Raw genomic sequence first — 192,837 nt, 5'->3', positions numbered from 1 at the left:
CGCGATCGTCTCGATCTACGCCCTCTTCGGGGTCGGCGAGTCGCTGCTCGCCCCCACCCTGGGCCCGATCGTCGCCGCCCTCCCCCGGCCCGGGCACCACCCCGCCGGGCACGAAGGTCGGCGTCCGCTCGGCCGCCGCGCCGCCGGAGCCGTCCTCCGCCTCCAGGTCGAGCAGCTGCACCGCGCTGCGCCCGACCGCCGCCGCCAGCGCCGGCGGCAGCCAGCCGCCGCGCCCCAGTCGGCCGACCGCCGAGCCGTCCGGGTCCAGCAGCTCGCGCAGCCGGCCCGGGGTCGGCCGGGCCGCCGGGTCCTTGGCCAGGCAGTCGAGCACGATCGAGCGCAGCGGCCCCGCGGCCAGCCCGGACAGGTCGGGCTCCTCGTGCACCACCCGGTAGAGCAGGACGGCGGCGCTCACCCCCTCGCCGAACGGGTGCACCCCGGTGGCCGCGTAGGCGAGCACCGCGCCGAACGAGAAGACGTCGCTGGGCGGCCCGGCCGGCCGCCCGTTCGCCTGTTCGGGGGACATGAAGCCGGGCGAGCCCACCACGAACCCGGACTGGGTGAGCCCGCTGCTGGCGTCCAGGGCCCGGGCGATGCCGAAGTCGATCAGCCGGGGGCCGTCCAGCGTGAGCAGCACGTTGGACGGCTTGACGTCGCGGTGGACCAGCCCGAGCCCGTGCACGTGCTCCAGCGCCTCGGCCAGCCCGGCGCCGAGCGTGCGCACGGCCGGCTCGGGCAGCGGCCCGTACTCGCGGACGGCGCCGCCGAGCGCGGGTCCGGCGACGTAGCCGGTGGCCACCCAGGGGTGCTCGCCCTCGGTGTCGGCGTCCAGGACGGGGGCCGTCCAGGCCCCGCCGACCCGGCGGGCGGCGGCCACCTCCTGCCGGAACCGGGCCCGGAACTCGGTGTCCTCGGCGAGCTCGCCGCGGACCACCTTGACCGCCACGGTGCGCCCGCCCGCCGTCCGGCCGAGGTAGACCCGGCCCATGCCGCCCGAGCCGAGCCGCCGCAGCAGCCGGTACCCGCCCACCTGGCGCGGGTCCTCCGCTCCCAGTGCCTGCATCCCCCGCACGCTCCCGTCACCCGGCCGGCCCCGCCGCCGGGGCCGTCGTCTCGCGTGCAGACGTTATCGGGCGGCGGGGCCGCGGCACGGCACAACCGGGGGATACCGCCACAACCCGGGGCTCAGGCCACCGGTTCCGGGGCCGGCTCCAGCAGCCGGACCGCCACGTCGGGCTCGAACCCGCTGTCGTGGGCGACCCGCCGGGCGAACTCGGCGACCCCGGCCAGCTGCCGCTCGCCGAGCGAGAAGTCCAGCGCCTCGCTGAAGTAGCGCTCCAGCACGCCCGCGTCGAACGCCTCCCAGCGGGCCGCGTGGGTGGCCACCTCGCGGGCCTCGACCAGCGAGAGGTCCCGGGACTCCAGGAAGGCGCGGTGCACCGCCGCGGTCAGCTCGGGGCGGCGTTCGGCGAAGTCGCGGCGGGCGGCCCAGACCGCGAAGACGAACGGCAGCCCGGTCCACTCCTTCCACATCTCGCCGAGGTCGTGCACGGTGAGGCCCTGGGCGGCGGCCTGGCCGAGGCAGGCGCGCAGCGCCGGGTCCCCGATCAGGACGGCCGCGTCGGCGTCGGCGAGCATCGCGTCCAGGTCGGGCGGGCTGGCGAAGTACACCGGCCGCACCCCTTCGCGCTCCTCCAGCAGCAGCCGGGCGAGCCGGACCGAGGTCCGGCTGGTGGAGCCGAGGGCGACCCGCCGGCCGTCCAGCTCGGCCAGCGGCACCTTGCTGACGATCACGCAGGACATCACCGGGCCGTCGCTGCCCACCGCGATGTCCGGCAGCACGAGCAGTTCGTCCGCGTGGCGCAGGTACTCCACACAGGTGATCGGGCCGATGTCGAGCGAGCCGTCGACCAGCTGGTCGCTCAGCTTCTCCGGGGTGTCCTTGGTGAGGTCGAGATCGAGCAGATTGCCGGTCCTGGCCAGGCCCCAGTAGAGGGGTACGCAGTTCAGGAACTGAATGTGCCCGACCCGCGGCCGTACCGGGGTGTTCTCCCGGGGCTCCCGCGTTTCGGCGTCCGGTGCTGCCACTGCGCCGCTCCCTTGCTGTTCGTGCGCTTCCCCGCAGGGTATGCCCGGTGTTCCGGAAGCCCCGCACCGGCCTTCCGACACGCACCGTGTCGATGTCCCCAACGGCCTTACGACACGCGCGGTCCAGCCCGCAAGTCACCCCTGGTCGTCACAGCAGCCGCATGCTAGCGTTGCCCTCAGTTGCAGTTTGATTCCCCTTGCAGTACTTGAAGCCTGCGGAGCATGTAACCGCAGGCTTTTTGTAGTTTTTCAGCAATATCGAAAAACTCCGGACCCGTCCGGAGGCAGGGCGATCAGCGCAGCGGACCGGTTGCCACACGGTGTGGCACCCGACACGTCCCTCGCAAGGAGAACGGCATGGCCACGGGAACCGTCAAGTGGTTCAACGCTGAGAAGGGCTTCGGCTTCATCGCTCAGGAGGGCGGCGGCCCCGACGTCTTCGTCCACTACTCCGCCATCAACGCGAGCGGCTTCCGCTCGCTGGAGGAGAACCAGGCGGTCAGCTTCGACGTCACCCAGGGTCCGAAGGGCCCGCAGGCGGAGAACGTCACTCTTGTCTGACATCCTCTGATGATCTGATCGCTCGGGACCCCCACGGGTCCGCCGACGGCCGCCCGGCCGTCACCATGAGCACAGAAGCAGTACCCAAGGGGGCCCCCGTTCTCGGTGGGCCCCCTGCCTTTTCCCCTGCCTTTTCCCCGGCGCTCCACCGGCCGGGCGCGCGCACGCCAACGGGCCCGCTCCCCGGGTGGGGGCGGGCCCGTCGGCGTCGTGGAGCGGCAGGCCGCTCGGCGTCAGGCCGTGGCGGTGGCCGTCGTGCCGGAGGCCTGGACCGGGACGGTGGCCGCCGGACCGTCGAGCAGGTCGCCGGTCGGGTTGTTGTAGGCGGCCAGGTCGAGGGTCTTCTCGCGGGCCGCGACCAGGATCGGCACCAGCGCCTGACCGGCGACGTTGGTCGCGGTGCGCATCATGTCGAGGATCGGGTCGATGGCCAGCAGCAGGCCGACGCCCTCCAGCGGCAGGCCCAGGGTGGAGAGGGTCAGCGTCAGCATGACGATCGCACCGGTGAGACCGGCGGTGGCCGCCGAGCCGATCACCGAGACGAAGGCGATCAGCACGTAGTCCTTGATGCCGAGGTCGATGCCGTACACCTGGGCGACGAAGATCGCGGCCAGCGACGGGTAGATCGCGGCGCAGCCGTCCATCTTGGTGGTCGCCCCGAACGGGACGGCGAAGCTCGCGTACTCGCTCGGGACGCCGAGCCGCTCGGTGACCCGGCGGGTGACCGGCAGGGTGCCGACCGAGGAGCGGGAGACGAAGGCCAGCTGGATGGCCGGCCAGGCGCCCTTGAAGAAGTTGAGCGGGTTGAGCCCGGCGGCGAACCGCAGCAGCAGCGAGTAGACGCCGAACATCACCAGGGCGCAGCCGACGTAGATGTCGACGGTCAGCGTCGCGAACGGCTCCAGCAGGTCCCAGCCGTACTTGGCGACCGACTTGCCGATCAGGCCGAGGGTGCCGAGCGGCGACAGGCGGATGACCCACCACAGCGCGGTCTGGACCAGCTCCAGCACCGACTCGCTGAGCTTGAGGACCGGCTCGGCCTTGGCGCCGAGCTTGATGATCGCGGCACCGGCCACGATCGCCAGGAAGACGATCTGCAGGACCTCGACCTCGGTGAACGCGGTCACGATGTTGGTCGGGAAGATCCCGGTCAGGAAGTCGATCCAGCTGCCGGTGGACTTCGGCGGCTTGAGGCCCTCGGTCTTGAGGCTGGTGCCCTCGCCGGGGTTGGTCAGCAGGCCGAGGCCGAGGCCGATGGCGACCGCGATCAGCGAGGTGACGGCGAACCAGAGCAGCGTGCGGACGGCCAGCCGGGCCGCGTTGGTGACGTTGCGCAGGTTGGCGACGCTCACCAGGATCGCGGTGAAGACCAGCGGCGGGACGGCGAGCTTCAGCAGCTGGACGAAGGTCTTGCCGATCGTCTCCAGGGTGGTGGCCAGCCAGGAGATGTCGGCCTCGCGGGCCAGGTAGCCGAGACCCGCGCCGAGCACGAGGCCGGCGACGATCTGGGCCCAGAACGGGGTCCTGCGGATTCTCGCGAAGACGGACGGCGACGAGGTCGCCTCGGGCGCTGTGGACATGACGGTGCGGCTCCGGGGGAGGCGTTGCTGACGGTGAGGCGGGGCGGGAACGGCGGCACGGCGCGGTGGCCGGACGGGGAGGTACCGGCCCCGGTCAGGGGCGTGCCGCCGGAATACAGCTCATGGCGCGACAGGCGCGCGGGCTGTCCACAGCACCGGGCAGACGGCACCCGCGGGCGGCGCCGGGCTGCGAGCCCAGGCCGTGCGTCCGGAGTGCGTCTGAGGTGGTCATGGCCGACACGTTAGCAGCAAAGGTTTGAGATGTTCAAAGTAGTTGTTTGAGTTCCGGACACCTCATCCTTTTGACCGGTCAACGGTTATACGTATAACTTGGACGGTGACCCCGCCCGCCAGCCGCCCAGACCGGAGAACCCCGCCCATGGGCTACCTCGCCCTGCTCCGCGCCCCGCACGTCGGCCGCCTGCTCTTCGGCACCCTGCTCGGCCGCCTCCCGGCCGGCATGACCGCCCTGGTCATCGCCCTCGCCCTGCGCGAGGCCGACGCGCCGTACAGCCGGATCGGGCTGGCCACCGCCGCCTACGCGATCGCGGCGGCGATCGGCGGACCGGTGCTCGGCCGGATCGTGGACCGCACCGGACAGCCGCGCGTCCTGCTCGCCGCCGCCGTGGTGGCCGGCGCCGGGTACGCCCTGCTCGCGCTGGCCCCGGGCTCGGCGCTGGCCGCCCCGCTCGGCGCCGCGATCGCCGGACTGGCGATGCCGCCGCTCGAACCCTGCCTGCGCTCACTCTGGCCGGACGTCGTCGAGGAGGAGCAGCTCGACACCGCCTACGCCTTCGACTCCGCCTCGCAGCAGATCCTCTACGTCGCCGGACCGCTCGCGGTGGCCGGCATCGCGGGCACCGTCGGCCCGGTCGTGGCGCTCTGGGTGGCGGCCGGACTGGGCCTGGCCGGGGCGCTCGTGGTCGCCACCACCGCTCCCGCCCGGGCCTGGCAGGCCCCGCCGCGCGAGCACTCGGCCGGTCTGCTCGGCCCGCTCCGCTCCCCCGGCCTGGTCCTGCTGCTGATCGGCCTGGCCGGCGCCGGCTGGGCGGTCGGCGCGCAGAACGTGCTGTTCATCGCGTACGCGGAGGCCCACGAGACGAACGGCCTGCCCGGCGGCGCGGGCACCCTGCTGGCGCTGGCCGCGCTCGGCGGCCTGCTCGGCGCGCTCGGCTACGGCGCGGTGAAGTGGCGCAGTTCCACCGCGAGCCGCACCTGGGTGATGGCGCTCGGCATGGCCGTCAGCTACCTGCCGCTGGTGCTGGTCCCGGGACCGGCCGCGATGGCCGCCCTGGCCTTCCTCTCCGGGATCGCGCTGGCCCCGCTGCTGGCGGCGGCCTTCGTGCTGGTCGCCGAGCTGGCCCCGGTCGGCACCGTGACCGAGGCCTTCGCCTGGCTGGTCACGCTGTTCGCGACCGGCAACTCGCTCGGCTACGCGGTCTCCGGCCACCTCGCGGAGGGGTCGCTGCGCTCGGTGGCGCTCTGCGCGGCGGGCGGGATCGGGCTGGGCGCGGTGCTGCTGTTCGGCGCCCGCCGCTGGTTCCGCCCGGCGGCCGCGCCGGTGGCCGCCGCCCGGCTCGCCGAACCGGTGCCGGTCGGCTGAACTCGGCTGAACCCCGCTCCCGCGCGGAGCTCCCCCCATGGACGTGGCAGCGCCCGCCGGGCCGGTGGTCTGGCCGACGGGCGCTGTCACTTTTTCAGTTGTGCCTACCGCTCACTGCTCAGCTGTGGCGGCCGCGACCTCCCCAGGCGACCAGGGCGAGCAGCAGGCCCGCGCCGAGGGTGAGGGCCCCGACGACACCCAGCAGGGTGCCGAGTCCGCCACCGGTGTCGGGCAGTTCACCGCCGTGGCCGTGGTGCGAGTGGGTCGGCTCGGGGTGCTGCGAGTGCGTCGGCTCGGGCGAGTGGGTCGGCTCCGGCGAGTGGGTGGGCGTCGGCGAGTGCGTCGGCTCCGGCGAATGGGTCGGGCTCGGCGTCGGGGTCACCGTCGGCGAGGGGGTCGGCGTCACCGTCGGCGACGGCGACGGCGACGGCGACGGGGACGGGGACGGGGACGGCGAGGGCGAGGGCGACGGGGAGGGCTCCGGCGGGAGCACCAGCCCGAGGTCCAGGTCCAGGTCCCGCGCCCCGCCCGCCAGCGTGACGGTCTGCGTCACCCCGGTCGCCGGGTCCGCGTCCGAGTCCAGCGCCCGGTCCGTACCCGCGGCCCGCTTGGTCACCGTGGCGTCCTTGGGCAGCGTGGTGAGGTCGAACCGCACCGCGTACACCCCGTCCGGCAGCCGCTCGAACAGGTAGTGCCCGCTCGCGTCGGTCACCGTGGCGACCGCGTTGCCGGCCTTGTCCCGGACCACCCGGCCCTCGCCGTCCAGCAGTTCGACCCGGACGCCGGGCACCCCGGGCTCGCCGGGCTGCTGGATGCCGTCCGCGTTCAGGTCGCTCCAGACGAAGTCGCCCAGCGCGTTGGCCGGCGGGACGGCCTGGTCGATGCCGACGCCGACCTTGGCCGGCTCGGCGGGCAGGAACGGGCGGCCGTTGGCGTCGGTCGCGGTGTAGGCGAAGCTGTTCCAGGCGAACTCGTCCGGGCCGGCGTCGAACGAGGCGACCATCGGCCAGGTGAGCATGAAGCTCTCCCCGGGCGCGAGCGTGCCCGGCCGGTGCACCCGGAACCAGGTGGTGACGCCCGGGCCGGGGAACGCGGTGCTCCACTGCGCGGCGGCGTCGCACGGGCCGGGCACGGCGAAGTCGGCCGGCAGACAGGGGTTGGGCGAGGTGGTGTACTCGATCACCACGGTCGGGTCGCTGGAGGTCAGCGGCTCGACCAGGGACGGCGCCCAGGCGGAGCCGCGCGGGACGTCCGGGCGCAGCACGTAGCCGTCACCGGGGGTGGGCAGCTTGTCGTACGCGAGGAACTCGGTGACCGGGTCGGCCGAGTCGTTGCGGACGGTCAGCCGGTAGGAGATGCCGCCGCCGGGCCGGGTGGTGCCGGTGCTGGCGTAGTCGGGGTCGAGGTCGCCCTTGACCTCCTTGTACGACCGCAGCACGGCCGGCACCTGCACCTCGACCTGCGAGGAGGCCCGGCACATGGTCTCGGTGGTGTCGCCGTCCTTGTCGATGTCCTGGGCGTCCACCGCGCCGCTGTCGCTGCCGAAGTAGAAGCAGGCGACCGGGTCGCCGGCGCCCTCGGCGGTGACGTACACGTCGTTGGTGAGGGTGCCGGGCTTGGCGCTGCCGGCCACCTGGACGTCGATCAGGGTCCGGTAGGCCCGGTGGTCGTTCAGGTACATCATGTCGGGGCTGCCGGCCGGCCAGGTCAGCTTGAGCAGTTGGCGGCCGTCCGGCCCGGGGAGCATCGCGACCGACTCCGGGGCCACCGACTCGGCGTAGGCCGGGTCGCGCCGGGCGCTGCCGTCGACGTACACCATGCCGGGCGGCAGCAGGTCGTAGAGGACCAGCGGCCGGTCGAGGGTGCGGCCGGTCCGGTTGTACGGGGCGATCTGGAAGGTGGCGATCCCGCCGGGCGAGAGCACCGCGCCGGACACCGTGGTCTTGGTCGCGCCCAGGTTGGTGGCGGCGGTGACGGTGTTGTCGGCGCAGGCGTTGGCGGTCGCCGTGGCGCCGCCCGCGTCGGTGCCGACCGCGTCGAGGCAGTTGTGCAGCGGGACGGGCGCCGGCCGGCCGTCGTGGCCGGGGGTGATGACCTGGGCGAGCACCTGGACCGAGTTGCCGGGGCTCCAGCCGCTGGGGATCGGGCCGGTCCAGCTGAACCGCAGGCCGTCGAGGTAGCGGCCGGCCGGGATGCCGAGCACGTCGTTGGCCGGGTCGCCGGCGCCCGCGGCGAAGGTGATCCGCCGGCTGCTGGAACCGTTCAGCGGGCTGCCCGGGGTGAAGGCCTGCCAGGTCGGGTCGCCGTCCAGCCGGTATTCCAGCGCCAGGTTGATGCTGGTGGGGTTCCACGCCTCCAGCTGGATGGACTGCGGGATCAGCCAGTTGTACAGGTTGGCGGTGGTGCCCGTGCCCGGGTCGGTCAGCACCAGGCTGGTGACCGGGTCGGCGTTGTTGCTCACCCGCAGGCTGAACGAGGAGAGGTCGCCGGAGACCGTCCGGTCCTGCCACACCTTGGAGGCGCCGATCTGGACGCCGGTGACCGGCGGCTGGAAGGTCGGGGTCTCGGCGGTGGCGGTGGACAGGTCGCGCTGCGCGTCGGGGCCCAGCGGATCGCCCTGGAGGGTCACCGTGTTGGTGGAGGTGGTGCCGCTCGGGAAGGTCGGGTCGGGGTAGTTGACCACCAGGACACCGGGGACCCGGCAGCCGGCCTGGCCGTTGCCGGCCCGGAAGGCACCGATGTCGAAGACCCAGGTGGTGGAGCCGGCCGGGTCGTTGACCCAGCCCGGCGAGCGGCTGGTGTCGACCACCGCGCCGGCCGGCAGGGTGTCGACCAGCCGGCTGCTGTCCAGGTCGACGTTGGGCACATTGGCGGTGGAGCAGGCGCTGAACTGGTAGGTGACCGAGCGGCCGTCCTGGCTGCTGGTCTGCACGCCCTTGGTGGTGGTGTAGCTGGGCTGGACCACCGCGGTGGTGGTGGCGGTGCCGGTCTGCGGCATCTCGCCGTCGGCCGTGAGGGTGGCCGAGTTGGTGCTCTGGGTGCCGTTCGGGGTGGTGAAGTTGGGGTAGCGCAGCACCACGTTGATGGTGGCGGTGGTGCCCGGGGGGAGTGTCAGCAGCTTGGCGGTGAGGGTGCCGCCCTGGCTTCCGGCGGCCGGGACGGTGGAGTTGGGGACGTCGACCGTGGAGGCGTCCGGGGTCCAGCCGACGAACTCCATCCCGGCCGGGAGGACGTCGCTGATCTGGCCGTTGGCGCACTCGGTGACCGAGCAGGTGTAGCGCAGCGTGTAGGTGACGTTCTCGCCGGGCACCGGGTTGGGCTTGTCCACCGTCTTGGTGAAGGAGACGGCGGCCTGGGCGGGCGGGGCGGTCAGGGTACCGGTCAGCAGGGTGCCGCCGATCAGGCCGAGCGCGGCGGCGAGGCGCGGCAGGCGCGACGGCCCGGGGAGCCGTGGGAGTTTGGGTCTGGACGTCCGCATAGGCGGAATCTCATCGTCCGTTAATCCACTCAACGTGTCGCCGCGAGGCGGTATGACGATCTTTCACCCGTCCGGATCAGCCCGAACGGACGAACCCTGACGCGGACGGACGACCGGCGGTCGGCCCGACGGTCAGCTCCCGACCGGCCCCGGCGCGGTGGAGGAGCGCAACACCAGCGAGGTGGCGAGCGGCGCCACCGGGGCGACCGGCTCGCCCCGGAGCAGCCCGGCGAGCGCCGCCACCCCGGCCCGGCCGAGCTCCTCGCCCGGCAGGTCGACGGTGGTCAGCGGCGGGGCGAGCAGCGCGGCCACCGGGACATTGTCGATGCCGACCACCGAGAGGTCGCCGGGCACCCGCAGCCCGCGCTCGGCGGCGGCCTGGTAGACGCCGGAGGCGACCACGTCGTCGTCGCAGATCACCGCGTGCGGTCGGGCCGGGTCGGCGAGCAGCCGGTGGGCGACCTCGCGGGCGGCGGACTGGCCCTCGTTCAGGCTGACGCCCAGTTCGAGGACGTCCAGGCCGAGCGCGCGGACGGCCTCCTCGAAGGCGGCCTGCCGGACCCGGAAGGTGTAGGCGGCGTGGGTGGAGCGGAGCCGGCCGATCCGCCGGTGGCCGAGCCCGGCCAGGTGCTCGACGGCGGCCCGCATGCCCCCGGCCACGTCCAGCTCGACGGTCGGCCGGGCCCGGTCGGTGCCCGGGTCGGCGTCCAGGAAGACGGCGGGGGTGTCGGCGGGCAGGTCGCCGAGCTGGCTGTCGTCCGGGGAGCAGATCAGCAGGCCGTCGAAGCGGCTGGTGGTGGCGGCCTCGGCGAGCGTGGCGCTCCCCCAGCCGGAGCTGACCACGACGGCCAGGCCGTGTTTGCCGGCCTCCTCGTGGACGCCCTCCAGGACCCGGCCGAAGAACGGGCCGAGGATGTTCGGCACGGCCAGCAGGATCATGCCGCTGCGGCCCAGCCGCAGCTGCCGGCCGGCCGCCTGCGGGCGGTAGCCGAGGCCGCGGGCGGCCTCCCGGACCCGCTCGCGGGTGGCCTCGGAGACCCGGCGGCCGGCCTCGGAACCGGAGAACACCAGCGAGACGGTCGCCTGCGAGACCCCGGCGAGCCGGGCGACGTCCCGGCCGGTGGGGCGGCGGACCGGGGCCGGCCAGGTCCCGGCGGCCGGCCGCTCGGGCTGCTCCGGCCGCTCGGGCTGCTTCTCCGGCACGGCGGGGCGGGTCAGTTCTGCGGGGCGGAGGCGGCGGAGCCGGGGGCGGCGGCCCGGGCGGCCGCGGCGCGGGCGGCGTCGTCCGCGGCGTCCTCCTCGGCGTTCTGCGCGGCGATCTTCGAGGCCGTCCGGGTGCGGATGCCGTCCACCTTGCCGGAGATCGCGGCCGACATCTCGTCGCGCTGGCGGCTGAGCAGGACGTAGCTGAGCGGCGCCGAGACGATCGCGGCCAGCAGGAAGAGGAAGATCACGCCCGCCTCGCCGCTGACCGGGATCACCCCGAAGTGTCCGAGCAGCAGCGCGATCAGCAGGCAGGCGAGGAAGATGGAGACCCGCATGGAGGTGTAGCGGAGCGTGGCGTTCGGCTTCTTGCTCACATTGCTCACCGGGGACACATCCTTCTCTGCGCTGGGGGGACCGGGCCGGTCTCCCAGTGAAGCATGCCTGACGGGACCGGCAGGGGTGGACCCCTCCGACCCCGCCCGCCGGTCCGGCCCGATCAGCGCAGGTCGAGCCACATCGTGACGTCGTCGCGGTCGTCGCCGGGCCCGACCCGGATGGTGCCGGGCACCCGGCCGACCTCGACGTAGCCGCTGCGGCCGTAGAACGACTCCAGCCCGAGCCCGCCGCGCAGGTAGAGCCGCAGACCGGCCAGCCCCCACTCCCGGGCGACCCGCTCGGTCTCGGCCAGCAGCGCCGAACCGTAGCCGCGCCCCTGGAAGTCCGGGTGGACCATCACCCGGGTGAGCAGCCGCCAGTGGTCCATCGGCTCGAACCGCATCGACTCGAAGACCAGCAGCGCGGCGAGCCGCCCGCTCTCCGCCTCCCGGGCCACCAGCAGCCGGTCCGGCCCGGCCGGCGCGATCCCGGCGAACTGCTTCTCCGCGGCGACCCACACCTCTTCCTCGGTCACCGGCCGGACGAAGCCGACCGCCCCGCCCGCGTTGCTGGCGGCCGTCCACAGGGCGGTGATCTCGGCGCGCAGCCCGGGGTCGAGTTCGGGGTCGAGGGTGAAGATCAGCGTCATGGTCCCGCAGCCTAGCCGCCCCTTACGACAACGCCGGAACGGTCCGCTCGGGCCCGGCCGTCGCCGTCCGCAGCGCCAGGCAGAGCAGCACCGCGACCGCGCACAGCCCGCCGGCCGCGTACCAGCTGAGGTCGTAGTTCCCGAGCGCGTCCCGGGCGAAGCCGGCCAGGCCCGCGACCACCGCGGCGCCGATCTGGTGGCCGGCCAGCGCCCAGCCGTAGACGATCGGCGCGTCCTCGCCGAAGTGCCGGCGGCAGAGCGCGACGGTCGGCGGCACGGTGGCCACCCAGTCCAGCCCGTAGAAGACGATGAAGGCCAGGATCGGCGGCTCCAGCGAGCCCGCGAACAGCTGCGGCAGCAGGAACAGCGAGAGCCCGCGCAGCGCGTAGTAGACGATCAGCAGCCGCTCGGCCGGGAAGCGGTCGGTGAACCAGCCGCTGGCGATGGTGCCGACCACGTCGAACACGCCGACCAGCGCCAGCAGGCTCGCCGCCGTGGTGACCGGCATGCCGTGGTCGTGGGCGGCCGGGATGAAGTGGGTGCCGACCAGCCCGGCGGTGGTCGCGCCGCAGATCGCGAAGGAGCCGGCCAGCAGCCAGAACGCCCGGCTCCGGGCGGCCTCCCGGAGCACCCGCAGCGAACGGGCCAGCGCCCGCCCGCCGACCGCCGGGGCCGGCTCCCCCTCGGTCGCCCCGTACGGGAGCAGGCCGAGGTCGGCGGGCCGCTCGCGCATCAGCAGCAGCACCGGGACGGCGACCGCGCTGGCCGCCAGCGAGACCACCACGACGGCCGAGCGCCAGCCGTGCTCCTCCACCAGCCAGGCGCCGAGCGGCAGGAAGACCAGGTTGCCCGCCGCGCCGGCCGCCGTCAGCGCCCCGGTGACCAGCCCCTGCCGGGCCCGGAACCAGCGGCCGGTGATCGTGGTCGCGAACGCGCCCGCCATCGAGCCGCTGCCCAGGCCGACCAACACGCCCCAGCAGAGCATCAGTTGCCACGGCTCGCGCATCAGCATGGTGAGTCCCGAGCCGACCGAGATGGTCAGCAGCGCGCAGACCACGACCAGCCGGACGCCGAACCGGTCCATCAGGGCGGCGGCGAACGGCGCGGTGAGGCCGTAGAGGGTCAGGTTGACCGAGGTGGCGGCGGATATCGTGCCCATCGACCAGCCGAACTCGGTGTGCAGCGCGTCCATCATCAGGCTGGGCGTGGAGCGGAATCCGGCCGAACCGAGCAGCACCAGCAGCGAGACGGCGGCCACCACCCAGGCGTAGTGCAGCCGGGGACCGCGGGCGGGGAGAGGACCGGAGGTCGGGGCGGGGGCCACGTCCGCGGGGGCATTCGAGCATTCGTTCACCCGGCGAGTCTCCCGAAGGGGCCGGTGGGTCACGAGTGGCGGGACTGCCAGCTTTCATCGGTTTCGGGCCACCGGACCGGGGTGGCCGAAAAGGACCGCCCGCGGTGGGTGGATCGGACGGCGACCGGCCGCACGCACCCCGAGCGCGGCACGGTCGGCCGCCATCCGACCGCGGTGCACGGGCCCTGAACCCGTGCCACGCCCTCCGCACTCGCCAAGGAGCCAGCGCACGACCGGCCGGGACCCACGGCCCCCCTGCTGACGTGATCCCCCTGGACAGCAGCACCGCAGCGGCGTTCGGGTGTTCCCTCGGCGTCCCCTCGCAACGGAGCGCTGCACCCAAGCGTGATCAGTCGGATACGTCACGTCAATGGGTAGTCCGAAATTCGGAATGGTTGCGTCAGCTTTCGGCCCGGTGATCGCCGGGCCTGCGCGAGCGAGCCGAAGGGCCGCGCCGGTGCCGAAAGCGACCAGCGACCAGCGACCAGCGACCAGCGACCAGCGACCGACGCAGGAGGGAGTGCCGGAGTGAGGAGTGTCGGCGCCGGATCAGAGCGGCCCGGAGGCGAGCCGAGCGCCATCAGGAGTCACTGCGCGAGGGCGGCCCAGTCGACGGCGGCGAGCGGGTCGGCCGGGCGGGCGTCGGGGCTGATCTCGCACCAGACCCGCTTGCCCGAGCCGTCCGGGTACCAGCCCCAGCGGTCGCAGAGCAGCTCGACCAGCTCCAGGCCGCGCCCGTTGGTCGCGTCGCAGTCCGGTCCGGCGTGCCGGGGCGCGGGGGCCGCCTGGCTGGCGTCCGCGACCTCGACCCGCAGCGGGCCGACGGTCGCGGCCTCGCGCACCCGGGCGCACCCCGGTCCGTCCGGGGACGCCCCCGCCGTCCCGCCCGCCGCCCCACCCGCCGTCCCGCCCGGCGGCTCGCCCAGCGGGAAGCAGAGCCGCAGCACCGCCGGACAGCCGGTGTGCACCACGGCGTTGGTCACCAGCTCGGAGACCACCAGCACCACCGTCTCGGCGATCGGCGCGTCCGGGTCCACGCCGTGGTTGAGCAGCCGCGAGCGGACCCACCGACGGGCCCGGCCGACCTCGGCGGGATCCGCCTGCACCGCCAGCTGTACCTGAAGAACCTGCACCGCTCCACCACCTGCACTCGCAGTTCGGCCATCGTCTCGACCGGGCCCTGGTCGCCCGGCCCGCCCGGGCACCCACCGGGCCGCCGTCCGTCGGGCCATCGCCCGTCACCGGGTCGCCGCACGTCACAACCGGTGCGGCGGGCCCGCGCCACCTCGTCCGTCGCGCACCGGCCGCGACACGAGTACGCCTCAGGATGATTCGGCGGACCGACTGCAGCAAGCGCTTCGGGCATATTCCAGCGATCGGGGGACGGGGCAGGGCATACTGTCCCGCTCACTCTGGCGAGCTTCGGACCGGCGATCGCCCGGCCCGGGCCGACCGGCCGAGGACGCAGAGGCGAACCTACCGCCGTCCGCCCCCGGCGCCGCGCCCGCCACTCGCGAACCACCCGTGCGACATATGTCCACCCCCCTTCGAACAGCCCAACCGCGGGATCGACGGCAGATCCCACGATCCGACGATCCGAAGCCCGGCTCGGGCTCCGGACCGCGGCCCTCCGTTCTTCACCGAATCCCGCCACCGCCCGAACGGCGCGGGATACCGTGGACGGGTCAGCGGTCGGTCCGGCAGGAGGGGTGGTGACCGATGGCCACCACCGGCGGCGAACCGCGCCGGGACGAGCAGCTGCAACGGCGGCTGGCCCGCGGCGAGGAGACCGCCCTGGGCGAGCTGTACGACCAACTCGCGCCGATGGTCCACGGGTTGGCGGGCCGGATACTGGCCGACCAGAGCGCCGCGGCGCAGCTCACCCGGGAGATATTCGCCCACGTCTGGGAGCACCCCGAGGCCTTCGACCCGGCCCGCGGCTCGCTCCGCTCCTGGCTCGGCGCGCTGACCCACCGGCGCGCGGTCGACCGGCTGCGGGCCCGCCGCGCCGCCGAGGCGGGCTTCGCCGGCAGCGCCGAGGAGGAGATCCGCACGGTGGCCACCGCCGCCCGGGTCCAGTACGTGGTCGCCGCGCTGCCGCAACCGCTGCGTGAGACCATCGCGGAGTCCTACTACGACGGCCGCACCTACCAGGAGACGGCCCGTCGGCTCGGAATCAGCGAACAGACCGCCAAGCAGCGGATGCGGCTCGGCCTGGAGCTGCTCGCCACCGAGCTGGCGGAGGAGCGTGCCCGGCAGCGACGCACGCCCCCGCCCGGCGCACCCGGCGAACCGGGGGCGGACGGCCCGGCGGGGGCGGACGACCCGCGGGACTGCGACAGGGGACGCGACGGCTGGCAGCGGAAGGAGGGCGGCGGAGCGTGACGATCACCGACGATCAGCACGAGGCCCTGCGCTCGCTGCTCGGCGCCTGGGCCCTCGGCGCCGTCCCGCCCCGCGAGGCCGCCGAACTCGAACTCCACCTGGACGCCTGCCCGGAGTGCGCCGAGGAGGCCGGCCGGCTGCGCGAGGCCGCGGGCTGGCTCTCCGTCGAGGAACCGCTGGACCAGCCCGGCCCGCTCCGCCAGCAGGTGCTCGACTGGTGCCTGACCCGGCGGCCGGCCGAACTGCCCGTCCCTGCCTGGGGCGCCCCGTACACCGCCGAGACCGCCAAGCTCGACGCCCTGCTCCGCGACCTCGGCCCGGAGGAGTGGCAGGAGGTGGCCGAACTCCCCTGGCACGGCGGCACCGAGTACCTGCGCCCGGCCGAGGTGCTCTGCCACCTCGCCGCCGTGGACGGCTACCTGGCCGTCGCCCTCGGGCTGCCCGACCCGGTGCCGGGCACCGCCGCGCCGGTGCCGGACCGCCGGGTCCCGCCGCAGGAGGCCGTCCCGCCGCTCCCCCGGGTGCCCGCGCAGACCGGTCCACACTGGGCGCTGGCCGCCGAGCGGATCACCGAACGGACCGCCCGGCTCACCGCCGAGCAGGCCGGCCTGCCGCCGCAGCGGGTCCGCGCCCGGTGGCGCCGGCACTGCCACGCGCTGGTCCGCTCCGCCGCGCTCGCCCCGCAGGGCAACACCCCGGTCGACTTCGGCTTCGCGACCGTCCCGCTCCGGGACGCCTTCGTCGACCGGGCCTTCGAGTGCTACGTGCACGGCGAGGACGTCGCCCGGGCGGTCGCCTACCCGTACGACCCGCCGGCCCCGCAGCACCTGCGGCAGATGATCGACCTGGCCGTCCGGATGCTCCCGCCCGCCCTGGCCGGCCGGCGCGCGGCGCACCCCGAGCCCGCCGGGGTCGGGGCCGCCGACGGGCGGCCGGACGGATCCGCCGGCCGGACCGGACGACGGGTCCGGCTGGTGATCGACGGCCCGGCGGCCGGCGAGTGGCTGATACCGCTGGACGGTCCGGAGGCCGGCCCGCCCGGCGGCGAGCCGGTGGCCTCGATGGTGCTGGACGGGCTGGAGTTCTGCCAGCTGGCCGCCGCGCACCGCGACCCGGACCGGCTGCCGGTCGGCGAGCACGGCGACCGGGCCGCGATCCGCGAGGTGCTGCGCGCGACCCCGCTGCTCTCCCGGCCCTAGCGTCCGGGACCGTCAGGCCCTCAGGCGGTCAGGCGGTCAGGCGGTCACTAGCGTCCGGGACCGTCAGGCCCTCAGGCGGTCAGGCGGTCAGGCGGTCAGGCGAAGACCACGGTCTTCCCGCCGTTCAGCAGCACCCGGTGCTCGCTGTGCCACTTCACCGCCCGGGCCAGCGCCTGGCACTCGACGTCCCGGCCGAGCGCGACCAGCTGGTCCGGGGTGACGTCGTGGGTCACCCGGGCCACCTCCTGCTCGATGATCGGGCCCTCGTCCAGGTCGGCGGTGACGTAGTGCGCGGTGGCGCCGATCAGCTTCACGCCCCGGGCGTGCGCCTGGTGGTAGGGCTTGGCGCCCTTGAAGCTCGGCAGGAAGGAGTGGTGGATGTTGATCACCTTGCCGGAGAGCGCGGTGCACAGGCCGTCCGACAGCACCTGCATGTAGCGGGCCAGCACGACCAGCTCGACGTCCTCCTTGGCCACCAGGTCGAGCAGCTGCTGCTCGGCCTCGGCCTTGGTCTCCCGGGTGACCGGGATGTGGTGGAACGGGATCCCGTAGCCCTCGGTGAGGTCGCGGAAGTCGGTGTGGTTGGAGACCACCGCGGCGATCTTCACCGGCAGCGCGCCGATCCGGGTGCGGAACAGCAGGTCGTTCAGGCAGTGCCCGAACTTGCTGACCATGAGGACGATCCGCAGCTTCTCCGCGTTGGAGTGGATCTGCCAGTCCATCCCGAAGGAGTCGCCGATCGCGGCGAAGCTGGCCCGCAGCTTGTCCACGCCCACCGGCTCGGGGGCGGTGAAGTGCACCCGCATGAAGAACAGTCCGCTGGCCCCGTCACCGAACTGCTGGCTGTCGATGATGTTGCACCCGGTCATGAAGAGGTAGCTGGAGACCGCGTGCACGATGCCCTGCTTGTCCGGGCAGGACAGCGTGAGGACGTACTGGGCGCTGACCGGCTGCTGTTCCACGGTGGGGGTATCCCGTCCTGAGCTCGTGCTGGAATGAGTGGCCCAGCGTGTCACACTCCGGGATTCCCCCCACCCCGCTGCCCGTACTCCGGGACGGCGCCGCTCAGACCTGGGTCAGGATCCGCAGCACGTCCAGCGAGCGCGGCGGCGCGTCCGGGTCCTCGCCGTCGTTGACCGCGAGCTTCACGTGCGCCTCGCGGGCCGCCCGGACCGCCTCCGGCCAGCCGTGGTGCTCCAGGTACGCGGAGGCCGGGGCGTCCGCGCCGACCTCGTGCAGGATCCGCACCACCCGCAGCACCGCGACGTCCACCACGGTGGCCTCCGCGGAGTCCCGGAAGATCGTGCCGACGTACTTCTCGGCCGACCAGCGGTCCAGCCAGGTGTCCTCGACCAGCCGGTAGACGGCGTCGGTCACGTCGCCGTACCCCTCGCGGCCGGTCAGCCAGGTCTGCTGCTGGAAGCCGGGGTCGGACAGCATGTGCAGCGCCGAGCGGAGGCGGGCCCGCCAGCGCCACCAGGGCAGGTCGTTGAGCGGCATGCCGCCCATCGTGCTGGAGCGGTGGCCCGGACGAGAAGGGTTTCGGGCAGACCGATACGAAGATTCTGTGCTGGCGGACATGGTCGACGATCGTACGTTCCCCCACCGTTGGCGCTCCACTCCCGATCTACACGCGTTCCCCCCTGGAGTTCCGTCGCCGTTGGCCGACTGTTGGCTTTTCCGCCCTCTCGCCTTGTGACGCCGGGGATTGGCTGGATCCGGTGCGCAGCACAGCGCCCAGGGAGGGAAAGACCGATGACCAGCCGAACGGGCTCGTCCCAGGCCATGCACCCGAACGCGGGACGGCGCCGCCGGCGCCCGATCGCCGCCGCGGCGACCGCCGCGGCACTGCTCCCAACCCTCTTCTCGGCCTCCGCGTGCGGCGGACCGGCCGACGCCGCCACCGGCAGCGGCGACCTCACCGTGATGACCTGGGCCCCGTCCGGCACCGGTTCGACCGACCGCCCGGGCATGACCGCGCTGGCCGAGGCGATCGGCCGGGACATCAACGTCAAGGGCGGCCTGAACGGCCGCCGGCTCCAGGTGATCACCTGCAACGAGCACAACACCTCCGAGGGCGCCAAGGCCTGCGCGCAGCAGGCGGTGGACGCCAAGGCGGTCGCGGTCCTCGGCTCCTACAGCCAGTTCGGCGACGACTTCATGCCCGTCCTGGAGCGCGCCGGCATCCCGCTGATCGGCGGCTACGGCCTGTCCCAGCCGGAGTTCAGCAGCCCGCTCTCCTACCCGGTGGGCGGCGGCATGCCCGCCCTGATCGGCGGCAGCGGCCGGCAGCTGGTGGAGGCCGGCTGCAAGGCCGTCTCGCTGATCCGCCCGGACACCCCGGCCGGCGACAACCTGCTCGGCTACCTGGGCAACGCGCTCAAGCCGGCCGGGATCAAGCTGCTGGACGTCAAGGCGCCGGAGAAGTCCAGCGACTACACGCCGGTCGTCCGCAAGGCGGTCGGCACCGACCAGCCGGGCAACTGCGTGACCAGCGCGCTGGGCGCCGAGCCGACCGGCAACCTGCTCGACTCCTTCCGCCGGATCGGCGCCAAGAACACCAAGGTCGCCTCGGTGATCGGCAGCGTGCAGCAGTCGGTGGTCGACTCCACCGGCGGCGACAACGGCCCGCTGGCCGGCGCCATGGTCACCAGCTGGTACCCGCCGGAATCGGCCAAGACCTGGGACGGGCTGCGCGCGGTGATCCGCGCCGACACCGCGGGCGGCAAGACCATCGACGCCGCCGACCCCGGGGTGCAGACCACCTGGGTCGCCTACGAGGTGTTCCGGCAGATCTCCGAGCGGCTGAACGCGGCCGGTCGCCCGGTCTCCGGCAAGACCGTCACGGCGCTGCTGGACAGCGGCGACCAGATCGACGTCGGGCTCACCCCGCCGCTGAACTGGGGCACCACCAACATGCTGCCGAGCACCGAGTCGCCCCGGCTGGTGAACACCTGGGTCAGCTACCAGGTGGTCAAGGGCGGGCAGCTGACCCTGCAGCGCCCCGGCTTCGTGGACGTCCGCTGGGTGCTCACCGGGAGCAAGCCGCCGGCCTGATCCGCCGCACCGCACGGCCAGGACACGGCGAAGGGCCCGACCGCACCGGTCGGGCCCTTCGCCGTGGAGCTCCGCGGGCCCGGCGGACTCAGAGGTCGCCGTCGGTGCGGGTGGGCAGGCCGGTCTGGCCGGCGACGGTGTTCCAGAGCCCGGAGGCCTGCTTCTTGGCGTTGGTCGCGGTGCCGCTGGCGTTGACGGCGTTCTTGTAGTGCGCGTTGTCGGTCTTCTTCGGCTCGCAGCCGGCCTGCGCGTCACCGGCCCAGGCCGCGTACTCGTCGTCCGCGGTCGCCGAGGCCGCCCAGGCCGCGTTCAGCTGCTCGACCAGCTGCGGGCCGCCGGGCAGCTTGTCGGTCTTCAGCTGGCCCAGCTTGGTCTGCAGGTCGCGCCGCTGGCCGGCGGCGGCGGTCAGCGCCTGCTGCGACTCGGGCAGCTTCTCGCACTTCTGCACCGAACCGACCGCGCCGATCACCGCCTGCCGGCTGTCGTTGGCGGTGCCCAGCAGGTCGGAGAGCGCCTGGGCCTGGGCCTTGACCGCGGGGTCGACCGTGGCCGTCGACGGGCCGGCGCTCGGCGCGGCGGCTCCGGACGTGCCGGTGCCGGTGACCGCGGGGGCGGCCTGCTTGTCGGTGCCGGCCTTGTCCTCGTCCCCGCCCATCAGCACGGCGACCAGGACGGCCGCCGCCACGCCGCCCGCCAGCACCCCGCCGACGATCAGCTTGGCGGACGAACGGCCGCCGCGACGGCCGTCCCGCCCGGCCGGGGCCTCCGGCGCCGGGTACGCCGGCGCCCCCTGGTGCTCCGGGACGGCCGGCGGGTAGCCCTCGTAGCCCTCATAGCCCTGGTAGCCGGGCGCGGCCTGGGCGTATCCCGGCTGCGCGGCCGGGTAGCCGCCCGCCGCCTGCGGGTCCGCGCCGGGGTACGGCGGCAGGTACTGGGTCGCCTGGGCCGCCTCGGCCGGCGCCCCCGGGTAGCCGGGCTGCGGTGCGCCGCCCCAGGCCGGCGGCTGGGCCCCCGGGTGGACCGGCATCGCCTGGGTGGGCAGCGCGCTGTCACCGAAGTACTCCGGCTGCCCGGACGGCGGGCCCTGGGGCGGACCCGGCTGGCCTTGCGGCTGCCCCTGCGGCTGCCCCTGCGGCTGGGCCGGTGGCTGGCCGGGCTCCGGGCGGAACAGGTCGTCCAGGTTGAAGTCACCCGAGTTGGGGTACGAGCGGCGCTGGCTCAACGCGATTCCTCACCTGTGCACGACCGCGCGCTGACGGCGGACCACATCTCGTCGGTTCTTGGGAGCATCACAGTTCCTTGGACGTCGCGCCCACGCTACCGGTTCACCGAACCGGCCGACCACGTGGGCGGCCCGTCCCTCACCGACCCCGCACGCTCCCCACCGACGCCTTCCTCAGGCGGCCTCGGCCTCCGCCCGGGCCTGGAACTCGCGGACCACCCGCTGCTCCCGGAACGGCTCCAGCCGGCGCCGGAACTCGTCCAGGTACTCCACGCCCCGGTTCGACCGCAGCCCGCTCAGCAGCCGGACCGCCTGCGCACCGGTCTCGCAGGCCCGCTCGACGTCCCGCTGCTGGAGCTGCGCCGTGGCCAGCAGCACGAGGTCCACCGCGCGGCGCCGCACCCGGGTCGGCGGGTGCAGGTCGAGCGCCCGGCGGGCGTAGTGCTCGGCCGGCCCGGCCTGCTCCAGATCGCGGTGGCAGTGCGCCAGCTCGTCCGCGAGGTAGGCGTCGTCGAAGTGCGCGATCCAGTCCGGGTCGTCCTCCGGGCGGCGCTTCTCCATCATCTCCAGCGCCTTGGCGGCCACCGCCTCGCAGGCCTTGGCGTCGCCGAGCAGGGCGTGCCCGCGCGCCTCGGCCGCGTAGAACATGGCCATCGCCGTCGGGGTGGCGACCGTCCGGGCCCCCTCCTGGGCGGCGCGGGCGAGCTGGGCGATCTCGCGCGGGTTGCCGAGGGTCGCCGCCAGGTGGCTCATCGAGGCCGCCAGCACGTACCCGCCGTAGCCCCGGTCGTCGGCGGCCTGGGCCAGCCGCAGGGCCTGGATGTAGTAGCGCTGGGCCAGCCCGGGCTGCCCGGTGTCCACCGCCATGTAGCCCGCGAGCTCGGTCAACCGGGCGACGGCCGCGAAGAGTTGCCGGCCGGTCTCCTCCCGGTAGGAGCCGCCGAGCAGGCCGGAGACCACGCTGTTGAGGTAGTGCACCACCACCGGGCGGACGTGGCCGCTGCCGAAGCGGTGGTCCAGGTCGACCAGCATCGCGGTGGTCGCCTTGATCGCCGCGACGTCCGTCGGGCCGACCCGGGTGCCGCCGGTGCGCGCCACCACCGGGTCCGGCGGGGTGATCAGCCAGTCCCGGCTGGGCTCGACCAGCGCGGAGGCCGCCACCGTCGCCCCGGTCAGGAAGTCGCGGCGGCCGACGTCGCTGCGCCACAGCTCGCAGACCTGCTCCAGCGCGGCGCCGAGGGTCGGCGCGAACTGCAGCCCGATACCGGAGCTGAGGTTCTTGCCGTCGGCCATGCCGATCTCCTCGACCGACACCCCGCGCCCCAGTTTGCGCCCGAGCGCCTCGGCGATCACCGCCGGCGCCTGTCCGCGCGGCTGCTGGCCACGGAGCCAGCGCGCGACGGAGGTCTTGTCGTAGCGCAGGTCCAGACCGTGCTCGGCGCCGCAGAGGTTGACTCTCCGTGCCAGACCGGCATTGGAGCAGCTGGCCTCCTGGATCAGCTGCTGCAACCGCTCGTTGGGCTGTCGTGCGACAAGTGGTCTCGCGGCCATTGGGCTTCGCCTCCCCACACCCTCCGGTCCCGGCCGGCGGGCGACGCTTTCTGCTGATCTCTGTTGCCGACTGTCCGACCGTCAAAGGAATCTGACACCAGGTTAGCGATCAGCAACGCCAGCGGGATACCCACGGTGACGATCCCCACCCCCCACGCGCCCGGGCAAATGCTCCCGTGCGCCCCCATTGCGCCCACCTCGCCTCCCCCCGGCGCGCTTCCGCACGGATCGCCTCACCGGTTCGGGTGAATTGCCACCACACGGCGGAACGGCCCGGACCCGACCGTAACCCGCCTCACGCACGGTAGTTGAGCAGCCCGTGGAAGACATCCCCGACTCCCCCGACCAGGGCGGCAACGCCGGACTGCCCCCGCTGCTCATCGAAGCCGTCGGCTACGCCGAGAACCGTCACTGGGAGGTCGCCCCGGGCGCCTGGCTGATCGACGGCGACGGGCCGGCCCGGTGCTCCTGCGGCGAGCCGCGCTGCCCGCTGCCCGGCGCCCACCCGATCGACACGGACTGGGCGCGCAAGGCGAGCGCCGGCCCCGGCGCGGTGCGGCGCTGGTGGACGGAGCGCCCGGAGGCGTCGATCCTGCTGCCCACCGGCCGGTCCTTCGACGTGCTGGACGTCCCGGAGATGGCCGGCTGCCTGGCGCTCGCCCGGATGGAGCGGATGGGCCTCCAGCTCGGCCCGGTCGCGGTCGTCCCGGCCGCCCCCGGCCGGGCCGGCCGGCGGCTGCACTTCCTGGTCCTGCCGGGGGTGGCGGCCAAGCTGCCGGAGATGCTCGGCAAGATCGGCTGGCAGCCCGGCCGGCTGGACCTGGTGGCCCGCGGCGAGGGCGACTGGACGGTGGCCCCGCCGTCCCGGGTCGGCCCGAGCGGCTTCGCGCAGTGGGCCCGCTCGCCCTCCGAGCTCAACCGCTGGCTGCCGGAGGCCACCGAGCTGATCAGCCCGCTGGCCTACGCCTGCGGGCGGGAGGCCCCGGCGGCCGCGGCGCGGTCCGCCCAGCCGACGGCCGCGGCGGTGCGCTGACCGCCGGCGGCACTCCCACGGACAGCCGCCCTCCGCCGATCGGGTGAGGGCGCGCGACGCGCGAGACCCCGCGCGCGAGTGACGGGCCTTGCCTCCCACCGGAGGCGGGGCCCGTCATACGCATGTCCGGATAAGGCTTCGGTGTACCCGCTGGTCAACGGCGAAAGCCCCTCGTACGAGTGACAACGCTCAAGGATTGCCATGATCGGCCGAGGGGAGGAATTCCGGTGTGAGGGGCCGCCGGACGGGGCGCTCGGACGGGGAAGCCGGGCGAGGCGGGGCGGGAGGGACCGGAGGGGACGGGAGGGAAGGCGGGGGCCGCGGCACCGGCCGGGTTCGGGGAGGCCGGTGGCGCGGGCAGGCGGGAGGGAGCGGGGAGGGCGAGCAGGGCCCGGTGCACGGGGAGCACCGGGCCCTGCTCGTTCGCCCCGTTCAGCCGGTGGACGCCGCTCAGGCCTGCGCGACGAACACGTGCGCGGCGATGTCCTTGCCCAGCTCGGCGGCGTTGTCACCGGAGCCCACCAGCACCCCGCCGACCCCGGCGGTCACCCGCACCGTGGAGCCCGGCCGGACCCCGGCCCGGCGCAGCGTGCGCATCAGGTCGCCGTCGGTCTGGATCGGCTCGCCGATCCGGCGGACCACGACGTTGGCCCCGTCGTCGCCCGGGCGCACCGTGTCCAGCGGGACGAGCTCGGCGTCGAAGCCCTCGCCCTCCGCCTTGGCGTCGCCCAGCTCGTCCAGGCCGGGGATCGGGTTCCCGTACGGGGACTGGGTGGGGTGGCCGAGCATGGCGAGCACCTTGCGCTCGACCGTCTCGCTCATCACGTGCTCCCAGCGGCAGGCCTCCTCGTGCACCTGCTCCCACTCCAGGCCGATCACGTCGACCAGCAGGCACTCGGCGATCCGGTGCTTGCGCATGACCCGCACGGCCAGCCGGCGCCCTTCCTCGGTCAGCTCCAGGTGGCGGTCGCCCGCGACCCGCAGCAGCCCGTCGCGCTCCATCCGGCCGACCGTCTGGCTGACCGTGGGACCGCTCTGCTCCAGGCGCTCGGCGATCCGGGCGCGCATCGGGGTGATGCCCTCCTCCTCCAGCTCCAGGATGGTGCGAAGGTACATCTCTGTGGTGTCGATCAGCCCAGACATCGCCGCTGGCTCCGTTCCTCGGTGTCCTCACCGCCAATTCTGACGTACCGCACCGACAACCGGGCCCGCGCCGAGGCTCCGGGAGCGGCTTTTCCTTCCTGTTGACAGCGGCACCGGTGAGGAAGGACGGTGCTCGCCGTAGCTTTCTCCGTCAGCGGCCCGGACCCCCACGGCCGCCCCACCCGGCCGGGCCCCACCCCGGCAGAGAGCGAAGGCAGCAGATGAGCGAGCTGGTCGGCCGGTACTTCGACGCCGCGATCGCCCACCTCCAGCGGGTCCGGACCGAGGAGGCGGAGAACATCGAGGCGGCCGCCGCGCTGCTCGCCGAGGCGATCACCGAGGGCCGCCGGATCTTCACCTTCGGGGCCGGCCACTCCTCGCTGCCCGCCCAGGACGTGGTCTACCGGGCCGGCGGGCTGGTGCCGATCAACCTGCTGGAGGTCCCCGGGATGGCCGGGGTCACCGTGATGCCGGCCCCGCTGTCCAGCGCGCTGGAGCGGGTCTCCGGCCTGGCCACCGCCACCCTCGACCACACCCCCGCCACCAGCGGCGACCTGCTCTTCCTGATCTCGCTCTCCGGCCGCCAGGTGATGCCGGTCGAACTCGCCCAGCACGCCCGGGAGCGGGGCCTGCGGGTGATCGGGCTGACCTCGCTCGCCTACCCCGGCGAAGTCGCGTCCGGGCACCCGTCCGGCACGTACCTGAAGGACCACTGCGACGTCGTCCTGGACAGCAAGATCGCGGTCGGCGACGGCGAGCTGACCCACCCCGGCGCCGAGACCACCTTCGGCCCCGTCTCCACCATCGTCACCAGCGCGCTGATGCAGGCCGTGATCGCCGCCGCGGTGGGCCGGCTGGCCGACGCGGCCCTCGACGGCACCGGCGCCACCCCGCCGCTCTTCCGCTCCGGCAACGTCCCCGGCGGCACCGAGTGGAACGCCAAGCAGATGGCCGACAACGCGGACCGGATCTTCTACACCCACTGATTACGCCGACCGTCCCGGCCCGCCGGGGCCGGCCGTACGAGCCCGCCTACGCCACCGTCCAGCCGCACGCGGACGGGCGGCCCCGGTGGAGGCGTACCGGCCCCGGCGCCGGGGCAGAAGGTCTGCGACCGGAGCGACGGGTGGGGGACCGCGGATGGCGTCGGGTGCGGAAGCGATGGGCCGGGCGCGGGAGCGCGAGCTGCTGCCCGAACTGTTCTGGGCGGCCGACTCCGCCTCCCAGCAGGGCCAGCGGCGGGCCGTCCGGCTCTCCGCGTGGGAGCTGATGCTGCTGGTCGCCGCCGCGACGGCCGGCTCCGCCGACGGCGATCCCTGGGCCTGGCTCGCCGCGGTCGCCTACCTCGGCGCGATCGGCCTGTCCGCGGTGATCAGCCGGCAGAACCCGCAGGGCCTCTGGTACGAGGGCCGGGCCGCCGCCGAGTCGGTGAAGACCCTCGCCTGGAAGTTCGCCGTCCGCGCCGACGCCGTCCAGCCGCCGCCCCGCCCGCTGCCGGACGCCGAGGGCCTCTACGGCCTCCAGCTCGGCCAGGTGCTGCACGCCTTCCGGGGCAGCCGCGCGGTCGGCCCCGGTCTGGCCGGCCGACCCGCCGAGAGCCAGATCACCGAGGCGATGCGCGGCCTGCGCGGCCGGCCGCTCGCCGTCCGCCGGGACGTCTACCTGCGCGAACGGATCGAGGTCCAGCACGACTGGTACCGCTCCAAGGCGCGCTACTGCGCCCGGGCCGGCTTCTGGACCGGCGTGGCCGGCGTGGTGCTGCCGCTGCTCGGGCTGGTGCTGGCGGTGCTGCGGGCGCTCGGCGGGTTCTCCTTCGACGCGCTCGGCGTCGTCTCCGCCGTGGCCGCCTCGGTCACCGCCTGGGCCCAGCTGCGCCAGTACCGCCCGCTCGCCGCCGCGTACGGGCTGGCCGCCGACGAACTGGCCCAGATCCGCGCCCAGCTCGCCCACCTCGACGTCGGCTCCCCCGACGCCGAGGAGCTCTGGGCCCGCCTCGCCCGCGACGCCGAGGACGCCGTCTCCCGCGAACACACCACCTGGCAGGCCCGCCGCGAGGCCCACGGCTCCGCCGACCGGGCCCACTGAGCCCGGTCCCGGCCGGCGGAGCCGTCGGTGTCACTTGCGCAGGAGCTGCACCTCGTCGTCACGGACCCAGTCGAGGTGGCCGCCCCCGCCGCCGGAGACGGGGGTCTCGTAGAAGGTGTGGCCGTCCCACTTCGAGGCGCTGCCGGTGAGCTTGATGCACTGGCCCTCGCGCCAGCGTCCGCCCTCGTCGGTGAAGCCGGTGACCTCGTTCCAGGTCCTGATCCAATCGGTGAGCTGCCGGTTGGGCTCGCCGTAGACGCGGATCTTGGCCCGCCAGGCGCGGGACAGGTTCTTGGTGGCCTTGGCGTCGCAGTTGACGTTCTCGGCGACGTCGCGGAGCTGGGCCAGGTCGACCAGGTAGCCCTCCTTGTAGCCGTTGGCCTCCTTGCGGACCACCCCGTAGCCGAACTGCTTGTACACGGCCCCCTTGTCGCTCTCCTTGGCGAGCTCCCAGTAGCCGTCCCAGCCCGTGTACCAGCCCGGCGGGTAGCGGTTCTCGTCCAGCTCGATGAAGCAGGTGTCCTTCTTGACGGAGTTCTCCGTCCCCGCGGCCCGGCGGAAGGTCCCGTCGGAGAACTTCGAGTAGGCGACGGCCTCCACCTTCGTATAGGCGACGCACGCGGCAGCCGCCCGCGGCTGCGGTTCGGCGGCGGCCGCCGCAGGGCTGCCGACCGGTGCGAGCAGAACGGTCACGGCCGCGGCGGCGGCGACGCCGGCGATCTGGCGATACCTCACGGATACTCCCCTGATAGTCAATTCCTACTGCTACAGAACAAACGGAACCGGAGGCGACGGGTTTCGCTCGCCACCCGGAACCGTCGACTCCGAAGCTGCCCCTCCCCCCTTCGGGCGAACCGTTCGCATCCGGCCATCCGGGACACCTAAACCTGCCAGGGTCCCCCTCGGCACCGGTCCGTGCCCGCCTGACCCGCGAGTTCCATGACGCCGGGGTCCCTCTTAGCGCCCTCGCGACCGTACGGCCGCGAGGGCGCGAACACACGCGTCAGCGGGCGACCGGGGTGAGCGGGTCCTTGCCGGCGAGGACGGCGAGGACGTTGTCGACGGCGAGGCTGCCCATGGCCTGACGGGTGCGGACGGTGGCGCTGCCCAGGTGGGGGGCGAGCACGGCGCGGTCCTGGGCGAGCAGGGCGGCGGGGACGGCGGGTTCCCGTTCGAAGTTGTCCACGGCGGCGGCAAACAGCGCGCCGGACTCCAGGGCGGCGGCCAGCGCCTCCTCGTCGACGACCCCGGCGGTCATCGAGACCACCACCGCGCCGGGCGGCAGGAGAGCGAGCCGGCGGGCGTCCAGCAGGTGGCGGGTGGCCTCGCTGAGCGGGCAGGTGACGACCAGGACGGTGGAGGTGGCGAGCAGTTCGTCCAGCTCCAGCCACTCGGCGCCGTCGGCCTGCTCGGGCGGCAGCGGGTTGCGGTTGTGGTAGCGGACCGGCATGTCGAAGCCCTTGGCCCGGCGGGCCACCGCCTGCCCGATCCGGCCCATGCCGAGCACGCCCAGCGGGGTGCCGGTGAGTTCGAGGCCGAGCATGAAGGTCGGCGCCCAGGCCCAGGGCTCGCCGGAGCGCACCAGTCGCTCGCCCTCGCCGAGCCGGCGGGTGGCGGCGAGGAGCAGGGCCCAGGCCATGTCGGCGGTGGCGGCGGTGAGCACCCCGGGGGTGTTGGTGACGGTGATGCCGCGCTCGGCGCAGGCCGCCACATCGACGTTGTGGTACCCCACGGCGTGGTTGGCGACGACCCGGAGGCCGGGACCGGCCGCGTCCAGCAGTTCGGTGTCCACCCGCTCGTCGAGGGTGGTGACCAGGGCCCGCCGGCCACGGACGGCGGCGAGGAGATCGGTACGCGACAGCGGCAGTTCGGAGTCGTGCACGGTGGCCGCGTGGTGGCCGGTGAGCCGTTCGACGACGCCGGGCGCGAGACGGCGGGTGACCAGGACGGGGGGCAGCTCATTCACGCCCGGAGTGTACGTGGCGAGCCCTCGCCCGGCTGGGAGCGAGGGCTCGGTGCCATTAATGGCACCTACGTTCGTCCGGCCGGCGGGCGCTCGTCGGCCGTGCTGCCCGCCCGGTCGACGCGATCCCGCAGCGCTCGCGTCAGGACTTCGCCGATCGCCCCGACCAGCGCCGAGGCGAGGACGAGGAGGGCGATGACCGTGCTCACGCGGCCGGGTCCAGGTCCAGCTCGAACCAGACGTGCTTGCCTCTCTTCTGCGGCTCCGAGCCCCATCGGTGGGTGAGCCCCGCGACCAGCTGGAGGCCCCGCCCGGACTCCGTGAGTTCGGTGGGATCGGCGGGTCGTCGCTGTTCAGGGAGGGCGTGGCTCTCGTCGCCGACCGAGACCCGGAGGGTGCGGCAGAGGATGACGATCACGACGGCCGGCGCGGCGGTCCGCCCGTGCCGCCAGGCGTTGACGATCAGTTCGACGAGCGCGAGTTCGGCGTCGAAGATGCGCTGGTCGTCCCACCCGGCGCGCGCCATCGCGTCGCGCAACGACTGCCGGGAGAGAGCGAGGGAGGGGGAGTTGAGGTTGGGGTTACACACGGGGAGACTCCCTGCGGTGTAGGTAGGGGCACACCGGGCAGCCGGTACCAACTGCCGTGAAGACAGTCATTACTGACAAACCGTCCGGCGGGTTCATAGCAACTGTAGGCGAGAATCCCTCAACCATGCAACACCCTCTGTGTGCACGCCTACACTGTCGGTAGGCTTCGGCTTCGAGGTCGCTCGTCCGCGCAGAAAGGCACGTCCGTGGGGTTCAGGACCGACATCAGCGAACGTCAGCGCCGATTCGGCGATGAGCTCAGAAGATTGCGCAATGCCGCAGGCCTGTCCGCCGCCGAGATCGGCGACGTGCTCGGCATGAAGGGCCCCGCCGTCAGCCACACCGAGGCCGGCAGGCTCGGCCTCAACCTTGAGCGGCTCAACCTCTGGCTCGACGCCTGTGGCGTCAGTGACCCCAACTTCCGGGCCAGCATGGTCACCATGTGCCAGAGCAATGGCAAAGGCTGGTGGACCGAGTATCGGTCCCATGTTGTGCCAGGAGCTCTCGATCTGGCCGAGTTCGAGGCCGCTGGCACCGCGTTCAGCAACTACCAGACGCACCTGATCCCCGGCCTCCTCCAGACCAGGGCGTACAGCGAGGTGATCCACGAATTCGCCGACAAGAAGGTTGAGTTCAGGGTCCGACGGCAGCAGGTGATAATTGCGGAGAACGCCCCGCCCTTCCACGCAGTGATCCACGAGGCGGCCCTGCACATGATGTACGGCGGACCGGCTGTCATGCGCGACCAGCTGAACCACCTGATCGACATGGCACGCCTACCTCGCGTGACGATCCAGATCCTCCCGTTCGACTGCACGGTCTATGCATCGACGGACACCCCGTTCATGCTGGTACACGGACCGCACTCCCGCTTGGATACCGTTGTGCTGGAAAATCCACACGGCTCGACCTACCTGGGAGACCCTGAGGGGGTGGCCGCGTTCCGACGAAAGTTCGACCGAATCAAGGGCATGGCTCTCCCACCCCTGGACCCTGGCGCGCCCGGGCCGTCGCCCTCCTTGCGCGACTCGTGGGGCATGATCCAGCACGTCCGTTACAAACTCCTGGGGAGGTAACCGTGAAGCAGCTGAACTGGCAGAAGTCGAGCTACAGCGGGGAAAACATAGACTGCGTCGAGCTCGCCTCCGACGGAGAACTCGTCCGCATCCGGGAGTCCGACGCCCCCGCCGCCGTCATCACCACCACCAAGGCCAAGCTCGCCGCCTGGATCCAGGGCGCCAAGGCCGGCGAATTCGACCACCTCACCCTCTAACCACCCCGGTCCAGGCTGCTCCCGCGCCCACGCGGGAGCAGCCCAGCACGTCCGCCACAAGTTCAACTTGAGGAGAGACGTCATGTCCCAAAGCCTCAACTGGCAGAAGTCAACCTTCAGTGGGGAGGACACCGACTGCGTCGAGATCGCATCCGACGGAGAACTCGTCCACATCCGCGAGTCCGACGCCCCCGCCGCCGTCATCACCACCACCAAGGCCAAGCTCGCCGCCTGGATCCAAGCCGCCAAGGCCGGCCGATTCAACCACCTCACCCACTGACCGCCCAACTGCCGGGCTGCTCCCGCGCGGCGCGGGAGCAGCCCGGAACACCTTGGCCTCGCCTGCTTCCAGCGCTGGAGAACTGACCGTGGAGAGACTCGGCTGGCAGAAATCGACCTACAGCGGAGACGCAGCCGAATGCGTCGAGATCGCGTCCGCCGGCGAACTCGTCCACATCCGCGAGAGCGACGACCCCGCCGCCGTCATCACCACCACCAGGGCCGAGCTCACCGCCTGGTTCCAAGCCGCCAAGGCCGGAGAGTTCGATCACCCCACCCGCTGACCAGACCCGGTCGATTCCGTTCAGGCCCCGGCAGCTTCGCGCCGGGGCCTGGGCCCTGCCCGGGGCCCGAGTAGGGTGCGAGCGTGGAGCTGTCCTGGGACCTGCTGCGCCCCGTGATGTCCGTGCCGTACCTGCCCACCCTCGGGCCCCTGCACCCCGACGCCGTCAGCGCCGGCCTGCTTGACGCCATCGCCCGGGTCGCTGCCACCGGCGAATTCCTCCCCCATGACAAGGACCGCCGCTGGTCCGACCGGAAGGACGAGCGCCTCCTCGTCGGTGACGTCCGCCAAGACCGGCTTCGGACCCTGCTCCCCACTCTCACCGGCCGCGGCGTTCTTCACGTCCACCTCTACGGTGGCTCCGAGCACCGCGCAGAGGCACGGGAGACGGCCGCCAAACTCGCCGCCCTCCACGATGCCGCCGCCGCCCGCCTTGTGTGGTTCCAGGCCCAGCCCGACCCGGTGGCCGCGTCCACCCGCGTCCAGCTCCGCACCTTCGACCACCCCGCCCCGGCCGTCGACGGGATCGAGCACCTGGACGCGCTACCCGGCCCCGTTCGCGCCACGTTCGGGGCCTTCGCCGAGAAGCTGGCCGACGAGGGCTTCGCCTTCCTGTACTCCCGGATCGACAGCGTCGGCCTCGTGCTGACCGCCGTCCGCGACGACCGGGTGGTGGGCGCCATCGGGCCGATGGAAACCCTGCCCGACCCGGTCGGCAAGGCCCGGCTGCTGCCGCAGTACTTCGGCGTGCTGCCCGAGTACCGGGGCTTGGGCCTCGGCAGGCAGCTGTGGCGCGCCGCCATGCACTGGGGCGGCACCCACGGCGCCGACTACCAGTTGCTCCAGACCACCGCCGGCGGTGCCTCCGACCGACTGTGCCAGGCCGAGGGCTTGGCCGACCTCGGTTTCGTCTGCACGACGACGGCCTGACTCCATCTCAGCCAAGCGCCTTCATCGCGCAGGGTGGTGACGGGAGGCGAGCAACCACACGTCGACGGACTGCCTTGCCCCAAGCGCGAATCGGTGGCCCAGGGGGGTGAGTGCGTCGCTGTCGGCGAGCAGATCGACGGCTTGGTCGGTCAGGGTGCGCCAGTGGGTGAAGCGAGGGCGGGCCGACTCCAGGCCCGCTTCAACCTGTGTGCCCCAGAAGGCGGTTACCGCCAGGTGGGCGTACACGGCCTGGAACAGGGAGCCGATCGGGCGCGGCGACAGGCCGAAGGCCTCGAAAAGTCGCGTATCGCTCCGGTCGTAGAGCTCCACCCAGTCCAGGACCGCGCCCAGCTTCACGTGCTGGAACTCGTGCACCAGCAACTCCGCCAGCTTCGGCACCTCTCGCGGGCGGGCGATCGCGACCGCGCCGAAGGCCTGCCGGGCCGCCGAGCTGACGTCCGTCCCATCCGCCCCCGGCCGCAGCGGGGTGACGGTGGTCAACCCGGCCCAAAGGCCGGCCGCGTACTCGGGGAGGTCGCGGTCGAGCAGGTCGGCGGCCGCCCGCAAATCCCGGGCCCAGCCCGCGTACTCGTCATCGTCCAACCGGTCCGCCACCGGCCACTGGTGGACGGCGCGCTGTGGGTCCGTGTCCTCCAGGGCGAGCGCACGGCCGCCGGACAGGCGGACCCGGCGGACTGGCTGCCAGCAAGGGTTGTCCGAGGCGAGCGCGCCGACAGTGACCCGGGCCTCCCGGACGCCGCCGCCGACCGCCAGCCGTCCGAGCGTCGGCAGGTGCAGGAACCCCTCCCGGACCGGCACGGCCACCGTCTCCCCGCGCCCGGCCCGGATGGCCGCGGCGGCGGCCAGCCCGGCCAGTGGGCCGAGGCCGGCGCCCGGGTCGCCGCTCAGCCGTCGGGCGGCCCAGGCGCGGACGTACGGGTGGGCCACCACCGCGTCCACGATGGCCGGTTCGGTGGCGTCGAGCTCGGTGAGCAGCTCCCAGGCGGCCGAGCCGGCCGCACCGGAGGAGTCGTGGACGGCGGCCAGCATCGCCCGGGTGATGGAGAGTTGGGAGTCGGCGAGCGCCTGAATGGTGGATGGTCCACCGAATCCCAGGGCGAGTTCGTCGAGTTGGGCATCGGTGAGGCCGAGCGCGGCGATCGGCGGAGCGGGAGATGGGACGACGGCGACACGGCCGCTGCGGGCGGCCAGGCCCTCGACCAACGCGAGCAGGTCCGCGCAGTACACCGAGGGGTGGTCGAAGGACCCGTCCCGGTAGCGGTGGGCGTACAGGCCGCCGCCGCAGGAGCGGACCACCGGGCAAGCCTGGCAGGTGGCGTTCAACCCGTCCAGGCCCGCTCGCCGGGCGGCCATCCCCGGGTGCCGGGCGACCTCGTCGAGGCTGTGCCGGAAGACGTCCATCCCGGTGGCGGGCGCGCCGTCGTAGGCCGTCTTCAGGCTGTCGGCCTGCTCGTACGCCCCGTCCGTCTCCAGCACCACCAGGTCGACCGGCTCCAGGCCGAGCGCCTCGGTCAGGCTGGACAGCCCCGACAGCGTGCGGTGCACCGAGTCGAAGGTGCGGACGGCGAACGGCCGACCGTCCGCCTCCCAGAGCGTGTGCACGGCCAGCAGCCAGTCCGCGTACGGCCTCGCGCCGAGCCCGGCGGGGCGCGCCGGTGGCTGCTCCCAGGTGGCGTGCGGCAACAGGAAGTCCACGGCAGGGGGCGCCAGTTCGGCGAGCGCCCGATACACGGCGGCGGGGTCGTTCTCGACGTCGACGGTGCAGAGCAGCCCCGCGTACAGGTGCCGGAACCGCGGCTCGCGCAGCAGCCCGACGGCGCGCAGCACCTGCGGGTGGCTGGTGCGCCCGTCGGCGAACCGGCGGTGGCGGTCGTTGGCGGCCCGGTCGCCGTCCAGCGAGACGCCGACTCGGATGCCGAGCTCGTCGAAGAGCGCGCACCAGGCCGGGTCCAGCCGCACCCCGTTGGTGTGAACGCGCAGGTCGAGCTCGCACACGGCGGGCAGCGCGGCCCGCAGCAGCCCAGCCGCCCGCCGGAACACCTCCGGGCCGGCCAGCAATGGCTCGCCGCCGTGCAGCACGACCCCGACGCCGGTCAGCCCGTGCGCGGCGGCGTGCTCGCCGATCCGCTCGGCGGCCCGGACCAGCACGGCGTCCGCGACGACCCGCGGCCGGGACCGCCAGCCGGTGTCGGCGTGCTCGTAGACGTAGCAGTGGTCGCAGGCCAGGTCGCACCGACTGTGGACCTTCAGGACGACCTGGGTGAACGGCCGCGCCGGGGGCACCCGTTCAGACCGAGGAGTTGAACGGCGACACGGCCCGCGCTCCGACGCCGGGCAGCGCCTGCTCCAGCAGCCGGGTCAGCTCCCCCGCGCCGAGCTCCGCCAGCTCGTCCAGCGCCGGTCGCCGGGCGGTTTCCGCCGCCACCTCCGGGTCCACCATGATGCCGCTGCCACCAGTGGCTTCCATGCTCGACTCCCCTTCTCCGAAAGGCTGGAGTGGATTCCGGGCGGAGGCCCGGAACCCACCGCACAGCATGTCCGCCGGGGGCGGGCATCACACCGGTGGCAGCTCGATCTCGACCGTCAGCCGGCGCTTTGTCCGGATCGCTTGGGTGAGCGGGTGCCCGGCGCCCAGGTACGGCACCGCCAGCGCCCGGGCCAGGGTCCGTTCGTACAGCTGCGCCGCCCGACCGGGCTCGCCGAGGACGGCGAGCGTCAGGGCGGTGTTGGCAGCGGCCGCCAGGGCGTCCGGGTGGTCCGGGCCGAGCCGCTCGACCAGCAGGGCCGCGGCGGCCTCGGAGAGGGCCAGCGCGGCTCCGTGCTCTCCCGCGCCGGCCAGGTCGACGGCCCGGTTGAGCCGGGCGGCCGCGACGTACGGGTGGCGGTCGCCGAGGACGGCGCGCAGGCCGTCCAGCGCCTCGCCGGAGAGCGCCCGGGCTTCCTCGGCGTGGCCGGCCCTGCGGAGCGCCACGGCGAGGTTGCCGACCGCCAGGAGTTCGGTGGGGTGACCGGCGCCGAGGTGGTCGCGGTGGTAGCGGTACGACTCCTCTGCTAGTTCGACGGACCGTTCGACCTCCCCGAGCGCGCCGAGCGCGGCGGCCAGGCTGTCGGCGGCGGCCGCGGTGCCGGGGTGGTCCGCGCCATAGCGGTCGAGCAGCCGCCGGTGGACGTCCTCGGCCTCGGCCAGTGCCTCCGGAGCCCGGCCCAGCCGACGCAGCACGGCGCCCCGGTAGCGCCGGCTGCGCAGGGTGTTGTCGTGGTCCTCGCCGAGCACCTCCCGGCTGCGCCGGACGGCCTTGTCCAGTCGGCTCAGCGCCTCGACGGGCCGTCCGACCTCGTACAGCGCGTGCCCGTAGGCCATGGCTCCGAGGATCGTGTACGGGTTCCGCTTGCCCAGCACCTCCAGCTTCCGCGCATAGGCAACCTGCTGCCCGGCCACCGCCCCGGCGAAGTCGCCGACCAACAGGACGGAGGCGGCCAGGTTGTTCTCGATCATCAGGGTGCGCTGGTCGTCTGGCCCGAGCACCCGGCGGGCGACGGCCAGGGTCTCCTCGTCCAGCTCGCGGGCCTCCTGGTAGCGGCCAAGGTGCCGCAGGTCCCCGCCGAGGCTGGTGGCGGCCTGGACGGTGTCCCGGTGCTCACGCCCAAGGAGGGCGGTCAGCCGTTCCAGGGCGTCCCGGTCGGTCTCGTACGCCTTCCCGGCCAGTCCCTGCGCCCGCTGGATGTTGGCGAGCTGGACGCGCAGCAGCTGAACCTTGACGTCGCGTTCGGTGTCCAGCGGCCCGGCCGCCCGCCACCGGTCGAGCACGTGCTCGGCCAGCTCCCGCCCGGCTTCGTGCAGGCTGCGCTGCCACAGGTAGCGGACCGAGTTGACGATCCACTGACGGACCGCCGGATCGGTGGATTCGGGCGCGCCGGACGGCCGCAGGTGGGGCAGGAGTTCGGCGTACCGGGGCCAGTTGGCCGGGGCCTCGGGCTCACCGGGGTCGGCGAGCGCGAGCGCCCGGTGGGCGGCGGCGCGGAGCCGGTCGCGGTCGGCCTCGGTGACCTGTTCGCGCAGCAGCGCCTGGACGATCCGGTGCACGACGAGGGTCCCGGCCGCCTGGTCGTAGCGGGCGAGGTTGAACTGGTTGACGGTCCGCAGGATCTCGCCGACCGCGAGCCGCTGGTCGGAGGTGCCCGGGGGGAGCCCGATCGCCTCGATCACCGGCGGGCTGTACAGCAGCGAGATCGGGATGGCCTCCGGGCCGAGGAAGCCGCAGACCTCCAGCAGGCGGGCGGCCGGGGCGTTGATCCGGCGCAGGTCGGAGCCGACGATCCGCCAGGTGGCGGCCGTGACGCTGGCGCCGCCGCCGCCCTCCTCCGCCGCCGGGCCGACGCCGGCCCGCACGGTGCGGTCGAGGATCTCGGTGAGGGTCTCGTCGAGCAGGTCGGCGTAGGTGCCGGCCGGCATCGGCGTCTCCTGCAGCCAGGCGGCGGCCTGGCCGACGGCGAGCGGCAGGTCGCCGAGGAGTTCGGCGATCCGTTCGGCGTCGGCGCGGGCGACCCCGGTGTTGAAGTGCCGGACCAGTTCGACGCTCTCCGCGCGGTCGAACACCTCGACCTCGGTGCGGCCGGGCCGGCGCGCCCAGCGCCGGTCGCGCGAGGTGACCAGGACGTGGCCGTCGGGCCCGGCGGCCGGGATCCAGGGGTCGAGCAGCTCCGGGTCCTCGGCGTTGTCGAAGAGCAGCAGCCAGCGGCGGTAGGGCCGGCCGCTGGCGAGCGCGTCGAGGACGGCGCGGGCGGTCCGGGTGACGTCGCCTTCGCTCTCCAGGCCGAGCTTGGGGGCGAGTTCGGCGAGTTTCTGCGGGATCACCGCGGGCTGCTGGGAGGGCACCCACCAGAGCACGTCGTAGCCAGCGGCGAAGCGGTGCGCGTACTCGATCGCGGCCTGCGACTTGCCGACCCCGCCGATGCCGTAGAGCACCTGGACGGGCGCGGTCTCGCCACCGGCGCCGGTCCCGAGGGTGAAACCGTCGCGGACCGCCTCCAGCAGCCGCATCCGGCCGGTGAAGGTGGGCAGCTGCGGCGGCACGTCCTGGACGGACGGGCGGGCGACCGGGAAGCGGGCCGGCGGGGCGGGGGTGGCGTCTCCGGTCTCCATCCAGCGCCCGGCGCCGGGCGGCGGGCCGATCAGTTCGAACAGCTGGGCCTCCGCCTGCTCGGCGGACCCGGTGGCAAGGTCGAGCGCCCGGTGCCCGGCGAACTGCGGCGACTCCGCCTCGGCCCGCTCCCCCGCCCGCTCGCCGGGGTGGTCGCCGCCCGGCCCGTCGGCCGGCCGGTCGCGGAGCCGGACGGCGAGCAGGCCGCCGGAGTCGCCCGCCGGGTCCTGGGTGGTGAACCGGCGCCAGATCTCCCGCCCGCGCGGCAGGACGGCGTACTCGGGGCTGAGCAGGGCGAGCAGCCGGCCGTCGCCGTCCAGCGGCCCGGCGGCCTCCGGCACCGCGGCGGCCTGCGGCGGACCGGGTTCGAGCGGGACGGCGGCGCTGTGCAGGGTGACCAGGTAGCCGAAGCCCTGAAGGGTGGCGGCGATCCACTCGGCCCAGATCCGGTTCTTGGGCGCGTAGCTGATGTGGACCTGGCGGGAGCGGGTGCGGCCGGTGCGCAGGTAGGCCGCGTACAGCCGGCGGCGGGCCAGGTCGGGGACGGGCCGCAGGGCGCGGACCCGGCCGCCGGTGAGCCAGTCGGCCAGCCGTTCGAACGCGGCGAGCAGGCTGCGGCCCTGCTGCGGCCGGTCGACGACGGTGGCCGGGACCTCCTCGTAGGCGTAGAACGGCTTGTACGGCACCTCGACGTCGCGCCAGTAGTCCGCCCGCCGCTCGGGGCTGAGCCAGCGGTCCAGGTAGGGGTCGAAGGCGTCGTGGGCGAGGTCGCGGCCGGCCGCCAGCCCGGCCCGTTCGGCGTCCTCGACCCGCATCGGGACGGGCAGCACCCGGATGTCCCGCTCGTCGGCGTCGACGATGGCACGGGCCGCGTCGACGCCGCCGCGGATGCTCTGGGCGCCGAGGGTGAAGCAGTCCACCACGGTGTCGGGCATCAGCACGGTGCAGATGCCGGAGGTGTCGCTGACCCCGGTCCGGCTGTCGATCAGCACGTAGTCGTACGCGGTGGTCCACTGCTCGCGCAGCGCGTACAGGAACTCCGCGCCCCGGATGTCGGCGCGGGTGTAGAAGCTGCGCCAGTTGAAGCTGGTGACGGCGGCCGAGTAGGCGGCGTTCTGCCGGCCGGCCGGCATCAGGTCGAGCCGGCCGCCGTCCGGCAGGTCGAGGGCCAGGCCGCACAGGTAGCGCTCCAGCCGGCCGGGTTCGGCGAGCCACTCCCGGGGGTCCGGGCCGGGGTCGCGGCCCGGACCGGGCAGCGCCTCGTCGACGTAGGCCCGGAGCATGTCGATCAGCCCGTCGGTGGCGTGCAGTTCGGGGTCGACGAGCAGCGGGTGGTAGTAGCGGTGCAGGCCGGGGGCCTCCAGGTCCCAGTCCACCACCAGGACGCGCAGACCCTGGCTGGCCAGGATCCAGCCCAGGTTGGCCAGCGCCATGGTGCGGCCGGTGCCGCCCTTGAAGGAGTAGAAGGTGACGACCGTGCCGGTGGCGGGGGTCGCCAGGGCGGCGGACCCGTGGTCCGCGAGGGCGGCGTGCTCGGCGCTCATCGGTCCGTCTCTCCTTCGCTGGGCGCGTGGGCGGGCAGGGGCACGGTCTCCGCGCGGGGCACGGTCTCGGCGCGCGGCACGGGCGGTCCGGGCCGCGCGGCGGCACCGGCGGCACCGGCGGACCCGGCGGCACCGGCGGGCCCGGCAGCACCGGCCGTCCCGGCCGTCCCGTTCGGGCCGGGCTCCCCGTGCGGGGCCGGCGACCGGGCCGGGACGGCCAGCCCGAAGATCGGCCGGGGCTCCAGGTCGAGGCCGAACTCAGCCCGGGTCGCGGCCGGGTCCTCGTCGGTCTGGTCGAGCAGCCGGTTCTGGGCGACGGTCACGGCCGAGAGGAGCTCCCGCTCGAAGCGTTCCCGGCCGACGTGGATGCGAAAGAGCGGCTCGGGCCCGGACCGGTGCAGCCAGGTGCGCGCGAACACCGCGCGCACCCCCTCCCAGAGCCGGGCGCGCGCCGGACCGGCGGGCGGATCGTCGGTGCTGTCGGGCAGCAGGACGGCGGTGACCGGGTGGTTCTGCTGGTCGAAGTCGCGCAGCGGCCGCCGGAACTGCTCCGTCCCGGCCGCCCACGGGTCCACCAGGAGGACGCTGACCTCGTTGTTCTCGCGGGCCGTGTCGAGCGCGCGGCCGAGGTCGGGGCCGACCGTCTCCAGGCTGGTGCTGTGCCCGGCCCGGGTGATCACCTGCTGGGCCTGGACGGCGAGCGAGGGCAGCCGGGGCGGGTGGAAGGGCGCCCAGTCCCGGGGGTGCGGCCCGTACCAGCCGCCGTGGTACCGCCCGTCCGCCGCCCCGTCCCCGCCGCCGTCCGCCGGCACCGGCCGCTGCCCCGGAAGCGGACCGGCGACCGGGCCGCCCGCCGACCCGTCCGCCATCCCGTCCCCGGCCCGGCGGGCGGCGACGAAGAGCCGGACCAGGCTGCTGCGGGTCGCGGGCGGCGCGGCCTCCGGGACCGGGAAGCAGCCCTCGACGCGGGCCAGGTCGAGGTCCCGCAGTTCGACGACCCGCCAGCCGGCGGCCTCCCGCACCCGCTCGGCGACCACCTGCACGACCTTGCGGTAGGCCGCCCCGTGCGGGTCGGTGCGCAGCAGGTGGCGCAGCCCGCCGGTGGCGTACTCCTCGCCGAAGTCGTGCTGGACGTACTGGATCCGCAGCACCTCGGCGGGCAGGTCGGCGGGCGGCGGCTCCCACAGGACCGGGATCAGGGCCGCGACGGTCTCGCCGGTCTGCTCGCGGTGGCGGCGCATCCGGTGGTCGAAGGCGGTCCACTCCTTGCCGCAGTACGCGCTCGCGAAGTAGGCGGGCGAGTAGAGCGCGACCATGGTGCGGCTGGCGCCGACCATCCGGGAGAGCTGCTGCTCCCAGTCGTCGCCGACCCGCAGCCGTTCGGTGTCCCGGTAGGCCAGTTCGGCCGGTCCGGCCTCGGGTTCGATCCGCGCCAGCTCGTCCCGCAGGTCGGCGAAGAACTGGTCGACGAACGCGCCCCCGGCCAGGTGGTCCCGTCGCGCGTAACTGAAGAAGAAGTACGGCCGCACCCAAGAACCCCCTACGAGGCCAGCGAACGCCCCCCACCATACTGGCGGGCTGACGGGCGGTCAGCCGGTGTCCGGAGGAAGTTGTCCGGGTGTCGTCACGGGCCGGATCCGCCGACGCAACGGGCCCGGCCCAGTGGCGCAACGGGCCCGGCCCAGTGACGCAACGGACCCGGCCCCGGCGGCACAACGGGCCTGATCCGCCGGCGCAACGGGCCGGATCCGGCGGCGCTACGGGCAGCGCGCGGGTGCCCTCACGGGCAGAGCCGCTCCACCTGCCAGCCCGTCGGGGCGGCCTGGTCCGCGACATACCGCAGCCGGTCGTGCAGCCGGTTCTCCCGCCCCTGCCAGAACTCCACACTGGTCGGCACCACCCGGTAACCGCCCCAGAACGGCGGCACCGGCACCCCCTCGCCCTCCGGGTAGCGCCGCTCCAGCTCCGCGTACCGCTGCTCCAGCACCTCCCGCGAGGCGACCGGGCTGGACTGCTCGCTGGCCCAGGCGCCGAGCTGGGAGCCGTGCGGGCGGGTGCGGAAGTAGGCGGCGGTCTCGTCCCGGCCGACCTTCTCCACCGGGCCCTGGACGATCACCTGGCGGGCCAGCGCGATCCACGGGAAGAGCAGCGCGGCGTGCGGGTTGGCGGCCAGCTCGGTGCCCTTGCGGGAGCCGTAGTTGGTGAAGAAGACGAAGCCGCGGGCGTCGATCCCCTTGAGCAGCACGGTCCGGGCGCTGGGCCGCCCCTCGGCGTCGGCGGTGGAGAGCACCATCGCGTTGGGCTCCACCACCCCGGCCTCGTCCGCTTCGTGGAACCACCGGTTGAACTGGGCGATCGGCTCGGCGACGAGCTGCTCCTCGACCAGGCCCTCGTGCGCGTAGTGCTTGCGCATCATGGTGAGGTCCGGTCCGGGGCGGGCCTCGTCGGCCAGGATCCGGGTGGCGGGGGTCAGGGGCGTCGACTGGGCGCGGTCCGGGGTCTGCACGTCAACATCATCCCGTACGACAAGCAACCGGCACCGCTACCTCCGGACAAACCCCGGTGGGAGATAAGGTGTCCCGCCACCAACCGGCCGTCCTTCGTGCGGCGATTTGTCCGGAGGCGCGCGTTTGGTCCGGGAGATTTCGCGGTTCCGACGGGGTTCCGGGCAAAAAGTCAAGCGGGCCCGCGGGAAACATCACCACCGTGGTGTATGGCGCAATGCACCCCGTGCCTGTCACGCTGGCACCGAGTGCCAACCACCATTCGGTCACTGGCGTGCCTCCCCACCACGGCGGCCCGCCGATCGCAGAACTGAAGGAGCCGTGCATGTCCGACTTCGTACCCGGGCTCGAAGGTGTCGTCGCTTTCGAGAGCGAGATCGCCGAACCCGACCGTGAAGGCGGCGCCCTGCGGTACCGAGGGGTCGACATCGACGACCTCGTCGGCAACGTCTCCTTCGGCCACGTCTGGGGCCTGCTGGTCGACGGCAAGTTCAACCCCGGCCTGCCGGCCGCCGAGCCGTTCCCGATCCCGGTCCACTCCGGTGACATCCGGGTCGACGTGCAGTCCGCGCTCGCGATGCTCGCCCCGGTCTGGGGCCTCAAGCCGCTGCTGGACATCGACGCCGAGCAGGCCCGCGACGACCTCGCCCGGGCCGCCGTCATGGCGCTCTCCTACGTCGCCCAGTCCGCCCGCGGCCAGGGCCTGCCGATGGTCCCGCAGAGCGAGATCGACAAGGCCGAGACGGTCGTCGAGCGGTTCATGATCCGCTGGCGGGGCGAGCCCGACCCGAAGCACGTCAAGGCCATCGACGCCTACTGGACCTCCGCCGCCGAGCACGGCATGAACGCCTCCACCTTCACCGCCCGGGTCATCGCCTCCACCGGCGCCGACGTCGCGGCCGCCCTCTCCGGCGCGGTCGGCGCGATGTCCGGCCCGCTGCACGGCGGCGCGCCGTCCCGGGTGCTCGGCATGATCGAGGAGATCGAGCGCACCGGCGACGCCACCGCCTGGGTCAAGAACGCGCTGGACAAGGGCGAGCGCCTGATGGGCTTCGGCCACCGCGTCTACCGCGCCGAGGACCCGCGCGCCCGGGTGCTGCGCCGCACCGCCAAGGAGCTCGGCGCGCCGCGCTTCGAGGTCGCCGAGGCGCTGGAGAAGGCCGCGCTGGAGGAGCTGCACAACCGCCGCCCCGACCGCGTGCTGGCCACCAACGTCGAGTTCTGGGCCGCCATCATGCTGGACTTCGCCGAGGTCCCGGCGCACATGTTCACCTCGATGTTCACCTGCGCCCGGACGGCCGGCTGGTCGGCGCACATCCTGGAGCAGAAGCGCACCGGCCGGCTCGTGCGCCCCGCCGCGCGCTACATCGGCCCCGGCCCGCGCAGCCCGCGCGACATCGAGGGCTACGACGCCATCGCGCACTGACGCCCATCGCGCGCTGACGCCGTCCCGCGCCGCTACGGCCTCCCGCGCCGAGGCCGTCCCGCGCTGACGCACAGCTGCTCGAACAGCGGGTCCGGATACCGAACCGGACCCGCTGTTTCCGCAGCTCGCGGGTGGGACGGGGGCATCTCAGCGGGCGGACTCCCGTCGATTCCGGGCCGCCCCGGCCGGTAGGCTGCGGCCCGTGGCTCAGATCCAGATCCCCGCTGACATCAAGCCCGCAGACGGCCGTTTCGGCTGCGGCCCGTCCAAGGTGCGCCCCGAGGCCCTGAGTGCCCTCGCCGCCACCGAGACCTCCCTGCTCGGCACCTCCCACCGCCAGGCCCCGGTGAAGAACCTGGTCAAGCGCGTGCGCGAGGGCGTGAGCAGCCTCTTCTCCCTCCCCGAGGGGTACGAGGTGGTGCTCGGCAACGGCGGCTCCACCGCCTTCTGGGACATCGCGGCCTTCGGCCTGGTGCGGGAGAAGTCCCAGCACCTCGACTTCGGTGAGTTCTCCTCCAAGTTCGCCTCCTCGGTCAAGGCCGCGCCCTGGCTCGCCGAGCCGAGCGTGATCAAGACCGCCCCCGGCACCCACCCGCTGCCGGTCGCCGAGGCCGGCGTGGACGTCTACGGCCTCACCCACAACGAGACCTCGACCGGCGTCGCGATGCCGATCAAGCGCCCGGTCGGCGCCGACCAGGGCTCGCTGGTCCTGGTGGACGCCACCTCGGGCGCCGGCGGCCTGCCGGTGGACATCACCGAGACCGACGTCTACTACTTCGCCCCGCAGAAGAACTTCGCCGCCGAGGGCGGCCTCTGGCTGGCGACCTTCTCCCCGGCCGCGCTGGAGCGCGCCGCCGAGATCGCCGGCTCCGGCCGGTACATCCCGCCGTTCTTCGACCTGCCGACGGCCATCGACAACTCGTCGAAGGACCAGACCTACAACACCCCGTCGATCGCCACCCTGTTCCTGCTGGCCGACCAGCTGGAGTGGCTGAACGGCAACGGCGGGCTCGACTGGGCCGTCGCCCGTACGGCTGATTCCTCGTCCCGGCTGTACGGCTGGGCCGAGAAGTCCTCGTTCGCCAACCCGTTCGTGGCGAACCCGGCCGAGCGCTCCCAGGTGGTCGGCACGATCGACTTCGACGACGCGGTGGACGCCGCCGCGGTCGCCAAGGCGCTGCGCGCCAACGGCATCGTCGACACCGAGCCGTACCGCAAGCTGGGCCGCAACCAGCTGCGCGTCGCGATGTTCCCGGCCGTCGACCCGGCCGACGTCGAGGCGCTCACCGCCTGCATCGACTACGTGGTCGAGCAGCTCTGACCGGCTGACCGACGCGTGAGGGCCACCGCCTGCGGGCGGTGGCCCTCCGCACGTTCACGGCTACTTGCCGACCAGCGAGCTGACCAGCACGACGACGAGCAGCAGCACCAGGGCGCCGGTCACGATACGCATTCGAGTCTTGGGATCCACGGTCAACGAGCGTACCCCCGCCCGGCCCGCGGCTAGACGCCGAGGTTGGACCCGCCGGTGGCGTCCAGGTTCTGCCCGGTGACCCAGCGCGCGTCGTCCGAGGCCAGGAAGGCGACCACGTCGGCGACGTCGCCGGCCTCGCCCACCCGGTTGAAGACCGAGTGCGCGGCGGCCACGGCATGCGCCCGCGGGTCCTCCAGCCAGGGATTGATCTCGGTGGCGACGATGCCCGGCGACACCGCGTTGACGGTGATCCCGCGCGGACCCAGCTCCTGGGCGAGGGTGAGGGTCAGGGTGTTCAGCGCGCCCTTGGTCATCGCGTAGGAGACCGCCGGTGGGAACGCCACCCGGGTGACACCCGAGGAGACGTTGACGATCCGGCCGCCGTCGCGGAGCCGGCCGAGCCCGTGCTTGATCAGGAAGAACGGCGCCTTCGCGTTGACGGCGAAGACCCGGTCGAAGTCGGCCTCGGCCACCTCGCCGATCCGCCCGTCCAGGCCGATCCCGGCGTTGTTCACCAGGATGTCCAGCCCGCTGCCCCCGTCGTACCCGGCCAGTCCGGCGTCGAAGGCCGTCCACAGCGCCTCGGCGTCCCCCGGGAGGCCCAGCTCGGCACCGATCGCGAAGGCCCGGCCACCGGCCCCCTCGATCGTCTTGACCGCCTCCTCGGCCGCCGCCGCGTCCCGGCCGTAGTGGACGGCGACCAGTGCGCCCTCCCGCCCCAGCCGCTCGGCGATGCCCCGCCCGATGCCCCGGCTGCCGCCCGTGACCAGTGCCGTCTTCCCCGCGAGCCTGCTCATGACGATGCCCTCCCATTTCTGTAGCGGTCGCTAACGAAATGAACCGTAGCACGCCTTCTGTAGTGCTCGATATAGAATCTCGGCATGGCGACGACGAGCGTGACGACCGGCGGTACCGCCACCGCGAAGCGCGGCAGACCCCGCTCCTTCGACCGCGAGGCCGCCCTGGAGCAGGCCCTCCGGCTGTTCTGGGAACGCGGGTACGAGGCCACCTCGGTCGCCGACCTCACCGCCGCCATGGGCATCCGCCCGCCGAGCCTGTACGCGGCCTTCGGCGACAAGCGCGCCCTCTTCGACGAGGTGATCGCCCGCTACCGGGAGACCTACGGCGCGTACTCCACCCGGGCGATGGACGAGGAGCCCACCGCCCGGGCCGGCATCGCCCGGATGCTGCACGAGTCCGCCGCCGAGGCGACCGACCCCGAGCACCCGTGGGGCTGCCTGATGATCAGCTCGACGGTCAACTGCACCTCGCCCGAGGTGGCCGAGGCCGTCCGGGAGCTGCGCAACGCCAACGTCCGCGCCCTGGAGTCGCGGATCCGCGCCGACGTCGCGGCCGGCCACGAGCCCCCCGGGACGGACCCGGCGGCCCTGGCCAACTTCACCGCCGTCGTGCTCCAGGGCATGTCGCAGCGCGCCCGCGACGGCGCCACCCGCGCCGAACTGGAGCAGGTCGCGGCCGACGCGATGCGGATCTGGCCCGCCTGACCACGCGCCCCGGCGGGCCGGCGGGCTACTCGCCCCAGCGGGCCAGCGGCCAGGAGCGGACCGTCTCGTAGTGCGCGCCGCCGCCGTCGTGCTCGCTCTTCATCAGGTGCAGCTCGGCGGCCTCCCACTCCGGCCCCCGGTACTCGTCCAGCGCCCGCGCCAGCCCGTCCAGCTCCGCCGCGGCCACCCGCTGCACCGCCCGCCGGTGGCCGCGGGTCGAACCGGCGCGGGCCAGCGTCAGGTGCGGGTGGAAGGCGAACGCGTCCACCTCCCCGGTCGCCCCGGCGGTGGCCTCGTTCACCGCCTCGGCGAGCCGGCGCAGCGCCCAGGTCTCGCCCTCCACCCCGGCCCAGAGCACCCGGTCGCCGAAGCGTCCGGCACCGGCCAGCCGCAGCCGGTGCACCGGGTGTACCTCGGCCACCGCGGCCAGTCCGGCCGCCAGCTCCGGCACCCCCTCGGCCGGCTGCTCGCCGAGGAAGGCCAGGGTCAGGTGCCAGCCCTCGACCGCCGTCCAGCGCAGCCGGTCCGCGCCGGGCAGCCCGCGCACCGGGGCCACCGCGTCGACCAGCCCCTGCAACGCCTCCACCGGAGGCAGTACCGCCACGAAGAGCCTCATGGGGCCCATCTTCCCCCGGACGGCGGTTTGGGCTAGAACGATCTCCATGAAGATCCGCACCGGGGGTCCCGCGGACATCCCCGATCTCCTCGCCCTGCTCGACGGCGCCGTGGCCTGGCTGGCCGCCCGGGGCCGCACCGGCCAATGGGGCGACCAGCCCTTCAGCACCGTCCCGGCCAGGATCGAGCACGTCACCGCGTACGGCGCCGAACCGTTCCTGCTCCGGCTCGCGGTGGACGAGGAGGGCCGGACCGTCGGCGCCTGCGTCGTCGCCGAGGAGCCCGGCTCGTACGTCCCCGCGGTGGCGGAGCGCGAGCTGTTCGTCCGCAACCTGGTCACCGACCGCTCCCGGAAAGGCTCGGGGATCGGCGCCGCGCTGATCGCCGACGTCCTGGCGGAGGCCCGCCGCCGGGGCATCTCGCTGGTCCGGGTGGACTGCTACGGGGGCGCCGACCGCCGGCTGGTCGCCCAGTACCGGGCGCTCGGCTTCACCGAGACCGAGTCCTTCGAGGTCGCGCAGCCGAACGGCGTCTGGCCCGGCCAGGTGCTGGAGATCCGGCTCTGACGGTTCGCCGGTTCGCCGGTTCCGGGCCGCCGCCATCGGCGGCCCGGAACCGGCCTCACGTCAGCAGGCCGTGGCCAGCCCGGACTTCACGCCGGCACCGGGGCGCGGCACCAGGGCCACCACCCGGCCGCCGCGGCCCGGGTGCAGGTCCAGCCGCAGCCGCAGCTCGGCACTGCGGGCCAGCACCAGGCCGACCGTGCCGGCCGCCAGCGCCGAGACCAGTCCGCAGGCCAGCAGCCCGAGCCGGGGCCCGTACGAGGCGGTGACCCAGCCCACGATCGGCGCGCCGATCGGCGTCCCGCCGGTGAACACCAGCACCAGCAGGCCCATCACCCGGCCGCGCATCGCGGGCTCGGTGCCCAGCTGCAACGCCGAGTTGACCGAGGTGTTGAAGCTGAGCCCGAACACCCCGATGAAGGTGAGCAGGATCGCGAAGGTCCAGTAGTCGGGCGCGACCGAGGCCACCACCTCCAGCAGCCCGAACGCCAGCGCGGCGGCCACCAGTCGGCGCAGCCGGGGCACCCCGCGGCGGGCCGCGAGCAGCGCGCCGGCCAGTGAACCGACCGCCATCGCGGTGTTCAGCAGGCCGTACTGCCCGGCGCCGACGTGGAAGGTGTCGGTGGCGAAACCGGCCAGCAGGGTCGGGAAGTTGAAGCCGAAGGTGCCGATGAACCCGGCCAGCACCATCGGCCAGAGCAGCTCGGGCCGCTCCTTCACGTACCGCAGGCCCTCCCGCAGCTGCCCCTTCTCACGGGCGATCGGCTCGGTCGACCGCAGTTCGCTCGTCCGCATGGCGAGCAGCCCGCCGATCACGGCGGCGAAGGAGAGCGCGTTCACCGCGAACGCCCAGCCGCTGCCGACCGCGGCGATCAGCAGGCCCGCGACGGCGGGGCCGACCAGCCGGGCGGTCTGGAAGTTGGCGGCGTTCAGGCTGACCGCGTTGGCGAGGTCCTTCGGGCCGACCATCTCGGAGACGAAGGCCTGCCGGGTCGGGTTGTCGACCACGGTGACCAGGCCGAGCAGCAGCGCGAAGGCGTACACGTAGTACGGGGTCACCACGCCGCCGATGGTCAGCACGGCGAGTCCGGCGGCGAGCAGGCCCATCGCGCCCTGGGTGTAGACCAGCAGCCGGCGCTTGGGCATCCGGTCGGCGAGCACCCCGCCGAACAGGCCGAGCAGCAGCATCGGCAGGAACTGCATGGCGGTGGTGATGCCGACCGCGAGCGGGCTGCCGGTGAGGCTGAGCACCAGCCAGTCCTGGGCGATCCGCTGCATCCAGGTGCCGGTGTTGGACACCACCTGGCCGGCGAAGTAGTAGCGGTAGTTGCGAACGCGCAGTGCGGAGAACATCCCCCCGGGCCGGGTGAACTTCGCTCCGGTCGGGCCGGTGCGGTCGGTCAGGGTGCGGTCGGTCGGGCCGGTCGCCCCGGCGGGGGATGTGGCCGCGTGGCTGCGGCCGGGAGCGGCGGGGTCGTCCGCCGCGGTGCGTTCGTCGGGGTCGTCGTCGCCGCTGCCGGGCAGCCCCGTGGGGGCGGGTGCCTGGGCGTCGGCGGCCGCGGTGCTGCTCGCGGCGGGGTCGGTCGTCGGGTCGTCGGTCCGGGTACGGATGGCGGCGGCGCTGGCTGCGGCCGGCGGTGTCACGGTGGTCTCCCCTCGCGGCGCGGCGGCCCGTGGGACGGCCGTCGCGCTCCTGGTTTCGGTGGTCGGTCCTGCGGTGATGCGGTTCTCCTTCGTCCTCCGGCGGCTACCGGATCAGGTCTGCCTAGAGGTGTGCGAGCTTGTAGAGCACGGGCGCGGCCTCGCGGAGCAGCGCCCACTCCTCCTCGTCGAGCCCTTGGGCGAGCTCGGCGAGCCAGGCGTTCCGGCGCCGGCGGGACTCCGCCAGGATCGCCTCGGCCTCCTCGGTACTGCTGACGACCACCTGCCGGCGGTCCTCCGGGTGCGGCTCGCGCCGCACCAGGCCCTTCTCCTCCAGCATCGCGACGATCCTGGTCATCGAGGGCGGCTGTACGTGCTCCTTCCGGGCGAGCTCACCCGGCGTGGCCTTCCCGCACCGCGCGAGGGTGCCCAGCACCCCGATCTCGGTAGGGCTGAGCGACTCCTCGACCCGCTGGTGGCGGAGCCGTCGGGAGAGGCGCATGGCGGACGACCGCAGCTGACTGATCGCTGCGAGGTCCTGCTCGGACATCTCGGGCATGTTCTTTAGCCTACGTCATTACTCTCGCTAAAGAAAATTGGATTACATCGTGGCCCAGGTGTCCAGGAACGCCTCCCAGAACCGGGCGCCGCGCTCGAACGGCAGCGGGTCCCAGCGGGCCATCCCCTCCCGGACGAACTCCTCGGCGTCGGCCCAGTCGTACGGCGTCGGGCGCTCCTCGTCCAGCGGCCGCTCCACCTCGACCTTGTAGACGAGGTAGCTGAACGAGGAGACGTCCCCGTGGATCAGCTCGTACTCGACCTCGGAGTCCGGGTCGCAGACCCAGATCGTCCCGTCGTCCAGGTTGACGAAGACGAACCCGCCGAACAGCTCGCCCAGCTGGCGCAGCCGGCCGTGCGCGGTCTCCACCAGCGACTCGGTCAGCGGCTCCCGGGCGAACGCCCGGTCCGGGTTCTCCGGCCGCCGCCGCGCGTGCTCCGGCAGCAGGCGGAACAGCCCGCGGGCGAACGGCACCCCGACCTCGGTGGCGAACCGCGCGGCCTCCGGGTCGCCCGGCCAGAGCTCCGCGGCGGCCTCCGCCCGCAGCCGCAGCATCGACCAGTTCGGCACGCCCGGGTCCTCGCCCGTGCGCTCGACGGCCCGCCAGTCGATGTTCACCAGCATGCGGTTCTCCCCCGGACGGGCTGATGGGCTGTCGGCTCGACCGTTGCCGAGACCCCGTGCACAGTCCCATCGACAGGCCCGGAACCCTACCCGGCCTTACACCGGCGCCGTGCCCCGGACAGCGCTGGCCGTGCCCTCCGTGACTCCCGGTGCGATGCTGGTTCTGGGGCCCGGTCCACGCGGACCCCCGGCGCCGCACCACCCCTCAGCAGAAGGGCCGACCAGAAATGTCCGACGTCGCCGACGCACAGGCCGCGCAGGCCGAGCAGAACGGCACCGGCTTCGCCCGCCTCGCCATGGTCACCATCGACTGCGCCGACCCGGTCGCGCTGGCCGCCTTCTACGGCGAGCTGCTCGGGTGGGAGACCCGGCACGTGGACGAGCGGTTCGCCATCCTGGACAACCCGGAGGGCGGCAGCCCGCTCGGCTTCGGCCGGGTCACCGGGTACCGGCCGGAGCCGTGGACCGAGCCGGACGGCGGCAAGCACTTCCACCTGGACTTCTACGTGGACGACCTGGAGGAGGCCACCGCCCGCGCGCTCGCGCTCGGCGCGACCGAGCCCACCTACCAGCACGGCCGCACCCTCCGGGTGCTGATCGACCCGGCCGGCCACCCGTTCGGCCTAGCCCCCCTGGAGGCCTGAGCCGCTCCCCCGCCGCCCCGCCGCTACCGGGGGAAGGCCCGGCGGGCCCGCCAGGTGGTGTGCTCGCGCGAGACCGCGTCCTCCGCCTCGGCCGCCATCCGCGCCCAGCGCTGCTCGGCGTCCGGCGCCCGCAGGTCGAGGTCGGACAGCTGGTTGCCGACGTTCTCCAGCTCGCGCGCCGCCAGCTGGTACGCGGCGGCCAGCGGCCGGAGCTGCTTCAGCTGCGTCCAGGCGATCACCGCCGCGGCCGCCGCCGAGCTGGCCCCGAAGACGTGCAGCGGCAGCGCCCCGGTCGCCTGCGCGATCGCCGCCGCCGCGCCGAGGATGATCAGCGCCGCGACCGCCAGTCCCCAGGACACCGCCTGCGACTCGCAGGACTCGGCCCGCGAGCGGTACCACGTCCGCTGCCCCTCCACCCGGGTGCGCAGGTAAAGCGTCCGCCGGGCGGTCAGCGACTCCGCCCGCACCCGGCGCATCTCCTCGGTGATCTCGGTGACCGTCCCCGGCGGCACGATCCGCGGGTCCTCGAACGCCCGCAGCACGTCCTCCACCTGCAGCAGGTAGCCGCGGTCGACGTCACCCGACCGCGCGTCCCCCTCGAACGGCCGGGCCCGCACGGAGTACTTCCAGGCCAGCGTCTTCACCGACTCGGCCGCCGCCCGCGCCTCGTACCAGCGCGCCTGCGGGTTGCTGCGGCGCAGCCGGGACCAGAAGTAGCCGGCGACCAGGAACGCCACCACCGAGAACAGCGGCGTGAGGTCGGCGTCCCCGCGGTGCTCCGGCCCGGGCAGCGAGCCGACCACCGCCGCGACCACCAGCATCGAGATCAGCCCCCGGTACCAGCGCAGCGTCTGCCGCTGGCCCTCCAGCGACGCCTGGTCGGCCGTCCGGAACAGCTCCGGCAGCAGCTGCTCCTCGACCCCCGTCGGCGGATCCTGTCGCACCATCAGCGGTTTCCCCCTCGCCCGTCTCCCGTCCCCGGAGTATGCCCTTCGCCAACTCCCCTACACGATCCGATTCTTGACACACCCCCTCGACGATCCTTGCCCGCCCGACCTCGTAACCCATATAACTGGTTACATGCCCATGCACTGGAAGCTCGTCATCGACTGCGCCGACCCGCACCGGCAGGCCGCCTTCTGGGCCGCCGCCCTCGACTACACCGTCGAGGACCACAGCACCCTGATCGACGGCCTCCTCGCGGCCGGCCGGATCACCCCCGACCTGCTCACCGAGGTCGACGGCCGGCCCGCCTGGCACGCCCTCGCCGCCGTCCGCCACCCGGAGGACCCGCACGACCCCGCCACCGGCACCGGGCTCGGCCGCCGTCTCCTCTTCCAGCGGGTCCCCGAGCCGAAGCAGGGCAAGAACCGCCTCCATCTCGACCTCCACCCCGGCCCCGACGCCCGCCCCGCCACCGTCGACCGCCTCCTGACCCTCGGCGCCACCGTCCTGCGCGAGGTGAGCGAACCCGGCGGCTCCTGGACCGTCATGCGGGACCCGGAGGGCAACGAGTTCTGCGTCCACTGACAACCGGAGACGGCCCCCCTCGCGACACCGTGCGAGGGGGGCCTCGTCATGCGGCCGGCACTGATCGGGACCGGCCGCCCTCCGCCCCTCGGGGGCACCGCGCCGAAGGTCCGTGAGGCCGCCGTGGACGGATCCGGTCAGGGCCGCTTCCGTCCCGGCTCAGCCCCTTTCACTGCTGCTGAGCTGCGACGAAGCTTGTCGTTGTCAGCGGGAGAGACACCGGGCCGACAAGCCGGACGACGCGCCAGAAGGGGCGTCGCAGGCGGGTTCAGGCCTTCAGGTCGAGTGACTCTCACCGTCCCGGTGTCCAGTTCGGCCACCTCACCCCCTTCGCGCCCTGCCACAGGTACGTCCTGTCCCGATCACGGAGAGTCCCATGCCTTCCACCGCCAAGCCGTCCCGTATCTCCCGCTCGGTCGCCCTCACCGCCGCCACGGCCGGCCTCGCACTGAGCGGCCTCGTCGCAACGCCGGCCAGTGCCGACACCGGTTCGTCGGTCGCCGCCGCCGCCACCGCCGAGATCGGCAACGGCCCGTGCGCGCACGGTGGTTACACCAGCGGTGACCGGACGTCGAACTCCTGCGGCCGGGGCGGCCACGCGGCCCACGCCTGGTGCGCCGACTTCGCGGGCTGGGCCTGGGCCCGCGCCGGGGCCGCCAACCTGAGCTACCTCAGCGGTGCGGCGCGCGACTTCTACGACTACGGCAAGACCTTCGGCACCCTGCACAACACCCCGCGGGTGGGCGACGCCGTCGTGTTCAACTACCGGCCCGGTGCCGACTGGGCGGACCACGTCGCGCTGGTCACCGCCGTCGGCAACGGCACCGTGACCATGGTCGGCGGGAACGAGGGCCACCGCACCTACGCGGACGGCATAGTCCAGACCGAGAGCACCAGCAACTACGCGGTGGGCAGCGCGCCTTGGGGCCAGACCATCAGCGGGTACATCTCCCCGGTCGCGGTGAACACCCCCGTTCCGGCCCCCGCCCCCGCTCCCAGCGGCACCACCACTCCTGCCACCCCGACGAGCAACAACTCGCACATCCAGATCATCGGCGCCGACAACGCGATGTACAACATCGACGCCGACTACAAGGCCGGCAAGTGGAGCAGCTGGACCAAGATGGACAACTCCACCCTGACCTCGATCACCAGCGCCACCACCGGCAACACCACCCACGTCTACGCCGTCGCGGACGGCCGCGTCTACACCCGTGACGGCGACCGCATCGCCGGCACGTGGGGCGACTGGATCGAGGTGCCGGGCGGCGCCGTGGGCGTCAAGGCGATCAGCGCCACCGCCGGCGGCAACAGCGCGCACATCCAGATCATCGGCGCCGACGGAGCGATGTACACCATCGACGCCGACTACGGCGCCGGTAAGTGGAGCACCTGGACCAAGATGGACAGCTCCAACCTGACCGCGCTCGCGAGCACCACCACCGGCAACACCGACCACGTCTACGCGGTCGCCGCGGACGGCCACGTCTACTCCCGTGACGCGGACCGGGCCGCCGGCACGTGGAGCGACTGGATCGAGGTGCCCGGCGGCGCCGTCGGCGTCAAGGGCATCACCGCGAGTGTGACGGACAACAACTCGCACATCCAGATCATCGGCGCCGACGGGGCGATGTACAACATCGACGCCGACTACAAGGCCGGCTCCTGGAGCAGCTGGACCAAGATGGACAGCACCAACCTGATCGCCCTCACCAGCGCCACCACCGGCAACACCACCCACGTCTACGCGGTCGCCGCGGACGGCCGCGTCTACACCCGCGACGCCGACCGGACCGCCGGCACGTGGGGCAGCTGGATCGAGGTGCCCGGCGGCGCCGTCGGCGTCAAGGGCATCACCGCGAGCGTGACGGCCTGACGATTCCGGGCGCCGACTGCGGCCCGTGACTGAACGACGAGGGCGCGAACCGACCACCGGTTCGCGCCCTCGTTCCGTGCCCGGGCCGCGGCCGAGCGGCCCGGCACCGACCGGCGTGCAGGAGCTCGGGGGCGGGGCCTACGACAGCCAGCCGGCGTTGACCGCGTGCACCCCGGCCTGGAAACGGCTGCGGGCGTCGAGACGCTCCATCAGATCGTTGGCGACCCGACGGGCGGTGCGCGGTGAAACGCCCAGCCGCTTCGCGATGGCGTCGTCGGTGTGCCCGGCCGCGAGCAGGCCGAGCGTGGTGCGCTCCTGGGCGGTGAGCCCGTTCCCGTCCGGCCGGGCCGCGACCCCCAGCGGCTGGGCGCCCTCCCAGACGCTCTCGAACAGTGCGCACAGCGCGGTCAGCATCCCCTGCCCGGTCAGGACCACCGCTCCGGCCGCCGTGTCGTCGCTGCGCACCGGGATGACGGCGACGGACCGGTCGGCGACGATCATCCGGGTGGGCAGCGACGGGACGGTCCGGACCTGTCCCCCTCGGGAGGCCAGCCAGTTCACGTACTCGACGGTGTGCGGGCTGTTGCGGACGCTGTCCAGGTAGACGGTGCGCATCCGCACCCCGCGCTCCAGCAGGACGAGGTTGAGCGGCTTGGCCGCCTCGATGTTCTGGGGCTTCTGCCCGCCCTCCGGGGCGAAGGTCATCACCTCCTCCCGCGCCTCCCGGGAGAAGCGGGCCAGCCGGTCACGGATCTGGTCCAGGCCCACGAGCTGCTCGATGTCCGGCGTGCTCACCCCCGGCCGCAGATCGGCGAAATCGGCGATGAGCTGGGCGGCCGCCGCACGGGAGGCCTCGATCCGCGCCTGCGCGGCGGCCAGACCGGCCTGCTGGCGGGCCATCAGGAGCTCCATCCCGACGTCCGGGGAGACCGCGCGCAGCTCGCCGGGCCGTTCGGCCGACGGGCGCAACAGGGCCAGCTCGCTCAGGTTGTCCAGGGCGTCCCGGATGTCCTCCTCGCCGAGCGAGAGGCGCGCGGCCAGGCCGGCCACACCGTCACCCGGATAGGCGAGCATCGCCCGGTAGACCGATTCCGAAGCGCTGTCCAGGCCCAATGCGGTCAGCATCCCCGCTCCCCCGTGGTGAAACCCGTGTTCGATACGGAATTGATCCTTCCACATACGACAGGCCGCTGACCAGGGACTTTGCCTGACGTTGACCCTCTGGACCGCGCCCCAAGCGGGGCTCCCGGGTTCCACGGTCGACCGGCGTCCGCTTCCGGCCGAGCTGACCGAAACGGTCCAGGGCCGCTTCCGTCCACCTCTCCGCCCTTCCCCCCGGCCCGAGCCACGACGAAGCTAGTGGTCGTCGGAAGGGGACAGCCCCGGACGACGGACCGGAGGAAACGTCACCGCGGGACGCGCCCCCCGAGAACCCACTGCTTCGCATTCGAGAGGACCACCACCATGCTCCGCACCGTCATCGCCAAGGCCGCCGCGGTCACCACCCTCGCCCTCGTCGCCCTCGCCGGTCTCGCCGCCACCACCACCCAGACCGCCGCGCACACCCAGGCCCGGCCGGCCGTCGTCGTCGCGCCGATGGCGGACCTGATCTGGGGCTGATACCCGACTCCGCCCTCACCCCCGCGGGGTCCGGAAACCGGTGAGCCTGGCGACATCGGGTCCGACGCCCCGCCAGGAGCCGTCGAACTCCAGCACCGCGACGGCCGAGGTCGGGAAGCCCCTGGCGTCCATCCGGTCCAGCAGGTCTTCCTCCCCCTCGCCCGCCAGCGTCTCGGCCAGCTCGTGCACGCCGGGATTGTGGCCGACCACCACCACGGTGCCGACCTCCGCCGACACCTCCCGGAGCACGGCCAGCAGCTCCTCGACGTCCGCGAGGTACACCCGCTCGTCGAACACCGTCCGCGGTGCCCCGCCCAGCTCGGCACCGGCCAGCTCCCAGGTCTCCCGGGTCCGCGCGGCCGTCGACACGATCGCCAGCTCCGGCACCACCCCCTGCTCCGCCAACCACCGCCCCGCCGCCGGCGCGTCCCGCCGCCCCCGCTCCGCCAACCGCCGTCCGTGGTCCCTGACGGCATCGTGCGCCACCGCCTTGGCATGCCGCACCACAACGATCCTCCGCACCACCCCAGCACCCATCCCACTCTCCTCACCCTCGCCGGCCTGTCCCCCGACGCTACCGGCCCCCGGAACAGCGCCACGTCACAACTCCACCATTAGACCCACCAGCAACTTCAATGCCCTGCTGTAAAAATCTCCGCCAGCCGCGTCGGAATTCCCACACTGCGACCGAATCGTTCGTGCTAGCGTCAACCGATCCGACAGTCGATTGACAGCCACGGAGACCGGCGGAGGGGTCAACTCATGGCCGAGGGATTCAAGGTCGACCTGGCGGCTCTGGAGAAAGCGGCCTCCGGAATCACCGGCACCCTGACGAAGCTTCGATTCAGAAAGGTCAGCGATCTCGACCCCCGGAAAGAAGAAATCGGACACGGACACCTGGCCGACGTCCTGGAAAACTTCTGCACCCGCTGGGAGATCGGTGTCGAGAATCTGGCCAAGGATGCCGCCCAGGTCTCCCAGCGACTGAACGCGAGCGTGAAGGCCTACCGCGAGATCGACGGACAGCTCGTCGGCCAACTGGGCGGCACGTTGGCTTCCTCCGACGCCAGGGACCCGGCGGCGGAGCAGTGACGACGGACCTCGGACAGGCCACCGACCCGAAGGAACTCATACCGGGCAATATCGAATCGATTGCCTCGACCGTCGCATGGCTCAAAAGCTATGGCGACACCCTGCACTCCACCGGCGAGGGCCTCCGACGCATCGACACCGTCGACGGCTGGTCGGGGAAAGCGGGCGATGCGTTCCGCCAGGCCTTCCACGGCGAACCCCAGAAGTGGCTGGAGGCCGGCGACTCCTTCCACGACGCCTCCACGGCCTTGGCCGCTTACCAATCAGTGCTGGCATGGGCTCAAGGCCAAGCCGCGGACGCGATCCGGCAGTGGCGCGAAGGCCAGACCGCCACGGGCAGAGCCAGGTCCGAACACCAGGACGCAGAGCGGAACGCCGGGCACGAATTGCCGTTCTCCGATCCCGGCGAGGCCACGCGCGCTGCCGCGCGACAGACGCTGAGCACCGCCAGGAACCAGGTGAAAAACGCCGGCGACACCGCCGCGAACAAGATCGCAAAGGCTCGCGACAAGGCCCCCGAGGAGCCGGGCTGGCTGGACAAGGTCGGAGACTTCTTCTCCGACGCCGGAGACTTCCTCCTGGACGTCGGGAAGACCGCCGTGGAAGACCTGGCCTCCGTGGGCAATGCGATGATCCACGATCCCGGCGCGGTGCTGGAGATCGCCGGCGGCCTCGGCCTCGCGACCCTCGGCGCCGGAGGCGAAGTCCTGGGCGTCGGCCTGGACCTCACCGGCGCGGGTGCGGTGGTCGGTGTCCCCGTCAACATCCTCTCCGCAGGACTCATCGCCACCGGCGCGGGCATGGCAGGCCTCGGCGCGAGCCAGATCGCGCAGGATGCGATGGGGCCGGACCGGGTCCACATGGAGGGCAATGGTGGAGGCGGCCAGGGCGCCGGTGAAATCCGCACCCAGCCGTCGAGGACCCCCGACCCCAATGCCACACCGAATGGACCCACGACGAAGGTCAACCCGGACGAATCACCCGAGAACCGACTCGCACTTCAGCGCGAGAACGAATCGGCTCAGATCCTGGCAAAACAGGGGTACCACGTCGAACAGAATCCGTCGGTTCCCGGGCGAAAGAATCCTGATTACCGAATCGAAGGTGAGATCTTCGACTGCGTCTCACCATCGAGTAGAAGCGCCCGCAACATCGGCTCACGGATCGAGGAGAAGATCAACGAAGGCCAGACCGGACGAATCGTGGTTAACCTCGCGGACTCACCCGTGGGCGTCCCGGCTCTCAAGTCCCAGCTCCACGACTGGCCGATCGAAGGGCTGGAGGAAGCCGTGGTGATCGACAAGCAGGGCAACATTGTGCACATCTATCCCTAGTACACGCCGAACGGATCTCCAGGCATGTCAATCTCACACAGCTTCAATCTGGCCACGCCGCTGTCCGTCGCCGAGGTGGCCCATACGCTGAACGACATCGCACAGGGCCTCCGGCTGTTCGATGCGACCACAGAGCCGGAGCGGTTGCTCACCGAAGGCGTCGACACCAGGTTCGGCACCTGGGTCCGGGTGTTCGCCACCAATCCCAAGCCGTGGAATCCGCTGATCACCGACCTGAAGGTCACGCCGACCGTCTCGGTGGCGTTCAGGCCGGACAAGGCCGATGACCTTTCCGGGCAGGAGGACGACATCGTCCGGCTGGTGTCGGGCCTGCTGACCCGTCTGCCGGGAGACGCGGTGCTGCAGTACCACTACGAGGTCATCTGGCTGCTGCGACGTGGTGGCGAACTCAGCCTCAACGAACGGGACGACCTCTGGACGCCGCCGCGGCTGGCCGCCGTCCCTCAGCCGTACCGTCGCGAGACGCACGAGTTCTCGGAGGAGGACTGAGTACCGCCGCCTCCGACCATGACCGCGGCCCCGCGCTCCGGGGAGGAGTGCGGGGCCGCGGCGATGCCGGGGGCGGTCAGAGGAGGCCGAGGGCCGGCATCAGGTAGTAGAAGGCGAAGACGGTGGAGACCGCGTACATCGCGACCGGGACCTCGCGGCCGCGGCCGGCGGCGAGGCGCAGGACGCAGAAGGCGATGAAGCCGAAGCCGATGCCGTTGGTGATGGAGTAGGTGAACGGCATCATCACGATGGTCAGGAAGGCCGGGATCGCGATGGTGTAGTCCGCCCAGTCGATCTCCTTGATCGAGTTGGCCAGGATCAGGAAGCCGACGGTGACCAGGGCGGGGGTGGCGGCCTGGGCGGGGACCATGGTGGCGAGCGGGGTGAGGAAGAGCGCCACCACGAAGAGGGCGCCGGTGACGATCGAGGCGAAGCCGGTGCGGGCGCCCTCGCCGACGCCGGCGGTGGACTCGACGAAGCAGGTGTTGGCGGAGGAGGAGGTCGCGCCGCCGGCCGCGGTGGCGATGCCGTCGATCATCAGGACCTTGTTGATGCCGGGCAGGTCGCCCTTCTCGTCCAGCAGGTGGGCCTCGTCGGCGACGCCGAGAATGGTGCCCATCGCGTCGAAGAAGCAGGACATCAGGACGGTGAAGACGAAGAGGGCGCCGGTGAGGACGCCGACCTTCTCGAAGCCGCCGAACAGGCTGACCTCGCCGACCAGCCCGAAGTCGGGGGCGGCCACCGGGTTGCCGGGCCAGGCCGGGACGGTGAGGCCCCAGTTGAGGGCCGGGATGTCGGCGAACTTGTCGATGACGACGGCGACGGCGGTCATCACGGCGATCGAGACCAGGATCGCGCCGGGCACCTTGCGGACCATCAGGACCAGGGTGAGCAGCAGGCCGAGCACGAAGACCAGGACCGGCCAGCCGGTCAGGTGGCCGCCGGTGCCGAGCTGGAGCGGCACGGTGGTGTGGGCGGCGTCGGGGATCCGGCTGGCGAAGCCGGAGTCGACCAGGCCGACGAGGCTGATGAAGAGGCCGATGCCGATCGCGATGGCCTTGCGCAGGCCGAGCGGGACGGCGTTCATGACCCGCTCGCGCAGGCCGGTGGCGACCAGGATCATGATCGCGAAGCCGGCCAGGACGACCATGCCCATGGCGTCCGGCCAGGTCATCTTGGGCGCGAGCTGGAGGGCGACGATGGTGTTGACGCCGAGGCCGGCGGCCAGGCCGATCGGGACGTTGCCGATGACGCCCATCAGCAGCGTGGTCAGGCCCGCGGTGAGCGCGGTGGCGGTGACCAGCTGGGCGCTGTCCAGGTGGGTGCCGTTCAGGTCCGTGGCGCTGGCCAGGATGATCGGGTTCAGCACCAGGATGTACGCCATGGTGAAGAAGGTGGCGATGCCGCCGCGGATCTCGCGCGGCAGGGTGGAGCCGCGCTCGCTGATCCGGAAGTAGCGGTCCAGCGCGCCGGACGGGGGCTTCGGCGCGTCGGCGGAGGGCTGGGCGGGCTCGGGCGACTCGGTGGTCGGCTGGGCCACAGGCATGCTGCGTCCTCTGGTGGGGGCTGAGGAGAGGGGGACCCACCCGGAGCGACGGTGGCCGGGCGGCCCGGCGGGGCTGGCACTGGGACGGGCACGAAGCACGGTGTCCTGGACATGCCGCGGCCGACCGGGGACACAAGTATGGGTTCCGCAATCGCTCGCACGCTATCTTCGCGCGTAGACCAGATCAGATGCGGACAAGTGGCGCACCAGATCGGTCAGGCGCCCGCCGCACCGTACCCTAGGGCCCATGCCCAAGACGCCACTGCACCCCTCGCCCCCGCCGCTGGAGGCCAACGATGTCGCGATCGTCGGCGGCGGCACGGTGCTGTGGTTCGTCGCCTTCCTGGTGCTCCTCCCCTTCTGGGACACCCTCTCCGACAACGACCACGCCAACTGGCCGTGGATCTGCCTGGCCGGTGGCGGCCTCGGGCTGATCGGCCTCTGGTACTGCCGCGCCCGCCGGGACGCGATCGCCCGCGCCCGGGCCCGCGAGGCCGAGGTTCAGGACCCGGCCACCCGGTCGGACTGAATAGTCCTTTAGTAGCACGCATCGGACATAAGGCGCCCGTAGAGTCGGTGCCATGACGCAGCCTGCGCAGCCCCCGGACGAGACGCCCGGCGACCGGCCCGACGGCGCCCATCCGCTCGGGCTGCTGCCCGGCCGGCGCGGCGGGCTGACCGCCGCCGAGGTGGCCGAACGGGTCGCCCGCGGCGAGGTCAACGACGTCCCGGTCCGCTCCAGCCGCTCGGCGAAGGAGATCGTCCGGGCCAACGTCTTCACCCGCTTCAACGCGATCATCGGCGTGATGTTCGGGATCATCCTGGTCGTCGGCCCGATCCAGGACGGCCTGTTCGGCCTGGTCATCGTCGCCAACACGGCGATCGGCATCATCCAGGAGCTGCGCGCCAAGAAGACCCTGGACAGCCTCGCGCTGATCGGCGAGGCGAAGCCGCAGGTGCGCCGGGACGGCACCGTGCAGCAGATCGCCGTCGGCGCGATCGTGCTGGACGACACCGTGCTGCTCGGCATCGGCGACAAGGTGATCGTCGACGGCGAGGTCACCGAGGCGGACGGCCTGGAGATCGACGAGTCGCTGCTCACCGGCGAGCCGGACCCGGTCCTCAAGCAGCCCGGCGACCTGGTGATGTCCGGCAGCTTCGTGGTGGCCGGCGCGGGCGCGTTCACCGCCACCAAGGTCGGCCGGGAGGCGTACGCGGCGCAGCTGGCCGAGGAGGCGAGCCGGTTCACCCTGGTGAAGTCGGAGCTGCGCAGCGGCATCGACAGCATCCTGCGGTTCATCACCTGGCTGCTGGTCCCCACCGCGATCGGCCTGATCATCAGCCAGCTGGCGGTGGAGGGCCGGGACTGGCGCGAGGCGGTCCGCCGGATGGTCGCCGGGATCGTGCCGATGGTGCCCGAGGGGCTGGTGCTGCTGACCTCGGTGGCCTTCGCGATCGGCGTGATCCGGCTGGGCCGCAAGCAGTGCCTGGTGCAGGAGCTGCCCGCGATCGAGGGGCTGGCCCGGGTGGACACCGTCTGCCTGGACAAGACCGGCACGCTCACCGAGGGCGGCATGGACGTCGTCGACCTGCGGGTCCTGGCGAACGGCGAGGGCCCTCAGGGCACGGAGCCGGAGGGCGCGGGCCCGGACGGCGCGCTCAAGGAGACGGTCAAGCAGGCCCTGGCCGTGATGGCCGGCGCCGACGCCCGCCCCAACCCGTCCATGCAGGCCGTCATCGACGCCTACGGCAACGGCGGCAGCAAGGACGGCACCGGCAACGAACGGCACGGCGGCTGGCGGGTGATCGAGGCGATGCCGTTCTCCTCCGCCCGCAAGTGGAGCGGCGTCCAGCTGCTGGAACCGCAGGGCGGCGAGGCCAGCTGGCTGCTCGGCGCGCCCGACGTGCTGCTGCCGGCCGGCCACCCCGCCCTGGTCGAGGTGGACGAGCTGGGCGCGCAGGGCCTGCGGGTGCTGCTGCTCGGCCGCACCCCCGTCCCGCTGGACGCCCCGGACCCGGCCGCCGGACTCCACCCGCTCGCCCTGGTGGTGCTCCAGCAGCGGCTGCGCGAGGACGCCGCCGACACCCTGCGCTACTTCGAGAGCCAGCAGGTCGAGGCCAAGGTGATCTCCGGCGACTCCGCCGTCTCGGTCGGCGCGGTCGCCGCCCACCTCGGGCTGCCCGGCGCCGAGCACCCGGTGGACGCCCGCACCCTGCCCGCCGAGCCGACCGAACTCGCCGACACCGCCGAACGGACCACCGTCTTCGGCCGGGTCACCCCGCAGCAGAAGCGCGAGCTGGTCGGCGCCCTGCAGTCGCGCGGGCACACCGTCGCGATGACCGGCGACGGCGTCAACGACGTGCTGGCGCTCAAGGACGCGGACATCGGCGTGGCGATGGGCAGCGGCAGCGACGCGACCAAGGCGGTCGCCCAGATCGTGCTGCTGAACAACTCCTTCGCGGTGCTGCCCTCGGTGGTCGCCGAGGGCCGCCGGGTGATCGGCAACATCGAGCGGGTGGCCGGGCTCTTCCTGGTGAAGACGGTCTACTCGGTGCTGCTGGCGCTGCTGGTGATCATCACCCACTCGCCGTACCCGTTCCTGCCCCGGCACTCCACGGTGCTGTCCACCCTGACCATCGGCGTGCCGGCCTTCTTCCTCGCCCTCGCGCCCAACAACGAGCGCGCCCGCACCGGCTTCGTCCGCCGGGTGCTGCGGCTGGCGATCCCCGGCGGCGTGATCGCCGGCACCGCGACCTTCACCGCGTACGCGCTGGCCCGCGCCGACCACGCGACCGACCTCAAGTCGGACACCAGCGTGGCCACCCTGACCCTGTTCCTGGTCGCCATCTGGGTGCTGGCGATCGTCGCCCGCCCGTACAACTGGTGGCGGCTGCTGCTGATCGGCACGATGGGCGGGGCGTTCACGCTGGTGCTGACCGTGCCCGCGCTCTCCGACTTCTTCCAGCTCTCGCTGTCCGGCACCCGCGACCCGTGGATCGGGGTCGGCATCGCGGTGACCGCCGGACTCGTGCTGGAAGTGGTCTGGCGGATCATGCGCCGCAGACTGGATGCTTGACCCACGAAGCGGAACGAAGCGGAACGAGCGCCAGGGGGCGGCGGATGGCACGCAGGGGCGGGGAGCTGGAGGCGTTCACCGCCTTCCTGGGGAGCCTGCTGTTCGTCGGCGTCCTGGGCCTGGCCGCGGGGGCGATCGCCGCGCTGACCGGCGTCGAGACCGGGCCGGGGCAGGAGAAGGCGGCGGTGGCCGTCCTGTTCGCGGTCTGGGTGCTGCTGACGCTCCGGATCTACCTGTGGCTGACCAAACGCGGCCGGACCCGCTCCGGCACCCGCTCCTGACGCGGCGGGTACCGGAGCAGCGGGCGGCTCAGCCCTCGAAGTCCCGGGCCGCGGACAGCTCGTAGGCCCGGTCCGGCTCGCTGAGCGCGGCCAGTACCTCGAACCGGCGGTGCCACTGCCCCACCGACCAGGCCAGCCCGGCGGCCAGCCCCTCCGGGGTGGCGGCGTGCAGCAGCCCGGGCACCGGCGGCACCTCGAACTCGTCGTCCTCGTCCGCCTCCTCGGCCGACTCCGGGTCGTACGGCGCCTCCGGCGCCTGCGCGCCGGTGTCCCAGCGCCAGTCCACCGCGGCCTCCTCGCCGTCCGGGCCGACCACCAGCAGTTCCTCGTGCTCCTCGTACGCGACCGGGCAGCCGGGCAGCAGCTCCCGCACCACGGCCGGGACCCGGTGCAGGGTGCCCTCGGAGAGCACCCGCCCGCCGGCCACCTCGCTGGCCAGCGAGACGTGCAGCCGCTCGGCGAGGTCTGCGGCGAGCGCCGGGGCGACCGGCAGCAGCGGGTGGTCGTGCAGGAGCTGGACCAGGTCGGGGGCGTCGGCGACGACCGCCTCGGTGGCGTCCACGACCACCGTGCGGTCCGGCCGGCGGCCGATGGTCCGGTCCAGCGGCGGCACCGCCCGCACCACGTCCAGCGGTTCGATCCGGGACGCCTCGACCCGGGCCAGCGCGCTGTGGATGCCGTGCAGCTGGCGGTGGCCGACCTCGGCGTCCAGGTCGGCGAGCCGGTCCAGCACCTCGTCCGGCCCGTGCGGCTCGGCGAGCAGCGCGGCCAGCGTGGTGCGCACGCCCAGCGCGTGCAGGAACTGCTCGTCCAGCGTGGTGCGCGCCTCGTCGTAGAGGCCGCGCAGCAGCGGGTCGGCCCCGGCCGCGCGCAGCCCGGCGGGCTCGCGGCCGTCCAGCACCGGGTGGTCGCGCAACCACCAGGCGGTGTACGGCGGCAGGTCGGCGTACGAGCCGTCCGGCAGCAGCGCGCGGACCGGGGTGACCACCGCGTCCCGGTACGGCGGGCGGGCCAGCGCGGCCAGCGCCTGCGGCCAGGCGTCGTCGTCGACCAGGTCGAGGTCGCGGACGGCGAGCAGCTCGGCGGCGACCGGCGGGACGCCCAGCGCGTCCGCGTCGTCGGCGTGCAGCGTCTCCAGCACCTCCTCCGCCCAGTCGGCGAGGCCGTCCGGCGCCTCGTCGATCAGCCCGGTGGGGTGGCCGCCGGCCGCCCGGTCGGCGGGCGCGGTCGGGTCGAGCCGCTCCAGGTCGTCCGGGTCGAGCACCACGTCCTCGGCGCGGACCAGCACGAACTCGGCCGGCACGCCGACCGCGGCGAGCACCTCCGGGCCCCAGCGCTCCAGCAGCTCCTCGTCCACCCAGCCGGCCTCGTCCTCGCGCGCCAGCGCGGCCAGCGGGCTGTCCGGGAGCAGGAGTTCACCGGCGCGGGCGGGCTCGCCCTCGTCGTCGAGCAGGGCCAGCCGGGCCAGCCAGGGGTGCTCGCCGGGCGCCGGGGCGGCCGCCTTGACCAGGGACAGCACGGCCTCGGCGAGGTCGGCGGCGGTGTCCGGGTCGTCCTCGGCCAGCTCGTGCGAGCGGGCGACCGCGGCCCGCACCTCGGGTGTGTCCAGCACCCCGGCCGGGGTGGCGGCGCCGGCGCCCAGCTTGGCCAGCAGCGGGTGCGCGGCCTCCGGGTGGGCCAGCCGCAGGTCGAGCACGGCGAGCGCGTCGGCCAGCGCCTCCGGGTAGCCGGGGAAGGCCGCCCAGTCGGCGTCGTCCGAGGGCAGCAGGACGCGGCGCGGGCCGGTGACGGTCCGCCCGTCGGCGAGCGGCACCGGCAGCGCGCCGAGCGCCTCCGGGTCGGCGCCGCCGAGCGCCGCGTACAGGTTGCGCCACCAGGCGGGCTCCCGGTCCAGGCCGCCGAGCTGGTCGACCACCTCGGCGAGCGGCACCCGGCGCACGTTCAGCACCCGCAGCTCGGTGCGGCGCTCCAGGCCGGCCGGCAGCAGGCCGGGGAAGATCGGCGCCAGCGCCTCGACCACCGAGCCGTCCGCGCCCTCCAGCAGCGTGGCGTCCCGCGGCCGCAGCGCGGGCGTGCCCTCCTCGACCGGCGCCGGGTGCGGCAGGAACGGCGTGCCGGGCAGCCGGGAGAGCACCGCGCCGCGCAGCGCGTTGTCCAGCGCGCCCTGGCCGAGCGGGCCGGGCACCAGGCCGAGCGACCCCAGGTCGCCGCCCCGGGCGCGCAGCAGGTCGGCGTAGGCGTCGGCGGCGCGCTCGGTCAGGAAGTCGGCGAGCGCGCCGGGCGCGACGTGTCGGCGGGTGGAGTCCAGCGGGTAGGAGGCGATCAGCAGCGCGGGCAGGCCGAGCGGCTCGTCGCTGGGCGTCGGGGCGTGCAGCACCGGCGCGATCCCGGGCTGCTGCGGGGCGCCGTCCTCGGCCACCGGCACCGCCCAGGTCACCGTCCAGTACGGGCGGGCGCGCTCCTCGGTGGGCCGGTCGGCGAGCAGCTCCGGGGCCAGCGCCCCGGCGGCGCCGGCGGTCTGCCAGACGGTGCGCCGCGGCCGCGCTCCCCCGTCGTCGGTGATGGTGACCTGGGAAATGTTGTCCGGCCGCGGCTCGGCGGCGGTCCGGGTGAGCGTCCGGGTGCCCTCCGCGGTCTCCACCACGACCTCGGTCAGGCCGGGCAGGGTGAGCAGCAGGGCGTCGTCGATGCCGGCCAGCAGCCGGCGGGTGAGGTCCTCGGCGGCCGCGTCGCGCAGCGGCAGCACCACCACCGTGTCGTAGCCCTCGGGCGCCGGGCCCTCGGCGGCGAACGGCAGCCGCAGCAGCGGCACGTGGCCGTCCCGGCGGCGCAGCTCGTCGGCGAGCGCGGGCTGCGCCTCGGCCAGCGCGCGGGCCTCGCCGAGCGACCAGCGCACCCCGCCGGCGCCGCCGAGCACGGCCGGTTCGTCGGTCACCGCGAGCACGGCGGCGAAGCCGACGCCGAACCGGCCGACGGTGCTCTGCCCGGCACCCTCCACGACGCCTTCCCGCTTGGAGGAGGCGCGCAGGGTGGAGAGCGACTCGACGGCGGCGGCGTCCAGCGGCGCGCCGGTGTTGGCGGCGGCCAGCACGCCGTCCGCCAGGGTCAGCCGCAGCCGGCCGGGGCCGCGCCCGGCCCGGACCGCGGCGTCGGCGGCGTTCTGCGCCAGCTCGACGACCAGCCGGTCCCGGTAACCGCCGAGGGCGAGTTCCTCCTCGGCGTTGGCGTCCTCCCGGAACCGGGCCGGGGAGGCGGCCCAGGCGTCCAGCACCCGCCGACGCAGTCCGGCGCTGCCGAAGGGGTCGGTGAGGTGCTCGTCCGTGCCGCTGCCGATGATCCGAGGTTCCACTGGACCTGCCGCCTTCCGCCGCCCTGTTGTGCACTACGAGGGGCATTCTTCCCTGCCGGAACGGCCGACCCGGACACGCCCCCGGCCACCGGGGGGCGGAACGGCGTCGGCCCGCCCCACCGGAGTGGGACGGGCCGAGGTCGCAGACATCGCGGCCGGCGCGGCTGTCGCGGCTCAGGAGTGGCCGAGCTCCTCGGTGGGGGCGTCCGGCTCGACCGAGCCGGAGAGCCGGTCCGGGTGCAGCGCCAGCGGCTCGACCACCAGCTCGTCCAGGATCAGCTCGGCGGGGGCCGGCGGGGCCGGGATGACGGCCGCCTCGGAGTGCCCGCCACAGCCGTACGCGAAGGAGACGATCTGGCCGTCGGCCGGACCGAACTCGTTGCCGCACACGCCGAAGGCCTGGCCGAGCGAGCCGCCGATCGGGACCAGGAAGCCGCAGCTGACGCAGGAGGCCGGGGCGGACTGCGCCATCGGGGTCTGCGAGCCGTGGGCCTTCTCCCAGCGGTCGGCGGCCAGGTGCAGGCCGAGCCGGGAGAGCACCCGGCTGCGTCCCAGGCCCAGCTCGTCGGCGACCGCGCCGATCCGGGCGCGGGCCGGGGCCTGCTGGACGTCGGAGTCGGCGTCGGAGACCAGCACGTCCTCCTGGGCGGCCTGGGCCACCGCGGAGTTCGGCGCGGGCTCGTCCTCGCCGGTCCAGCCCGGTTCGAGCCGCAGGTCGTCGGCGTCGGTGGGGAGCAGGTCGCCGGGGCCCATGTCGCCCGGGCGCAGCCGCTCGCTCCACGGCACCCACTGCGGGGCCAGGATCGCGTCCGAGCCGGGCAGCAGCACGACCTCGTCCAGCGTCACGTTCTTGGCGCGCGGGGCGCGCGCCACGGTGACGGCCCAGTGCCAGCCCCGGTATGCCGCGTCGAGGCACTCGAAGGTGTGGGTGACGACGCGGTCGGCCTCCGCCTGGGCGCCCAGGTGCGCGCCGACGGTTTCCGCGCCGACGGCCTCCTCGGCGGCCTGGCGGGCGAGTTCGACGGCCTCGGCACAGAGCCGATCAGGGGTACGGCTTCGCATCGCAGCACTCACGGCGTCGATTCTCTCCCAGTTCTTCTGTCACCCACGGCGTGTTGCCCGTTCCGTCGCGGCTCGGTTGCCCTCGTCCATTCTGCGCGACCGCGGCCCGCCCCGGATACCGGCCGCGCCGCTCGTCAGGTCCGGCCGGCGCCGGTCGGGCCCTCGGGCGGCTCCTGGGCAGGCTACCCGCCGGTCGGCCACCGGGCACAGTCCGGGGCGGGTCCGGGAGCGTCCGCGAGCCCCGCGGAGGGTGTCCGAGGACGGTTCCGGCCGCGCCGCGCGAAGCGGAATCCCGCGTCACCGCCGCGATTCTGGGGCAGGATGGGCATGTGGCGGACGAACACCCGTCGCAGCACGCACTGCGTGCCTCGCAGGCCGGCAGTCCCGACGAGGCGAACGCCGTGCCGCGACAGCAGCCTCCGGTCCACGCTGCGGGCGAACCGCAGCCGGTGGACCCCTCTCCATTGCCCGCCGCCCCGGCCGACGAGCCCACCGGACCCGCCGCCACCGGGCCCGCCTCCACCGGACCCGAGGCCACTCCCGAGGTCACCGAGCCCGAGCCCGGTCCCACCGCGGACGAGTCCCCGGAACCGGGCGAGCCCGAGCCGGCGGACGGGGAACCCCGCCGCCACTTCCTGGTCCGCACCGCCTCCGCCGCCGGCTCCCGCACCGGCAAGGTGGTGCACGGCACCGGCCGCCGGATCCGCCGGGCCACCGCCGCCGAGGGCGCCGGCGAGTCCGGCCTGGCCAAGCTGATCGAGCTGCACGCGCTGAACGCCTTCGGCGACATGCTGATCACCATCGCGCTCGCCTCCACCATCTTCTTCTCCGTCCCGACCGGCGAGGCCCGCGGCCGGGTGGCCCTCTACCTGCTGGTCACCATGGCCCCGTTCGCCCTGCTGGCCCCGGTGATCGGCCCGCTGCTGGACCGGCTGCCGCACGGCCGCCGGGCCGCCATGGCGATGTCGATGCTGGCCCGCGCGGTGCTCGCCTGGACGATGGCCGGCGTGGTGGTCGGCGGCGGACTGGCGCTCTACCCGGAGGCGCTCGGCGTCCTGGTCGCCTCGAAGGCGTACGGGGTCGTGCGCAGCGTGGTGGTGCCCCGGCTGCTGCCCAGCCGGCTGTCCCTGGTGAAGGCGAACTCCCGGGTCACCCTGGCCGGGCTGCTGGCCACCATGGTCGCGGCCGGGGTCGGCGGGCTGCTGCACCTGATCGGCCCGGGCTGGCCGCTGCGCGGCGCCTTCCTGGTCTTCGTGGCGGGCACCCTGATGGCCTTCCACCTGCCGCACGCGGTGGACTCGGCGAAGGGCGAGCAGCGGGCCGTGCTGCACGCCGAGGAGCACCCGCCGGGGCACCACGGCCTGCTGCACGGCAAGGCCGCGCCGCCGCCCGCCCCGGAACCGGCGGCCGCCGCCCAGAAGCCCCGGGCCTCGCTGCGCACCGTCGGCCCCTCGGTGATCCTGGCGCTGCGCGCGATGGCGGCGATGCGCTGGCTGGTCGGCTTCCTGGTGATGTTCCTGGCGTTCCTGCTCCGTGACGACCCGATCGGCGGCCTGCGGCCGACCCTGGCGCTCGGGCTGGTGGCGCTGGCCGCCGGGACGGGCAACGCGCTCGGGTCGCTGCTCGGCTCGCTGCTGCGCACCCGCGGCCCGGAGGTGACGGTCACCGTGATGCTGCTGGTGGCCGGCTGCGCCACGGCCGCCGCCGCGCTCTGGTACGGGGCGGCGACGGTGGTCCTGGTCGCCGGGACGGCCGGGATGGCGGCCTCGCTGGGCAAGCTGTCGCTGGACGCGCTGATCCAGCGGGACGTCCCGGAGTCGGTGCGGACCTCCGCCTTCGCCCGCTCCGAGACGGCGCTCCAGCTGTCCTGGGTGGCCGGCGGCGCGGTCGGCATCCTGCTGCCGCTGAACGGCGGGCTGGGCCTCTCGGTGGCGGCCGCCGTGCTCGGCGCGATGCTGCTCTGGACGGTCCGTTCGCTCCTGCGGGTGGGCGTGCGGCACCACCCGGCCGCGCCCCGGGTGGCGTAGCGGCCCATTGGAACGCGGTCGGGGACATACCGGGCCACAACACGCGGTTGCCGACCCCCGCGTAGCGTGATCGGGAAAGCCCGGTAGCCTCTGACGCATGAGCCTCAGCACCCGCGCAGTCGCCGGCCTCGGCGCCGTCGTCGTCATCGCCGCCGGCACGGTCGGCGGGTCCATCGCGTACGCGTCGAACCAGCACGAGATCAGCGACCACCGCGCCACCCTGGTGGTCGGCAACTCCTCGCTGGTCGCGGACCCGTTCTGCTTCAACGCGGGCCAGCCGCTGACCGAGCAGCAGCAGGAGGAGTGCCAGGACAAGGCCGGCAAGGCCCTGGAGGACGGCAGCCTCCCGAAGTCCGACGTGACGGTCAGCGACCGGATCGGCGTCGGCGTGAGCCCCGAGGTGGCCGAGCACGGCTGGTGGGCCAACACCAACGGTGGCCAGCAGGGCCAGGGCGGCCGGTTCATCCTGGCCTCGGCGGCCAAGGACGCCACCTACTCGGGCTCCGTCCCGGCGAGCAAGGCGCTGAACGCCTCCGGCAAGACCCTGATCACCGTGGTCGAGACCGACCCGAAGGCCCCCGACGCGATCTACGGCGTGTGGTACTTCCAGCTGAACACCCAGGCCGACTGACGGTCGACCGGTGACGGTACGAGTTTCCGACGAGCAGTCGGGCCCCGCGCGGGCCCGGCTGCTCGTCGTCGTCGCGGTGCCGGCCGAGGCCGCCGCCGTACTGCGCGGCCTGACCGCCGGTCCGGCCGCCGACCCGGTCCGGGTGGCGCTGCCCGGCGGCGGGCTCGACCGGGTCGCGCACCCGTCCGGCGTGACGGTGGACGTGCTGGCCGGCGGGGTCGGCCCGGGCGCCGCGGCCGCGGCCGCCGCCACCGCGCTCACCGCGGACCGCTACCGACTGGTGGTCTCCGCCGGGATCGCCGGCGGCTTCGCCCCGCGGGCGCCGATCGGCTCGACCGTGCTCGCCACCGGGATCGTGGCCGCCGACCTGGGCGCCGAGACGCCCGAGGGCTTCGCCGACGTCACCGAGCTGGGCTTCGGGACGGTCCGGCACACCCCGGCGCCGGCCGCCGTGGCGCTCGCCGCCGAGGCCCTGACGGCCACCGCCGACGGCGGCGTCGTCACCGGCACCGTGCTGACCGTCTCGACGGTGACCGGCAGCGCCGAGCGCGCCGCCGCCCTGACCGCCCGCCACCCGCACGCGGTGGCCGAGGCGATGGAGGGGTTCGGGGTCGCCGAGGCGGCCGCCCGGCACCGGGTGCCGGCGTTCGAGCTGCGCACCGTCTCCAACCCGGTGGGCCCGCGCGACCGGGCCGCCTGGCGGATCGGCGAGGCGCTGGCCGCGCTGGAGCGCGCCTTCGCCGCCCTGCCCTACCCCGAACTGCTGAAGTCCCACCCCGGTGTCGACGACGACGCCGACCAGCGCGCAGACGACCGCGCCGACGAGCCGAAGGAGGCCGGCCGTGGCTGAACGGCTGAGCATCGCGTACTCGCCCTGCCCCAACGACACCTTCGTCTTCCACGCCTGGTCGCACGGCCTGGTCCCGGGCGCGGACGCCCCCGAGGTCACCTTCGCGGACATCGACGTCACCAACGGCCTGGCCGAGCGCGGCGAACTGGACGTCCTCAAGGTCAGCTACGCGGCGCTGCCCTGGGTGCTGGACGAGTACACCCTGCTGCCCTGCGGCGGCGCGCTCGGCCGCGGCTGCGGCCCGCTGGTGCTGACCCGCCCCGAGGGCGGCGAGGACCTGACCGGCAAGACGGTCGCCGTCCCCTCCGAGCGGTCCACCGCCTACCTGCTGTTCCGGCTCTGGGCGGCCACCGCCGTGCCGGGCGGCCTGGGCGAGGTCGTCGTCCTGCCGTTCCACGAGATCATGCCCGCCGTCCGGGACGGCCGGGTGGACGCCGGTCTGGTCATCCACGAGGCCCGGTTCACGTACCAGGAGTACGGGCTGCGCTGCCTCGCCGACATGGGCGAGGCCTGGGAGCGGGAGACCGGCCTGCCGATCCCGCTCGGCGCGATCATCGCCAAGCGCTCGCTGGGCGCCGAGCGGCTGCGCGAGCTCACCGCGGCGATCCGGGCGTCCGTCCGGCAGGCCTGGGACGAGCCCGCGGCCAGCCGGGAGTACGTGCTGGCGCACGCCCAGGAGATGGACCCGGCCGTCGCGGACCAGCACATCGGCCTCTACGTGAACGAGTTCACCGCGGACCTCGGCGAGGAGGGCCACGCGGCCGTGCGGGCCCTGCTCACCCGGGCCGCCGCGGAGGGGCTGGTGCCCCCGCTCGGCCCGGGCGCGCTGGACTTCTGAGCTCCCCCGGGGGCCGCCGGGCCCCCGGGAGCCGTCAGACGTCGAACTGGTCGGCCACCGCCCTCAGCAGGACGGCCAGCTTCTGCCCGGCCGGCTTGGCCGGGTAGCGGCCGTGCTGGAGCCCCGGCAGCACCGCGTCCATCATCGTGATGAGGTCCTGGACCAGCGCCGCCATGTCGTCGGGGGTCTTGCGCTGGGCGGCGGCGACCGACGGCAGCGCCTCCAGCAGCTGGACCTGCATCGCCTGGTCGCCCCGGTGCCCGGCGACCACGCCGAACTCGACCCGCTGGCCCGGCTTCAGCGACGTGATCCCGGTGGGCAGCGCCTTGGTGTGGACGAAGACGTCGCCGCCGTCGTCGCGCGACAGGAAGCCGAAGCCCTTCGTCTCGTTGAACCACTTGACCTGGCCGGTGGGCATCTCGAAAGTCCTCGATGTGGGTGTGAGGGATCCCGGCCCTGGCCGGGGATCACTGGGTGGTGGGAGTGCCGGCCGACCTTGGGGGGACGCACCCGGCGAGGTGCGTACGGTCAGCAGACTGTAAGGAGCAGACTAACGGTCAGTCACTGTCTCATCCGTGTTCCGCGAAAGATCCGTGCGGAGCTCTGGCGGCCACGGGCGACCCGGGACGGGCATGGCCGGGGCGCGACTCGGCGCATTCCACTGGCTCACACCCCCGGTCGGAGAGAGCGGGGCGCACTGATCGCACCCCTCGGCACAGCCTGCATACCCCCGCCCAGCAGGGATCAAAACTCCCAGCGCCCGGAAAACTGCGCAACGTGACCGGGCCGCTCGCCTGCGAAGCGGTTCCGGGCGCCCCGCGGGCGACGGCGGACGGGACGGCTCTGCGAGACTGGGACGGCAGTCGACCCCGCCCGCCCCGCCGTTGAGGAGCAAGCCCCGTGAGCAGCCAGAGCGCCGACCGCGGCGACGTCTACGTCAAGACCGGAACGATCGTCTTCGGGCTCGGCGCGCTCGCCACCCTGGTCACCTTCGTCCCGCTGTTCCTGCACCTGACGCCGCTGCCGACGGCCGCGTACTGGCTCAGCATGCTGATGCCGCTGGGCTTCCTGGTCGCCCTGACCGGGCTGCTGCTCTCCGCGCGGGCCCAGCGCCGCCGGGCCCGCGCCGAGGCCTAGCCCTCCGCGCCGGCCGCCCCGAGGTGGCCGGCCAGCCAGGCCGGGAAGCCGGTGAGGTCGGGCAGCACCACGTCCGCGCCCGCCGCCAGCAGGTCCTCGGCGCCGTACGGGCCGGTGGTCACGCCCACCGCGACGGCGCCCGCGTACCGGGCGCCCCGGATGTCGCCGAGGTGGTCGCCGACGTAGACGGTGGCGCCGTGCTCGCGCAGCGCCTCGCCCTTGGTCTCCGCCCAGAGGTCGCCGACCACCGCGTCCGCGCGCATCCCCGCGTGCTCCAGGTGGAGCAGGGCGTTGGGCTCGTACTTGCCGGTGATCACGGCCACCCGGCCGCCGTGCGCGCGGACCGCGTCCAGCGCGGCGTGCGCGCCGGGCAGCGCGACGGTCGGCGCGAAGGCGTACTCGCGGTACAGCGTGCGGTAGCGGTCGGCGACCGCGTCCAGGCCCTGCTCCGGGAACCAGTTGCGCAGCTCGTCGAGGAGCGGCGGGCCGAGCCGGGTGACCACCAGGTCGGCGTCGACGTGCACGCCGGTCTCGGCGGACAGCGCCAGGTAGGTGGCCCGGATTCCGGGCCGGGTGTCCAGCAGCGTCATGTCGAGGTCGAAGCCGACGGTGAGCGGGGCGTCCGAGGTCACAGGCATGGCGTCAGGCTATCCAACCGTCCGACCGGCCTGGCGGGGCGATTTGCCCCGGCTTCCGCGGGGAACTTAGGTTTGCCTGAGCTATCTGCGGGAGAGGCCATGACCGACACCACCGCGCCCGGCAGACGAGGCCTGCTGCGCCGCCGAATACTGGGGCTCACCGCCGCGCTGACCGTACTGGCCGCCGCGGTGCTGCTGAGCCTGGCGGTCGGCAGCCGGAGCATCCCGTTCGGCGAGACGCTCGACGCCCTGCTGCACGGCGGGGACACCACCAACGCCGTCGTCGTCCGCGAGCTGCGGGTACCGCGCACGGTGGTCGGCCTCGCGGTCGGCGCCGCGCTCGGCCTGGCCGGAACCGTCATGCAGGGCGTCACCCGCAACCCGATCGCCGACCCCGGCATCCTCGGTGTCAGCCAGGGCGCGGCGGCCGGCGTGGTGGTGGCGATCTCCGTGTTCGGGATCTCCACCCTCACCGGGTACGTCTGGTTCGGCTTCGCGGGCGCGGTGCTCGCCACCGTCGTGGTCTACGCGCTCGCCGGCCGCGGCCGGGGCGGCAGCACCCCGGTCAAGCTGGCGCTGGCCGGCTCGGCGATGTCCGCCTTCATCGCCTCGCTCAACACGCTCGTGCTCACCACCGACGCGGCCACCATGGACCAGTTCCGGTTCTGGCACGTCGGCTCGCTCTCCGGCCGCACCGCCGACGTCGCCTGGCAGCTGCTGCCGTTCCTGGCCGTCGGCACGGTGCTGGTGTTCGCGGTCGCCCGCGGCCTGGACGCGCTGGCGCTCGGTGAGGACACCGCCAAGGGGCTCGGCGCGAAGACCGGGGCGGTCCGGGCGGTGGGCGCGCTCGGCGCCACCGTGCTGACCGGCTCGGCGGTCGCCGCGGCCGGCCCGATCGCCTTCGTCGGCCTGGCCGTGCCGCACGCCGCCCGCGCGGTGGCCGGCGCCGACCACCGCTGGGTGCTCGCCTTCTCCGCCGTGCTCGGCCCGGCGCTGCTGCTGCTCGCCGACGCGCTCGGCCGCGTCCTCTTCCCGCCGTCCGAAGTGCCGGCCGGGGTGATGACCGCGCTGGTCGGGGTGCCGGTGCTGGTCGCGCTGGTCCGGCGGCGGAAGGTGGTGGCGGCGTGACCGCGACCGTGCCGCTGCGCGGCTACACCGTGCTGCGCGCCGGGCGCGCCTCGTTCCTGCTGCACCGGCGCTCGGCGCTGGCCGCGCTCGGCCTGCTGCTGGTGCTGGCCGCCACCGCGGTCGCCTCGCTCTGCCTGGGCGAGTCCACCGTCGCGCCGGGCGAGGTGCTGAAGGTGGTGCTCGGGCAGCCGAGTCCGCACCAGCTGGTGGTCGGCGAGTTCCGGCTGCCCCGGGTGGTGGTCGGCCTGCTGGTCGGCACCGCGCTGGGGCTCGCCGGGGCGCTGATCCAGACCGTCGCCCGCAACCCGCTGGCCAGCCCCGACGTGGTCGGCGTCTCCTGGGGCGCCACCGCCACCGTGGTCGGCCTGCTGGCGTACGGCGTGGTCGGCTCCACCGGCGAGGTGCCGTACGCGGCGGTGGCCGGCGGACTTGCGGCCGGCCTGCTGGTCTACCTGCTGGCCTGGCGGCGCGGCCTGCACGCGCAGCGCTTCGTCCTGATCGGCATCGGGATCTCGGTCGCGCTCTCCTCGCTCACCTCGGTGTTCCTGACCAAGGGCGACGGCTTCCAGGCGCAGGCCGCCAAGGTGTGGATGACCGGCAGCCTGAACGGCTCCGGCTACCAGCAGGCCGGCTGGCTGGCCTGGGTGCTGCTGGCCGCCGCGCCGGTGGCGCTCTGGGCGGCGCGGGCGCAGCGGTCGATCTCCTTCGACGACGCCACCGCCGTCGGCCTCGGCCTGCGGCTGGACCGGATCCGGCTCGGCATGGCGCTGCTCGGCGTGGTGCTCGCCTCCTGCGCGGCGGGCGCGGCCGGGCCGGTGGACTTCGTCGCGCTGATGGCCCCGCAGATCGCCGTCCGGCTGGCCCGGTCCGCGCAGATCCCGCTGCTCTGCTCGGCGCTCACCGGCGCGCTGGTCGTCGTGCTGGCCGACCTGGTGGCACGCCGGCTGCTGGCGCCCGTCGAACTGCCGGTCGGCGTGGTGACCGGGCTGGTCGGCGCGCCGTACCTGATGTGGCTGTTGCTCCGATCCCGCCGTGGAGGTTCCTGATGCCCGCCGCCCAGCCGGAGCCGACCGCTCAGCCGGGGACTCCCGCCCAGCCGGGGCTGCCCGGTCAGCCGGAGCCGGCCCATCGGCTCGAAGCCCGGGACCTGACCCTCGCCTACGAGGCCCGCACCGTCGCCGAGGGGCTGGACCTGCGGATCCCGGACGGCCGGGTCACCGTCATCGTCGGCCCGAACGCCTGCGGCAAGTCCACCCTGCTGCGCGCGCTCGGCCGGCTGCTCAAGCCCGCCCGCGGCGCGGTGCTGCTGGACGGCGAGGAGCTGGCGCGCGTCCCCACCAAGCTGATCGCCCGGCGGCTCGGGCTGCTGCCGCAGTCGCCGACCGCCCCCGAGGGCATCGCGGTGGCCGACCTGGTGGCGCGCGGCCGCCAGCCGCACCAGAGCTGGTGGCGGCAGTGGTCGGCGGAGGACGAGGCGGCGGTCGCCGAGGCGCTGGAGCGCACCTCCACCGCCGAGCTGGCCGAGCGCGGCGTCGACGAGCTGTCCGGCGGGCAGCGGCAGCGGGTCTGGATCGCCATGGCGCTCGCCCAGGGCACCGACATCCTGCTGCTCGACGAGCCGACCACCTTCCTGGACATCGCGCACCAGGTGGAGGTGCTGGACCTGGTGCGCCGGCTCAACGTCGAGCGCGGGCGGACCGTCGTCGCGGTGCTGCACGACCTCAACCAGGCGGCCCGGTACGCCGACCACCTGGTCGCCATGCGGGACGGGCGGATCGTCGCGCAGGGACCGCCGGCCGAGGTGGTCACGGCGGAACTGGTGCGCGAGGTGTTCGGGCTGGACTCGGTGGTGGTGCCGGACCCGGTGACCGGGACGCCGCTGGTGGTGCCGGGCGCGCCATGGGCGGTCAAGGCGGACATTTAACGCCTTTTCCCGCTTCGATTCGGACATAATCGACGCGCTGCCGTCCCCCTCGTCCGCCGCCGGAGGTTGCCGATGCCCCCGATCTCCCGCCGCACCCTGCTGACCGCGCTCGGCGGGTTCGGGGGTACCGCCTTCACCACCGGCGCGCTCACCGGCTGCACCACCCGGCGCGCCGCGCCCCCGCCCGTCGACCTCGCGGCCGTCGCCGCCGAGGCGCCCTCCCCCACCCCGCTGCCCGACGTCACCGTCTCCACCGCGATGGGGCCGGTCACCGTGCCCGGCGCGCCGATGCGGGTCGTCACCCTCGGCACCGCCGAACTGGACTCCGCGCTCACCTTCGGCATCACCCCGGTCGGCGCGGCCCGGGCGGCCGCCGATCCGGCCCTCCCCGACTACTGGCCCGCCTCCCGGCTCGCCCCGATCTCCTCCGTCGGACCGGTCGGCGACCCGGACCTCGCGGCGATCCGCGCCCTCCGGCCGGACCTCGTCCTCTCCGACCAGGCCCGCGACGGCGCCCGGTACGACGCGCTGCGGGCGATCGCCCCGACCGTCCTCACCCAGGGCACCGGCGCCAACTGGAAGGCCGACGCGCAGACGCACGCCCAGGCGCTCAGCCGGCAGGACGCGGCGGCGGCGTTCGCGGCCTCGTACCAGCGGCACGTCAACCAGGTGGTGACCGCGCTCGCCAACGCCCGCGCGGGCGGGCGGAAGGTCAGCCTGGTGCGGTTCGTCGAGGGCGGCGGGATCCGGCTGTACGGGAAGCAGAACTTCCCGGGCTCACTGCTCACCGAGGTCGGCCTCGGGCGGCCGGACGCGCAGAACGTCGACCAGTTCGACCTGGAGGTCCCGGCCGACCAACTCGCGAAGGCCGACGGCGACCTGCTGCTGTACGGCACCTACGGGGACCCGGTCCGGTCCGGCAGGACCGCCGCGCTGGCGAGTCCGGCCTGGCAGGGCCTGGAGGCGGTCAAGGGGCACCGGGCGTTCCCGGTGGACGACCAGCTGTGGTTCCAGGGCATCGGCTACACCGGGGCCAACTACGTGCTCACCGAGCTGCAGCGCTTCCTCGGCGCCTGAGCGTCAGTCCCAGATGATGTCGTCCGCGGCGGCGGACGCGGCGGCGGGGGCGACGGCGGGGGCGACGGGCGCGGCCTTGGGGGTGGCCGGGGCGGTCACCGGGGCGGTGGGGGTGGCGCCCGGACCGTCCCAGATGATGTCGGCGGAGGCGACGGCGGGGACGAGACCGGTCAGGGCGAGGGCGAGGGCGGTGACCGCGGCGGCCTTGACGGTGACGGTGCGGAACATGACGGGCTCCTCTTCGGGGTGGTGACCTGCTGGCGGCTTTCGGGCTTCCGGTGTTCGCGCCCCGCGGTGGCGCTCCCTCCGACATCCCCTACTCTGCTCGCCGCTCAGGCCCCCGGGAAGGCTTCCCCGGTGGACGGAAACGTCCCTGGACCGTTCCGGCCAGCCGGACCGGGCGCGGCCAGCAACCGCTCGTAGAACGGGCCGACCAACGGCGCCTCCGCCCGCTCCACCCGCCACCCGGCCAGCTCCGGCACCCCGGCCAGCACCCGGTCGCAGAACACCGCGACCCGCCGCTCCGCCTCGACCAGCGACCCCGCGAGCAGGAACACCCCCAGCACGGGGTGCGGCACGGCCTCCCGGTGGACGACGACGTGCTCGATCCCCTCCCCGGGACAGCGGGCGGCCAGCAGCAGACCACGGACCCCGGGCGGAAGCGCCCGCCCGTCCGCCGGGCGACGCAGAGCGGCGTGAACGAGATACATGGGATCGAGCGTGCCGAACGGGGCAATTCACCGACAGGGTCCAGACCTGGACGATCCCGTCCACGACCGGAACCGGCCACTCGTCGGGGAATCAGTCCTCCGCGTCGGCCGAGGCGTTGAGGGAGGTGATGAGGGAGGAGAGGCGGGAGTTCCAGTTCTGGTAGGTCTGGCCGTCGATGGCGTGCTTCTTGGCGAGGTCGCGGACGGTCTTCTGGGCGCCCCTCAACTCGCGGGCGGCTTCGTCGGGTTGGCCCTCGTTGAGGCGGGCGGTGGCCTCGTCGAGGGTGCGCAGGAGGTCGATCTGGCGGTTGCGGTCCTTCTCCACCTGGGTCTGGGCGATGCTCTGGCGCAGGGCGTTGATCTGGACCAGCGGGGTCTGGTTGTGCGGCGCGGGCGGGGTGGTGGGGGCCGCGGTGGTGGGGGTGGCGGACGCGGTCGGGGTGGGGGTCGCGGCCGGCGGCTGGGTGGGGGTGGCGGCGGCCGTGGTGGCGGGGGCGCCGGCGGCGGGCTTGGCGGCCGGGGCGGCCGGGTCGTCGAAGGCGGTGAGGGCGAGCATCGCGGCGCCGGCGATGCCGACCAGGCCGAGCGCGCCGAGGACAAGCGGCTTGCGGCGGTTCTCCTGGACGGGCTCCGGCATCGGCAGCGGGGCCGCCGGGACGGCCGCCATCACCGAGGTGGCCGCCGGGACGTCGCGCGGGGTGGGCGGCAGCAGGGTGGTGTGCTGCTGGTCGGGGACCGGGAAGGCGGGCGGCAGCGGGGCCGCGGCGAGGAGTTCGGCGGTCGGGTCGGAGACCATCAACCCCGGGACGCAGGCGAGCAGTTCGGCGCGCGCCGCGGTCGCGTCCGGCGGGCGGGCGGCCGGGTTCTTGGCGAGCAGCCGCAGCACCGCGGCGTCCAGCGCGGGCGGCAGGCCGGGGCGCCGGGCGGACGGCGGCAGCGGCTGCTCGCCGACGTGCTTGTAGGCGATCGCCACCGGCGTCTCGGCGGTGAACGGCGTCGCGCCGGTGAGCATCTCGGTGAGCACGCAGCCGACCGCGTACAGGTCGGTGCGGCCGTCCAGCGGGCTGGCGGTGGCCTGTTCCGGGGAGAGGTAGGCGGCGGTGCCGAGCACCGAGGCGGTCTGGGTGAGGTTGTGCGAGGAGCCGGCCCGGGCGATGCCGAAGTCGACGACCTTCACCCCGCCGTCGTCGGTGATCATGATGTTGCCGGGCTTGATGTCCCGGTGCACCAGCCCGGCGGCGTGCGCGTGCGCCAGGCCCTCGCAGACCGCCGCCGCGATCCCGACCGCCTGCTCGACCGGCAGCCCCGGCCGCTGGGCCAGCAGCGCGGCCAGCGAACGGCCCTGCACCAGCTCCATCACGATGTACGGCGCGCCCTGGTCCACGCCCGAGTCGAAGACCATGACGATCCTCGGGTGGACCAGCATCGCGGCGTGCTGCGCCTCCCGGCCGAACCGCTCGGCGAACCGCGGGTCGTCGGCGAGGCCCCCGTTGAGGACCTTGACGGCCACCTGACGGCCCAGCACGTGGTCCACCCCGCGCCAGACGGTGGCCATGCCGCCGACGCCGAGTATCTCCACGAGTTCGTAACGCCCGTTCAGCGCCCGTCCGATCACTGGAACCGCTCCCCTCAGAAGCCCTGCCCGGGGTCCCGGACCGTGTCGTGCTCGTGTGCACGATAGCCGCCGACGGCGACCGGTCCGGGGGCCGAGTCGACGAAGACCGGCTGGTCCGGCCGCGCGGGCACCCGCAGGCTGCCGTAGCGCTGCATCCGCTGCCAGCGCAGCCGCGACCCGGCCAGCGCGGTGAACACCGAGTGGATCACCACCAGGTACATCAGCTGCCGGTAGACGAACTGCTGCAGCGGCAGGCTCCAGAGCGGCCCGAGCCGTTCCCGGTCCAGCCGGAACGCGTAGACCCCCATCAGCAACTGGACCAGCAGGAACGCCGCCCAGATCCCGGCGATCCGCACCGGATCCAGGAACACCAGCCCGTACAGCGCGAAGACGTCCACCACCGGGGCGAGCAGCGGCAGCAGCACCTGGAACACCAGCAGGTAGAGCAGCCCGCGCCGCCCCAGCTTGCCCGCCTGCCCGCGCTGGCGCAGCGCGCCGCGGTGCTTCCACATCGCCTGCAGGGTGCCGTAGCACCAGCGGTGGCGCTGGCGCCAGAGCGCGCCCAGCGAGGCGGGCGCCTCGGTCCAGGCCCGCGCCCGTTCCTCGTAGACCACCCGCCAGCCGTCCCGGCAGAGCGCCATGGTGAGGTCGGTGTCCTCGGCGAGGGTCTCCTCGGCGACGCCGCCGACGGCCAGCAGCGCGGAGCGCCGGAAGGCGCCGACCGCGCCGGGCACGGTGGGCATGCACTCGGCGAGGTCGAACAGCCGGCGGTCCAGGTTGAAGCCGACCACGTACTCGATGTGCTGCCAACGGCCGAGCAGCCCGCCCCGGTTGACCACCTTGGCGTTGCCGGAGACGGCGCCCACGGTCGGGTCGGCGAAGGGCTGGACGAGCATCCGGACGGCGTCCGGCTCGAAGACGGTGTCGCCGTCGACCATCACCAGCAGCTCCGCCCGGGCGGCCGCGATGCCGGTGTTCAGCGCGGCCGGTTTGCCCGCGTTGGCCTGCCGGAGCACCCGTACGTACGGGAGCCGCAGCGCCTCGACGAGGTCGGCGGTGCCGTCGGTGGAGCCGTCGTCGACGACGATCACCTCGACCGGGTGGTCGGAGGCGAGCAGTGAGCGGACCGCCGCCTCGATGCCCGCCGCCTCGTTGTACGCGGGCACGATCACGCTGACCGGCTCGGTGACCGGCGGCCCCCACGGGTGCCGGCGGCGCAGCCGCTTGTGCCGGCGGGCGGCGACCAGCACGGCGACCGCCCGCAGCACGCTGACCGCCCCGGCCGCCCAGAGCAGCCAGCCCAGGACGGTGAGCGTCCAGCCCCCGGCCCGCAGCACCTGGATCAGCGCGAGGCCCTGCCAGTGCTCGGCGGCGCCGGCCTTGCGGACCGGGTCGGGCAGGCCGACGGCCTCGCTCACCGTGCTGAACCGGAAGCCGCGCGCCTTGAGCTGGGCGAGCATGCCGTCCAGCGCGGCGACGGTCTGCCAGCGGTTGCCGCCGGCGTCGTGCAGCAGCACGATCTGGCCCTCGTCGCCGCGTCCGGCGGTGGCGGCACCGACGATCTCCTCCACGCCGGGACGGCGCCAGTCCTCGCTGTCCCGGGTGCTGAGCACGGTCAGGTAGCCCTCCCGCCCGGCCTGCCGGACGGCGTCCCAGCCGGGGTCGTCCAGCGCCTCGGCGGTGGACGAGTACGGCGGGCGCAGCAGCGCGGTGGTCACCCCGGCGGCGCCGGCCAGGGTCAGCTGGGTCTCGCGCAGCTCCAGCGAGCGGCGCCAGGCCGGCTGGGCGCCGAGGTCGGTGTGGGTGAAGGTGTGGACGCCGAGCTGGTGGCCCTCCGCGACGATCCGGCGGACCAGCTCGGGGTGGGCGGCGGCCTGGGTGCCGACCACGAAGAAGGTGGCGTGCACCTCGGACCGGCGCAGGGTGTCCAGGACCTCGGCGGTCCAGCGCGGGTCGGGGCCGTCGTCGAAGGTGAGCGCGATGGTGCCGCGGGCGGGGGCGGCGCTGCGCGGGCGGGGGCCGCCGGCGTCGATCACCGGGCCGCCGGTGCGGACCTCCGCGGGGACGGTCGCCCGGCCGGCCGGGCGGGCGGACTGGTCGGGGCGGGCGTCGAAGAGGTGCTGGGTGTAGCCCTGGAGCAGCAGGGCGGCGGCGAGGGCCAGCAGGACGGCGGTGAACAGCAGCCAGTGGGCGCGCAGCGGGCCCTGGCGGACGACGCCGCGACGGCCCCTGCGCCGGGGCTGGGCGGTCCCCCGGGTGTCGCGGGGCGGGGCGGCGGGGGCTCGGCCGGCTCTTCGGCGGGGTGCGCTCACGGTGCGGTGCTGCTTTCGGGAGGGCCGGGGCCGTTGACCGGGTGCCGGAGTGACTCGGGAGCCGGGGTCAGGGTGTGGGGGTCGGCTTGGCGGGCTTGCCGCCGTTGGCGTTGCCGGAGTTGCCGGCGTTCCCCGAGTTGCCGGGCGCGTCGGTGGGGCGGCCGTGGCCGGGGGCGGCGGTGGCGCCGTTGCCGCCGCCGTTGGCGTTGCCGCCCGGGGTCGGCGCGCCCGTCGTCACCGGGGCGGGGCCGGCCGGCGGGGCGGGCGGCGGGGCGGGCGGCTCCGGGCCCGGGGCGCTGGGCTTGCCGGTGGCCACGGTGCCCGCCGGGCCCGTCGGACGGGCGGCGTGCGGGCCCGCGGTGGGCTGGACGCTGTCCGGCCCGGGCTCGCCGGTGATCTCCGGCACCGGGGGCGGCGCGGGTTCGGCCGGCTCCGGCGCGGGCGCGGCGGCGCTCGGCGCGGCCGGCAGCGGCAGGAACGGCGCGCTGACCGTGGGACCGCCGAGCACGGTGCTGGTCAACAGCGCCAGGTAGCCGGCGGCCGGGACTGCGAGCAGCAGTCCCAGCCGCCGGACCCGGCGCTGTCGGCGGCCGGATGAGTCCACGAACACCGGGGCGGTGGTGGTCTCGGCGGCCTCCCCCAAGGGGGTGGCGGCCGGGGAACCGGGCAGCGGATCCCCGGCCGCCGGCTCGTGGTCGTGCAAGGTGACGGTCACGGTCGGGTCCAGGTGTGTGCTGGTCGAGCGGGGTGCCGGCCCGCCCTGACTGCGGGCGGGCGGGCCGGCGGGTTCCGGGCCGCCCGACTGCGGGGCGGGCGGCCCGGAGGGTTCCCGGTCCGCCCTGACTGCGGGCGGGCGGACCGGAGGGTCCGGCCTTGCGGTCCGGCGGCGCGTCCGGGGTGAGCGCCTGCCGGTCCGGTCGGGCCGGCCGGGTGGACGGCGGGCACGGGGGGGCCGGCCGGCCACTCGGGGTCTTCGGGGTGGAGCGGGTGAAGCGGGTGGAGCGGGGTGTGCAGGTGGTGCGGGTCCTACGGCTGGTGCGGGTGGTACGGGTGGTGCAGTCCGGATGAGCGACGGGCCCGGGGGGATTTGCTCGCCGCCCATCCGGAGAACTGGGTCACCTCTTGGTCGAGGTGTCGTCGGGTTTGTCGGTGCGGTCGGTCTTCGGGTGCGCGCTGCCGGACGGTGCCGGCGGCGCGGCCGAGAGGCCCGGCCCGGAGCCGGAACCCGAGCCGGTCGAGGCCGGTGCGGTGGCGGCCTTGGGCTCCTTGCCCGTACCGCCGCTCTTCTCACCGGACGCCGAACCGGAGCCGGAGTCACCGGGGCTCTTGTCGCCGGAGCCGGTGGCCGAGCCCGCGCCGTTCCCGTTGGGCCGGGAGCCGCCCTTGTCGCTGCTGTCGTTCTTGCCGCTCTTGTCGCTCTTGTCGCCCGTGTGGCCGTCGTCGCCCGGCCCCTTGGGCTCCCGCGCGCAGTAGTCCTCCACCTTGTCCGGACCGCCGGCCTCCGCCACCAGGGCGGCGAACTGCGGGTCCGTGGCCAGCTGGCGCGGGCGTTCGCCCTTGCCCACCCGCTCGGTGAAGCCCTTGCAGAGCGCGGCCGGGACCGCGCCGTTCGACTGCCCGCGGCCGGGCGCGGACGGTGCGGCGGGCGCGTTCGGCACCGTCGGCCGGTCGGCCCCGGCGGACGGGCCGGAGCCGGTGGTTCCACCCGACGGACCGGACCCGAACGGCGAGACCGTCGAGCCGGCGGCGGCCGTCCCACCGGACCGCGTCCCCGGTGCGGACGCCGGGCCGGAGGCGATCGGGGCGACCGGGCGGTGGTCCGGTTCGCCCGAACCGCCTCCCAGCGGTGACGGCAGGTTGCCCGTCCCGGCCGCGACCGCGACCCCACCGAGCGCCGTGGCCCCCAGCACGACGGCGACGGCCTTCGTACTGAAGGCCTTCGTCAGCGCGGCGGTTGCCATCGATCGTCTCCGGACGGGTGCGGGTGCGAGTACTGCTGGGACGGGCGCGAGACGGGCCTCCCGGAACGCGGCCAGGGCCGCTTCCTCCCCGGCCAGTTCGCCTTGCGTCACCGGAGCCGCCGCGGCGGCGAGCACACGGGCAATCCCCGCATACCCAGGGCTGCCGTCCGAACCGGTGAGCGAGGCGTCCTGCCCGGCCGACGGGCCGCCCACGGCACCGGCGAGCAGCTGCTCGGCGGTGTCACGGTCGATCCGACGGGGTCGGTTGGTGCTCATCTCATGTCCTTCAGCGTCGCGGCCCGGCGTTCTGTCACACCCTGCGGAGAATTTTTTTTCGCGGATCTTCCGGCGCCCTCCCGAGCACCCGTCCGACCGCCGTCCCGCACCGTCCGGGCCGCCGGGACACCCACCCCGACCACCCCCGTCACCCCCGGTGCGAAGGACTGCTCCAGCAGCTTGGCGAGCCGCTTCAGCCCCCGGTGCGCGGCCATCCGGACGCTGCCGGACCGCTTGCCGAGCACCTCGGCCGCGCTCTCCGCGTCCAGCCCCAGCACCACCCGCAGCAGCACCGCCTCGGCCTGGTCCCGCGGCAGCCGGGAGATCAGCGCCAGCGCGTCCGAGGTGCCGACGGCGGCGAGCGCCGCGCCCGCGGTGTCGTCCCCCGAGTCGCGGTCGAACAGGAAGTCGAACGGCAGGTCGGCGACCGGCCGGCGGCGCCGGGCCCGCAGGTGGTCGAGGGCCCGGTTGCGCGCGACGGTGGCGGCCCAGCCCCGGAAGCCGTCCCCGTCCCCGGTGAAGGAGCCCAGGTCGCGGGCGATCTGCAACCAGGCCTCGGAGGCGATGTCCTCGGCGTCCTGGGCGTCCTCGGGCCGGCCCCCGACCAGCACCCGCAGGTAGCGGAGCAGCCCCGGCTGCACGCTGCGGAACAACAGCCGGAAGGCCTCCTCGTCCCCGTCCTGCGCGGCCCGGACCGCCGCGGTCAGATCGACGGGGGTGGCGGCCGCACCCGTGGGCGGACCTGGTGGCGGGCCTGACGTCGGGACCGGTCCGGACCGGCCGACGGGGCTGTCGGTGCCCGCTCCGGGGCGTTCTGCACTCTGCACCCGCCACATGATGCGCCATTCAGGCGAACGCCCCGGCCCGGCGAACCCGGACCGTTACCCACCGACCGGTGTGCGCCGGTCATACCGGACCAAGGCAACCCGCCTTCGGGGCGAAGGTCCCACGGCCTGCTGGCCTTCGCCTGCGGCCCTACAGCCGCCCTCCTGCCTACGTTGTAGGTGGACGATCCGTCCGGCCGCCGGGCCGCCGCACGCCCTCCCCGCCGTACGCCCCGGCCGCCCCGGACCTCCCGCTCCTCCGCCCGACCCCAGGAACCGCCATGTCCCCCGCCCACGAGCTCTACGAGCGCGGGCTGCGCGACCACCTCGCGCCCGCCCTCCGCCTCCTGGGCCTCACCGGCGGACCCCGGACCTTCCATCTCCCCGACGAGACCCACTGGGCCCTGCTCGGCCTGGTCGAACAGCGCACCGACGGCCGGGTGCGCTACACCTTCGACCTGAGCCTGGTCCGCCGCTCCGCCTGGACCGCCGCCGCCTTCCCCCGGCTGCGCCCCGACCCGCGCGCCGTCTACGGCATCGAGTCCTGGCGGGCCCGGATCGGCGAGGTGCTGCCGGTCGGCGAGGACGTCTGGTGGGAGGTACTGCCCGGGCCGCGCTGGCGGGTCGCGCTGGACGACTCGGTGGCCGCCGTCCGCCACTACGGCCTGCCCGAGCTGCGCCGCCGGGCCGAACGCGACCGGGACGCCGTCGACGGCGCGCCCTACCTCACCCCCGCCGAACTGGAGCAGGTCAACACCACCCTGCTGGCCGTCCCGGTGGCCCGGATCCAGCGCGCCGAGCTGACCGACGGGCTGCTCGTGCTCATCGGCGCCTGGACGCGGGCGGACGCCGCCGCTCGGACGGTGCTGCGCGGCGTCGCCCACGGCTTCCTCTCGGCGGGGGACGAACGGTTCGCCGCCGTCCGCTGCCTGGACACCCTCGGCCGGCCGCTCTGGGACTTCGCCGCCCCGGACCGCTGACCGGTCGCCGTCACCCTCCGCACCATGACAACTGTCATGCGGATCGGGCAACGGACGACACTGCTGCGCAAGGGGGCCGGCTCGGAAGACTGGAGGCACGACGAAGGGGCGCCGCAGCCCGCTTCACCAGTCCGTCCGGGGAGGACCCACCATGAGCCAGATCGCAGCCACCGCCGCCGGCACCACCACCGTCGCCAAGGCCCCGAACCCGCTCACCACCGCGCTCCGCCCGCTCGCCCTCGACATCGCCGCCCCGCTGGCCGGCTTCTACCTGCTGCACTCGGCCTTCGGGATGAGCGAGTTCGCCGCGCTCGCCTGGAGCGGCACCATCCCGGCCGCCCGGACCGCCCTCGGCCTGCTCCGGGAGCGCTCGCTCAACCTGTTCGCGGCGCTGATGCTCGGCGTGAACCTGCTCGGCCTGGCCCTCACCACCGTCAGCGGCGACGCCCGGCTGATGCTCGCCAAGGACGCGGTGCTCAGCGGCGGCCTCGCGCTGGCCGTCCTCGGCTCCGCGCTGACCGCCCGCCCGCTGATGTCCGCCGCGCTGCGCCCCTTCCTCACCAAGGGCGACGCGGCCCGGGACGCCGCCTGGGACCGGCTGGCGGCCGGCCGGGCGGACGGCTCGCGCGCCTTCCGCCGCCACGAGCGGACCTTCTCCGCGATCTGGGGCACCGCGCTGCTGACCGAGTGCGCGGCCCGGGTGGTCGGCGCCTTCACCCTGCCGGTGGCGACCATGGCCTGGCTGTCCACCGCGCTGCTGGTCGCCGCGATCGCCGCCGGCTCGGTGCTCGGCCAGCACGCCGCGGAGCCGATGGCGAAGCTCGTCACCGCCGAGACCGCCGCCTGATCCACTCGTATCGTCCGACCATCCCAGGAACCATCCCTCCCCACCGATAGTCCATATAACGAGGGGGTAACGGGCCCCCGTCGAGGAAACGGGGAACCGATGAGCCGGGCAGACGCGCAGACCACCGCCACCGAGGACCGCACCCTGGTCTGGGACGGCTGTCTCAACGTCCGCGACCTCGGCGGACTGCGCACCACCACCGGCGCCCGCACCGCCCACCGCGCCGTCGTCCGCGCCGACAACCTCGACCGCCTCACCGCCGAAGGCTGGGACGCCCTCCTCGACCACGGCATCCGCACCATCGTCGACCTGCGCAACATCGAGGAGTACAAGCCGCTCCTCCCGCTCCCCGACGGCGTCGACCTGATCCGCGTCCCGCTCGACGAACTCGCCGGCCCCGCCTGGTGGGAGACCTACGGCCACCTCGACGGCACCCCGCTCGCCCTGCGCCCCTACCTCGACCACTGCCCGCACGCCGCCGCCCGGCTGATCACCACCATCGCCGAGGCCCGCCCCGGCGGCCTGGTCGTCCACTGCGGCGCCGGCCGCGACCGCACCGGCCTCGCCGCCCTCCTGCTGCTCGCCCTCGCCGACGTCGAACCCGCCGAGATCGTCGCCGACTACCTGCAGAGCGCCCCCAACGTCCGCCCCCTCTACGGCATGCTGGGCCTCCCCGACCAGTACCGCCGCATCGACGCCGTCCTCGCCGAAGCCGGCACCACCGCCGAAGCCGCCGTCACCACCACCCTCACCGACTTCTCCCCCACCCCCTACCTCCTCACCGCCGGCGTCACCACCACCGCCATAGCCGCCGTCCGCTCCCGCCTCCTGGGCGCGTGACCAGGAAAGGCAGGGCAGGCAGACTCCAGGAGTAGGAAGTCGGCCGGGCCGACTTCCTACTCCGCGCGCTTCAGACCGTCCGCTCGATGTGCTCGAAGATGTCGGCGTCCGTCTCCTGCTGCCACTTCGGCAGGGCGTCCCAGTCAGCGACGTAGCTCGGCTTCGGATCCGCGATGTGCTTGTGGATCTGCGCGATCCAGCAGAGCGCGACGAAGCGGCCCTTCTGCTCCCGGCTCAGCTTGCCGGTCCGACCGCCACTCACCGCCACGAAGTCCCGCACCTGCCCGAACACCGCCGCAGCCGCCTGCCGCTCCCACTCCGGCGTCTCCTCCCAGGGCGCGACATACCCCGCCTTCGGCTCGCCGGGGTAGTGCTTCACCACCCCGGCGATCCACGCCTCACGGAAGATACGGCCGTCCTCGTTCTGCATGCTCGGTCCTCTCGTCATCTCAGGATGCGGTCGTGGGCAAGCCGGCGATCCGGCTACTCAGAGCAGAGATGCGCCGGTCGGCCTTGAACGGCTCAAGATGCTCGTGCAGTTCCCGCAGCTTGTGGCTCATATAGCCCGATCCGCTCGTTTGGGCGAGATCCAGAGCTTCCTCCGCATGCGTCAGGAGCAGGTCGGTGTCCTGGCGCTGGACGCCGAGTATGGCCAAATCCGTGAGGACGCTTCCCCTGCGACGCGGGGACAGCTGCTGAGCCAGTGCCTCACCCAGGGCTTCCTCCGCGAGGTCGGGGCGCCCGAGCCGCACGAAGCAGGTGCCACGTTCCTCGGCCAGACGAGAGCCATCGAATCGGAGCCACCCCCCATTGTGAACCTCGCCTCCCACCTCATGCACCTGACCGGCGAGTTCCAAAGCCCGACCGCACGAATCAAGGTCGCCAAGGCCGGCGAACGCCTCCGCTTGGACGGCGGCCACCCAATGACGGGTCGATAGTTGCCCATCACCCCGCCGAGCCACCGCGGTGGCCGCATTGAGCACCGACACCGCTTTGCCGAACCGTCGTTCATGCAGACTGATGAACGCATGCCGAGTCAGGGCGCACGCCCAGAGGTCGTGCGCCCTGACCTCCCTGGCAGCACTGGCGGCAAGGTGGTAGCAGTGGGCGGCGTCGGTATACCGGTTGCTGTCGAAGAAGACCTCACCGATCAGCTGGAACAGATCCGCCGAGAGCATGCAAAGGCGACGGTGTGCGTCCTCGCCTTGAACCCGATCGAACCCTTCGACCAGTGCACCAAGTTGATCGCGAACCAGCGGGTAGGTTGCAGTCTTTGAGCGCGCCATCGAGAAGGCCTGCCACAGGTGCGTGTTGAGCTGCTCATACCGGTCAAGATCAGCCATGGAAAGCGATCCGGTGTGGCTCCCGGCCGCCGCGACTCCTTCGCCCGGCGGCAACGCGGCCAGGGCTCCTGTGATGCTCAGTATCTGTAGGAACTCTCGACGGTTCATATCATCAACGTCACTCGCATCGAAGTAGATCTGGGACATAACGAGACTGGCGGATGGGGTTCTTTCATCGGAAAGAACGACAGTTGGCGACACGTTGTCGTGGTGCAGCGGTGACAGAAGTGCTTCGAGCTCGGCGGTGGTGACTTCGAGAAGCTCGGCAAGCTTGGGTCGAAAATGCGGCTGCGGCTCAGTTTCGCCTCGCTCCCAGCGGGCGACCGTCGAACGATCAACGCCCAGTGCCGCCGCGAAGGACTCCTGACTGTAGCCGACGGCCTTCCGCCGCCGTGCTAGCTGCCGCCTGATGAGCGCCATCCCGCCTGCCCCTTCGCTCTACTGAGACATCAGCCCAGGCCAGGGCCCCTGATGCATTGAGTATGCGTCAGGACTGCACCAGGAACGCTCTGGTTCTTGCTAACTGCCAGCTGTTTTCCTGGAGATGACCTCATTGGTCGACCAGTCGATCACAGCAGGGGGGAGCGCTTGTTTTTCTGCAAGCGATCCCGCCGCGCGGGATCGCTTGCCCGAGTTCAAGCCGGAGGCTCCCTTGTTCGCCAAGCCCCTTGATGTGCCGGACCGGCCGAGATGATCAGCCCGATGAACACGGCATCGTTCCCGGTGCCACAGGAATGGGGCGTCGACGCGGACGTCCAAGCCGTACCGGCGGCCCGTCGACTGGTCTCGGAGATCGTCCGGACCTGGCGGGTCGCGCTGTCCGAGGATGCCCTCCAAGAACTGGAGCTGTGCACCAGCGAGCTGATCGCCAATGCCGTCGAGCACACCGGTGACCGGTGCCGTGTCGCGGTCCGCTGGACCGGCGGACGGGTGCGCATCGAGGTGGCCGACAGCTCTCCCCTCCTACCCGACGCGGATTCGCCGGGCGAGCTTGCGACGCGCGGCAGGGGGTTGCTGCTGGTGGAGTCGCTGTCCCACGACTGGGGCTGGGAAGCGCGGGGCGCGGGCAAGATCGTCTGGTGCGAGTTCAAGGCCGGCCCTACCGATGAGCTCGTCCACGGATGGGGCACCTTCACCGGGCGGGTGGCATGAAGCCGAGCCGAGTCGAACTCCTCGTGTTCTCCGGAGTGTTCATGGGAGCCACAACCATCGCCTACGGAGCCTCCAGCCTGGTGGATCCGGACCAGCCCGCCGTCGGCCGACTGGTCTGGTGGCTGTTCTTCACATCCGCCCTGATGGCCGGCATGGGGCGGGCCGAGTCCTGGGCCACTCGCTGGCGTTGCCGCCAGATCCTCATCGGCCGCCGACGACGTCGTGCAGTGCCGCCGGAGTAGGAAGTCGGACGGGCCGACTTCCTACTCCACGCTCGCGATGGGCTACCAGAGTTTGTCGATTTCGCCGGGGTGGAGGGCGATGCGGGTGTGGAGGAAGTCAGGGCGGTGGTGACGGGCTTGAGGGGTGAGGAAGGTGGCGACGGTGAGTTTGTCGAAGCCCTCCTGGTCGCTGGGGAAGGGGGCTTCGGGGGTGCCGCCGATGAGGGTGGTGCCGGGGAGGAGAGAGAAGCCGGCGCGCTCGTAGAAGGGGAGCAGCTCGCGGTCACAGGTGAAGATCGCGAGGTCGGCGCCGCTGCGTTCGATGGTGGTGCGGGCGGCGGTGACGAGGTGGTGGCCGTGGCCGCGGCCGCGTACGGCGCGGTCCGTGACGACGGCGCTCAGGCCGCTGGCCGCGTACGTCCGGCCGGCGTGATGGAGGGGCTTGGAGAGGATGTCCAGGGCGGCCACCACGCGGTCGCCGTCGAGGAGGAGCAGGGAGAGCGGGTGCAGGGCCGGGTCATGGACGGGGGCGGCGGTGGGGCCGGCCGGGTCGGGCCAGGCCTGGTGCTGCAACGCGGCTACCTGGAGCTTGAGTTCGCCGGGCACCTCGGCCTCGGGCAGGGTGAGTATCCGCATGCCGTTGCTCCCGTCTGTCACACTCCGGGCGTGATCTTCCGTACCGCCACCCGCCAGGACCTGCCCGCCATCGTCGCGCTGCTCATCGACGAGGACGGGGTGACCGACCCCGCGACCGTCGAGATCAGCGAAGCCTACGCCCGCGCCTTCGACGACATCGACGCCGATACCCGGAACGAGGTGATGGTGCTGGACGAGGGAGACGGCACCGTGCTCGGGTGCCTCCAGCTGACCTACATCCCGGGTCTCGGCCGGGGCGGCGCGGAGCGGGCGCTGATCGAGGCCGTCCGGGTGCGGGCGGACCGCCGGGGTGCCGGGCTCGGGCGCGAGTTGATGGTGCGGGCGGTCGAGCGGGCCAGGACGCGCGGCTGCACGCTGGTCCAGTTGACCAGCAACAAGCGCCGTACCGAGGCGCACCGGTTCTACGCCTCGCTGGGGTTCGACCGCAGTCACGACGGGTTCAAGTTGACCTTCTGAGACGGGAGGAGAGTCGGAAAACCGTTCGCGGGCGGTCGGGAGTGCGGACGATACTGCCCGCATGGTGGACTTCTCCGACTTCGACACCCGTAACTACCCCACCGTGGACGTCCGGACCGGCTACGCCGGCTGGGTGGCCACCTACGAGGACACCGTCGAGGACGCGATGGACCTCGCCGTACTCGACCGGCTCGCCGTTCCCGCCTGGGCGGACGTCCGCCGGGCCGCCGACCTGGGCTGCGGCACCGGGCGGACGGGGGCCTGGCTGCGCGGCCGGGCCGGCGAGGGCCTGGTGCTGGACGGGGTGGACCTCACGCCCGAGATGCTCGCGCGAGCCAAGGAGCGGGGTGCCCACGACAGCCTGACCGAGGGCGACGTGGCCGCCACCGGGCTGGCCGCCGGCGCCTACGACCTGGTGGTCTCCTCGCTGATCGACGAGCACCTGGCCGACCTCGGCCCGTACTACCGGGAGGCGTTCCGGTTGGCCCGTCCGGGTGGGCGCTGCGTGCTGGTGGGCCTGCACCCGTACTTCATCATGGCGGCCGGCATGCCGACCCACTTCACCGGCGCGGACGGCTCGGACGTCGCCATCACCACCCACGTCCACCTGGTCTCCGACCACCTCACCGCCGGTCTGGCGGCGGGCTGGACGCTGGTCGAGATGCGCGAGGCGGTGGTGGACGACGGGTGGATCGCACTGAAGCCGAAGTGGGAGAAGTACCGCAGCCACCCGGTCTCGGCGGCGTACGTCTGGGAGAAGAAGGACTGAAAGAGATCAACTCTCCATAGCGTCAACTGATGGTTGACGATCCCGGATCGACAACCTAAGGTTGACGCTATGGAGAATCCGATCGTTCCCAAGACCACGTCCCTGCGTCTCGACGACCTGATCGACGCGATCAAGAAGATCCACAGCGACGCGCTCGACCAGCTCTCCGACGCCGTCATCGCCGCCGACCACCTCGACGAGCTGGCCGATCACCTGATCGGCCACTTCGTCGACCAGGCCCGCCGCTCCGGCGCCTCCTGGACCGACATCGGCCGCAGCATGGGCGTCAGCAAGCAGGCCGCCCAGAAGCGCTTCGTCCCCAAGGACCCGGGCGCCCCCAACGACCTCGACCCGAGCCAGGGCTTCGGCCGGTTCACCGACCGGGCCCGCAACGTGGTGATCGTCTCCCAGGAGGAGGCCCGCCAGGCCGGCAACGCCGAGATCACCGCCGAGCACCTGCTGCTCGGCCTGCTCGCCGAGCCGGAGGGCCTCGCCGTCAAGGCGCTGTCCGCCCAGGGCGTCACCTCGGAGGCGCTCCGGCGGGCGGCGACCGCCGCCCTGCCGGCCGCCGCCGCCGAGGTTCCGGCGCTCATCCCGTACGACGCGCAGGGCAAGAAGGCGCTGGAGCTGACCTTCCGGGAGGCGCTCAAGCTCGGCCACAACTACGTCGGCACCGAGCACATCCTGCTCGCCCTGCTGGAGTTGGAGAACGGCGCCGGGGTGCTCGACGACCTCGGCGTGGAGAAGGCGGAGGTCGAGACCTTCGTCACCGAGCTGCTCGCCGCGTTCATCGCGTCGAGCGCGGAGGACGGCGGCGAGCAGGCCTGACCCGGACCGTTCCGGGGCCCCGGGACAACGCGCCCAGGGACGGGCGGGGCCCCGGAACTCCCGTGCCGCACGGAGGACTTCAGAAGCCCGACACGTGCGTGGTGACGATCCGCACCCGCCCGTCGGCCTTCGCCTCCAGTGCGGCGCGCAGCCGCAACGAGCGCGCCGGGCCCAGCAGTTCGAGCGCCTCGGCGTCGCTCGCCCAGCGGTGGGAGTCCAGTTCGCCGGCCGGGACGGTCACGGGGGTGCCGTCCGGGACGGTGCCGAAGTCGAACAGGAAGTGCCCGGCCGGATGGTCGAGTTCACCGGACGGGTGGGTCCAGGAGATCGCCAGCAGCTCCCCGGCCGACCGGACGATCCCGGTCTCCTCCTCCAGCTCCCGGGCGGCGCACTCGGCCGGCCCCTCCCCCAGGTCGATCGTCCCGCCCGGGAACTGCCAGTGCTCCCGGTACCCGGCCTTGACGATCAGGATCCGCCCGGACTCGTCCCGCAGGACGCACCCCGCCGCCGCGTAGACGCGCGGCAGCGAGGCCAACCACTCTTCACGGGACTTCAACGGTTCGGCCGGCACGGCGGACCTCCTCGATCGCGGGGCAACAGGGCCCCACTCTGCCAGCCGCGCCCGCCGCCGCTTCAGCTCCGGCCCGCGGCGCGCTCCTCCAGGTGCGCGACCAGCCGGTCGAAGGAGGAGTTGTGGCCGGCCTCGGCCTCCGGGCCCAGGTACATCGCCGGGACGTTCTCCTGCTGCATGATCACCTTGGTCCGGCCCTCGCCCAGGTCGACCAGGGTGATCCGGCCGAGGATGCCGACGCCCTCCTCCAGGAACTCCAGCAGCTCGCCCTCGCGGATGGCGGTGAACCGGCCGCGCACCGGGTACTCGTCGCCGGTCTCGTCCATCACCATCGTGCTGTCGAAGCGCCCGCCGACCTGCGGCTCGATGGTCACGGTCGCCAGCGGCACGTGGGTGCCGACCGGGCCCCAGAAGCGGACGAACTGCTCGGGCTCGACGTACGCGCGGAAGACGTCCGCCGGGGCGGCGGGCAGCTCGCGGGTGATGGTCACGGTGCCGAGGTTCTCGGTCATGGTGTCGCTGTCCTCTGTTCGAAGTGTGCGCCGCTCGGTGCCGCGCTTTCGAAGAGTTAGACCGGGGGCTCATCGGAAACTCATCGCTCCTCGGCGAAGTTTTCCAAAAAACTTCGGACCGGCCGATGAGAGCGGTCCGCCCGGCCGGTCTCAGCTGTGTGAACACCGAATCCAAGGACCTCACCTGCGACCTGGCCGCCCTGCGCACCGCCGACCTGGCCGTCGTCGACGCCCTGGCCCGGCTCAAACGCGCCGCCGCCCGGCACGGCGTCCGGCTGGCCCTGCGCAACGCCGGCGGCCCGCTGCGCGAACTGATCGCGTTCAGCGGGCTGGCCGACGTCCTCCCGGTCGACGGGGGCGGCCTCCCGATCGACGGGGGCGTCCTCCCGGTCGAACCGGACGGCGCGGGGCTACCCGACCTCGGGCAGCTCCTGCCCGGCCGCCAGCCGCGGCGGCAGCCCGAACAGCGGGAACAGCACATCGGTGTCGAGGAAGTTGGTGAGCCCCGTGATCCGGCCCTCTGACACCTCCACCACGATCAGCGCCCACGGCTCGTGCCCGCCCTCCGCACCCGGCCGGTACTGCGCGAACGCCGGGCTGCCGTTGGCCGTGACCGGCACCAGCCGGGAGCCCCGGCAGCCGCAGCCCGGGCCGAGCATCCAGTCGCGGATCTCCCCGCGCCCGGCCAGCCACATCTCGTACGGCGGCATGTTGAGCGTGACGTCCTCGTGCAGCAGTGCCGCCAGGCCGTCCATGTCGTACGCCTCGAAGGCGGTGACGTACCGGGCCAGCAGCGCCTGGTGGTCCTCGTCCAGGACGGGCGCCGGCCGGGCGGCCGCGGGGTCGGCGGCGATCGCGGCCCGGGCCCGCTGGAGCGCGCTGTTGACCGAGGCGACGGTGACGCCGAGCAGCTCGGCGACCTCGTTGGCCCGCCAGCCGAACACCTCGCGCAGGATCAGCACGGCCCGCTGCCGGGGCGCCAGCCGCTGGAGCATCGCGACGAAGGCCAGCCGCACCGACTCGCGCTGCGCGGCCACCTCGGCCGGGTCCCCGCTCTCGGGCAGCACCCGGCCGTCCGGCGCCGGGCCGATCCAGTGCACCTCGGGCAGCTGGGCGCCGGAGGCGGTGGCCACGGTGGACGGGCCGGAGAGGTCCATCGGACGGGCCCGGCCGTTGCGGCCGTTCAGCGCGTCCAGACAGACGTTGGTGGCGATCCGGTAGAGCCAGGAGCGCAGCGCCGCCCGGCCCTCGAAGCCCCGGTACCCGCGCCAGGCCCGGACCATGGTGTCCTGCACGGCGTCCTCGGCCTCGAAGACGGAGCCGAGCATGCGGTAGCAGTAGCCGGTGAGTTCCGTCCGGTACCGCTCCAGCTGGAGCTCGACCGGCTCCTCGGTCACCGACTCGGTCACCGACCCGGTCACCGAATCCGTCATCAGCTCGGCCATCGCCCTGCCCCCAATGTCACCGCTCCGTCGATCGGCACGAAGGTACCGCAGGCCACCGACAACGCCACCGATCCCCCCTGGCCACCGTCCTGACACGAGCTCAGGGCGGTGACCAGGGCGGCGACCAGGAGGGCGGGACAGTCGGTGCGCTCAGTGCCCTCAGTGCGCGCTGTGCTTCTCGGCGCCGCGGTGGCGGTGGCCCTTGAGTTCGGCGTGCTGCGCGGGCGCGGAGTGCATGACCGCCGCCCCGGAGTCCCGGCCGCCGTGCCGGAAGGCGGACGTGCTCGCGTACGCGCCGGCGCCGGCCTGTGGACCGCCGCCGCCCAGCCGTGGCGGGACGGGGGTGGGGCTCATCGCCATGCCCCGCCGTTCGAGCAGTTCCTGGGTGCCACGGCGGAGCTTGTGGGTGCTGCCGGGTGTTCGCTTGGTCATCGTCGGCCTCCCTTCGGCGGCCCCGCCGGCCGGACGGACGTCGACCCGATCGTCGGACGATCGCCGGACGTCGGCCGGGGGCCGTACAGGTGTACGGGCATACGGGCCTTATGTCCCGATTGGCCCTGGATTACACCTCAACCCATGACCGCCGGGACGTCAACCCATGAGCTCGTGGACGTAGCACCAGCGCCAGTCCTCACCCGGCTCGTAGGACCGGATCACCGGATGGGAACTGTTGTGGAAGTGCGCGGTGGCGTGCCGCTGCGGCGAGAAGTCGCAGCAGCCGATGTGGCCGCAGTCCAGGCAGACCCGCAGATGCACCCAGTCCCGGCGCCCCTGCGCCAGGCAGTCGGCGCAGCCGTCCGCCGGCGGCAGGGCCGCGATGTCCCGGGGTGCGGCGGCGAGGTCTTCGCAGGCGCTCATGGACGCAGAGTAGTGACGCCCGGCCCGGCCCGCGCCCCGAGACACGCCCCGGCCGGACGGCCCCGCATGGGAGCATGCCATCCGTGGTCAACGTGACGGGGAGAACGAGCAGCGGCACCCGCGGTGCCCCCACCGCCGACGGGGTGCCCGCTCCGGCGACGGCACCGACGACACCGACGGCGGCACCGTCATCGGCACCGTCATCGGCACCGACGGCGACACCCGCGACCACCGAGCAGCACCCGCCGACACCCCCCGGCATAGCCCGCACCGGCCGGGTCCGGCAGCCCGTGGCGCTGATCCGGCTGCTGGCCGGCCTCGCCGCGATCGCCCTCACCCTGCTGCTCGCCGACTACGCCCGCGCCACCACCAACGGCATCGCCGCCGACGTCGCCGACGCCGCCCGCCTGGTGCCGCACCCGCTCGGCGGCCTCGCCACCGGCCTCACCACCGCCGCGCTGCTCCTCGTCCCCGGCTACTCGGCCGCCCGCCGGCTGCTCGACGGCACCCGCGACCGCCGGCACGTCCTCCAGCACCTCGCCGACGGCCTGCTGGCCGCCGTCCTGGCGTACGGCGGCTCGCTCGCCCTCGACCTCTGGATCGACGGCTCGGCACCGTTCTCCCTGGTCTCCGCGCTCACCCAGCCGCTGCCGGGCGACCCGCTCACCCACACCGAGCCGGTGTACGGCTACCTCGCCCCCGTCCTCGCCTTCCTCATCGCCTCCGGCGCCCGCGAACGGCGGGTGCCCCGGATCGCCCTCACCCTCGCCGCCCTGGCCGGGCTGGCCGGCGGGGTCGCCACCCCGACCGCCCTGCTGCTCGGGCTGCTGATCGGCTGGACGGCCGCCCACGGCACCCGCTACGCCGTCGGCGCCCCCAACCCGACGCCGGGGCCCGCGCAGCTGCTGCACACCCTGCGCGGGGCGGGCCTGCGCCCGGTCGCCGCCACCCCGGCCGGCCCGGACCGCTACCTGGTCCGCCAGACCTCCGGCCGCCCCGAACTCGACGTCCAGCTGCTCGACCGGCAGGCGGTCACCGCCGCCCTGGTGCAGCGGGCCTGGCGCCGGCTGCGGCTGCGCACCGCCCCGCACCCGCGCGCCCTGCGCTCGCTGCGCACCGGGCTGGAGCACGAGGCGCTGGTCTCCTACGCGGCCGTCGCCGCCGGGGTCCGCACCTGCCGGATCGCCGCCACCGCCGAGCTCGGCCCGGACACCGCGCTGGTCGCCTACGAGCGGCTGCCCGGCCGCACCCTGGACGAGCTGGCCGACGAGGAGCTCACCGACGCGCTGCTCGCCGACGCCTGGGGCCAGCTGGCGCTGCTCCAGCGGCGGGAGATCTCGCACCGGGCGCTGGTGCCGTCCGCGCTGCTGGTGGACGGCGCCGGGGCGGTGCACCTGCTGGGCTTCGCGGACGGCGACATCGCGGCCAGCGAACTGGTGCTGCGCGCCGACATCGCCCAGCTGCTGACCACGCTGGCCCTGCGGGTCGGCGCCGAGCGGTCGGTCCGCGCGGCGGTGGCGGTGCTCGGCCCGGACGCGGTCGGCGCGGCGCTGCCGCTGCTGCAGCCGATCGCACTGGCCCGGGAGACCCGGCACGCCCTCAAGCGGGCCGCCGCCGCCCGCCGCACCGCCGCCGTCCCCGCCCGGCCCGACAAGGCCGGCGCCCGGCACGACAGCACCCCCGCCCAGCGCGGCAGCACCCCGGCCCAGGGGGACAAGGCCCCCGGGCGGCACGACCAGACCCCCGCACCGGCCGGGCCCGTCCAAGACCTGCTCGACGAGATCCGCGCCGAGGTGCTCCGCAGCCGCCCGCAGGCGCCGGTCCGCCCGGTCAAGCTGGAGCGACTGCGCCCCCGCACCCTGCTCGTCGTCGTCGGCGGCGTGGCGGCCGGCTGGCTGCTGCTGCCCCAGTTCTTCGTCAGCGAGCAGAACCCGATCGCCGCCGTCGCCGACGCCGACCCGTTCTGGCTCGTGCTGGCCCTGCTCGCGGCCGCCGCCAGCCACGTCGTCTCGGCGATGGGCTTCGTCGGCTTCGTCCCGGAGCGGCTGGACTTCCGCAACGCCGTGCTCGTCCAGCTGGCCGGCTCCTTCGTGAAGCTGGTCTCCCCCGGCGGGGTCGGCGGCGTCGCCCTGAACACCCGCTTCCTCCAGCGGGCCGGCATCCCGACCGCGCAGGCGCTGTCCAGCGTCGGCGTCGGCCAGCTGCTCGGCCTGGTGCTGCACCTGCTCCAGCTCGGCGCCTTCGTCTACCTGACCGGCGTGGAGCCCGGCGGCTCGGAACTGGACGCGCTGCCGACCGTGGCCGGCGGCCTCGCGGTGGCGGGCGCCCTGCTGGCCGCGGTCTGGGCGGTGCCGCCGGCCCGGCGCTGGCTGGCCGCGCGGCTGCGGCCGCTGACCACCGAGGTGCTGCCCCGGCTGGTGGAGCTGCTGCGCAACCCGGGCCGGCTGGCGATCGGCTTCACCGGTCAGCTGCTGGTGTCGATCACCCTGATCACCTGCCTGTACTGCTGCGCCCGGGCGGTCGGGCGGGAACCGGCCTTCGCCTCGGTCGGGGTGGTGTTCCTGGTCGGCAACGCGGCCGGCAGCGCGGCGCCGACGCCGGGCGGGGCCGGGGTCGTGGACGGCATGCTGGCGAAGGGGCTGGAGCTGGTCGGCTCGATGGAGGGCGGCGGGGCGCTGGCCGCCGTCGCGCTCTTCCGACTGCTCACGCTCGTCCTGCCGGTGCTGCCGGGCTGGGCGGCGTTCGGCTGGCTCCAGCGCCGCGGGGCGCTGTAGCTGCGGGGACTACTCCCGGTACTCGTCCTCGTCCAGCTGGACGACCCGGCTCTGCTCCGCGACGTCCGCGACGTCGGTGGCCGGGTCCGCGCCGAGCGCGCGGCGCTCGGCCAGCTCGTCGTACTCGTCCTCCTCCGCCGCTCCCTCCGGTTCCACGGCCTCGTCGACCTCGTCCAGGTAGTCCTCGTGGTTCTGCGGCATGGCGTCCGTCCTCGCTGTTCGGAGGCTCCCCCCGGCCCGGTGGGGGTACTGGAAGTATCCGTCGGCGGCCGCCCGGGCGCGACGGCGGCCGCGCCGTACGGGCCGTGCGCGCGGACGGGCCTCCCGGCCACCGGGGTACGATCGGTGCCGTACCAGCAGGGCTTACCCACACCTCCCGGTGGCCCCGAGGCCCTTACGAACGACGGGGAAACCATGTCCGGCTCGCACTACTTCAGCGGTGCACCCGAGGTCGCCAGCGAGCGCCGTCCGATCACGGTCACCCTGCCGGACCTCACCCTGGAACTGACCACCGACGCGGGCGTCTTCTCCCGCACCCGGCTGGACCCGGGCACCCGGATCCTGCTGGAGCACGCCCCGCCGCCCCGGGTGCGCGGCCCGATCCTGGACGTCGGCTGCGGCTACGGCCCGATCGCGCTGACCTGGGCGACCCGGCGCAAGCGGCTCCCGGTCTGGGCGGTGGACGTGAACAACCGCGCCCTGGAGCTGGTCCGGCACAACGCCGAGGCGCTGGGGCTGGGCAACGTGCAGGCCGCGCTGCCCGAGGAGGTCCCCGCCGACCAGCGGTTCGCGGCGATCTACTCCAACCCGCCGATCCGGATCGGCAAGGCGGCGCTGCGCCGGCTGCTGGAGCAGTGGCTCGGCCGGCTCACCCCGGACGGTTCGGCGTTCCTGGTGGTGCAAAAGCACCTGGGCTCGGACTCGCTGCAGAAGTGGCTGAACGAGCAGGGTTACCCGACCACCCGTGTGGCCTCGGTCAACGGGTTCCGGATTCTGGAAGCGCGGCCCCGCCCGACGGCGGGCGAGGGCCCCGAGAGTGGACGAGGGACGACGTCGTGAAGCAGCTCCGCGGGACCGAACTGAAGCGGCTGCACCGCTCGTGGCGGCGTGGCAACGAGTTCCGGCTCGCGATGATCCTGGAGAACCTCCAGTCGCCGTTCAACGTCGGCTCGATCGTCCGGACCGCCGCCGCGATGGGCGCGGAGAAGCTGTACCTCACCGGCGACACCCCCTCGGTGCGCTCCTCGGGCGCGCAGAAGGCCGCGATGGGCACCGACAAGTACCTGAAGGTGGAGCACTTCCCCACCGTCGCGGACGCGGTGGCGGCGGCGAAGGGCGACGGCTTCAAGGTGGTCGGCCTGGAGCTGGCGGACGAGGCGGTGCCGATGTTCGCCGCCGAGCTGACCCCGGCGGTCGCCTTCGTGCTGGGCCACGAGGACCGCGGCGTGACCGCCGACGCGCTCGAACTCTGCGACCAGGTGGTGTTCGTGCCGCAGCTGGGCCGGGTCGGCTCGCTGAACGTCTCCGCCGCCGCGACGGTGGCCTGCTACGAGGCGCGCCGCCAGGGCTACGCGCTCACCGGCACCCCGGACAGCTCCGACGCCGGCGGCCCGGACGAGGACTGACCGGTCTGCCCGGGCGGGCGTTCCCGCCCGCCCGGGACCGGCTCACACCTCGACCAGCACCTTGCCCCGGTTGGCCTCCCGGTCCAGGTAGAGGCTCCGGTAGGCCCGCGGGATCTCGTCGAACCCCTTGTGCACGGTTTGGTGGTAGCGGATCTCCCCGCTGCGGACCAGCCCGCCCAGCTCCCGGTGCATCCGCTCCAGCAGCGGCTCGGTGAACCACTCCTGGGCGAAGATCCCGCGGATCGTGGTGCGCGGGAACATGATGTACGGCAGCAGCCGGGGCCCGGTCAGCTCGCCGTTCACCGTGGTCGCCCACTGCCAGCAGACCGCCACCTTGCTGTCCACGTTGAGCATGGTGAACACCGCGTCGGTGATCGTGCCGCCCAGGTTGTCGAAGTACCGGTCGACCCCGTCCGGCGCGGCCAGCAGCAGCGCTTGCCGGGCCTTCTCGGCGTCGTCGGTCTGGTCGTAGCGCACCACGTCGTCGAAGCCCAGCTCGCGCAGGTACTCGGCCTTGCCCGGCGAGGCGGTGGTGCCGACCACCCGGCCGGCCCCGGCCCGCTTCGCCAGCTGGCCGACCAGGGTGCCGATCGAGCCGGAGGCGCCGCTGATCACCACGGTGTCGCCGGGCCGGACGTCCAGGAACCAGGAGAGCGTGCCCCAGGCGGTCATCCCGGGCGCGCCCATGATGCCGAGCGCGGTGGAGACCGGCAGCCGCTCGTCGTACCAGGCCGGGTCGAGCCGGCGGTAGGCCGGGAAGACCATCGGGAAGATGCCGGTCTTCCACAGCTCCTCGGCGCCGTTGTGGACGACGTGGCTGCGCCAGCCGCCGAAGCCCTGCACCAGGTCGCCGACCCGGAACGCCGCCTCCGGACCGGCCTCCACCACCTCCATGATCGAGTCCGCGCCCATGTGGTGGCCGATCGGCGTCTCCAGCGCCAGGCCGTTCTGGTACGGGTCCACCGAGACGTACCGGGTGCGGAACAGCATCTCGTCCGGGGCCAGGTCGATCCCGACCTCCTCGACCACCTTCTCGTAGACCCGGTTCACATCGGGCACGCCGTCCAGGTGCTCCCGGACGACCCACTTCTCGATCCTCATGCCAGCGCTCCCGTCTCCACGTTCTCCACGTCGCTTCCACTGTCGGTACTCGTCCCGGCCTGCTCCGGCACCCGGCCCACCGGGATCAGCAGGTGCGTCGGCGGCGGCGCGCTGCGGTCGATCTCGGCGGTGAACTCCAGCCCGTCGTCCCGGCAGATGAACTGCACGACGTGCCGCCCGGCGGCGGCCGCCCGGATCAGCCCGCCGATGGTCGCCCAGACTCCGGAGAGGTAGAAGTCCGAGAGCCCGGGCAGCACCGGACCGCTCTTCTTGATCTCCTCCTCCACCGTCTCCGCGCCCTCCACGAAGGGGTTCCAGCCCGGGAAGGTGCCGTCGTAGACGCCGGTGTAGCGGACCTGGGTGAGCGGGGTGGACACGTCGGCCACCGCCACCGCGTCCTTGAAGCCGGGGAACCGCTCGTCCAGGAAGCCGACGATGCCGTTGCGGACCCGCCGCTTGGCCGCCATGTACTCCCGGCCGTGCTTCACCGGCAGGGTGTGCAGCTCCTCGCCGCGCCGCACCCGGGAGGACTGCTCCGGGCCCTCGTGCAGCGCCCGCCACGGGCCGATCTCGGAGAAGTACGTCGCGAACACCACCGTCGACTCGCGCGGCGCCAGCTCCGGGTAGTGCCGGGTGCGGAACTGCACGTTCATGGACGGGCAGCGGATCCCGGTGAGCTCCGCCGACTCCCGCTCCGACAGCAGGTAGGTGGTGCACGGGTCGCCCTCCGGGAAGGGCTTGCGCAGGCCCAGGAAGAGCGACACGTAGCCGGGCGACAGCTGGCCCGGCTCGTCGATCAGCGAGGTGTACAGCCTGCGGTAGGTGTCGTTCAGGTACTTGCCCTTGAGCAGCTTCATCACCGTGGTGTGGCCGTCGGCGGCGGAGACCACCACGTCCGCGCGGAACTCCCGGCCGTCGCTGAGCCGCACGCCCACCGCGCGGTCCCGCTCGACCAGGATCTCCTCGACCTTGGCGTTGTAGGTGATCTCCCCGCCGAGCTTGCGGTACCGCTCCTCGATCGACCGGGCCAGCCCGAGCGAACCGCCCTCGGGCACCCCGGCCGCCTGGTTGGCGTGCGAGGCGAGCTGGAAGTAGAACGGCAGCACCGGGAAGGCCGGGTGCTTCTCGTACAGGATGAAGTTGAACGCCTCGCGCAGCAGCGGGTCCCGGAACCGCTGGGCGTAGTCGGTCATCAGCACCGTGATCGACTTGCGGATGGTGTTGAAGTACGGGAGGAAGGACGCCAGCATCCGCCAGCGCTCCAGCCGGCCCATCAGGCCGACCGGCTTGAGGAACGGGTAGACCGCCAGCGCCTTGCGGAAGGTCCGGATGCCCGCGCAGAACTCCCGGATCGGCGCGGCGTCGGCCGGGGAGAGGCCGAGCAGGTGCGCCTCCAGCCGGTCCGGGTCGGAGTAGAAGCGGACCGCCCGGCCGTCCCGGCCCCGGACGATGTTGAACACGTCGAAGTGCCGCATCTCCTTGCCCTGGAGGGCGCCGAGTTCGAGCCAGATCTGGTACATCTCGTTGCCCGGGCCGTTGCCGAGCAGCCAGCTGATGCACCAGTCGAAGGTGAAGTCGCTGCGGTCCCAGCCGGTGCAGGAGCCGCCGGGGATCTCGTGCATCTCGAAGATCCTGGTCCGGTAGCCGTTCATCCGGGCGTAGCACCCGGTGGAGAGGCCGCCCAGACCGCCGCCGACGATGATCATCGTCTCCCGGCGGGGTCTGGTACCGCCGTCCTTCGTCATCACAGCCCTCGTCGTCATGCCAGCCTTCCTCGTCGGTCCGTGGGTGGTGCCTCGGGTGGCGCCTCGGGTGTTCACGGTGCTCACCAGGCGATCGGGAGCGCCTGGAGGCCGTTCACCATCGCGTCCTGCTTCCAGCGCAGTTCGGGCTCGGGGACGGCCAACCGCAGGCCGGGCAGCCGGGTCAGCACCCGCTCGATCGCCACCTGGAGCTCCAGCCGGGCCAGGTGGGCGCCGATGCAGTAGTGCACGCCGTGGCCGAAGCCGATGTGCGGGTTGACCGGGCGGTCCAGGTCCAGCCGCTCCGGCTCCTCGAACACCTCCGGGTCGCGGTTGGCGGCAGCGGTGGCGATCATCACCGCCTCGCCGGCCCGGATCACCACGCCGCCCAGCTCCACGTCGGCGGTCGCGTACCGGGGCAGACTGAAGCCGGTGAGCAGCGGCACGTACCGCATCAGCTCCTCGACCGCCCGCGGGATCAGCTCGGGCCGCTCCCGCAGCCGCTTCGCCTCCTCCGGGTTCACCAGCAGTTGGTGGAAGAAGTTGCCGATCTGGTTGGTGGTGGAGACGAAGCCGGCGATCAGCAGATCGCAGGCGATCGAGAGCAGCTCCTCCTCGCTGATCAGCCCCTGCTCCCGGCAGGCCCGGACCAGTGTGGTGAGCAGGTCCGGGCCGGGCTCGCGGCCGCGCAGCTCCAGCACGCCGGCCATGTGGTCGATGAACGCCCGGCCCTCCACGGCCAGCACCTCGGCGGGCGTGACGGCGGAGAGGACCGTCTCGGCCCACTCCCAGAGCATCCGGTGGTCCGCGGCCGGGATGCCGAGCACCTCGCAGATGATGGTGGTCGGCATCGGGATGGCGAAGTCCTCGACCAGGTCGGCCGGCTGACCGGCCGCCACGATGGCGTCGAGCAGTTCGTCGGCCAGCTCGCGGGCCCGCTCGCGCAGCCCCTCGACCCGGCGGGCGCTGAACTCCCGGGCCACCAGCGCGCGCAGCCGGGTGTGCTCGGGCGGCTCGGTGGAGAACAGGCCGGCCCCGGTGCGGGCCACCGGGCGCATCCGGGGCTGGTCCTCCCCCATCGCGGCGGCCAGGCTGAACCGCGGGTCGGCGAGCACCGTGCGGACGTCCTCGTACCTGGTCACCAGCCAGGCGTCGTCGCCGTACGGCATCCGGATCCGGATCAGCGGGCGCTCGCGCAACTCGGCGTAGCGGGGGTCGAGTTCGAGCCCGTTCGGCTCGAAGGGGTAGGCCAGCGGCGGCTCCGGCCGGCCGAGCGCGGACGGGTCCGCCTCCCGCGCGGGGACGGGCAGGCCGGGGGCGGGCGCGTTGGGCACGGGCAGGCCGAGGGCGGTCTCAGGACGCATGGGCGGTGGCTCCGGTGAGGATCGACCGGGCGAGCCCGGCGTTGTGGGCGATGAAGTCGCGGTCGAGCATCTCGGCGTGGGTGCCGAAGCCCTGGAAGACCGCCGTGCGGGTGGCCGAGCTGCCGTGCCAGGCGCCGTGCCGGCCGGCGTCGTAGAGCGCCACCTTCTCGTCGTCCGAGATCACGCTGAGCGCGGCGGTGACCACCCCGAGGTTGGGCGTGCGGCTGCAGAACCGCAGGTAGTCCCGGGCCTGTTCGCGGGTCTCCTCGGCGACCGCGGTCGAACCGGTGTGCCGCCGCAGGTGCTCGGCCAGCTCCCGCTCGAAGGCCTGGACGTGCTCGTCGGCGAGGTCGAAGGACTCCGGGATCCGGTGCGAGTCCATGATCACCACATTGGGCACCGCCCGGCCGCGCCGCTCCAGCTCCTTGGCCACCTCGAAGGCGAGGTTGCCGCCGAGCGAGTAGCCGAGCAGCGCGCACGGCCCCTCCGGCTGGAGCGCCTCCACCAGGTCCGCGTACCGGTCGACCTTGTCGTCCCCGGTCACGTAGTTGAAGGCGATCATCCGGTACTCCGGCAGGTGCGCCGCGAACTGCCGGTAGACCAGGCCGTGCCCGCCGGCCGGCGGGAAGCAGAACAGCGTCTGCTGCTGCTCCTGGTTGAACCACAGGTACGGCTGGGCGCCCTCGATCCGGCCGGTGATGATGTGCTCGACGGTCTTCGCCATCCCGTGCAGGGTGGTGACCTTGAACAGCTGGCTGACCGGGATCCGGATGTTGAGCTCGGCCTGCAGCCCGTGGATCAGCTCGATCAGCTTGATCGAGGAGCCGCCGGACTCGAAGAAGTCGTGCTGGAGGCCCGGCTCCTCGATGCCCAGGAGAGCCCGCCAGTGCTCGGCCATCCGGAGCTCGTAGAGGGTGACCGGCGGCTCGACCGCCTGCTCGTCGGCGTCCGTCCGGGGCTCGGGCAGCGCGGCCGTGTCGACCTTGCCGTTGGCGGTCAGCGGCAGCGCGGCCAGCTCGACGAAGTGCGCCGGGATCATGAAGGTCGGCAGGTAGCTGGCCAGGTGGCGGCGGAGTTCGCGCCGGTCCAGCACCCGCCCGGGCGCGGGCACGCAGTACGCGCAGAGCACGTGCTCGCCGCCGCGGTCCGGCCGGACGGTGACCACCGCCCGCTCCAGCTCGGGCCAGGCGGCGAGCTGGGTCTCGATCTCGCCCAGCTCGATCCGGTGGCCGCGGACCTTGATCTGCGAGTCGGCCCGGCCGAGCAGGTGCACCCCGCCGTCGGCGTCCCAGCAGGCGAGGTCCCCGGTGCGGTAGAGCCGGACCGGCTCGGTGCCGTCGGCGCCGCCCAGCGGCAGGGTGGCGAAGCGGCGGGCGGTCTGCTCCTCGTCGCCCGCGTAGCCGAGCGCCACGCCGTCGCCGCCGATCCACAACTCGCCGGTGACGCCCGGCGGGACGGGCCGGCCGTGCGCGTCCAGCAGGTGGAACGAGCTGTTCGGGAACGGCCGCCCGATCGGGACCATCCGGCTCGGCTCCAGCCCGTCCGCCGGGCCCTCGAAGTAGGCGCTGTCGATGGTGGCCTCGGTCAGGCCGTAGGAGTTGACCAGCCTGGTCTGCGGGCCGCACAGGGCCCGCAGCCGCTCGTACTCCTCGACCTTCCAGACGTCCGAGCCGACCACCAGCAGCCGCATGAACGCCAGGTCCCGGCCGGTCCGTTCACAGTGGTCCAGCACGGTGCGGACCACGGCCGGGACGAACTCCGCCGCGTCCACCCGCTCGGCGCGCATCACCTCGTCCAGCCGGGCCGTGTTGAACAGCAGCTCCCGGCCGACCAGCACCAGGGCGCCGCCCGAGCAGAGCGCGCGGACCACGTCGCCGGTGAACACGTCGAAGGACGGGCTCGCCATCTGGAGGTGCACCCGCGCGTCGGTGTCCAGCCGGTACTCGGCGCGCCAGGCCTGGTACGCCGAGGCGAGGTTGCCGTGGCCGACCCGGACGGCCTTGGGACGGCCGGTGGAGCCGGAGGTGTAGATGACGTAGGCCGGGTCGTCCAGCGCCACCGGAACGTCCTCGAACCCGCCGTCGCCGCCGCCGAGTTCGGCGCCGTCGAGTTCGGCGGTGGTGACCAGCCGGGCGGGCAGCCCGCCGAGCCGCTCCCGGTCGTCCCCGACCAGCAGCCCCGCGCCGGCGTGCTCGACCATGTACGCCAGCCGGTCCACCGGGTGCCCCGGGTCCAGCGGCAGGTACGCGGCCCCCGTGCGGAGCACCGCGAGCAGGGCGACGATCAGCTCCGGCGACTTCTCCAGGCAGAGCGCCACCACCGTGCCCGGCCCGGCGCCCAGCGCGCGCAGCCGGGCCGCCGCCCGCCCGGACCGCTCGGCCAGCTCGCCGTAGCTCAGCCGGGCGGTCGGCCCGGACTCGGCCGGCGCCACCACCGCGGGCGCCGCCGGATCGGCCGCCGCCGCCCGCAGCACCAGCTCGTGCACCGGCTCCCGGTAGGGCACCCGGCGGTCGGCGCCGCTCCACTCCCGGAGCACCACCGCCCGCTCCTCGCGGCCCAGCAACTCCAGCCCGGTGGCGGCCCGTTCCGGCCCGGCGGTGGTCAGCGCGGAGAGCAGGTTGACGTAGTGGCCGGCCAGCCGGGCCATCGTCGCGGGCAGGAAGAGGTCGGTGTTGTACTTGAACACGCAGTGGAAGCGGCGCTCGGCCTCGTCCTCGTAGGCGGACAGGGTGAGGTCGAACTGCCCCTCCTCCTCCGGGAGTTCGATGTACTCCAGGTGGTAGCCGTACTTCTCGGTGGCCACCTTGTGGTGGAGCAGGATGAACATCGCCTGGAAGACCGCCGAGCGGCTCGGGTCGTGCTGCAGCCCGAGCTTCTCCACCAGCAGCACGAACGGGTACTCCTGGTGGTCCAGCCCGCCCAGCACGGTGGTCCGCACCCGGTCCAGCAGCTCGGCGACGGTCGGCTCGCCGGCGAGCGAGACGTGCAGCGGCAGCGGGTTCACGAAGTAGCCGTAGACGCCGGCGAACTCCTCGTCGGTGCGGCCGGTCACCGGGCTGCCGACGATGACGTCGTCCTGGCCCGCGTAGGCGTGCAGCAGCAGGTAGTAGGCGCCGAGCAGCACCATGAACACGGTGACGTTGTGCTCGCGGGCCAGCGCGTGCACCCGTGCGCTCAGCTCCTCGTCCAGCACGAAGAACTCGGAGGCCCCGTTGTGGGTCTGCACCGCCGGGCGCGGCTTGTCGGTGGGCAGGCTGAGTACCGGGACCTCGGCCGGCAGGTGCGAACGCCAGTAGTCGAGCATCCTCGGCGCCTCGCGGCCGGCCAGGAAGGCGTTCTGGCGGTTGAGGAAGTCCAGGTAGCGCGCGGTCACCGGGGGCAGCGCGGGCGGACGGCCCTGCCGCAGCCCCTCGTAGACGGCGAGCAGCTCCTCGATGAAGGTGAAGGTGGAGATCGCGTCCGAGACGATGTGGTGCACCGCCTTCATGATCACCCAGCGGGCCGGACCGCGCCGGAACAGCCGGAACCGCACCAGCGGGTCCCGCTCCAGGTCGTACGGCCGGCGGTACTCGCGGACGATCATCGCGTGGATCTCGTCCCACTCCAGGTGCTCGACGTCGAACACCCCGAAGTCCGGCTCCACCGCGGCCGAGATCCGCTGCACCGCCCGGCCGCCGTCCAGCACGAAGTTGGCCCGCAGGCTCGGGTGGCGCTCCACCATCGCCCGGAAGGCCACCGCCATCAGCTCCGGCTCCAGCTCCACCCGCACCTCGACGGCGCCGCCGATGTTGTAGGCGAAGCCGTCCGGGTTGAGCTGCTTGAGGAACCAGAGCGCCTTCTGGTTCTGGGTCAGCGGGTGGGCCGACTCGTCCTCGAACAGCTCCACCTCCGCCGCGCCCTCGCCCGCCGGGTCCTCGGCCAGCAGCTCGGCCAGCGACTCGTGCAGCCGGGCCACCAGCTCGGCCACCGGCGCGTTGCCGAGCAGGGCGACGACGGGCAGGGTGGTGCCGAGTTCGGTGCTCAGCCGGGCCCGCAGCTCCATCGCCAGCAGCGAGTCCAGGCCCAGCCCGCCGAGCCCGGCGGACGGCTCGATCTGCTCGGCCGGCACCCGCAGCACGGTGGCGGCCAGCAGGGTGAACCGCTCGGTCAGCAGCGCCAGCCGCTCCGGCTCGCCGGCCGCCCGCAGGGTGTCCAGCAGGCCGGTCTGCTCGGCCGCCGGCGCGGCCTCCCGGGCGGCGGCGGCCAGGTCCGCAACCAGCGGCGGCGGGGCCGGGTACCAGGAGAGGAACACCGGCCAGTCCACCACCGTGGCCACCAGCAGCTGGGCGCGGTCCTGGCCGAGCACCCGCTCCAGCACCGCCATCCCGGTCTCCGGGGCCAGCGAGCTCATGCCCCGGCTGTGCCGGTAGTGCTCGATCAGGCCGAGCTCCTCGATCATGCCGGTGGCCCAGGGGCCCCAGTCGAGGCTCAGCGCGGGCAGACCGAGAGCCCGGCGGTGGTGGGCGAGGGCGTCCAGGAAGGCGTTCCCGGCGGCGTAGTTGGTCTGGCCGGCGGTGGTCAGCAGCGAGGCGATCGAGGCGAACAGCACGAAGTGGTCGAGCGGCTCGCCGGCCAGCTGCCGGTGCAGCGCGAACCCGCCGAGCACCTTGGGACCGTGCACGGCGTCGAAGGTCGCCCGGTCCAACTCGCCCACCAGGGTGTCCCGGACCTGCCCGGCCAGGTGGAAGACGCCGCGGATCGGCGGCCGGTCCAGCCGCCGGTACTCGGCCAGCCAGGCGCCCAGCGCGGCCTCGTCGGTGACGTCCAGCGGCGCCGGGATCGGCTCGGCGCCCAGCGCCTCCAGCTCGCGCAGGAACGCCGCGCGCTCCCCGGCCGGACTCGCCGGGTCGAGCTCGCGCCACCGCTCACGCGGCGGCAGCGCACTGCGGCCGACCAGGATCAGCCGCCGGGCCCCCCGCCGGACCAGCGTCCGGCAGAGCAGCCGCCCGAGCGCCCCGAACGCCCCGGTCACCAGGTACGCGCCGTCCGCCCGCAGACTCGGCACCAACGGCCGGCTCAACCCCTCCGCCGCCCGCAACCGGCAGGCCAGCCGCCGGCCGCCGCGCAACGCGACCTCATCCTCGTCGGCCACCGCGAACTCCCGCAGCAACGCATCCGCTTCGAGCGAGACGGCCGCCCCGGCCACGCTCGCAGCGGGGGCAGCGGAGGAGGTGGGGGCGAAGGCATCAGCGGGAGTCGCGGCGGCGGCCGAGCCGGAGGCGGGGGCCTCGGTGGGTGCCGGGTGGGCGTCGGAGGCGGGGGGCGGGGGTGGGGTGAGCGTTCCGGTGGGGCCCAGGTCGATCAGCTTGCCCTGGTGGGCCGGGAGTTCCTGGTGGCGGAGGACGCGGGTGATGCCCCAGGCGGGGGCGGCCAGGGGTTCGACGGGGTCGTCCGGGGTGGTGGGTTGGGCGGAGCGGGTGACGACGTGGAGGCGGCAGGCCGGGAGTTCGGCGGAGAGCAGAGCCGCGAGGGTGACCAGGCTGTACGCGCCCGGGGCGGTGTGGGCGGCGACGGTGGCGTGGTCGGCGGCGGCCAGTTCGGGCCGGTCGAGGTTCCAGAGGTGGACGACGGCGGCCGGGTCGGGTGCGCCGGTGGCCCGCCGGTCGGCCAGCAGTCGGGCGAGGTCGGCGGCCGAGCCGGGCGCCACGGTGGCCGGCCGGCCGCCCTCGGCGGGCCGGTAGCCGGTGCCGGGCTCCACCAGTGCGCAGCTGCCGCCGCGGGCGGTGATCCGCGCGGCGAGCGCCTCGGCGACGCCGCCCCGGTCGGCGAACAGCAGCCAGTGGTCGGGGTGTTCGGCGAGCGGGCCGGGCACGTCGGCGACGGCCGGCAGTTCGGTCCAGACCGGTTCGGCGAGCCAGCCGTCGATGGTGCCCAGGCCGACCGCGGTGGCGGCCTGTTCGACGTCGGCGGCCCGGAAGCCGGTGATCCCGCCAAGCGGCGCGCCGTGCTCGTCGTGCACCGCCAGGTCGCCGACGAGTTCGTGGCCGGCGTCCCGGGTGATCGTGGCGTGCACCCAGAGCGTCCGGTCCCCGACCGCGTCCAGCCGGACCTCCTCGATCGTGACCGGCAGCCGGATGCCCGCCCCGTCCGGGCGCCCGGCCAGCAGCTGGGGCGTCAGCAGGGTCTGGAAGAAGGCGTCCATCACCACCGGGTGCACCTGGTGGTGCTGCCCCTGCCCGGCCACCGCCGCCGTCGGACGGATCCGGGCCAGCGCCTCGCCGGGCCCGATCCAGACCTCCTCGATGCCCTGGAACGCGGGGCCGTAGTGGTAGCCGAGGGCGGCGAGCGCGGTGTAGCAGTCCGGCCCGGCGAGCCGGCGGACCGCCCGGTCGCGCACCGCCGCGACGTCCAGCGGCCGGGCGGGGCGGCGGCGCTGGCCGGGGCGGACGGTGCCGACCGTGTGCACCGTGCGGTCGGGGCCGTCGCCGGTGGCGACGGTGAAGGCGCCGTGCTCGGCGGAGAGGGTGAGCCGGACGGCCCGGCTCTCCTCGTCGGGCAGGAACAGCGCCTTGCGCAGCTCGATGCCGGCCAGCGCGGCGTCCGTGCCGCCGGTCAGCGCGCGGACGGCCTGGACGGCCATCTCCAGGTAGCCGGCGGCCGGGAACAGCACGTCGCCCTGGATCCGGTGGTCCTCCAGGTAGGGCAGCGCCTCCGCGTCCAGCCGGGCCTCCCAGGCCGGTTCGGCGCCGGGGAGGCGACGGCCGAGCAGCGGGTGGTCGACCCGCCCCTGCCGGACCTGCTCGACCGCCCGCGGCTCGACCCAGTGGCGGTCCCGCCGGAACGGGTAGCGCGGCAGCGGGACGGTCCGCCCGGCGGGCTGGAGCACCGTCCAGTCGACCTCGACGCCGAGCGTGAAGAGCTCGGCCAACGAGGCGGTGAAGGTGGCCCGTTCGTCCTCCTGGCGGCGGATCGAGGGCAGCGTGCGCAGCGCGGGCCGGTCGGCGGTGCCGGGGTGGGCCTCGACGGTCTCCTGGATCGAGCGGCCGAGCACCGGGTGCGGGCCGATCTCCAGGAACAGGCCGTAGCCGTCGTCGGTCAGCCGCTCCACCGCCTGCCGGAAGCGGACGGTGTCGCGGACGTTGTCCCACCAGTAGTCCGCGTCCAGTTCGGTGCCGTGCGCGGTGCCCGTGCGGCCGGTGAGGTGGAGCGGGACCCGGGCCGGGCGGGGCTTGAGGTCGGCGAGCGACTCCAGCAGCTCGTCCTTGATCAGCTCCATCCGGGCGCTGTGGTAGGGCACTTCGACGGTCAGCTGCCGGGCGAAGACCTGCTCGGCGGTGAGCGCGGCGGCCAGTTCGGCCAGCACGGTCTCGTCCCCCGCGAGGGTGAGCGAGCTGGGGCTGTTGACGGCGGCGACCGAGACCGCGTCCCCGTACGGGCGGAGCCGGCGCAGCGCCTCGGCCTCGGTGAGCGCGACGGCGAGCATGCCGCCGGTGCCGGCCAGCTTCTGCTGGAGCCGGCTGCGGTGGACCACGACCTTGACGGCGTCGGCCAGGTCGTAGACGCCGGCCTCGTGGAAGGCGGCGACCTCGCCGGTGGAGTGGCCGACGATCGCGTCCGGGTGGACGCCCCGGCTGCGCCAGAGCGCGGCCAGGCCGACCTGGACGGCGAAGTTGGCGGGCTGGGCGAGCCAGGTCTCGGCCATCCGGGAGTGCGCCTCGTCGGCGGCGAGCTCCTCGGTCAGCGACCAGCCGGTGAGCTCGGCGAGGTGCTCGGCGCAGCGGTCGACGGCCTCCCGGTAGACCGGTTCGGTGGCGTAGAGCCGGCGGCCCATGCCCCACCACTGCGGGCCCATGCCGGTGAAGACCCAGGCGAGCCGGCGGTGCCGGGCCTCGCGGCGGTGGCCGGTGACCACCCGATGGTGCGGTTCGCCGCGCAGGTGGGCGGTGAACGCCTCGTCGAGCGAGGCGCGGGCGGCGTGTTCGCGGGCGTCGTAGACGATCGCCAGCCGGGCGTCGTGGCGCTGGCGGCGGTGGGCGAGGGTGTGGCCGAGGTCGGCGGGGCGGGCCGGGGTGCCGCCGCGGACGCCGGCGAGCTCGGCCTGGACACCGGCGGCGAGCTCGGGCAGCGCGGCGGCCTCGCGGGCGGTGAGCGGCAGCACCGTCCAGGCGGGCTGGTCGACGGCGTCCGCCGGGGTCGCGGACGGCTCGACGGACGACTCGGCGAACGGCTCGACGGACGACTCGACGGACGGCTCGGCGACGGCCGCGGGCACCGGCTCGGGCGCGGCCTCCAGCAGCACGTGCGCGTTGGTGCCGCCGAAGCCGAAGGAGTTGACCCCGGCCCGGGCCGGGCCCCGGTGGTCCGGCCAGGGGGTGGGCTCGGTGGGGATCCGGTACGGCAGGGTGGCCGGGTCGATCGCCGGGTTGAGCCGCTCCAGGTTGATGTGCGGCGGGATCAGCCGGTGCTTGAGGGCCAGCGCGGACTTGATCAGCCCGGCCAGGCCGGAGGCCGACTCGGTGTGCCCGATGTTGGTCTTCACCGAGCCGACGTAGCAGGCGTCGCCGGGGCGGCGGCCGACGGCGAGCGCCCGGGCCAGCGCGTTGGCCTCGATCGGGTCGCCGACCGGGGTGGAGGTGCCGTGCGCCTCGACGTACTGGAGGTCGCCGGGGGTGATCCCCGCCTCGGCGCAGACCCGTTCGATGAGGGTGACCTGGGCGTCCGGGTTGGGCACGGTGATGCCGTTGGTGCGGCCGTCCTGGTTGACGCCGCTGCCGATGACGACGGCGTGGATCGGGTCGCCGTCGCGGAGCGCGTCGGAGAGCCGCTTGAGCGCGACCACGGCGACGCCCTCGGCCCGGACGTAGCCGTCGGCGGCGGCGTCGAAGGTGCGCGAGCGGCCCTGCGGGGAGAGGAAGCCGCCCTTGGTCTCGGCGATCGTGTACTGCGGGGCGATGTGCAGCAGGGTGCCGCCGGCCAGCGCGAGGTCCACCTCGCCGCGCTGCAGGCTCTGCGCGGCGAGGTGGACGGCGACCAGTGAGGAGGAGCAGGCGGTGTCGAGGGAGACGCTGGGGCCGCGGAAGTCGAAGCAGTGCGAGATGCGGTTCGACACCATGGTCATCATGGTGCCGGTGGCGGTGTGCGCGGCCAGGCCCTCGAAGGAGAGGTCCGAGAACTGGACGATCTTGTAGTCCAGGGTGAACGCGCCGACGTAGACGCCGACTTCGCGGCCGGCCAGCTCGGCGGGCCGCTGGCCGCCGTCCTCCAGTGCCTCCCAGGCCACCTCCAGCAGCTTCCGCTGCTGCGGGTCCATGTGGTCGGCCTCGCGGCCGCTGATGCCGAAGAAGGCCGGGTCGAACTCGTCGAAGCCGTCGATGTAGCCGCCGCGGCCGCCGACCAGCCGGCCGGGCTTGGCCTTGTCCCGGCTGCCGAGGGTGGCGACGTCGTACCGGCTGCGCGGGGTCTCGGTGATGCAGTCCTTGCCGTCGACCAGGTTCTGCCAGAACGACCGGTGGTCGCCGGCCCCGCCGGGCAGGCGGCAGCCGATGCCGATGATCGCGATCTTCTCGCGCCCGTGGCCGGGTCCGGCGGCGGCCGGAGCGGGCGGGGCGGCGGTATCGGAGGGGCGGGGCGAGGCCGGGGCGGTGACGAAGCGGGAATCCGTCATGGTCGAGTCCTTGGGTCGCTGCGTTCGCACGGGCGGCGGGGTGCGGGAACGCCGCCCGCGCAGGGGGACAGCGGCCGCGCACCGGTTCCCGGGCAGGCCGGAAACCGGGTCGGCCGGAGGGACGAGCCGGTGGGGAGGGGTCTTGAAAGGCGAAGCGGGTGGGCCAGGCGGGTGGGCCGGGCCGGGGCGTCAGGTCGGGCGGGTGGGCGAGTCGTCGGCCAGGGTCGGCCTCCGCCAGGCCTGGAGATGGCTGGCGACCACCTCGGCGGTGGCCGGGAAGTCGGCCGGGTCCACCAGCCCCACCGCGGCCGGCCGGCGGCCGGGCCGCCAGGTGAAGCTGCCGAACGCGTGGTCCCAGACCGAGAGGTCGGAGCCGTAGTGACCGGCCTCCGCGAGGTCGGTGCTGTGGTGCAGCCGGTGCTGCTCCGGCCCGGCGAGGACGTGGTTGAGCACGCCGAGCCGGACGTCGATGTTGGCGTGCACGAAGTAGCCCTGGGCGACGACGAACAGGCCCACCACGAACACCGCCGGCACCGAGAACCCGGCCAGCGCCAGCGCGAGTTGGACGACGCCCTGGGTGAGCAGGACGTCCAGCAGGTGGTTGACGCCGTTGTTGCCCACGTTCACCTTGTCGGGCACGTGGTGCACGCCGTGCAGCCGCCAGAGCCGGGGGCTGGTGTGGCACCAGCGGTGGATCAGGTAGTTGGCGAGCGAGCCGAGCAGCAGCGCGGCCGGGATCTCCACCCAGAGTGGCAGGGCCGGACGGGGTGGCGCCAGCCAGCCGACGACGGCGGCCACCGGCACCTGGGACAGTGCCCCGCCGATCATCGTCAGCACGAAGTAGACGCCGTACCAGCCCCACTCGCGCCCGCTCGGCGACCATTCCGGTTCGTACGGGATCAGCCATTCCAGCAGGGCCATGTAGGCAATGGTCCCGATCAGGAAGAGCTGGCTCACCCGACCCAGGTCCCAGCGCAGGCGCAGGGTCGCGACCGATATGGCCGCCAGCATGAACAGCAGGGACGGGTACGCGACATGACGCAGCACGGTTCGAAGCTGCCCGTCCATGACGTCCCCCTTCGCAGTCCACATCCGAACGATCACCGAAAGTGTTCGTTCCGATACTAAGGGCGCCCGGAAGGCATGGCGAGCTATTTTCGGCAGAATTCGCACGATGCTTAATTTGTCTGATGATAGGTAGACAAACTATCTGCCAGAAGGCATGTGATTCCGGCCAATATGCCGAGAGAAAAGGGTTATTCGATCAGCGGATCATCACTCCGGAGCGCTTGACGCTCCGGAGCACCGGCGCCGTCTCCAGCCCGCCGACCCCCTCCAGGGCACCCAGCCGCTCCGTCAGGTAGTCGTAGAACGCCTCGATGTCCCGGCAGACCAGCCCCGCCACCAGGTTGGTCGGCCCGGTGGTCGCCGCCACGAACCCCACCTCCGGCTGCTCCGCCATCGCCCGCCCCACCGCCGCCAGCCGGCCCGGCGCCACCGTCAGCCAGCAGAACGCCTCGATCTCGAAGCCCAGTTGCCGGGTCTCCACGTCCACGTCGAAGAACAGCAGCCCGTCCGCCACCAGCGCGGCCAGCCGCCGGCGCACCGTCGCCTCCGAGGCCCCGGTCCGGGCCGCCAGCTCCGCGAGCGGCGTCCGCCCGTCCACCGCGAGCGCCGCCAGCAGCGCCCGGTCCAGCTCGTCCGGCGTCACCGACATCACCGGCGCCGCCGTCGGCGCCCCCGCCACCGCCGCCGCCGCCGCGCGCAGCCGGCCGACCTGCTCCGGGCTCAGCGCCGAGGTCCGCCCGCTCCACGCCACCGGCCCGCCGACGTACGTGCGCAGCAGGTAGTGCGCGCTCACCGCGAGCACCCGCGGCGTCCGGGGCAGCTTCCCCAGCAGCAGCTCCGCCCGCTCCGGCCGGACCTGCGAGCGGGCGTTGCAGACGATCTCGCCGCCGGACAGCAGGCTCACCCAGGAGGTGTCCGGCCGCCGGGCCAGCGCCTCGGCGATCGCCGTCGCCGCGTCCGGCACGCAGCGGATCCGGGTCAGCCAGTCCACCTCGCCGAGCCGCCGGGCGTCCGTCCGGCCCACCACCCGCACCACCCCGGCGGCGCGCAGCCGCTGGTAGCGGCGGGCCACCGTCTGGTCGGACACCCCGAGCACCTCGGCGATCCGCCGGAACGGCGCCCGGCCGTCCACCTGCAGGGCGTGCAGCAGCGCCCGGTCCAGCCCGTCCAGCGTCACGGTTTCCATCACCCGGATGGTAGGCGGTGTCGGATTCCGTCGGAACCGCCCGCCCGGGCGGCGCACCGGTCGCCCCAGGGCCGAGAGTGACGGGGCGTCCGGTCGCACGGGCCGGGACGGAAGCGGAGGAGCACGGGGATGGGAACGGGGACGGGGATGCGGAAGTGGGGGCCGCTGGTCGCGGTCAGCCTCGGGGTGTTCATGCTGCTGACCGACGTCAGCATCGTGATCGTGGCGCTGCCGGACATCGGCGCCGGGCTCGGCATGGACTTCGACGGCCTGCAGTGGGTGCTCGACGGCTACGCGCTGGCCCTGGCCGCTTTGCTGCTCGGCCTCGGCGCGGCGGCCGACCGGGTGGGGCGGCGCCGGGTCTACACGGCCGGCCTGGTGGTCTTCGCGCTCGCCTCGCTGGGCTGCGGGCTCGCCCCGGACGGCGGCACCCTGGTGGCCGCCCGGATCGTCCAGGCGGGCGGCGGCGCGGCGATGTTCGCCACCGCGATGGCCCTGCTCAACCTCGCCTACCAGGGCCGCGACAAGGCGGTGGCGTTCGGCGTCTGGGGCGCCGTCAGCGGCGCGGCGGCGGCGGTCGGGCCGGTGGCCGGCGGACTGCTCACCGAGTACCTGGGCTGGCGGTCGATCTTCCTGGTCAACCTGCCGGTGGCGGTCGTCGCGGTGGTCCTCGCCCGGCGCACCCTGCCGGAGTCCCGCGATCCCGGGGCGGGCCGGCTCGACCTGCCCGGCGCCGTCGCGTTCACGCTCGCGGCCGGCGCGGCGGTCCTGGTGCTGATCCGCGGCGGCGCGGACGGCTGGACCTCCCCCGCGGTGCTCGGCGCGGCGGCGGTCGCGGTCGCCGCGCTCACCGCCTTCCTGCTGATCGAGCGACGCGCCGCGCACCCGCTGCTGGACCTCGCGCTGTTCCGCCGACCGGCCTTCACCGGGGTGCTGCTCTGCGGCGCCGTCTACTCCGCCGCCGCGTTCTCCTACCTGCCGTACACCTCGCTCTGGCTCCAGTCGGTGCTCGGCCGGGGGCCGATGGCCGCCGGGCTCACCCTGCTGCCGATGAGCGTCACCGCCTTCCTGGTCTCCGCCGTGGCGGGCCGCCGGCTGGCGGGCCTGCCGACGGCGGTGCCGCTGGCCGGCGGGCTGGCGGTGATCGGCCTCGGCGGGCTGCTGCAGACCGGTCTGGACGCCTCCTCGGGCTGGGCCGCCCTGCTCCCCGGGCTGGCCCTGACCGGGCTCGGCGTCGGCGCGGTCAGCCCGGTCCTCGCCGCCGCCGCGATGGCGGCGGTGCCGCCGGAGCGGGGCGGGATGGCGGGCGGCGCCCTCAACACCTTCCGCCAGCTGGGCCAGGCCCTCGGCATCGCGGTGTTCGGCCTCGTCCTGCACCGGGGCCTGCGCTCCGCGCTGACCGGCCACCCGGACGCCGTCGCCGACCCCGCCGCCACCGCCCATGCGCTGAGCGCCGGCCGCCCCCAGCCGGGCCTGCCCGAGGACCTGCTCCGCACGGCCTTCGCCACCGCCCTCGACCACACCCTGCTGACCGCCGCCACCACCGCCCTGGTCGGCGCCGCCCTGGTGGCCCTCCTCCTCCGCCCCCGCCCGGTCCCGGCGACTGCGGAGCCGGTGCCGACCGCCGCCCGGACCCCGGCTCGACGGTAGGAACCCGGTGCCGCCCGGCGCACTGCGGCCGGGCGGCACCGGGTTCCAAGGCGACCGCGGTCAGGCGGGGCGGGTGGCGCGGTAGAGCTCGGCGAGGCGGAAGGCGAGGTCCAGGGACTGGCCGTGGTTGAGGCGGGGGTCGCAGGCGGTCTCGTAGCGGTGGCGCAGGTCCTCCGCGCGGACCTCGTACCCGCCGCCGATGCACTCGGTGACGTCGTCCCCGGTGAGTTCGACGTGGATGCCCCCGGGGTGGGTGCCGAGCGCGTGGTGGACCTCGGTGAAGCCGACCACCTCGTCGAGGACGGCGTCGAAGCGCCGGGTCTTGTGGCCGCTCGGCGCGGTGAAGGTGTTGCCGTGCATCGGGTCGCAGACCCAGCAGACCCGGGCCCCCTCCGAGGCGACCTTCTCCACCAGGGTCGGCAGCACGTCCCGGACCCGGTCCGCGCCGGCCCGGACCACGAAGGTCAGCCGGCCGGGCTCGCGGGCCGGGTCCAGCTTGTCGAGCAGCGCGAGCACCGTGTCCGGGTCGGCGGTCGGGCCGAGCTTGACCCCGATCGGGTTGCTGATCCGGGAGAAGTAGGCGACGTGCTCGCCGTCCAGCGCCCGGGTGCGCTCGCCGATCCAGAGGAAGTGGGCGCTGGTGGCGTACTCCCGGCCGGACTCGGTGCTGCGGGTCAGCGCCTCCTCGTACTCCAGCAGCAGGCCCTCGTGCCCGACGAAGAAGTCCGCGGTGCTGAGCTCCCGGGTGTCGACGCCGCAGGCCTGCATGAAGTCGAGCGCCTGCTCGATCTCGTCGGCGAGCCGCTCGTAGCGCTCCCCGGCCGGGGAGCCGGTGACGAAGCCCCGGTTCCAGTCGTGCACCTGGCGCAGGTCGGCGAAGCCGCCGCCGGTGAGGGCGCGGACCAGGTTGAGGGTGGTCGCCGAGGACTCGTACATCCGCAGCAGCCGCTCCGGGTCGGGCCGGCGGGCCTCGGCGGTGAACTCGCGCCCGTTCACGGCGTCGCCGCGGTACGAGGGCAGGGTGAGCCCGTCGCGCTGTTCGACCGGGCTGGAGCGGGGCTTGGCGTACTGCCCGGCCATCCGGCCGATCTTCACCACCGGCACGGCAGCGGCGTAGGTGAGGATGACGGCCATCTGCAGCAGGGTTCTGAGTTTGCCGCGGACCGCCTCCGTCCCGGTGGTCTCGAAGGTCTCCGCGCAGTCGCCGCCCTGGAGCAGGAAGGCCTCGCCGCGGGCGACCGCGGCCAGTCGGCGGCGCAGCTGGTCGCACTCGTCGGCGAACACCAGCGGTGGGGCGGCGGCCAGGCGCGCGGTCACCGCGCGCAGCGCCACCTGGTCGGGCCAGTCCGGCTGTTGGTTCATCGGTGCTTCTCCGTCCACGGTCGTAAGCCACGGTCGAGCATCGGCGGATCCACTTGAATTCACCGTCGCCGCACGGGTCAAGCGGAGGCCGAGTGGACCGCACCGGTGCCCCGGGATTGGTCTGGTCGCCCGGACCGGCGAACTGTTGTGCTGTCCACCGGTCACCGCTCAACCGAGACGGAACGGAGCTTTCATGGCCACGCCGGACTGGACGCCGATCACGGTGCGGGTCACCGCGAGCGAACTGCCGCCGCACGACCCGCTGGACCTCTACACCGGCCTGCGCCGCACCCTGGCGGAGCGGGACGTCTTCCTCTTCGAGAGCGTGGACGGCGCCGCCGCCGACCTGCGCTCGGCCACCGTCGGCTTCGGCCGGCTGGGCGAAATCCGGGTGTACGACGGCCATGTGGACGTCGACGGCCTGCCCGCGCTGGGCGCCGCACTGGCCGCCGCGGCGCCCGGGATCGGGCTGTCCGTCGCCGCCGACCCCGAGCCGGGGACCACCCGGCTGCTGTTCACCGCCCCGGGCCAGCTGTGGAGCCTGCTCGCGCGGGCCCAGCAGGCGTTCCGGGTGGACACCGGACTGCCGTCCTCCGACTACGCGTTCGGCTTCCTCACCACCTTCTCCTACGAGTCGACCTGGCTGATGGAGACGCTGCCGCCGCGCACCAAGGAGCCCAACGGCCCGGAGGTCACGCTGACCCTGTTCCGGGACGTGGTCCGGTACGACCTGGTGACCGGCCTGGTCCACCACCTCACCGCGACCGGCCCCGAACTGCCCGCCGCCGCCGAGCCGGTGGACGTCCCGGCGCTGGCCCGGACGGCGGCCGCCGCCACCGCCGCGCCGGCCGGGGTGCCCGCGGCGCCCGTCCCGCTGTCGGTGCGCGACAGTGTGGACCGCAAGACCTTCCTGGAGTGGGCCGAGCGCTGTCTGGAGCACATCCGGGTCGGCGACATCTACCAGATCCAGATCGGCCACCGGATCGACGTGGAGACCGCGTTGACCCCGGTCGAGGTCTACCGGCGGCTGCGCGGCCGCAACCCCTCCCCGTACATGTACCTGATGCCCCGGGCCGACCGGATGCTGATCGGCGCGAGCCCCGAGCTGTTCCTGCGGATCGAGGACGACGAGATCACCATGCGTCCGATCGCCGGCACCACCCGGCGCGGCCCGGACGAGGCGGAGAACGCCCAGCGCATCAAGGAGATGCGGGAGAGCGTCAAGGAGCAGGCCGAGCACATCATGCTGGTCGACCTGTGCCGCAACGACCTCGGCCGGGTCTGCGTCCCGAACACCCGGCCGGTGGAGAAGCTGATGGCGGTGGAGAGCTTCTCGCACGTCTTCCACCTGGTCTCGACGGTCGGCGGCACCCTCACCGAGGGCACCGACGTCTGGGACGCGGTCAAGGCCACCTTCCCGGCCGGCACCATGTCCGGCGCGCCCAAGAAGCGGGCCTGCGAGATCATCGACTCGCTGGAGCGGGAGCCGCGCGGCGCCTACGCGGGCGCGGTGGGCCTGGTGGACGTCCGGGGCTGGGCCGATCTGGCGCTGTGCATCCGGACCATCGAGTACGACGGGCGGGTGTACTCCAGCCAGAGCTCGGCCGGCATGGTCGCGCAGTCCCTCCCGGAGGCGGAGTGGCAGGAGACGCTGGCCAAGCTCGCGGCCGCCTACTGGGCCCTGACCGGTGAGGAGCTGACGGCATGAAGGTGCTGTTGATCGACGCGTACGACAGTTTCGTCCACATCATCGACCAGTACCTGCGGACGCTGGGCGCGGACACCACGGTGGTCCGTTCGCTGACCCGCACGCCCGAGGAGCTGGCCCTGCTCGACCCGGACGCGGTGGTGCTCGGGCCCGGCCCCGGGCACCCGTCCGACTCCGGCCACGTCGAGCTGGTGCACACCTTCGCGGGCCGGGTCCCGCTGCTCGGCGTCTGCCTCGGACACCAGGCGATCGCGCTGGCGTACGGCGGCCGGGTCGAGGTGGCGGACCAGGTGATGCACGGGCGCACCAGCACCGTGCGGCACGACGGGGCCGGGCTGTTCCAGGGCCTGGGCCACACCCTGGAGGTCGCCCGGTACCACTCGCTGATCGTCTCCGAGCCGCTGCCCGATGAGCTGGAGACCACCGCCACCGCGACCGACCACGGCTATCTGATGGGTCTGCGGCACCGCGAACTGCCCATCGAGGGCGTGCAGTTCCACCCGGAGAGCATCATGACCACCGGCGGCCTGCAGATGCTGCGGAACTTCCTGGACGCGGGCTCGCCGACGGCTCGAACCAGTGCCCGACCGATCCCAGGTGGCGTACGGCTTCGGTGAGCGCCGAACGCGGCAGGTGGGCGTGGCCCACCACCAGGGCGGGCGCGTCCCACGGCCGCCGGACGTGGAAGCCCGCCGCGCCGCGCACCAGCACGGAGCGGCGCAGCGCCCCGGCCACCAGCGCCGCCTCGTCGGTGCCCGGGGGCAGCCGCAGGTAGGCGTGCAGTCCGGCCCGGGCGCCGAGCACGGTGGTGCCGGGCAGGTGCTTGCGGACCGCCTCCACCAGGGCCTCCCGGCGGCTGCGGCACAGCGTGGTGATCCGCCGCAGGTGGCGGTCGAAGAGCCCGCTGCGGAGCAGTTCGGCGAAGGCCAGCTGGGTGAGGCTCTCGGTGCCGAGGTCGTGCCGGGCGCGGTGGCGCAGCAGCGGGCCGAGCAGCTGCGGCGGCGCGGCCACCCAGCCGAGCCGCAGGCCGGGGGCGAGCGTCTTGCTCGCGGTGCCCGCGTACACCACCCGTTCGGGGTCGAGCCGTTGCAGGGCGAGCGGGCGGCCGCCGCGCTCGTACCAGAGGCCGCCGTCGTAGTCGTCCTCGATCACCCAGCCGTCGACCTCGCGCGCCCAGGCGGCGAGGGCGGCGCGGCGGGCCGGGGTGAGGCCGACGCCGGTGGGGAACTGGTGGGCCGGGGTGACCACGACCGCCCGGACGCCGGTCCGGGCCAGCGCGTCGACGTCGATGCCGTCCTCGTCGACCGGGACCGGCACCGGGCGCAGCCCGCTCTCCCGGACGAACTGCCGCTGCCCGGGGTGGCCCGGGTCCTCCATCCCGAGCTCGGTGATGCCGAACTGCGGCAGCACGCCGCAGAGCAGTCCGAGCGCCTGGGCGAAGCCGGAGACCACCAGCACCTCACCGGGCGTGGTCCGCACCCCGCGCGCCCGGCCGAGGTAGCGGGCGAGTTCGATCCGCAGCTCGGCCATGCCGGCCAGCGGCGGGTAGGCGTGGCTCTCCGGGCCGGCCCCCTGGAGGGCGCGCTGGTAGCAGCCCAGCCATTCGCGGCGGGGGAAGGCCGGGGTGTTGCCCGCGCCGGGGCGCAGGTCCCAGCGGACGGCCGGGACCCAGCCCTCGTCGAGCAGGGCGGGCACCACGGCGCCGCTCGCCGGCAGGTGGTCGACGACCCGGGTGCCGGAGCCCTGGGCGGCCTCCAGGTAGCCCTCGGCGACGAGTTGGCCGTACGCCTCGACCACCACGCTGCGCGACACGTCCAGATCGCTGGCCAGCCGGCGGCTGGACGGTAGTCGGGTGCCCGGATGGAGCACGCCGGCGGCTATCTCGTTCTTGATGAACTGTTGGATCTGCGAGGTCAGGGAGTCGTCCGAACTCCGTTCGACCTCCAGGGCCATCTGCAGGCTCATCGTCCTCGTCCTCTCGAAGGTCCGCTCGAAGGTCCACCCGAAGTGGACCGTACGTCCGGTGGGGCATTGGTCTGGAAGGGTCTACCCGCCGCTGCGCAGACTGGGCGGGAGAGATACGGCACAGATCGGCAGAGACCCGACCGGGCGAGGGCCCGGCACCGTTCGAGGAGGATCCCCGTGGCGTCCGTGCCCGCGAACCCCACCTGGCCGCAGCTGATCGGCGCCCTGCTGGACGGCAGGGACCTGTCGGCGGAGCAGACCGCCTGGGCGATGGACGAGGTGATGTCCGGTGCCGCCGGGCCGGCCCGGGTGGCCGCGCTGGCGGTCGGCCTGCGGGCCAAGGGCGAGACGGTGGCCGAACTGGAGGGGCTGGTCCGGGCGATGTACCGGCACGCCCTGCCGCTGGACGTGGCCGGGCCGGCCGTGGACATCGTCGGAACCGGCGGCGACGGCTCGGACAGCGTCAACGTCTCCACCATGTCGGCGCTGGTCGCGGCCGGGGCCGGGGCCCGGGTGGTCAAGCACGGCAACCGCTCCGCCTCCTCCGCGTGCGGCTCCGCCGACGTGCTGGAGGAGCTCGGGGTGGGCCTGGACCTGCCGGTGGCGCGGGTCGCCGAGCTGGTCGAGGAGGTCGGCATCACCTTCTGCTTCGCGCCGGTGTTCCACCCGGCGCTGCGGCACGCCGCGCCGACCCGCAAGGAGCTGGGCGTGCGGACGGTGTTCAACCTGCTCGGCCCGCTGGCCAACCCGGCCCGGCCGGCCGCGCAGGCGGTGGGCGTCGCGGACCTGCGGGCGGCCCCGCTGCTCGCCGGGGTACTGGCGCGCCGCGGGGTGAGCGCCCTGGTGTTCCGCGGCGACGACGGGCTGGACGAACTCACGGTCTCCACCACCTCCACCGTCTGGTCGGTCGCCGACGGGGAGGTGCGGACCGAGTCCTTCGATCCGCGCGACCTCGGGATCGCGCCGGCCGCCCCCGAGGCCTTGCGTGGCGGGGACCGGGTCCACAACGCCGCGGTGGCCCGGGCGATGCTGGACGGTGCGCCCGGGCCGGTGCGCGACGCCGTGCTGCTGTCGGCGGCGGCCGGGCTGGCCGCGCTCTCCCCCAGTGTGCGCCCGGTGACCGAGCGGCTGGCCGACGGGTACGCGCGGGCCGCCGAGGCCGTCGACTCCGGGGCCGCCGCCGACGTGCTCAAGCGCTGGACGGCCGCCGCCCAGGCATAGGGCCTGTCTCCACACCCCCACCTGCCGGGCGTGTGAAGACAGGCCCTGAGGGCCGGAGGCGGCGGCACGCGGGGCGCGTCAGGTCATCGAGACCAGGACGCGGCGCGCCCCGGTGTAGGCCTCGCGGCCGTGCAGGACCCGCAGGTTGTCGACGACCAGGAGGCTGCCGTCCTGCCAGGGCACCGAGAGCCGGTGCCGCCGGGCGGCCTCCCGGACCTTCGCCAGGTCCTCGTCCGGGATCGGGCTGCCGTCCCGGTAGGTGACCCAGTGCGGCAGGTCGTCGGTGCTGTCGATGAGCGACAGCAGCGTCCCGGCCTCACCCTCGGGCAGGTTGGACGGGTGCCACTGGTCGGCCTGGTTGAACCAGACCGGCCGGCCGGTGACCGGGTGCTCCAGGATCCCCTGCCGGTGCTGGATCACCCGCAGCCCGCCCTCCGGGGTCCAGGCGAACTCGGCCTCGGACTCCCGCAGGAAGCCCTCCACCTCCACCCGGTCCTCGGTCTCGAAGGTGGCCTGCCAGGACTTGCCGAGGCCGTAACCCCCGTGCAGGTACTGCCGGTAGGTCACCCCGGCGGCGAACCGGGCCCGCAGCTCCGGGTCCAGCGCGGCCAGCAGCGCCGCGCCGTCGCACACCGGGGTGGCCCCGCCGGTCTCCGCCGCCAGCAGGCAGCCGAAGAACAGCCGGCGCGGCCAACTGTGCGCGTAGGAGAGCTCGTTGTGCAGCGAGATCTCGAACCGCGCCGGGTACTCGGTGGAGGTGAAGACCCCGTCCGAGACGGCCACCCGCGGGGTGTTGCCGCCCCGGTAGCTGCGGATCAGCCGGTCGCCGAACCGGTCGACGGCGGCGTGGAACTCCTCCGCGTCGGCGATCCCGAGGCCGTGGATCATCACCGCGCCGTGCTCGGCGAGCAGTTCCTCGGCCCGCAGCCGCAGGCCCTCCGCCCCGTCCGCCGCGCCCGGCCCGCCGGCCGGGGCGGCCCACAGGACGCCCATGGTGGTCCCGCCGGCCACTCTGAGCTCTTCGCGGTACTCCTGGTCGGTCGTCATGTCAGCGGGCTCCTTCGGCGGTCAGTTCGACGGGCAGGCCGCTGTATCCGGCGACGAAGTTGGAGAAGAGCCGGGTCGGCGGGCCGAGCACCTCGACCCGGGAGACCATGCTGCGCAGCGAGTCCAGCACGGCGTTCACGTGCACCTTTCCGAGGAAGGCGCCGATGCAGTAGTGCGGGCCGTGGCCGAAGGCGACGTGCTTGTTCGGGTTGCGGCCGAGGTCGAAGGCGAACGGGTCGTCGAAGACCTCCTCGTCGAAGTTGGCCGAGCTGTTCCACAGCGTGACCACGTCGCCGGCCTTGATCACCTGGTCGCCCACAGGCACGTCCACCAGCGCGCGGCGGCCGAAGTGCATGGCGGGGGTGGTCCACCGCAGCACCTCCTCGACGGCGCTGTCGACGGTGACCGTGCCCTCCTTCAGCGCCCGCCACTGGTCGGGGTTCTCGGCGAGCGCGATCAGCCCGCCGATCGCGGACATCCGGCTGGACTCGTCGCCGCCGAGGATCAGGCTGTAGCAGTTGAGGACGACCTCCTCCTCGCTCAGCGGGCGGCCGTCGACCAGCCCGGTGACCAGCGCGCTGAGCACGTCCTCGCCGGGGTTGCGGCGGCGCTCGGCGGCCAGCTCGGAGAAGTACAGCAGGATCTCGTTGCGGGCCAGCAGCTCCTCCAGCTCGCTGTCCTCGGAGCTGTGCCGGGACAGCGTCTGGGTGTTCCACTCGACCAGCTGCGCGCGGTCGGCGAGCGGGATGTCCATCAGGTCGCCGATGGTGTTGATCGGGATGTGGTCCGCGACGTCGGTGACGAAGTCCAGCCGGCCGCGCTCCAGGACCTCGGTCATCAGCTCCCTGGTCCGCCGGTGCACGCCCTCGACCACCGGGGCGAGCACCCGCGGCGCGAAGGACTTGAGCATCAGGTTGCGGATGTCGCGGTGGCGCGGGCCGTCGGTGACGGCGAGCATCTTCCCGGAGGCCGAGTCCTCGCCCTGCAGCAGGGTGGTGAGCACGTTGCCGGTCTCGGAGGTGAACTGCTTGTTGTCGCGGTAGACGGTGAGCAGGTCCTCGTACCGGGAGAGCACCCAGAAGCCCTTCCCGCCGGGCAGCGGGTGCCAGTGCACCGGGCTCTCCGCCCGGAACCGCCGCCACATCGCGGTCAGGTCGACGTCGAGGAAGGTCTGCGGGTCGGTGAGGTCGAGGTCGGTGAGTTCGACGTCGGCCGGGTCCGGCGGACCCGACACCGGGGCGGTCGGGTCCGACGTCCGCTGCATGGTCATGGCTTACTCCCAGTCTCGGGGCTCAGGCAGTCTCGGGGCTCAGGAGCCCGCGGTGCGGAAGCGGTGAAGGCTCACCGCGGAGCAGAAGGTGAACAGCACGCCCAGCGAGACGACGAGCACCACCGCCGGGTGCTCCGCCGGGAAGCCGCCGGCCGTCGGGGCGGGGTTGCCCCAGGCCTCGCGGCAGGCCGAGATCACCGCGCTGACCGGGTTCCACTCCGCGACCGGGCGGATCACGGCCGGCATGTTCTGCGGGGCGAGGAAGGCGTTGGAGAGGAAGGGCAGCACGACGACGATGAACGGGGTGACCACGCTGATCGTCTCCACCCCGCGCAGCGTCATCGCGAGCAGCACGCCGAGCCAGATCATCACGTAGGCGAAGACCACGATCAGCCCGAACCCGCCGAGCATCGGCAGCACGCCGCCGCTCGGCCGCCAGCCCAGCAGCAGGCCGGCGACCGTGACGATCGCCAGCCCCAGCACCCCGACCAGCAGGTCCGCCAGGGTGTGCCCGAAGAGCACCGCGGAGCGGCTGATCGGCAGTGACCGGAACCGGTCGACCAGCCCGCCTCTGAGGTCCATGGCCACCGAGATCGCGGTCGGCCCGACGCAGGCCAGGCCGACCTGGACGGCGCCGCCGGCAAACACGTACTCGGCGTAGTCGCCGCCGCTCGGCAGGGTCACGGCGTCCCGGAAGAGGTAGCCGAGCATCACCATCGAGACCAGCGGGCTGAGCGCCACGCCGATCACCCGGCCGGGGGCCCGGCCGAGGTGGCGCAGGCGGCGTCCGGCCACCGCGCCGACCTCGACCAGGACCGCCCGCAGGCCTGTGGGCCCGCCGACCACGAGGGTCGTACTCATGCCTTCCCACCCTTGGACTCGTCGTGCAGCCGCGCCAGTTCGGCGGCGACCGCCGGGCCGACCTGGGCCAGCGGCTCCGGGCCGAGGATGTCGTCGTGCGTGCTGTCGATCCGGTGGACGTCCATCGGACCGTCGAAGAACGGCCGCCACAGCTCGGTCGGGTCGCTGCCCTCCGCGCCCCAGCCGGTCGCCCGGGTGGCCACGAACATCGTCATCCGCCCGTCGTAACCACGCGGCCGGTAGCGGGTGTTGAGGCCCTGGTGGTGCCGCATCAGGTCGGCCATCCGGGCCATCCGCCGCTCGCCCATCCGGGCCATCGGGCTGTTGTCCCGGCGCAGCGCCTGGTAGACGTCCTCGATGGTCAGCTCGCGGTCGCCGAACTCCGAGCGGTGGTGTCCGATGCCCTCCAGCAGCCAGCCGAGCAGGGCCTGTTCGTCCCGCTCGTCGGCCAGGCCGGTGCGCGGGTAGGCGTCCAGGTTGGCCACCAGGCCGACCTCGGCGCCGGCCTCCCGCAGCTGGACGGCGACCTCGTAGGCGAGGATGCCGCCGAGCGACCAGCCGAGCAGGTGGTACGGGCCCTCCGGCTGGACGGCGCGGATCGACTCGACGTAGCCGGCCGCGGCCGCCTCGATGCTCTCCGGCAGCGGGGCGTCGCCGACCACACACGGCGCCTGCACGCCGTAGACCGGCTGGGCCGGGTCGAGGTAGCGGGTGAGCGGCAGGTACGAGAGGGCGAAGCCGACGCCGCTGTGCAGGCAGAACAGGGCGGGGCGGTCGCCGCCGCGCTCGATCCGCAGCATCGGGCTGAACGGGTCGGACTCGTCGTCGTGGCCGTCGGCCGCCGCGATCGTCTCGATCGCCTCGGCCATGATGTCGGTGCTGCCGCGCCGTTCCGGCGTCGCCTCCGGTGCCGCGGCCGGCTCCTCCTCGGCCGGCGAACCGGCCAGTGAACCGGCCAGCTCGCGGACCGTCTGGTGGGCGAAGACGTCGGCGATGCTGACCTCCAGCCCGGCCTTGCGGGCCAGGCTGACCACCCGCAGCGTCTTCATGCTGTCCATGCCGTGGTCGAAGAAGTTCAGGCCCGTCTCGAACTCCGGCTTCCCGAGCACCTCGGCGACGATCCCGCAGAGCGCCCGCTCCGCCTCGGTCAGCGGCGCCTCGGCCGTGGCCGGCTCGTCCGCCTCCGGGGCGGCCGGCTGCACCGCCGCCTCGCCCGGGGCCAGCAGCACCCCGGTCGGGTCCCACTTGGCCCGCTCGCCGGTGCGCAGCAGCACCGAGCCGGCCGGGCCGTACGGGTTCGCCACGAACCGCTGGGCGGTGTCGCCGGGGCGTCCGGCGTAGCCGCGCGGCAGGACCGCGCCCGCGACGTACACCTCGCCGACCACTCCGGGCGGCACCGGCCGCAGCCACTCGTCCAGGACGTAGCGCCGGCTGTTCCAGGCCGCCGCCTCGCGCGGCCCGAAGGTCGCCGGTCCAGCCCAGTCGGCGGGCAGCGGCTCGGCCGCGGCGGCGCCGCCCTCGGTCAGCACCGCGAGCAGTCCGGCCTCGGCGCCGCCGTGCTCCGCCCAGGCGGCCCGTTCGGCCGCCGCGCGGTGCTCGACGAGCAGGGCGGCCGGGCGGCCGTCCGCGCCCTCGGCGCGGATCGCGTACGCGGCGTGCTCGGGGCGCAGCGGCGCCGTCCGCTCGCCGTCGGCCAGCGGGCCGTCGGACTGGGCGAGCACCTCGGGGGCGTCCAGCACCACCGTGGGCAGCTGCAGCGGGCGCAGCCGGGGGGCGAGGCCCGCCGTGGTCAGCAGGCCGACCGGGGCGAGCTCGGCGAGCAGCGCCTTGATCCGGGCGGGCGGCTCGTCCGCCTCGACCGGCAGCACCGCCGCGCCCGACTTGAGCACCGCGAGGGCCGCCGTGGCCCGGTCGATCGGCCGCGGCACGGCCAGCGCGACGAACCGCTCCGGTCCGGCGCCGGCCTCGATCAGCCGGCGGGCCAGCCGGTTGGACCGGGCGTCCAGCTCGGCGTAGGTGATCCGCTGGGCGCCGGCCGTGACGGCGGGCGCGTCCGGGGTCCGGGCGGCCCGCTCCGCGAACAGCTCGGGCAGGGTGCGCTCCGGGCCGGCGTGGTCGGTGGCGTTCCAGCCGTCCAGCACCTGCGCGCGCTCCGCGTCGGAGAGCAGCGGCAGGGTGCTGAGCCGGGCCCGCGGGTCGGCGGCCACCGCGTGCAGCAGCCGGACGAACTGCTCGGTCATCCGCTCGACGGTGCCCCGGGTGAACAGGTCGGTGCGGTAGCCGAGCAGGCCGCGCACGATGTTCGTCTCCGGCCAGGGCACGATCTGCAGCACCAGGTCGACCTTGACCCGGTCGGTGGGCATGAACTCCAGGTTCGCCCGCAGGCCGGGCAGGTCCAGCCGGCCCTCCTCGTTGTTCTGCATGCTCAGCACGACCTGGAACAGCGGGTGCCGGGCCAGCGAGCGGCTCGGCCGGACCGCCTCGACGACCTGCTCGAAGGGCACGTCCTGGTGCGAGAACGCGGCCAGGTCGCTCTCCCGGAGCCGGTCCAGCAGCTCCAGGAAGGTCGGGTCGCCGCTCAGGTCGCTGCGCAGCACCAGGGAGTTGATGAACACCCCGACCAGGTCGTCGAGCGCCTCGTCGGTGCGGCCGGCGACGGTGATGCCGAGCGGGACGTCGGTGACGCCGCCGAGCCGGCCGAGCAGGGTGGAGAACGCGGCCTGCAGGACCATGAACTCGGTGGTGCCGGTGTTCCGGGCGATCTCGACCAGCTGCGCGTAGAGCGCCGGGTCCAGGTCGAACATCACCTCGTCGCCCTCGGTGCCGGCGACCTCCGGACGGGGGAAGTCGGTGGGCAGCTCCAGCTGCTCGGGGATCCCGGCGAGGGCGTCCCGCCAGTAGTCGAGCTGCCGGCCGACCAGGCTGTCCGGGTCCTCCGGGGAGCCGAGCAGTTCGCGCTGCCAGACCGCGAAGTCCGCGTACTGGACCGGCAGCGGCCGCCACTGCGGGGCGTGCCCGGCGGACCGGGCCCGGTAGCCGGCGGCCAGGTCGCGCAGCATCGGCGCCATCGACCAGCCGTCGAAGCCGATGTGGTGGAAGACCAGCAGCAGCACGTGCTCGTCCGGGCCGAGGTCGAACAGCCGGACCCGCAGCGGCGGTTCGGCGGTCAGGTCGAAGCCCTGGTCGGCCTCGGCGGCCAGCGCGGCGGCGAGGCCGTCCGCGGTGGTGTGCCGGGCCTTGAGCACCGGCGCCCCGGCGGCGGCGTCCAGCACCCGCAGCGTGGGCACGCCGTCGACCTCGGGCAGCACGGTGCGCAGCACCTCGTGCCGTTCGGCCAGGTCGGCGAGCGCCGCCTGGAGCGCCTCGGCGTTGAGCCGGCCGTTGAGCCGCAGCGCCACCGGCGAGTTGTAGGCCCCGCTGTCGCCCTCGCGGCGGTTGAGGAACCACTGCCGCTGCTGCGAGAAGGACAGCGGCGGCTCGGTGCCCTCGGGTGCGGGGGCGAGCGGGGTGCGGGCGGTGGCCGCGCCGGCCAGGTAGCCGGCCAGCGCCGCGACCGTCTTCTGCTCGAACAGCGCGCGGATCGGCAGTTCCACGCCGAGCGCGCTGCGGGCCCGGCTGACCAGCTTGGTGGCGAGCAGCGAGTGCCCGCCGATGGCGAAGAAGTCGTCGTCCACGGAGACCCGTTCGACGTCCAGGACGTCGGCGAACAGGCCGCAGAGGATCTCCTCGGTGGGCGTGCGCGGGGCCCGGCCCTCGGTCCGGCCGCCCAGTTCGGGGGCGGGCAGCGCCTTGCGGTCGAGCTTGCCCTGGGCGGTCAGCGGCAGCGCCTCCAGCGCGACCACCGCCGAGGGCACCATGTACTCGGGCAGCGACTCGGCCAGCCGCTCGCGCAGCAGTCCGGTGACCGCGGGGTCGGCGACCACCACGTGGGCGACCAGCCGGCGCTCGCCGTCGTCCTCCCGGACCGTCACCACGGCCTGCTCCACGCCCGGCTGGGCGAGCAGGGCCGAGGCGATCTCGCCGAGCTCGATCCGGAAGCCGCGCAGCTGCACCTGGTCGTCGGCGCGGTCGAGGTAGTCGAGCTGGCCGTCGGGCAGCCAGCGGACCAGGTCGCCGGTCCGGTAGAGCCGGCCGCCGGCCGGGCCGAACGGGTCGGCGACGAAGCGCTGCGCGGTGAGGTCGGGCCGGCCCAGGTAGCCGCGGGCCAGGCCGCCGCCGACGTAGAGCTCACCGGCCACGCCGACCGGGACGGGCACCAGGTCGCGGTCGAGCACGTAGACCCGGTGCGCGGTGGTGGGCCGGCCGATCGGCGGGCGGCCGTCGCCCTCCAGCGGGCCGCCGACGGTGGAGGCGACCACCGCCTCGGTCGGGCCGTACCCGTTGAACAGCCGGACCTTGTCGGCCCAGCGCTCGACCACCTCGGCGGGGACGGCCTCGCCGGCCACCGCGAGCCGCAGGTCGGCGGGGAGCGTGCTGCCCTCGGGCAGTCCGCCGACCACCACCGGCGGCAGGCCGGCCAGGTTGATCCGGGCCCGGTTGAGCAGGTCGACCAGCGGCTGGCCGGGGGCCCGGCACTCGTCGTCGGCGATCACCAGGGTGCCGCCGTTGAGCAGCGCCAGCATGAACTCCCAGACCGAGGCGTCGAAGCTGGCCGAGGCGAACTGCAGGACCCGGGTCTCCTCGTCCAGGCCGAACCGCTCGACCAGGCTGGCGACCATCGCCAGCAGGCCGGTGTGGGCGACCACGACGCCCTTGGGGCGGCCGGTGGAGCCGGAGGTGTAGATGACGTAGGCGGCGTGGCCGGCCCGCAGCGGGGCGGTCCGGTCGGCGTCGGTGAGGTCGCCGTCCGCCAGCGCGGCCGTCTCCGGGTCGTCGACCAGCAGGACCTCGCCGGCCGGCCAGCCGTGCTCGGCCGCCCGGGCCGCGGTGGCGGCGTCGGTCAGCAGGACGGCCGGGCGGGCGTCCGCCAGCATGTAGCCGATCCGGTCGTCGGGGTAGCCGGGGTCGACCGGCAGGTAGGCCGCGCCGGCCTTGAGCACGCCGAGGGCGGCGGCCACCAGGTCGGCGGAGCGCGGCAGCAGCACCGCGACGGTGCGCTCGGGGCCGACGCCGAGCCCGGTCAGCCGCCGGGCCAGCCGGTTGGCCCGGCGGTTCAGCTCGGCGTAGCCGGTCTCCTCGGTGCCGAGCAGGACGGCGGTCTTGTCGGGGGCCGCGGCCGCCCGGCGCTCGAACAGCTCGGTGGTGAGCAGCTCGGTCGGCTGCTGCGCGCGGGCCGCGCCGGACCAGTCGCCGAGCAGCTGGCCGCGCTCGGTCTCGTCCAGGGTCTCCAGCCGGCCGAGCGGGGTGGCCGGGTCGGCGACCAGGGCCTCCAGCACCCGGACGAAGCGCCGGACGGTGGCGGCGACCTCCTCGGGGCCGAACACGTCGGGCCGGTACTGGGCCTCCAGCCGGATCCGCTCGCCGGGGAAGACGCTCAGCGCCAGCGGGTACTCGGCGACGACCCGGGCCTCCCAGCCCAGCAGCCGCAGGCCGGGGATCCGCTCGGCGATGCCGTCCAGCACGCCGGCCGGGTAGTTGTGGTAGCTGACCACGGTGTCGAACAGCTCGCCGATGCCGGCGCCCTGCTGCACCTCGGCCAGGCCGAGGTGGTGGTGCTCCTCCAGGCCGAGCTGGCGGTCCTGGAGGTCGGCCAGCATCGCCTCGGCGCTCAGCCCCGGGTCCAGGTTCACCCGGACCGGCAGGGTGTGCAGGAAGGCGCCGACCATCCGGTCGACCTCGGGCAGGTCGGCCGGGCGGCCCGAGTAGACCGCGCCGAAGGTGACGTCGCGGCGGCCGGTGAGCCGGCCGAGGGTGATCGCCCAGGCGCCCTGGACCACGGTGTTCATGGTGAGTCCGCGGGCCTTCGCCCAGCCGCCGAGCGCGTCGGTCAGCCGGGTGTCCAGCTCGCTCTCCCAGGTGCCGGGCAGCGCCGAGACCTGGCCCCGGTCGGCCGGGCCGAGCCGGGTCGGCTCGTCGATGCCGGCCAGCTCCTTCTGCCAGGCCTCGCGGGCGCCCGCCTTGTCCTGCGCGGCCGACCACTCCAGGAAGCCGCGGGCCGGGACCACCGGCGCCAGCGCCGCGACGTCCGCGCCGTTCGCCCACAGCTCGACCAGCTCGCCGGCCAGCACCGCGGACAGCGACCAGCCGTCCACCAGCATGTGGTGCGCGGTCCACACCACCCGGTGCCGCTCGGCGCCGAGCCGGTAGACGGTGAACCGGGTGAGCGGGGCCCGCTCGACCTCGAAGCGGCGCAGCCACTCCTCGTCGGTGAGCCGCCGGACCTCGTCCTCCTGCTCCTCGGCCGGCACGCCGGTGAGGTCGACCTCGGTCCACGGCAGCGGCACCTCGGCGGAGACGATCTGCACCGGGTCGCCCAGGTCGCGGCTGTGGAAGGAGGCCCGCAGGCCGGGGTTGCGGGCGAGCAGCGCGCCGGCCGCGGCGTGCAGCGCCGAGCGGTCGAGCGGCCCGCCGAAGTCCATCACCACCTGGAGCGTGTAGGCGTCCATGCCGTGCCGGTCGAACTCGGCCGCGAACAGCAGGCCGCGCTGCAGCGGGGAGAGCGGCAGGATGTCGGCCAGGTTCTCGAACTCCCGCTCGTACGCCTCGATCTCCGGCTGGGTCAGCGCGACCAGCGGGAACTCGGACGGGGTGCGGCCGCCGGCGCCGGGCCGGGCGGCGTGCGCGGCGAGCGCCTCCAGGGCGCGGAACCAGCCCTCGGCGAGCTGCCGGACGTCCTGCTCGGACAGCAGGCCCTCGGCCCAGGTCCAGTCGGCGACCAGGACGGCGCCGCCGGGCCGCTCCTCGGTGATCGAGACCAGGTCGACGGCGTAGCGCAGCGGGGTGTCGGGCGAGGCGGTGAGACCGGCGCCGCCGCTCTCGACCGACCAGGCGCCGCCGCTGCCGGCCGCGAACCGGCCCAGGTAGTTGAAGCCGATCTCCGGGGTCCCGAGCCGGCCGAGCACCCCGGCGGTCTGCGGGTTGAGGTGGCGCAGCAGGCCGTGGCCGAGGCCGTGGTCGGGGAGCGCGCGCAGCTGCTCCTTGATCCGCTTGAGGGCGGTGCCGGCGGCCGCGCCGCCGGTGAACGCCTCGGCCCAGTCCAGCTCGCCGAGGTCGAGGGCGAGCGGCAGGACGCTGGTGAACCAGCCGACCGTGCGGGACAGGTCGACGCCCGGGAAGACGTCCTCGCGGCCGTGGCCCTCCAGCTCGACCAGGGTGCGCCGGCCGGTGCGGCCGTGTTTGCGGTGCCAGTCGCCGACGGCCAGCGCCAGCGCGGTCAGCAGCACCTCGTTGGCCTCGGCGTGGAAGACCGCGGGCACCCGGGTGAGCACCTCGGCGGTGCGGTCGGCGGACAGCTCGACGCGCAGCCGGCCGGCGGTGCGGTGGACGTCCCGCGCGGGGTCGGTGCGGCGGTCCGCGACCGGGGCCCGCTCGGCGGTCGACTGCTCGGCCCAGAACGGGAGTTCGGCGACCCGGTGGGCGGCCCGGGACTCCTCGGAGAGCAGCTTGGCCCAGCGCCGGAAGGAGGTGCCGACCGGGTCGAGGCGGATCGCGGTGCCCGTGCGGGCGGCGTCGAAGGCGGCCGCCAGGTCGGGCAGCAGGATCCGCCAGGAGACGCCGTCCACGGCGAGGTGATGGATCACCAGCAGCAGCCGGTCGGCCGGGCCCTCGCCGGGCAGCCGGACGGCCTGCACCAGCAGCCCCTCCTCGGGGCGCAGCCGGGCGCGGGCGGCGGCCAGCTGCCCCTCGAAGTCGGCGTCCGCCGCGGCGGGGTGGAGCACCTGCTCGGCGCGGACGGCGCCGACCGGCAGGGTCTCGGCGGACCACAGGCCGGGGACCGGCTCGGTCAGCCGCAGCCGCAGCGCGTCGTGCCGGTCCAGCACCGCCTGGAGCGCGGGCAGCAGCTCCTCGGTGCGCGCGCCGGCCGGCAGGGTGACGGTCGCGTACTGGGCGAACTCCCGGGCGGGGCCGTCCAGTCGGCCGAGCTCCTCGCGCAACTGGTCGATCACCGGGGTGAGTTCGACGGCGCCGACGCCGTCCGCCTCCGCTTCCGGGGCGGCCGGCTCGGCCGCCCGGACCACGGCGGCGATGCCGGCCGGGGTGCGGTGCCGGAAGACGTCCCGGGGGGTGACCGCCAGGCCGGCCTTGCGGGCCCGGCTGACCACCTGGATGACGGTGATGGAGTCGCCGCCGAGCGCGAAGAAGTTGTCGTCCGGGCCGATCCGGGGCAGGCCGAGGGCCTCCGCCAGCACCTGGCAGAGCACCTCCTCCTGCGGGGTGGCCGCGGCCCGGCCGGTCTCGGTCCGCTCGAACGCGGGGGCGGGCAGCGCCTTGCGGTCCACCTTGCCGTGCGCGGTCAGCGGCAGCCGGGGCAGCGCGATCAGCACGGAGGGCACCATCGGGCCGGGCAGCAGCGCGGCCAGCTCGGCGCGCAGCGCGTCGGTGTCCAGCGCGGCGGCGGCCGCGGCCTCGTCGCCGGCGGCCTCCGGGGCCAGGTAGCCGACCAGGCGCTTGTGCCCGGCCCGGTCCGGCACGCCGACCACGATCGCGTCGCCCACGCCGGCCAGCGTGCGCAGCGCCGACTCGACCTCGCCGGGCTCGATCCGCTGGCCGCGGATCTTCAGCTGGTGGTCGCGCCGCTCCAGGAACTCCAGCTTGCCGTCGCCGCGCAGCACCACCCGGTCGCCGGTGCGGTACATCCGGGCGCCGCCGCCCGCGAAGGGGTCGGCGAGGAAGGTGGTGGCGGTGCGGCGCGGGTCGCCGAGGTAGCCGCGGCCGACGCCGGCGCCGCCGATGAACAGCTCGCCGGGCACGCCGCGCGGCACCGGCGTCAGGTCGTCGCCGAGCACGTACAGGGTGGTGTTGCGGACCGGGCGGCCGATCGGCGCGGTGGGCCCGTCGACGGTCTCGCCGGGCCGGACGAACTCGTGGGTGACGTCGTCGGAGCACTCGGTGGGCCCGTACATGTTGGCCACCGGGACGGCCGGGTGGTAGCCGGACCAGCGCGCGCACAGTTCGGCGGGCAGCGCCTCGCCGTTGGAGATCAGCACCCGCAGGGTGGGCAGGGCGGGCGAGCGGCCGGCCGCGTCCCAGGCGTCCAGGGTCGCGCGCAGCAGCGAGGGGACGACCTCCAGCACGGTCAGCTTCTCGGCGGCGATGGTGCCGAACAGGGCGTCCGGGTCGGCCTGGACGTCCCGGTGGACCGGGCGGGTCCGGCCGCCGGCGACCAGGCCGGAGAGGGTCTGCCAGACCGTCACGTCGAAGGTGACCGGGGAGCTGTGGACCACCGCGGCGTCCTGGTCCAGGGCGAGGTCCTCGACCTTGGCCAGCAGGTGGTTGACCATGCCGCCGCGCTCCACCAGGGCGCCCTTGGGGCGGCCGGTGGAGCCGGAGGTGTAGATCACGTAGGCGAGGTCGCGCGGGTCGTCGCCGACCGGCGCCAGGGCCTCGGGGGCCACCCGGGCGCCGTCCAGCTCGTGCACCGTGACCGGGCGGCCGACCTGGACGCCGGCCCGCTCGGCGAGCTCGCGGTGGGCCCGGTCGGCGAGGACGGCGGTGGCGCCGCTGTCGGCGAGCAGGTCGGTCAGCCGGGCCAGCGGGGCGCGCGGGTCGAGCGGCAGGAAGGCCCGGCGGGTGCCGAGCACGCCGAGCTCGGCGACCAGGAAGTCCCGGCCGGGCTCGGTCAGGATGGCGACCACGCCGCTGTCGCCAGCGAGCAGTTCGGACACGGCGCCGGCCCGGCCGGCCAGTTCGGCGTAGGTCAGCACGCCGCCGTCGTCGGTGACGGCGACCGCGTCGGGGCGCTGCCGGGCGTGCTCGCGGACCCGGTCGACCACGCCGAGGTAGGGCTCGGTGCGGACCGGCCCGGTGAGCGCGGCGGTCAGCTCGGCCCGCTCGGTGGGGGCGAGCAGGTCCAGCGCGGCGAGCGGGGTGTCCGCGTCGGCGGAGACGAACCGGTCGAGGAAGGTGAGGAAGCGGGTGAGGTGGTCGCGCAGCTCGTCCCGGTCGTAGCGGGCCTCGTTGCCGCTGAGGTCGAGGGCGATGCCCGCCTCGCCCTTGTCGGCCAGGGTGAACTCGAAGTCGTCGATGAGGCCGGTGGAGAGGTTGTGCATGACGGCCTCGCACGGGCCGATCGACAGCTTCTCGATCTGCGGCATCATGTTGACGAACGGCCCGAACGCCCGGCGGTCGTCGCTGGACAGGCCCATGCCGCGGCGGATCCGGCTGACCCGCAGGCGCTGGTGCTTGAGCCCGCCGGCGAGCTCCTTGTACGCCGCCGCGAGCAGCTCGCCGCGGGTCAGGCCGGGGTGCACGGCAAGGCGCAGCGGCACGTAGTTGACCACCATGCCGGGGATGACCTGCATGGTGCCGCCGACCCGGGCGGTGACCGGCAGCGAGAGCAGCACGTCCTGGGCGCCGGTGATCCGCTGGGTGTAGGCGCCGACGGCCGCCACCACGACGCTCTGCCAGGTCGCCCGGATCTCCCAGGCGATGGCGCGCATCTTCTCGGCGATCTCCACCGGCAGCACGGTCTGCTCGCGCAGGAAGGTCTGCGCGGGCTCGGCGTCCCGGCGGGAGAAGGTGATCGGCTCGGGCGCGTCGGTGAGCCGCTGCTCCCAGTAGGCCCGGTCGCGGGCGTGGTGCTTGTGGTCGACGTACGCGGCCTCGGCGTCGATCAGGGTCTGCAGCGGGGCGAACCGGCCCTCGTCCGGGTCGCCGCCTTCCAGCAGGGTGGCGTAGATCGCGGACAGCCGCTGCCAGTAGATGACGTAGCTGAAGCCGTCGGAGGCGAGGTGGTGGTTGTTCAGGCAGAAGACGATCCGGTCCTCGGCCAGCAGGTAGACGCTGAGCCGGAACAGCGGCTCGCCGGAGGCGATGTCGAACGGGATCGCCATGTCGGCGCGGATGCCGTCGCGGGCGGCCTCGAACGGGTCGGCCGCGGCGCTCACGTCGGTGATCGCCAGCGGCGGTTCGGGCAGCGGCTCGACGATCTGCCGCGGCTCGCCGTCGACCTCGAAGTACCGGGTGCGCAGGCACTCGGACTCCTCGACGAGCCGGCCGAGCGCGGTCAGGAAGAGGTCCCGGTCCAGCGGCCCCTGGATGTCCCAGAAGATCGCCGTGTTGTAGCTGGCGCCGCCACCGGTGATCTTCTCGTCGAACCAGATGTCCTGCTGGCCCGCGGTGAGTGGCAGGCCGGCCGTCCGAACGTCATCCATAGCTATCCCCTCGACAAGGTCACCCGGCGGTACGGACGATGCTTGTCGCGCCCGCTGACACCTCGCTGACCTGCAACTGACGCAGAATGTGCCGGGGCGCCGTCCTGGCGCCCCGGCGGTGTTTGCCCAACTGGCGTGCGGTGCCGGCGGGTCAGCCGCAGCCGCCCGCGTGGCCGTCGTCGATCGACGGGCCGAGCCGCACGGCGCCGTTGTACGGCTCCGGCAGGGAGGTCGCGGCGAGGCCCTTGCCGCGCATGTAGGCGGCGAAGTCGTCGAGCCGGTCCAGACCCCAGAAGCGGGTGAAGCCGTGGACGAAGAACGGCACCCCGAAGACCCCGTCGGTGCCGGCCTGGGCCAGCAGCCGGGTGCCCTCGGCGCGCAGGTCCGGGTCGTCGACCGCGCCGGCGACCAGGTCGCCGTCGACGCCCAGCGAATCGCCGATCTCGCCGACCACCTTCGGGTCGCAGATGTCGCGGCCCTCCAGGAAGCGGGCCTGGTAGCAGGCGGCGATGTAGGCGCGGCCCTGGCCCTTGGCCTCGGCGACCAGGTAGCCCAGGTGCGGGACCTCCCAGACCGAGTCCCGGTCCACCGGCCAGGTCATGTCGATGCCCCGGTCCTTCGCGAGCCGGCCGATGTCCTGGAGGATGTACATGTTCTTGGCCCGGGTCATCTCGCCGACCACGTACTCGCCGCCGAACTCGGCCAGCATCTCGGTGGTCTTGGCGTCCGGCTCGCAGAACGGCACCCATTCGACGCCCTCGGCGATGTCGGGCAGCCGGGTGGTCAGTTCCCGGTGGAGCAGCCAGGAGTACGGGCTGCGCAGGGAGAAGTAGAACCGCGGAATCTTGGTCTTCTTGGCCATGCCAAAGAACCCCTTTTGAGGACGGGAGGAAGAGGGCCGGCGGGCCTCAGACGACGAGTCCGCCGTCGACGCCGAACACCTGGCCGGTGATGTAGGACGCGCGCTCGGACACCAGGAAGGAGACCAGGTCCGCGACCTCCTCGGGCCGGCCGAACCGACCCAGCGGGATGCGCTCGGCCATCTTCCCGGCGTAGCCCTCGGCGAGTCCGGAGATCATGTCGGTCTCGATGAACCCCGGCGCGACGACGTTGGCCCGGATCCCGTACGGGCCGGCCTCCTTCGCCACCGCCTTGGTGAAGCCGATCAGTCCGGCCTTGGAGGCCGAGTAGTTGGCCTGGGTGGCGTTGCCGTACACGCCGGCCACCGAGGACAGCGTGACCAGCGAGCCGGTGCGGCGCTTCATCATCGCGAAGACCGCGGCCTTGCAGACGTGGTAGGTGCCGTCCAGGTTGGTCCGCAGCACCGCGTCCCAGTCCGCCTCGGAGAGCATGACCAGCGGGTTGTCCCGGACGATGCCGGCGCAGGAGACCACCGTGTGCAGCGGCCCCAGCTCCTTCTCGACCGTCTTCACGAAGGTCCGCACCTCGCCGGCGTCGGCCACGTCCACCTTGCGGGCCAGCACCGCGGCGCCGTGGCCGGTCGCCTCCTTGGCGACGGCCTCCGCCGCGTCCTGGTCCGACCGGTAGCAGAACGCGACGTCGTAGCCGTCCCGGGCCAGCCGGTCCACCACGTGGGCGCCGATGCCCCGGGAGCCGCCGGTCACCAGGGCGACCTTGCGGGCCGCCGACCCGTCCGTCGTCCCGGTCACCGCGCCCACCCGCCGATCACGGCACAGCCGACCTGGCCGTCCCGCTCGATGCCGGTGACCAGCGCGACCCCGTCCGGGGTCAGCCCGCCGAGCTCCGCCCGGGCCAGCACCGCGGCCAGCTGGAGCCCGGTCGCCGCGCCGGCGGTGTCGCCGAGCAGCGGCCGGCAGCGGATCCACTCCGGCTCCGCCGAGGCCCCGAGCACGTCGTCGAGCGCCTGCTCCTCGACGGTGTCGAAGCCGTCGCCCGCGCCCAGCGGCGCCACCAGGGTGACGTCCGCGGGGGTCACGCCGGCCCGGGCCAGCGCGTCCCGGACGCAGCCGGCGAGCGCCGCGCGGGCGTCGCCGCGCTCGGCGAACGCGCGGAACCGGGTGCCGAGCAGCCGGGCCAGCGGGGTGCGCCCGGCCTCGACCGCGTCCTCGGCGCGCTCCAGCAGGCAGACCGAGGCGCCCTCGCCGAGCGGGGTCTCGCGGTCCTCGCCCACCCGGCCGTGCCACTCGATCCAGGCCCGCTGCTCCGAGTACTCCTCGGCGGCGCCGCACAGCACCCGGGTGGCGTGGCCGCCGCGGTGCAGCCGGGCGGCGTAGCTGAGCGCGAGCAGGCCGGCCAGCCGGCCGCCGGTGATGGTGGTGTTGGGACCCTTGAGCCCGTGCCAGATGGCGCTCTGCCCGGCGGCCCGGTTCATGATGGCGTTCGGGAAGTTGGCCGGTTCCACGTGGTACGGCCGCTCGCCGGTGAGCGAGCCCTTGGTGAAGTCCATGGTGCTCTGGAGGCTGCCGGAGCCGGTCCCGAGCACCAGCGCGATCTGCTCCGGACGCTCCGTCAGGCCCGGTCCGCAGTCGGCGAGCAGGCGCCCGACCGCGGTGACGGTGATCGCCGTCACCCGGTCCATGTTGCGGGTGCCCTTCTTGCCGACGTACTTCGCGGCGCTGAAGTCCGGGATCAGGCCGGCCCGCGCGAACGGGCCGGGGTGGGCCTCCCGGTCCAGCTCGCCGACGCCGGAGTGGCCGGCCAGCACGCCGTCCCGGTAGGGCTCGCTGCCCACCCCGTACGGGGACACCGCCGACCAGGCGGTGAAGACCAGCCCGGCCCGGTCGGTGGCGGTCTGCGGTGCGGTGGTCACGACGCCTCCCGGTACCGGCCGAGGATCAGCACGGCGTTGTTGCCCGCGAAGGCGAGCCCGTTGTTCTGGACCATGTTCAGCTCGGCGGTCCTGGCCTCGTTGGGCACGCAGTCCACGCCGCACTCCGGGTCGGTCTCCCGGTGGTTGATGGTCGGCGGGATGAAGCCGTGCGAGATGGCGAGCGCGCAGGCGGCCGAGGCCAGCGCGCTGGCCGCGCCCATCGCGTGCCCGATCATCGACTTGATCGAGACCACCGGCGGCGGTGCGTCGAACACCTGCCGGATGGCGCCGGCCTCGGTCACGTCGTTGGCCTTGGTGCCGGTGCCGTGCGCGGAGATGAAGTCGATGTCCTCCGGCTTGACCCCGGCGTTGCGGTGGGCGATCTCCATGCAGCGGGCCAGGCTGTCCCGGTCCGGCGCGACCGGGTGGTGCGCGTCGCAGTTCAGCCCGTACCCGAGCACCTCGGCGTAGATCCGCGCGCCGCGGGCGGTCGCCGACTCCAGGCTCTCCATCAGCAGGATGCCGGCGCCCTCGCCGGTGAGGATGCCCTTGCGGTCCTTGTCGAAGGGCCGGCAGGCGTCCGGGGCGATGGTGCCGAGCCGGTAGAAGCCGGAGAAGGTCTTGCGGCAGACGGCGTCGGCGCCGCCGCACAGCGCGATCTCCGCGTCGCCGTCCCGGATCGCGTCGAACCCGCTGCCGACGGCGTAGTTGCCGGCCGAGCAGGCGGTCGGGATGGTGAGCGCCTCGACGTCGGTGAGGCCGAGTTCGCGGACGATGCCGAGCGACAGCCCACCGGCCTGGGTCCGGCGGACCACGTCCGCCGACCACGACTCGGGGCCGTGCTCCAGCTGCTGCCCGACCAGCACGTCCAGGTCGCGGGACTCCGCGTCAGTCGTGCCGACCGAGACCAGCGCCCGGCGGCGCCGGAGCTCCTCGGGGCTCAGCCCGCTGTCGGCCACCGCCATGTTGGCGGCGGCCACCGAGAACTGGGTGGCGCGCCCCAGTTCGTCCGGGTCCAACCGGTGGATCCACTCCCCCGGGGCGAAGTCGTCGACCTCGCACCCGTTGGAGTGGGCGAATCCCGTCGTGTCGAAGGCCGTGATCGGCTTGACCCCGCTCCGGCCGGCCCGCAGGCCGTCCAGGAAGGCGGGGACGCCGAGGCCGATGCTGGTGACCACGCCGAGGCCGGTGATGACGACGCGGCGCGGCCGTTGCTCGTTCTCGTGCACGTGCACTCCCGTCCCGAGACCCGAGTTACGCCTTGGCGGCCAGGGCGTCTTCCACCACGGCGGCCACGCCGTTCAGGTTGACCATCCGGGACAGCTCGGCCTGGTCGATGTCGATGCCGAAGGCACGCTCCAGCTGGGACAGGATCTCGATGGCGCCCATCGAGTCGGCGTCGTGGTCCTCCTTGAAGAGGCTGGTGTCGGTGACCTCGTCCTCCTCGATCTCGAGGATGTCGCAGACGAGTTCCTTGATCTTGGCGCGACGCTCAACGTCGGTGTTCAGGCTCATGTCGGCCATGCTGGTCGAGCGCCCTGACAAGGCCCTGACCCACCGCTGACCGGGCGCTGACGGGGCTGGTCGGATACCCGCCCAATTCGGCGAAATCCTCCGGGTGTTCGGCGATCCAGGACCAGTACCGGGGGATCGATCGGGCGTACTCGCAGTAGTATTGCCGGACCGTGTCGGCCAGCCGGCCGACCGTGGCCCGGCTGATCGAGCCGTTGCGCCACATCAGCTGCATCTCGGTGCGGCGGGTGCCCGCGAGCGGCACCAGCCGGACGTCGCTGTTGGCCCCGGTCGGCGTGGCCAGCGCGGCCGCCCCGCCCTCGCTCACCCAGCTCATCGCCTCGGCGTGGCTGGCCACCCGGTGGAGCAGCTGCGGGGTGACGCCGAAGCCCTCGAACAGGGCCGACTCGACCCGGTGGAACCAGTGGTCCCGGGTGAAGCGGACCCACTTCAGCGCGGCGAGGTCGGCGACGCCCACGATCGGCCGCTCGGCCAGCGGGTGCCCCTTGGGCAGGGCCACCCAGACGGGTTCGCGGACCACCACCACCCGGGCCAGCGCGGGTTCCGGCTCGCTCTCCGGCGGCCCGATGCCGGCGTCGGGGACCAGCGCCGCCGTCAGCGCTCCGCGCAGCAGGGCCGCGACGGCGATGTCCGGTCCGACCGTCTCGGTCCGCACCTCTTTGCCGGGCACCGCGGCCTGCAGCGCGCCCCGCAGGGTCGGCGGGGTCCACTCGGCGTTGCCGAAGCAGAGGATGTCGGAGACGGTCGCGGAGGCCTCGGCGATCAGCGCGTCGGCGCGCTCGACGAGGTCCAGCATCATGGGGATTAATCGCTCGCCCAGAATGGTTGGGACGACTCCTGAGCGCGAGCGGATGAAGAGCTCCCCGCCCATCGCTTTCTCGATTCTTCGCAACTGGGCCGTGAGCGAAGGTTGTGGAATCTTGAGCTCGGCCGCCGCTTTGGATATACTTCGATTATTGGAAATCGTCGCGACAACCCTGGCATGGCGTAGTTCAACATTCACACTGCCCCCCTGGCCAAGCGGAATCGCTCGTCGAAGAACCGGAAGGCCCCCGCCGACCGCCCGAAACGTAATTCCAGACTTTCTCCCGCATGTCGGCAAGAGCATTCACGATGCTAGCAGGGCATACCTGTATCGTCCACCAAGAGACTTTTACGGATCTTGGTGGACGATTGTTTATGCCGCCGCGGGTCCCCCCGCGGCGGCGTCCGCTCGGCGCGCGCCGGTGTCCGCTCGGCGGACTCCCGGCCGGCCTCCCTCGGGCTAGGCGATCCTCGCCCCCAGCGCCCGGCGGGGCTCCCCGAGCACCTCGTCCTGCTCCAGGATCGCCTGGTACACCCGGTGCATCGCCCGCCCGGGCTCCAGTCCCAGATCGCTCACCAGCCGCCGCCGGGCGCCGTGGAAGACGTCCAGCGCCTCGGTCTGCCGGCCCTCCTGGTAGAGCGCGAGCATCAGCAGCTCGCTCAGCCGCTCCCGCTCCGGGTGCTCGGCGGCCGCCTCCCGCAAGCCCGCTATCGACACCCGGTTGTGACGCAGCGCCAGCTTGGCCTCGGTGAGGTCCTCGTAGGCGGTCAGCCGGCGCTCCTCCAAGTGGGCCGCCTGGATCCGGCAGCGCATCCCCTCGCAGGAGTTCACCGCGTCCTGCAGCGCCGGACCGCGCCACAGGCCGAGCGCCCGCTCCAGCACCGGCAGCGCCTCCGCCGGGTGGTGGCCCAGCAGCTCGGCACCGGTCTCCGCCAGGACGAGGAAGCGGTGCGCGTCCACCGCCTCGGCCGGGACGTCCAGCAGGTAGCCGTGCCCGACGGTGCGGACCAGCTCGTCCGAGCCGGTCACCGACTGGAGCAGCTTGCGCAGCCGGCCGATATTCGCCTGCAACGCGTTCCGGGCATTGGCAATACGCTGCTCCGCCCACAACTCGTCGATGAGCCGGTCGAATGTGACCACCGATCCGGGGGCCGCGGCCAGCAGCGTCAGCACCGCCCCGACCCGCTTCGAGGCGACCGCCCAGCGGCGATTCCCCACGGACAGCGAAAGCGAACCGAGCAGTAGAATTTCCATGGCCAGGACCCCCGTCGTCGTAAGCTCTGGCCCATCGTGTCGAATTTGTCAGGTGCGGGGAAATACCATCTCGCCGAGCGGCGGCGGACCGGATGGTATGGCCGCTGCCCGGGCCGCCACGAAAGGCGGCGCCGGACCGGGCGGGGGCCCCGGTCCGACGCCAGTCTCTGGGGGTGTGGTCAGACACCCGTTCCCACCGTGGCCGGCACCGGCGCGGCCGGGTCGTCGCCCCGGCGCGGGAGCTTCGCGGGCCACCAGGCCAGCCGGCCCAGCAGGGTCAGCGCGGCCGGCAGGATCATCACCCGGATGATGAAGGCGTCCAGCAGGACCGCGACCGCGAGGCTGAAGCCGATCTGCTTCATCTCCGCCAGGTGCAGGAACATGAAGCTCGCGAAGACCGTCACCATGACCGCCGCGGCGCTGGTGACCACCTTGGCCGAGCGGGCGATGCCGTCCAGGACCGCCTGCCGGGTGGGCATCCCGCTCAGCACCGCCTCGCGGATCCGGCTGACCACGAAGACCTGGTAGTCCATCGAGAGGCCGAACAGGATCACGAAGAGGAAGAGCGGGACCCGCGAACCGATCGCGTTGGTGGCGCTCTCGTCGAAGCCGAACAGGGTGGACGCCAGGCCCCACTGGAAGAAGATCACCAGCAGGCCGAGCGAGCCGCCGACCGAGATCAGGTTGAGCACCACGCCGACCAGGCCGATGACCACCGAGCGGAACACCACGGCCGTCATCAGGAAGGTCAGCAGCAGCAGGAAGCCGACCACCAGCGGCAGCTTGTCGTTCTGGTGGGTCAGGTAGTCGGCGTCGCGGGCCGAGTCACCGGTGACCCCGAACTCCGCGCCGGACAGCTTGCCGACCGTGGCGGGCACGTAGTCGTCGCGCAGGTGGTCCAGCGAGGCGCCGGCCTCGTCCGAGCTCTGCCGGAACGGCACGTTCAGGGTGAGCTGGCTGACCCGCTTGTCGGCCGAGGTCTGCAGCTGCGGCTGCACCCCCTTGGCGAACACCGGGTCGGCCTGCGCCTTGCGGCCGAGCTCCTGGAGCGCCGCGCCGACCGCGCCGGCCTGGCCCGGGTCCGCGCTGACCACCACGGTGTGCTGGACCCGCAGGTGCGGGAAGGCGTCGTTCAGCCGGTCGTAGGTCTGCATCGCCGGGATCTGCCGCGAGTGGGTGTCGCGGTTGAGCACCCGCAGCTGCATCCCGAAGGCCGGCAGCGCCAGCGCGCCCATCGCCAGGCAGGAGATCAGCAGGGTGGCGACCGGCTTCTCGCTGGCCGGCCGGAGCACGGCGGTCCAGGCCTTGCCCAGCTCCGCCTTGCGCGGCTTGGCCGCCTTCGGCGCGGTGCCGCGGGAGGCGTCCTTGGCCGCGCGGCGGGCCGCCCGGCGGTTGGCGCGGTGGCCGATCTTCACCAGCAGGGCGGGCAGCGCGGTCATCGAGCTGGCCATGGCGACCAGGACGACCACGATGGCGCCGGTGGCCAGCGAGGAGAAGATGATGTCGGTGGCCAGGTACAGGGTGGCGGTGGAGATGATCACGGCGACGCCGGAGACCATCACCGCCCGGCCCGAGGTGGCCGCCGCGATCTCGACCACGGCCTCCGGGCTGAGCTTGCCGCCGCTGTTCTTCTGCTCCTCGCGCTCACGCTTGAGGTAGAAGAGCGCGTAGTCGACGCCGACCGCCATGCCGATCAGCAGGATGACGTTGTTGCCGACGCCGGCGTCCGGCATGACGTGCGAGATCACCATGGACAGGCCCATCGCCGCCATGATCGAGGAGATCGCCAGCAGCAGCGGGACGCCGACCATCAGCACCGAGCCGAAGACCACCGCCAGGGTGATCAGGGTGACCGGGAAGGTGATCGCCTCGGAGGTGGCGAGGTCGGAGCTGCGCTGTTCGTTGAGGCCCTTGCTGACCGAGCCGCTGCCGGTCTCCTCGACCACCAGGTCGGGGTTGGCCTTCTGCACCTGCTCGGTCTGCTCCAGCAGCGGGGCGACGTTCTTCTTCGCCTCCAGCTCGGGGCCCTTCATGGTCACCTCGACCATGGTCATCCGGCCGTCGGCGGACTTCACCGGCGCGGCCACCTGCTCGACCTCGGCCAGCTTGCCCATCCGGGCGGTGATGTCCGCCGCGACGGCGTCGGCCTTGGCCTTGTCCAGCGTGCCGGACTTGGCGGAGATCATCACCTGCTCGGCCGGCTTGTGCTGGAGGCCGGACGCGGCGGCGATCTTGTCCGCCCGGCCGGACTCGCCGACGTAGTAGTCCTTGGCCACCGCGTTGTTCGTCCCCGCCGCGATGCCCACCGCGAGGCACAGCACGACGAACGCGAACCAACCGGCGATGGCCTTGCCGGGGTGCAACGCACTCCAGCACGCCACCCTCACGGTGATCGGCTGCTTCTTCACTGGCCCATGCTCCTTACCGATCGTCACGTCCACCATGTGTAAGTCGAGAATGACAGGTGTTGGGCCGGAGGGTCAACTGAAAGTCGAAACTCGGCCAGAACGTCGCGGTTCGGCCGCCCACCTCGAACTCCCGTCCGCCGAACGGGAATTCGAGCCTGGACACGGCGCGACCCCCGCCTGGGGGTAGGCGGGGGTCGCGGGTCTGACGTCGCCCACCGTGATGACATGGGCTTTTCGAGTGACGGTCGGGGGCTGGTCAGCCGATCGGATCGAGGTCCAGGACGTGCTCCCCGTAGACCTCGTTCACCCAGTCGGTCCGGAACACGTTGTCGAGGTAGCGCTCGCCCAGGTCCGGTGCGATCGCCACCGCGGTGGTCGGCTCGTCCCCGCGGTGCTCGGCCAGCCAGCCGACCGCCCCGGCGAGCACCGTGCCGGTCGAGCCGCCAAGCAGCAGCCCGCGGGAGGCCAGCCGGTGGGACATCCGGATCGCGTCCGGCTCCGGGACGTGCACGACGTCGTCCACGTAGGACTCGTCCAGCAGCGGCGGCCGGACGCCGGCGCCGAGCCCCGGGATCATCCGCGGTCCCGGCGGGGCCCCGAAGATCACCGAGCCGACCGAGTCCACCGCCACCACGGTCACCCGGCGGCCGGACTCCCGGAAGTAGCGCGCGCAGCCCATCAGCGTGCCGGTCGTCCCGGCGCCGACGAACAGCACGTCGAGGTCGGGGAACTGCTTGGCGATGGACGGCGCGGTGGTCCGGTGGTGGGCGATCCAGTTGTACTCGTTGAGGTACTGGTTCAGCCACAGGTACCGGCTGTCGCCCGCGCACAGCTTGCGCACGTAGTCCAGCCGGGCGCCCAGGAAGCCGCCCTCCGGGTCCGGCTCGGTGACGGTGTGGACCCGCGCCCCCATCGCCTCCATCATCCGCCGGGTGGTGAGGTTGCAGCGGGTGTCGGTCACGCACAGGAACCGGTAGCCCTTGCTGGCCGCGATCAGGCTCAGGGCGACACCGAGGTTCCCCGACGAGGACTCGACCAGCACCGAGCCGGGGCCGAGCGCGCCCCGGTCCTCGGCGTCGGCCACCATCGCCGCGGCGGCCTTGAGCTTGATCGAGCCGGCGAAGTTGAACGCCTCGCACTTCAGGAAGAGCGGGGCCCCGAGGGTCGGGCCCAGGTCCACGAACAGGTCGTCGACGTGGAAGTCCTCCGGCGCGGTGATCACGGACATCGGCCCACCCGCCTCAGGAGCCGGCCGCGGCGACGCGCCCGTACCGGTCGACCTCGTGGAAGAAGCCCTCGACGACGTTGAGCCCGCCGCCGCGGCGCACCTCGTCCAGGACGTGCCGGCCGACCGCCAGGTCCAGGACGCCGAGGCCGAACGGCGAGAAGACCACCGTCCGGCCGGCCGGCACCCGCAGCGCGCCGGTCAGCACGTCGTACAGCGTCCCGTCGACGAAGTCCCGGTTGCCGGTGAGCTGTTCGGTCAGGTGCGGGGAGGTGTCGGCCTTCAGGCAGTGCTCGACGTCGTCCAGCACGTTCACCGCGTCGAGCAGCACCTCGGGGGCCAGGTCGCGCAGCGAGACGTTGAGCACCACCGGGTGGTGGTCGAACCAGGCCGGCTCGGTGAGGTGCGGGCTCGGCGCGACGGTGGCCAGCACGATCAGGTCGGAGCCGCGGACCAGGTCCTCGGCCCGCTCGTGCACGGCGACCCGGCCGGCCGTCCCGGAGCGCTCCAGGTAGTCGCGGAAGCCCTCCGCCGACTCGGCGGACAGGTCGTGCACGCCGATCTCGTCGAACTCCCAGCCGGTCGCGGCCAGGTAGGTGTGGATGTGGCGGGCGATCAGGCCGGTGCCGATGAAGCCCACCCGGCGGGGCCGCTCACGCTCCCGGGTCAGCCGGTCGGCGGCCAGCGCCGCCGAGGCGGCGGTCCGCGCCGCGCTGACGATCGAGCTCTCCAGACAGGCCAGCGGGTAGCCGGTCGCGTGGTCGTTGAGGATCAGCACCGCGGACGCCCGGGGGATTCCCGCGGAAACGTTCTCCGGGAAGCTGGAAATCCATTTCAGCCCGTCCACCGGGGATTCACCGCCGAGCGAGGCGGGCAGGGCGATGATGCGCGAGGAGGGTCGGTCGGGGAATCGCAGGAAGTACGACGGGGGATTCACCGTGGCACCCTCGCCGTGCAGCCGATAGGCCGCCTCCACCAATTCGACCGTCCGCTTCTCCTGGCCGGACAGCACCTGGTGGACCTGCGCGCCGGGGATCACGGCGAACGGCGGGACCTGTCCTTGCTGTGTCATGCAGAACTCCATTGCAGTTCGAGTGCCCTGCGGCACCGCCGACGCCGCCATACTGGCCAGCGGCACTGACAGCGCGCTGACGCCCGGCCCGCCGGCCGCCGGCCCCCGGGGCGACCTGCGACTTTCACGGGTGCCTGAAATACGTAGCCAGGATTTGCCGGCAAACCTAGGCTTCGTTTTCGGTGGCGCCACCACAGGGAATTCGCAGGCAAGGCCAGCGACGGGAGTAAGCGATGCTCAACAAGGTAGTGATCGTCGGCGGGGGAACGGCCGGGTGGATGACCGCCTCGTATCTCAAGGCGGCATTCGGCGAGCGGATCGACATCACCCTGGTGGAATCGGGGAACGTCGGCACGGTGGGCGTCGGGGAGGCCACCTTCAGCGATATCCGGCACTTCTTCGAGTTCCTCGGACTCAAGGAGCGGGACTGGATGCCGGCGTGCAACGCCACGTACAAGCTCGCGGTGCGCTTCGAGAACTGGCGCGAGCCCGGGCACTACTTCTACCACCCGTTCGAGCAGATGCGGTCGGTCAACGGCTTCCCGCTCACCGACTGGTGGCTCCAGCAGGGCCCGACCGACCGGTTCGACAAGGACTGCTTCGTGATGGCCTCGGTCATCGACCAGGGCCTCAGCCCCCGGATGCTCGACGGCACCCTGATCGACCAGCCGTTCGACGAGACCGCCGACGAGATGGCCGGTCTCACCATGTCCGAGCACCAGGGCAAGACCCAGTTCCCGTACGCCTACCACTTCGAGGCGGCGCTGCTGGCCAAGTACCTGACCACCTACTCGGTCGAGCGCGGCGTCAAGCACATCGTCGACGACGTGCAGGACGTCCAGCTGGACGAGCGCGGCTTCATCAGCGGCGTGCGCACCAAGGAGCACGGCGACGTCACCGGCGACCTGTTCGTCGACTGCACCGGCTTCCGCGGCCTGCTGCTGAACAAGGCGCTGGAGGAGCCGTTCATCTCCTACCAGGACACCCTGCCGAACGACAGCGCGGTCGCCCTCCAGGTCCCGATGGACATGGAGCGCCGGGGCATCCGCCCCTGCACCACCGCCACCGCCCAGGACGCCGGCTGGATCTGGACCATCCCGCTGATGGGCCGGGTCGGCACCGGCTACGTCTACGCCAAGGACTACCTGTCCCCGGAGGAGGCCGAGGCCACCCTGCGCAAGTTCGTCGGCCCCGCCGCCGACGACGTCCAGGCCAACCACATCAAGATGCGGATCGGCCGCAGCCGCAACTCCTGGTCGCGCAACTGCGTCGCGATCGGCCTGGCCAGCGGCTTCGTCGAGCCGCTGGAGTCGACCGGCATCTTCTTCATCCACCACGCGATCGAGCAGCTGGTGAAGAACTTCCCGGGCGAGGACTGGAACCCGACCCACCGCGACCTCTACAACAGCGCCATCGCCAACGTCATGGACGGCGTCCGGGAGTTCCTGGTGCTGCACTACGTCGGGGCCAAGCGCGCCGACAACCAGTACTGGCGGGACACCAAGACCCGGCAGATCCCCGACTCGCTGGCCGAGCGGATCGAGCAGTGGAAGACCCAGCTGCCCGATTCTGAGACGGTGTTCCCGCGCTACCACGGGCTGCCCCCGTACTCGTACATGTGCATCCTGCTCGGGACCGGTGGGATCGAGCTGAAGCCCTCGCCCGCCCTGGCCCTGTCCGACCCGTCCGCGGCGGAGCGCGAGTTCCGGCTCATCCGGGAGAAGACCGACCGGCTCGCCCAGGTCCTGCCGAAGGCGTACGACTACTTCGCGGCCCAGATGCGCTGACCTGCTCGCGACCGGAAGGGATCGCTCGGCATGGACGTCCTCGGGCTCCTGCTTCGCATTGCACACCTGGCCGCGGCGCTGGCCGTGGTCCTGCTGATCGCCAAGCTGGGCAGGAGCGCGGCCGAGCGGTTGCGCCAGCCCGGGGTGATCGGGGAGATCCTGGCGGGCCTGCTGGCCGGGCCCGCCGCGCTCGCCCTGCTCGGTGACCGCGCCTTCGACGCGGCACTTCCCGCACCGGTGCTCGACGACGTCAAACTGGTGGCCAAGGCCGGCCTGGTGCTCTTCCTGGTCGGCCTGGCCCACAAACTGCGGATCGGGCCGAACCGGCCACCGCGCCGCGCCACCGCGTGGGTCTCGGCGGGATCTCTCCTCCCACCGCTGCTCACCGGGGTGCTGCTGGTCGGCTGGGTGCTGGTCACCGGCGACGACGCGGCCCGGGGCGGCTCGCCGATGCCCGCCTTCCTGCTGATGACCGCGGTGACGATGTCCATCACCGCCGTCCCGGTGCTGGCCCGGATCCTGGCCGACCGGGGCATGAGCGAGTCCTCGGCGGGACGGCTGGCGCTGTCCTCGGCGATCGTCATCGACGCGCTGGGCTGGCTGCTGCTGACGGTGGCGATCGGCCTGGGCGCCGGCGACCCGGCCGGTTCGCTGCGCTCCGCCCTCGCGCTGCTGTTCGGCGGCGGGTGCGCGCTCGCCATCCGGTTCCTGCTGCGGACCCGGGCCGCGCAGGAGTTCTGCGCGAGGCTGCCGGTGGCCGCCGCGACCGCGCTCGGCACGGCCGCCCTGGCGGTGGCCTTCACCGTGGAGGAGCTGGGGATGACCGCGATCCTCGGCGCCGCGGCGGTCGGCCTGGCGATCCCCGGGGACGAGTCCGCGCCCTGGGCCCGGGCGGTCGCCTCGGTGACCAGGGCCGGCCGGATGCTGGTGCCGACCTTCTTCGCGGCCACCGGGATCACCGTGCTCAACCGGGCCTTCGACACCGCGTCCTGGTCGCTGATCCTGGTGACCGTGCTGCTCGGCTGCCTCGGCAAGGGGCTGGGCGGCTACCTGGGCGCCCGCTTCGGCGGCGAGGACCGGCACACCGCGCGCCGGATCGGCGTGCTGATGAACACCCGCGGCCTGACCGAGCTGATCGTGATCCAGGCCGGCTACGCCGCCGGGATCCTGACGGCTCCGATGGTGCTGGCCCTGATCACGATGGCGGTGACGACCACCGTCATGACCGGGCCGCTGCTGAACCTGGTCGACCGCCGGGCCCCCGTCGCCCCGGTCCGGCCGACCCCCGTCCACCTTCCCGTAGACCAGGAAAGCGGTGCACGATGACCGACTCCACCCTGCAGTCCGCCGCCGAGGTGACGGCCGACGAGTTCCGGACCATGATGAGCGGCTTCCCGACGGGCGTGTCGGTCACCACCACCTACCTGGACGGGGTGCCGCGCGGGATGACCTGCTCCTCGATGTGCAGCGTCACGCTCGACCCGCCCACCCTGCTGGTCTGCCTGCGCTTCGGCAGCCCGACCCTGGAGGCGATCGTCAAGTCCGGCGCCTTCGCGGTGAACCTGCTGCACGAGAGCGCCCGGGAGACCGCCCAGCTGTTCGCCTCCGGCAACCCGGACCGCTTCGACCTGATCGACTGGGAGCCGGTGCCGGACTCGGCCGGACCGCACCTGGTGCGGGACGCCCGGACGGTGGCCGACTGCGAGGTGGTGCTGACCCAGCGGGTCGGCGACCACGTCACGGTGTTCGGCGAGGCCCGGCGGATCACCCACCCGCAGCCGCAGCCGCCGCTGCTCTACGGTCTGCGCCAGTTCCGTTCCTGGTCACAGGTCTGACGCGGCGTCACCCCAGGAAAGCGCGTTCGAAGGTCCGGCTCGGCACCACGAGCCGGACCTTCGCGCCGTCCGGGCCCGGGCCGTCCGCATCGCCATTGACAGCTCTCTGCGCCATATGTAAGTTCCAGATTACAGGTAGGGGAGCTTGGGGTGGTTGACGATGACCAGCGAGGAGCTTCTGGCGCTGCTCGCGGCCCTGGGCCACGCGCAGCGCCTCCGGGTGATCGCCGAACTGGCCGGCGGCCGGATGTACGTGAGTGAACTGGCCCGACGGCTGGGCGTGTCCAGGCCGCTGCTCTACATGCACCTGGAGCGGCTGGAGACGGCCGGTCTGGTCGCGGGCCGGCTGGAGCTGAGCCCGGACGGCAAGGCGCTCAAGTACTACGAGCTGGCACCGTTCGACGTGCGCCTGAATGCGGACACGATCCTCGCGGCACTCGGCGGGGAGCAGCCAGACGGGAAAGGGACGAGCACATGACCGGCGCCGCGATCGCCATCACCCTCGTACTGATCATCACGATCGGCATCACCACCGGCACGGTCGCCTTCTTCAAGCTCCAGCGGCACCGCTCGGACGCCGTCGCGATGGCCGAGTTCCGGCGCCTCGCCGAGGAGGCCGTCGCCAACCAGGAGGTCTTACACGGCCGGCTGACCGAACTGCACGACCGGCTGGCCGCCGTCGAGACCCTGCTGCGGAGCGTGGAGTGAGCCGCCGCGGCCGAGCGGGCCGCCCCCGGCCGCCGCGCCGTCCCGAACCGGCCGACCCGCGGCTGCGCGGCGACCGGCTCGGCGCGGCCCACGGCCCGCTGCGGACCCTGTGCTCCGCCGCCCCCTGGCGGGCGAGCGGCTACCTCGCCAGTTACCTGGTGACCGGCCCCGCCCTGTTCGCCGTCGCCCTGACCGCCGTCCTGGTCGGCGTCGTGCTCAGCCTGTTCAGCTTCACCGTGCTGCTGGTGGCCGGCTCCGCCTGGGCCGTCCGCTGCTGCGCGCAGGTGGAACGCGGCCGCGCCGTCCTGGTCGCCGACCCGATCCCCTACCGCTACCGCGACCTCACCGGGCTCGACCTGACCGCCCGGCTCCCGGCCCGGCTCGGCGACGCCGCGCTGGGCCGCGACTGCGCCTGCCTGATCCTGCTCTTCCCGGTCCTGCTGCTGCTCGACGCGGTCGCCCTGCTGGTCTGGCTGGTCCTGCTGGCCGGGGTCTCGCTGCCGCTCTGGTTCCACGCCGTCGACTCCACCCGCGCCGACGGGACGGTGACGGCCGGCGTGCGGTTCGGCCCGGTCGACGGCCCCGCGCTGTGGATCGACGGCTGGCCCGCCGCGCTCGGCGCCGCCCTGCTCTGCCTGCTCCTCGCCGCGCTCTGGAGCCGGCCCCTGGTCGCCGCCGCCCGGCTGCACCTGCGGGTCGCCCGTACCCTGCTCCGCCCGCCCACCGATCCGCTCGCACCGGCCAAGCGCGTACTCGCCGAACCGGGGCCGCTGGCCGCCCTGCGGCACGGCTGACCCCCGGCCCGGCCGACCCGCCCGCCGCGTACCACGACCCGAACCGCCCGGAAGGGGCAGTACAAGATGAACGGGACACCGAACCCGCACCCCGAGGACGTCGTGCGGCTCGACTCCGTCCGCAAGATCTACAAGGGCTCGAAGAACACGGTGGCCGCCCTGGAGGACGTCACCGTCGGCCTGCCCCGGGGCAGTTTCACCGCGGTGATGGGCCCGTCGGGCTCCGGCAAGAGCACCTTCCTGCACTGCGCCGCCGGGCTCGACCGGCCGACCTCCGGCTCGGTCCGGCTGGACGGCGTGGAGCTCACCTCGCTCGGCGAGAAGGAGCTGACCAAGCTGCGCCGGGAGCGGATCGGCTTCGTCTTCCAGGCCTTCAACCTGCTGCCCGCGCTGGACGTGGTCGACAACGTCACGCTGCCGCTGCGGCTGGCCGGCCGCAAGCCGCGCAAGGACGAGGTCGACGAGGTGATCGAGCGGGTCGGCCTGGCCGACCGCAAGCGCAACCGGCCCGGCGAGCTCTCCGGCGGCCAGCAGCAGCGCGTCGCCATCGCCCGCGCCCTGGTCACCCGCCCCGCCGTGGTGTTCGGCGACGAGCCGACCGGCGCCCTCGACACCCACACCGCCCGCGAGGTGCTCCAGCTGCTCCGCGAGGCCGTCCAGTGGGCCGGCCAGACCGTCGTCATGGTCACCCACGACCCGATCGCCGCCGCCCACGCCGACCGGGTGCTGTTCCTCGCCGACGGCCGGATCGTCGGCGTCCTGGAGCGGCCGACCCCGGACGAGGTCGCCGACCGGATGACCCAGCTCGGCGCCTGGGCCCAGAACTCGCCGCGCGGAGCCCACCGATGATCAGGCTCGCGCTCCAGACCCTGCGCCACCACAAGGGCGGCTTCGTCGGGTCGTTCATCGCGCTCTTCCTCGGCGCCGCCCTGGTCATGGGCTGCGGCGCCCTGATGGAGACCGGCATCCACAATGCCGCGCCGCCGGAGCGGCTCGCCGCCGCCCCGGTCGTGGTCACCGGCGACCAGTCCTACGCCGGCACCCGGCGCGACACCTTCCAGGAGCGGATCCGGATCGACGCCGGCCTCGCCGCCCGGATCGGCAGCGTCCCCGGGGTCACCGAGACCGTCCCGGGGCTCTCCTTCGGCGCCGCGCTGCTGGCCGACGGCGGCGGGTCCGCGCCGAAGGCCACCGGCTTCAACTGGTCCGCGGCCCGGCTCGCGCCCTACCGGCTCGCCGAGGGCTCGGCGCCGGAGCAGCCCGGCCGGATCGCGCTCGGCACCGCGCTGGCCGCCTCGGCCGGCGTCAAGCCCGGTGACAAGGTCCGGCTGGTGGTCCGCGGCGAACCCGCCGAGTTCCAGGTCACCGGCCTGGTCGACGGGCCGGCCGCCGACCGCACGCTGTTCGTCTCCGACGCCGAGGCCGGGAAGGTCTCCGGCCACCCCGGCCAGGCCGACTCGATCGGCGTCCTCACCGCCCCCGACACCGCGCCCGGCCCGGTCAAGAAGGCCGTCGCCGCCGCGCTGGCCGGCTCCGGCCAGCCGCTCAAGGTGCTGACCGGCGACGAGCGCGGCCGGGCCGAGAACCCCGAGGTGATCAAGCGCGGCCAGACCCTGATCACGCTGTCCGCGGTGTTCGGCGGCCTGTCCGCCTCGGTCGCGGTCTTCGTGGTGGCCGGCACCCTCGGCCTCTCCATCCAGCAGCGCCGCCGCGAACTCGCCCTGCTGCGCGCCATCGGCACCACCCCCGGCCAGCTGCGCCGGCTGGTCCTCGGCGAGACGCTGTTCCTCGCCGTGATCGCCACCGCGCTGGCCACCGTTCCCGGCCCCTGGGTCGGCCGGCTGCTGCTGGACGCCTTCGCCTCGGCCGGGGTGGTGCCGGAGAGCATCGCCTTCCGGGCCGGCTGGGTCCCGCAGGCCGCCGGCGCGGGCGTCGCCCTGATCACCGCGCTCGGCGCGGCGTTCATCGCCTCCCGCAGCGCCGCCCGCACCCGCCCCACCGAGGCGCTCGCCGAGGCCAGCCTGCAGCGCCGCTGGTTCAACTGGACCCGGCTGGTGTTCGCGGTGCTCTTCCTGGTCGGCGGCGCCGCCCTCGGCCTGGTCACCGCCAACATGGACGGCCCGCAGGCCGGTTCCACCGCGATCCCCGGGGCGATGCTCTGGACCGCCGGCTTCGGCCTGCTCGGCCCCGGCATGGCCAAGCTCGCCGCCACCGTGCTGCGGGCGCCGCTGCGCGCCTTCACCGGACTGGCCGGCCGGCTCGCCACCCTCAACACCCGGGCCCGGGCCAGCCGGACGGCGGCGGCGGTGCTGCCGGTGATGCTCGCCTCCGGGCTGGCCACCGCGATGATCTACCTCCAGACCACCCAGACCGCCGGGGCCCAGGAGGCGTTCACCGACAACCTCAAGGCCGACCTGGTGGTCGCCTCCGCCACCGGCGGGCTGCCGCTCTCCCTGGTGGACGAGGTCGGGCGGGTGCCCGGCGTCGCGGCCGCCTCCGCCCAGCTCTCCAGCGCCGGCTACCTGGCGCCGCCGGAGCCGCCCGCGGGCAAGAAGAAGAACGACGACCGGGACGACCGGCTGGAGCCCACCGAGGTGCTCTTCCAGGGCGTCACCGCGGCCGGCGTGGCCGCCACCACCGGCTACCGGGTCTCCTCCGGCGACCTCGGCGCACTGACCGGCGACACCGTCGCCCTGCCCACCGGGCTCGGCGGCCACAAGGTCGGCGACCAGGTGCCGATGCGGCTCGGCGACGGCACCCGGGTCACCCTGCGGGTGGTCGCCACCGTCGACGCCCGGCGCGGCTACGAGACCGCCCTGCTGCCCGCCGGGCTGCTCGCCGCGCACACCGACGAGGGCACCGTCCAGCAGATCCTGGTGAGCGCCGCGCCGGGCACCGACACCGGCAGGCTGCGGGCCTCGCTGGCCGCGCTCGGCGACAGGCACCCCGGGCTCCGGGTGGCCACCCGGGCCACCGTCGAGGCCGGGCACGCCAAGGAGGCCGACACCCAGACCTGGATGTCCTTCCTGGTGGTCGCCATGGTGATCGGCTACGCCACCATCGCGCTGGTGAACACCCAGGTGCTGGCCACCACCGAACGGCGCCGGGAGTTCATGCTGCAGCGGCTGATCGGGGCCAGCAAGCAGCAGATCATCCGGATGATGACGGTGGAGAGCGTGCTGGTCGCCGGATCCGGGGTGCTGCTCGGGCTGGTGGTCGCGGCGGCCACGCTGATCCCGCTCAGCCTGAGCGTGCTGGGCTCCCCGGTGCCGGAGGGCCCGCTGTGGATCCTGCCCACGGTGATCGGCGCGGCGGTGGCCCTCACCCTCGGCACGACGCTCCTCTGCACCACCCTGACCCTCCGCGGCCGCCCCGCCGAAGCGGCCGGCAGCCCGGAGTAGCCGGACCGGACGGGCACGACGGAGCCCCGGCCACCCCCGCGACGGGGGTGGCCGGGGCTCCGGCATGTGAGGTTCGGGGCGGGGAGGGACCGGCTCAGGTCACCGGAAGCAGCCGCTGGGCGATGTCGGCCAACGCATCGGCGGTGCGGGCCGGGTGGTCGACGGCGAACATGTGGCCGCCCTCCAGCAGCCGGCTGCTGCGCGCGCCGACCAGCGGCTCCAGCCGGCGCAGCAGCGCGGGCGGGCTCACCCGGTCGGCGGTCCCGCCGAGCAGGTGCACCGGGGCCGTCACCGGGCCGGGCCGCCAGCCCGCGGCGGCGACGAAGGTGAGGTCCCGGCGCAGCACCGGCACGATGTAGGAGACCGCGAACTTCTCGGAGATCTCCAGCTCCAGCAGCATCCCCCGGCGCCCCGCCTCGGCGAACAGCCGGCGGTCGTCCAGGCAGAGCAGGTCGTCCGAGCTGCGGCCGGGCTCCGGCGGCGCGGAGAGCACCAGGTGCAGCCCGTCCGGCCAGTCCGCCCCGCGCTGCCGGGCCATCGCGTGCACCACGGCGGCGCCCAGGCTGTGCCCGAACAGCAGGCCGGGCCCGCGCAGTTCGCCGTCCAGCAGGTCCAGGTAGCAGCGGGCCAGCGCGTCGATCCCGCCGCCCGGGCGGATCGGCCGCGGCGGGTGCTCCGGCGGCTGGACGCCGATCACCGTCCAGTCCGGGTCGCACTTGCGGGCCAGCCGGGCGAAGGAGCGGGTGGACCCGCCGGCGAAGGGCACGCAGATCAGCCGGAACCCGCCGGTGCCGGCCCGGAGCACTTCGAGGTCGGGGCCCTCGCGGGCTACCACCGCTCGCTCTCCCGCGCTGGGCCGACCGGCGCGACCGGACCGACCGGCGCGACCGCGCCGTGCGGCGGGTGCGACGGGTGCGGCCACAGGTGCGAGGCCGGGGCCGGGTGCTCCCGGGAGAGCCGGGCGGCCGACCGCCCGGCGCCGGACCGGGCCGGCCGCGCCGTCCGGCCGTCCAGCAGCGCCACGCCCAGCGGGGTCACCGAGTGGAAGACGGTGTTGCGGACCCGCCGGGTGGTGATCAGCCCGGTCTGCCGCAGCACCGCGGTGTGCTGGCTCGCTCCGGCCACCGAGATGCCGAGCCGGTCGGCGAGCTGACTGGTGGTGCAGCTGGCCCGCAGTGCCCGCAGCGCGGCGGCCCGGGTCTGCCCGACCAGCGCGCCGAGCGACTGCCGGCCCGCCTCCCGCTCGCCCCACAGTTCGGCCGCCCGTTCGGCGTCCAGCAGCGCGGAGACCGCCAGCAGCAGCTGGCCGTCCTCCTGGTCGTCGTTGATCAGCTGGCCGGGCTGGTGGCCGAGGAACACCGAGGGGCTGATCACCAGGCCGCGGCCGTCCAGCCGGACGTCCTCGTCGGGTGCGCCGTGGATCTCCAGCACCGGCGCGTTCCAGCGGATCTTGGGGTGCAGGGTGGCGAGCAGCCGCTCGACCCCGCCGGTCATCACGATCCGGCCGCGGGCGTCGCAGTCCGCCTCCAGGCAGCCGAGCAGCTGGTCCCAGTACGGCGCCACCGCGACCCGCCAGACCTCGGGCAGGCTCTCCGTCACCCGGCGCAGCCGCTCGGTCCGGCGGGCCGGGTCGGCCCCGGGCCCGTCCGGCGCGCCCGGGCGCAGCAGCGCCCCCGGGACGGCCTCGGGCAGGGTCGCGAGCTGCGGCAGCCGGGCGGCGGACTGCCGGCGCCAGCGGGCGTAGCCGGGACCGCCGCCGCGGGTGAGCAGGCCGAGGGCGAACACCGTCTCGGCGTAGGGGCCGGCGGTGGGGCTCAGCCGCACCCGTGCGAGGTCGCCGGCGGTGAAGTGGATTCGTAACATCTGCGCTCTCCCCCCGGAGGCCAGGGCCGGTGCGGGAGCGCGGGTGCCCGGTCGATGGGCATGCCGCAGGGACCGCGGGCCGGCTGTCACTGAGTCAGGTTCGGCCGGTCGGCCGCGGATCGGTCGAGGTGGATCGGGCGGTGCGCCGGCCGGTCCGACCGGCCGGTGAGGCGGGCCGGCCGGTCAGACCTTCTGGCCGGTCAGGTTGACGAAGACGTCGTCCAGCGTCGGCCGGCGGAGGGCGAAGTCGGCGATCTCGACCCCCTCCTCCTGCAGGGCCACCGCCACCGCGGCGATGCCGCCCACGCCGTGGTCGAGCTGGACGGCGAGCTCGTGCCGCTCCTCGTCCACCGTGGTCTCGGCGACCGTGACCCGGCGGATCGCGGCCAGCGCCGCCGGCAGTTGCTCCGGCCGCACCAGCGCGAGGTGGAGCCGGTCCGGCCCGGTCTTGCGCTTGAGCTCGTCCGGGGTGCCCTCGGCGATCACCCGGCCCTCGTCGACCACGGCGATCCGGTCGGCGAGGTAGTCCGCCTCCTCCAGGTACTGCGTGGTGAGCAGCACCGTCACGCCGTCGGCGACGAGTCGGCGCACGGCCGTCCACAGGGCCATCCGGCTCACCGGGTCGAGGCCGGTGGTGGGCTCGTCCAGGAAGAGCACCGAGGGCGCCGCCACCAGGCAGGCGGCCAGGTCGAGGCGCCGCCGCATGCCGCCGGAGTACTCCTTGACCGGCCGGTCGCCGGCGTCCACCAGCTTGAACTCCTCCAGCAGCTGTCCGGCCTTCTCCCGGGCGGCCTTGCGGCCGAGGTGCAGCAGGGTGCCGATCAGGACCAGGTTCTCCCGGCCGGTGAGCAGCTCGTCCACTGCGGCGTACTGGCCGGCCAGGCCGATCCGGCGGCGGACCTCGCGCGCTTCCTTGACGACGTCGAACCCGGCCACCCGGGCGTGCCCGCCGTCGGGTTCGAGGAGGGTGGTGAGCACCCGCACCGTGGTGGTCTTGCCGGCCCCGTTCGGGCCGAGCAGGCCGAGGACGGTCCCGGCGGGCACGGCCAGGTCGAGTCCGCTGAGCGCCTGCTTGTTCTTGTAGCGTTTGCGGACCCCTTCGGCCCGGATCGCGTCCACTGCGCCCTACGCCTCGCGCAGGCTACGCGGACGCAGGTCGGTCCAGTGCTCCTCGACGTAGGCCAGCGCGGAGTCCCGCGGGCCCTCGTCGAGCGCCACCGTCCAGCCCTGGGGGCGCTCGGCGAAGGCCGGCCACAGGGAGTACTGGCCTTCGTCGTTCACCAGTACCAGGAACGTGCCGTCCGGGTCGTCAAAGGGATTCGTCACGTCGCAGCACTCCGGATCTCGTCGTGGGTGGTGCCGTCATGTCCCGATCATCGTGTCGAGGAGCGCTGACACGGCACTGACGGTCCCCTGAGAGTGCCACCCGCGGACCGCTCACAGACCCGTCACGGCAGGTCGGGGGAGGTTCGGCCGAGCAGTCGGCGGGTGGCCGCGACGTCGGCCTTGCCGTTGGCGTTGAAGACGATCTCCGGCACCACGAACACGTCGTTGGGCGCCAGCGCGGACGGCAGCACCTCGGCCAGCGCCCGGCGGACCACGTCGCCGAAGGCCGGGTCCCCGGCGTACGGCGCGGCCGGCAGGACGAAGACCTCCAGGCTGTCCACCGGCCCGCGGACCACGTCGAAGGCGGCGTTGGCGACCCCCGGCACGGCCAGCACGTGGTGGCGCAGCTCGCCGAGCTCGACCCGGTGCCCGTTGACCTTCAACTGGTCGTCCCGGCGCCCGAGGTAGAGCAGCGCGCCCTCCGGCAGCAGCTCGACCACGTCACCGGTGCGGTAGGCCCGGCCGGACGCGCCGCCGAGCTCCTTCTCGTCGACGAACTTCTCCCGCCCGACGCCGCCCAGGTAGCCCGCCGCCACCGCGCGGCCCGCCACCACCAGCTCCCCCGGCGTGCCGGTCCGGACCGGGCGCAGCTGCTCGTCCACCACGTAGGCGCGGGTGTTCCAGGCGGGCCGGCCGATCGGCACGGTGGGCGTGCCGGGGATCCGGGTGCTGTCGAAGACGTGCGCGCAGCAGCCGATCGTGGTCTCGGTGGGCCCGTAGTGGTTGACCAGCCGCACGCCGTCGATCCGCTCCCCCAGCGAGCGGACCAGGGCCGGGTCCAGCCCCTCGCCGCCGAACATCAGGGTGCGGGTCGCCTGCCGGTAGACCGGCGGCTGCGCCAGCACGTCGAAGAACCGGGCGTGCGAGGGCGTCAGCTTGACGAAGCCGTACGGCTCCGCGCGCTCGCCGAACAGCGTCTCCTGGTCCCACAGTCCGGCCACGGTCACCACCCGGCGCCCCTGGGCGAGCGGCACCCAGAGCGAGGTCATCGCCAGGTCGTAGCCGAGGCTGGCGAACAGCGGGCTGTCGGCGGTGTCCGCGCCGACCACCGAGCCGCACCAGGAGGCGTAGTTGACCAGCGAGCCGTGCTCGATCATGACGCCCTTGGGCGTGCCGGTGGAGCCGGAGGTGAACACCACGTAGGCGATGTCGTCCGGCTGCGGCAGCTCGCGCTCCTGGGACAGCGCCCGGCCGGCCAGCTCGTGCACGTCGATCGACGGCACGTCCGCCCCGGGCAGCCGCCCGGCGGCGCCGGCCCGGTCGTGCACCTGGGCGCGGGCATCGGCACCGGCCACCACGGCGGCGATCCGGTCGGCGGGGTGGGTCGGGTCCACCGGCACGTACGCGGCGCGCAGCGACATCACGGCCAGCGCGGCGGCGATCACGCCCGGCGTCCGGTCGGCCCGGAGCAGCACCCGGTCCCCCGCCGAGACCCCGGCCTCGTCCAGCGCGGCGGATATCTCCCGCACCCAGAGCCAGAGTTGACTGTACGTCAGGATGCTGCCGGCGGATTCGACGGCCGGCGCGTGCGGGGTCTGCCGCGCGTACCGGCGCACCAGTTCGACGACCGAGCCGGCCGCGACCGGCCGGTTCTCGCCCTCGATCACACTCGGGTGTTCCACTGTCGGAGCCAACGCCGCTCCTCCTCCTTCGTTCGACGGCTGTTTCCGTGCACACGCGTCGCGGGGCCGGGCAGCGAGCCCCGGCCCCGCGACGTCGAGGACTGCGGTTCGGTGGACTGTTCGGTTCGGGGCCGCGGTCGGCTCCGCTCAGGGCTTCGGTCGGCTCCGCGCGGGGCCTCAGTCGGCCCTGCGTCCGGCGACCGCCTCGCGGCGGACCACCATGTCCCCCATCGCGACGATGATCTTGCGGTCCCCGACGAAGGGGTCCCGGGCGTGCGACACCAGCATGTTGTCGATCACCACCAGGTCGCCGCGCTCCCACCGGAACCGCTGCGCCAGCCCGTCGTAGACCTCGCGCAGCAGGGCCACCGTCGCGTCGTCGATCGGGGAGCCGTCGCCGAACGAGGCGCTGCGCGGGTACGCGGCCTCGTCGTCGCCGAACAGCGAGCTCATCAGCTCCCGGATGGACGGCTCCAGGCAGGCCGTGTGGTGCAGGAACAGCTGGTTGAAGAAGACCGGCTCGCCGGTCCGGGGGTGGCGCACCACGGCCGGCGCCCACTGCCGGGTGCGCAGCGAGCCGTCCGGCAGCCACTCGCACTCCACGTCCTGGGCCCGGCAGCGCTCCTCCACCTCGGCCCGGTCGTCCGTCCCGAACATGTCCGGCCAGGCGATGTCCAGGCCGGTGATGAAGTTCCGCACGTAGCGGATGCCGAGCCGCTCGAAGCGGTCCCGGAGCTCCTCGGGCAGCGCGGCGTAGACCTTGCGGCCGTCCACGATCGGGGTGGCCCCGCCCTCCTCGGAGGGCCGCAGGCAGCAGAAGAACTGCCGGCTCGGCCACTGCGCCATGTGCGAGCTCTCGTGGTGGAAGAGGATCGACTGCTCGGCCGGGTACGGGGTGGACCCGTACACCCGGTCGGTGTCCTTCTCGTGCGGGAGGTCGCCGTAGTCGCCGTACAGCTGGTCGACCAGCGAGGACGCCACCGCCTCGAAGGCGCCCGCCTCCTCGATCGCGAAGCCGCGCAGCAGCACCGCCCCGTGCTCGTGCAGCAGCTCGTCCAGGCCGGCCCGGTGACGCGCGGCCCAGGCCGCCGGATCGGTGCCCGGCACCGTGCAGCGGACCGTGGGGGGGAAGGTCTCCGGGTAGAAGTCGACGCCAGGGCCGAACATTCCTGATCACTCTCCCTCGTGGTGGCAGGCAAGGCCGCCGCGGCGTCCACCGCCGGTGGACTGCCGATGCCACGCTGGAACCCGGCAGAGCAGGGCTCTGGCAGGTCCGCCCCACGGGACAAGCGGGCCGGCTCGGCGGGAACACTCGTGAGTCTAGGGAGCGCCGCAGAGCCGGACCACGTCATTCAGCGACCCGTGAAAGTCGCAGGCCAGTGGGTTACCGGCGGGTCACTCGACGCTGCGCAGCAGGGTTTCGACGGCCTCCACCCGGGTGTGCAGCTCCGTCAACTTGCCGTTCAGCGCCTGCTGGTTGGCGACGGCCTCCTCGGCCAGGCGACGGTATTCGGCCATCGCCGCGGCGTCCGAACGGTGCCGCTGGAGTCTGAAGTACGCGACCGTGCTGGTGGTGATGCCGCCGATGACGATCAGGACGATCGCGATGGCGATGAGGGCGCCGGTCATGTACTTGTCCCCTTCAGTTCACGTCTGGCTGTCCTCGCGGAGTGCCGCGAGGATCGTGTCCGCGTTCAGGCGCACGTCGAACGGGGCCAGCTCGTAGTACTTGAGCGCCTTCCCGTCCGGGCTGAGCTCCAGCTGGCCCACGACCAGGCCCGCCGTCTCCAGCCGCTCCAGGTGCATGTAGAGCAGCGGCCGGGAGACGCCCAGGCGCCGGGCGAGCTCGCTCACGTACATCCGGCCCTCGGCGAGTTCGGCGATCACCCGCAGACGCTGCGCGTGCCCCACGGCCGCGAGCAACGCCAAGAGTTCCTCGCTGGTCAAAGGTCACACCCCCTCGCGTCTGCCGGAAAAGCCTGTCCGCCAAGCCTTTCCCATCCCGGGAAGGGGTGTCAAACACGCGCAAAGCCGCGTCCGCACTGGTCAGCGGCCCGGGGGCGGGAGGCCGGGACGGGGTCGGGGCCGGGAACGCCGCCGCGCCCGTGCACCGCTGGTCGCGGTCCACGGGCGCGGGTGCCCGGTCGGTTGCCTCGCGGCTAGCCCAGGCGGGGCTAGCCCAGGCGGGGCAGGCCGCGGGCGGTGCGCCGGGCCGAGCCGCGGGAGACGGCCAGCGGGTCCCAGCCGTCCGGGCGCTCCGGCAACAGGTCCGGGTCGGACAGCACCGCGCCCGTGTGCACCTCGTGGATCAGCCGGCGCTCCATGATCTGTGCGGCACAGGCGACCCCACCGACCGCGACCCCGGTGATACCGCTGCCGTAGCGGGTGCTCGCCCCGACGACGTACAGGCCGTCGACGCTGGTGCGGGTGTCGGGGCGGGCCCCCACCCCGCCCCACTCGGCCAGGCCGAACGGCGTGCCGCCGGTCGAACGGACGTACCGCTCGTGGGTGATCGGAGTACCGACCTCCAGGTGGGTGATGTGCTCGCGGATCGGGCCGAGCGCCTCCTCCGCGGCCGCCAGCATCGCCTCGGTGAGCTTCTGCTTGCGCGCCTGGTAGCCGGCGTCCCGGCGGTAGGAGCCACCGTCGGCGGGGCCGCGCTCCAGGCCCCACCACTCGGTGCCGGGCGGGCAGAGCGTCATCACCTGGAGGTTGGTGTGCCCCGGCGGGCACACCGTGGTCGACTCCGGGTCCTTCAGCGAGGCGAAGGAGACGAACAGGAACGGCACCGGGTCGAGTTCGCCGCGGCCCAGCGAGGCGTAGTACTCGTCGATGTCCTCGCCCCGGTACCACCACAGGTTGGCCTCGTTGGGGCGCTCCAGCTCCCGGTCCAGCCCGAGGTAGAGGGTGGCGAACGGCAGGCCCATGACGGCCTCCCGGGTCTTCGTCACCAGCTTCTTCGGGAAGTGCTCGGCGCCGACCAGGTCCAGCACGGTGCGCCGGTAGTCGGCGTTGGACACCACCAGCGGCGCCCGCACCGTCGTCCCGTCCGCCAGCCCGACCCCGGTGACCTTGCGGTCCGCCACCAGGACCTTCTCCACCCGGGCCTGGGTCCGCAGTTCGCCGCCGTGCGACTCCAGCACCTCGACCAGCGAGGCCACCAGCTGCTGGGCGCCGCCCAGCGGGTAGTAGGCGCCGCGGACGTAGTGGTCGGTGACCGAGGCGTGCATCGAGACGGTGGCCTGGCGCGGGCTCAGCCCGTAGTTGGGCGACTGGGCGGCGAGCACCGTCCGGGCGCGCGGCGACAGCCCGCAGTGGTCGAACAGCTCGGCCAGGGTGCGGCGCCCCCAGCGGACCGAGACCGGGGTGCGGACCATCAGGTCGGCCACGGTCAGGTCCTCGGCAGCCAGCATCGCCGAGTGGATCTCCTCGCCGACCGCGGCGCAGACGTCGATGAAGGTGTCGATGCCGGCCGCGTCGGCGGGCAGCGCCTGCTTGAGCCGGGCCCGGTACGGCTCCCAGCCGGCGGGCATGTCCATCTCCACGCCGGGGACCACGATCCGGTCGAAGCCGTTCCGGTCCATCTCGCGGTAGCGGACCCGGTCGGAGAGGCCGAGCCCGGCGAAGATCGCCGGCAGCACGCCGCCCGGCCCGCAGTCCCCGAGGTAGTGCACGCCCACGTCGAACTCGTAGGAGCGGCGGCGGCGGAACACGTGGCTGTTGCCGCCCGCGACGTCGTACTGCTCCAGCACCAGGACCCGGCGGCCGCCGGCCGCGAGGTACGCGGCGCAGACCAGCCCTCCGATCCCCGAACCGATGACCACGGCATCCCAGTCGTCCTGCAACGACATCGCCGCTCCTCCCCTCTCGGGCACCGACAGACCGGACCCATTGGACGCACACGCCACTGACACGCCACCGACAGCGGGTGGCGGCTCCTGCCTCGGCCCCTCGCCCCCGCCCGTCGCCCGCGCCCGCGGCCCCGCCCCTCACCCCCCGCTCTCCCCCACCCCTCACCCTCAACAAATCTCTGGCTCCCCGGTTAAAGTCAGGTCCGCCGGATTCGGGGAGCGGTCGGGGGAGTGACGGGTGGCAACGGCGAGCGGTGACGCACGGCCATCGCGGGGACCGCGCCCGTACCCGGCCACCCCCACCCTCTGGAGCGCCTGCGCCCACCTCGCCACCGACGGCCTCGCCGCCCTGGCCGGCCTCACCGTCCTGCTGGCGCTGCTGATCGGCGTCTGCCTGCTGCCCGTCGCACTGACCGGTCTGCCGGTCATCGTCGCCGCGGGCTGGGCACTGCACCGCCTCGCCGCCGCCGAACGCGCCCGGCACGCCGCGACCTGCGGACTCGACCTCCCAGCCCCGCCGCGCCCCGCGCTCTCCCCCGCGCTGCTGCGTTCGGCCCGCGCCCTGGCCACCAGCCGCTCCAGCTGGCGGCAGGCCGGCTACTTCCTCGCCCTGCTGCCGCTCTCCGTCCTCACCAACGGCGGCGTGGTGCTCGCCTGGGCGGCGCCGCTCACCCTCGCCGCCCTGCCCGTCTACCGGTCCCGGCTGCCCGACGGGCACGCCGTGCTCGGCCCGCTCACCGTCGACGACACCGGCACCGCCCTGCTGGTCGCGGCCGCCGCGCTGCTCACCGGGCTGTTCGGCTCCCCGCTGCTGGTGCGCGCCCTGATCCGGGCCGACACCGCGCTCGCCCGGACCCTGCTCGCCCCGCCCCGCGACCTGGCCCTGACCCGGCGGGTCGAGGAGCTCACCGAGAGCCGGGCCCAGCTCGTCCGCGCCGTCGAGGCCGAGCGCCGCCGGATCGAACGCGACCTGCACGACGGCGCCCAGCAGCGGCTGGTCGCCCTGTCGATGACCCTCGGCCGAGCAGTCTCCCGGCTACGGAAGAACGGCGACGACGACACCCGGCAGCTCGTCGAACAGGCCCGCGCCGAAGCCCGCGCCGCCATCGCCGAACTCCGCGACCTGGCCCGCGGCCTGCACCCGCCGGTGCTCACCGACCGGGGCCTCGAAGCCGCGCTCACCGCCGTCGCCGCCCGCTCCCCCGTCCCCGTCCGGCTCGACGTCCGGGCCGAACCCCGGCCCCCGGCCGCGGTCGAGGCGATCGCCTACTTCGTGGTCAGCGAGGCGCTCACCAACGTCGCCAAGCACTCCGGGGCCCGGACCGCCTGGGTGGAGATCCGCCGGGCCGGCGACCGGCTCACCGTTACCATCGGCGACGACGGCCGCGGGGGCGCCGACCCCGCCGGCGGCAGCGGACTGTCCGGCCTGGCCGGCCGGGTGGCCGCCGTGGACGGCCGGCTGCGGGTGACCAGCCCGGCCGGCGGACCGACCCTGATCGAAGTGGACGTGCAATGCGGGTAGTGATCGCCGAGGACTCCGCCCTGCTCCGGCAGGGCATCGTCCTGCTCCTCACCGAGGCCGGGCTGGAGGTGGCCGCCGCCGTCGCCGACGGCGAGGCGCTGCTGCGGGCCGTCGCCGAACACCGCCCCCAGGTCGTCGTCACCGACGTCCGGATGCCGCCGACCTTCGTCGACGAGGGGCTGCGCGCCGCGCTCGCGATCCGCGCCCGGTGGCCGGAGACCGGTGTGCTCGTGCTCTCCCAGTACGTCGAGGAGCGGTACGCCGTCGAGCTGGTCGGCAACGGTGGCGGCGGCATCGGCTACCTGCTCAAGGACCGGGTCGACGACGTCGACGACTTCGTGGCCGCGCTGGAGCGGGTCGGCGCCGGCGAGACCGTGCTCGACCCCGAGGTGGTCAAGCAGCTGCTGGTCCGCGGCGGCCGGCGCGACCCGCTGGCCGCGCTCAGCGCCCGCGAACTGGACGTGCTCAAGCTGATGGCGGAGGGCGCGTCGAACACCGACATCGGCGAGTCGCTGACGATCGGCATGAGCGCCGTCGGCAAGCACATCAACAACATCTTCACCAAGCTCGACCTGCCGAAGGTCGACGGCGGACACCGCCGGGTGCTGGCCGTCCTCCGCTACCTGGGAGCCTGACATCGGCACCCCTCCCACCTCCCCCCCACCCCCGCCGGCCACCTCCCCTACCTCCCCGGCCACCCCTCCACTCCCGCCGGCAACCTCCCCTCCACCCCCACCAACCGCCCGGCCGCGTTGGATCATCAGCGCAGGACTCACCGTCCTGGCCGCCTCGGTCGCCGCCGCCTGCTGGGGGATCGTCACGCTGCTCGCCGCCGACCGCGGCTACGCCGAGACGCTGCGCGCCGACGCCGCCGACAGCACCCTGCTGCGGATCTCCGCCGGCAGCGCCGGCGTCACCCTCATCCCCGGCGACGACTCGGTGGTGCGGGTCACGGCGACCGGCAGCTACCTCGGGACGGCGCCCCGGGTCGCGGTCGCCGCCGCCGACGGCGAGGTGACCGTCCACGCGGAGTGCGGCACCGAGTGCTCGCTCCAGCTGCGGGTCACCGTGCCGGCCGGGCTGGCCGCCACCGTCGACTCCGTCAGCGGCGAGATCACGGCCGCCGGGCTCGGCGGGCCGCTGGACGTGACCAGCCGCACCGGCCCGATCCGGGTCCTCGGCTCGGCCGGTCCGCTGACGCTGCGCAACGACTCGGGCGAGGTGACGGTGACCGACAGCCGCTCGCCCAGTGCCCGGATCACCACCGGGTCGGGCGGCGTCCGGGCCGCCTTCGCCGCGCCCCCGGCCGGCGTCGAGATCACCACCGGCGACGGCGGGGCCGACCTGTCGGTGCCGGGCGGCGCCGAGTACTCGATCGAGGCCCGCAGCGCGGGCGGCGCTCCCCCGCAGGTGACCCTCCCGCTCGGCCGCGACGCGACCCGCACCCTCACCGTCCGCACCGGCAACGGCGGCATCGTCATCCACTAGCCATCGCCGTTGGGGTGTAGTGGACTACACCTGAAAGAGCGAAGTGCACTTCATTGTCCGGCCACCGGGCCGGCCGATGTACTTGCTGCCATGAGCACCGCAGCCCGAGGCACGGATTTCGCCGTCGAACTCCGCTCCGTCTCCAAGACCTACCGCTCCGGCCCCGAGCCCGTCGTCGGCCTCGACGAGGTGAGCCTCGGCTTCCCGTTCGGCACCTTCACGGCCGTCATGGGCCCGTCCGGCTCGGGCAAGTCCACCCTGCTGCGCGCGGCGGCCGGGCTGGAGGGCATCGACGGCGGGCGGGTCCTGGTCGACGGCACCGAGCTCGGCGGTCTCAAGGACAGGGACCTCACGGTGCTCCGCCGGGAGCGGATCGGTTTCGTCTTCCAGTCCTTCAACCTGCTCCCCTCCCTCACCGCCGCGCAGAACGTCGCGCTGCCGCCGAAGCTGGCGGGCCGGCGTCCGGCGAAGGGCGAGGTACTGGCGGCGCTGGCCTCGGTCGGCCTGGCCGAGCGGGCCGGTCACCGGCCGGGCGAGCTGTCCGGCGGGCAGCAGCAGCGGGTGGCGATAGCGCGTGCGCTGATCAGCCGTCCGGCGGTGGTCCTCGCCGACGAGCCGACCGGCGCGCTGGACACCAGGAGCGGCCGCGAGGTGCTCGCCCTGCTCCGCGGCCTGGCGGACGACGCCGGGCGGGCGGTCGTCATGGTCACCCACGACCCGGTCGCCGCCTCGTACGCGGACCGCGTGGTCTTCCTGACCGACGGCCGCCTCGCCGGTTCGCTCGACCACCCGACGGCCGACCGGATCGCCACCCGGATGGCGAGCCTGGAGTCGGGCTTGGAGCCGGACCTGGAGGTACTGGGATGCTGACCGTCGCCCTCTCCACCCTCCGGATTCGCTGGACGTCCTTCGTCGGTACCTTCGTCGCGCTCGCCCTCGGCGTCGGCCTGATGGCGACGGCGCTCCTGGTGATCGGCGCCACCGCCGGGGTCGCCGACCAGGCGCGGCAGCGCTGGTCCGGCGCGCCCGCCGTGGTCGTGCCGGACAGCGGCATCGACCTCACCGACGACTCCGGCCAGGTCCAGCACGCCGCGGTCGTCCAGCAGCCGGGCCTGACCGCCGAGGTGGTCGCCGCGGTCGCCCGGACGGGTCGGGTGATCGAGGACCACACCTTCTACGCCCAGCTCGCCGGGGGTCCGTCCGACCAGGTCGGGCGCGGCTGGTCGACCGCCGAGGCGGGCGGCTACGAGCTGGCCGCGGGAGCGGCTCCAGTGGCTGCCGGGCAGGTCGTGGTCGGCGGTGGGGACGCCGGGCTGATCGGGCGCACCCTGCCGCTGCTGACGGCCGCCGGGCCCCGAACAGTGACCGTCACCGGGGTCACCGGGCAGGTGCCGTTCGAGCACGCGGTGTTCTTCACCGACGCCGAGGCGGCCCGGATCTCCCCGGCCGTCGACGCGCTGGCCGCGTACGGCCCGGCCGACGCCGTCCGCCGGGCGGCCGCCGAGGCGGGCGGGGCGGGTGTCGCCCGCGCCCTCGTCCTGACGGGCAAGGAGCGCGCCGCCGCCGACCCGCATCACGCCTTCCTGCTGAGCCGAATGGACAACGTGGACACCCCGCTGGGGCTGGCCGCCGGGGTGGCCGGCTTCGTCGCGGTCTTCGTGGTCGCGGGGACCTTCGCGCTCTCGATCGCCCAGCGCCGGCGGGAGTTGGCGCTGCTCCGGCTGATCGGCTCGACCCGGCGGCAGCTGCGGCGGCTGATCTACGCGGAGGCGGTGCTGGTGGGCGTGCTCGCCTCGGTGGCGGGCTGCGCGCTCGGGGTGGTCGGGGCACCGCTCTGCCGGGGCTGGCTGGTCGACCACGGGGTCGTCGGCGCGGACTTCGCCGTGCCGATCGCCGGCTGGGCGCTGTTCGCGGCGGCCGCGATCGGGTTGGTGACCGCGGTCGTCGGGGTCGTCGTCTCCTCGGTGCGGGCCGGGCTGATCAGCCCGGGCGAGGCCCTGCGCGAGGCGGGCGTGGAGCGCAGGCCGAAGGCGGCCGACCGGGTCCGCTGGGTGGTCGGCGGGCTCACGCTGGCGGCGGGCGTCGTGGCGGTCGGCGGCACCGCGACCGTGCAGCCGGAGGCCGGTTCCAACGCCGCTGCCTCGGCCTCCCTGATCCTGGTGATCGTCGGCGCCTGCGTCACCCTGGCGGGCGTCCTCGCCCGGCCGGTCATCCGGGCCGTCACCGCTCTGCCCGCTCTGTCCGACAGCGCGGTCTGGTCGACGGCACGGCAGGGCGCGCTCACCGCGTTCCGCCGGACGGCGGCGACGACGACCCCGGTGGTCATCGTCGTCAGCCTGGCGGGGTGCCTGCTGGGCAGCATCGGCACCATCAACGCGGCGCAGGTGAGCGCGGTCGGGCGGCAACTGTCCCGGGCCGACTGGGTGATCTCCCCGGCGGGGACGCCGGGGCTCAACCGGACCCTGGTCGACCGAGTGCGCGCTGTTTCTTCCGTGACAGCCGTCGCCTCCACCCCGACCACGGTGTACGCGGAGGAGCAGGGGCCGAGCACTTTCCAGCTCCAGGCAGCAGCGGTCGACTCCGCATCGCTTGCCGACGTCGCCGAACTCCCCGTCATCAGCGGCTCCGTCTCCGACCTTCGCCCCGGCTCGATCGTCGTCAACACCATCTGGCCGGGCAACCCGCACGCCGGAGACACCGTGGCCGCCTGGCTCGCCGACGGCACGCCGAAGCACTTCACGGTCGCGGCGGTACTCCAGGCGGGAGCGGACAGCGTCCAGGCCTATCTGGACGCGACCGACGCCGGGACCACTGCCCTCCCGTCCCGCATCATCGTCCGCCTCGCGCCTGACGCCGACCGAGCAGCCACGGCTTCCGCCCTGGAATCCGCCGTCTCCGACCTGGGCGCCCGCATCAGCACCCCGGAGGAGATGTCGGCGGCAGCGACGGACGCCAACCAGGAGAGTTCGAAGAACGGCATGCTGATGATCCTCGGCCTGTCGATCCTCTATGCGATGGTCGCGCTGGCCAACACGCTCGTCATGACCCTCGGCGACCGCCGCCACGAAATCGCCATGCTCCGCCTGGCGGGTGCGACTCGCGGGCAGGTCCTGCGTGCGATCGCCGTGGAAACCCTGTTCTGTGTCGGCGCGGGCGCAATCGTCGGCGCGATCGCGTCGACGATCAGCATCGGCGGCTCCTGGGCGGCGCTGCGGCAGCTCGTCGGTCCGACGCCCGCCGTGGTGCCGTGGGCCGCCCTCGGCGAACTGCTGGCGGTCTGCGCGACCATCGGGCTCGTCGCCGCCGTGGTCCCGGCCGCCCTCGCCCTGCGGGGTGGGGACGGCCGCAGCAGCGTCCTCGCTGGTCAGTGAGGTATGCGCTGCCGGTTGTCGGGGTTGGTTTCGGGGCTGAACTGCCCGGCCTGGCGGGCGATCCAGGTGTACAACAGGGCCTCCGGGAACCACTCGGAACGGGATCGCACACCCGAGCTACCTGGAGACCCTGCTTCCACTGCGGAATCCACCGCAGTCACCCGATCGAGACGCCGTTCGATCGACAACCACTTACTTGCCGGAATACTCCGGCAGGGCGAGCCAGTCCGACCAGGAGATCTCGCGGCCGAGGAACCGCGGCTGCTCGAACGGCCAGTCGGCGGCGATCCACTGCGGCACCAGGGCGTCGAAGGCCTGCTCGACCTCGCTGCCGACCAGCTCGTCCACCACCCACCAGGAGATCTCACCGTCCGCGCCGGCCCTCTCCGGCGGGTCGATGTAGACGCAGCCGAGCAGAGCGGTCTCCGCCGCGTCGAACAGGGCGTAGTTGAAGGACTGGTGTGCGGCGATCTCCTTCTCGTGACGCAACAGGTCGACCCGGTCGGCCTCGTAGGTCATGGTGGCCGCGGGCCAGCCCCACGCCGGGCCGAACATGGCCCACAGCCGCTCCCGCGAACCCATCACAGCCGGATAGTCGAGCGGAGCGTCCGCCTCCCGGATCGGCCGCAGGTGATGGCCACCGCCCGGCAGCGGTACCAGGACGGGGTGGACGAAGTCATCAGGAAGCCAGCTCATAGCGCCCGACCGTAGCAGCGCACACCCATCCGCTCCCCTGGATTTCCCCCGCCTACCACCAGCCCCCGCCCCCACCACAACGCCGCCGCCACGACCAACACCCCCCACCACACAGGAAGTCGACCAACCCAACTCCCTCCCCAGCCCATCACCCCCAACTCCCCCGCTCCTCCCAACCGCACCCAATCCGCGCCCCACCATCCATCCCCGCCCCTCACTTGACCCAAATCAGGGACGCCAACCAGCTCGGAATCTGCCGAGTAGAGCAGTGCCCAATCACCCCCAGGGAGCCCACTGGTAGCGTGACCCCACCAGGTTTGAACATGTTCAATATTGGTGGAGTGGCATGGAAACCTTGAGCGTGAGCCGGCCGGTTCCGCGGGCGGGGCGGGTCCTGGCGGTGGCGGCGGCGCTGTGTGCCGCGCCGGCGCTGGTCTTGGGGGTTCTCTTCGTCGAATCGTTGATCGGCATTCCGCTGATCCTCGGTTCGCTCGCCGCCGCCGCACCGCTTCTCTCGCAGGATTGCACCGATTTCCGGCCGGCTTGCCTGGTGTTCGGCTGGGGACTGCTCGCCGTCTCGGTCCTCGGCGCCCCGCTCGGACTGATCGTGCTGACGCCCGCGAGCGTCGTCCTCCTCACCGCGGCGAGCCGCGCACGACCCGAACCCCGGCGCCTGCCACTCCTGCTCGGCGCCTTGGTCGCCACGGCCACCCTCGGCTCCGTCGCCTGGGCCGTCGGCGTCACCTGGATCGCCCCCTACTTCCGGGAACCGGACGCGTTCGTCGCCACCCTCCGGAAGGACAGCCCCCTCCTGGGAGCCGGCCCCCATCCGGAACTCCTCCTCGACGGCTCGGGCTTCGGCCACGGCGCCACCCGAGTCTCCATGCCGGAGGCCGACCGCGTACGACTCGTCGTCGCCTTCGACCCCCGCACCCCCGACGCCGATCTCGCCGTCCTGCGCCGCCTGATCACCGACCTGCCGGGCGTCACCGACGTCCGACTCTGCGACCCACCCGCCGGAAACTGCCGCTGACCATCGACCCCGATGACAACCACGCGAACCGCGCCCACACCCGGCACCCCACCCCTCCGCCAACCACCTCCACCGCACCCGCTCCGCCACCCCATCACTCCCCCATGAGGGACCACCGGACGGCAAGACCCGACCCCTGCCCCTGACCCCCGCAGCCCTCCACCCCCACCCGCACAGGAAGTCGGCCGATCCGACTTCCTATGCAGCCCAGCACCCCGCCCCTCACTTGACCCGGACCAGGGACGCCAACCAACTCGGGAACCGCCGAGAAGAGCAGCACCCAATCACCCCCAGGGATCCCACCACCCACCCCGACCGCGTCGAGCTCCACGAACCCGACGCCACCGGCCGCCTCCCCTCCGCCTCGCACCCCCGCGACCCTCGCTCCCCGCGAGAGGCCGGCCGACGGCAGAGCGCAGCCACTGCTCCGGAACCCCACAACGCCCCACCCCCACCACCCCGCCCGCACAGAAAGTCGGCCGGTCCGACTTCCTATGCGCCGCACCACCCCTCCCCACCCCTCAACTCTCAGACAGCCGACGGCGATCACCACCCCAGGCTCGCACGCCGGGGCGGCCGGCCTCAGTCGATCGTCGGCAAGCCCGCCTCGGCGCCCAGCAGGCCGAGCACACGGCGCAACGCCTCCCGCTCGGAGTCAGCCAACGAGGCGGTGAGTTCCTCGTCCAGCCGGTGCGCGAGCGCGGTGCAGTCGGCGAGCAACTCCCGCCCGGCGTCGGTCAGTGCCAGCACCTGACGCCGCCGGTCCGCCGGATCTCGCACCCGGTCCACCGCGCCGATCTGCTCCAGGTGGTCGGCCAGCGAGACGACCAGGCTGGGTGCCACCGCCATGATCCGGGCCAGCTCCAGCTGGGACGGCGGTGCGCCGGAGTCCAGCGCCACCATCAGGCCGACGTGTTTCGGCTTGAGCCCGAACTCCGCCAGCGCGGCGGTGAACCGCGCCGTGACGACACTGCCGAGCGTGCCGAGCCGGAAGACCACGGAGGCGGCAAGCGGTAGGGGGTTGACATCGTTCACACAACGAACGCTAGCATCCAATAACCATTCACACTTAGAACGATTCGAGGGCTCACTCAATGTCTCGTTCCATCGCCACCCCCGGCCGGGGCACCCGCGCCCTGGTGATCGCCAACGCGGCCGGCGCCGCCCTGTCCATGGCGTTCAGCGTCGCCGGCCTGCTCTCCCCGGAACTGGCCCTGCCCGGCGGCACCGACCCCGCCACCCCGCTCACCGACCTCTACGCCCAGGCCTACGCGGCCCGCGCCCTGCCACTCGGCGCCGCCCTGCTGTACCAACTACTGCTCAGCCGAACCGGCCGCGGCCTCACACCCCTCCTCCTGGTCAGCGGCGCGGTCCAACTCGCCGACGCGGCCATCGGCGCCGCGGCCCACAACCCGGGCATGACGGTCGGCGGCACCGCCCTCGCCGCCCTCCACTTCACCCTCGCCGCCCGCCTCCCCCGCCCCACCACCACCTCACCCTCACCCTCGCCCGCCTGACGAACACCCCCGCACAGGAAGTCGGCCGGTCCGACTTCCTGCGCACCCGCCACCCCTCGATCCGCACCAATACACGCCCGGAAGGAAGCCGTATGAGCGCGGAGAAGGACTACTCCAACTGCCAGATCTACGTCCGAGGCACCAGTCCACAGTTCCTCGCCGAGCTCATCGCCGTGATCCTCGGAGGCCAGGTCGACGATTACTACGGCGTCCGCGCGGAGGGAATGGACTTCGACACCCGCCCGAACCCGGACGCCGGACTCGCCGACGACTTCATCGGCTGGCCACTCAAGATCGACGCCGAAGCCGCCCCGGGCGGCCCCTCCCTCGTCGAACCGGTGTCCCGCCTCCTCACCGCCGCCTGGGCCCGCGGCTACGACGCCATCGCCTCCTGCGACTTCGAGGACGAACTCCCCGACGCCGGCGGCCTCCCCCGCTACGCGGCAACCGCCCCCATCGCGACCGTCATCGCATAACCGCGACCCGACCCGCGCCTAGAGCTCGTAATCCTCAGCCAGTTCCTCCCAGTGAATGCCACGAATCGCGAGATCTGCACCCTCACCCGACGGGACGTCCGGGCCAGGCTGGAACCAGGCCACCACAAGAGCGGAGCGGTGCAGCACCGGGTTGAGCTCGGCAGCAACCGCCGCTGAGCGAAAGTTGCCGATGCAGGTCACGGCAGGCAGGACCTCGACAGGGCCGAAACCACCGGCGGTCTGGTCCGGATACTCACGGGAAGGCGGAACAACGTGGACCGGCCCGGAAGGAAACGCGCTTTCGGCCTGCCGGTGGAGGCTACTGAGCTTCAGGTCGTTGATGAGCTTGCACGGATAGCCCTCCAACATCCCCCCGCAGGTCGAAGACATCCGCAGCTCCACGAGCTCGATCGAACGGCCGGAAAGCGAGGGTGATGTGACTCAGCGACATGCCGACACCCTACGCCCGTGATCCACTCCCGACAGGTGGCGTGCGACCGGAACCACGGCCACGAGGGCCCCGCCCCGCTCCCCCTCCGCACCCCTGCACAGGAAGTCGGCCGATCCGACTTCCTGTGCACCCCCGCCGCCCCCCGCTCTCCTCCGAGGGTGGGGCCGCCGGTGCGGCCGCCCCTCACCGCGCACCTGTTCGATGCCGAGCCGCTTTCCAGTAGCGGAAACACGAAGTTCTTGCCTGCGCCCCAACGGCCTCGGGACCATCGTCATGACACCGACCGAGTGCGGAGGCAGCAGTGCAGCTGACACGACTTGTGGGTTCCTGCGATGAGGGCGAGTGCCCGACGCTGTACCTGACCGACCGGGGCACGCTCGCCGTCCAGGGCGAGCGGGTGACCGAGCACCACATCCGGCTCCCGGCCCACGAGGCCCTGGTCGAGATCCCGGTCGAACTCATCCGAAAGGCGCTCCGTGACAACCTCATCTAGGACCCTCGGGGCCTGCTTCTCGACGTTCAGCCGCGAGGCGTTCCGGCTGGAGACCCTGGACGACTACAGCCGGTCCGGCGGCGTCGACGCCTACCAGGCCTTCCTCGCCGGTGAAGCGCAGCCGGCGGGCTACCGGACCGCCGGCTGGGTCACGACGGTCACCGACGCCACCGACGCCGGCAAGCGGATGTACCGGGTCCACATCCTCTCGCGCCCGCTCACCGACTACCTCCGGTTCGAGCTCACCTGGGGTTACCACCGCAACATGGCCGCCGGCGAGGAGTTCTTCATCCTCGACACCACCGACCAGGCCAACCCGATCCCGGAGGCCCCGGACTTCTGGCTGTTCGACGACGAGAACGTGGCGGCGATGAACTACGACGGCGACGGCACGTACCTCGGCACCGACTTCCTCACCACCGACCGCCTCGCCGAGTTCAAGGCGTACCGCGACACCGCCATGGCACACGCCGTACCGTTCCCGGCTTGGTGGGCCGAGTACGCCGCGTGAACAGAACGCAGCTCGGGACGGCGCTGCGGGCACTCCGGCAGGCTTCCGGCAAGGAAGCCAAGACCGTGGCCCGTGGCGCCGTCATGTCCGCGAGCAAGCTGAGCAAGATCGAGACCGGCAAGGCGCCACCCACCGTCGTGGACGTGGAACGCATCCTCACGGCCATAGGCGTGTCCGACGAGGTCAAGACCGAGTACATGGCGGCCGCGCGGGCAGAGGCCACGGAGGCGACGGCCTGGCGGCTGATCCGCCGCTTGGGGCACCACCGCAAGCAGCAGCAGATCAAAGCACTCGACGACACCACCGGACTGATTCGCGTATTCCAACCCTCCCTCGTCCCGGGTCTGTTGCAGACCCCGGAATACGTACGGGCCGTTTTCGGGAGAAGAGATCTCACCGAGGAACAACTGTCGCGGGCGGTCGCAGCCCGGCTCGCTAGGCAGCGGTCGCTCTACGACGCCACCAAGACGCTGCGATTCGTCATCACCGAGCCGGTTCTCCGGTGGCGCCTCGTGCCCGCCGCCATGATGGCCGGGCAGCTGGACCGGATCATCTCGGCTTCTCGCCTCTCCCACGTGGACATCCGGATCGTGCCGCTCTCCGCCCCGCAGACCGATGTTCCCGCGCACTCCTTCGTCATCCGGGACGACCGCATGGTCACGGTCGAAACGGTGCATGCCGAGCTGATGGTCACCGACCCACGAGACGTGGAGACATACATTCATAAGTACGACGGATTTGCAGCCGGAGCCCTGTCCGGTGACGAGATGCGTCGCGCGGTCGAAGGCATTCGGGACAAGTATTTGAGGGAACAGGAAAGCATCCCGTAACACCCCTCTCCTGCACTTACGTTGGGTGCCCGCCCGACGCCGGGAGTCACCGTGGCTACCGGCGATCCATAGGAGGTGGCACGTGCAGCAGAACGACCTGTACGAGATCGAGGTCCCGTCGGAGCTGACCGCCTACAAGGCGTGCGGCGGCAACCCGCAGTCGGAGCACGAGACCTGCGCGACCCTGCGCGAGGTGCCCGGCGTGGCCGGCGGGCTCTGGGTGATGGGCGACACCAAGCGCCCGGGCATCGAGCTGAGGTTCAGCACGGCCGAGTTGGCCGCCGCCGGCATCGAGCCTGCCCGGTTCGACACGGCTGTCTGACCCGATCCGCTCCCGCAGGATTCGGCCCCGCTCCCGAACCGATCGGGAGCGGGGCCGACCCATCCGCGAAGGGAGGGCGCGTATGGATCACTGGCACCGGCCCGAACTCCACTGGCACTGCTACACCTGGGTGGGCAGCAAGCGGCCCGAGGACATCGAACGACGACCGCCCGAGCCCCAGAATGGCAGACGGCCCGCCTGGAATAGTCCCACCCCACCCCTCGAAGTCATGCACTGGCTCGCCAAAACGGCCGCCCACATCAAGCTCACCACCGATGACCCGGCCGACGCCCTCACATGGCTGGGCAGGCAACTCGCCGACGCCCCCGCCTTGGACACCGACCTCGCCCCGGACCAGCGACAGGCCCACGCCCGGGACTTCCTCACCACCTACCCCCACGACGTCATGTGGACGTACTGGACGCCCGCCCGGCAACTCCGTTGTATCGCCGCCGTCTCCTGCCCCCGTACCCACAACCCCACCAGCGAGCCACCCCCACCCTGCCCATTGCGGCGGGGATGAACCCGGACTGGCCCGGCCGCGGCACATGCGCCCACCGGCCTCCTCCCGCACAGGAAGTCGGCCGATCCGACTTCCTGTGCGATCCGGCCGGAGCCGATCAGGTTCCAGCGTCACCCGTGGGCTTTCAGATAGTCGGCGAACGGCACCGCGTGGGCGAGTGCCAGCCGCCTCAACTCGCGGCACTCCTCCGCGTGGTGGTCGGCCAGTTCGCGGTTGATCTGGGTGCCGTCCGGGCGGAAGTTCAGCCGCACGACAGAGACGTCGTCGAACAGCCACCAGTCCTGGAGCGGGATGCCGTGGTCCTGCCCGGTGATGTCGAGGATCCGGATGTCCTCACCGGCGGCGATGTTGCCGGGGATGCCCCAGGCGAACTGGTAGCGCTGGTAGTCCGTCAACGGCTGCCGGACCACCCGGACGCGCCCGATGGTCCGGCCCGAGGAGACGAAACCCCGGACCCTCGCGTGCCAGGCCGCGTTGTGCTCCGCCGGCTTGGGCTCGCCCCGCAGGAACCGGGCGAGGTTCTCCGCCTCGCGCGGCATCGTGTAGACGGGCTGGGCTTCGAGCCGGAACGCGTCGCGCCGGTACCCGTCGAAGTGCCGACGCCAGGCGTCACCATCCAAGAGCACGGACCGCCTCCTCCTCCGGAGCGGCGAGGGCGGCGAACCGGCCGCCCGGCACCACGAAGGCTAGGGAGCTCCGAACCCACCGTCCACCCGAACCTCGAAGTGTTCCCGTTCCGGACCAAGGAGCGCCAACCGGCCCTACCCCCCAGCGTGCCGGTAGAGCGTCACCAGGATGCCGTGCACCGGTTCGCCCTCCGGGTCCTCCTCCGCCTCGTCGACGAGGGCGGCCAGGGCCCCGGCGAGGCGGGCCGCCTTGGCGGGGCTGAGGCGGAGGTGGCGCAGGGTCAGGAGGTGGTCGGCGGGCGAGCGGTCCAACTCCTGGGCCACGGCGCCGAAGAGTGCGGCCGTGCCCTCGGCCTGCGGTTCGTCGACGAGGAGTCGCTCGGCGGACCGCCGGTAGTACTTCTCGGTGCCGCCGCGCACCCGTCGTGTTCCCGCGTCCTGGATCAGCCCCGCCTCGCCCAGCACCCTGAGGTGGTGGGAGACGCTGCCCTTGTTCACTCCCAGCTGTGCGGCGAGCCGGCTGATCGTCGACGGCCGGGCGCTCAGGGCGAAGAGCAGGCGCTGGCGCAGGGGGTGGGCGAGTGCGGTGTGCTGCAGGGGCGCGCTGATTCGCTGGACGCCTTCGTCTTCATCCGGTTGATGGCTCACCAGATCAAGCGTTAAGTACGGTTGACGCTTTTGCAAGCCACTGATCTACTCCCTCCCATGATCCCCACCACATCGCCTGCCGCGCTGGACGCCACCGCCGTCGTCGAGTCGATCGCCGACCTGGTCCGCGAGAACTACGTCTTCCCCGACGCCGCCCGGCAACTGGCGGACCTGCTGCGGCGGCGGAGCGCCGACGGGGCCTACCCGGCCGAGTCCGCCGAGGGGTTGGCCGACGCGGTCACCTCCGACCTGCGGTCGGTCAACGGCGATCTGCACCTGGCCCTCAAGTACCACGCCGTGCCGGTGCCGCCCGAGCAGGGTGCGGCGGTGCTCGCCACGGCGCGGCGGCGGTTCGACGCCTCCCTGGGCGGTGTCCCGCGCGTGGAGCTCCTGGACGGCGGCGTCGCGGTCCTGGAGATCGGGCCCATGGTGTTCCCGCTGGACTGGGCGGCTCAGCCGCTGGCCGCGGCGCTCTCCCTGGTCGCGCCCGCCGACGCGCTCGTGCTGGACCTGCGCCGCAACGTCGGCGGCGATCCGAACACCGTCGCCTTCATCTGCGGCTACCTGCTCGACGGCCGCACGCACCTCAACACCATGCTCTCGCGGCAGGGCGAGGTGGCCGAGCAGTCCTGGACGCCCCCGTTCGTGCCGGGCGCCCGCTTCGGCGGTGACAAACCGCTCTACGTGCTGACCAGCGCGGACACCTTCTCCGCGGGCGAGGAGCTCGCCTACGACCTGCAGCAGCTCGGGCGCGCCGAGGTCGTCGGGGAGACCACCCGGGGCGGCGCCCACCCGCGCGAGGGCTGGACGGTGCACCCGCACCTGGAGCTCAGCGTGCCGGTCGCCCGCGCGGTCAACCCGGTCTCGGGCACCAACTGGGAGGGCACCGGCGTCCGGCCCGACGTGCCGTGCGACGCCGCGGCCGCGCTCGACCGCGCGGTGGCCCTGGCCGTGGCACGTCTGGCCTAGGGCGCGCCCTGTCCGCCCCTTGGGCGCACGCGTGCCGGGGCCCGGCCGATCGCTAGGGTCGGCCGAATGGTCGAGGACATGCGGATCTGCTTCATCGGTGACTCGTTCGTCCAGGGGGTCGGCGACCCGGAGTACCGGGGGTGGGTCGGACGGGTGCTGGAGGCCAGCGGCGGCGGCATCACGGCGTTCAACCTCGGCGTCCGGCGCAACACCTCCGAGGACGTCGCGGAGCGCTGGCGGCGGGAGGTGCTGCCGCGGACCGCGCCCGGGGCGGACAACCGGCTCGTCGTCTCCTTCGGGAGCAACGACGCCATCCTGGAGAACGGCGCGGTGCGCGTCGGCCCGGAGCGCTGCCTGGAGAACCTGGCCTCGATCCTGGACGAGAGCCTGGACGAGAGCCTGAGCCGCGCCGTCCTCCCGCTGGTGGTCGGCCCGCCGCCGGTCGTCGTCGCCGGGGACGGGCACCTGCGCCGCACCGCGGCGCTCGCCGAGGGGATGGCCGCCCTCTGCGCGTCGCGGCACGTCCCGTTCGTCGACACCACCCTGCGCCTGGCCGACGATCCCGTCTGGGTCCGCGAGGCCACGGCCGGCGACGGCGCGCACCCGGGCGCCGACGGCTACCGGCGGCTGGCCGACCTCGTTCTGGCCGGCCAGTGGCGGGACTGGATCGCCAACGGCCGGCTGACAGACTGAGGTCCCATGCCGAACCCGCTCGACGCCCCGGACGCCGTGGCCGCCGCCGCCGAACCGCTTGAGGAACTGCTCGACAGCGTCATCTTCGTGTCGTCCCTCGAACTGTTCTCCGTGGTCCCGGTGGCCGGCGTGGCCCCCGGTCCGGACCGGTTGGCGAACCTCGCCCAGGCCGTGTACGACGCGGGGCCCACCGGACACCGGGTGGGCTGGCCGGTCCGCCCGTTCGAGCCGCGGCGGACCTGGCGGGAGATCCTCCACCGACAGGTGACCGCACGCCTCACCGAACCCGACCAGGTCCGGCTGGCCGGCGAACTCACCGAGGGCATCGCCGACCTCATCGAGGCGCACCTGGGACCGGTCCGGAGCTTCTGCGACGTCAGCGACCCGCGCAGCGGCTACATCTGGTGGCGCAACCTGCTGCTGGTCACCGACGACTGGGCCACCATCCTGCACTTCGGGGTCTGCGACTGAGGCCCCACAGTGGTGACGTTCACCCCGTACGCACACTCTGGTGCCGCTGCCATGACTCTGACACCATCTCAGCCGAGATGATCACACAACTGCGCCGATGGCTCATCTCACCTGCGTCAATGCATCCGTAGAGCAGCGAGAGAATCCGAGGCCAACCATGAAGACCACGACCTTAAGGAACCGCGTCCCGCACCTGGTGATGGTCGTGCTGATGTTCCTGGGCATGATGACCGCCGCGAGCACGCAGGCCCAGGCGGCGGCGGCGCAGCAGGTCGCCGCCGCAGGCGCGACGATATGTTCCAACGCGCCCATCCCGACGGGCTGGGTGATCACCTGGTCCTACAGCAGCAGCAGCTGTCCCGGCACCGGCGTGGCCTACAACATCGCCGACACGAGCGGGCAGACCGCCATGGGCGGCGTCTGTTCCATGTCGCCCATCCCGGCGGGCTGGGTGATCACCTGGTCCTACAGCAGCAACACCTGCGCCGGCACCGGCGTCGCGTACAACATCAACAACACCGCCAACCAGACCAGCATGGGCGGCGTCTGCTCCATGTCCCCCATCCCCGCCGGATGGGTCATCACCTGGTCCTACAGCACCAACAGCTGCGCCGGCACCGGCGTCGCCTACACCATCAACAACACCGCCAACCAGACCAGCATGGGCGGCGTCTGCTCCATGTCCCCCATCCCGGCGGGCTGGGTGGTCACCTGGTCGTACAGCACCAACAGCTGCGCCGGCACCGGCGTCGCCTACAGCATCTACAAGCTCACCAACCAGACCACCGCCGAGGTGTGCTCCTTCTCCCCCATCCCCGCCGGGTGGGTCATCACGGACACGCACAGCAGCGGCAGCTGCTACGGCAGCGGCCGCGCGTACTACATCCGCAAGGCCTGACGGGCAGCCCGCACAGGAAGTCGGCCCGTCCGACTTCCTGTGCGGTTCGCGGTCCCGCGGAACTCAGACGGCGGTGGAGAGCGCCACGTGCCGCCACCGGTCGAGTTCGCTCCGGACGTGGTCCAGCTTCGCCTCGACGCGCTCGACCGCGTCCGCGCCCAACTGCAGCCGCAGCGGCGGCTCGGCGGCCTCGGTGACGTCGACCACGGCCCGGGCGGCCTTCGCCGGGTCCCCCGGCTGCCGGCCGTCGACCCGGGCCAGCGCCTCGCGCACCGGTCCCGCTCCCGCCGCGTAGTCGGCGATGGCGGCCGGCTCCACCCGCAGGCTGGAGCCGCCGAGGAAGTCGGTGCGGAAGCCGCCCGGCTCGACGATGGTGACGCGGACACCCAGCGGGGCCAGTTCGCCGTGCAGCGCCTCGGAGATGCCTTCGACGGCGAACTTCGACGCCCCGTACAGGCCGATCGCCGGCGCGGTCGCGAAGCCGCCGACCGAGCCGATGTTCAGGACGTGCCCGGACCGCTGGGCGCGCAGGGTCGGCAGGGTCGCCCGCAGCGTGTTGAGCACGCCGAACACATTGACGTCGAACAGCGCCCGGGCGGCGGCGTCGGAGGTCTCCTCGATCGCGCCGACCAGACCGTAGCCGGCGTTGTTGACCACGACGTCGATCCGGCCGAACCGGGCCAGTCCGGTCTCCACCGCCGCCGCCAGCTGCGCCGGGTCGGTGACGTCCGCGATCACCGCCAGCAGTCCGTCGGGCCCGTGCGGGAACGCCTTGCGCACGGCCGCCGCGTCCCTCGCCGTCGCGATCACGCTGTGGCCCCGGTCCAGCGCCTCCCGGGTGATCTCCGCGCCGAGCCCCCGCGACGCCCCGGTGACGAACCAGATACCCATGCTCTCCCCTGTTCCGATGTTCCGATGACCCAACCGCCCCGATGGGCCGACGGAACGACGCTAGATCCTAGAGTCGGGTCTAGATCAAGAGCCGAAACGCGGGGAGGCCGCCCATGGACCTGAGCATCGGTGAGGTGGCGCAGCGCAGCGGGCTGAGCGTGCACGCGCTGCGGTTCTACGAGCGGGAGGGCCTGTTCGCCAACCCCGTGCGCCGCCTGGCCAACGGCCGCCGGATCTACCACGAGGAGGATCTGGAGTGGCTGGCGGTCTGCACGAAGCTGCGCTCCTCCGGCATGCCCCTGCCCGCGATCCGGCGGTACGTCGAACTGGCCCGCCAGGGCGCGGGCAACGAGAACGAGCGGCTCGCACTGCTGCGCGAGCACCAGGAGCACGTGGAGGCGCAGCTCCGGGAGCTGCGGGGCGCCCTGGACGTGATCCGGTACAAGGTGCGGATCTACGAGGACCACCTCGCCCGCGGCGAGGCCGACCGACTCTGGAACCCGTCCCATGGCACCCGACCCGCCGAGCACTAAATGGCTTGCTCCCAGGCGAGGCGCCTGTCACCGTTCCGCCTGGACCGACAGTCGATCACCGTCGGCAGGTCGTCCGCCTCTTGAGGAATTCACCGAAGAGGCACGGGAATCAGGAGAAGTGGTGCCATGGAAAATCAGTACGAGGACGAGTGTCGCCGGGCGCTGGCCGAGGAGCAGGCGAAGAGCCTTGCCGAGACCGGCAATTGGTCGCACGTGGACAAGGACCAGGTCCACCGGGACTGGGACGTGCTGTACCGGGAGATCGCGGCTCACCTGGACGATTCCCGGCCCGGGGACCAGCCGATCCAGGAACTCGTCCGCCGGCACTTCGACATCACCTGCCGGTTCTACCTCCCCACCCGGGAGGCGTACGTCGGCACGGCGTTGCTGTACGCGGAGGACGAGGCGATGCGGGAGTTCCACAACGCCTACCACCCCGGGATGGTGGAATTCCTGGGTGCCGCGATGCGGATATTCGCCGAACGGGGCGTCGGCTTCGCCGCGTAGGACTTCCCGCGCGGCGGCCCGACTCGGCGCGTGGTCAGTCCACGCAGAACTCGTTGCCCTCGACGTCCCGCATCACGATGCAGGAGTCGGTGCCGTCGTACAGCAGGCGTTCGCGGACGGCGCCGAAGGCCAGTAGGCGGGTGCACTCGGCTTCGAGGACGGCGAGGCGCTCCTCGCCCACGAGGCCGGTGCCGACGCGCACGTCGAGGTGCAGCCGGTTCTTGACCGCCTTGCCCTCGGGGACGCGCTGGAAGTACAGCCGCGGGCCCACACCGGAGGGGTCGACGCAGGCGAACCACGAGCCCCGCTCCTCGGCGGACCGGGTCTCCTGGTAGGCGTCCCAGCTGTCGAACCCCTTCGGCGGCGGGGCGACGTACCCCAGCACCTCGCACCAGAAGCGGGCCACGCGCTCGGGCTCCGCGCAGTCGAAGGTGACCTGGAACTGCCTGATCGTTGCCATGGGCTGCACCGTAACAGCGGGCGTCGGCGCTCACCTCCCATTAAATGTCCGCCCGTTGACCAGTTCGGGCGGCCGCCGGATCGAGGTGCGCGAGCAGTGCGGCGGCGCCGTCCTCGGCGGCGATCCCGCGGGCCAGTTCGGCCGCGCGGCGGCGGTGGGACGGGTCGGCCAGGCAGTCCGTGATCGCGTCGGCGAGGGCTTCGGCGGTGAGGTCCCCGAACGGCACGGGCCGCGGGGCGACGCCCAGCCGGTGCAGCCGGGCGGCCCAGAACGGCTGGTCGGCCATGACGGGGACGGGCACGGCGGGGACCCCGGCCCGCAGTCCGGCCGCGGTGGTGCCCGCCCCGGCGTGGTGGACGACGGCCGCGGTGCGCGGGAACAGCCAGTCGTGCGGGACGTCCCCGACGGCGAGGACCTCGTCACCGCCGGAGCCCCCCAGCCCGGCCCACCCGGCCTGCACCACCGCGCGCACACCGGCCCGCCGCACGGCCGCCGTCACCAGCGCGCTCAGCCGCTCCCCCTCGCCCGGCGCCATGCTGCCGAACCCGATGAACACCGGCGGCGGCCCCGCCTGGAGGAAGTCGACCAGCGCGGCCGGGGGTTGCCAGCCGTCCGGCCGGGCGGGCCACCAGTAGCCCGTCACCTCGACGCCGTCCGGCCAGTCCGCGGGGCGCGGCAGCACCAGCGGGCTGTAGCCGTGGAAGGCCGGCCGGACGTCCCCGGCGACCGAGGGCGGCTCGCCCGGCAGCCCGAGGCGGTCGCGCAGCCGGGCCACCGAGCCCGCGAAGACCCCGTCCGCGCGGGCCAGCACGTCCCGGCCCGCGGCGAGGTTGGCCGCCGGCCCCAGGTCGTCGACGTTCCCCGCGTTGGGCAGCGGGAACTCCCTGGTGGCGAACGACGGCGTGAGGTAGGTGCCGACGGCCGGGACGCCGAACGCCTCGCCGGCCGCCCGGCTGAGCCCGGCCGGGCCGTAGGCGGTGAGCAGCAGATCGGCTCCGCCGCCGACGGCCTCCGCCACACCGTCGGCGAGCCCGTCCGCGTACGCCCTGGTCAGCGCCCGGACCTCGTCCCGCGACGCGGCCCGGGACCAGTCCCGGATCAGCCGCTGCGGGTCTCCCGGCATCGGCCGGTAGCCGAGGCCGCAGCCGCCGATCAGCGCCTCGAAGGACGGGTGGGCGGCCACGGCGACCTGATGGCCCGCGTCCAGCAGACGCCGCCCGAGACCGGTGAAGGGGGCGACGTCGCCGCGCGATCCGGCGGTGATGATCAGAATCCGCATGGCGCGATTCTCCTCGGTCCTACCCCTCCTCGGTCCTACCGAGCCTGATCCCCCGTCTGGTCGCCGAGGGTGAGGAGGACGCGGCGCAGCAGCTCGGTGAGCCGGTCGCGTTCGACGGCGGTCAGCCCGGCGAGCTGGCGCTCCTCCCCCGCGAGGTGGTGCTCGACGAGGCGGTTGGTGAGCTCCCGGCCGCTGTCGGTCAGGGAGATCAGCACCCGGCGGCGGTGGGCGGGGTCGACGGCCCGTTCGACCAGGCCCTTCTCCACCAGGTGGTCGATCCGGTTGGTGAGCGCGGCGGAGCTGACCATCGCGGCCGAACTCAGCTCGCCGGCGGTGAGGACGTGCGGCGCGCCGGCCCGCAGCAGGGTGGCCAGGACGTCGAACTCCCAGGGTTCGACGCCGTGGAGGGCCAGGTTCTCCTTGATCCCGCGCTCCAGCAGGCGGGAGGCGCGGGAGATCCGGCCGATCACGGCCATGGGGGAGGTGTCGAGGTCGGGGCGGATCGCGCGCCACTGCGCGGTGATGCGGTCGACGCCGTCCGCCGCGTCCACCTGGTCCGTCGTGCCCATCTCGCCCGCCTTGCCCGTATCCGTCTTGTCCGTCATGCCCCGAGCCTAACATTTCGACGTGGAAATGTTTGACATCACGGATCGAAGCTGCCTATAGTTTCGACATCGAAATGTTCGACACAGGGGGGAACGTCATGAAGGTCCTGCTCACCGGCGCCACCGGCTACATCGGCACCGCCGTCACCGACCACCTCACCGCCGCCGGCCACCAGGTCGTCGCCGTCACCCGCGGCGCCGAGCCGCAGCCCGGCCGCGGCTGGCACGCCCAGCTGGTCGGCGACACCGCCGACCCGGCCTCGCTGGCCGGCCTGGTCACCCCGGACATCGAGGCCGTCGTCCACCTCGCCCCGCCGAGCGGCGACGCCGAGGTCGACACCGCCGCCATCGAGGCGCTCGCCACCCCGCTGCGCGGCACCGGCCGCCCCCTCGTGTACACCAGCGGCGTCTGGGTGCTCGGCGCCACCGGCGCGGCCCAGGAGGTCGGCGAGGAGGCCGCCACCAACCCGGTCGGCCTCGTCGGCTACCGCCCGCGGATCGAGCAGCGGGTGCTGGCCGAGGCCGCCGAGGGCGTGCGCGCGGTCGTCGTCCGGCCCGCCATCGTGTACGGGCGCGGCGGCGGCATCCCCGCCATCCTGGTCGACCGGGCCCGCACGCAGGGGGCGCCCGAGTACTACGGCGAGGAGGGCGTGCGCTGGCCGACCGTCCACGTCGACGACCTGGCCGAGCTGTTCGTCGCCGCCGTCGAGCGGGCCGAGGCCGGCAGCCTCTGGCACGGCGTCGGCGAGTCGACCGTCCCGGTGCGCGACATCGCCCGGGCCGCCGGCCGCGCCGCCGGGGTGCTCGCCGCCCCGCGGGTGGTGCCGGTGGAGCAGGCCGCCGAGACCTTCGGCCCGCTGTTCGCGGAGGCGCTCGGCCTCGACCAGAGCGTCAGCGGCGCCGCCGCCCGCACCGCCCTCGGCTGGCGGCCGAGCCGCCCGGGCATCGTGGCCGACCTGCTGGCGGGCTCGTACCGGCCGGTCGAGGTGTTCGGCGCCCCCGAGGGCCCGGAGACCGACGCCGAGGTGGCCGCGATCGCCCGCCTGGTCGCCGAGGTCGAGCACGCCCAGCAGAACGAGCTGGTCGACGGCTTCCTGGAGGTCTTCCGCCGGGCCGACCCGGTCTGGACCACCGGCCACGGCAAGCGGCTGTCGGGCTTCGACGAGATCGCCGAGTTCACCCGGAAGGTGCTGCCCGGCGCGACGGCCGAGTCCACCGCCGTCTACGACGTCGAGCGCGTGCTGTTCCTGCGGCCCGACGTCGCCGCGGTCAACGTCCGCCAGCAGCCGGTCCTCCCGGACGGCACCCGGATCACCGACCGGCCCGAGGGCCGCCCGTTCTACATCCTGGTCAAGGAGGACGGCGCCTGGCGCGTCGGCGCCGCCCAGAACACCGTCGTCGCCTGACCGACCCCCGCACCACCCTTCACCCGCGCACCCACCTTCACCCGCACCCCCACCCGGCCGGCCCGGGGGCACACCCTGCCCCCGGGCCGGCACCGGCGTTCCGGCCCCCGTAAACCGTTTGACCCGGCGTCATGCCCGAGGCTGCACTGTGCCGGGGCGCCGCGGCGTGTGGCGCCGGCCGTCCAGGGGAGGCAGCAGCACCGATGGAGATCCGTTCCACGACCGACCAGGACCTCAAGGTCTTCGTCGACACGCTCCACGCCGCGTTCGGACTGTTCCCGGAGACGCCGGCCGAGGACGGCGGCGGAGTCTGGTGGTCGGTCTACGAGATGGACCGCAACCTGCTCGCCGTGGCGCCGGACGGACGGCCGATCGGCACCGCGGGCGCCTACTCCTTCGAACTCACCCTGCCCGGCGGGGCCCTCGCCCCGGCCGCCGGGGTGACCGCGGTCGGCGTCCTGCCCACGCACCGGCGCCGGGGCGTGCTCACCGCCATGATGCGCCACCAGCTGGAACAGCTGCGCGAGCGCGGGGACTTCCTCGCCGTCCTGCTGGCCGCCGAGGCGCCCATCTACGGGCGGTTCGGCTACGGACCGGCGACGTACACGGCGCGGCTGACGGTGCCGCGCCGGCAGGCCGCCCTCACCCCGCTCCGGGCGGGGCACCCGGCGGACACCGGCTCGGTCGAACTGCTGCCGCGCGCCGACTGCGGCGAGATCCTGGAGGAGGTCTACGACCGGTACCGCCGCACCCAGCCCGGCGCGCTGTCCCGGCCGCACCGCTGGTGGGCCTCGGGCGCGGGGAAGCCCCCGATCGCACCGAAGCCGCGCTACGTCGCCGTCCACCGGGACGCCGACGGCGTCCCGGACGGCTACGCCAGCTACGAGCTCGGCTCCGGCGCCCTGACCGTCGACGAGACCATCGCCACCGACGACACGGCCCACCACGCCCTGGTCCGGTGCCTGCTCGGGCACGACCTGGTCGACCGGATCGTGTTCCGGCACTTCACGCCCGACCACCCGCTGCGCTGGCAGCTCGCGGACTTCCGCGCCGCCGAGCTGAGCGGCGACACCGACCAGCTCTGGGTGCGGCTGCTGGACGTCCCGCGCGCCCTGACCGCGCGCGGCTGGTTCGCCGACGGCGAGCTCGTCCTCGACGTCGACGACCCGTTCCTCGGCGAACGGGGCCGCCACCTGCTGACCGTCCGGGACGGCAGGGCCGAGTGCGTCCCGACGGACCGGGCGCCCGACCTCTCCCTCGACGTGCGCGACCTCGGCGCGATCTACCTCGGCGGCACCGCCCCCGGCACCCTGGTCCGCGCGGGCCACATCCGCGCCCACCACCCCGCCGCCGCACCCCTCGCCGACACCCTCTTCCGCGCCGACCGCCAGCCGCACACCGTCCACTGGTTCTGACCCCGCCGAGGCGGAGTGGGAAGTCGGCCGATCCGACTTCCCACTCCTACCACCGCCCCCCTCAGCCCCGTAGCCGGGTGTTGAGGCGGGCGGCCTGGCGGGTGAGGTGGTCGCGTTCGGCGAGACTGGTGGCCCGCCGGGCGGCCTCGGTGTAGAGCCGGGCCGCCGTCGCCGGGT

173 protein-coding genes and 2 pseudogenes (1 of these 175 cut by a window edge) are annotated in these 192,837 nt (G+C 73.7%); 81 read left to right on the top strand and 94 right to left on the bottom strand.

Annotated elements, in window-relative coordinates; genetic code table 11:
• The coding region (locus AB0N76_RS02310; RefSeq protein ID WP_363551791.1) for a serine/threonine-protein kinase at positions 1 to 1,063 on the bottom strand (1,063 nt) is incomplete at its 3' end.
• Between the two features lie 122 nt (positions 1,064 to 1,185).
• Positions 1,186 to 2,088 (bottom strand): menaquinone biosynthesis protein, encoded by a 903-nt coding sequence (locus tag AB0N76_RS02305; RefSeq protein ID WP_363551793.1) that lies wholly within the window; start codon positions 2,086 to 2,088, stop codon positions 1,186 to 1,188.
• A 357-nt stretch (positions 2,089 to 2,445) separates the two neighbouring features.
• Here AB0N76_RS02305 and AB0N76_RS02300 point away from each other — a divergent pair, with 357 nt between their 5' ends.
• Positions 2,446 to 2,649 (top strand): cold-shock protein, encoded by a 204-nt coding sequence (locus tag AB0N76_RS02300; protein WP_363551795.1) that lies wholly within the window; start codon positions 2,446 to 2,448, stop codon positions 2,647 to 2,649.
• Between the two features lie 233 nt (positions 2,650 to 2,882).
• On the opposite strand, the gene AB0N76_RS02295 is transcribed toward AB0N76_RS02300, so the two are convergent.
• Positions 2,883 to 4,229, bottom strand: coding sequence for a dicarboxylate/amino acid:cation symporter (locus AB0N76_RS02295; protein ID WP_363551797.1), 1,347 nt, complete (start codon positions 4,227 to 4,229; stop codon positions 2,883 to 2,885).
• Between the two features lie 379 nt (positions 4,230 to 4,608).
• Between AB0N76_RS02295 and AB0N76_RS02290 the strand changes: the two genes are divergently transcribed.
• Positions 4,609 to 5,832: an MFS transporter gene (locus tag AB0N76_RS02290; RefSeq protein WP_363551799.1), complete on the top strand. Its 1,224-nt coding sequence runs from the start codon at positions 4,609 to 4,611 to the stop codon at positions 5,830 to 5,832.
• A 118-nt stretch (positions 5,833 to 5,950) separates the two neighbouring features.
• On the opposite strand, the gene AB0N76_RS02285 is transcribed toward AB0N76_RS02290, so the two are convergent.
• From AB0N76_RS02285 to AB0N76_RS02260, 6 genes are all read right to left on the bottom strand, one after another.
• On the bottom strand, positions 5,951 to 9,310 hold the full coding sequence (locus AB0N76_RS02285) for an SdrD B-like domain-containing protein (protein WP_363551801.1): 3,360 nt from the start codon (positions 9,308 to 9,310) through the stop codon (positions 5,951 to 5,953).
• 132 nt (positions 9,311 to 9,442) lie between these two features.
• On the bottom strand, positions 9,443 to 10,513 hold the full coding sequence (locus AB0N76_RS02280; RefSeq protein WP_363551803.1) for a LacI family DNA-binding transcriptional regulator: 1,071 nt from the start codon (positions 10,511 to 10,513) through the stop codon (positions 9,443 to 9,445).
• 11 nt (positions 10,514 to 10,524) lie between these two features.
• On the bottom strand, positions 10,525 to 10,899 hold the full coding sequence (locus AB0N76_RS02275; protein WP_363551805.1) for a DUF4229 domain-containing protein: 375 nt from the start codon (positions 10,897 to 10,899) through the stop codon (positions 10,525 to 10,527).
• Positions 10,900 to 11,012: 113 nt separating this feature from the next.
• A complete protein-coding gene (locus AB0N76_RS02270; RefSeq protein ID WP_363551807.1) occupies positions 11,013 to 11,540 on the bottom strand; it encodes a GNAT family N-acetyltransferase in 528 nt (175 codons plus the stop codon).
• A gap of 22 nt (positions 11,541 to 11,562) precedes the next feature.
• Complete coding sequence (locus tag AB0N76_RS02265; RefSeq protein WP_363552219.1) at positions 11,563 to 12,864, bottom strand: MFS transporter; 1,302 nt, start codon at positions 12,862 to 12,864, stop codon at positions 11,563 to 11,565.
• Positions 12,865 to 13,481: 617 nt separating this feature from the next.
• Positions 13,482 to 14,027, bottom strand: a complete 546-nt coding sequence (locus AB0N76_RS02260) for an ATP-binding protein (protein ID WP_363551809.1) — start codon at positions 14,025 to 14,027, stop codon at positions 13,482 to 13,484.
• Between the two features lie 586 nt (positions 14,028 to 14,613).
• On the opposite strand from AB0N76_RS02260, the gene AB0N76_RS02255 reads away from it, so the two are divergent.
• Both AB0N76_RS02255 and AB0N76_RS02250 read left to right on the top strand, forming a co-directional pair.
• Positions 14,614 to 15,279, top strand: coding sequence for a sigma-70 family RNA polymerase sigma factor (locus AB0N76_RS02255; RefSeq protein ID WP_363551811.1), 666 nt, complete (start codon positions 14,614 to 14,616; stop codon positions 15,277 to 15,279).
• A complete protein-coding gene (locus AB0N76_RS02250) occupies positions 15,276 to 16,478 on the top strand; it encodes a zf-HC2 domain-containing protein (RefSeq protein ID WP_363551813.1) in 1,203 nt (400 codons plus the stop codon). The genes AB0N76_RS02255 and AB0N76_RS02250 overlap by 4 nt, the downstream gene beginning before the upstream one ends.
• 95 nt (positions 16,479 to 16,573) lie before the next feature.
• Here the strand turns inward: AB0N76_RS02250 and purU are convergent, their stop codons facing one another.
• Positions 16,574 to 17,440 (bottom strand): formyltetrahydrofolate deformylase, encoded by an 867-nt coding sequence (gene purU, locus AB0N76_RS02245; RefSeq protein WP_363551815.1) that lies wholly within the window; start codon positions 17,438 to 17,440, stop codon positions 16,574 to 16,576.
• Between the two features lie 103 nt (positions 17,441 to 17,543).
• On the bottom strand, positions 17,544 to 17,978 hold the full coding sequence (locus tag AB0N76_RS02240) for a hypothetical protein (protein WP_363551817.1): 435 nt from the start codon (positions 17,976 to 17,978) through the stop codon (positions 17,544 to 17,546).
• A gap of 255 nt (positions 17,979 to 18,233) precedes the next feature.
• On the opposite strand from AB0N76_RS02240, the gene AB0N76_RS02235 reads away from it, so the two are divergent.
• Positions 18,234 to 19,535: an ABC transporter substrate-binding protein gene (locus AB0N76_RS02235; protein ID WP_363551819.1), complete on the top strand. Its 1,302-nt coding sequence runs from the start codon at positions 18,234 to 18,236 to the stop codon at positions 19,533 to 19,535.
• A gap of 88 nt (positions 19,536 to 19,623) precedes the next feature.
• Here AB0N76_RS02235 and AB0N76_RS02230 read toward each other — a convergent pair whose 3' ends face one another.
• Entirely contained in the window at positions 19,624 to 20,757 is a 1,134-nt protein-coding gene (locus AB0N76_RS02230; RefSeq protein WP_363551821.1) for a hypothetical protein, read from the bottom strand.
• A 174-nt stretch (positions 20,758 to 20,931) separates the two neighbouring features.
• A complete protein-coding gene (locus AB0N76_RS02225) occupies positions 20,932 to 22,308 on the bottom strand; it encodes a transcriptional regulator (RefSeq protein WP_363551823.1) in 1,377 nt (458 codons plus the stop codon).
• Positions 22,309 to 22,636: 328 nt separating this feature from the next.
• On the opposite strand from AB0N76_RS02225, the gene AB0N76_RS02220 reads away from it, so the two are divergent.
• Entirely contained in the window at positions 22,637 to 23,341 is a 705-nt protein-coding gene (locus AB0N76_RS02220) for a bifunctional DNA primase/polymerase (RefSeq protein WP_363552221.1), read from the top strand.
• 450 nt (positions 23,342 to 23,791) lie between these two features.
• Here the strand turns inward: AB0N76_RS02220 and AB0N76_RS02215 are convergent, their stop codons facing one another.
• Complete coding sequence (locus AB0N76_RS02215) at positions 23,792 to 24,484, bottom strand: metal-dependent transcriptional regulator (RefSeq protein WP_363551825.1); 693 nt, start codon at positions 24,482 to 24,484, stop codon at positions 23,792 to 23,794.
• 221 nt (positions 24,485 to 24,705) lie between these two features.
• On the opposite strand from AB0N76_RS02215, the gene AB0N76_RS02210 reads away from it, so the two are divergent.
• Positions 24,706 to 25,470, top strand: a complete 765-nt coding sequence (locus AB0N76_RS02210; RefSeq protein ID WP_363551827.1) for an SIS domain-containing protein — start codon at positions 24,706 to 24,708, stop codon at positions 25,468 to 25,470.
• A 154-nt stretch (positions 25,471 to 25,624) separates the two neighbouring features.
• Positions 25,625 to 26,569: a DUF4231 domain-containing protein gene (locus tag AB0N76_RS02205; protein ID WP_363551829.1), complete on the top strand. Its 945-nt coding sequence runs from the start codon at positions 25,625 to 25,627 to the stop codon at positions 26,567 to 26,569.
• A gap of 30 nt (positions 26,570 to 26,599) precedes the next feature.
• Here the strand turns inward: AB0N76_RS02205 and AB0N76_RS02200 are convergent, their stop codons facing one another.
• The 4 genes from AB0N76_RS02200 to AB0N76_RS02185 all read right to left on the bottom strand — a co-directional run bounded on the left by AB0N76_RS02200 (position 26,600) and on the right by AB0N76_RS02185 (position 29,121).
• Positions 26,600 to 27,304, bottom strand: coding sequence for a hypothetical protein (locus tag AB0N76_RS02200; protein ID WP_363551831.1), 705 nt, complete (start codon positions 27,302 to 27,304; stop codon positions 26,600 to 26,602).
• Positions 27,305 to 27,572: 268 nt separating this feature from the next.
• Positions 27,573 to 28,535: a D-glycerate dehydrogenase gene (locus AB0N76_RS02195; RefSeq protein WP_363551833.1), complete on the bottom strand. Its 963-nt coding sequence runs from the start codon at positions 28,533 to 28,535 to the stop codon at positions 27,573 to 27,575.
• A gap of 65 nt (positions 28,536 to 28,600) precedes the next feature.
• The gene (locus AB0N76_RS02190; RefSeq protein ID WP_363551835.1) at positions 28,601 to 28,741 is read right to left on the bottom strand and encodes a hypothetical protein; all 141 of its coding nucleotides are present in this window, start codon (positions 28,739 to 28,741) and stop codon (positions 28,601 to 28,603) included.
• A complete protein-coding gene (locus tag AB0N76_RS02185; protein ID WP_363551837.1) occupies positions 28,738 to 29,121 on the bottom strand; it encodes an ATP-binding protein in 384 nt (127 codons plus the stop codon). The genes AB0N76_RS02190 and AB0N76_RS02185 overlap by 4 nt, the downstream gene beginning before the upstream one ends.
• Before the next feature lie 207 nt (positions 29,122 to 29,328).
• Between AB0N76_RS02185 and AB0N76_RS02180 the strand changes: the two genes are divergently transcribed.
• The 5 genes from AB0N76_RS02180 to AB0N76_RS02160 all read left to right on the top strand — a co-directional run bounded on the left by AB0N76_RS02180 (position 29,329) and on the right by AB0N76_RS02160 (position 31,887).
• Entirely contained in the window at positions 29,329 to 30,198 is an 870-nt protein-coding gene (locus AB0N76_RS02180; protein WP_363551839.1) for a helix-turn-helix transcriptional regulator, read from the top strand.
• A gap of 2 nt (positions 30,199 to 30,200) precedes the next feature.
• Positions 30,201 to 30,395, top strand: a complete 195-nt coding sequence (locus AB0N76_RS02175; protein WP_363551841.1) for a DUF397 domain-containing protein — start codon at positions 30,201 to 30,203, stop codon at positions 30,393 to 30,395.
• An 82-nt stretch (positions 30,396 to 30,477) separates the two neighbouring features.
• Positions 30,478 to 30,675, top strand: a complete 198-nt coding sequence (locus AB0N76_RS02170; protein WP_363551843.1) for a DUF397 domain-containing protein — start codon at positions 30,478 to 30,480, stop codon at positions 30,673 to 30,675.
• 88 nt (positions 30,676 to 30,763) lie between these two features.
• Positions 30,764 to 30,958: a DUF397 domain-containing protein gene (locus AB0N76_RS02165; protein WP_363551845.1), complete on the top strand. Its 195-nt coding sequence runs from the start codon at positions 30,764 to 30,766 to the stop codon at positions 30,956 to 30,958.
• 83 nt (positions 30,959 to 31,041) lie between these two features.
• The gene (locus tag AB0N76_RS02160) at positions 31,042 to 31,887 is read left to right on the top strand and encodes a GNAT family N-acetyltransferase (RefSeq protein WP_363551847.1); all 846 of its coding nucleotides are present in this window, start codon (positions 31,042 to 31,044) and stop codon (positions 31,885 to 31,887) included.
• A 21-nt stretch (positions 31,888 to 31,908) separates the two neighbouring features.
• Here AB0N76_RS02160 and AB0N76_RS02155 read toward each other — a convergent pair whose 3' ends face one another.
• The 5 genes from AB0N76_RS02155 to pdxH all read right to left on the bottom strand — a co-directional run bounded on the left by AB0N76_RS02155 (position 31,909) and on the right by pdxH (position 41,006).
• Positions 31,909 to 34,191: an FxsB family cyclophane-forming radical SAM/SPASM peptide maturase gene (locus AB0N76_RS02155; RefSeq protein ID WP_363551849.1), complete on the bottom strand. Its 2,283-nt coding sequence runs from the start codon at positions 34,189 to 34,191 to the stop codon at positions 31,909 to 31,911.
• 4 nt (positions 34,192 to 34,195) lie between these two features.
• A complete protein-coding gene (locus tag AB0N76_RS02150; RefSeq protein WP_363551851.1) occupies positions 34,196 to 34,375 on the bottom strand; it encodes a hypothetical protein in 180 nt (59 codons plus the stop codon).
• Between the two features lie 87 nt (positions 34,376 to 34,462).
• A complete protein-coding gene (gene fxsT / locus AB0N76_RS02145; RefSeq protein ID WP_363551853.1) occupies positions 34,463 to 38,593 on the bottom strand; it encodes an FxSxx-COOH system tetratricopeptide repeat protein in 4,131 nt (1,376 codons plus the stop codon).
• The gene (locus AB0N76_RS02140) at positions 38,590 to 40,122 is read right to left on the bottom strand and encodes a TIR-like protein FxsC (RefSeq protein ID WP_363551855.1); all 1,533 of its coding nucleotides are present in this window, start codon (positions 40,120 to 40,122) and stop codon (positions 38,590 to 38,592) included. Before AB0N76_RS02140 ends, fxsT begins: the two co-directional genes overlap by 4 nt.
• A gap of 251 nt (positions 40,123 to 40,373) precedes the next feature.
• Positions 40,374 to 41,006, bottom strand: coding sequence for a pyridoxamine 5'-phosphate oxidase (gene pdxH / locus AB0N76_RS02135; RefSeq protein ID WP_363552223.1), 633 nt, complete (start codon positions 41,004 to 41,006; stop codon positions 40,374 to 40,376).
• A gap of 416 nt (positions 41,007 to 41,422) precedes the next feature.
• Between pdxH and AB0N76_RS02130 the strand changes: the two genes are divergently transcribed.
• On the top strand, positions 41,423 to 42,523 hold the full coding sequence (locus AB0N76_RS02130) for a citrate synthase 2 (RefSeq protein WP_363551857.1): 1,101 nt from the start codon (positions 41,423 to 41,425) through the stop codon (positions 42,521 to 42,523).
• A gap of 202 nt (positions 42,524 to 42,725) precedes the next feature.
• Positions 42,726 to 43,844, top strand: a complete 1,119-nt coding sequence (serC, locus tag AB0N76_RS02125; protein ID WP_363551859.1) for a phosphoserine transaminase — start codon at positions 42,726 to 42,728, stop codon at positions 43,842 to 43,844.
• 182 nt (positions 43,845 to 44,026) lie between these two features.
• Here the strand turns inward: serC and AB0N76_RS02120 are convergent, their stop codons facing one another.
• The gene (locus tag AB0N76_RS02120; RefSeq protein ID WP_363551861.1) at positions 44,027 to 44,794 is read right to left on the bottom strand and encodes an SDR family oxidoreductase; all 768 of its coding nucleotides are present in this window, start codon (positions 44,792 to 44,794) and stop codon (positions 44,027 to 44,029) included.
• An 84-nt stretch (positions 44,795 to 44,878) separates the two neighbouring features.
• Here AB0N76_RS02120 and AB0N76_RS02115 point away from each other — a divergent pair, with 84 nt between their 5' ends.
• On the top strand, positions 44,879 to 45,502 hold the full coding sequence (locus tag AB0N76_RS02115; RefSeq protein WP_363551863.1) for a TetR/AcrR family transcriptional regulator: 624 nt from the start codon (positions 44,879 to 44,881) through the stop codon (positions 45,500 to 45,502).
• Positions 45,503 to 45,527: 25 nt separating this feature from the next.
• Here AB0N76_RS02115 and thpR read toward each other — a convergent pair whose 3' ends face one another.
• Entirely contained in the window at positions 45,528 to 46,118 is a 591-nt protein-coding gene (gene thpR, locus AB0N76_RS02110; RefSeq protein WP_363551865.1) for an RNA 2',3'-cyclic phosphodiesterase, read from the bottom strand.
• 46 nt (positions 46,119 to 46,164) lie between these two features.
• On the opposite strand from thpR, the gene AB0N76_RS02105 reads away from it, so the two are divergent.
• A complete protein-coding gene (locus AB0N76_RS02105; RefSeq protein ID WP_363551867.1) occupies positions 46,165 to 46,683 on the top strand; it encodes a GNAT family N-acetyltransferase in 519 nt (172 codons plus the stop codon).
• Between the two features lie 60 nt (positions 46,684 to 46,743).
• On the opposite strand, the gene AB0N76_RS02100 is transcribed toward AB0N76_RS02105, so the two are convergent.
• The 3 genes from AB0N76_RS02100 to AB0N76_RS02090 form a co-directional block, all read right to left on the bottom strand.
• Positions 46,744 to 48,033: an MFS transporter gene (locus tag AB0N76_RS02100; RefSeq protein WP_363552225.1), complete on the bottom strand. Its 1,290-nt coding sequence runs from the start codon at positions 48,031 to 48,033 to the stop codon at positions 46,744 to 46,746.
• Between the two features lie 412 nt (positions 48,034 to 48,445).
• Positions 48,446 to 48,880, bottom strand: coding sequence for a MarR family transcriptional regulator (locus AB0N76_RS02095; protein ID WP_363551869.1), 435 nt, complete (start codon positions 48,878 to 48,880; stop codon positions 48,446 to 48,448).
• Positions 48,881 to 48,922: 42 nt separating this feature from the next.
• The gene (locus AB0N76_RS02090; RefSeq protein ID WP_363551871.1) at positions 48,923 to 49,504 is read right to left on the bottom strand and encodes an SUKH-4 family immunity protein; all 582 of its coding nucleotides are present in this window, start codon (positions 49,502 to 49,504) and stop codon (positions 48,923 to 48,925) included.
• Between the two features lie 227 nt (positions 49,505 to 49,731).
• Here AB0N76_RS02090 and AB0N76_RS02085 point away from each other — a divergent pair, with 227 nt between their 5' ends.
• Complete coding sequence (locus tag AB0N76_RS02085; protein ID WP_363551873.1) at positions 49,732 to 50,148, top strand: VOC family protein; 417 nt, start codon at positions 49,732 to 49,734, stop codon at positions 50,146 to 50,148.
• 23 nt (positions 50,149 to 50,171) lie between these two features.
• On the opposite strand, the gene AB0N76_RS02080 is transcribed toward AB0N76_RS02085, so the two are convergent.
• Positions 50,172 to 51,095 carry a DUF4231 domain-containing protein gene (locus tag AB0N76_RS02080; protein WP_363551875.1) on the bottom strand — a complete coding sequence of 308 codons (924 nt, stop codon included), beginning with the start codon at positions 51,093 to 51,095 and terminating at the stop codon, positions 50,172 to 50,174.
• A 139-nt stretch (positions 51,096 to 51,234) separates the two neighbouring features.
• On the opposite strand from AB0N76_RS02080, the gene AB0N76_RS02075 reads away from it, so the two are divergent.
• Positions 51,235 to 51,678, top strand: coding sequence for a VOC family protein (locus AB0N76_RS02075; protein WP_363552227.1), 444 nt, complete (start codon positions 51,235 to 51,237; stop codon positions 51,676 to 51,678).
• Positions 51,679 to 52,054: 376 nt separating this feature from the next.
• Positions 52,055 to 53,554 (top strand): CHAP domain-containing protein, encoded by a 1,500-nt coding sequence (locus AB0N76_RS02070; protein ID WP_363551877.1) that lies wholly within the window; start codon positions 52,055 to 52,057, stop codon positions 53,552 to 53,554.
• 138 nt (positions 53,555 to 53,692) lie between these two features.
• On the opposite strand, the gene AB0N76_RS02065 is transcribed toward AB0N76_RS02070, so the two are convergent.
• Positions 53,693 to 54,679, bottom strand: a complete 987-nt coding sequence (locus tag AB0N76_RS02065) for a LuxR C-terminal-related transcriptional regulator (protein WP_363551879.1) — start codon at positions 54,677 to 54,679, stop codon at positions 53,693 to 53,695.
• A gap of 339 nt (positions 54,680 to 55,018) precedes the next feature.
• On the opposite strand from AB0N76_RS02065, the gene AB0N76_RS02060 reads away from it, so the two are divergent.
• Positions 55,019 to 55,174, top strand: a complete 156-nt coding sequence (locus AB0N76_RS02060; protein ID WP_363551881.1) for a hypothetical protein — start codon at positions 55,019 to 55,021, stop codon at positions 55,172 to 55,174.
• Positions 55,175 to 55,189: 15 nt separating this feature from the next.
• On the opposite strand, the gene AB0N76_RS02055 is transcribed toward AB0N76_RS02060, so the two are convergent.
• Positions 55,190 to 55,711 (bottom strand): histidine phosphatase family protein, encoded by a 522-nt coding sequence (locus tag AB0N76_RS02055; protein ID WP_363551883.1) that lies wholly within the window; start codon positions 55,709 to 55,711, stop codon positions 55,190 to 55,192.
• A gap of 225 nt (positions 55,712 to 55,936) precedes the next feature.
• Here AB0N76_RS02055 and AB0N76_RS02050 point away from each other — a divergent pair, with 225 nt between their 5' ends.
• From AB0N76_RS02050 to AB0N76_RS02040, 3 genes are read left to right on the top strand one after another with little or no spacing between them, the layout of a single operon-like run.
• Positions 55,937 to 56,266 carry a hypothetical protein gene (locus AB0N76_RS02050; RefSeq protein WP_363551885.1) on the top strand — a complete coding sequence of 110 codons (330 nt, stop codon included), beginning with the start codon at positions 55,937 to 55,939 and terminating at the stop codon, positions 56,264 to 56,266.
• Complete coding sequence (locus AB0N76_RS02045) at positions 56,263 to 57,600, top strand: putative T7SS-secreted protein (protein ID WP_363551887.1); 1,338 nt, start codon at positions 56,263 to 56,265, stop codon at positions 57,598 to 57,600. The genes AB0N76_RS02050 and AB0N76_RS02045 overlap by 4 nt, the downstream gene beginning before the upstream one ends.
• A gap of 24 nt (positions 57,601 to 57,624) precedes the next feature.
• Complete coding sequence (locus tag AB0N76_RS02040; RefSeq protein WP_363551889.1) at positions 57,625 to 58,110, top strand: SitI3 family protein; 486 nt, start codon at positions 57,625 to 57,627, stop codon at positions 58,108 to 58,110.
• Between the two features lie 76 nt (positions 58,111 to 58,186).
• On the opposite strand, the gene AB0N76_RS02035 is transcribed toward AB0N76_RS02040, so the two are convergent.
• On the bottom strand, positions 58,187 to 59,656 hold the full coding sequence (locus tag AB0N76_RS02035; protein ID WP_363551891.1) for an NCS2 family permease: 1,470 nt from the start codon (positions 59,654 to 59,656) through the stop codon (positions 58,187 to 58,189).
• Between the two features lie 247 nt (positions 59,657 to 59,903).
• Between AB0N76_RS02035 and AB0N76_RS02030 the strand changes: the two genes are divergently transcribed.
• From AB0N76_RS02030 to AB0N76_RS02020, 3 genes are read left to right on the top strand one after another with little or no spacing between them, the layout of a single operon-like run.
• On the top strand, positions 59,904 to 60,185 hold the full coding sequence (locus AB0N76_RS02030; protein WP_363551893.1) for a DUF2530 domain-containing protein: 282 nt from the start codon (positions 59,904 to 59,906) through the stop codon (positions 60,183 to 60,185).
• 52 nt (positions 60,186 to 60,237) lie between these two features.
• The gene (locus AB0N76_RS02025) at positions 60,238 to 62,733 is read left to right on the top strand and encodes an HAD-IC family P-type ATPase (RefSeq protein WP_363551895.1); all 2,496 of its coding nucleotides are present in this window, start codon (positions 60,238 to 60,240) and stop codon (positions 62,731 to 62,733) included.
• Between the two features lie 44 nt (positions 62,734 to 62,777).
• Positions 62,778 to 63,014, top strand: coding sequence for a hypothetical protein (locus AB0N76_RS02020; protein ID WP_363551897.1), 237 nt, complete (start codon positions 62,778 to 62,780; stop codon positions 63,012 to 63,014).
• A 28-nt stretch (positions 63,015 to 63,042) separates the two neighbouring features.
• Here the strand turns inward: AB0N76_RS02020 and AB0N76_RS02015 are convergent, their stop codons facing one another.
• Both AB0N76_RS02015 and AB0N76_RS02010 read right to left on the bottom strand, forming a co-directional pair.
• Positions 63,043 to 66,363, bottom strand: a complete 3,321-nt coding sequence (locus AB0N76_RS02015; RefSeq protein WP_363551899.1) for a molecular chaperone Hsp90 — start codon at positions 66,361 to 66,363, stop codon at positions 63,043 to 63,045.
• Between the two features lie 174 nt (positions 66,364 to 66,537).
• Positions 66,538 to 67,425: a DUF3027 domain-containing protein gene (locus AB0N76_RS02010; RefSeq protein ID WP_363551901.1), complete on the bottom strand. Its 888-nt coding sequence runs from the start codon at positions 67,423 to 67,425 to the stop codon at positions 66,538 to 66,540.
• A 677-nt stretch (positions 67,426 to 68,102) separates the two neighbouring features.
• Here AB0N76_RS02010 and AB0N76_RS02005 point away from each other — a divergent pair.
• From AB0N76_RS02005 to AB0N76_RS01990, 4 genes are all read left to right on the top strand, one after another.
• Entirely contained in the window at positions 68,103 to 69,452 is a 1,350-nt protein-coding gene (locus AB0N76_RS02005) for an MFS transporter (RefSeq protein WP_363552229.1), read from the top strand.
• A 97-nt stretch (positions 69,453 to 69,549) separates the two neighbouring features.
• Positions 69,550 to 70,083, top strand: coding sequence for a hypothetical protein (locus tag AB0N76_RS02000; RefSeq protein ID WP_363551903.1), 534 nt, complete (start codon positions 69,550 to 69,552; stop codon positions 70,081 to 70,083).
• Positions 70,084 to 70,093: 10 nt separating this feature from the next.
• On the top strand, positions 70,094 to 70,933 hold the full coding sequence (locus AB0N76_RS01995; RefSeq protein WP_363551905.1) for a futalosine hydrolase: 840 nt from the start codon (positions 70,094 to 70,096) through the stop codon (positions 70,931 to 70,933).
• The gene (locus AB0N76_RS01990) at positions 70,926 to 71,771 is read left to right on the top strand and encodes a 1,4-dihydroxy-6-naphthoate synthase (RefSeq protein ID WP_363551906.1); all 846 of its coding nucleotides are present in this window, start codon (positions 70,926 to 70,928) and stop codon (positions 71,769 to 71,771) included. The genes AB0N76_RS01995 and AB0N76_RS01990 overlap by 8 nt, the downstream gene beginning before the upstream one ends.
• Positions 71,772 to 71,805: 34 nt before the next feature.
• Here the strand turns inward: AB0N76_RS01990 and AB0N76_RS01985 are convergent, their stop codons facing one another.
• Positions 71,806 to 72,189, bottom strand: a complete 384-nt coding sequence (locus tag AB0N76_RS01985; RefSeq protein ID WP_363551908.1) for a cold-shock protein — start codon at positions 72,187 to 72,189, stop codon at positions 71,806 to 71,808.
• Positions 72,190 to 72,671: 482 nt separating this feature from the next.
• Between AB0N76_RS01985 and AB0N76_RS01980 the strand changes: the two genes are divergently transcribed.
• Positions 72,672 to 72,908: a hypothetical protein gene (locus AB0N76_RS01980; protein ID WP_363551910.1), complete on the top strand. Its 237-nt coding sequence runs from the start codon at positions 72,672 to 72,674 to the stop codon at positions 72,906 to 72,908.
• Here AB0N76_RS01980 and AB0N76_RS01975 read toward each other — a convergent pair.
• Positions 72,905 to 73,546: an HAD family hydrolase gene (locus AB0N76_RS01975; RefSeq protein ID WP_363551912.1), complete on the bottom strand. Its 642-nt coding sequence runs from the start codon at positions 73,544 to 73,546 to the stop codon at positions 72,905 to 72,907. The genes AB0N76_RS01980 and AB0N76_RS01975 overlap by 4 nt on opposite strands.
• 99 nt (positions 73,547 to 73,645) lie before the next feature.
• Here AB0N76_RS01975 and AB0N76_RS01970 point away from each other — a divergent pair, with 99 nt between their 5' ends.
• The 4 genes from AB0N76_RS01970 to AB0N76_RS01955 all read left to right on the top strand — a co-directional run bounded on the left by AB0N76_RS01970 (position 73,646) and on the right by AB0N76_RS01955 (position 77,675).
• Complete coding sequence (locus AB0N76_RS01970; RefSeq protein WP_363551914.1) at positions 73,646 to 74,674, top strand: iron ABC transporter permease; 1,029 nt, start codon at positions 73,646 to 73,648, stop codon at positions 74,672 to 74,674.
• On the top strand, positions 74,671 to 75,720 hold the full coding sequence (locus AB0N76_RS01965) for an iron chelate uptake ABC transporter family permease subunit (RefSeq protein WP_363551916.1): 1,050 nt from the start codon (positions 74,671 to 74,673) through the stop codon (positions 75,718 to 75,720). The genes AB0N76_RS01970 and AB0N76_RS01965 overlap by 4 nt, the downstream gene beginning before the upstream one ends.
• The gene (locus tag AB0N76_RS01960) at positions 75,720 to 76,598 is read left to right on the top strand and encodes an ABC transporter ATP-binding protein (RefSeq protein ID WP_363551918.1); all 879 of its coding nucleotides are present in this window, start codon (positions 75,720 to 75,722) and stop codon (positions 76,596 to 76,598) included. Before AB0N76_RS01965 ends, AB0N76_RS01960 begins: the two co-directional genes overlap by 1 nt.
• A gap of 72 nt (positions 76,599 to 76,670) precedes the next feature.
• Positions 76,671 to 77,675: an iron-siderophore ABC transporter substrate-binding protein gene (locus AB0N76_RS01955; protein ID WP_363551920.1), complete on the top strand. Its 1,005-nt coding sequence runs from the start codon at positions 76,671 to 76,673 to the stop codon at positions 77,673 to 77,675.
• A gap of 3 nt (positions 77,676 to 77,678) precedes the next feature.
• Here the strand turns inward: AB0N76_RS01955 and AB0N76_RS01950 are convergent, their stop codons facing one another.
• The 7 genes from AB0N76_RS01950 to AB0N76_RS01920 all read right to left on the bottom strand — a co-directional run bounded on the left by AB0N76_RS01950 (position 77,679) and on the right by AB0N76_RS01920 (position 85,256).
• Positions 77,679 to 77,903, bottom strand: a complete 225-nt coding sequence (locus tag AB0N76_RS01950) for a hypothetical protein (protein WP_363551922.1) — start codon at positions 77,901 to 77,903, stop codon at positions 77,679 to 77,681.
• 104 nt (positions 77,904 to 78,007) lie between these two features.
• Positions 78,008 to 78,385: a hypothetical protein gene (locus AB0N76_RS01945; protein WP_363551924.1), complete on the bottom strand. Its 378-nt coding sequence runs from the start codon at positions 78,383 to 78,385 to the stop codon at positions 78,008 to 78,010.
• 91 nt (positions 78,386 to 78,476) lie between these two features.
• Positions 78,477 to 80,000 carry a protein kinase gene (locus AB0N76_RS01940; protein ID WP_363551926.1) on the bottom strand — a complete coding sequence of 508 codons (1,524 nt, stop codon included), beginning with the start codon at positions 79,998 to 80,000 and terminating at the stop codon, positions 78,477 to 78,479.
• Between the two features lie 14 nt (positions 80,001 to 80,014).
• Entirely contained in the window at positions 80,015 to 82,312 is a 2,298-nt protein-coding gene (locus AB0N76_RS01935) for a bifunctional polysaccharide deacetylase/glycosyltransferase family 2 protein (protein WP_363551928.1), read from the bottom strand.
• A 67-nt stretch (positions 82,313 to 82,379) separates the two neighbouring features.
• Positions 82,380 to 83,027 (bottom strand): hypothetical protein, encoded by a 648-nt coding sequence (locus AB0N76_RS01930; RefSeq protein ID WP_363551930.1) that lies wholly within the window; start codon positions 83,025 to 83,027, stop codon positions 82,380 to 82,382.
• A 400-nt stretch (positions 83,028 to 83,427) separates the two neighbouring features.
• Positions 83,428 to 84,549: a hypothetical protein gene (locus AB0N76_RS01925; RefSeq protein WP_363551932.1), complete on the bottom strand. Its 1,122-nt coding sequence runs from the start codon at positions 84,547 to 84,549 to the stop codon at positions 83,428 to 83,430.
• Positions 84,546 to 85,256: an RNA polymerase sigma factor gene (locus tag AB0N76_RS01920; protein WP_363552231.1), complete on the bottom strand. Its 711-nt coding sequence runs from the start codon at positions 85,254 to 85,256 to the stop codon at positions 84,546 to 84,548. The genes AB0N76_RS01925 and AB0N76_RS01920 overlap by 4 nt, the downstream gene beginning before the upstream one ends.
• A gap of 398 nt (positions 85,257 to 85,654) precedes the next feature.
• Here AB0N76_RS01920 and AB0N76_RS01915 point away from each other — a divergent pair, with 398 nt between their 5' ends.
• The 3 genes from AB0N76_RS01915 (at position 85,655) to AB0N76_RS01905 (ending at position 88,040) form a co-directional block, all read left to right on the top strand.
• Positions 85,655 to 86,353, top strand: a complete 699-nt coding sequence (locus AB0N76_RS01915; RefSeq protein WP_363551934.1) for a hypothetical protein — start codon at positions 85,655 to 85,657, stop codon at positions 86,351 to 86,353.
• A 151-nt stretch (positions 86,354 to 86,504) separates the two neighbouring features.
• Positions 86,505 to 87,200, top strand: a complete 696-nt coding sequence (locus AB0N76_RS01910) for a VC0807 family protein (RefSeq protein ID WP_363551936.1) — start codon at positions 86,505 to 86,507, stop codon at positions 87,198 to 87,200.
• Positions 87,201 to 87,299: 99 nt separating this feature from the next.
• Entirely contained in the window at positions 87,300 to 88,040 is a 741-nt protein-coding gene (locus AB0N76_RS01905; RefSeq protein ID WP_363551938.1) for a tyrosine-protein phosphatase, read from the top strand.
• A 70-nt stretch (positions 88,041 to 88,110) separates the two neighbouring features.
• Here the strand turns inward: AB0N76_RS01905 and AB0N76_RS01900 are convergent, their stop codons facing one another.
• Both AB0N76_RS01900 and AB0N76_RS01895 read right to left on the bottom strand, forming a co-directional pair.
• Positions 88,111 to 88,470, bottom strand: a complete 360-nt coding sequence (locus AB0N76_RS01900) for a hypothetical protein (RefSeq protein ID WP_363551940.1) — start codon at positions 88,468 to 88,470, stop codon at positions 88,111 to 88,113.
• Between the two features lie 19 nt (positions 88,471 to 88,489).
• Positions 88,490 to 89,803 (bottom strand): helix-turn-helix domain-containing protein, encoded by a 1,314-nt coding sequence (locus AB0N76_RS01895; RefSeq protein ID WP_363551942.1) that lies wholly within the window; start codon positions 89,801 to 89,803, stop codon positions 88,490 to 88,492.
• Positions 89,804 to 90,085: 282 nt separating this feature from the next.
• Between AB0N76_RS01895 and AB0N76_RS01890 the strand changes: the two genes are divergently transcribed.
• Together AB0N76_RS01890 and AB0N76_RS01885 are read left to right on the top strand one after the other, a co-directional pair.
• Positions 90,086 to 90,535, top strand: coding sequence for an ATP-binding protein (locus AB0N76_RS01890; protein WP_363551944.1), 450 nt, complete (start codon positions 90,086 to 90,088; stop codon positions 90,533 to 90,535).
• A 41-nt stretch (positions 90,536 to 90,576) separates the two neighbouring features.
• Positions 90,577 to 90,777, top strand: coding sequence for a hypothetical protein (locus AB0N76_RS01885; protein WP_363551946.1), 201 nt, complete (start codon positions 90,577 to 90,579; stop codon positions 90,775 to 90,777).
• Positions 90,778 to 90,819: 42 nt separating this feature from the next.
• Here AB0N76_RS01885 and AB0N76_RS01880 read toward each other — a convergent pair whose 3' ends face one another.
• Positions 90,820 to 91,392 carry a GNAT family N-acetyltransferase gene (locus AB0N76_RS01880; RefSeq protein WP_363551948.1) on the bottom strand — a complete coding sequence of 191 codons (573 nt, stop codon included), beginning with the start codon at positions 91,390 to 91,392 and terminating at the stop codon, positions 90,820 to 90,822.
• A gap of 30 nt (positions 91,393 to 91,422) precedes the next feature.
• On the opposite strand from AB0N76_RS01880, the gene AB0N76_RS01875 reads away from it, so the two are divergent.
• The 3 genes from AB0N76_RS01875 (at position 91,423) to AB0N76_RS01865 (ending at position 93,466) form a co-directional block, all read left to right on the top strand.
• The gene (locus tag AB0N76_RS01875) at positions 91,423 to 91,869 is read left to right on the top strand and encodes a GNAT family N-acetyltransferase (RefSeq protein WP_363551950.1); all 447 of its coding nucleotides are present in this window, start codon (positions 91,423 to 91,425) and stop codon (positions 91,867 to 91,869) included.
• 61 nt (positions 91,870 to 91,930) lie between these two features.
• Positions 91,931 to 92,638 (top strand): class I SAM-dependent methyltransferase, encoded by a 708-nt coding sequence (locus tag AB0N76_RS01870; RefSeq protein WP_363551952.1) that lies wholly within the window; start codon positions 91,931 to 91,933, stop codon positions 92,636 to 92,638.
• Positions 92,639 to 92,707: 69 nt separating this feature from the next.
• On the top strand, positions 92,708 to 93,466 hold the full coding sequence (locus AB0N76_RS01865) for a Clp protease N-terminal domain-containing protein (protein WP_363551954.1): 759 nt from the start codon (positions 92,708 to 92,710) through the stop codon (positions 93,464 to 93,466).
• Positions 93,467 to 93,545: 79 nt separating this feature from the next.
• On the opposite strand, the gene AB0N76_RS01860 is transcribed toward AB0N76_RS01865, so the two are convergent.
• Together AB0N76_RS01860 and AB0N76_RS01855 are read right to left on the bottom strand one after the other, a co-directional pair.
• A complete protein-coding gene (locus AB0N76_RS01860) occupies positions 93,546 to 94,037 on the bottom strand; it encodes an NUDIX hydrolase (protein WP_363551956.1) in 492 nt (163 codons plus the stop codon).
• A gap of 62 nt (positions 94,038 to 94,099) precedes the next feature.
• A complete protein-coding gene (locus AB0N76_RS01855; protein ID WP_363551958.1) occupies positions 94,100 to 94,549 on the bottom strand; it encodes an SRPBCC domain-containing protein in 450 nt (149 codons plus the stop codon).
• A gap of 125 nt (positions 94,550 to 94,674) precedes the next feature.
• Here AB0N76_RS01855 and AB0N76_RS01850 point away from each other — a divergent pair, with 125 nt between their 5' ends.
• The gene (locus AB0N76_RS01850) at positions 94,675 to 95,073 is read left to right on the top strand and encodes an STAS domain-containing protein (RefSeq protein ID WP_363551960.1); all 399 of its coding nucleotides are present in this window, start codon (positions 94,675 to 94,677) and stop codon (positions 95,071 to 95,073) included.
• On the opposite strand, the gene AB0N76_RS01845 is transcribed toward AB0N76_RS01850, so the two are convergent.
• The 3 genes from AB0N76_RS01845 to AB0N76_RS01835 all read right to left on the bottom strand — a co-directional run bounded on the left by AB0N76_RS01845 (position 94,960) and on the right by AB0N76_RS01835 (position 96,852).
• Positions 94,960 to 95,982, bottom strand: coding sequence for a sigma-70 family RNA polymerase sigma factor (locus tag AB0N76_RS01845; protein WP_363551962.1), 1,023 nt, complete (start codon positions 95,980 to 95,982; stop codon positions 94,960 to 94,962). The genes AB0N76_RS01850 and AB0N76_RS01845 overlap by 114 nt on opposite strands.
• 171 nt (positions 95,983 to 96,153) lie before the next feature.
• Positions 96,154 to 96,426: a hypothetical protein gene (locus AB0N76_RS01840; RefSeq protein ID WP_363551964.1), complete on the bottom strand. Its 273-nt coding sequence runs from the start codon at positions 96,424 to 96,426 to the stop codon at positions 96,154 to 96,156.
• 159 nt (positions 96,427 to 96,585) lie between these two features.
• Positions 96,586 to 96,852 carry a UBP-type zinc finger domain-containing protein gene (locus AB0N76_RS01835; protein WP_363551966.1) on the bottom strand — a complete coding sequence of 89 codons (267 nt, stop codon included), beginning with the start codon at positions 96,850 to 96,852 and terminating at the stop codon, positions 96,586 to 96,588.
• A 290-nt stretch (positions 96,853 to 97,142) separates the two neighbouring features.
• Between AB0N76_RS01835 and AB0N76_RS01830 the strand changes: the two genes are divergently transcribed.
• A complete protein-coding gene (locus tag AB0N76_RS01830) occupies positions 97,143 to 99,626 on the top strand; it encodes a lysylphosphatidylglycerol synthase transmembrane domain-containing protein (RefSeq protein WP_363551968.1) in 2,484 nt (827 codons plus the stop codon).
• A 9-nt stretch (positions 99,627 to 99,635) separates the two neighbouring features.
• On the opposite strand, the gene AB0N76_RS01825 is transcribed toward AB0N76_RS01830, so the two are convergent.
• On the bottom strand, positions 99,636 to 99,827 hold the full coding sequence (locus AB0N76_RS01825) for a hypothetical protein (protein ID WP_363551970.1): 192 nt from the start codon (positions 99,825 to 99,827) through the stop codon (positions 99,636 to 99,638).
• A gap of 213 nt (positions 99,828 to 100,040) precedes the next feature.
• On the opposite strand from AB0N76_RS01825, the gene AB0N76_RS01820 reads away from it, so the two are divergent.
• Together AB0N76_RS01820 and AB0N76_RS01815 are read left to right on the top strand one after the other, a co-directional pair.
• The gene (locus AB0N76_RS01820) at positions 100,041 to 100,685 is read left to right on the top strand and encodes a methyltransferase (RefSeq protein WP_363551972.1); all 645 of its coding nucleotides are present in this window, start codon (positions 100,041 to 100,043) and stop codon (positions 100,683 to 100,685) included.
• Positions 100,682 to 101,251 (top strand): TrmH family RNA methyltransferase, encoded by a 570-nt coding sequence (locus tag AB0N76_RS01815; protein ID WP_363551974.1) that lies wholly within the window; start codon positions 100,682 to 100,684, stop codon positions 101,249 to 101,251. The genes AB0N76_RS01820 and AB0N76_RS01815 overlap by 4 nt, the downstream gene beginning before the upstream one ends.
• 42 nt (positions 101,252 to 101,293) lie before the next feature.
• On the opposite strand, the gene AB0N76_RS01810 is transcribed toward AB0N76_RS01815, so the two are convergent.
• From AB0N76_RS01810 to AB0N76_RS01785, 6 genes are all read right to left on the bottom strand, one after another.
• Entirely contained in the window at positions 101,294 to 102,352 is a 1,059-nt protein-coding gene (locus AB0N76_RS01810; protein ID WP_363551976.1) for an NADP-dependent oxidoreductase, read from the bottom strand.
• The gene (locus AB0N76_RS01805) at positions 102,349 to 104,115 is read right to left on the bottom strand and encodes an NAD(P)/FAD-dependent oxidoreductase (protein ID WP_363551978.1); all 1,767 of its coding nucleotides are present in this window, start codon (positions 104,113 to 104,115) and stop codon (positions 102,349 to 102,351) included. Before AB0N76_RS01805 ends, AB0N76_RS01810 begins: the two co-directional genes overlap by 4 nt.
• A 62-nt stretch (positions 104,116 to 104,177) precedes the next feature.
• Positions 104,178 to 105,458 carry a cytochrome P450 gene (locus AB0N76_RS01800; RefSeq protein ID WP_363551980.1) on the bottom strand — a complete coding sequence of 427 codons (1,281 nt, stop codon included), beginning with the start codon at positions 105,456 to 105,458 and terminating at the stop codon, positions 104,178 to 104,180.
• Complete coding sequence (locus AB0N76_RS01795) at positions 105,448 to 115,101, bottom strand: amino acid adenylation domain-containing protein (RefSeq protein WP_363551982.1); 9,654 nt, start codon at positions 115,099 to 115,101, stop codon at positions 105,448 to 105,450. Before AB0N76_RS01795 ends, AB0N76_RS01800 begins: the two co-directional genes overlap by 11 nt.
• A gap of 189 nt (positions 115,102 to 115,290) precedes the next feature.
• The gene (locus AB0N76_RS01790; RefSeq protein ID WP_363551984.1) at positions 115,291 to 116,169 is read right to left on the bottom strand and encodes a sterol desaturase family protein; all 879 of its coding nucleotides are present in this window, start codon (positions 116,167 to 116,169) and stop codon (positions 115,291 to 115,293) included.
• 196 nt (positions 116,170 to 116,365) lie between these two features.
• Entirely contained in the window at positions 116,366 to 117,355 is a 990-nt protein-coding gene (locus AB0N76_RS01785) for an AsnC family transcriptional regulator (protein WP_363551986.1), read from the bottom strand.
• Positions 117,356 to 117,484: 129 nt separating this feature from the next.
• On the opposite strand from AB0N76_RS01785, the gene AB0N76_RS01780 reads away from it, so the two are divergent.
• Positions 117,485 to 119,005 (top strand): MFS transporter, encoded by a 1,521-nt coding sequence (locus AB0N76_RS01780; protein WP_363551988.1) that lies wholly within the window; start codon positions 117,485 to 117,487, stop codon positions 119,003 to 119,005.
• 60 nt (positions 119,006 to 119,065) lie between these two features.
• Here the strand turns inward: AB0N76_RS01780 and AB0N76_RS01775 are convergent, their stop codons facing one another.
• Entirely contained in the window at positions 119,066 to 120,367 is a 1,302-nt protein-coding gene (locus AB0N76_RS01775; protein WP_363551990.1) for a class II 3-deoxy-7-phosphoheptulonate synthase, read from the bottom strand.
• 193 nt (positions 120,368 to 120,560) lie between these two features.
• Here AB0N76_RS01775 and AB0N76_RS01770 point away from each other — a divergent pair, with 193 nt between their 5' ends.
• A complete protein-coding gene (locus AB0N76_RS01770) occupies positions 120,561 to 122,075 on the top strand; it encodes an anthranilate synthase component I family protein (protein ID WP_363551992.1) in 1,515 nt (504 codons plus the stop codon).
• The gene (locus AB0N76_RS01765; protein WP_363551994.1) at positions 122,072 to 122,692 is read left to right on the top strand and encodes an aminodeoxychorismate/anthranilate synthase component II; all 621 of its coding nucleotides are present in this window, start codon (positions 122,072 to 122,074) and stop codon (positions 122,690 to 122,692) included. The genes AB0N76_RS01770 and AB0N76_RS01765 overlap by 4 nt, the downstream gene beginning before the upstream one ends.
• Here AB0N76_RS01765 and AB0N76_RS01760 read toward each other — a convergent pair.
• Positions 122,586 to 124,040 carry a PLP-dependent aminotransferase family protein gene (locus tag AB0N76_RS01760; RefSeq protein WP_363551996.1) on the bottom strand — a complete coding sequence of 485 codons (1,455 nt, stop codon included), beginning with the start codon at positions 124,038 to 124,040 and terminating at the stop codon, positions 122,586 to 122,588. The two genes, AB0N76_RS01765 and AB0N76_RS01760, sit on opposite strands and share 107 nt — an antisense overlap.
• Positions 124,041 to 124,211: 171 nt before the next feature.
• Here AB0N76_RS01760 and trpD point away from each other — a divergent pair, with 171 nt between their 5' ends.
• On the top strand, positions 124,212 to 125,261 hold the full coding sequence (trpD, locus tag AB0N76_RS01755) for an anthranilate phosphoribosyltransferase (protein ID WP_363552233.1): 1,050 nt from the start codon (positions 124,212 to 124,214) through the stop codon (positions 125,259 to 125,261).
• 78 nt (positions 125,262 to 125,339) lie between these two features.
• On the opposite strand, the gene AB0N76_RS01750 is transcribed toward trpD, so the two are convergent.
• The 15 genes and pseudogenes from AB0N76_RS01750 to sbnB form a co-directional block, all read right to left on the bottom strand.
• Positions 125,340 to 126,308 (bottom strand): TauD/TfdA family dioxygenase, encoded by a 969-nt coding sequence (locus AB0N76_RS01750; protein ID WP_363551998.1) that lies wholly within the window; start codon positions 126,306 to 126,308, stop codon positions 125,340 to 125,342.
• A 1-nt stretch (position 126,309) separates the two neighbouring features.
• Positions 126,310 to 127,578, bottom strand: coding sequence for a cytochrome P450 (locus tag AB0N76_RS01745; RefSeq protein WP_363552000.1), 1,269 nt, complete (start codon positions 127,576 to 127,578; stop codon positions 126,310 to 126,312).
• Positions 127,579 to 127,617: 39 nt separating this feature from the next.
• Positions 127,618 to 128,439 carry an ABC transporter permease gene (locus AB0N76_RS01740; RefSeq protein WP_363552002.1) on the bottom strand — a complete coding sequence of 274 codons (822 nt, stop codon included), beginning with the start codon at positions 128,437 to 128,439 and terminating at the stop codon, positions 127,618 to 127,620.
• The gene (locus AB0N76_RS01735) at positions 128,436 to 139,691 is read right to left on the bottom strand and encodes an amino acid adenylation domain-containing protein (RefSeq protein WP_363552004.1); all 11,256 of its coding nucleotides are present in this window, start codon (positions 139,689 to 139,691) and stop codon (positions 128,436 to 128,438) included. Before AB0N76_RS01735 ends, AB0N76_RS01740 begins: the two co-directional genes overlap by 4 nt.
• 151 nt (positions 139,692 to 139,842) lie before the next feature.
• Complete coding sequence (locus tag AB0N76_RS01730) at positions 139,843 to 140,553, bottom strand: DsbA family protein (protein WP_363552006.1); 711 nt, start codon at positions 140,551 to 140,553, stop codon at positions 139,843 to 139,845.
• Positions 140,554 to 140,599: 46 nt separating this feature from the next.
• Positions 140,600 to 141,361, bottom strand: coding sequence for a 3-oxoacyl-ACP reductase FabG (gene fabG / locus AB0N76_RS01725; protein ID WP_363552008.1), 762 nt, complete (start codon positions 141,359 to 141,361; stop codon positions 140,600 to 140,602).
• Complete coding sequence (locus AB0N76_RS01720) at positions 141,358 to 142,482, bottom strand: beta-ketoacyl synthase N-terminal-like domain-containing protein (protein ID WP_363552010.1); 1,125 nt, start codon at positions 142,480 to 142,482, stop codon at positions 141,358 to 141,360. The genes fabG and AB0N76_RS01720 overlap by 4 nt, the downstream gene beginning before the upstream one ends.
• Positions 142,479 to 143,711: a beta-ketoacyl-[acyl-carrier-protein] synthase family protein gene (locus AB0N76_RS01715; RefSeq protein ID WP_363552012.1), complete on the bottom strand. Its 1,233-nt coding sequence runs from the start codon at positions 143,709 to 143,711 to the stop codon at positions 142,479 to 142,481. Before AB0N76_RS01715 ends, AB0N76_RS01720 begins: the two co-directional genes overlap by 4 nt.
• 25 nt (positions 143,712 to 143,736) lie before the next feature.
• Complete coding sequence (locus tag AB0N76_RS01710) at positions 143,737 to 143,997, bottom strand: acyl carrier protein (protein ID WP_363552014.1); 261 nt, start codon at positions 143,995 to 143,997, stop codon at positions 143,737 to 143,739.
• The gene (locus tag AB0N76_RS01705) at positions 143,975 to 144,814 is read right to left on the bottom strand and encodes a LysR substrate-binding domain-containing protein (RefSeq protein ID WP_363552235.1); all 840 of its coding nucleotides are present in this window, start codon (positions 144,812 to 144,814) and stop codon (positions 143,975 to 143,977) included. Before AB0N76_RS01705 ends, AB0N76_RS01710 begins: the two co-directional genes overlap by 23 nt.
• A gap of 24 nt (positions 144,815 to 144,838) precedes the next feature.
• Positions 144,839 to 145,123 (bottom strand): annotated as a pseudogene (locus tag AB0N76_RS01700) (LysR family transcriptional regulator); the annotation flags it as partial.
• Positions 145,124 to 145,279: 156 nt separating this feature from the next.
• The gene (locus AB0N76_RS01695) at positions 145,280 to 146,074 is read right to left on the bottom strand and encodes an AfsR/SARP family transcriptional regulator (RefSeq protein WP_363552016.1); all 795 of its coding nucleotides are present in this window, start codon (positions 146,072 to 146,074) and stop codon (positions 145,280 to 145,282) included.
• A gap of 179 nt (positions 146,075 to 146,253) precedes the next feature.
• Positions 146,254 to 148,518, bottom strand: coding sequence for an MMPL family transporter (locus tag AB0N76_RS01690; RefSeq protein WP_363552018.1), 2,265 nt, complete (start codon positions 148,516 to 148,518; stop codon positions 146,254 to 146,256).
• A gap of 220 nt (positions 148,519 to 148,738) precedes the next feature.
• Positions 148,739 to 149,710 carry a 2,3-diaminopropionate biosynthesis protein SbnA gene (gene sbnA, locus AB0N76_RS01685; protein WP_363552020.1) on the bottom strand — a complete coding sequence of 324 codons (972 nt, stop codon included), beginning with the start codon at positions 149,708 to 149,710 and terminating at the stop codon, positions 148,739 to 148,741.
• Positions 149,711 to 149,723: 13 nt separating this feature from the next.
• Positions 149,724 to 150,779 (bottom strand): 2,3-diaminopropionate biosynthesis protein SbnB, encoded by a 1,056-nt coding sequence (sbnB, locus tag AB0N76_RS01680; protein WP_363552022.1) that lies wholly within the window; start codon positions 150,777 to 150,779, stop codon positions 149,724 to 149,726.
• 233 nt (positions 150,780 to 151,012) lie between these two features.
• Here sbnB and AB0N76_RS01675 point away from each other — a divergent pair, with 233 nt between their 5' ends.
• The 8 genes from AB0N76_RS01675 to AB0N76_RS01640 all read left to right on the top strand — a co-directional run bounded on the left by AB0N76_RS01675 (position 151,013) and on the right by AB0N76_RS01640 (position 159,304).
• Positions 151,013 to 152,566 carry a tryptophan halogenase family protein gene (locus AB0N76_RS01675; RefSeq protein WP_363552024.1) on the top strand — a complete coding sequence of 518 codons (1,554 nt, stop codon included), beginning with the start codon at positions 151,013 to 151,015 and terminating at the stop codon, positions 152,564 to 152,566.
• Between the two features lie 30 nt (positions 152,567 to 152,596).
• A complete protein-coding gene (locus AB0N76_RS01670) occupies positions 152,597 to 153,892 on the top strand; it encodes a cation:proton antiporter (protein WP_363552026.1) in 1,296 nt (431 codons plus the stop codon).
• On the top strand, positions 153,889 to 154,401 hold the full coding sequence (locus AB0N76_RS01665; protein WP_363552028.1) for a flavin reductase family protein: 513 nt from the start codon (positions 153,889 to 153,891) through the stop codon (positions 154,399 to 154,401). Before AB0N76_RS01670 ends, AB0N76_RS01665 begins: the two co-directional genes overlap by 4 nt.
• Before the next feature lie 160 nt (positions 154,402 to 154,561).
• Positions 154,562 to 154,879, top strand: coding sequence for a winged helix-turn-helix domain-containing protein (locus AB0N76_RS01660; RefSeq protein ID WP_363552030.1), 318 nt, complete (start codon positions 154,562 to 154,564; stop codon positions 154,877 to 154,879).
• Entirely contained in the window at positions 154,876 to 155,109 is a 234-nt protein-coding gene (locus tag AB0N76_RS01655) for a hypothetical protein (RefSeq protein WP_363552032.1), read from the top strand. Before AB0N76_RS01660 ends, AB0N76_RS01655 begins: the two co-directional genes overlap by 4 nt.
• A complete protein-coding gene (locus AB0N76_RS01650) occupies positions 155,106 to 155,903 on the top strand; it encodes a sensor domain-containing protein (RefSeq protein WP_363552034.1) in 798 nt (265 codons plus the stop codon). The genes AB0N76_RS01655 and AB0N76_RS01650 overlap by 4 nt, the downstream gene beginning before the upstream one ends.
• A 66-nt stretch (positions 155,904 to 155,969) precedes the next feature.
• Positions 155,970 to 156,752: an ABC transporter ATP-binding protein gene (locus tag AB0N76_RS01645; protein ID WP_363552036.1), complete on the top strand. Its 783-nt coding sequence runs from the start codon at positions 155,970 to 155,972 to the stop codon at positions 156,750 to 156,752.
• Positions 156,749 to 159,304 (top strand): FtsX-like permease family protein, encoded by a 2,556-nt coding sequence (locus AB0N76_RS01640; protein WP_363552038.1) that lies wholly within the window; start codon positions 156,749 to 156,751, stop codon positions 159,302 to 159,304. Before AB0N76_RS01645 ends, AB0N76_RS01640 begins: the two co-directional genes overlap by 4 nt.
• Before the next feature lie 94 nt (positions 159,305 to 159,398).
• On the opposite strand, the gene AB0N76_RS01635 is transcribed toward AB0N76_RS01640, so the two are convergent.
• From AB0N76_RS01635 to AB0N76_RS01595, 9 genes are all read right to left on the bottom strand, one after another.
• Entirely contained in the window at positions 159,399 to 160,139 is a 741-nt protein-coding gene (locus tag AB0N76_RS01635; protein WP_363552040.1) for an alpha/beta fold hydrolase, read from the bottom strand.
• Positions 160,133 to 161,167 (bottom strand): helix-turn-helix domain-containing protein, encoded by a 1,035-nt coding sequence (locus tag AB0N76_RS01630; protein ID WP_363552042.1) that lies wholly within the window; start codon positions 161,165 to 161,167, stop codon positions 160,133 to 160,135. Before AB0N76_RS01630 ends, AB0N76_RS01635 begins: the two co-directional genes overlap by 7 nt.
• A 183-nt stretch (positions 161,168 to 161,350) precedes the next feature.
• Complete coding sequence (locus tag AB0N76_RS01625) at positions 161,351 to 162,286, bottom strand: ATP-binding cassette domain-containing protein (protein WP_363552044.1); 936 nt, start codon at positions 162,284 to 162,286, stop codon at positions 161,351 to 161,353.
• Between the two features lie 6 nt (positions 162,287 to 162,292).
• Positions 162,293 to 162,493 (bottom strand): MbtH family protein, encoded by a 201-nt coding sequence (locus tag AB0N76_RS01620; RefSeq protein WP_363552046.1) that lies wholly within the window; start codon positions 162,491 to 162,493, stop codon positions 162,293 to 162,295.
• A 122-nt stretch (positions 162,494 to 162,615) separates the two neighbouring features.
• The gene (locus AB0N76_RS01615) at positions 162,616 to 164,187 is read right to left on the bottom strand and encodes an amino acid adenylation domain-containing protein (RefSeq protein WP_363552048.1); all 1,572 of its coding nucleotides are present in this window, start codon (positions 164,185 to 164,187) and stop codon (positions 162,616 to 162,618) included.
• A gap of 165 nt (positions 164,188 to 164,352) precedes the next feature.
• Complete coding sequence (locus AB0N76_RS01610) at positions 164,353 to 165,342, bottom strand: TauD/TfdA family dioxygenase (RefSeq protein ID WP_363552050.1); 990 nt, start codon at positions 165,340 to 165,342, stop codon at positions 164,353 to 164,355.
• Positions 165,343 to 165,570: 228 nt separating this feature from the next.
• Positions 165,571 to 165,804, bottom strand: coding sequence for a hypothetical protein (locus AB0N76_RS01605; protein WP_363552052.1), 234 nt, complete (start codon positions 165,802 to 165,804; stop codon positions 165,571 to 165,573).
• An 18-nt stretch (positions 165,805 to 165,822) separates the two neighbouring features.
• A complete protein-coding gene (locus AB0N76_RS01600; RefSeq protein ID WP_363552054.1) occupies positions 165,823 to 166,122 on the bottom strand; it encodes a winged helix-turn-helix domain-containing protein in 300 nt (99 codons plus the stop codon).
• A gap of 227 nt (positions 166,123 to 166,349) precedes the next feature.
• Positions 166,350 to 168,026 carry an NAD(P)/FAD-dependent oxidoreductase gene (locus AB0N76_RS01595; protein ID WP_363552056.1) on the bottom strand — a complete coding sequence of 559 codons (1,677 nt, stop codon included), beginning with the start codon at positions 168,024 to 168,026 and terminating at the stop codon, positions 166,350 to 166,352.
• A gap of 238 nt (positions 168,027 to 168,264) precedes the next feature.
• Here AB0N76_RS01595 and AB0N76_RS01590 point away from each other — a divergent pair, with 238 nt between their 5' ends.
• The 5 genes from AB0N76_RS01590 (at position 168,265) to AB0N76_RS01570 (ending at position 174,407) form a co-directional block, all read left to right on the top strand.
• Positions 168,265 to 169,548: a sensor domain-containing protein gene (locus tag AB0N76_RS01590; RefSeq protein ID WP_363552058.1), complete on the top strand. Its 1,284-nt coding sequence runs from the start codon at positions 168,265 to 168,267 to the stop codon at positions 169,546 to 169,548.
• Positions 169,539 to 170,183 carry a response regulator transcription factor gene (locus AB0N76_RS01585; protein WP_363552060.1) on the top strand — a complete coding sequence of 215 codons (645 nt, stop codon included), beginning with the start codon at positions 169,539 to 169,541 and terminating at the stop codon, positions 170,181 to 170,183. The genes AB0N76_RS01590 and AB0N76_RS01585 overlap by 10 nt, the downstream gene beginning before the upstream one ends.
• A 307-nt stretch (positions 170,184 to 170,490) precedes the next feature.
• Positions 170,491 to 171,036: a DUF4097 family beta strand repeat-containing protein gene (locus AB0N76_RS01580; RefSeq protein WP_363552062.1), complete on the top strand. Its 546-nt coding sequence runs from the start codon at positions 170,491 to 170,493 to the stop codon at positions 171,034 to 171,036.
• A gap of 90 nt (positions 171,037 to 171,126) precedes the next feature.
• Positions 171,127 to 171,906 (top strand): ABC transporter ATP-binding protein, encoded by a 780-nt coding sequence (locus AB0N76_RS01575; RefSeq protein ID WP_363552064.1) that lies wholly within the window; start codon positions 171,127 to 171,129, stop codon positions 171,904 to 171,906.
• Positions 171,900 to 174,407, top strand: coding sequence for an FtsX-like permease family protein (locus AB0N76_RS01570; RefSeq protein WP_363552066.1), 2,508 nt, complete (start codon positions 171,900 to 171,902; stop codon positions 174,405 to 174,407). The genes AB0N76_RS01575 and AB0N76_RS01570 overlap by 7 nt, the downstream gene beginning before the upstream one ends.
• A gap of 192 nt (positions 174,408 to 174,599) precedes the next feature.
• Here AB0N76_RS01570 and AB0N76_RS01565 read toward each other — a convergent pair whose 3' ends face one another.
• The gene (locus AB0N76_RS01565) at positions 174,600 to 175,103 is read right to left on the bottom strand and encodes an N-acetyltransferase (protein WP_363552068.1); all 504 of its coding nucleotides are present in this window, start codon (positions 175,101 to 175,103) and stop codon (positions 174,600 to 174,602) included.
• A gap of 346 nt (positions 175,104 to 175,449) precedes the next feature.
• Here AB0N76_RS01565 and AB0N76_RS01560 point away from each other — a divergent pair, with 346 nt between their 5' ends.
• Positions 175,450 to 176,136: a hypothetical protein gene (locus tag AB0N76_RS01560; protein WP_363552070.1), complete on the top strand. Its 687-nt coding sequence runs from the start codon at positions 175,450 to 175,452 to the stop codon at positions 176,134 to 176,136.
• Positions 176,137 to 176,718: 582 nt separating this feature from the next.
• On the opposite strand, the gene AB0N76_RS01555 is transcribed toward AB0N76_RS01560, so the two are convergent.
• A complete protein-coding gene (locus tag AB0N76_RS01555) occupies positions 176,719 to 177,171 on the bottom strand; it encodes a MarR family winged helix-turn-helix transcriptional regulator (protein WP_363552072.1) in 453 nt (150 codons plus the stop codon).
• A gap of 59 nt (positions 177,172 to 177,230) precedes the next feature.
• Here AB0N76_RS01555 and AB0N76_RS01550 point away from each other — a divergent pair, with 59 nt between their 5' ends.
• Together AB0N76_RS01550 and AB0N76_RS01545 are read left to right on the top strand one after the other, a co-directional pair.
• On the top strand, positions 177,231 to 177,653 hold the full coding sequence (locus tag AB0N76_RS01550; protein ID WP_363552074.1) for a hypothetical protein: 423 nt from the start codon (positions 177,231 to 177,233) through the stop codon (positions 177,651 to 177,653).
• A 92-nt stretch (positions 177,654 to 177,745) separates the two neighbouring features.
• Positions 177,746 to 178,129, top strand: a complete 384-nt coding sequence (locus AB0N76_RS01545; RefSeq protein ID WP_363552076.1) for a hypothetical protein — start codon at positions 177,746 to 177,748, stop codon at positions 178,127 to 178,129.
• 18 nt (positions 178,130 to 178,147) lie between these two features.
• Here the strand turns inward: AB0N76_RS01545 and AB0N76_RS01540 are convergent.
• A pseudogene (locus AB0N76_RS01540) lies at positions 178,148 to 178,580 on the bottom strand (hypothetical protein).
• A gap of 301 nt (positions 178,581 to 178,881) precedes the next feature.
• Between AB0N76_RS01540 and AB0N76_RS01535 the strand changes: the two are divergent.
• From AB0N76_RS01535 to AB0N76_RS01515, 5 genes are all read left to right on the top strand, one after another.
• A complete protein-coding gene (locus AB0N76_RS01535) occupies positions 178,882 to 179,073 on the top strand; it encodes a hypothetical protein (protein ID WP_363552078.1) in 192 nt (63 codons plus the stop codon).
• Complete coding sequence (locus AB0N76_RS01530; RefSeq protein WP_363552080.1) at positions 179,057 to 179,584, top strand: DUF6879 family protein; 528 nt, start codon at positions 179,057 to 179,059, stop codon at positions 179,582 to 179,584. The genes AB0N76_RS01535 and AB0N76_RS01530 overlap by 17 nt, the downstream gene beginning before the upstream one ends.
• Positions 179,581 to 180,414 (top strand): helix-turn-helix transcriptional regulator, encoded by an 834-nt coding sequence (locus AB0N76_RS01525; protein WP_363552082.1) that lies wholly within the window; start codon positions 179,581 to 179,583, stop codon positions 180,412 to 180,414. The genes AB0N76_RS01530 and AB0N76_RS01525 overlap by 4 nt, the downstream gene beginning before the upstream one ends.
• Before the next feature lie 82 nt (positions 180,415 to 180,496).
• Entirely contained in the window at positions 180,497 to 180,736 is a 240-nt protein-coding gene (locus tag AB0N76_RS01520) for a DUF397 domain-containing protein (protein WP_363552084.1), read from the top strand.
• Between the two features lie 82 nt (positions 180,737 to 180,818).
• Complete coding sequence (locus tag AB0N76_RS01515) at positions 180,819 to 181,259, top strand: hypothetical protein (protein WP_363552086.1); 441 nt, start codon at positions 180,819 to 180,821, stop codon at positions 181,257 to 181,259.
• 110 nt (positions 181,260 to 181,369) lie between these two features.
• On the opposite strand, the gene AB0N76_RS01510 is transcribed toward AB0N76_RS01515, so the two are convergent.
• Positions 181,370 to 181,885: a DUF6879 family protein gene (locus tag AB0N76_RS01510; RefSeq protein ID WP_363552088.1), complete on the bottom strand. Its 516-nt coding sequence runs from the start codon at positions 181,883 to 181,885 to the stop codon at positions 181,370 to 181,372.
• Between the two features lie 135 nt (positions 181,886 to 182,020).
• Positions 182,021 to 182,533, bottom strand: coding sequence for a winged helix-turn-helix domain-containing protein (locus AB0N76_RS01505; protein ID WP_363552090.1), 513 nt, complete (start codon positions 182,531 to 182,533; stop codon positions 182,021 to 182,023).
• Between the two features lie 57 nt (positions 182,534 to 182,590).
• On the opposite strand from AB0N76_RS01505, the gene AB0N76_RS01500 reads away from it, so the two are divergent.
• The 4 genes from AB0N76_RS01500 (at position 182,591) to AB0N76_RS01485 (ending at position 185,564) form a co-directional block, all read left to right on the top strand.
• Positions 182,591 to 183,502 (top strand): S41 family peptidase, encoded by a 912-nt coding sequence (locus AB0N76_RS01500; RefSeq protein ID WP_363552092.1) that lies wholly within the window; start codon positions 182,591 to 182,593, stop codon positions 183,500 to 183,502.
• Positions 183,503 to 183,568: 66 nt separating this feature from the next.
• Positions 183,569 to 184,195 carry a GDSL-type esterase/lipase family protein gene (locus AB0N76_RS01495; RefSeq protein ID WP_363552094.1) on the top strand — a complete coding sequence of 209 codons (627 nt, stop codon included), beginning with the start codon at positions 183,569 to 183,571 and terminating at the stop codon, positions 184,193 to 184,195.
• Between the two features lie 6 nt (positions 184,196 to 184,201).
• Complete coding sequence (locus tag AB0N76_RS01490; RefSeq protein WP_363552096.1) at positions 184,202 to 184,666, top strand: hypothetical protein; 465 nt, start codon at positions 184,202 to 184,204, stop codon at positions 184,664 to 184,666.
• A gap of 157 nt (positions 184,667 to 184,823) precedes the next feature.
• Positions 184,824 to 185,564, top strand: a complete 741-nt coding sequence (locus AB0N76_RS01485) for a hypothetical protein (RefSeq protein ID WP_363552098.1) — start codon at positions 184,824 to 184,826, stop codon at positions 185,562 to 185,564.
• Between the two features lie 63 nt (positions 185,565 to 185,627).
• Here the strand turns inward: AB0N76_RS01485 and AB0N76_RS01480 are convergent, their stop codons facing one another.
• Entirely contained in the window at positions 185,628 to 186,455 is an 828-nt protein-coding gene (locus AB0N76_RS01480; protein WP_363552100.1) for an oxidoreductase, read from the bottom strand.
• 113 nt (positions 186,456 to 186,568) lie between these two features.
• Between AB0N76_RS01480 and AB0N76_RS01475 the strand changes: the two genes are divergently transcribed.
• On the top strand, positions 186,569 to 186,988 hold the full coding sequence (locus AB0N76_RS01475; RefSeq protein WP_363552102.1) for a MerR family transcriptional regulator: 420 nt from the start codon (positions 186,569 to 186,571) through the stop codon (positions 186,986 to 186,988).
• A gap of 126 nt (positions 186,989 to 187,114) precedes the next feature.
• Positions 187,115 to 187,495 (top strand): TipAS antibiotic-recognition domain-containing protein, encoded by a 381-nt coding sequence (locus AB0N76_RS01470; protein ID WP_363552104.1) that lies wholly within the window; start codon positions 187,115 to 187,117, stop codon positions 187,493 to 187,495.
• Between the two features lie 34 nt (positions 187,496 to 187,529).
• On the opposite strand, the gene AB0N76_RS01465 is transcribed toward AB0N76_RS01470, so the two are convergent.
• From AB0N76_RS01465 to AB0N76_RS01455, 3 genes are read right to left on the bottom strand one after another with little or no spacing between them, the layout of a single operon-like run.
• Entirely contained in the window at positions 187,530 to 187,955 is a 426-nt protein-coding gene (locus tag AB0N76_RS01465) for a VOC family protein (RefSeq protein WP_363552106.1), read from the bottom strand.
• Between the two features lie 40 nt (positions 187,956 to 187,995).
• Positions 187,996 to 189,234, bottom strand: coding sequence for a glycosyltransferase (locus AB0N76_RS01460; RefSeq protein WP_363552108.1), 1,239 nt, complete (start codon positions 189,232 to 189,234; stop codon positions 187,996 to 187,998).
• A 35-nt stretch (positions 189,235 to 189,269) separates the two neighbouring features.
• On the bottom strand, positions 189,270 to 189,803 hold the full coding sequence (locus AB0N76_RS01455) for a MarR family transcriptional regulator (protein ID WP_363552237.1): 534 nt from the start codon (positions 189,801 to 189,803) through the stop codon (positions 189,270 to 189,272).
• A 110-nt stretch (positions 189,804 to 189,913) separates the two neighbouring features.
• Here AB0N76_RS01455 and AB0N76_RS01450 point away from each other — a divergent pair, with 110 nt between their 5' ends.
• A complete protein-coding gene (locus AB0N76_RS01450; protein ID WP_363552110.1) occupies positions 189,914 to 191,245 on the top strand; it encodes an SgcJ/EcaC family oxidoreductase in 1,332 nt (443 codons plus the stop codon).
• Between the two features lie 203 nt (positions 191,246 to 191,448).
• Positions 191,449 to 192,660, top strand: coding sequence for a GNAT family N-acetyltransferase (locus AB0N76_RS01445; RefSeq protein ID WP_363552112.1), 1,212 nt, complete (start codon positions 191,449 to 191,451; stop codon positions 192,658 to 192,660).
• 61 nt (positions 192,661 to 192,721) lie between these two features.
• On the opposite strand, the gene AB0N76_RS01440 is transcribed toward AB0N76_RS01445, so the two are convergent.
• On the bottom strand, positions 192,722 to 192,837 hold the final stretch of the coding sequence (locus AB0N76_RS01440) for a DUF6596 domain-containing protein (RefSeq protein WP_363552239.1). It continues 1,030 nt past the right edge of the window; the window shows 116 of its 1,146 coding nt (coding positions 1,031-1,146); the start codon falls outside the window, past its right edge; its stop codon occupies positions 192,722 to 192,724.

The organism is Kitasatospora sp. NPDC093806, from assembly GCF_040683335.1.
Taxonomy (GTDB): Bacteria; Actinomycetota; Actinomycetes; order Streptomycetales; family Streptomycetaceae; genus Kitasatospora.
The sequence above is the reverse complement of the archived record's forward strand: the minus strand, read 5'-3'. Positions and strand labels throughout refer to the sequence as shown.

Excerpts from the sequence above, each read along its gene's own strand:
- AB0N76_RS02300 (WP_363551795.1), top strand. The coding sequence starts at position 2,446 with ATGGCCACGGGAACCGTCAAGTGGTTCAACGCTGAGAAGGGCTTCGGC.
- AB0N76_RS02295 (WP_363551797.1), bottom strand. The coding sequence starts at position 4,229 with ATGTCCACAGCGCCCGAGGCGACCTCGTCGCCGTCCGTCTTCGCGAGA.
- AB0N76_RS02290 (WP_363551799.1), top strand. The coding sequence starts at position 4,609 with ATGGGCTACCTCGCCCTGCTCCGCGCCCCGCACGTCGGCCGCCTGCTC.
- AB0N76_RS02285 (WP_363551801.1), bottom strand. The coding sequence starts at position 9,310 with ATGCGGACGTCCAGACCCAAACTCCCACGGCTCCCCGGGCCGTCGCGC.
- AB0N76_RS02270 (WP_363551807.1), bottom strand. The coding sequence starts at position 11,540 with ATGACGCTGATCTTCACCCTCGACCCCGAACTCGACCCCGGGCTGCGC.
- AB0N76_RS02255 (WP_363551811.1), top strand. The coding sequence starts at position 14,614 with ATGGCCACCACCGGCGGCGAACCGCGCCGGGACGAGCAGCTGCAACGG.
- AB0N76_RS02240 (WP_363551817.1), bottom strand. The coding sequence starts at position 17,978 with ATGCCGCTCAACGACCTGCCCTGGTGGCGCTGGCGGGCCCGCCTCCGC.
- AB0N76_RS02235 (WP_363551819.1), top strand. The coding sequence starts at position 18,234 with ATGACCAGCCGAACGGGCTCGTCCCAGGCCATGCACCCGAACGCGGGA.
- AB0N76_RS02225 (WP_363551823.1), bottom strand. The coding sequence starts at position 22,308 with ATGGCCGCGAGACCACTTGTCGCACGACAGCCCAACGAGCGGTTGCAG.
- AB0N76_RS02215 (WP_363551825.1), bottom strand. The coding sequence starts at position 24,484 with ATGTCTGGGCTGATCGACACCACAGAGATGTACCTTCGCACCATCCTG.
- AB0N76_RS02210 (WP_363551827.1), top strand. The coding sequence starts at position 24,706 with ATGAGCGAGCTGGTCGGCCGGTACTTCGACGCCGCGATCGCCCACCTC.
- AB0N76_RS02205 (WP_363551829.1), top strand. The coding sequence starts at position 25,625 with ATGGCGTCGGGTGCGGAAGCGATGGGCCGGGCGCGGGAGCGCGAGCTG.
- AB0N76_RS02170 (WP_363551843.1), top strand. The coding sequence starts at position 30,478 with ATGTCCCAAAGCCTCAACTGGCAGAAGTCAACCTTCAGTGGGGAGGAC.
- AB0N76_RS02150 (WP_363551851.1), bottom strand. The coding sequence starts at position 34,375 with ATGGAAGCCACTGGTGGCAGCGGCATCATGGTGGACCCGGAGGTGGCG.
- fxsT (WP_363551853.1), bottom strand. The coding sequence starts at position 38,593 with ATGAGCGCCGAGCACGCCGCCCTCGCGGACCACGGGTCCGCCGCCCTG.
- pdxH (WP_363552223.1), bottom strand. The coding sequence starts at position 41,006 with ATGCGCAAGCACTACGCGCACGAGGGCCTGGTCGAGGAGCAGCTCGTC.
- AB0N76_RS02130 (WP_363551857.1), top strand. The coding sequence starts at position 41,423 with ATGTCCGACTTCGTACCCGGGCTCGAAGGTGTCGTCGCTTTCGAGAGC.
- AB0N76_RS02120 (WP_363551861.1), bottom strand. The coding sequence starts at position 44,794 with ATGAGCAGGCTCGCGGGGAAGACGGCACTGGTCACGGGCGGCAGCCGG.
- AB0N76_RS02115 (WP_363551863.1), top strand. The coding sequence starts at position 44,879 with ATGGCGACGACGAGCGTGACGACCGGCGGTACCGCCACCGCGAAGCGC.
- thpR (WP_363551865.1), bottom strand. The coding sequence starts at position 46,118 with ATGAGGCTCTTCGTGGCGGTACTGCCTCCGGTGGAGGCGTTGCAGGGG.
- AB0N76_RS02105 (WP_363551867.1), top strand. The coding sequence starts at position 46,165 with ATGAAGATCCGCACCGGGGGTCCCGCGGACATCCCCGATCTCCTCGCC.
- AB0N76_RS02100 (WP_363552225.1), bottom strand. The coding sequence starts at position 48,033 with ATGTTCTCCGCACTGCGCGTTCGCAACTACCGCTACTACTTCGCCGGC.
- AB0N76_RS02095 (WP_363551869.1), bottom strand. The coding sequence starts at position 48,880 with ATGCCCGAGATGTCCGAGCAGGACCTCGCAGCGATCAGTCAGCTGCGG.
- AB0N76_RS02090 (WP_363551871.1), bottom strand. The coding sequence starts at position 49,504 with ATGCTGGTGAACATCGACTGGCGGGCCGTCGAGCGCACGGGCGAGGAC.
- AB0N76_RS02085 (WP_363551873.1), top strand. The coding sequence starts at position 49,732 with ATGTCCGACGTCGCCGACGCACAGGCCGCGCAGGCCGAGCAGAACGGC.
- AB0N76_RS02080 (WP_363551875.1), bottom strand. The coding sequence starts at position 51,095 with ATGGTGCGACAGGATCCGCCGACGGGGGTCGAGGAGCAGCTGCTGCCG.
- AB0N76_RS02075 (WP_363552227.1), top strand. The coding sequence starts at position 51,235 with ATGCACTGGAAGCTCGTCATCGACTGCGCCGACCCGCACCGGCAGGCC.
- AB0N76_RS02070 (WP_363551877.1), top strand. The coding sequence starts at position 52,055 with ATGCCTTCCACCGCCAAGCCGTCCCGTATCTCCCGCTCGGTCGCCCTC.
- AB0N76_RS02065 (WP_363551879.1), bottom strand. The coding sequence starts at position 54,679 with ATGCTGACCGCATTGGGCCTGGACAGCGCTTCGGAATCGGTCTACCGG.
- AB0N76_RS02060 (WP_363551881.1), top strand. The coding sequence starts at position 55,019 with ATGCTCCGCACCGTCATCGCCAAGGCCGCCGCGGTCACCACCCTCGCC.
- AB0N76_RS02055 (WP_363551883.1), bottom strand. The coding sequence starts at position 55,711 with ATGGGTGCTGGGGTGGTGCGGAGGATCGTTGTGGTGCGGCATGCCAAG.
- AB0N76_RS02050 (WP_363551885.1), top strand. The coding sequence starts at position 55,937 with ATGGCCGAGGGATTCAAGGTCGACCTGGCGGCTCTGGAGAAAGCGGCC.
- AB0N76_RS02040 (WP_363551889.1), top strand. The coding sequence starts at position 57,625 with ATGTCAATCTCACACAGCTTCAATCTGGCCACGCCGCTGTCCGTCGCC.
- AB0N76_RS02035 (WP_363551891.1), bottom strand. The coding sequence starts at position 59,656 with ATGCCTGTGGCCCAGCCGACCACCGAGTCGCCCGAGCCCGCCCAGCCC.
- AB0N76_RS02030 (WP_363551893.1), top strand. The coding sequence starts at position 59,904 with ATGCCCAAGACGCCACTGCACCCCTCGCCCCCGCCGCTGGAGGCCAAC.
- AB0N76_RS02025 (WP_363551895.1), top strand. The coding sequence starts at position 60,238 with ATGACGCAGCCTGCGCAGCCCCCGGACGAGACGCCCGGCGACCGGCCC.
- AB0N76_RS02020 (WP_363551897.1), top strand. The coding sequence starts at position 62,778 with ATGGCACGCAGGGGCGGGGAGCTGGAGGCGTTCACCGCCTTCCTGGGG.
- AB0N76_RS02010 (WP_363551901.1), bottom strand. The coding sequence starts at position 67,425 with ATGCGAAGCCGTACCCCTGATCGGCTCTGTGCCGAGGCCGTCGAACTC.
- AB0N76_RS02000 (WP_363551903.1), top strand. The coding sequence starts at position 69,550 with ATGAGCCTCAGCACCCGCGCAGTCGCCGGCCTCGGCGCCGTCGTCGTC.
- AB0N76_RS01985 (WP_363551908.1), bottom strand. The coding sequence starts at position 72,189 with ATGCCCACCGGCCAGGTCAAGTGGTTCAACGAGACGAAGGGCTTCGGC.
- AB0N76_RS01975 (WP_363551912.1), bottom strand. The coding sequence starts at position 73,546 with ATGCCTGTGACCTCGGACGCCCCGCTCACCGTCGGCTTCGACCTCGAC.
- AB0N76_RS01970 (WP_363551914.1), top strand. The coding sequence starts at position 73,646 with ATGACCGACACCACCGCGCCCGGCAGACGAGGCCTGCTGCGCCGCCGA.
- AB0N76_RS01960 (WP_363551918.1), top strand. The coding sequence starts at position 75,720 with ATGCCCGCCGCCCAGCCGGAGCCGACCGCTCAGCCGGGGACTCCCGCC.
- AB0N76_RS01955 (WP_363551920.1), top strand. The coding sequence starts at position 76,671 with ATGCCCCCGATCTCCCGCCGCACCCTGCTGACCGCGCTCGGCGGGTTC.
- AB0N76_RS01950 (WP_363551922.1), bottom strand. The coding sequence starts at position 77,903 with ATGTTCCGCACCGTCACCGTCAAGGCCGCCGCGGTCACCGCCCTCGCC.
- AB0N76_RS01945 (WP_363551924.1), bottom strand. The coding sequence starts at position 78,385 with ATGTATCTCGTTCACGCCGCTCTGCGTCGCCCGGCGGACGGGCGGGCG.
- AB0N76_RS01925 (WP_363551932.1), bottom strand. The coding sequence starts at position 84,549 with ATGAGCACCAACCGACCCCGTCGGATCGACCGTGACACCGCCGAGCAG.
- AB0N76_RS01915 (WP_363551934.1), top strand. The coding sequence starts at position 85,655 with ATGTCCCCCGCCCACGAGCTCTACGAGCGCGGGCTGCGCGACCACCTC.
- AB0N76_RS01910 (WP_363551936.1), top strand. The coding sequence starts at position 86,505 with ATGAGCCAGATCGCAGCCACCGCCGCCGGCACCACCACCGTCGCCAAG.
- AB0N76_RS01905 (WP_363551938.1), top strand. The coding sequence starts at position 87,300 with ATGAGCCGGGCAGACGCGCAGACCACCGCCACCGAGGACCGCACCCTG.
- AB0N76_RS01900 (WP_363551940.1), bottom strand. The coding sequence starts at position 88,470 with ATGCAGAACGAGGACGGCCGTATCTTCCGTGAGGCGTGGATCGCCGGG.
- AB0N76_RS01895 (WP_363551942.1), bottom strand. The coding sequence starts at position 89,803 with ATGGCGCTCATCAGGCGGCAGCTAGCACGGCGGCGGAAGGCCGTCGGC.
- AB0N76_RS01890 (WP_363551944.1), top strand. The coding sequence starts at position 90,086 with ATGAACACGGCATCGTTCCCGGTGCCACAGGAATGGGGCGTCGACGCG.
- AB0N76_RS01885 (WP_363551946.1), top strand. The coding sequence starts at position 90,577 with ATGGGAGCCACAACCATCGCCTACGGAGCCTCCAGCCTGGTGGATCCG.
- AB0N76_RS01880 (WP_363551948.1), bottom strand. The coding sequence starts at position 91,392 with ATGCGGATACTCACCCTGCCCGAGGCCGAGGTGCCCGGCGAACTCAAG.
- AB0N76_RS01870 (WP_363551952.1), top strand. The coding sequence starts at position 91,931 with ATGGTGGACTTCTCCGACTTCGACACCCGTAACTACCCCACCGTGGAC.
- AB0N76_RS01865 (WP_363551954.1), top strand. The coding sequence starts at position 92,708 with ATGGAGAATCCGATCGTTCCCAAGACCACGTCCCTGCGTCTCGACGAC.
- AB0N76_RS01855 (WP_363551958.1), bottom strand. The coding sequence starts at position 94,549 with ATGACCGAGAACCTCGGCACCGTGACCATCACCCGCGAGCTGCCCGCC.
- AB0N76_RS01850 (WP_363551960.1), top strand. The coding sequence starts at position 94,675 with ATGAGAGCGGTCCGCCCGGCCGGTCTCAGCTGTGTGAACACCGAATCC.
- AB0N76_RS01845 (WP_363551962.1), bottom strand. The coding sequence starts at position 95,982 with ATGACGGATTCGGTGACCGGGTCGGTGACCGAGTCGGTGACCGAGGAG.
- AB0N76_RS01840 (WP_363551964.1), bottom strand. The coding sequence starts at position 96,426 with ATGACCAAGCGAACACCCGGCAGCACCCACAAGCTCCGCCGTGGCACC.
- AB0N76_RS01835 (WP_363551966.1), bottom strand. The coding sequence starts at position 96,852 with ATGAGCGCCTGCGAAGACCTCGCCGCCGCACCCCGGGACATCGCGGCC.
- AB0N76_RS01825 (WP_363551970.1), bottom strand. The coding sequence starts at position 99,827 with ATGCCGCAGAACCACGAGGACTACCTGGACGAGGTCGACGAGGCCGTG.
- AB0N76_RS01820 (WP_363551972.1), top strand. The coding sequence starts at position 100,041 with ATGTCCGGCTCGCACTACTTCAGCGGTGCACCCGAGGTCGCCAGCGAG.
- AB0N76_RS01810 (WP_363551976.1), bottom strand. The coding sequence starts at position 102,352 with ATGAGGATCGAGAAGTGGGTCGTCCGGGAGCACCTGGACGGCGTGCCC.
- AB0N76_RS01805 (WP_363551978.1), bottom strand. The coding sequence starts at position 104,115 with ATGACGACGAGGGCTGTGATGACGAAGGACGGCGGTACCAGACCCCGC.
- AB0N76_RS01800 (WP_363551980.1), bottom strand. The coding sequence starts at position 105,458 with ATGCGTCCTGAGACCGCCCTCGGCCTGCCCGTGCCCAACGCGCCCGCC.
- AB0N76_RS01795 (WP_363551982.1), bottom strand. The coding sequence starts at position 115,101 with ATGACGGATTCCCGCTTCGTCACCGCCCCGGCCTCGCCCCGCCCCTCC.
- AB0N76_RS01790 (WP_363551984.1), bottom strand. The coding sequence starts at position 116,169 with ATGGACGGGCAGCTTCGAACCGTGCTGCGTCATGTCGCGTACCCGTCC.
- AB0N76_RS01785 (WP_363551986.1), bottom strand. The coding sequence starts at position 117,355 with ATGGAAACCGTGACGCTGGACGGGCTGGACCGGGCGCTGCTGCACGCC.
- AB0N76_RS01780 (WP_363551988.1), top strand. The coding sequence starts at position 117,485 with ATGGGAACGGGGACGGGGATGCGGAAGTGGGGGCCGCTGGTCGCGGTC.
- AB0N76_RS01775 (WP_363551990.1), bottom strand. The coding sequence starts at position 120,367 with ATGAACCAACAGCCGGACTGGCCCGACCAGGTGGCGCTGCGCGCGGTG.
- AB0N76_RS01770 (WP_363551992.1), top strand. The coding sequence starts at position 120,561 with ATGGCCACGCCGGACTGGACGCCGATCACGGTGCGGGTCACCGCGAGC.
- AB0N76_RS01765 (WP_363551994.1), top strand. The coding sequence starts at position 122,072 with ATGAAGGTGCTGTTGATCGACGCGTACGACAGTTTCGTCCACATCATC.
- AB0N76_RS01760 (WP_363551996.1), bottom strand. The coding sequence starts at position 124,040 with ATGAGCCTGCAGATGGCCCTGGAGGTCGAACGGAGTTCGGACGACTCC.
- AB0N76_RS01750 (WP_363551998.1), bottom strand. The coding sequence starts at position 126,308 with ATGACGACCGACCAGGAGTACCGCGAAGAGCTCAGAGTGGCCGGCGGG.
- AB0N76_RS01745 (WP_363552000.1), bottom strand. The coding sequence starts at position 127,578 with ATGACCATGCAGCGGACGTCGGACCCGACCGCCCCGGTGTCGGGTCCG.
- AB0N76_RS01740 (WP_363552002.1), bottom strand. The coding sequence starts at position 128,439 with ATGAGTACGACCCTCGTGGTCGGCGGGCCCACAGGCCTGCGGGCGGTC.
- AB0N76_RS01735 (WP_363552004.1), bottom strand. The coding sequence starts at position 139,691 with ATGGATGACGTTCGGACGGCCGGCCTGCCACTCACCGCGGGCCAGCAG.
- AB0N76_RS01730 (WP_363552006.1), bottom strand. The coding sequence starts at position 140,553 with ATGGCCAAGAAGACCAAGATTCCGCGGTTCTACTTCTCCCTGCGCAGC.
- AB0N76_RS01710 (WP_363552014.1), bottom strand. The coding sequence starts at position 143,997 with ATGAGCCTGAACACCGACGTTGAGCGTCGCGCCAAGATCAAGGAACTC.
- AB0N76_RS01705 (WP_363552235.1), bottom strand. The coding sequence starts at position 144,814 with ATGATGCTGGACCTCGTCGAGCGCGCCGACGCGCTGATCGCCGAGGCC.
- AB0N76_RS01695 (WP_363552016.1), bottom strand. The coding sequence starts at position 146,074 with ATGGAAATTCTACTGCTCGGTTCGCTTTCGCTGTCCGTGGGGAATCGC.
- AB0N76_RS01690 (WP_363552018.1), bottom strand. The coding sequence starts at position 148,518 with ATGGTGGACGTGACGATCGGTAAGGAGCATGGGCCAGTGAAGAAGCAG.
- sbnA (WP_363552020.1), bottom strand. The coding sequence starts at position 149,710 with ATGTCCGTGATCACCGCGCCGGAGGACTTCCACGTCGACGACCTGTTC.
- sbnB (WP_363552022.1), bottom strand. The coding sequence starts at position 150,779 with ATGACACAGCAAGGACAGGTCCCGCCGTTCGCCGTGATCCCCGGCGCG.
- AB0N76_RS01675 (WP_363552024.1), top strand. The coding sequence starts at position 151,013 with ATGCTCAACAAGGTAGTGATCGTCGGCGGGGGAACGGCCGGGTGGATG.
- AB0N76_RS01670 (WP_363552026.1), top strand. The coding sequence starts at position 152,597 with ATGGACGTCCTCGGGCTCCTGCTTCGCATTGCACACCTGGCCGCGGCG.
- AB0N76_RS01665 (WP_363552028.1), top strand. The coding sequence starts at position 153,889 with ATGACCGACTCCACCCTGCAGTCCGCCGCCGAGGTGACGGCCGACGAG.
- AB0N76_RS01660 (WP_363552030.1), top strand. The coding sequence starts at position 154,562 with ATGACCAGCGAGGAGCTTCTGGCGCTGCTCGCGGCCCTGGGCCACGCG.
- AB0N76_RS01655 (WP_363552032.1), top strand. The coding sequence starts at position 154,876 with ATGACCGGCGCCGCGATCGCCATCACCCTCGTACTGATCATCACGATC.
- AB0N76_RS01645 (WP_363552036.1), top strand. The coding sequence starts at position 155,970 with ATGAACGGGACACCGAACCCGCACCCCGAGGACGTCGTGCGGCTCGAC.
- AB0N76_RS01640 (WP_363552038.1), top strand. The coding sequence starts at position 156,749 with ATGATCAGGCTCGCGCTCCAGACCCTGCGCCACCACAAGGGCGGCTTC.
- AB0N76_RS01630 (WP_363552042.1), bottom strand. The coding sequence starts at position 161,167 with ATGTTACGAATCCACTTCACCGCCGGCGACCTCGCACGGGTGCGGCTG.
- AB0N76_RS01610 (WP_363552050.1), bottom strand. The coding sequence starts at position 165,342 with ATGTTCGGCCCTGGCGTCGACTTCTACCCGGAGACCTTCCCCCCCACG.
- AB0N76_RS01605 (WP_363552052.1), bottom strand. The coding sequence starts at position 165,804 with ATGACCGGCGCCCTCATCGCCATCGCGATCGTCCTGATCGTCATCGGC.
- AB0N76_RS01595 (WP_363552056.1), bottom strand. The coding sequence starts at position 168,026 with ATGTCGTTGCAGGACGACTGGGATGCCGTGGTCATCGGTTCGGGGATC.
- AB0N76_RS01585 (WP_363552060.1), top strand. The coding sequence starts at position 169,539 with ATGCGGGTAGTGATCGCCGAGGACTCCGCCCTGCTCCGGCAGGGCATC.
- AB0N76_RS01575 (WP_363552064.1), top strand. The coding sequence starts at position 171,127 with ATGAGCACCGCAGCCCGAGGCACGGATTTCGCCGTCGAACTCCGCTCC.
- AB0N76_RS01570 (WP_363552066.1), top strand. The coding sequence starts at position 171,900 with ATGCTGACCGTCGCCCTCTCCACCCTCCGGATTCGCTGGACGTCCTTC.
- AB0N76_RS01565 (WP_363552068.1), bottom strand. The coding sequence starts at position 175,103 with ATGAGCTGGCTTCCTGATGACTTCGTCCACCCCGTCCTGGTACCGCTG.
- AB0N76_RS01560 (WP_363552070.1), top strand. The coding sequence starts at position 175,450 with ATGGAAACCTTGAGCGTGAGCCGGCCGGTTCCGCGGGCGGGGCGGGTC.
- AB0N76_RS01550 (WP_363552074.1), top strand. The coding sequence starts at position 177,231 with ATGTCTCGTTCCATCGCCACCCCCGGCCGGGGCACCCGCGCCCTGGTG.
- AB0N76_RS01545 (WP_363552076.1), top strand. The coding sequence starts at position 177,746 with ATGAGCGCGGAGAAGGACTACTCCAACTGCCAGATCTACGTCCGAGGC.
- AB0N76_RS01515 (WP_363552086.1), top strand. The coding sequence starts at position 180,819 with ATGGATCACTGGCACCGGCCCGAACTCCACTGGCACTGCTACACCTGG.
- AB0N76_RS01500 (WP_363552092.1), top strand. The coding sequence starts at position 182,591 with ATGATCCCCACCACATCGCCTGCCGCGCTGGACGCCACCGCCGTCGTC.
- AB0N76_RS01495 (WP_363552094.1), top strand. The coding sequence starts at position 183,569 with ATGGTCGAGGACATGCGGATCTGCTTCATCGGTGACTCGTTCGTCCAG.
- AB0N76_RS01490 (WP_363552096.1), top strand. The coding sequence starts at position 184,202 with ATGCCGAACCCGCTCGACGCCCCGGACGCCGTGGCCGCCGCCGCCGAA.
- AB0N76_RS01485 (WP_363552098.1), top strand. The coding sequence starts at position 184,824 with ATGAAGACCACGACCTTAAGGAACCGCGTCCCGCACCTGGTGATGGTC.
- AB0N76_RS01480 (WP_363552100.1), bottom strand. The coding sequence starts at position 186,455 with ATGGGTATCTGGTTCGTCACCGGGGCGTCGCGGGGGCTCGGCGCGGAG.
- AB0N76_RS01475 (WP_363552102.1), top strand. The coding sequence starts at position 186,569 with ATGGACCTGAGCATCGGTGAGGTGGCGCAGCGCAGCGGGCTGAGCGTG.
- AB0N76_RS01470 (WP_363552104.1), top strand. The coding sequence starts at position 187,115 with ATGGAAAATCAGTACGAGGACGAGTGTCGCCGGGCGCTGGCCGAGGAG.
- AB0N76_RS01465 (WP_363552106.1), bottom strand. The coding sequence starts at position 187,955 with ATGGCAACGATCAGGCAGTTCCAGGTCACCTTCGACTGCGCGGAGCCC.
- AB0N76_RS01460 (WP_363552108.1), bottom strand. The coding sequence starts at position 189,234 with ATGCGGATTCTGATCATCACCGCCGGATCGCGCGGCGACGTCGCCCCC.
- AB0N76_RS01455 (WP_363552237.1), bottom strand. The coding sequence starts at position 189,803 with ATGGGCACGACGGACCAGGTGGACGCGGCGGACGGCGTCGACCGCATC.
- AB0N76_RS01450 (WP_363552110.1), top strand. The coding sequence starts at position 189,914 with ATGTTCGACACAGGGGGGAACGTCATGAAGGTCCTGCTCACCGGCGCC.
- AB0N76_RS01445 (WP_363552112.1), top strand. The coding sequence starts at position 191,449 with ATGGAGATCCGTTCCACGACCGACCAGGACCTCAAGGTCTTCGTCGAC.